The sequence below is a fragment of the Bradyrhizobium ganzhouense genome (assembly GCF_049949285.1).
GTDB classification, from domain to species: Bacteria; Pseudomonadota; Alphaproteobacteria; order Rhizobiales; family Xanthobacteraceae; genus Bradyrhizobium; species Bradyrhizobium ganzhouense.
In genome coordinates, this window is the sequence record NZ_CP181318.1 from 5593534 (window position 1) to 5814470 (window position 220937).

Here is a 220937-nt window from a genome sequence, read left to right on the forward strand (position 1 = left end):
CCTGGCCCTGGAGTTTTGCGTAGAGCTGGAAGCCGCCGGCGAAATCCTGGGTGTGCGAGATGTCGGCATGCAGCGTGATGAAGCTCGCCGTGGCATCGAAACGCTTGGCGTCGAACTCGTCGCGGCTGGAGCCGACACCGCGCAGGCCGGTGGTGACGGTGGCGTTGAGCTGCGTGAGATGCCCCTCACCCTGCCAGGTCGCACCATAGCTGGCAACCAGCGGAACATAGGTCACCGGCGAGTCGAAGGCGTCGGTGCCCAGCTTCAGCGACTGCTTGAAATCCTTGTAGTCGACGCCGAGCGACAATGTCTGGAACAGGTCGCCCTTTGACGGCAGCGTCAGTACCGCGCGTCCGCCGATCACCTGGCCGGGGCCCACCACGTTGGCGCCGCCGACGGTTGCGACCGAACTGTCCGAGACCAGGCCGTAGACGAGAATGCTGAGCCAATCGATCTCCGTGCGCGCCAGATACGAACCGGAGACGACCATCGCGTCCTTCGGATTCATCGGCGCGAACTGGTAGGTCCAGGTCATGGAATGACCGAGTTGCCAGAGGTCGTCATAGTGCATCGAGACGCTGGTCCGCAGCGGCGTCGTGCTTGGGCTCTGCTTGTTGTTGAGCTCGACGCTGCCGTGCAGCGGAAGGGTATCTTCGACGTTGAGATCGACATCGACCGTGCCGGGCGCCACGCCCGCGCGCAGCGCCGGCGTGATGCGCCGGTCCGCCCAGCGATTGAGCGCGACGATGTCCTTCGTCACGTCCTGGAAGTTGGGCAGCGTCCCCTCCTTCAGCGAGGGAGCGTTGTCCTTGATGTTCTTGAGGTCGAAGTAGCGCGAGCCCTTGACGCGCAGACGCCCGACCCGGCTCTCGGTGACCTTGAGCACGATGAATCCGCGCTGGGCATCCTGCTGCGGGACGCCCACGCTCACGGTCTGAAGACCCTTGTCGTGATAGGCCTTCTCCACTGCGGCGCGCGCCTTCTCGACGTCCTGTGCGCTCTTGTTCGGACCGAGGAAGGGATAGACCGCCGCCTCGACCTCGATCTGCGGCAGGTTGTCCGCGCCCTCGACGCGAAACTCGTCGATGTCGAAATGAGCCTCCGGAGCCGCCGGCTTGGCAGGCTCCGCAGCATTCTTCGCCGGAGCGCCCTCCGCGGACTTCGCCGCCGCAGGCTTGGCGGCGCCGGCCTCGGGCTTCGCTGCCGCCGGCCTCGCACAGACGGCGCAGATCAACAGACCGCAGAGAACGAGCTGCGAAGCGCATGCGGTGGCCGACCGGCCTCTCAGCACATCGCGCAACCGAAGACGCGCATGGCGACGCGCGCTCCTCTCATACAGACCACGCGAATTCACCACAGCCTCGATATCATTCTCGCATTGCGGCCAGTCTGTGCCGACCGCAGTGATGTTCGGACAGCCCGAACCAACCGGGATGCACCAATGTGCCGGGCCTTATCCGATAGACGTCGCGCTCGCGGCGCCTGCGAAAAGATTCCCGCGCTGCTCGACGCGTCGCGATCATCGATGTGGTGATTCCACGCAACATAACACGACTATCGCTAGACATCTGTTATTGACTAACAGTTCGTCACATTATCGTTGTGCGCCCTCTCTACCGTCCCGCAAAATTCGGGGTTTAATAAGTGGGGCGTAACATGACTATCGACATCATCTCCAACCTGCGCAGCCTGCTGCTCGCCGAATATGCCGACTTCGACCGGCGACTGACGCGCCGCCTCGGCTCGCCGGACCTCGCCTCCGAGGCCCTCAACGAGACCTACCTCCGTCTCGCCGGCATGCGGGAGATCGGGACCGTGCGCAGCCCCAAGGCTTATTTGTTTCGGATCGCCCTCAATATCGCCACCGACCGCCGCCGCGCCGAGAAGCGCCGCCTCACCTCCGACGAAGTCGATGCCGTGCTCGAGATTCCGGACGATCGGCCGGACGCTGCGCGCGTGATCGAGGATCGTTCTGACGTCGAGCAGCTCAAGCGCGCGATCGCCGAGCTTCCGGAGCGCCGGCGCCGCGTCCTGATGCTCTCGCGCATCGAGGGCCTGCCCAACCGCGAGATAGCCGCGCTCCTCGGCGTCACGGTCCGGACTGTCGAGACCGATCTCAAACAGGCGGTCGAGCACTGCGCCGAGCGCCTCAAAAGACCCGTGCGCGGCAAATTCGGTTTTCAGCGCGCCGCATCGTCTCACCTACAGAGATATGTCGATCGGGGCCATCCGCTCATGACCGGCATGGGCGGGAAAGCGCTGGGTCGTGACGAAACGAAACCATCAGGTCGATCAGTTAGATCCGTTAATCCGTGAGGCGTTGTCGTGGATCATGCGCCTCAAATCGGGTGAGGCGACGATTGCGGACGCCGAACAACTGATGGACTGGCGCGGCAGAAGCTCCGCCCATGAGCATGCGTTCCGAGATGCCGTAAAATGCTGGCGCGCCATCGGCCAGGCGCTTTCGACCAGCCGCCCCGCGCCCGCGGTACGGCGCCGGCGTCCGACAGGCAGCAAGAAGCGGGCATGATGCGGCGGGCCTGATAAGGCCGCCGCCCCGTCGCAGCACATATCAACGCGGCAGATATCGGATCAGCGCAAATCGGACGGCGATTTTCGCTCGGCCAGGCCGCGCAGGCGCGTGTTGAGTTCGGCGAAGTTGATCGTGCTGCCGGCGGTCCGGATGCGGCCGCGGGTTGCGCCGCCACCGCTGCTGCTGCCGCCGCCGCCGGACGACCTTCCGAACGTCGGCTGCGGAACGGAGCCGGTGACGGCAACGCCGTTGGCTGCCAAATGTGCGCGGACGCGCGTGCAATATTCGACCGACAAATAAGAGAAGCGGGTCTCGCCGTGGCCGGCGCGATATTTCATCGTCGCGGTGCAAAGATCGCCGCCCGCGCGGCGCCAGGCGCCGGCGAGATACTGCACGCCATAGTGGACATTGATCTCGGGGGTGGCGAGCTCCGACGGCGTGCCGGCGAAACCCATCATCCGCGCCGTCGGCAACATCACTTGCATCAATCCGACCTCGCCATCCATGCCGACTACGGCTGGATTGTATCTGCTCTCGACCGCCATCACGGCATCGACCAGCGCCGGCGGCAGGCCGAAGGAAAGCGATTCACGCTCGATCAGCTGACGGTACTCGGCACGGCCAGCGCGCCAGTCGCCGGCGCGCCAGTCGCGGCCGAACACTGCGCTGCTCCGGAACGCGGTGTTGGCGAGCAACGGATTTGCCGGCGGGAAATCGGTGGCCGCAAGCGGCCGCGGCGCGAACCGTTCGAGCGCCAGCGGCTCGGGCGCGATGTCCTCCACATCGGTCGACGGAGTGGCCGCGCCGCTGATCTCGCCCTCACGGCTAACCTCATCGTCCTGCGCCCTCGCCTCTCCGTTCAGGACGGCGAGTAGGCACAGCACGATCGATGGCCATAACAACCAGCGTGCGGGCCTGACGGCCCCGGTCTGCGAAGGGAAGTTCGACATCAGCGATGCGGCAGCACGTTGGCGATGGGCGGTGGACGATAGGGAGTGATGGAGCGGCCGTAGTTGGGCCCCAATTGCTGGCGGACGGACGCCTCGTTGCCAAGGCCGACCCGCACGTCCGACGCGCGCGCGTCGATCGGAGGCAGGTTGAGCGATGGATTGACCTTGTCCACCTCGCGGCGAAGCTTCTCGTTCAGACAGCCGAACGCACTGTCGCCTCCGATCTGCACGTCGACGCAACGTTGAACCGAGGCACCACTCGCCCCACCACCGATGATCGTACCCTCTCGCGGCCCGACCGGCGGATTAGCCGGCGTACCAAGCGGGCCGGGAGCCTGTGCCATCACCGGAACCGCCATGACCGCGACGAGACAGGCCGCGAGGCATCCGCGACGAGCAGATCCAACTCTCGATAGCGCATCGCCCATGCCGCCACGCCTCCCCTAACCAGCGCGCCTTATCCCGGGAACCCGCGCGATGATATCATTTCCGAACACCAAATCCGGTATGAGACTCTCATGCTAACATAACTCCCCAGGACTGACGCGTCCCGATTTGAGAAAGGCGCGCCTGCTATCCTGCCGGAACCAGCCGCCCTCGCCTTCTCAGAGCCTGCTTCGAACCACCTTGAGGTCGTTGACGAGGGTCACCCCGTCGTCGGCCGTCACGACGGCCGTGTTGATGAAGTTCAGGACCTTGGTAATGTCGACCTGTGGCGCATTAGCCGCATAGAGCACGTCGAACGGCCGCATCTGCATCTTCGTGGCGACGAAATAGCCCGCCGGGTCCTGGAAATTGACGTTGAAGATAACGGGAACGGTGTCGCCCTCGTATTTCGAACAATCGACACCGAGCTGCTTTGCGACGTCGCGCGGCTCGCGGCGATAGAGAAACACCGAGGCCGGATCGGCTTGCAGGTCAAGCAATCCCCCGGCCTTCGCAACGGCTTGCGTGAGGTTGATGCGCCATGCGTCGAAGTTGAACTCGCCCTGCTGGCCGGTTGCACCGAATGCGATGAACTTCATCGGCTCGCGGTAGAGATAGAGCCGATCCCCCGGCTGCACGAATACATTGCTCGCCGGGAAGTAGACCAGATTTCCGAATGGCAGGGTGGCGCGCTTGCCGGCGCGCTCAAGAACCACCCAGGTCTCCCAGCCGGCGCCGCTGATGCCGCCGGCGCGCGTGATCGCGTCGGTGATCCTGTCCTGCGCGCCGGCAGCCGGCATCGGGAAGCGCACCGGCGTTCTGACTTCGCCGAACACACTGACGAGCGACGAGCGCTGCTGGCTGGATGTGACGACGACCTGCGGATCGATCGCACGCTTCTTGATTTGCGCCAGGATGTCATCCTGGATCTGAACGTTGGTGCGGCCCGCGGCGCGGATCCTGCCGGCATAGGGCACCGTGATGTTTCCGTCGTTGTCGACGGCCTGGTCAGGCAGGCTCACGAAGTTGCCCGGCCGCACTCCGGCTTCGATCGGGACATACAAGCCGCCCGCCGAGGCCTCGAAGATCGTGACGCTGACGATGTCACCGATGCCGAAGCGGATGCTGGACGGTGGACGGCTATCGGCCAACGCGCCCGGCATTCCGTTGGGCTCGAACTTTTCGAGCTGGCGGACGATGTCGGGTGTGAGCTTGACGAGGGCAAACGGCAGGACGGTCGTATTCTCGGCCTTGACGTCGACGCTCGCCGGCCCCGACATCGAGATGAACCCGCAGCCACCGAGCAAAAAGGAGCAGGCCAGAGAGCATGCGATCGCCAGATAGTTTCTCAATCGCATGATCGTTTCGCACTCAGCTCACATACCGCTCGCAAAGCCTGCACAGCGCGGCGTGCGCCTGCACATTCTCCGCGACCAACCGCGGATCAGCATGTGGTTCCTGCTCCATAGACGCCGCTGCTGCGGCGACTACGAAAACAAGGCGCGCGATGTTGCTCGGAGAATGGGTCGGATGACGTTCAGGACGTCGCCGTGAAACGGAGATTGGCGGAAGCAGGGCGAAGCGACGGCGCTATCCGCACCCGCCGATTGCAAGCGTCAGATCGTTCCGATCAGCTTAGCGGCCAGCCATTCCGATCATGGCGGCGGCTCATGCGCAAGGCGAGATGCGCGTCGCCTGGCGGCAACGCGCCGCGATCTTCACGTCGATGACAGCAGCTTGCGCAGGCGAACTACTTCAAGTTGCGTTTCCTCGACCATTCGTATCAGGAGTGCATTCTCGCGCTTGAGGTCTTCGATGCGGCGAAGCCGGCTCGTTTCGTCTTGCTTCAAGCCGAGATTGTATACGTTCTCGTTTGAATCGTGCGGCGCGGACTTGAGACAAGCCAGATCGAACGCATTTGTCGCGCGCATTTCAACCCCCAAAACAAAAAAAACACACGCTCGCCTTCGAGCGTTCACAAGAACAGCAGCCCACTGCCAAGCGACGCCTGTTTGCCATTCTTGTAAGAATGTTTCTTATCGTTGCTGTGACCGATATTAAAAACAATTTCAGATTTGCGAAGAAAAGCGATCGTTATGTTGGACGAAAAGCGGTCATTGCGTGGCAACGGCGCCAATTCGATTGATTTGTCGCGGACTTCGAACGCAAGGAGATAGCGACCGCTCGACATCCTTCGTTCGCGGTATGGCTGTCATGTTCCCGATCGCCCGTGACGGCCGCAGCGCCATCGTGATCGGCGCAATTATCGTTTGCAGATCACGAGAGGATGCGCGGTGAGCCCATCGATGCGAATTGGCCCACCCGATTAGCGCGGCCTCTGCTGTGCGAACGGGTTCACGAAATTCGCCGGCTGGACCGGCTGCGGTCCGCGCTGCACGTTCGCATTGGTCAGCGTTGGAAGCACGCCGGGCGCCTTCGCACTGGCGGCGAGCGCGGCCGGCGGCGGCGGTGGCGGCGCCGGAGCGAGCGCCGCGGGTGGTCCCGGCTTCATGTCGGGAGATGGCATCTCGAGAACGGTATTGTCCAGCCCCTTCGCCAGTTCAACCTGACGGGGCCGCACATCGCGCAATGTCCATCCCTGATGGTTCTCGCCCCGCTTCAGCCGCAGCACCGCCTTGCTGGTAGAGTCGATGAACAATCCGATCCTTTCACCCGATCCGGCAACGGTGCCTAGCAACGAGAGCTGCGGCTTCTCCGGCTCCGGTGGCGGCGGTGGCGCAGCAACCACCGCCGGAGCGGGCCGCGCCAGCAGCTCCGGGCGCGGCGCAGGCCGCCGCGAAGGCGCGAACAACGGCTGATCGCGGGTCGCTGACAAACGCACCATGGGAATTGACCAGAGCGGGTTGCCGCTCGTGATGCGCTCGACCGGCGGCGCGGTCGTAGCCGCAACCGGTGGCACCGTGGCCGGCGTCACGACGGGCGGCGCGGCCGCAACCGGCGCCGGATCCGCTTGCCTCGGTGCAAACAAATCACCGCCGCCGGGATCGATCGTCTGCGCATCCACAGTCAGCGGCGTGTTCGCGGCAAGCGCCTCGGCATTGCCGATCAGCAACGAACCAATCAGCAGTGCAAGAGCGCGCATTCCCACGCATTTCCCCGGATCGACATGAGGGTGAGCAATAACGTTCGGATCTCTCGGAAATGTGACGAAATGATATTAATGCTATCGTGGCGCTTCGATCAAGTGTGACATGATCGCAACGCCGTGCAGGTCGCGCGCTCTACTTCTGACTTTGCCGCTGCCCGGACACGCCAAGCACGACGCGCAGCTTGCCACCCTGCGTCGATGCCGAAGGCGCCTGGATGACCAACTCGTCGACGAACAGAAACGGCATGCCGGCCTCGAGGTCGTACAGAAGCGGCTGCAGTTGGACAGGATCAATCTCGAAGCTTGATGTCGCCGTGATGAAACCCGCCTTGGATTTCGGTCCGAGCAAATCGACCTGCGACGACAGCGTATTGCCGTTCACCCGCTTGGTCGCGGCCGCGACGCGCTGGAGCAGCGCGGCGCCGGCGAGCGAGGCGTTGCCCCCCTCGAGGAAAGGTGAGCCAGGCGGGACGGTGACGTTGGCCCGCGCGGCAGGCGCACGCTCCGGGCCCCGCGCCTCGAGGCGGTCGAGGATCTCGGAGGCCGCCCCCACCGCGCCGCGCCGTTCCAATATATCGAGCGTCGTGCCGACCGTCGCAAACAGAAATAGCGCGATCAGCGCGACATAGGCGGCGGCTGCCGCGATCGGAAACCGTTTGAGAAGAGCCTCGACCCTCTGCATGCTGATCATGTGCCGGACCCAAAATATGGCTTGAGCTTGGTTTCGATGTGAAAACGTTCGCCGGGCTCGCTGGCGGCGTGTGTCGTCGGCGCGAAAAAGCCCGCACTGGAAAAGTGCGGCGACTGCTCGAGGATCGAAATCAGCGACGGCGCATCGCGGGTGACACCGACGATCTGCAGTTTGTCGCCCTCGATCCGGACTTCGGTCGCATAGGTGTCCTGGGGCAGCAACGCCGACAGCGCATCGATGATGATCACGCTGGCGGCGGTGCTCTGCTTGCGGCGGATCAATAGCTCGAGCGGGCTGCCGCCCGAGCCGGGCTGATTGCCCCGCATGATCGCGCGCCGCTCCGAAATCCGCTGCTGGATCTGCTGCTGCTGCGCATCGTAAGAATCGGCGACAAACCCGCCGAAACCGAGCGACAGCATCGCGAGCAGGCCGGTCGACGCGAGCGCCGCGACCAGCCCGGTGCGCAGCCTGCGATTTTCCGCCTGCTTGCTGCCGCGCTGATCCAGCACGACGATCCGTCCATGATCGGGCGTCACCGTCGAGATCTCGACACCGGCGGCGCCGAGATCGGAAAACGCCTGTGCCAACGAGGCCGCAGCCGCGCGCCCTGTCGTAACCACGGTGGTTTCGATGCGATCACCGCCAATGTCATGTGGCGGGGTCCAGTGAAACAGCGCATCGCTCGCAGACCAGGGCGTGATGCGATCGATCTGCGCCCGAATGATCCCGTCAAGGAACTCGGCGGCACGACCAGGCAGCTCGATAGGGCGAAAGACAAAGCGGGACGGATGGAGCAGCAATTCGACCATGCCGCCGCGAACCGCCGCCGTCCATTGCGGAGAAAGCTCGTTGGCGATCGCTCCATCGGCCACATCCACGCGACAGGGAACGAGATCGCCGTCCGCGGTTTTCGTTGTAGGCGCTAGGCGCATCGCGAAGACGCCGGTCTCATCCTCGGCGACCTCGATCCGGCGAACCGGCTTCACGTGTGCAAGCCGGGTGCTCACGACGCCGGTGACGGTGTCGATCCACAAGGACAGCGCGGCCGTCATATCACTCACTATGCTCATCTCTGCGCCGCTCCTGTCGATGAATCGACCTCGTCCCGCCAGGTGAACACCCGATAGGCAGTCTTCACCCCGGTTACGGGAAGCATGATGACGCCTTCCGACCGGCTGTCCCTTCCGTCGGCAAGGACGACACGCATGCGGATGCGGTAGGCATCGCTGCCGGCGACCGTCGCACCCGGCGTTCTGCCGCCGAGGATGCCGAGGACGAACTCCGGATCGTTTGACGGCAGCGAGTCTCGCTGGTTCAGGAATGCATCGAGCTTCACCGATGTCATGTCGGGCAGCGCGGCCATGACCTGGGGCGCCGCTTCCAACACGTTGATCCCGGCGATGCCGCTGTACAGCGTCAGGAAGGGCCGCGCCCGCTCCGCCAGCGCCGCCGGCATGCCGACCACGAGCGACAGCTCGTCGACGCTGTTGAAGGGCGCGCGGCGCGGCAGATAGTTCAGGCCCGCGGATATATAAAGAGAGCTCTCGTCATCCTGCGCATTCGATCGCGGCGTGCTCCGCCATGCCACCACCCTGTCGGCGAGCTGGCTCGCAGTATCGGACTCGACGCCGAGGGCCGTGAACAGGCCGGCGATCATGGATCGTGGCGCCATGTTGAGATTGATGCGCGCGGCCTCCGACTGGTACTCGACCGCCACCCGCGCATTCGACAGCCTGAATGCAAGACTGCCATGGCTCGGGCGCGCGCCTGGTGCTGCGCCGGACAGCTGGTAGACCGCCATCTCGATGCCGGCCGTCTCGACCATCTGAAGCTGCGTCGTCGCATCGAAGGCCGAGAGCGCGATGGCCGATTGGGTCATGTACACCGAGCCCACCAGGGTAAGTGCGGCCAGCGCGGCAAGCATCCACAGCGCTGCAACCACGATGAATCCGCGCTCGCCTGCGCGCGAACCGCCTGCCTTCGGAAAGGTCATAATCACCTAACCCCCGGTCCCGTTGTTGTTGCGTGCCTGGATGTCTGGCGGCGGCGCGTCGTTGGCCTGCTCGGATTGCGGCGGCCCCGTGTCGGCACGGACCCGCGTCGCGGTCGACAGCACAACCTTGCCTTCGGCGTCGTGGAGATCGAAGCGGACCACGGCAGGCAGGCTCGCCCAGTTGGGCCAATTGCCGGTCCACCCGCCGCGCGGGCCGGCAAAGGCAAACGTGATACGAAGCGGGCCGCGCAGCAGCACGACCGGATCCGCAAACGGGATCGGATCGACCGCGGGGTCCCCGGTTGGAAGCAGAACGAAGGGCGCGCGGCTCCGCACCAGCGCCCGCCCGGCGCGATCAGTCACTTCCGCAATCCGCACGATCTCCAGCCCCGCACGATTGTTGGGACCGAGCGCCGAGCGCACGAAGATGACCGACGATTGATCGCCGCGGAACAGCGCAGCGGTGCTCGCCCGGTTAGGCATGACGAACTCGGCCGCGGATAAGTCGGCCGCCAGGCGATCAAGCGCGATCGTGACCTGCTCGTTGCGTTGGACCTGGACCAACCCTCGGCTCCAGGGGGGCAACCACTCTCCGGTCACGCTCGCCAGCGCGCCGAGGACCAATCCCATCAGCGCAATGGCGACGAGGGCCTCGAACATGGTGAAGCCGGCAGTCGATCTCCACACCCCGTGCCGGAGCCGCCTCATTGGCGTTCCTCGCGGTATTGCAGGCGCACGGTCTCGAGCGAGACGATCGCACCGGTCGGCGATTGCACACGCAGCTCGATGCGGCGCGGGATGAACGGCGAATCCGCCACCGCCGTCTCGTCATCCACGAACGGCGAGATCCGCATCTGCCAGCGATAGCCGGCCTCCCTGCCCGCAAGCTCGGTCGGAAGCGGTTGACCGCCCTGCGGCAGGCGGGATGCGATCAGCCGCGCCGTCTGCATCAATGCGGTATGCTGCTCGAGCTGCTGCGCGCCTCGCACGTTCCTGGCGACGAGTGAACCGATCGCGGCGAGCACGATCGACACCAGCGCCAGTGCGACCACCGCCTCGATCATCGTGAATCCGGCTTCACTGTGACGCCTGGACGATATCCTGCGCGACAATGTCTACCCCTCCCGTCAACCAGTTCACCCGCACATCGAACCCGCTGCCGAACCGCGTCAGCCGTATCGCTCCGCCGCAGGACATCCCGCTCGGCAGAAACGTGATGGTCGACGGCACGTCCCGCCCATTGCAACGCTGCGGCAGGAGCGCATCGAACTCGACGTCGTCGGGCACCCTGACGAAGCGCGCGCTCGAACCGGCCCTGATGGATCGTCCAGGTGCGTCGACAACGGCGCCGACCGCGAGCCGTCGCCCCAGCGCCGCGTTGCGATCAGCCTTGAGCAAGGTGGCGATCTGGATCGCATAGGCTTCGAGCTTCGGCCGCGACGTCGATATCGGCATACGTGGCAGCGAAATGGCAACGAGCAGCGCCATGATCGCGAGCACGCAGACCATCTCCAGCAGCGTGAAGCCCGCCTCGCCGCTACTTCGCGGCCGAGGTGATATCGCCCGCCGTTCCGGTCCCGCCTTCCTGGCCATCCGAACCGAGCGAACGGATTTCGTAAGGATCCTTCTCCCCGGGCTGCTTGTAGACATAAGGATTGCCCCATGGATCGTTGGGAACGCTGCCGCCCTTTACATAGGGCCCATTCCAGGACGTCACGCCGCTGACCGGACGTGCGAGCGCTGCCAATCCTTCCGAGCTCGTCGGAAAGCGGCCGGCGTCGAGGTAAAACAGGTCGAGCGCGCTGCCAAAACTCTGGATCTGGATTTTTGCCGCCTTCACGCGGGACTCGCTGAGATAGTTCAGCACGCGCGGGCCGACCAGCGCCATGATCATGCCGATGATGGTGATCACGACCAGCATCTCGACCAGCGTAAAACCCTCCTCACCGCGACGGCGCCGACGCCGCCGCGGCGGAGCGAACAGGCTCCTCCTCGAAAAGCGGATCATGCGTGCTCTCCCTTGTTCATCCGACAACTTGCGTGACCGACAGCAGCGCTGTCATGACCGAAACGATCAATCCGCCGACGACGACGCTGATGAGGATGATCGCCGCAGGGCCAATGATGGCCACGACGCGATCGAGCTGGCGTTGCAGCTTCTCCTCGTAAAATTCCGCGACCCGGCCCGACAGCGTCGGCAGTTGGCCGGTCTCCTCGCCGAGCCGCAACATGCGCACCGCGACCGGCGGCAAAACGGCCGAGGCAGTCAGCGCTTCGGCAAGCCTGCCGCCATGGCGCACGCGGTCGGCCATCGCCGCCCAGGCCGGCGCATCGCCGGTGGCCGTCATGATGTCGATCAGGATGCGCAGTGTAGCCGTGAGCGTCACGCCGCTGCCGAGCAGGATGCCGAGATTGCGCGAGAACAGCGCGGCGCGATGGAATTCCACCACCGTCGAGATCACGGGAAGCCGCGCCAGCTGCGTCACGACGCTCGCACGCACCGCGGGCCTGCGCCAGGCGAGCCAGCCGCCGATGACGACGATGCCGACCACGGCGCCGACCTCCAGGCCGTGGCCGCGCAGCACGTCAGACAGTGCAAGGAAAACCTCGATGACCGGGTCCGTCTTCGCGTTGAAGTCGCGCAGCACCGCGGAGAATTGCGGCAGCACGAACGTGACGAAGAAGATCAGCACGCCCCCGGCCGCGAGCAGCACGAACGCCGGATATTGCAGCGCCCCGGTCACCTTGCGACGCAAGGCCTCGGCGCGCGTGCGCTCGATCCCGATCGTCTCCAGGATGTGATCGAGCCCGCCGGACATCTCCCCGACCCGGACAAGGGCGACATACATCGCCGGAAACAGCGCCGGCTCGCGCCCGAGCGCCTCGGCAAAGCTCTCGCCGGACATGATCGCATTCTTGATGTCGTTGATGACCGGACGCAGCCGGCCGACATCCATGTCGTTGGCGAGCAACTCAAGCGCATCGTTGAGGCGCGCGCCCGCTTTCAACAACAAGGCAAGATCGCGTGTGAAGATGGTGACGTCGGCCGGCCCCGGCTTTGACAGCGACAGCGAGGCCAGCGAAAGCGACCAGCCCTTGGCCTCCTCCTCGGGACCCGCATCGATTGCGACCAGCCCCAGATATTCGATACGCTGGGCGACTTCAGCCAGATCAGCCGCGGTGATCGAGCCGGAAACGACTTCGCCTTTCTGTGTCAGCGCGCGATAGCGGAAGTTCGGCATCTCGTTACCGTACGGTGGTCACGCGAAGGATCTCCGCCGCCGACGTCATGCCCGACAGGCATTTGGCAAGACCGTCCTCGATCATCGTCGTCATGCCGTTGCGGATGGCGACCTTGTCGATAGATTCCCAGTCAGACTGCTCCTCGACCAGCGCACGGACCTCTTCGTTCATCTCCAGCACCTCGAACACCCCGATACGGCCGCGATAGCCGACGCCGCCGCAACGCTCGCAGCCGGCCGGTTCGAAGATGACGTTGCCGACGGAAAGACCCACCGCCGTGTAGCGCGGATCGGCCTCGACGTCGGCATGGGTTAGCGGCCGGCTGGTCTTGCAGCGGTCGCAGAGCTGGCGCACCAGGCGTTGCGCGATCACAGCGCGCAACGTCGAGCGCAGCAGGAACGCCTCGACACCGAGATCGAGCAGACGCGGGACAGCGGCTGCCGCGGTCTCGGTGTGCAGCGTGGTCAGCACCAAATGGCCGGTGAGCGCGGCGTGGATGGCGACATGGGCCGTCTCGGAGTCACGGACCTCGCCGACCATGATAACATCAGGGTCCTGGCGCACGAAGGAGCGCAGCGCGGTCGCAAAGGTCAGGCCTATCGACGGCTTGGCTTGGGACTGCGAGATGCCGGGGATCTCATATTCGACGGGATCCTCAATGGTCAGGATCTTCCGGGTCGGCTCGTTGAGCAGCGACAGCACGGTCGCGAGCGTTGTTGTTTTGCCGCTGCCGGTCGGACCGGTGACGATGATCATGCCGTGCGGCAAGGCGAGCATGCGACGCAATTTAGCCTGATCGCTCGCGAGGAAGCCGAGCTTGTCGATCGACAGCAGCGCGCGGTCGCGTGGCAGCAGGCGGATCACAGCGGACTCGCCATGCTGCGTCGGCATGATCGCGACGCGCACGTCGATCTCCGACCGCGCAGCGCGCACCCGCGCGCCGCCGTCCTGCGGTAGACGGCGCTCGGCAATGTTGAGCCCCGCCAGGATCTTGATGCGGGAGATCACCGCGGCCGGCGGCACCCCACTCGGCGTCGCTACGTTACGCAACAGACCGTCGACGCGCATGCGTACAGTGAGCTGCGAGCGACCGGGCTCGATGTGGATGTCGCTGGCGCGCAGCTCCACGGCCGTCTCGAACAGGTCGTTGACGGCGCGGACGACGGGAGCTCCGCTGGCGAGGTCGCGCAGATTGTCAATGTCGTCGTCCTGCACCGCGGCACTGACGGCGTTGTCGGCGCTGGCGATCTCCTCCTCGCCGAGCCGCTGGTCGAGAACGGTGCCGATGTCCTCGAACGAGGCCACTTTAATTATGGGTGCCGTGCCCAGCACGATCCCCGCCGCCTGGATCGACGCGCGGTCGGTCGGGTCGGCCAGCACGAGCACCGGCGAGCCACCGGCCGGATGGCACGGAAACACTGCCATCTCGCGCAGGAACCGGCGTGAGAACTGTGCCACCCGGGATTCCGCCGCCATCATTTCCTGAAGCGTCATCCGCGGCAGCTCGAAAAACAGCGCGACCTCGTCGGCAAACTCGCTGGCCGACAATTCGCTCATTTCCCACAACTTGCGCAAGCCGCCCTCGGCGGGACCGGACCCGTTCAGCCTGCCGAGCTTGTCCGCGTCCGCCTTCAGGCCGGCCTTCTGGCTGAAACGAGCTGCGAACTCGTGCGCATTCGGGGAAGCCATGAACGTGTACCGGAAAACTCTGACAGCCGCCTAAAGCAGCGAGCGCGCCGTTTACCTTACTTGTCCGGATGGAAATGTGACGCCGCGACGGTCCGCCCTCGCGGCCTCGACACGTTACAGCCAGACGACGATCAAGGACGTTGATATTCCAGCGCGATTTGCCTCGCCCCGCAGTGAAGTAACATTTTTGATCACACGCATTCACGTCAATAGCAACATTGATAACACATGACTGTCACAGGAGAGCGTTAAGCAAACGCCATTCGGCCCGACCCGCCACGAGCGGCGGCAACGGGCGGCGCGTGAGTGAGGTCGACAGTGAGCCGAACAGCATTCCGGATCGGCTTGGTCCTCCAGTGCGCGCTGATCTGCGTGTCGCTCGGATCGTGCAACACGGTAGGCAACATCGCCGAGGCCGACGCCAACAAGGACCCGGACGTCTTCGACAAGGTCCGCTCGATCGACCTGTTGCCGCGCTTCCCGAACCAGTTGCCGCAACGGCAGCTCAGCACCGGCCCCAAGGCCAAGACCGCAATCTACGCCGCCGACCCCGGCGACGATACGCCGACTGCCGTATCGGCGCAGGCGGCCACGACGAGCGCGGACCGGTTCGAGCTGAATTTCGATAATTCGCCCATTGCCTCTGTCGCCAAGATCGTGCTCGGCGACATTCTGGGCGTCGGCTACGTCATCGACCCGCGCGTCCAGGGCAATATCAGCCTGTCGTCGGGCCGGCCGATCCCCAAGACGGACGTCGCATTCGCGCTCGAGAACGCGCTTCGCCTGGTCGGCGTTGCGCTGGTGCGCGACGACACCGGTTACCGGTTGATGCCGCAGTCCGACGCGGTTGGGGTCGGCTCGGCGGACGCGGCAGACCGCATGACGCCCGGCTACGGTATCACCTTCGTGCCGCTTCAATATGTCTCCGCACAGACGGTCATCAAGCTCGTCGACAGCTTTGCCACAAAGCAAGGCATGATCCGCGCCGACACCAGCCGAAATCTCATCCTGATCCAGGGCACCGGAAGCGAGCGACGTAACGCGGTCGACCTCGTGCTGTCCTTCGACGCGGACTTCCTGAAGGGACAGTCCGTCGGCATCTTTCCGGTGCAGAACAGCAATCCGGGACCGATCATTGCCGAGCTCGACAAGATCGTGGACTCCGGCGAAGGCGGCATGACGCAGGGCGTCATCAAGTTCCAGTCGATCGCCCGCATGAACGCCGTGCTCGCGGTGACGCGGAAGCCGGAATTGCTGAGCCGCGTCGAGACCTGGATTCACCGCCTGGACACCACCAATACCGGACGATCGGCGGTCCACGTCTATCGCGTGAAATTCGGCGATGCCAAGCAGATCGCGCGGGTGCTGAACGACGTGTTCGGCGGCAGCGGCTCATCCAGCTCCTCGTCCTCCCCGTTGGATAGTGCGGCTGGACAGGTCGCGCCGGGCTCCGGCATGTCGGCGAGCTCGAGCGGCGGCTCCGCGCTCAATCGTCTGTCGGCTTCCCCCACCGGTCAATCCGGCTCCGGAGGTTTTGGATCGAGCGGTCGAAGCGGCGGCGGCAGCGCGACCACGGCAGACGCGTCGTCCAGCAATCAGGGCAGCTATGGCTCGAACTCCACCGCCCAGGGCGGCGGTGGGCTGTTCGACAACTCCGCCTCGGGCCAGGGCGGCGGACGATCCGGCCCCGGCGGCGCCGGCGTTCTCGATGGCGTGCGCATCACCGCGGACAGCGTCAACAACACGCTGCTGATCTATGCGAGCCAGGAACAGTATCGCACCATCGAACAGACGATCAAGGAAGTCGATCAGCCGCAGCTTCAGGTCGCGATCGATGCCACGATCGCCGAGGTAACGCTGACGGACGACCTGCAATACGGCGTCCAGTCCTACATCATGAGCCGCGATCTCGGGCTCAAGCCCGACACCGGTTCGGTCGGCTATAACGGCGCATCCGCGGTCATCGCAGCGGCGGCCGATGTCGCGCTCCAGCGCGCCATCCCCGGCTTCAACTTCCTCGTCGGCAGCGCCTCCACGCCGCGGGCCGTGCTCAACGCATTGCATTCGATCACCGACGTCAAGGTGCTGTCGAATCCCTCCGTCGTCGTGATCGACAACCAGATCGCCACGCTCCAGGTCGGCGACGAGATCCCGATCCAGACCGGAAGCGCGACCGTGCTGACCGGCAGCAACACCATCGCCAACACCACCGACTATCGCAGCACCGGCATCATCCTGCGCGTGGTGCCGCGGATCAACGCCAACGGCAACGTCAGGCTCGACGTCGAGCAGGAGATCTCCAATCCCGTGGCGGCCTCGACGTCGTCGACCTCCTCCTCGACCTCGACCAACACGCTGACCCCGACCGTGTCGACCCGCAAGGTGCGCAGCTCGGTTGCGGTCGCCAGCGGCCAGACCGTGCTGCTGGCCGGCCTGATCAGCGACAGCCAGACCAAATCCCGCGCGGGCATCCCGGGCCTCGACCAGATTCCCGTGATCGGCGAAGCCGTGTTCGGGCAGACCGACAAGCAGGTCAAACGCACCGAACTGATCATCTTCATCCGCCCGCAGATCATCCGCGACGGTGCGGATGCACATTTCGTCGCCGAGGAGCTGCGCACCAAGCTGCGCGGGACGATCAGCGCGATCGGACCGAAGCAGACCGGCCCGACCACCTACCGCTGAGCGCTGGACCAGATGACCAAGTCAGCCAGACTTCTCGTCCTCGCGACTGTTCTGGGCCTCACCGTTTCCGGCCCTGCTCGCGCGGATGCGCTCGGCGCCGGGAGCGCGGCATTCTCCCGCAACAACTACAACACCGCCGCACGCCTGTTGTTGCCGCTGGCCGAGCGCGGCAATGCCCGCGCCCAGGCCTTGATCGGCTTCATGTATGCGACCGGCCAAGGACTTCCCCAGGCCTATGAAGCCGCAGGCTATTGGTACCGGCTCGCAGCCGAACAGGGCGATACCACCGCGCAATATCTGCTCGGCCTCGCCTACGACAAGGGCCAGGGTGTCCCGCAGGACGACGTGGCCGCCTACAAATGGCTCAACCTCGCCGCAGCGAACGCGCCGAAGCGTACGCGCGAAAATTTCGCCAAGCTGCGCAATGCGGTAGCCTCGAAAATGAGCCGCGGCCAGATCGCAGCCGGCCAATGGCACGCGCTGCGATGGCCCGAGGACTCGCCGTTCTGAGACTTCGCGAGCGCGACCATGTCGCAGCCGCGGAGGGGCCTGAGGGGTTTACCTCGCATGTGCGTTCGTATAGATAACATTTAAATAACATAATTGAGCGGTAGTAACGTTAGTAAGCACCATGCCGACTCCGTCCGGATGAGGCGGCCTAATCTCCGAGTCAGAGAATGTCCGAGCCAAATCAAGCGAAGATCCAGTCGAAGGCCGTGACCCGGCGCATGATCGTCGCCGCGGCGGCCACAATCGCGAGCGTCGGAAGCGCGCACGCTTATCGTCACACCAATTGTTTTCTGAAGGGCACGCGGATCTCGACCGCAACCGGCGAGCGCAAAATCGAGGATCTCCGCATCGGCGAGATGATCCCGACCGTGTTCGGCGGCCTGCGTCCCATCGAATGGATCGGACGCATGCGGCGGACAAGGAGCGACCGGCGCAAGCCCTGGGTGGACGATGCGCGTCCCGTCCGGATCGCGCGCTCGGCGCTGGCTCCGAACGTCCCCTCTGCCGACCTGTTCGTCACGCGCGGGCATGCCCTCTTCATCGACGGCGTGCTGATTCCGGCCGAACATTTGATCAACGGCACCACGATCTCCCCCGACGCGGCCGACCAGCATGACGAGCTGGAATTCTATCATGTGAAGCTTGCTAGCCACGACGTGATCTATGCGGAAGGCGCGCCTTGCGAATCTCTGCTGCGCGTCGACGAAACGATGAGCAATTCGTCGCTTTATCTGCGCAAGCACGGAGAAACGCAGGACGAGCACTGCGCACCGATCGTTGGCAATGGCCTGCGGTCCCAAATCGTAGCTGAGGTCAAAGGCCTGCTCTCGCCGTCGCAGGCGGAACGGCAACTGGACCTCGTCCGCAGCCGACTTAATGCCCGGGCAGACGCTCTCGTCGACTAGCAGCCGCGTGGTGCGCTAAGCTGGGGACAATCCTGTGGATAGCCTGTGGACGGATCGCACCAAAGCGCGGCCAGGCGACCCAGATCTGGCGCAGGATCGGCTTGCGTTCGCCACATCGCTCATAAGGTGGTGGCAGTTCCGATGATCGTACTGCGCAGCCATCGGTGGGCGGGGACATCGTCAAAGCGCCGATGCCAGCTCATCGTGCTGTGCAGAGCCGGCGCTTCGAACGGCAGCTCCCTGATCTCGATCGGATAGGCGCGGCGGAACTCGATCGCCAGCTTCCGTCCGAGAATGGCGACCAGGTTTGACTGCACCAGAACCGCCCCTGCGGAGAGATAGGGCACTTCCGAGGCGACAAAGCGGGCGCCCTTCCGCGCCTTCAAGAACGCATCCACAAACTCCAAATTCTCCCCGCTCGAGCTGATCCCCAGATGCCGCAGCTCGGCAAGCGAGGCCGCCGTCAACCTCTTTCGTAGAGCGGGATGGCCGCTCCGGAGCACCGCCACGAAACGATCCTCGATGAGCTGTTGCGAGGCGAACCGCTCTCCATCGATGGCCCGGCCCGACACCGCAAGATCGAGCTCGCCGCGGTCCAGTCGATCCGTGAGATTCAGGGTCCCGCTGGGCACGAGTGACAGTCGCACAGCCGGTGCTTGCGCGCGCACCGCGGCCAGGATCGGCCCCACCGCGACCACGGCTGCATAATTATTCACCGCAATCGTGAAGCGCCGGTCCGCCGTCGAGGGGTCGAAGGTGTCACCTTCGACCGCGAGTTGCAGCTCGTTGAGCGCCTTGCGAACGGGAAGCGCGAGCTGCTCGGCTCTCGGGGTCGGGCTCATTCCCGCGGGTGTGCGGATGAACAGCTTGTCTTTCAATGCATGACGCAGCCGGTTGAGCGCGTGACTGACGGCCGGCTGGCTGATGGCGAGGCTGTCGGCGGCGCGCACCACGCTACGCTCGCGCAGCACCGCGTCGAACACCAGGAGCAGATTGAGATCGAGGTTGCGGAGTCTCATGGGCTTCGATTCTTGGGCTTCGATTCTCGGGCTCGATTCTTGGGCTCGATTCTTGGGCTTCGATGCACAGTATGAATTGGGGAATTATGTCAATTCATTTGAATAATAGACCCGCCACGTCCAACTTCAAGTCATGCCAGTACACTCGCCATACGGAACCGCCACGCAGCCGGAGCGCACCGCCGCAAAGGTCGTTGTCGCCATCGTTGCCGGGTCAGATGCCCTGCTGGTCGCCACGCCCGAGATGCTGCGTCGCTGGCGCCGGCTGACGCCGCTCGCTGTATGGTCCGCCGTTTCCGTCGGCCGTGGCAGTTCCGAAGAGGTTTTGCGCAGCCTCGCCACGCAGATCGCTCGGCAGAACGTCGATCCGCACCGGCTGATCCTGCTCGCAGAGGGCAACACGGCGCGCGCCGCGCTCGAACTCGTGCTGCAAGGGGCCATCGACTGTGCCGGCCTGCTTGCGATTGCTGCTTCCCGCGCGCCGCTGCCGTTTCCTATCCTGCCTACCGCCGCCGCCATTCGGCTCGTCGTACGGCATCAGGATCGCCCGGACGCGCCGGCCGATCTCATCACCGCGCTAAGTGCCAGCTATGTCGACACGCGGATCATCGGGTTCGATGCGCTTGCGGCGAACGACCTGCGTGCTGCGGCGAGCGCAGCCGAAACCTTCGTCCTGGAGCTGGTCGCAAATGCCAGCCGCCAAAACCGCCATCATGGAGCGTGAAGCGATGCTATCCAGAAAGACCTTTCTTCTCGTTGGCACGGCTCTCCTGATCGGAGCCGGAGCCGGCGCGTATGTCCTGCACGGCGTCGCACCGAGCCATGCGGCCAAGCCCACCACCGCAGCCGCGGCTGTTCCGCCCGTTCCGGTGACGGCCGCGCATGCGCACAAGGGCGACGTGCCCATCGTGCTCGAAGGGCTCGGCACCGTGACGCCGATCAACACCGCGACCATCCACACCCAGGTCCAGGGCACGCTCGACAGCGTCGATTTCGTCGAGGGGCAGGAGGTGAAACGCGGCGACGTGCTGGCGAAAATCGATCCGCGCGTATTCGAGGCGCAGGTCGACCAGGCGGAGGCCGCCCTCGCCCGTGATCAGGCCGGCTTGAAGAACGCGCAAGTCAACCTCGCGCGGACGCAGCCGCTTGCCGCGCGCGGATTCGCGACCCAGCAATTGCTCGATACCCAGGATTCCCAGGTGGCGCAGGACCAAGGCACGGTCGCGCTCGACAAGGCGGCGCTGGAAGCTGCGCAAACCCAATTGAGCTACACCACGATCACCGCGCCCTTCGACGGGATCACCGGCATCCGCCGCATCGATCCCGGCAATATCGTGCATCCGACCGACGCGACCGGACTGGTGATCCTCACGCAGCTCAAGCCGATCTCGATCATCTTCACTTTGCCCTCGACCGACATTCCCGAGGTGCAGAAAGCGATCGCATACGGCGTGGCGTCCGTCGACGCCTATGACGCGGCCAACACCCGCAAGCTCGACCATGGCAATTTGATGCTGATCGACAATCAGGTGGACGCATCGACCGGCACGGTGCGGCTGAAGGCGTCCTTTCCGAATGAAGGGAAAAACCTCTGGCCGGGATCGTTCGTCAACATCCACCTCACCGTCGCGATCCGCCATGACGCAGTCACCGTGCCGCTGACGGCGGTTCAGCAGGGACCAAGCGGCCCTTACGTCTACGTCGTCGACGCGAACCATGTCGTGAGCGCGCGCGACGTCAAGGCCGGCCAGTCCCGCGAAGACAAGGTGCTGATCGACCAGGGCCTGTCGGGCGACGAAACCGTTGTCACCGCCGGTCAGTACCGGCTGAATCCCGGGACATCGGTCGAGGTCGTCCCCAACGATCGCAAGGACATGGTTCAGAACGCCACCACCGCAAGCGCAGGCATGCTGCCATGAGCATCTCCCAAGGAATCTCCCAAGGCTTCATTCGCAAACCCGTCGCCACGGCCTTCCTCGCGATCGGCATCACGCTGATCGGCCTGGTCGCCTTCTTCCGCTTGCCCGTTTCGGCCCTGCCGACGGTGGACACACCGACAATTCAGGTCACCGCGCAGCTGCCCGGCGCCGATCCGCAGACCATGGGCTCGTCGGTGGCCACGCCATTGGAGCGTCAGTTCGGGCAGATCGCGGGCCTGACCGCCATGACCTCGTCGAGCGGCTTCGGCAACACCGAGATCACCCTGCAATTCGCGCTGAACCGCGGCACCGATGCAGCCGCGCAGGACGTGCAGGCCGCGATCAATGCGGCGGCCGGGCAATTGCCAAAAACCATGCCGTCGCCGCCGATCTTCCGGAAGGTCAATCCGGCCGATGTACCGGTGCTCCTGATCGCACTGACGTCGGACACCGAACCGCTCACCAAGGTCGACGACTATGCCGACAGCATCCTTGCGCAAAAGCTGTCGCAGGTGCCGGGCGTGTCATTGGTCACGATCGGCGGCATGCAAAAACCCTCGATCCGCGTTCAGGTCAATCCGGCAAAGCTCGCCGCGGCCGGCATCGATCTCGAGCAATTGCGCGCGACGCTCGGCAACGTCACCGTCAACCAGCCCAAGGGCGTACTCTACGGCAATCAACAGGCTTACACGCTCGCGACCAATGACCAGGTGCTGACCGCCAAGGGCTATGAAGATCTGATCGTGGCCTATCGGAACGGCGCGCCGGTGCGGCTACGCGACATCGGCCATGCCGAAGTCGCCGCGGAGGATTTGACGCTGCACGGCTGGTACAACGACAAGCCGTCGGTGGTCCTCGCCATTCAGCGCCAGCCTGGCGCCAACGTGATCAGCACGGTGGACGCCATCAAGAAGCTGCTGCCGCAGCTGGTCGCGGGTCTGCCCTCCGATGTCAAGGTCACGATCGCATCGGACCGGACGCAGACGATCCGCGCCAGTGTCGCCGACGTGCAGTTCACGCTGCTCCTCACCATCGCACTCGTGGTCGGCGTCATTTTCCTGTTCCTGCGCAATTTCTGGGCGACCGTCATTCCCGCCATTTCAGTGCCGATCTCGCTGATCGGCACGTTCGGCGTGATGTATCTCCTGAACTACAGCCTCGACAATCTCTCGCTGATGGGGCTTTCGATCGCGGTCGGCTTCGTCGTGGACGATGCCATCGTCATGATCGAGAACATCTCGCGGCACATCGAAGAAGGATTGTCGCCGCTAGAGGCCGCGCTGAAGGGCGCCGGTGAGATCTCGTTCACCATCATATCGATTTCGGTGTCGCTGGTTGCGGTGTTCATTCCCCTGCTCCTGATGGGCGGCGTGATCGGACGGATGTTCCAGGAGTTCGCGGTCACCGTGTGCGTTGCGATTGCCGTCTCCGTCATCGTCTCGGTAACGCTGACACCGATGATGTGCGCTTACCTGCTCTCCGACCACGGCACGGGTCCTGGCCTGGTATCGCGGACGCTGGAGCGCGGATTCGTGGCGATCCAGCGCGGCTACGAGGCTGTTCTGTCCGTTGCGTTGCGCTTCAAGCTCGCGACGCTGGCGGTCATGCTTGCGAGCATTGTGGCAACGGGCGTGCTGTTCGTAGGCATTCCCAAAGGATTCTTTCCCCAGCAGGACACCGGCATGATCACCGGCATCACGGAAGCTTCGGCCGACGTCTCACCGACGCAGATGGCGGAGCTGCAACGGGGCGTGATCGACGTGATCGCAAAGGACCCTTCGGTCGCCAACGCCACGGGCTATATCGGCCCGGGAGGACCTACGGTGACCGAGAATAACGGCCGTCTGTTCGTGCTGTTGAAGCCGCGGAACGAGCGCCAGTATAGCGCCGACGAGGTGATCCGGCAGCTCGATACCAAGCTCGCCAAGCTCCAGGGGATCGCCGTGTTCATGCAGGCGACGCAGGACATCAATCTCGCCAGCCGCCTGTCCAAGACCCAGTACCAGTTCACGCTTACGGATGTGAACCAGGACGAGCTGAACAGCTGGGCCGGAAAGCTGTTCGAGAAGCTGAAAAAGCGACCGGAGCTCGCCGACGTCGCCAGCGACCAGGCCAATGCCGCGCGTCAACTCAAGCTCAAGATCGACCGCGATGCGGCCTCCCGCCTCGGCATCGACCCGGCTGCGGTGGACAACACGCTGTACGACGCGTTCGGCCAGCGTCACGTCGCCCAGCTCTTCACCACGCTGAACACCTACTACGTGATTCTCGAGGTCGATCCGTCGTTCCAGACCGGCCCCTACGCGCTGAATCGCATTTACGTCCGCTCGTCGAACGGATCGATGGTGCCGCTCGGTCAGTTCACGACCCTCGAATATGGCTCGGCGGCACTGGCGGTGAACCATCAGAACCAGTTTCCGTCGGTCACGCTGAGCTTCAACCTGTCGCCCGGCACGGCCGTCGGCACGGCGGTCGCCGCCGTACAACAGGAGGCGGCCGCGCTGCACATGCCTTCGACCATTGCGACGAGCTTCCAGGGCAACGCCCAGGCCTTCCAGTCTGCCCTCGCCTCCACGCCCGTCCTGATCCTGGCAGCGATTGTCGCAGTCTATCTGATCCTCGGCATGCTCTATGAAAGCATGATCCATCCGATCACGATCCTGTCGACGCTGCCGTCGGCCGGGCTCGGTGCGCTCATGGCGCTCTGGACGTTCGGCCTCGGGCTCGACGTCATCGGGCTGATCGGGATCATTCTCCTGATCGGCCTCGTGCAAAAGAACGGCATCATGCTGATCGATTTCGCCCTTCAAGCCGAGCGCCATCGGGGGCTTTCGGCCGAACAGTCCGCGCTCGAGGCCTGCAAGGCCAGATTCCGTCCGATCCTGATGACCACCATGTGCGCGATGCTCGGCGGCGTTCCGCTGATGATCGGCACGGGGACCGGATCGGAATTGCGGCAACCGCTTGGCTTCGCGATCGTCGGCGGCCTGATCGTTTCGCAGCTATTGACGCTGTTCACGACGCCTGTGGTCTACATCTACCTCCAGAACGTCAGCGACTGGTTCGCACGTAAACGCGCGACACATCGCTCTCCCCTTCCCGCCGTCAAACCGGAGCTTGCAGGATGAGCACCGCACCGTCAGTCGACAGCAGCATCGTTCCGGAGTTTTCGGCCACCTTCTGGATCAACTGGTTTCTCGCGGCCATGGCGGGCGAGGTCGCTGGTCGTGCACTCAGTCATATCTACCTTCACCGTTCGGGAAGAGTCATCGCCGCACTGATGCTGTGCTTCCTTGCGATGTCGATCCTGCAAGGAACGATTCGGCGGCTTCCGCGGACAATCTTCTGGTCCGCCGCATTCCTGCTTAGCCTGTTGGGTGCAGTGCTGGCAAAGACGACCGACATCTCGATGGGAGGCGGCGACATCGGCGCGATTCCGCTTATCGCCATCCTGCTGACCTTCTCGTTCGTGATCTGCTATCGCCTCACGGGAAACCTGCCAGGCCCGACGGACCGCTCCAATGTTCGCGGCTTCTTCTGGATCACGGCACTGCTGGCCCAAACCGCCGCCAGCGCATGCGCGGACTGGATCATCGACCCCGGCGGTCCGTCGGAGCGTCTGGCGATCGCAGCGATTGCGCTTGGCATCGCAGCGACGATCGGAGTCTATTCATGGACGCGCATGCCGCGCCCGGTATTGTTCTGGTCCGCGTTCGTTCTGTTAGGGACCGTCGCCGCGCTCGGAGGACACACCGTGCTGACATCAATTGCCTGATTCCTCAAAACTCCGCGTGCGCGCGCGCCGAAAATACTGAAACCGGTCCGCGGTCGGCATTGTAGGCGGGGTTAGCGATGAACTGATAATCGAACGTCAGAGTGCTCCATTTGCTGAGGTTATAGGCATAGTATGCCTCGAGGATCTTCTCATCGCGGTAGTTCAATCGGCCGTCTCCGATCAGCAGACCGTTGCCGCCTGCTGCCAGGAAATCACGATGCGCGGTGGAAAGTCCATTGATCGCACCTCCAATCCCGATTGTGTCGCTCGGGCGCCCCCAAGACACACCCTTGATTGAGACACCGCCAGACAGGCTGCGATCGATGTCGGTGAAGGACAGGATCTCGTTCTGGCCATCGTTCCAGCTTACGCGGGCGAAGATGCCGATATCCGTGTTAATCGCCTGCTCCATGTTGGCGTAGAAGCCATATTTCGGCAGGGTATGACGGATACCCGCCGCCGTGGCATTGATGTCGAGCGAAGGATCGGATGCCACAATGGTCAGCGCCTCGCGATAGCTCGCGGTGTTGCCCTGGTTTCCAAAGACACCTAACCGGAGCTTGCCGGGTTGATCTGAGATCGCGTAGCGCTCTTCCAGTTCAACGACCGCGCCTCCGCCCTTCGAGGTTAGAACGTCGCTGTTGGGTGCTGAGGGAACCTGGAACACACCAGCCCGTAGCGCCCAATCCTTGCGATTGAGTTCGATAACCGCGCCGCGCGTGATTCCCGGCAGATCAGCCGGAAAGTCATAGGCGCCAGATGACCAGATCGCCCAGTTCATGAAATCCGCTCGCGGATCCTTCGCGTACGAATTGCCGTCGAAAAAGTCGCCGATGGCAAATCGCCCGACCGTCAGCGTGACGCGGTCGATGTCCCGTTTGCCTGCGAGTTGTAGCGGGCCGTCCGCAACCTCTTCCTGCTCGCCGCCGAGGCCGAATGTCTGGCGGATGAAATAGCGCTGCGGGCGGAATTTTGGAAATTCCGTGCCGCCCTTTTGTGCTTCTCCGTTCGAAAAGCCTGCCAGTCCGAGCGTCGTGTTAAAGCCGAATCCCTGCGCCAGTTCAGGATTGAAGTAGAGCTCGCCGCCATTCCACAACCGCCATCCGAGAAACGCGTCCGCTGTTAAAGTCTCTCGCCCCTGGCCGCCTCCGGGAAGGCTGTTGGTGCCCTCGTAGGGCGAGCGGATGCGCGGATAGGCTTGCTGAATGAACGTGGTTTGCCCGTGAACATTCCAGTCAGGCGATTCCGGGACTTGCATCCCGTCGATGAGCGACGTGGCGGACGAAGCCAAGGACGGCGTGTCTCCGAGCTTGTAGTTCAGCCCGACCTTGATGGCGTGAATCCTGGGATCGACATTGAGATCCGGAAGCATTGCATCGCCGAGACCATACGTCCGGCGCGCCAACTCGATATAGTCGTATTCGATCTTTGTGGTCCAATTGCCGCCAACGGCCATTTCAACGCCAATGCCGGCCGTCCAGCCGGCGTGTGGAAGCAACCTTGACGATAACCGGCTGCCGTCATCCGCGTTGATATTGACCCGGGTGTGGCCCCACGCCAATCCGCCGGTGACATAAGGAAGCAACGTTCCGAATGCGTAGCCGATCCGCCCCCGCGCCGTCGCTGTGTATTCCAGGGTCGTATTGAACGGTGCGGAATCAAGCTTCGGAAGATCGACGGGACCGGTGAACCATACATCCGACTCCACGCCGAGCACTGCGCGATTTGGCAATTGAAGATTATAGCCTGCCTGAAACCCGCCGATCATGCCCGTGAGGCTGTGGGGAAAGAATACGGCTTGTTCTGGAACAGGATTGGTGCCTGGACCGAGACTACCTCCGCCGTAGCCGACCTGCCCTCCGACATAAAAGCCGCTCCAATCGTAGAGCCCGGCGGGAACCGACGCCTTGATCGGCATGCTCGCCGGCAGATCGGCCGCGGCCGCCAAAGAACAAGTCGCAAGAACAGCCGATGTAGTGCTTCCAATTATGCTAACCCGCTTCATCACGTTCCCCATTACGCTGATCGCTTATGTTGGTGACTGCTATTCAATGATTGGTCCGACGCTCCAGCTCGCGGCTGAAACGGTTGCTTCAAGACTGAGACGGCCAACCACTTGCTCGAGAACGGTGTCGCTCTTCGAAGGTGCCGAGAGCTGGGCAATGACTTCGACGCGGCCGCTCTCATCGAGGTCGGTGCTGTCGAGCCGCCGCAGGCTGAGCTGACCATTGCTGGTGCTTTGCAACAGCAATGCGCGGACATGCGCCTCTTCCGGACTCCGGCAGACGACGCGGACGCGATAGTGAAAGTCGGTTTCGGCCTGCGTGATCGGCTGCCGGTTGATAAGCCGGACTAACGGCCGCAACAGCAGGTTGACGAGAATTACAAAACTGGTCGCCAGCGCCGCATGCAGCGAATGCCCGGCGCCCGCGAGCATTCCCACCGCCGCCGAGCACCACAAGGTAGCCGCAGTGTTGAGGCCAGTGACATGAAGCCCCTCGCGAAAGATGATTCCCGCGCCCAGGAAGCCGATCCCGGAAACAACCTGTGCCGCCACCCGCGTGGGACTGCCTTCATCGGGAAACAAACCGGCGAAGATCACAAAGCTCGCGGCGCCGATTGCGACCAGCGTGTTGGTCCGCAGGCCCGCCATTCGTTGGCGCCATTGGCGTTCGAACCCGATGCTCGCGCCCAGCAGCGTCGCCGCTGCGAGGCCGATAGACGCATGATCAATCGATGCGTTCACAGTGAAAATCCTTCTCGACTTCTGGCCGCTTTCGCCAGTGGCGGCCCAGAGCCAGCAATGCCCCAGCCCGTTCCAGCATCCGCGTTGCTGACAACGCGATCCGAAGATCGCTGCGTGAGATCCTGCGCTGCCGGTGCAGCATCATCGCGTAGTGCAAGATACTGCTTGCCAACCGGAATAATCCGATCGCCCCCCATCGTCGCGCACCTTCGACGGCGGCCCTGATCACGCCCCACCCGTCGCGAGTTGGAAGATGCGAAAGAGAACGAGACCGCCGGCGATGACGAGATAGCCGCGCAACACGATCATCCAGATACGCGATGCAAGCGAAAGCCGGGCGGCCGGCAGCTGGTCCAGAGGCGGCATGCGCCATGAGTCATTGGCGACGCTTACGTCCGAAGATTTCGACCAGATGTTTCCAGCCTCCGGTCTCCTCAAGCGACGCTGCGCAAACGAGGCCCCAAGAGCGGTCACAATCCCGACGGCACTGCCCCCGATCAGGATGCTCAAGATCACCGTGTCGGAAATGCCGGGAAACAGCACCGATCCGGTGAGAATAACCGAGAGCATCACCAGCACTGCAACGACGCCGCCGGTGAAGAGATTCAGCTTACGTGAATTGACCCATGGACCGAGCACCGCCTTGTCGTTGCAAAGCAGCAGCAGGAACACCGTGGCGCCCGGCAGAAGTACGCCGGCAAGTGTCTGGACGGCGCTGGTCAGTAGCCCAAGCTGGACGTCGGGCGTGAGGACGAGCACGGCAGCGAGAACGATGAGGCCGCAATAGATGGCATAGAATCCCTTCGCCTCGGTCGGCTTGCGGTGCAGGGAATGCCGCCACGAGAATACATCGCCGAGAGCATAGGCGGTGGACAGCGAGACCGCGGATGCACCGATGATGCAGGCATCGAGCAGCGCCAGCGCGAAGAAAACCGCGGGAGCCTTCCCGAAATACTTCTCCATACCGGCCGATACTGCGCCCGCATCGACGAAATTCCCGAATTCGGGGTGGCCGGCGAACGTCTGAGCCGTGAACGCCATGATCGCCATTGCGCCCGCGATCACGATCGCGATTCCGATCATGAGATCGACACGCTCATACCTGATGAAACGCGGCGTGATCCTTTTGTCGACGACATAGCTCTGTTGAAAGAAGAGTTGCCAGGGCGCCACGGTGGTGCCGACGATCGCGATGATCAGCAGCATCACCTCATTCAACGCCGCCCCTTGCGGCATCTTCGGCACCATCATGTCCTGGATCATCTGACCCGCCGGCGGGTGGATGAAAAGCAACACCGGAAAGATCAGGAAGCTTCCCAGCACAAGCATCAGAGCGAATCGCTCAAAGCGGCGGAAGTTGCCGGTGCTCGCCGCGAACATGACGAGCGCCGCGGCGGCCACGACACCCCACAGCTTCGGCACTCCGAGATAGTCGAGCGCCAGCGTGATGCCGATGAATTCCGTGACAATCGTCAGGGCGTTGAGGATAAACAGATCAATGACGCTGAACGCCCCCCAAAATCTGCCGAAGCGCTCAAAGATGAGCCGAGCATGGCCAACGCCAGTGACCGCGCCGAGGCGCAGCACCATCTCCTGATTGACGTAAAGAACCGGGATCAGCAACACCAGCGTCCACAGCAGCGTCGTGCCGTAGTTCTGGCCGGCTTGCGTATAGGTACCGAAAGCGCCAGCGTCATTGTCGCCGACCATGACGATGAGGCCAGGTCCCAGAATGGCGAGCAGGGTCTGCAGCCGCGCTCTCAAGTTCGATCTCGGCGCGAAGTCGTCTTCCGCAATGCTGCCTAGGGCGCCGTGGATGTCGCCGAGATGGGCGCTGTCCAATACGGCGGCATGGATCGTTTGTGTGCTTGTTGCATAATCGGCCGCTTGCGCATTCGCTTCGTTCACGACGGTCATGGTCTATACCTGCTGAGTTTTGGCTGCTGGCTTGTCGTTCTGGATCGGGCGACGTCGATCGTCGCGGCTTGCTTTGGGGAGCTGTTCGGCAATGCCGAGCGCGTCGGCGCGGGAGCGCATCTCGATCCACACATCCGCCGGATCGATGCCGGCGCGATGCTACAGCGCAACGAGGTGGTAGACCGGCTGCAGGCCTGGTGCCGCAATGCCGGAAACTGAATCCGGCACCACCGAGCTCTCCGTCTCACGCGGAGACGATGCGGAGGCTTGCGCGCGCAAGGTGCGGCTCTGGCGCAGGCTGCCACGGCGACGTCGTGTATCGCCCTGGCGAGATCCGTCGCCCTGCAAATCGGGAGATTTCAGATCAGAAAGTTTAGCGGCGTTGGTCATCGTCTGCCTCCGATAGTCACCTCGATGCCGGCAATCCACGGCACGAGGTGAGCGGAGGAGCTAGACGCCCACGCCACCTCGACCGGATTGGATCACGGCCTTGCGAAACTCAGTGTGATTGTTCCCCGAAGGGACTCCCGTCGCGGCACCGGACCGGTGGGCGGCGGGACAACTAGGTCCTTCGTCCATGTTTGGTCCTTTGCTTATCCGGCCAGTGTCTGGGCGCGGCCACGCGGTGGCATCGACGGCTGGCCGGACACGCGGCCTGCCGTGCGGTGTTCGTATTCGACGACATCGCCGAGCGGCGCATCGTCGTTGGGTTCGGCCAGCCAGCGGCATTCCAGTCGGCCATTGAGATCGAACCAATGACAGGCGAGCGCCGGGGATGGAGACCGACGCTTGCCCGTTGCCGCCGGACGGCGAAAGCCCGGCAGGTTGTCATTGGAATGCATGTCCCTGGAAAACACGCCCACGGAGAACATGTTTTTGGAAAACGCGGCTTCGCCCGGCCCCAGCGCGGTGCGCCATGGCTGAACAAGCCGGAATCTAGCGATTCTTGTGAACATCGCTCACCTCCACGTCCGCTTTGCGCGGCAGGCCAGTGAGCAGCAGACGGTCAGCTAAGCGCGACCAACAACCCTCACGCGGCCACAGCCGTCGCGATTGATCCTGATGTCTTGCGGCACCGCGAGCCCGATCATCGTCGCCGGGTTGGCGTTGCCAAAGGTGGTACTGCCCATGTGTTGTTCGAGAATGCTCGTCGTTAGGGTTGAAGCCTTGTCTTGAACATCTGTTCCAGACAACGATTGGCACCTACGCCTGACCTTTCATGGTGTCAAGCGATTTTCCGTATCCTGCCGGGAGGATGGCTGATATCCTCCCCGGAGGATAGGAGGATTTCATGGACCACCCGCATGCTGCGATTGCCCGACGCCTGAAACGTGCCAATGGCCACCTCGAAACAATCATTGAAATGATCGAAGAAGGCCGGCCTTGCGCTCAAATCGCTCAACAACTGCAGGCCGTGGAGAAGGCCATTGAAAGCGCCAAAAAAGCATTGATACACGATCACGTGAGCCACAACCTGGAGCGATCGTTCAATGCGTCCGGCTCGAAAGTTCAGGCTGCGCTCAGGGACTTCAAGTTGATCGCGAAATATCTGTAGCGCGCTATGACGCGGATCGCCCGGGCAGGCGTTGCAAGCAACTTGCAAAGAGCTCGCGCCAGTCTCAACTAAGAGGCATTCGCAGATGACGCTTCCAGAGGTGCCGATGTGAGCTGTCCACCGCCGTGAACATCAGGAGCCGGCAATGATCGATCCATCGCCCGAACTTCCAGACGACACGCCGCAATGCGACTGTCTGCCTGAGCGCGAAGCCCCCTGCAGTCTATTCTCAGGCCCGAGGGGTTCATCGGCTGGCCTTGAATGCCTCCCACCGCGTTTCGCGCTCATCCTGGTAGGCGGGATTTAGCTCGGCAATCATATCCTCGCGACGCAGTGGCCGACCGCAACTCTCACAGACGGGGCCGAGCCCTGCCGAGTTGCCACACGTCCGGTGGGTGTAATTGATAGCCCGACCTTCCCGCGGCGACTTGCACCATGTTTCGCCCCAGGCCCGCAGCGCCTGCAGCACAGGATAGAAGGCCTCGCCTTTCTCCGTCAGGTGATACTCGTGACGCGGCGGTCGCTTGCTGTAGATGCGCCGCTTGACGAGCCCGTCAGCTTCCAGATTCTTCAATCTCGCCGCGACCATTTGCGGCGTAGCTCCGGTCTGGGCCTGGATCTCTTCGAAACGATGACTGCGCATGAAGAGTTCGCGCAGGATCAGCACAGTCCAGCGGTCGCCCACGACCGTCTCGGAGCGGGCCACCGGGCAAAGCGTTTGGGAACCATGGGCTTTCTGCATCTTGATCACGATTTCTTCACCGCGGATTGTAACTATGATTTTCATAGCAATGTAGGACATCATTGAAGCCGATGCAACCGGCCGCGTTGCGGCCCAAGGAGACGGACAATGATTGCGACCAGATACCCCCGCGACAGGACAGCATTGCTGTTCGTCGATCCGTACAACGATTTTCTATCCGAGGGCGGGAAGGTGTATCCGCACCTCAAGCCGGTCGCCGATGAGGTCGGACTTCTTGACAATCTGCGGCAGCTGGACGGCGCCGTGCGCACGGCTGATATCCAAGTCGTCATCGTCCCGCACCGGCGCTGGGAGCCCGGCGACTACGAGGATTGGGACCATCCAAACCCCACCCAGCGACTGATCATGCAGCGCCACAGCTTTGCGCGCGGCGAATGGGGTGGCGAATGGCATCCCGATTTCGCGCCGAAGCCTGGCGACATCGTCGTCAAGGAGCATTGGGGCCAAAGCGGCTTCGCAAACACCGACCTGGATTTCCAGCTGAAGCAAAAGGGAATCACCCATGTGATCGTGGTCGGCCTCTTGGCCAACACCTGCATCGAGTCCACCGCCCGCTTCGCGATGGAGCTCGGCTACCACGTGACCCTGGTGCGCGACGCCACCGCTGCCTTCTCGCACGAAATGATGCACGCCGCGCACGAACTGAACGGCCCCACCTTCGCCCACCAAATCCTAACCACAGCCGAACTGATCGCGGCCTTGCCCAAGGCGTAACGCACCATCCAGGAGAGAATGCAATGACCATGCTCATCAAAACGCCTGCGGCGGTCGAAGGCTCAGAAGCCATCAACCAGGACAGACGCAAGTTCTTGACCACGGCTGCAATGGGAATAGCGGCAGCCGGCGCCGTCAGCCTGTTTCCCGCGCATCCCGCGCCGGCCGCCACGGGCGATGCAATCCGCACCTTCCGCATCAACTTTCCGGAAGAGGCGCTCGCCGATCTGCGCCGACGCATCAACGCGACGAACTGGCCTGAGCGGGAAACCGTGCCGGATCAATCGCAAGGCGTGCAGTTGGCAACCATGCGTGAACTCGCGCGCTATTGGGCGACGGACTACGACTGGCGGAAGGAAGAGGCGCGGCTCAATGCCTTGCCGCAATTCATCACCGAGATCGACGGGCTGGACATTCATTTCATCCACGTTCGTTCGAAGCACGAAGGGGCGTTGCCGCTCATCGTCACGCACGGATGGCCAGGCTCGATTGTCGAGCAGTTGAAGATCATCGATCCCTTGACCAACCCCACGGCGCACGGCGCATCCGCGTCGGATGCGTTCCATCTGGTCATTCCATCGATGCCGGGCTACGGCTTTTCAGGCAAGCCGACGAGTACCGGCTGGGGTCCCGAGCGCATGGGCAGAGCCTGGGCAGAACTGATGAAGCGCCTCGGCTACACCCACTACGTCGCCCAGGGCGGCGATTGGGGAGCGTTTGTCGTCGACCAGATGGGCTTGCAGGCACCTGCGGGATTGCTCGGCATCCACACCAACATGCCAGCCACCGTTCCCGCCGACGTCGACAAGGCTGTCAGGGCCGGCGATCCACCGCCGTCCAGCCTGTCCGCTGAGGAACGACACGCCTATGAACAGTTGATCAGAACTTTCAAGCAAGTCGACTACGCCAGGTTGATGGCGTCGCGGCCGCAAACCTTGTACGGCATCGCGGATTCACCCGTCGGCCTGGCCGCCTGGCTTCTCGACCACAACGATGCCGGCGGCCAGCCGGCCGCTTCGGTCGCCTCGGCCCTGAACCGGACCGCGAGTGCCACCGGCGAATTGACGCGAGACGAGATCCTCGACAACATCACGCTCTATTGGCTGACGAAGACAGGGGTTTCTGCGTCCCGTCTCTATTGGGAATACAAGGGCGGCTTTTTCAATGCGAAGGGCGTCTCTATTCCGGTGGCCGTGAGCGTCTTTCCTGGCGAGCAATATCAGGCGCCGCGTAGTTGGACAGAACTGGCCTATCCCAAACTCATCTATTACAACAAGGTCGATAAAGGCGGGCACTTTGCGGCCTGGGAACAGCCGCAGCTCTTTTCTGAAGAGGTTCGCGCAGGCTTCCGACCACTGCGCAAATCAACCTGAAGGGTTCGGCACGCGATCACATGCGTTCCGCGTCGCCACGCGTTGGTAACGCGGAACAGCATCTGACTCTCGAGGTGGATTGCCGCCGGCACCGCCGATCACGTGACGCTGGTGCGCGAAGCCACCGCGGCTCTCTCGCACGAAATGATGCGCGCTGCCCATGAGGTGAACGGCCCCACGTTTGCACACTCGATCCTGACAACCGCTGAGGTGATCGCGGCTTTGCCGACGGCATCTCGTTCCAGGGAGATCGTCAAATGACCACGCATCCTAAGACACGAACCGCAGTTGTAGCGACGCCGAGCCAGGAGGCCGTCGATCACGACAGGCGCAAGCTGATCGTCAGCGCCGCCATGGGACTGGCTGCCGCAAGCGCCGCCAGCCTGTTTCCAGTTCGTCCGGCGCCGGCCGCCACGAACGACGCGATCCGTCCGTTCCACATCGATATTCCTGATGCCGACCTTGTCGACCTTCGCCGGCGCCTGGCCAACACCCGATGGCCCGAGAAAGAGACGGTCGCCGACGACACCCAGGGCGTGCCGCTGGCGATGCTGCAGGATCTCGTGCGCTACTGGCACACGGATTACGACTGGCGGAAGGTGGAAGCCCGCCTCAACGCCCTGCCCCAGTTCATCACCGAGATCGACGGACTCGACATCCACTTCATTCACATCCGCTCGAAGCAAGAGAATGCGTTGCCGATGATCGTCACGCATGGCTGGCCCGGCTCCGTCATCGAGCAGCTCAAGATCATCGATCCTCTGACCAACCCCGCCGCGCACGGCGGCAGCGCAGATGACGCATTCCATCTCGTGATCCCGTCGATGCCGGGCTACGGCTTCTCCGGTAAGCCAACTTCGACCGGCTGGGACCCGCAGCACATCGCGCGCGCCTGGGTCGTGCTGATGAAGCGGCTCGGCTACAGGAAGTTCGTCGCGCAAGGCGGCGACTGGGGCTCGCCGGTCTCCAATGAAATGGCAAAACTCGGCGCGCCGGAACTGATCGGCATCCATGTCAACCTGCCCGGCGTCGTTCCGCCCGAGATATTCAAGGCGGTGGCATCCGGCGACGGCCCTCCGGCAAATCTGTCCGCGGAGGAGAAGCACGCCTTCGACCAGCTCAAGCTTCAGTTCGCGAAACGGCGCGCCTATGCGCAGATCATGGGGACGCGACCCCAGACTCTGGCGGGATTTGCCGATTCACCGGCCGGCCTCGCCGCCTGGCTGCTCGACCATGGTGACGGCTATGCCCAGCCGGCCGCGGCGATGACCTCGGCGGTGCTCGGGCGCCCGGTCGGAGGGCACTCAGCGGGAGCGCTGACGCGCGACGACGTGCTCGACAACATCACGCTGTACTGGCTGACCAACACCGCGATTTCCTCGGCGCGCCTGTACTGGGAAAACAAAACCAACCTTTATCTGCCGGCCAACGTCTCGATCCCGGCCGCCGTGACGGCGTTTCCCGGCGAGAGTTTCGTGGCGCCACGGAGCTGGGCGGAGAAAGCCTACCGCAAGCTGATCTATTTCCACCAGGCCGAGGCCGGCGGACACTTCGCGGCGTGGGAGCAGCCCGATATCTTCAGCAGAGAGGTTCGCGCCGCGTTCCGGCCTCTGCGCAGTTCGATCTGAAGATTTCGGCGCGTCGCGCATCAGACCGCGGCGCGCAGGCCAACAGCGTCTGCGCACCCTTCCGCCGATCTTTTGACGGACGAGCGGAAGTCGCTGGCGGCCGACGTGAAAGAAAGAATCACTGCGGGTAACAATGCGGGAGCAGGCAGCCACGAAAATGTTTTCGTATCAATGGCTTATGCCCTTGGTGCGCTCGGAGGGACTCGAACCCCCACGATTTTACTCACTGCCACCTCAAGGCAGCGCGTCTACCAATTCCGCCACGAGCGCTTTGGGGATGCCGGCTTAGGGCTTGAGGCCTGCCGGATCAACGGCGCCGATCTAACAAATCCATCAGTGGGGTACAAGCCTGCAAAGGCCCCGAATTCCACAAGCTTTGCAGGAAAGTTCCTGCACTGCCCCCCAGATCGGCCTTATCTTGTGCCTTGCGTCCGCGGCAGCATCTGCTTGACCTCGACCGCGATCCGGTTGCGGTCGACCAGCACGACGCCGGAGGCCACCGGCAGATTGTTGGCGAGAACCTTGACCTCGTCGGCCTCGGTTGCGTCCAGCTCGATGATGGCGCCGCGGGAAAGACGTAATACCTGATGGATGGGCATGGTGGTCGTCCCGAGGACGACCATGAGATCCACGGTGACTTTGTCGAGAGTAGGCACTGTCAGCACCGCCGCAACTGGAGACTCAACGCCAAGGGACTTGGAATCAGCGACTTGGCATTTGCGCCTGCAATCATCACCACGTTATGGTTAGCCAATGGTTAATTCGCCTCAAAACCCCCGCCAAGAGCTCGATTTGACGTCGTTTTCCGCCGCCGGCGGCGAGCCCGTCGAATGGCGAATCTCGGACGCTCCGGTGCCCTATCCGGAGGCCGTGGCCGCCATGGAGGCCCGCGTCGCCGGCATTGCGGCGGGCGAGGCACCCGAGCTGGTCTGGCTGCTCGAACACCCCCCGCTCTACACCTCTGGGACCTCGGGCAAGGAGACCGATCTGCTCGATCCCCGCTTCCCGACCTTTGCCTCCGGGCGCGGCGGCCAGCTCACCTATCACGGCCCCGGCCAGCGGGTGGCCTACATCATGCTCGACCTCAAGCGGCGACGGCCGGACGTCCGGGCCTATGTCGCGAGCCTGGAGGAACTGATCCTGAAGACGCTTGCCGCCTTCAACGTCCGCGGCGAGCGGCGCGAGGACCGGGTCGGCGTCTGGGTGAAGCGGCCCGACAAGGGGGCCGAGCACGAGGACAAGATCGCGGCGATCGGCGTGCGGCTGAAGCGCTGGGTCTCGTTCCACGGCATCGCCATCAACGTCGAGCCGGAGCTTTCACATTTCGCCGGCATCGTCCCCTGCGGCGTTGCGGATCCTCGTTACGGCGTGACCTCGCTGGTCGATCTCGGCCAGTTGGTGACCCTGGCCGATGTCGACGTCGCGCTTCGGCAGGCGTTTGAAGAGCTGTTCGGGCCGACACGCGCGCTATTGCCGGAAGCAGCCGCCTGACGACGCTTTCCTGTTGGAGACGCACCACGCGCGTTCTCCATCGGCGCGGAATCGGTTACGCTTAGTGTCAGGTGCCGCCCACGCCTCCCCCCTCCGCCGGGAAAGCAGACCTCATGCCGGGCGACTAAACCATCGGACCGACTGTTCGAGCGCCAGGCATAAGGAGGGATTGCGTTTCAGCTCGCAATGGGAGGTTTTGACGATGAAATTGTCCGCCCCGATCTATCATCTGAAGCGTAAAGCAAAACGCCTATCCCGCGAGGAATGCATTCCGCTCCACGACGCCCTTGACCGCGTCGCCACGACGGAAGGGTTTTCCGCCTGGAGCATGCTCGCGGCGAAAGCTGCCGCCGCGACACCGGCCAACAGACTGTTCCCGCAATTCCAGCCGGGTGACCTCGTGCTGGTCGGAGCACGCCCCGGTCAGGGCAAGACGTTGATGAGCCTCGAACTCGCCGTTGAGGCCATGAAGTCCGGCCATCGTGCCGCATTCTTCTCGCTCGAATACACCGAGAAAGACGTGCTGGACCGCTTGCGTGCGATTGGCGTTGAGCCGGCGCAGTTCGACAAACTGTTCGAAATCGATTGCTCCGACACGATCAGTGCCGACTACGTCGTCAAGCAGATGGCCGTGGCTCCCCGCGGGACGGTCGTGGTGATCGACTATCTGCAACTGCTCGACCAGCGGCGGGAAAACCCTAATCTGACCGTTCAGGTGCGCGCGCTGAAATCCTTCGCACGCGACAAGGGGCTGATCGTCGTCTTCATCTCGCAGATTGACCGGTCCTATGATCCCTCGGTCAAGCCCTGCCCCGACCTCGACGATGTCAGGCTGCCGAACCCGCTGGATCTGAAACTGTTCGACAAGATGTGCTTCATGAACAATTCTGAGGTTCAGTTCCGCGCGGCGAGCTGACAACAAGAGCCGCGGGTGAGATGCCTCACCCGCGGCTCGCATCATCACGCCGCCTTCAGCGAAACCTCGAGCTTGCCGGCGATGTAGCGCCGCTCCTGGGTCAGGCCGCCGAAGCCGTAAGCGTCGCCCTTGACCTCGTCGACATGCAGATACGTCTCGGGATGCAGCGGGCCCAAAATCTCGGCCATGCGCTTGAACATCGCGGCGAGATAGGCCGCCTTCTCGTCCTTGGTGTTGGTGCCTTCGGTGATGTGGATGTCGATCCAGTAGCTGGCAAGCTTCTGCTCGGCAAGCGACTTGCCGCCGGCGAACCAGTCGCCCGCATCAACCGACTTCACGATGATGGCGGTGACCTTGGGATCCTTGTGCAGGATTTTTGCGGTGAGCTCGGAGACGGCATTCGCAATGTCGGCCTTCATCGAAGGCGATTGGCGCGAGGTGGTGTAGGACACGGTGATCAGGGGCATTGTCGTTCTCCTCAAGAATGTCGCGCTGTTTGCGCGGCGTTGATCAGAAGCTAGACCCTGCTCGATCATTTTGGTATCTTATCTCTATTGATACCAGTGATAACTGATCCTAATGACAACCACACTCGATATCGCCACCGTCCAGGCCTTCCTGCTGGTCGCCGACCTCCAAAGCTTCACCCGCGCCGCGGAGGTGCTCGGCACGACGCAGGCTGCGGTCAGTCTCAAGCTACAGCGGCTGGAGACATTGCTGGGCAAACGCCTCGTCGAGCGCTCGCCGCGCGCGGTCCGGCTCACGGCCGACGGCGCCAGCTTTCTCGATCGCGCCCGCGCGTTGATGGCGGCGCACGACCGCGCGCTATCGGGCGACGCACCGGCCGCGCAGTCGCTGTCGCTCGGCATCTCCGATCACGCCGCAGGCCCCGAACTGGTGCCGTTGCTCGAACGGCTGCACGCAATGTCGTCAAACCTCACCCTCGCCGTCACCATCGGCTTCTCACGCGAGATGCAGGATGCCTATGACGCGGGCGAGCTCGATGCTGTGATCGTCCGCCAGGAAGGCAGCCGCCGCGGCGGCGAGAAGCTGACGGAGGACGAATTCGGCTGGTTCGCGTCACGACGCTTCACCCTGCCGAAGGGCGAGCCTTTGCCGCTCGCAACGCTCGCCCCGCCCTGCGGCGTCCGCGCGATTGCCGTACGCGCCCTCGACAAGGCCGGCCTCGCCTGGCGCGAGCGCTTTGTTGGTGGCGGCGTCACGGCGGTGGTCGCGGCCGCAATGGCCGGGCTCGCCATCGCGCCGCTGGCACGACGGATCGCGCCTCCCGGGTTGGTCGACGTCGGACCTGCGCACAAGCTGCCAAAGCTCGGCAGCTCGAAGGTGATGCTGCATTCGAAAGTCAGCGATCCCGCGAAGCTTGCAGCGCTGCGTGCGGTGGCGGCGACGTTTCGGAGCATGACCGCCACCTGACATCGCCTCACAGGATCGCCTCGAACGCGCTTCGCAGCGTCTCGTGCCTGAACACAAATCCGCGGCTCAGCGCCTTGTTCGGCAGCACGCGCTGGCCGCCGAGCAAGAGCTCGTCGGCAAAGCCGCCGCCGATCCGCCGCAACAGACCGCCTGGAATGCGGAACACCGCAGGCCGGTGCAGCCGGCGGCTGAGCTCCTCGGTAAACTTTGCGTTGGTGACCGGGATCGGCGCAGTTGCGTTGACGGGGCCGGCGAGATCGGGCGTCGCCATCACATAGGCGATCAGCCGGATCAGATCGTCGCGCTCGATCCAGGACATCCACTGCCGCCCGGTGCCGAGCGGACCGCCGAGCCCGAACTCGAACGGCGTCAGCATGCGCGTGATGAAGCCGCCATCGGTGCCGAGCACGAGGCCGATGCGCAAATTGACCACGCGGACGCCGAACTCCTCTGCCGGCCGCGCCGCCTTCTCCCAGGCCGCACACAGCTCGTGGCTGAAGCAGGCGTGTGACTTGGCCGATTCCGTCAGCACCTGGTCGGCCCACAGGCCGTACCAGCCGATCGCGGAGCCACTGACCAGCACCTCGGGCTTGCGCTCGAGCCGCGCGATCAACTTGACGACCTCGCCGGTCATGTCGACACGCGAACCAATGATCTTGGCGCGCTTCGCCTCGGTCCACAGGCCGTTGCCGATCGGCTCGCCGGCGAGATTGACGATCGCGTCGATTGGCGTGTCGGCGGCGAGCTGATCGAGGCTGGTGATCAGCGTCACCGGGGGCGGCAGCATCTCCGCTTTCGCCGGATTGCGGATCAGCGCGATGACGTGATGCCCCGCCCCACTTAGGCTCGCCGCAAGGCGGCTGCCGATGAATCCGGTCGCGCCGGTGATCAGCACGGTCTTGCGGCCTGGGATTTTCTCAACAAGCCCGTTTGCAGGAACACTCTTCATTCGCCCGAGCCGGCGCATCGCGGCAAAATCCCTGACGCCGCAGAGCGCAGCGCCAACCGCGCAGGCGCTCGCGGCGATGCTGAGCAGGCCCTGATAAACCACGGTCACGCCAAAGGGCTGCATCGCCCAATCGATCAGCATGGGCAATAACAGCACAAGAATCGCGCCGTAATTGATCGCGAGCAGCGTGTGGTTGATGCGCTCGCTCGGCGGCAGCTTTCGGCTCAGATCCTCCTCGACGAAATCCATCAACGTGATGACGATCTCGGCGATCAGCACGGTGACGATCGCCAGTGCCAGCACGCCGTAGACCTCCAGCCAGCCGAGCAGGACGAACAGGAGCGCATAGAGCATGTTGCGGATGCCGTGCAGCTTCAGCTCGAACCGCTGCGAGGGGCGCCAGGCCAGGCGCTCGGTGAACTCGTGATGATAGAAGGTATCGAACACGCCCATCACGATCTGGATGGCGATGAGCGTCCACAAGAGCGGGGTCATGACACGGCCTCCCTGAACACGGCGGACTGGTGGATCAGCGCGCCGTAACGCGGATGAATGACATCGAGAGTGAAGCGGAAGGCACCCTCGCCGAGGTCGCTGTGCGTCACCGTGAGATCGCCCGGCGTGAGCCAGTGCGGCAGCGGGATCCACAGGCGCCCGAGCTGCAGGCCGTAGCCAGCGCTGCGGAAGGTCAGCACCTCGCCCTCGACTGTGATGCGCAGCGCCATGGAGACGCCGAAGCCGACATACTCTTCGAGCCCGGTCGGACCGGCGAAACGTTTGGCGGAATGGATCACCTGCGGAAAGCCGCGCTTACGCGCGCAGATCCGGGTCCAGGTCTGCCCGCCGGTCGCGCCGTCCTCGGTGACCGTGACGATCATCGGCACGCCGGCGTCGCGTCCCGTCGGTAGCGGCCCGCCGATCAGCCGCGCCATTTGTGCAAACCACCAGCCGATGTCGCTGAAAGAGACCTCGTCGACGACGCCGACATAGACGACGCTGTCGCCGTCGGCGACGCGCTTTGAGAAGCGCCGCCACGTCGCGAGCGGCAGGCGGCCCCAATCCTCGTTCGACAGCAGCGCACGGAAGCGGCGATCGTCGAGCAGTTTGATGTGAGCGGAGGTTGGTGCGCTGGAGCTTGATAATCTCGCCGACGTCATCGCAACCTCCTCGGAACTATTTGGCCTTGCCCAGCGGCAGCAGGTTGGCGATCTTCTCGCCAAGCCGCATCAAGGCGACCACACGCGGCCGCGGCACTTTCAGCATCTGCATGAACCAGTGGTCGGCCAGCTCAGTGAAGGCGAGCATCTCCTTCAGCCGCTTGCTCGCGACCGGATTGATGGTCGGATCATCAGCGGCATCGGACACGCAGGCCCGCAGCGCCTTGATCGCCGGATCGAGCTCCCGCTCCTTGCGCCGCGCTGCGATCCGGGCTGCGACCTCCCAGATGTCGGTCTCGGCCTCGTAATGATCGCGGCGGTCGCCGAGGATCGGCACCCGCCGGATCAGGTTCCAGGCGAGCAGCTCCTTCAGCGAGTTGGAGACGTTGGAGCGCGCCATGCCGAGCGTGTCCGCGATGTCCTCAGCCGTCATCGGCGCCTCCGCGAGATAGAGCAGCCCGTGGATCTGGCTGACCGAGCGGTTGACGCCCCACTGATCCCCCATGTCGCCCCAATGCAGGATGAAGCGCTCGACGGCGGCGGGGAGTTTCTTCTTTCCGGTTATTTCTGTCATGACAGAAATATCTGATGGACGCGATTGCATGTCAAGTGCCGCGATCGCCTTGCGTCCTGCATACCGTCCGCTCCATTTGCCCAAAAACATCCCAGAGAACGGGAACCAAGCACGTCTTGGAGCGTTTGCCCCCGTCGAGGCGGGGTCCAGGAATGGTTAAAAAGTTCAATCAACAGAGAGACTTGTTCGAAAGCGAACGGAGTTTCCGGCTGTTGGTGGAGGGAGTCGCGGACTACGCGCTCTATATGCTTGATCCCACGGGGATCATTACCAGCTGGAACATCGGCGGTGAGCGGATCAAGGGCTATTCGCCCGAAGAGATCCTCGGCCAGCACTTCTCGCGCTTCTATACCGAGACCGACCGCGCCAACGGCAAGCCCGCCCGGGCCCTCGGCATCGCCCGGGATCAGGGCCGCTACGAGGAGGAAGGCTGGCGTGTCCGCAAGGACGGCACTTTCTTCTGGGCGAGCGTCATCATCGATCCGATCTATGAGGACGGCGCCCTCGTCGGCTTTGCAAAAATCACCCGCGACATCACCGAGCGGCGCAATGCGCAGATCAGGCTCGAGGCGATGCAGACGCAGCTTGCGGAGTCGCAGAAGTTCGATGCGCTCGGCCAGCTCACCGGCGGCGTCGCCCACGACTTCAACAATCTGCTGATGATCATCAGCGGCAGCCTTCACATCCTGAAGAAAGGCGACCCCGACGATTCCAGGTTTCAGCGCGCGGTCTCGGCGATCGAGACCGCCGCCAAGCGTGGCGCCGCGCTGACCGGCCAGCTCCTGACTTTCGCGCGGCGGCAGAGCGTCAATCCGCAGGCGATCCATTTCGGCGATCGCATCGAGGCGATCCGCGAAGTGCTTCACGCCGGCGTCGGCAGCGCCGTTCGCCTCGCCTTCGACATCGAGCGCGAGGTCTGGCCGGTCAAGGCCGATGTCTCCGAGCTCGAGACAGGGCTGCTCAATCTCGTCATCAATGCCCGCGATGCCATGCCCGATGGCGGCACCGTGACGATCGGCGCACACAACATCGTCCTGGACGGTCCGCTCCACAACGGCGAATTCGTCGCCATCACCGTCGCCGACACCGGGTTCGGCATCCCCTCCGACGTCGTCGACAGGATTTTCGAGCCGTTCTTCACAACGAAGCCGGTCGGAAAGGGCACCGGCCTCGGCCTGTCGCAGGTGCACGGCTTTGCGCATCAGGCGGGTGGCACAGTCAAGGTCGCAAGCGAGCTCGGCAAGGGCACGACCTTCACCATTCTGCTGCCGCGCGAAACCGCGACCATGCCGACCGCGACCCTTGAGGTCGCGCCGGTGCGCGGCAGCGGCACGGTGCTACTGGTCGAAGACAACCCTGATGTCGCCATCGTCAGCATCGGCCTGCTGGAGCAGCTCGGCTATCGCGTGCGCAGGGTCGCAGATGCCGAAACCGCGCTGCGCGAGCTCGAGATCAACGGCGTCGACTTCGTGTTCTCCGACATCGTCATGCCCGGCAACATGGACGGGCTCGGCCTCGCCCATCGTCTGCGCCAGATCCGCCCCGACCTGCCGATCCTGCTCGCCAGCGGCTACAGCGAAGCCGCCGCCGCCGTGCGCGGCGACTTTCCGATCCTGCGCAAGCCGTACGAGATCCACGAGCTGAGCGAAGCGATCTCGAAGCTGCCGAGGTGATGGCCGACTACAGCGTCGGCAACACCGAGAACGCCTCCCCTGCCCTGCGCAGGTTCAGCTCATCCACGCTGGCCGTTTCACTCGTCACGCTGTCGACCCGTGATGACGGCGGGCCGTGGCGGCAGAGCGCCACCATGTCCGCGACATGCTTCGGCGTTCCCGCGAACAGCGCTTCCACGCTGCCGTCGCGGCGGTTACGCACCCAGCCTTCCAGCCCGCTTGTGACGGCCTGAGACTCGACCCAGGCCCGATAGCCGACGCCTTGCACGCGGCCGCGAATCATGACCTGGAGGATCGCCCGGCTCATTTCTTCAGCCCGAGGAGCTCGGCGCTGCGCGCTTTCACTTCGGCTTCGCGCATGACGCGACTGGTCAACTCCGCTGACGGCAACCCCTTCAACGCTTTCGGAGCCGTGCCCTCGCGCAATGCCTTCTGGACGTCATAGACGGCTTGAGTCGCTGCCGCGATCGGCGCGTGGCCCTGAAGCGCGATGCGGACCCGTTGGCTGGCGAGATAGTCGATCGCGTTCAATTCGTCCGGCGCACCCCCGAGCACGATCGGCAGGCGCGTTGCGGATACGATGGCCTCGAGCTCAGCGCGCGACTTGATGCCAGTGAAGAACAGCGCATCAACGCCGGTGGCTTCATAAGCCCTGGCGCGGCGGATCGCGTCGTCGATCGAGCTGATCGAGGCCGCACCGGTGCGGCCCATGATGACCAGCGTGGGATCGCCGCGGCCGTCGATCGCGGCCTTCATCTTGCCGACGCCCTCCTCCAACGGGATCAGCTGCGATTTTGTCTCGCCAAAGGCAGCCGGCAGCAGCGTGTCCTCAATGGTGAGACCGGCCGCCCCCGCCGTCTCCAGCTCCTGCACCGTGCGGCGCACATTCAGCGCATTGCCATAGCCGTGGTCGGCATCGACCAGCACCGGGAGCCCGGCGGCGCGCGACATCCGCCGCATCTGCTCGGCGAGCTCCGTAAGCGTGATCAGGGTGATATCGGGATCGCCGAGTACGGCCAGCGAGGCCACCGAGCCGCCGAACATGCCGAGCGGAAAGCCGAGATCCTCGGCAATGCGGATCGAGATCGCGTCATAGACCGAACCGGGATGGACGCAGGTCCCGCCCGACAGGATGGAACGCAGTTTCTCGCGGCGGGAACGAAAGGCCATGGTGCCCTCTCTACTGTTGCGACACAACCGCAACATACTCCGTCATTGCGAGCGCAGCGAAGCAATCCAGAATCTTTCCGCGGAGGCAGTCTGGATTGCTTCGCTACGCTCGCAATGACGCCGGTCGTGGGGCCCGGTTAGGGGCCCCACGCGCACGCTCTACGCAAACTCCAAAATCAGCGCGTCTACCGCGAGCGTCGCGCCGGCGCTGGCGTGGATCTTCTTCACGGTGCCGTCCTGCTCGGCGCGGAGCACGTTCTGCATCTTCATAGCTTCGACCACGGCCAGCGTCTCGCCGGCCTTGACCTCCTGCCCCTCCGTCACCGCGATCGAGACGATGAGGCCAGGCATCGGGCACAGCAGCTTCTTGCCGGTATCGGACGCCGTCGTCACCGGCATCAGTCTCGCCGAGGCGGCTTCCGCTTCGGTCCAGACATAAACCGGCACCTCGACGCCCTGATGCGCGAGGCGGATGCCGTTGGCAATCGGGCGCGCCTGCACCGCGACGAAATGGCCGTCGATCGTGCCCTGCCAGACCGGATCGCCGGGCTTCCATGCGGACTGCAGCAGATGCGCATTGCCGGCGTTGCCCTCGGCATCGACGAACCGCACCGCGATTGCCTCGCCCTCGCGGGCAACCTCGAGCAAGATCTCCTGACGGTCGAGCCAGACAGCACGGCGGCGCTCGCGCTGCACGATGCGGCCGCCCATCTGGCCGGAGATCTGCCGCTTGCGTTCGCCGAGCACGTGATCGATGGCGGCGCCGACCGCGGCGATCCGCCGCGCGACCTCGCCTTCGGGCACGCGCACCGCAAAGCCCTTGGGGAATTCCTCGGCGATGAAGCCGGTCGACAGATTGCCCTCGCGCCAGCGCGGATGGTGCATCAGCGCCGACAGGAACGGGATGTTGTGGCGGATGCCGTCGACATAGAACGAATCCAGCGCGGTCGCCTGCGCCTCGATCGCAGCCGCGCGCGACGGCGCGTGCGTGACGAGCTTTGCGATCATCGGATCGTAATGTATCGAGATCTCGCCGCCCTCCTGCACACCGGTGTCGTTGCGCACGGTGATGCCATCCCTGCTCACTTCCGCCGGCGGGCGATATTTCACCAGACGCCCGATCGAGGGCAGGAAGTTGCGGAACGGGTCTTCGGCGTAGAGGCGCGATTCCACCGCCCACCCGGTCAGCGTGACGTCCTTCTGCGCGAGCGCGAGCTTTTCGCCTGCGGCAACGCGGATCATCTGCTCGACGAGGTCGACGCCGGTCACGAGCTCGGTGACGGGATGCTCGACCTGGAGGCGCGTGTTCATCTCCAGGAAGTAGAAGCTCTTGTCCTGCCCGGCGACGAACTCGACGGTGCCGGCGGAATCGTAGTTCACGGCCTTGGCCAGCGCGACCGCCTGCTCGCCCATCTTGCGGCGGGTGGCTTCGTCGAGCAGCGGCGACGGCGCCTCCTCGATGACCTTCTGGTTGCGGCGCTGGATCGAGCATTCGCGCTCGCCGAGATAGATGACGTTGCCGTGCTTGTCGCCCAGCACCTGGATCTCGATGTGGCGGGGATCGACGATGAATTTTTCGACGAAGACGCGGTCGTCGCCGAACGACGCCTTGGCCTCGGCCTTGGCGAGGTTGAAGCCTTCGGCGACCTCGGCCTTCGAATGGGCGATGCGCATGCCCTTGCCGCCGCCGCCGGCGGAGGCCTTGATCATCACGGGATAGCCGATCTCGTCGGCGATCCTGACCGCGTGCCTGTCGTCCTCGATGACGCCGAGATGGCCCGGCACGGTCGAGACCTTGGCCTTCGCAGCCGCCTTCTTGGACTCGATCTTGTCGCCCATCGCGGCGATCGCGCCAGGGTTCGGGCCGATGAAGACGATACCGGCAGCTTCCAGCGCGCGCGGAAACGCCTCGCGTTCGGATAGGAAGCCGTAGCCGGGATGAACGGCCTCGGCGCCGGTCTTGCGGCAAGCCTCCACGATCTTCTCGATCACCAGATAGCTCTCGGCCGCGGCCGGCGGGCCGATCAGCACGGCCTCGTCGGCCATCTCGACATGGAGGGCGTCGCGGTCGGCCTCGGAATAGACGGCAACCGTCTGAATTCCCATCTTGCGGGCGGTCTTGATGACCCGGCAGGCGATTTCGCCGCGGTTGGCGATCAGAATGCGTTTGAACATGCTTTTCTTGAGTCTCGACCTTGGGCGGGACCCTTCCCTGGCCGTTGGGGCCTATAGGACGGGCCGTGTGGCTCCCGTGGTACATCAAAATTGGCCGGAGGCAACGGTCTAAATCCCGCCCCGCTGGCGTACCAGCGCAAGACCGATCGGGCCTGGCGAACCCCTTGGATGACTTACGGCTTCCCGGCCTTGGCCACGTCCCGGACCAGGCTGTGGATGAAGCCCAGTTTGGCGACCACGGCCGATGACAGGATGAAGGGATAGAGGTCGCGCAGGCCCATGGCTCGGTTGACGCTGTTCATGGCGAAGGTGAAGGGCAGCCATGCGTCGACGATCGCCTCGACGCCTTTCGCCTCGTAGGGGTTGAACCGGATTCGCGTCGACAACTCCCCGTCGCGGTCGACCTTGGGCCGCACCTCCATGCCGAATTCCGAGGCCATCTCCAGCGTGTCCACGATGTGGAGGTAATGCGCCCAGGTCTCGGCAAAGTCTTCCCAGGGGTGTGTGGTGGCATAAGACGACACGTAATTCTGCTGCCAGTCCGGCGGCGCGCCTTCGGCATAGTGGCGCTGCAGGGCCTCACCGTAATCAACGGAATCGTCGCCGAACACCGCGCGGCATTCATCCAGTTTGCCGCCGCCGCGCACCAGCACGTCCCAGAAATAGTGTCCAACCTCGTGGCGGAAATGCCCGAGCAGCGTCCGGTAGGGCTCGCCCATCTCCAGCCTGCGCCGCTCGCGCTCGATGCCATCGGTCTCAGTCAGCGCGATCGTGATCAGACCGTTGTCATGCCCGGTCAGGATTTTCTGGCCGCTGTTGGGATCATCGGCGAGGAAATTGAAGATCAGGCCGTGCTCGGGGTTCTCCTGCCGGGTCTGAAGCGGCAGCTTCCAGCGGATCAGCGAATAGAACAGCCGGTGCTTCGCCACCTCCAGCTCGCGCCAGCCGGCGAGCTGCGCGGGGTCGGACAGATCAGGCACGATGCCGTTGTGACGGCAGGCGCGGCAATAGCCGGTGGTATCGCTGCCATCGGTCAGCCAGTTGCAGGCGTCGTACTCAGCATTGCGGCACAGCATCTGCCCTTTGCCCTTGTCGGCGAGCGTGGCCCAGCCCTCCCCGTCGGGCTCGATCGCCGACATCGTCTCCTTCTCCGGCAGGAAGGCGACCTTGTGGCCGCAACGTTCGCAGGCACGGTTCTCGAAATAGAGAACATTGCCGCAGGCCTGGCAGACAAAGAGCTTCAAGATTTAGCCTCTAGCGAAAGGAGTTTTACGAGCAGCAGTCGTGGCGCCCCGCAGATACGCGCGCCGACGCCTCATCGTTCCAATATCAGGAACAAATAGCCAGCCCCCCGCGTTCGTTCATACCCGCCACACGCCGTTCGGCGGGCGTTTCCTGATCTATTCCCTTTTGAGCAATGGCCATCACGCTTTGTCTGTGTGAATATCGGCCCGGCACGTGCGCTCCCGCATCACAACGGCCGACGCCTTGAACGATTTTACGCCCGAAACAACCGCAGCCGAAAGGCTGCGCCAGCACCTCGAAGACATCGCGCGCGAGCGCGACGATGCCTATCGCGCGCTTCAGGAGCGCGAGGCGGAGCTGGCGCGGATCCAGCGCATCGGCAAGGTCGGCGGGCTCGAGGTCGACTTCCGCGAAGGCTTCAAGAACCGCCGCTCGCCGGAATATCTGATGATCCACGGGCTGCCGCCCGAGGCCGTCGACGAGACCCACGAAGACTGGGTCAGCCGTGTCCATCCCGATGACCGCGACGCGACCGTCAAACATTTCTTCGAGGCGCTGGCCGGGACCAGCGAGGACTACACCGCCGAATACCGCATCATCCGCCCCAGCGACGCCGAGACCCGCTGGATTCGTGTCGTCGCCAAGATCGAGCGCGACAGCGACGGTCGCGCCATCCGCCTGGTGGGCGCCCATATCGACGTGACCGACCAGATGCTGGTGCGCGAGACCTTGCGCGAGAGCGAGGAGCGGTTTCGGCTGATTGCCGACAGCGCACCGGTGCCGATCTGGGTGACGAAGCTCGACCGCACGCGCTCCTTCGCCAACCAGGCCTATGTCGATTTCGTCGGCCTGCCCTACGACCAGGCCATCGCCTTCGATTGGCGCAAGGTGCTGCATCCTGACGACCTGCCGCACGTGCTGCAACAATCAGTCCAGGGCGAAGCCTCGCTCAAGCCGTTCGTGCTGGAGGCGCGCTACAAGGACGCCAGCGGCGAATGGCGCTGGCTGCGCTCGGAGTCGCAGCCACGCTGGGACCCCACCGGCAAGCATATCGGCTTCATCGGCGTCGCCCATGACATCACCGTCGCCAAACAGGCCGAGATCGAACTGCGGCAGCTCAACGAGACGCTGGAAGAACGTATCGCCGAGCGCACCGCCGAGCTCGAATCCAACGAGGCTCGGCTGCGCGCGATCTTGGGGACCAGCAACCAGTATCAGGGGCTGGTCAACCTCAAGGGTGAATTGCTCTACGCCAACAAGACCGCGCTCGACGGCATCAGGGCGAACGCGTCGGACGTGACCGGAAAGCCGTTCTGGGATACGCCCTGGTTCACCGGCACCCACGGCATGAGCGCAACCGTGCGCGAAGCCTTCGACACCGTCCTCAAGGGCGAAGCGGTGCGGATGGAGATGCGGCTGCGGCTGCCCATCGGCGAGCGCGATTTCGAGTTCGGCATGCGCCCGGTGCTCGACCGCCACGGCAACATCACCGGCGCGGTGCCGGAAGCCGTCGACATCACCGAGCGCCGCCGTGGCGAGGAGGCGCTGCGGCAGTCGCAGAAGATGGAGGCGATCGGCCAGCTCACCGGCGGCGTCGCGCACGATTTCAACAACCTCCTTACCATCATCCGTTCGGCGACCGACTTCCTGCGCCGGCGCGAGCTGCCGGAGGAGCGCCGCCGCCGCTATGTCGATGCGATCTCCGACACTGTCGAGCGCGCCTCGAAACTGACCGCGCAGCTTCTGGCGTTCGCGCGCCGGCAGCCGCTGAAACCGCAGATCTTCAATGTCGGCAGCCAGGTCGAGGGCGTGGCGCAGCTGGTGCGGCCGCTGGTCGGCGGCCGCATCGAGATCGTCGTCGAGATCGACGATGCCGACTGCTTCACGGTGGCCGACATCGCCCAGTTCGAGACCGCGCTGATCAATCTCGCCATCAACGCCCGCGACGCCATGGACAGCGACGGCCGCCTCACCATCGCCGTGCGCAAGGTTCAGGGCATCCCGAACCTGCGCGCGCAGTCGGCGCGCGGCGGCGACTATGTCGCGATCTCGGTGGCGGATACCGGCAGCGGCATCGCGCCGGAAAACATCGACGCCATCTTCGAGCCGTTCTTCACCACCAAGGAGGTCGGCAAAGGCACCGGCCTCGGCCTCAGCCAGGCGTTCGGCTTCGCAAAACAGTCCGAAGGCGATATCGCGGTGACGAGCACGCACGGCCAGGGCGCGACCTTCACGATCTACCTGCCGCAAGCGCAGAGCCCGGCTGCCGAGAAGGAAGCCGCATCGCTCACCAGCGAAAGCGCGACCACGGGGCGCGGCTACCGCGTGCTCGTGGTCGAGGACAATGACGATGTCGGCCAGTTCTCGACCGAGCTTCTGGAAGACCTCGGCTATGTCGTCCGCCGCGTCGCCAACGCCAATGCCGCGCTCGCCATCCTCGGCGAGAACGAATTCGCGGTCGACCTGGTGTTCTCCGACGTCATCATGCCCGGCATGAATGGCGTCGAGCTCGCTGGCATCATCCGCGAGCGCTATCCGGGCCTGCCGGTGGTGCTGACCAGCGGCTACAGCAACGTGCTCGCCGAAAACGCCCACCGCGGCTTCGAGCTGATCCAGAAACCGTACTCGGTGGAATCGCTCTCGCGCATTTTGCGCAAGGCGATCACGGAGAAGCTGTCGGTGGCAAGGTGAGTGCGCGCCAAATCTACCCTGTCGTCCCGGCGAAGGCCGGGACCCATACCCCCAGGGAGAAGTTTGACACGAGATGGTCATTGGCAATCTTCGCCAAACACCTTTTCGTGGTTATGGGTCCCGGCCTTCGCCGGGACGACGATTGAGTGTTACGCTACAGTTGCCCGCAAAACAGAGCCTCCCATGAAACCCGCCCTCTTCTCCGCCTGGCAGACCTGGGCGCTGCTCTCCGCCTGCTTCGCCGCACTGACCGCGATCTTTGCCAAGGTCGGCGTCGAGAACATCAATCCTGATCTCGCCACCTTCATCCGGACCATCGTGGTGCTGCTGGCCTTCTCGGTGCTGCTGTTCTTCACTGGCCAATTCGCCGTGCCCTCGGCGGTCTCGTCGAAAACATGGCTGTTCCTGGTGCTGTCGGGGCTTGCGACCGGCGCGTCTTGGCTGTGTTACTTCCGGGCGCTAAAACTCGGGCCCGCAACACTGGTGGCACCGATCGACAAGCTCAGCGTCGTGCTGGTTGCCCTGTTCGCTTTCGCCTTTCTCGGCGAGCGGCCAAGCGCGCAGGGCTGGGTCGGAATCGCCATGATCGGCGCCGGCGCGGTGCTGCTGGCGGTGAAGTTCTAGCTAGGGCGGAACAAAGGTGGCGTGAGATCGGTTTCTGCCGGGGCACTTCCCAGCCTCGATCGAGAGACTGATGTCGAGCGAAAACTCCGATCAGGCAAGGCAGGCCGGCCGCGCGCTGGATGCGGCGGGGAAGACAGCGGCATCGGCATCCGCTATCGCTGGCAAAAGAACCCACTCCACTTCAAGGATTGAACGTGCCGTCAGACGCCATCTGGGCCTGGAGCATCATCGTCGCAGCGACCGCGGGCGTCATCATCCGCCCTTTTCGACTGCCCGAGGCGATCTGGGCCGTGCTCGGCGCCGGCGCCCTCGTGCTGCTCGGCTTCCTGCCATGGCAGGACGCGCTCACCGGCATCGAGAAGGGCATCGACGTCTATCTTTTCCTAATCGGCATGATGTTGATCGCCGAGCTCGCCCGGCTCGAAGGCCTGTTCGATTATCTCGCGGCGCTTGCCGTGGAATACGCAGCGGGCTCGCCGCAGCGACTATTCCTGCTGATCTACATCGTCGGCACGGTCGTCACCGTGCTGCTCTCGAACGATGCCACCGCCATCGTGCTGACGCCGGCGGTCTATGCTGCGACGCGCGCGGCCGGCGCCAAACCTTTGCCTTACCTGTTCGTCTGCGCCTTCATTGCGAATGCTGCAAGCTTCGTGCTGCCGATCTCGAACCCCGCCAATCTCGTCGTGTTCGGCGCACGCATGCCGCAGCTGACAGAATGGCTGCGCCTGTTCGCCCTGCCGTCGGCGGCCTCGATCCTGCTCACCTATATCGTGCTGCGCCTGACCCAGCACCGCGCGCTCAAGGAAGAGACCATCGCGCGCAGCGTGCCACATCCAAAGCTCGGCCACGGCGGCAAGCTGACGGCTGTGGGCATCGTCGCCATCGGCGTCGTCCTGGTCACGGCCTCCGCGCTCGACAAGCAACTGGGCCTGCCGACCTTCATCTGCGGCGTGGTGACGGCCGCCATCGTGCTGCTGATCAGCCGCCAATCGCCGTTACCCGTGCTGCGCGGCGTCTCCTGGAGCGTGCTGCCGCTGGTCGGCGGCCTGTTCGTGATGGTGGAGGCGTTGGTGAAGACTGGTGTGATCGGCCAGCTCAGCGCGCTACTGCATCAGGCCGTCGCTCAATCCGTGACGCAGGCCGCCTGGAGCGTCGGCATCGCGACTGCGGTCGCCACCAATATCGCCAACAATTTGCCGGTCGGCCTCGTCGCGGGCTCGGTTGCCGCCAGCGATCATCTGCCGGCGCCGGTGGTCAGCGCTCTTCTGATCGGCGTCGATCTCGGACCCAATTTGTCGGTGACGGGATCGCTTGCGACCATCCTCTGGCTGGTCGCGCTGCGGCGAGAGCAGATCGAGGTCGGCGCCTGGCCGTTCCTCAAGCTCGGCATGCTGGTGACGCCGCCGGCCCTGATCGCGGCCTTGGCCGCCGCGATCAGGTAACGCTCGCTACTAGTCGTTCTCGTAGCCGTAGACTTCCGGCAGGATGAAGATTGCCGCACACAATCCGATCAGCGGAAAGATCGCGACCATCAACGTGGCATTGGCCTGCCCGACCGCAGCGAACACCGTCGGGAACAGGAAGATCGCCAGGAACGACGGCAGCTTCACGAACATGTAGGCAAAGCCGCTCGCCGTGCCGCGATACTTCGGCTTGGCGACCATGGTCGGAATCGTCATGCAGTTCGACGCGTCCCAATAATGGCCCCACAGCATAGCGGCCGCCGCGAACGGCAGCAGGATCTTGTTGTCGGTGTAGAGCGCAAAGGCCGCGACCAGCAGCGAGGCCAGCACGATCGAGAAACCGGCGATCGCGATGCCGCGGTGGCCGATCTTCGGCGTCAGCAACGGGCCGACCCAGCCGGACAGAGCGGCGAAACAGAACAGCGCCATCGTCACCAGATTGATGCCGAGCACGCTCGACACGCCGACCATCACGAACAGCACCGGCAGGTAGAACGCGAAGGTCGAGAACTCGCTGCCTTGCGCGAAGCAGGCGATCCAGCCGTAGACCGTCGCACGCCAGCGGATCGGGTCCTGCTTGAGATCGGCGAGGAAGGCGCGGGTCGAGACCTTGGGCACCACCACATCCTGGTCCGGCAGCATGGCGAGATCGTCGTTGAACATCTCGCGCGCGACCTGCTTGGCCTCGCGATAACGTCCCTTCTGCACCAGCCACACAGCCGTCTCCGGCACGTCGTGGCGCATGATCAGGATGATCAGCGCCGGCACTGCACCGAGGCCGAGAGTCACGCGCCACAGCATCTCGTGCTGAATGTCGAGCAGCAGGAAGATCACGATGACGCCGATGGTGAGGACTTCACCGACCGCGAACATGAACTGCCAGCGATTACCCATCACCTCGCGCTCACCCTTGGCCATGGATTCCATGATGTAGGTGTAGCCAGTCGAGATATCCGAGCCGAGCGGAATGCCGAGCAGGAAGCGGATCACGACGAGCCAGGCAACGCTCGGCACGAAAGCCTGCGCCAGCGCCAGCACGATGAACATCACCATCGTCACCAGGAACATGACGCGACGGCCGATCTTGTCGGACAGCCAGCCGCCGAGCAGCGCACCGATCAGCGCGCCGCCCTGCGTGCCGGCCGCAGCAAGGCCGAGCATCAACGGATCGGGATTGTACTGCTCCTTGATGAAGATCAGCACGAAGGCGATCGAATAGAGGTCCCAGGCCTCGACCAGGATCGAGGCCATCATCAGCCAGCCGACCTTGTTGCCCTTTGGGCTATAATTCGTGATGAGATAGCGGACCGCGGCTTCGCTCGCGGTCGGTTGTGGCATGGCCATCGTCGACATGTTTGGTCCTCTCTTCAAAACTCTTTACGCGCCAAGTACTTTTTAGGCGCCAAGTAGCGGCTCGATGCTGCAGTCGAGCAGGCGCGGGTCGATCCCCGCCTCCATGCCGGTGAACATCTGGTCCATGTAGTCGATCAGGGCATCGCTCGCCTTCACCGCGTCCTCGACGCGGCGGCCGGCAACGGCGGTCAGAATGGCGAGATGACGATCGATCGTGCCGGACAGGTCGGTCTGTCCCGGCATGAAGCGGTGGTGGATGTAGCCGATGCGTCGATACAGCGTGTGCAGCGGCCGCAGCGTATGCACCAGGAACGGCTCGCCCGCGGCTTCCAGCACCAGCGCGTCGATGCGCCGGTCGATGCTGTTGAACTCGTCGAGGGTCAGGGTGGCGCGGCGCTCGCGCAGCAGGCGCTCGATATGCAGCGCCTGATTGCGATGCGAGAGGCTGGCGCGATCGGCCGCAAGACGAACGACGAAGCGCTCCATGTCGCGGCGCAAGGCCAGCAGCATGCGCTCGCGCGCGAGATCGATCGGCGCGATGTGCAAGCCGTGGCGCGGGCGGATGATGATGAGCGTGTCGGCTGAGAGACGATTGACCGCGTGATGCACCGGCGTGCGGCCGAAGCCGGTGATCTGCTGCAACTCCAGCATCGTCATGAATTGGCCGGGCTTGAGCTCGCAATGAACCAGCAGCTCCTCGATCTTCTGATAGGCGAGCTCGAAGAAATTGAGACGGTTGCGCCGTGAGGGCTTGCCCTCGCCGTCGTCCTCGTTTCTCACCACCTCGAGCGCGCGCTTGCGCCGTGCCATGTCATCCTCTCCCGTCAGCCCGCGCTCTCGTTGCTGGGTGGCGCCTTATTTGTGGCACCCTTAAAACATGTTGTGATATATTACAAGCAAGCGTAAGACTTTCGCGAACGCGCTGAATGCTGCAGCGCAAAATGAAAATACGACGGTGCGAGGCGCCTGGGATGGGAGGACAATTGCCATGAAGATCACGTCGATCGAGACGCTGCGCACCGAGGAATTCTCCAACGTCATCTGGGTGCGCGTTCACACCGATACGGGCGTGATCGGTCTCGGCGAGACCTTTTATGGTGCTGGCGCAGTCGAAGCGCAGATTCACGACACCTTTGCTGGCCGCTTGCTCGGCCGTAATCCCCTGCACATCGAGGCGATCCATCGCGACATGCTGAACCTGCCGATGGCGCAGTCCTCGACCGGCGTGGAATATCGCGCGGCGTCGGCGATCGACATCGCGCTATGGGACCTGTTCGGCAAGATCTGCAATCAGCCGGTGCACCAGATGCTCGGCGGCCTCTGCCGCGACAAGCAGCGCATCTACAACACTTGCGCCGGCACACAATACGTCCGCTCCACCAATATCAGCCCGGTCGCCAACTGGAATCTCGGTGCCTCCAAGGGTCCCTATGAAGACCTCGACGGCTTCATGCATCACGCCGACGCGCTCGCCGAAAGCCTGCTGGAGAGCGGCATCTCCGCGATGAAGATCTGGCCGTTCGATCCGGCTGCACAGGAGAACAAGGGTCTTTACATCACGGCCGCCCAGATGAAGCGGGCGATCGAGCCGTTCGAGAAGATCCGCAAGGCGGTCGGCGACAAGATGGAGATCATGGTCGAGCTCCATTCGCTGTGGAATCTGCCGACCGCAAAGCAGATCGCCCGCGCGCTCGAGCCCTACAAGCCGACCTGGTACGAAGACCCGATCCGCATGAACTCGCCGCAGGCGCTCGCCGAATATGCGCGCTCGACCGACGTCTGGGTCTGCGCCAGCGAAACGCTCGGCTCACGCTTCCCCTACAAGGACATGCTCGACCGCGACGCCATGCATGTGGTGATGGCCGATCTGTGCTGGACCGGCGGCCTCACCGAGGGCCGCAAGATCGCGGCGATGGCCGAGACCTATCACCGACCCTTCGCGCCGCATGATTGCATCGGCCCGATCGGCTTCATCGCCGCCATCCACATGTCGTTCAGCCAGCCCAACACCCTGATCCAGGAATCGGTGCGCGCCTTCTACAAGGGCTGGTACAATGAGCTCGTCACCACGATGCCAACGATCAAGGACGGCTATGTCTATCCGATGGAAGGCCCCGGCCTCGGCGTCGACCTTCTTCCCGCCGTCTTCGATCGCTCCGATCTGACCGTGCGTCGCTCCAACGCTTGAGGATTTTTTGAGATGAGCACCGCCCTCTTCGACCTTTCCGGCCGCACCGCGCTCGTGACCGGCTCTTCCCGCGGCCTCGGTCGTGCCATCGCCGAGGGCATGGCCAAGGCCGGCGCCAGAATCATCATCAATGGCGTCGATCCGAAGCGCGTCGAGCAAGCCGTCGGCGAGTTTCGCGCCGCGGGGCATCAGGCCGAAGGCGCTGCCTTCAACGTCACCGATGAACCCGCGATCGTCGCGGCCTTCAACGACTTCGACAAAAAGGGCATTGAGGTCGACATTCTCGTCAACAATGCCGGCATTCAGCACCGCAAGCCGCTGGTCGAGTTCACCACCGACGAGTGGCGCAAGGTGATCGAGACCGACCTCACCAGCGCCTTCGTGATCGGCCGCGAGGCCGGCAAGCGCATGATCCCGCGCAAGCACGGCAAGATCATCAACATCGGCTCGCTCGGCAGCGAGCTGGCGCGTCCCACCATTGCGCCCTACACCGCCGCCAAGGGCGGCATCAAGAACCTGACGCGCTCGATGGCGGTGGAATGGGCCCAGCACGGCATCCAGGCCAATGCGATCGGCCCCGGCTACATGCTCACCGACATGAACGAGGCGCTGGTCAACAACACCGACTTCAACAACTGGCTGATGGGCCGCATTCCCTCAAAGCGCTGGGGCAAGCCGGACGAGCTGGTCGGCGCGGCGATCTTCCTGGCCTCGGATGCCTCCACTTATGTCAATGGCCAGATCATCTATGTCGATGGCGGCATGATCGCCGCAATGTAATCGCGAAACAGGGAACGAGACCATGCGCGCCGTCGTCATTCACGCCCCCAAGGACCTGCGGATCGACAACTATCCGGATACCGAGCCCGGCCCGGGCGAGGTCCGCGTCAAGATCGCCAATGGTGGCATCTGCGGTTCCGATTTGCATTACTACCATCATGGCGGCTTCGGCGTCGTCCGGATCCAGCAGCCGATGGCGCTGGGGCATGAGATCGCCGGCGTGGTTGCGGCGGTCGGTGACGGCGTCACCGGCGTGAAGCCGGGCACGCGCGTCGCGGTCAATCCGAGCAAGCCGTGCGGCCAGTGCCTGCATTGCCAGGAAGGCATGCGCAACCAGTGCCTCGACATGCGCTTCCTCGGCAGCGCAATGCGCTTTCCCCACGTGCAGGGCGGTTTTCGCGAGTTCATCACGGTCGATGCGACGCAGGCGGTGCCGATCTCCGACAAGCTGTCGCTCGCCGAAGCCGCGGTCGCCGAGCCGCTCGCGGTGTGTCTCCACGCCGGCAAGCAGGCCGGCCCCCTCCTCGGCAAGCGCGTGCTGATCACCGGCTGCGGTCCGATCGGCGCGCTGATGATTTTGGTCTCGCGCTTCGGCGGTGCTTCCGAGATTGTCGTGACCGATGTTGCCGACGCCCCGCTCGCGGTCGCCAAAAAGCTCGGCGCCACGCACGCGATCAACGTCGCAACGAATGCCACAGCGCTCGATCCCTGGCGCGCCGGCAAGGGCGTGTTCGACACGCTGTTCGAAGCTTCCGGCAATCAGGCCGCGTTGCGCACCGCGCTCGACGTGCTCCGTCCCGGCGCGACGCTGGTACAGCTTGGTCTTGGCGGCGAGATGACGCTGCCGATCAACTCCATCGTTGCCAAGGAATTGCAGCTCCGCGGCACCTTCCGCTTCGATCCCGAGTTCGAGCTCGCGGTACGGCTGATGGGCGAAGGCCTGATCGACGTGAAGCCGCTGATCACGGCGACCATGCCGTTCGAGAACGCGGTCGCAGCATTCGAGCTCGCCAGCGACCGCTCGCAATCGATGAAGGTGCAACTGACGTTCTAAAGCATGATCCGGAAAAGTGTGCAGCGGTTTTCCGAAAAGATCATGCTCAAACAACAACCTGAAGCGCGATGACGATCATCGCGCTTTAGGGCTGCGCCAGCGCGGCCATGACCTCGCGGGACACGAAGATCTCGGCACGCTCCCACGATTCATCGTTGTCGCCGCGGAAGGTGTAGAGCTTGTCCATCACGACCTTTTTGGCGCCAACGTCGATCACCGCGACCTTGGCCCATTGCACCAGCGTGCTCGTCTTCTGGATGCCGCCGATAACCTTGAACGCCGCTCCCTCCTGCACCGACGGCGCAAGCCGGTAGCGCGGGTCGGCGGCGATGTCCCGCCGGAGCGCGGCCATGAACGCCTGGAGCCGCCGCTCGTGGGCGGCGCTCTGGTCGGTCGGCTCGGCCGAGGTATCGGTGTAGCTGAAATCGTCGAGAGCAACGGTGGTCTCGGCAGCAACGGCCCGGCTATCCAGCCCGGCGCCGAGAAGAACAAGAAAAGACAGCAACGACAGGGTACGGCGCATCGCGAACCTCGCATGATGGAACGGCTGCAAGCTAGGTCGATGTTTCTTGCACCGCAGCCGTGGCCGTCCCGACCAGCGTCGGGAAAATTTCACGACGTTGCACCGCGGTAAGGGTGCCGCTTTCCGCCGCTTCGGTTCTGCCCTTTAATGCGGAGGCGACAATTCCGTTCGCGCCAGGTGCCCGCCGATGTGGAACCGCCCGAGATTTGATCTCAAGGTCCGCCTGACCTTGCGCGTGGCCGCCATATCGGCCGCCTGCTTCGCCGCAATCTCCGCCTATTTCCTGATCACGGCCGATCGCGCGGCGCATGCGCGCATCGACGGCATTGCCGCTATCGTGGCGAAGACGCTGGAGCTGCAACAGGGCAAGATCCTGTGGGCGGCGAGCCCGCGCTCCGACTTTCCCAACCTCGACCCCGTCTCGGCCTATGTGATGACGCCCGGCCTGTGCCTGGCCTTCCGTGGCACGAGCGGTGAGATGCTCCAGCGCTTCTGTAGCGGCGCGCCGATCCCGGAGGACCCGCCGCCGCAGATCTTCACGGCGTTCTACCACAGCCTGTTCGACCCCGGCCGCGAGGCGGCACGGCCCGTCATCCTGCGCGGAACCAAGCTCGGCGAGGCCGTGGTCTCGGTCGATCCGGCCGTGCAGACGGCCGAGGCCTGGCACGAGGCCGGCCGCCTGATGCTCGCGCTCGCAATCGCCCTGCCGCTGTTGTGCGTCCTGGTCTATGCCGCACTGGCCCGCGCCCTGCGTCCCACCCGTATGATCCGCGCCGGCCTCGAGCGGATCGCCGCCAATGACCTCACCGCGCGGCTGCCGCCGTTCGATCTCGCCGAACTCTCCGCAGTGCGCGACGTCTTCAACCATCTCGCCGAAAGCCTCGACACCGCGCTGGCCGAGCGCGCCGAGTTGACCCGCAAGCTGATCGCGCTCCAGGACGAAGAGCGCCGCCATCTCGCCCGCGAGCTGCACGACGAGTTCGGCCAGTCGCTCGCCGCCATCCGCGCGCTCGCCTCCTCCGCCCGCCAGACTGCCGCGCAGGACTGCCCCTCCCTGCTTGGCGAATGCGACGGCATCGCGCGGACCGCAACCGGCATGATGGAGACGCTGCGCGGCGCACTGTTCCGGCTGCGGCCGCCTGACGTCGAGGAGCTCGGTCTCGTCGCCAGCCTTGAAGGCCTCGTGGCGGGGTGGAATGGGCGCAGCCGCGGCGAGACCCGTTTTTCGATCCGCTTCGACGGCACGTTCGAGACCTTGCCGGCCACGATCAGCGCCAACCTCTACCGCATCGTGCAGGAAGCGCTCACCAATGCCGCCAAGCATGCCGGCGCCACCAAGGTCAGCCTGGAATTGACGATGCATGCCGGCGAGATCGCACTCGCCATCGACGATGATGGACGCTCGACCGATCCCGCGGCGAAATCCGGCATGGGCCTGCTGGGCATGCGCGAGCGCGTCGCGGCGCTGCGCGGCCGTCTGAGCTTTGAGGCCGGCCCCGCTGGTGGCTCCGCGCTGCGCGTCGTCATTCCGCTCGCAGCCGCCAACCCGCAGGCGCTGGAGCACGCGGCATGACCGCGACCATTCTGCTGGTCGACGACCATTCCGTCGTCCGCGAGGGCTATCGCTCCGTGCTCGAGAAGCAGCCGGGCCTGCGCGTCATCGCCGAAGCCGGCGACGGCGCGGAGGCCTATCGCCTGTTCAAGTCCGAGGCGCCCGACCTCGTCATCATGGATCTCAGCATGCCCGGCATTGGCGGCGTCGAGGCCGTCAGGCGCATCAGGCAATGGGACAAGGCCGCAAAGATCCTCGTCTTCACCATGCATGAGAATGCCGGCTTCGCCGTGCAGGCGATCCGCGCCGGCGCGAGGGGCTACGTCACCAAGACCAGCCCGCCGGAAACGCTGGTGCGCGCGGTGATGGACGTGCTCGCCGGCAAGATCGCCATCAGCCCCGACATCGACCACGAGCTTGCGCTGAGCCGGATCAGCGGCGAAAGCTCGGCCGCCGACGTGCTCACCCCGCGCGAGTTCGAGGTGCTGCGGTTGCTTCTGGCCGAGAACACAACGGAGGAGATCGCAGAGACGCTGCACGTCAGCCCGAAGACGGTGGCGAATTTGCACTCGTTGATCAAGGACAAGCTCGGCGTCGGCTCAGACATCGAGCTGGTCCGGCTGGCGCTGCGCCAGGGAATTCTGACGCAGCTCGATCTCGGCGATGCCTGAACGACACCGAGAAGCGGCGGATCATTCGCGTGCGACGACTGAATCCAGCCACGCGCAATTCAGTGGCGGCACACGCGGATCTGCGACCCGCACGCCGCGAGCCGCCGCATCCATCCGCATGTCGCGCATGCGCTTGCGCTGCTCTTCCGGCATGTTGAGCCGCTCGTGGCCCCACAGCGACGGGCCGTCAAAGGTCTCGTGCGGCTGCCAGGTCTGGGGATCGATGATGCGCCCGCCCCAGCCATATTCGATGAAGAAGCCGGACGGCGTATTCACATAGAACGAGGTCATGTGGTCGTTGGTGTGCCGGCCCAGCGTGTAGACGACGCGACTGTCTTCAAGCTGCGCGAGGTCATAGCCCTGCCCGACGTCGTCGAGACTGCCGAGCTCCACCATGAAATGATGCAGCGCCTTGCGCCCCGAACCGACCATCGCAAAGGAGTGGTGACGGCCGTTGACGTGGAAGAAATAGAGGCCATAGGGTTTGAGCCCGAAATCCGAGACGTGGAAGCCAAGCACGTCGCGATAGAACGGCAGCAGCGGCTCGACGTCCTCGACGTTCATGACAACGTGCCCCATCCCGAGCGCGCCGGTGCGGAAGCCTGAGATCGGGCGGCCCGGCTTGAACGGCTCGCTTGCAAGCTCCGGCTTGCAGAAGGCTTCCAGCCTGTTGCCGGCAGGATCGGCGAAGGTGATCAACTCGGCCACGTGCCGCTCGTCAGCCAGCACGCGCGAGCCGCGCGTCACCTTGACACCATGGCTCTCCAGCCGCCCGGCCAGCTGATCCAGCTCTGCAGTCGAGAGAACCTCCCAGCCCATCACCGCAAGGCCGGCATCGCTACTGCCGTCGACGATCAGGCGCTGCTTGCGGTCGTCCATGCGGAAGGCGCGCATCTTGCCGCCGCGATCGACCTGCTGCATGCCAAGCAGCCCGGTCGCCATCTGCCCCCACTGGTCGAGCTGCGACGAGCTGATCCCGATATAGCCGAGCGCGGTGATTTCCATCGACGTTCTCCCAAAGGCGTCGCATCCGCTGCAGTGCGGCGAACTTGATACCGGTCGCGCACGATCCTACGGTGACGCCGCAATCGCTTCGCGGTTGCAATGACGATAATCGCGCCGACGTGCGCCACAAGGGAGGAAATGCAAAGTGTCCAAGGAGCGGACGCGGAACGGCCAGCCGCGGCAATCGGAGGGCGTTCGCGCCTTCAAGCGCGGGCTGGACGTGCTGCAGGAGGTCAACCGCTCCGGCGGTATCCGCGCCGGCGACGTCGCCCGTACGCTCGACCTGCCCCGCCCGACCGTCTACCGCCTGCTCGAAACGCTGGAGGAGCTCGGCTATGTCGCCCGCAGCGCCAGCGACGACCGCTTTCGCGTCACCCGGCTCGCCCTCAGCCTCGGCGACGGCTACGACCCGGGCGTGGTGATCTGCCAGGCGGCTGCGCCTTATCTCGCCGAGCTCAGCAAGACCCTGGTCTGGCCGGTCGATCTCTCGACTTACGAGAACGCCGCGATGGTCGTGCAGGAGACCACCCATTCGCGCAGCCCGCTCTCGATCGATCGCGGCATGATCGGAAAACGCCTGCCGATGCTGCGGACGTCGGCGGGCCGCGCCTATCTCGCCGCCTGCCCCGCGCGTGAGCGCGACTTGATCGTCAGCCATCTCCGCCGCATCGACGAGGCCGACGACCGTCCCTTCCTCGACCAGGGCCGCCTCGACCAGATGATCGCGGAGACGGCCAAGCGGGGTTACGCCATCCGCAGCGAGGGCGAGTACAATCCCAAGACAGCCTCGATCGCCGTCCCGATCGTGCGGAACGGCGCCGTGTTCGGCTGCATCTCCATCATCTGGATTCGCTCGGCGCTGGGGATCGAGGAAGCCATGGCGCAGTTCGTCGGCCAGCTTCAGGAGACAGCCGCGGCCATTCCGGTCGAAGTCTAGGCCGCGGACTCATTAAGGCGCAGCCATAGCCTGATTGACGCAAGTTGAACGAAGGCAAGATAGTTGGCGGCAAGCCTGTCCGGCCCCGGTTCGGCGCTTACGGGCAGAAATGGCGCTCGGACCCATTCCATGGGTCCGATTTTCCTGCTTTGCTTGCCTCATTGCGGAATACCGTTGGTAGTTCTGAGCCTTGGGGAGGACGTCATGAGTGACGCAACTTCGCAGACGACCTATTTCTACAATCGGCATCCGATTTCTTGCGACATCATCATGGCGAAGCTACGGGCTAGTCGCGGCCACCTCGACGCGGTGCGTCCAGAAGAATTGTTTCCACATGACCAGGATCATTATGGCGGTACGGCAGCGACAGACGAATTGGCCAGAGGGACGCAGATTGAGAACGGATCTCGCGTTGCCGATTTCTGCGCGGGGCTTGGCGGTACGGTTCGATATCTAGCCCATCGGTACGGAGCCAATGTTGTTGGAATTGAACTGACTCCAGCCCGCGTTGTCGGAGCCCAGGAACTGACCAAGCTTGTTGGCCTTCAGGATACGGCCCGTGTTATCGAAGGAGATGTATTGGAGGTCCCGCTTCCTGATGCCAGCTTGGACGCTGTCATCAGCCAAGAAGCGTTTTGTCACGTACCCGAACTGCAAAAAGCGTTGGTCGAGGCTGCCAGGATTTTGCGAGAAGGCGGCAGATTGGCCTTTACGGATTGGGTCGCCAATGAGCCTTTGTCAGCCGAAGATGCGCAACTCATGTGGGATGGCATGGCCATCCAACCCCTCCGCTCGATCACGGAATACCGTCAACTGGTTGAGAGCAGCGGCCTAAAGGTGCTCTCAGCAACTGATTTGACCGACGAGTGGGGACCAATCCTTAAAGAGCGACTGGCGATGTATCAAAGGCTTCGCGAGGAAGCCCGACAAGCTGGGACACCCGTGGGACATGATGCGTTTCATCAGTCCTACATTCGATTTGTGGAGCTGATTCAGCAACGCAAGCTTGGTGGCGTCCGGATCGTTGCTTCAAAGTAGCGTGATCCTGGTAGCTGCGGTTGCACAAAGGTAGTCGGTTTCGGAGCGAAGCGGACATCGACGAAGATTTGTGAGTACGCGCCCTAGGAGCCGTCCGCTAGGCGGACACTTCGGCCGGCGCCGTTGAAGGGGTGGCACCGCTTGGGGAAGAGATAGCCCCATGCAAGATAAATCCGCCCCTGAGGAGTTTGACGTCGTGATCGTCGGCCGCGGCCCGGTCGGCGCCACGCTCGCCAATCTGCTTGGCCTCTGCGGCGTGCGGACGCTGGTGCTGGAGCGCGAGGCGCGGACCTATCATCTGCCGCGCGCGGTACATTTTGACGACGAATGCATGCGGGTGTTCCAGACCATCGGCCTCGCCGACGCCATCCTGCCCCACATCATCCTCAGCCCCGGCATGCTCTTCCTCGACGCCGACGGCAAGATGCTGCTGGACTGGTCGCGGCCGCAGACGCTGACGCCGATGGGCTGGAACCTCAGCTACCGCTTCCACCAGCCCGATCTCGAGGACGCGCTGATCGGCGGCCTCGCGCGCTGGCCGCACGTCAGCTTGCGCAGCCGTTGCGACGTGTTCGCGCTGGACCAGGACGAGACCGGCGTGCGCGTCCGCTACGAGGATCTTTCCAACGGGAAGCTCAGCGAGGTCCGCGCCGGCTACGTCATCGGTTGCGACGGCGCGCGGTCTCTCGTTCGTCGCTTCATCGGCTCCGGCATGGACGATCTCGGCTTCCACGAGCGCTGGCTGGTGATCGACGTGCTGCTCAAGCGCGCCCGTGACGATCTCGGCGATTACAGTCTCCAGCATTGCGATCCCAGGCGACCCGCGACCTATGTGCGCGGCACCGGCACGCGGCGGCGCTGGGAGATCACGGTTTTGCCCGACGAAGATTCGAACGACGTCGCGCAGCCCGCCAAGGTTTGGGAGTTATTGTCGCGCTGGGTCACGCCTGACGATGCCGAGCTCGAGCGCGCCGCGGTCTACACCTTTCATTCCGTCATCGCGCAGCAATGGCGCAACGGCCGGCTGCTGCTCGCCGGCGATTCCGCGCACCAGACCCCGCCCTTCCTCGGCCAGGGCATGTGCGCCGGCATCCGCGATGCCGCCAATCTTGCCTGGAAACTCGCGAGCATCATTCGCGACTGTGCCGCGCCCGATCTGCTCGACACCTATCAAAGCGAACGCCAACCGCATGTGCGCGAGTTCATCGAGCTCGCCATTCGCCTGGGCGGTGTCATCAACACCAAGGCGATCGAGGCCGGCCTCGCGGCCGGCGAGGCGCGCGAGAATGCGCCCGTGAAGCTGGAGGTGAAAAAGCCCCTGCTCGGCCCCGGGCTCGCGCCATGCGACCTCCCGCTCGCCGGTCATCTCGCGCCGCAGTTCATGCTGAATGACGGCAGTCGCGGCGACGACCGGATCGGCTACGGCCATGTCCTCCTCGTCGAGAGCGCGACGCGTCTCGCCCTCTCGTGGCCCAAGATCAAGATCCTGACCAGCGAGGATGCCGAGGGCATCGGCCCCTGGCTGCGCGAGCACGGCATCACCGCCGTGCTCGTTCGCCCCGACCGTTACATCCGCGGCATCGCCCGCAACGATGCCGAGCTCGACCGGCTCATCGCCGCCATCACGCCTCCCACCCACGTGCCGTCCGCGGCCTGACCGAACAAGTCTCAAGGATATCTCATGAAGCTGCTCTCTTTCATCGCCGACGGCCGCGCCTCCTTCGGGGCCGTCAAGGACAACGGTGTCGTCGATCTCGGCACGCGCATGGCGCCCTGCACCACGCTGCGGCAGTTGCTTGAGGCAGGTCGCGTGGCCGAGGCGGAAAAACTGGTCGCGTCCACGTCGCCCGATCATCAGCTCGACACCATCACCTTCACCCCCGTCATCCCCGATCCCGGCAAGATCATCTGCGTCGGCCTGAACTATCGCGACCATGTCGCCGAAACCGGCCGCACCGTGACCGAGAAGCCGGCCCTGTTCGTCCGTTTCCCGTGCAGCCAGGTCGGCCATCTCCAGCCCATCGTGAAGCCGAAAGTAAGCGACGATTTCGACTATGAGGGCGAACTCGCGCTCGTCATCGGCAAGCAGGGCCGCCATATCTCAGCGCATCGCGCGCTCGACCATGTCGCCGGCTATGCCTGCTACAATGAAGGCAGCATCCGCGACTGGCAGCGCCACACCAGCCAGTTCCTCTCCGGCAAGACCTTTGCGGAGAGTGGCAGCTTTGGTCCGTGGCTGGTGACGGCGGACGAGATCCCAGATCCGTCGAAGCTGAACCTGCAGACGCGGCTGAACGGTACGGTCGTGCAGGACACCACCACCGATCTGCTGATCACCGCCATTCCCGAGCTCATCGCCTATATCTCGACGATCTGCCCGCTCGTCCCCGGCGACGTCATCGTCACCGGCACGCCCGGCGGCGTCGGCGCCAAGCGCACGCCGCCTTTGTGGATGCGCCCCGGCGACACCGTCGAGGTCGAAATCGCCGGCATCGGAATTTTGCGCAACAAGGTCATCGCCGAGGCGGCCTGACCACCGCGACCGATCAATCAACGATAAAATCGGGAAACGCCATGGCCACCCTCCGCACCCCATCCACCGCCATCCTGCTGATCACGCTGGCGCTCGCAGGCACTGCGCGCGCCGAAATCAAGGGCGACGCCATCCGGATCGGCGTCCTCACCGACATGAACGGCATTTTCGCCACCGCGATGGGCCCGGGCTCGGCCGAGGCGGCGCGGATGGCCGCGGAGGAGTTCGGCGGCAAGATCAACGGCAAGCCGATCGAGATCTTGCAGGCCGATCACCAGAACAAGCCGGACCTCGCCGCCTCGCTCGCGCGAAAATGGTTCAGCGACGGCGTGCAGGCAATCGCGGATGGCGGCAGCTCCGGTGCGGCGCTTGCGGTGCAGGAGCTCGTGCGCGGCAACGGAAAGATCTTCCTCGTCTCCGGCGCGGGCGCCAACCAGCTCACCGACGACGCGTGCGCGCCATCGAGCGTGCAATGGACTCAGGACGCCTATTCCACCGCGACCGCGGTCGTCTCGGGCATCATGCAGACCAGCAAGGAGCCGTGGTTCTTCATCACCGGCGACTATGCCTTCGGCCATTCGATCGAGGCGACAGCCCGCGACCGCATCACGGCACTCGGCGGCAAGGTCGCCGGCAGTGTGAAAGCCCAGCTCGGCACGCCCGACTACTCATCGTTCCTGCTCCAGGCCCAGTCCTCGGGTGCAAAGATCCTCGCGATCAATGTCGCCGGCGACAACGCCACCGCGATCAAGCAGGCGGAGGAATTCGGCCTGGCGGACCAGGGCATGAAGATCGTGCCGATGTCGTTCCAGAACGTCGACATCGAGGCGGTCGGCCTGAAGGCGACCCGCGGCGATCTCATCGTGACCTCTTTCTTCGAAGACGTCTCACCGGCGGCCCGGAAGTTCTCAGATGCATTCTACGCGCGCCGCAAGGCGATGCCGTCACAGATCCAGGCCGGCGTCTATTCGGCCGTGCGCCACTATCTGCAAGCCGTGAAGGACACTGACTCTGACGACAGTGCCGCCGTGATGGCGAAGATGAAGGCGACGCCGGTGTCGGACGCCTATACGCCTAATGGCCGTATCCGCGAGGACCAGCGCATGGTGCACGATCTCTATCTGGTGCAGGTCAAGACGCCGGAAGAGTCAAAAGGCCCGTGGGACTTTGTCAAGCTGGTCGCGACCATTCCGCCCGACCAGGCCTTCCGCCCGCTCGACCGCAGCAAATGCAGCCTGGTCGGCAAGTAAAACGTTTTCAAGCGAAGTGGATACCGGTTCGCGTCAAGAAAACGCGTCAAGCAAAGAGTCTACCCCTAGGCGAGATAGCGCGTGAGATAGCCTTCCATGGCGTAGAGCGCGCAGAGCGCGAGGCTCGACCACACGGCGGCGCTGAAATAGAGGAACATCCAGGTCAGCTCGCCCTTCCAATGCGCAATGTCGTGGGTCACCACCCAGCGCGTCGAGACGTCATGCAGGCCCTCGAGGAAGCCGAGGAACCTGCCGCCCTCTTCGTGCCCCGCCCGCCAGCGGCTGAGATACATCGGAACGTCGACGGTGACGAGGAAGGCGAGGAAGCAGGCGATGCCGACGATGCCGGCGATCAGCGCCCAGCGCACCGGGCCCTGGAATTCCGGCATCAAGCGGCACAGCGCAATGCAGGCAAGGAAGAACGTCACCGCCCACAGCGAGTTCTCGACCGCGTTGAAGAGGAAGTTGGTGGTCACCACCGCGTACCAGGAGAAGCACTCCGCGATGATGATGATCGGCACGATCACCAGCGCGATGTTCACCGCGGTCTCTGCGCCTGTCATCTGACCGAGCTGATGCAGGATGATCGCCCATTGCGCGGCGAAGCAGACCTCGGCCACGGTCGCGACCGTGCGGCCGACAAACACGCTCGACAGCCAGGTGTCGAACAGGCAGATGCGCTGCACGTCCGCGCGCGGCAGCACCGAGCGGAAGGCGCAGCCGAACACATAGCCCGCGCAAAGCAGGAACATCAGCCCGATATCCGAGCCGCCGCCGACGCTGCCGGCAACGGTCGGATAGAACTCGCGGTACAGCATGAACCAGACGAGAATGTTGGCAGCGCTGACCAGCGTCAGGGACCCCCACCACCACGCGAGGGGATTTGACCGTGCCTGCCACTGCAACATGAATCGCTCCGCGGTAGTCAATATGACATCCAACGGTAGTAATTCTGTCATAAATCCGCAGCGCAGCGCGACAAAAATCTGCGTGACGGCACTGTCATAATTCGCCGGCGCGCTGTCATAATTGCGAAAGTCCCACCCGTTTCCGAGCTCGTTCCGGGGGCGCCCCTTCGAGGCCCCCGGAAGCACGCGGCGATCTTACTTCTTCAGTCCGCCGACATAGGCCGCGAGCTTGTCCAGCGTCTGGTAGCCGTATTCGACGGCGCCGAAGCCGATCATGTGGTCGCGCTGCTCCGTGGTCGAAGCCAGCTGCCGCATCATCAGCACCGTCTTGCCGTTGCTCTGTTCGGCAAACGCGAGGGTGAAGCGGAACATGCTGGGATCATCGTCCTCGTCGCAGCCATGGTACATCTCCATGAAGGACGGCGGCTCGATGCGGCGAAAGCGCATGCGGTTCGAATAGACGGTGCCGTCGGGCCCGATCATGTTGAAGCGCCAGACGCCGCCGACCCGCACGTCGATCTCGAAGGTCTCGATCTTGAATCCCTTCGGCCCGAACCATTGCGGCAGATGCTTTGGGTCGGACCAAGCCTCGAATACCAGATCGCGCGGCGCGTCGATCACGCGCGACATCACGATCTCTCGGTCCATCGACCATTGCGACAGGGCAGCATTGGCAGCATTCGTCATCACTCAGTACCTTTCCGTTTGCTTGGCTTGTTGGTGGTTTTGTCGGTCGTCTTGGCCGGCCGCTTTGCGGCCGCCCTCTCCTTCTTGAGCTTCATCACGTAAGCCTCGAACCGGTCGAGCCGCGCCTCCCAGATCGCGCGCTGATGCTGGAACCAGTCTTCCGCACCGACGAGCGTATCCGGACTGAGGCGGCAGGTGCGCACGCGGCCGGACTTCTCCGACTGCACTAGCCCACTGAGCTCCAGCACATGGATGTGTTTCATGAAGCTCGGCAGCGCCATCTCGAAGGGCTCGGCGAGCTCGCCGACCGAGGCCTCGCCGGCGCACAGCCGCATCACGATCGCCCGCCGCGTGGGGTCGGCGAGTGCTGCAAAAACCTGGTCGAGCTGGGATAATTGGTTAGCCATGTAGCTAACTATACGCTTGCCGCGGCCCGGCGTCAACGATTGTTAGCTCGTAAGCTAAGTATTTTCGCAGGGCAGGAATCTGGAACCCAAACGCGCAATCGTGAATTGGGGCACCGGGCCCTCCCCGCTAAAAGATATCCGGGGGCGCACCGCATCATCCATCGGATCACGTGCCGCCTGTTGTCATCTCCCCGCAAATCACCCGGCGAACCCTCGCCCGCGCTGCGCTTGTTCCCATCGCGGTTGCGCTTGCCGGGCGACGCCGCGCATCGGCGGATTCCGACATGATCGCGCAGATACGCGACATCGTCGCCAGCGAGCTCGCGCCCACAGCAACGCCGGACCATCCGGGCGGCCTTGCGGCTGCGCTCTACGCCGGCCGCCATATCGAATTCTTCAACTACGGCCTCGCAGACGACGAGACCAAGCGACCGGTCACGCCGGACACGCTGTTCAACCTCGCCTCCCTGCGAAAACCGTTCGAGGCGACGCTGGTGGCGCTCGGCACGCTCAGCGGCGAGCTGCGGCTCGACGATCCCCTGCCGAAATATCTGCCGGAACTCGACGGCGACTATATCCGCCACGTCACCGTCGGCGAGCTCGCCACGCACACCTCGGGACTGCTGCTGCCGACCGATCACCCGCCCTGGCCGAACGATTCCTACTCGCGGACGCAATTCATCGCGATGCTGAATGCCTGGGCACCGCCCGCGGGCGTCGCGCCCGGCCAGCAGCGCATCTACAGTCATGCCGGCTACGTGCTGCTCCAGCTCGTGCTCGAGCGCTGCTATCACACGCCGATCGCAAGATTGATCGACAGCCGCATCCTCGCGCCGCTCGGCATGCATGCCACGTCCATTCCCGAGCGCGGATTTGACAACCGCGCGATCATGGACGACGACGCCATGCGGCGTATCGTGCAGGGCTATTCCGACCAGGGCAGCGCGATCGGCCCGATCGGCGACCAGCAGAGCTATTTCGACTTCCCCGGCACCGGCCAGATGTTCTCGTCCGCGCGGGATATTTCAACTTTCGTTGCGGCCTGCGTCGACGGCCGTTCGATCGACCCGCATTTGCGCGAGGCGCTGCGCATGACACAGCGCGAAAGTTTCCACGTCGACCAACGGTTCGGCCAGGCCACGTTCGGCCAAGCCATGGCCTGGGAGACCGTGCACCTTCCCGGCGTCACCGTCGTCGACAAGCCGGGCGGCCTCAACAACGCGTCAGGTTATATCGGACTCGTACCGGCCCACAGGATCGGCATCGTGCTGCTCGCCAATCGCGGCGAATATCCGCACGAGATCGCGCGCTACAAGATTCTGCCCACGCTGGCGCGTCTGCTGGCCTCGCACGGCGGCTGAGTTTCAAAAACAGAAAACCCCGGTTGAGCCAGGGCTTTCCACGCGAGAATAGCGGAATGCTCAGTATCTGGCGACGACCGGCCCGCCGAACTTGTAGTTCACACCGACACGCACGATGTTCGACCTGATATCGAACGAATGGTTGAAGGTCTGGGTCGGCTGCGCGAAACCGGTAAACAGATTGTTGCTGGTCATGCTGCTGCGACCGAGATCGACGTAGAGATATTCGGCCTTCAGCGACCAGCCATTGCCGACCGCATATTCGCCGCCGAGGCCCGCGGTCCAGCCGACGCGGGTATCGCGGATCGCGCCGGATTCGGTCGCGGCTGCAAATGTATCGGTGAAGTTGAAATTGCCCTTCACCTCAGCGATCGCCGCACCGCCCGTGGCATAGATCAGCCAACTCGGTGTTGCCAGGAAGCCGATACGGCCGCGGATGGTGGCGAGCCAGTCGGCCGAGACCTGCGAGTTGATGGTGAAGCTGGTCGGCGCGCAGCACGGATAGACCGCCGAGCCCGACGCACTGCCTTTGAAACCGAAATAGTTGATGTCGCCTTCCAGACCGAACACGGCATTGTTGACCTGCCAGTTATAGCCGGCGGTAAAGCCGCCAGTCACGCTGGAGCTGTTGGCGTGCTGCGCGCCGACCGCGCCGATCGCAGTCACGCTTGAATCAGCGAAATAGCTCGCGACCGGAAACAGGGTCGTGGTAGCCGGATCGGCGCTGCCCCACTGGCCGCCGACATTGCCGCCGACGTAAAAGCCCGTCCAGTTGTAGGCCGCCGCCATCATCGGCGCCTTGGTGTAGTGGGCTGCGAGGTCGGCGGCCTGCACGGATGCGGTGCCCAAAACAACCATTGCTGCCGCCAGCAAAAACTTCTTCATTCCAGTCTCCTTGCCCCACGCGATCGAAACGCGCGTCCTTTAATGCTCGGCCAGGTGTTTCCGGCACAGGCTAGGCATAGACCGCACACCGCTCAGCGTCTTGGACTGCCGCGAAGTTCGCAGGGACTGTGACGTAAGGTTCGCCCGAGGTGATACGAACGAATGACGAGTGTGACCCAAGGGCCACGTACCGTCCTTCATCGGCGACGGGCGATGCAGGGCCGTGTCGCGCCACGCCAAGATTGCGAGAGCGCGACTCGAATTGGCCTGCCTCAGACCGATCGCGTCAGCCCGCCGTCGACGCGGATGTTCTGGCCGGTGATGTAGGCGGCGCCGTCGGATGCGAGGAACGAGACCGTCGCCGCGATCTCCTCGACCTTGCCGTAGCGCTTCAGCGGCACGCTGTCGCGGCGCGCGTCCAGCTGCGGCAGGCTGTCGATCCAGCCCGGCAGCACGTTGTTCATGCGGATGTTGTCGGCCGCATGGGTATCGGTGAAGATTTTGGTGAAGGCGGCAAGGCCTGCACGGAACACCGCCGAGGTCGGAAACATCGCGCTCGGCTCGAACGCCCAGGCGGTCGAGATGTTGATGATAGCGCCGCCCTTCTGCGCCTGCATCGCCGCCATCACCAGCCGGGTCGGACGGATCACGTTCAGCAAATAGGTGTCAAGGCCGAGGTGCCACTGCTCGTCGGTAATCTCGGTGATTGCCGCACGCGGGCCGTGGCCGGCGCTGTTGACGAGCACGTCGATGCGTCCCCACTTTGCCAACGCTCCGTCGACGAGGCGCTTCAGATCGTCATTGGATTTGTTGGAGCCGCTCACGCCGAACCCGCCGAGCTCGGCCGCGAGCGCCTCGCCCTTGCCGGAGGACGACAGGATCGCCACATGAAAGCCATCGGCTGCGAGCCGCCGCGCGGCCCCTGCCCCCATGCCGCTACCGCCTGCGGTGACGAGTGCGACCTTCTCTGCTGCCATGACCGATCATCCCTGTGATAGCGTTGAGGCGAACCGAAGGTTCAGCCTGTCATCAGGCCTTCTACAACCAGACTTGCCCGCAAACCAGACTTGCTAACAATCGCGACGAGGCACCACGACATGAGCGATTTGCAGATCCGCAATTTGCGGCCTGAGGAAATCTCCATCGCGATCGACTGGGCCGCGGCCGAGGGCTGGAATCCAGGCCAGCGCGACGCCGCCTGCTTCGCAATCCCGGACGCGAACGGTTTCTTCGTCGGCGAGATCGATGGCGAACCCGTCGCGACCGTCTCCTGTGTCAACTACGACGACCGATTCGCTTTCCTCGGCTTCTACATCGTGCGCGCAGGCTTTCGTGGCAGAGGTCATGGCCTGCGCATCTGGAACGCCGCGATCGCGCATGCGGGCTCGCGCGTGATCGGCCTCGACGGCGTCGTGGCACAGCAGGACAATTACAGAAAATCCGGCTTCCAGCTTGCTTACGCCAATATCCGCTTTGGCGGCATTGTTCCCTCGCCGCCAAAGCCGCCCGCCGATGTCGTTGCGCTCGATACGATCCCATTTGCGCTTTTGGAAGCCGACGATGCGACGGTCTTCCCCGCCCCGCGCGCGGCCTTCCTGCGCGCCTGGATCGGCACGCCCGGACACGTCGGCCGCGGGCTGCTGCGCGACGGCGAGCTCGCCGGCTGGGGCGTGATCCGCCCCTGCAGGAGCGGCCGCAAGATCGGTCCGCTGGTAGCTAATGACCGCGCCGCGGCAGAGGCCATCCTGCACGGTTTGCTGGCCAGTCCCGGAAGCAGCGAGATTGTCCTCGACATCCCCGCGGTGAATCGCGATGCTATTGCGCTAGCGGAATCCCTTGGCCTGAAGCCGACGTTCGAAACGGCACGAATGTACACAGGACCGATCCCGTCGCTGCGGCTGGACCGCGTGTTCGGCGTAACCAGCTTTGAACTAGGCTAGTACCGATTTTGAATTAGCCTGTGCCGGCTTGAAATTTGTAATCTGGTTCACGTCCTCGCTGCGACGCAGCGTGTATTCGTGTTGCATCCGCCGATTTTGCCGGACGGCTCGACCATCATTTTTCTGACCATCGATACTTCATGCGTGAGGATTTCATGACCAGAGGCAGGAGCAAGGCTCGCCCTTCTCAGCATACCGCAGACGACCTGCAGCGCCCCGGAATTGCGGCTGCACTGCTGCTCGCCGTCGTGATGGCCATCGCCATTCACACGCTCGTCTCGGCGCCCGCGATGCGCGAGGCCGCCGAGGCGGAGCTCGCGCGCGTCATTGCCGATGAGGATCGAGATGTCTGCGGCCAGTTCGGGCTACGCCCGGGGACGACCGCCTTTGCGGCTTGCAGCCGCGAGCTCGCGATCGTCAGGCAGAAACAATCCGACCGCGACCTGGCGGCTGCGGCAGGAATTCTCTAGTGCAATTAAGCGCGCTATTCAGTAGCAGCGCATGATGTTGACGGTGTGCTCGACACCACCGCGGCCGGGCACCGTCACGGATTCCGTCGGACAGCTCGGCACATAGGGCCGGTCGGAGGGCACGACGTTCGGCGGGAAGCGATGCGCCCAATCCCAGGGCACGTCATAGGTGTAGGTATAGCGAACGTCGTTGCTGACAGGCTGTCCGCCATCGGCGAAAGGTTCGCCGTAGGTCGCACCGTCGTTGAAGAAACCGCCGCCGCCCGGCCAATAGACCCAAGGGTTGTTGCGGCCAAAGTTGCGGCCGCGGAACCGCGCGCCCGGCGCGATCGGCGGACGCACCGCGGCCGGCGGTGCGGCAGCGGTCACCATGCCATGTGGGGCGGCGCCGCCCGGTCGTGCAAAACTGTCGCTGGGGCTAAGGAGCAGCGCGGCTGCGCTGAGCGAGGCGAGCAACGCCCCATTTGATCTGGACATCATGATACGCACCAACTCGTTTGGCTTCGCGGATAGCGGCTCCCCTGCCGCACGCTAGGCCGGGCTGTCGCCCACCCGCAAACGTATAATTAATTGTTGGTTAAGGCACGGGATTAACAGGGAACCCGGTGCGGCGGAACGCCCGGAATTTCGCCTGGTTTCAGGGACTCGTTCCCGCGAATGCCGCCCGTCAGCGGTCCTGTTGCTTGCGCAGCCAGTCCAGCATGTCCTGCGCATTTCCGCTGCCCTGCGACACGATGGCGGTGTTGCCGCCGCTGCGGCGGTAGACCGTGGTGCGGCCCGGCTCCTTGTCGACCTTGACCTCGGCCTGCGCCGGATCGCCGCTCTGGGTGATGACCGCCGTCCCGTTTTCGTCCTGGACCACGGTGGTATGGCCATCACCGCTCTCGCCGGCGCCGGCCGGCGCCATCGCAATTGCGGTCATGAGGGTCATTCCGGATGCGAGCAGGAGGAACTTCATGTCACACCTCTTCGTCTCGATCACCGTCCGAACTGAAATATGGCCGACCAGTTGAAACGTCCGAACTGCCTGACCGCTCCCGTGTTCATGTCGCCAATCTGGAGCAGAAGCGCATTGGTCGAATTGCCGACCTGGGTGATGTCGGCGATGTTGCTGACGCCCGATTGTCCGATCAGCGCGTTGGTGGTGTTGCCGACCTGAATCACATCGACATAGTTGCGCATCCCGTTCTGGACAATCGTCGCATCGACCGTGCCCGTCCCGATCTCGATCACGCGCGCGATATTGATGCGGTTGTTCTCCAAGATCGTGACCGGCTGCGGGTTATTGCCGAATTCCACGACCGTCTCGATGCTCACGTCCCGGTTGCCCCAAGAGGGGTCGTGCCCACTTATGGCTGGCGATGGCCTTGATCCTGCCGATGCCCCGGAAGCAACGCTGATGGCGGCGAGCAACACCGCCAATGCCAGGAACTCTCTACCATATTTCATCGCCTTCCCCCATCACATTTCGCGAGGTCGCGCGCAGCTCACGGACTGTTCTGGATCACCGTCGACGAGTTGATCCCGCCAAATTGCGCGATCACTCCTGTATTCATGGCGCCGAGCTGCGACACGAGGCTCGTCGCCGACTGACCGGTTTGACCAACGAAGGTAAAGTTGTTCGTCCCGGCCTGCCCGACCGATGACGACGTTGTGCCACCGAACTGCAGGACCCCCGTGGCATTGTTGCTTCCGTTCTGCGTGACGGTCGCGCTGGTGTTGCCGCCAACCTGGAATATGCCGACCATGTTGAGCGAGCTGCTCTGGTTCACGACAACGGGGGGCCCGTTGACCGAGACGATCGTCTTGAGGTCAGCGCTCTGCGCCCGCGCGGGGGCGTTCGCGGCGAAACAGGAGACGAGAACCACCGTCGCAACGACCAGAAGATGCTTGTTCATGATATGCCTCCACAATATCTGCCGAGCCGCCACACGATCGCAGGGTCACGGAGCCTGCTGCAAAATCGTGGAGCCGTTCAGAATGCCAAGCTGGGATACCCCGGCGGCGTTGTTCAAACCAATCTGGCCAATCAAGCTCGTGTTGGCGCCTCCGACTTGGCCAGCCGTAGCGGTATTGGTCGCGGTGGCCGTCGTGCCGCCCTGTCCAATCGTCACCGAATTGACCGAGGAAGATGAACCGAGTTGCACGCTCGATGCCTGGTTGAAGGCCCCGAATTGCAGCGTCGTCGCGGTGTTGTTCACCGGGCCGGCCTGCGCTGTTGACGAAAGATTTGCCGTGCCGAATTGCAACACGCTGATCGTGTTGGCGGCTTTGGCATCGACGGAAGCCAACGCGCTGAGCATGACTGCCGTCGCGAGTAGATAGTTGATCCGCATGTGAGTTCCTCCGCTAGGAGCAGCTATTCGATCCGCCGCTCCACCAAGAAGCATGGTCGTGGCCATTGGAATATAACTCTGGGTACGCGGCGCGCGCACCCAGAGGTACGGGCTGGTTAGTGCTGCGTGATGGTGCTGAGGTTGAGTCCGCCACCGACCTGCCCGACACCAGCGAAGTTGTTCGGCGGGAGGCCGAAGAGCGTGGACTGGCTGATCGAGCTCGTGTTGTTGCCGGTGGCAACCTGCCCAGTGGTGGCCGCGTTGCCAAAGACGCCGATCTGGGTCACCGAGCTGGCATTGTTGAGCGACGGAGAGGTCGTGCCCTGCATGGTGCTCGCGCCGTTCACGAGGCCGAGCTGGAACGTGGTCGAGGAATCATTCACGTGGCCCTGCTGGTCCACGCTGGAGCCGTTTGCTGCGCCGATTTGCACGGTGGTCGCGGTGTTGGCAGCCTGAGCCGCGGAGGACAGAGCGAGCATGGCAACGGAAGCAAAAAACAATTTGCGCATGGGAAATCCCTTTCTAGCCGAGTTGTCTGACTGGGTTCGGATGCCGTCTTGGAGGAGGTCGACATCGTGGGATCACTCTGAGCCGATCGCGCTTCGTGCGACAGACTGCAGTTCATGCTAATCGGTAAGGACTAGACGTCGTGCGGCGTCTCGCGTCCCATGCTGTCGATCAATCTCACCACGTCGATCGGCGAACGCAATTCCAGCTTGCGCATCATGCGGGCTCGATGAACTTTCGCCGTCACTTCGCTCACGCCAAGCCTTGCCGCGATCTGCTTGGCGACGAGCCCCTCGGCCATCAACAGCATGATCTCGCGCTCCCGCGTCGTCAGCATCTCGACGCGCTGCCGGGCATCGCGCACGGCGTCTTCGCGCTCCATTCGCTTGCGGTCGCGCTCGATGCCGTGCCTGATCGCGTCGAGGATTTCCTGCTCGCGAAACGGTTTCGGCAGAAATTCGACTGCACCGCGCTTCATGGCTTCGACCGAGACACGGACGTCGGAATGGCCGCTGATGAAGACGATCGGAATGGGTACGCCCGTCTCGGCCAACCGGCGCTGAAGCTCGAGGCCGGTGGGCGACGTGCCGGGAAAGCGGACGTCGAGCACAAGACACGAAGGACCGGCGGAAAGACGCTCTGCAAGAAACTCGTCTGTCGAGGCAAACAACTTCACCTGGTGTCCGGTCTCCTCGCAGAGACGTCCAATCGCATTTCGAATCTGGATTTCGTCGTCAACAACATAAACTGTCGCTTGATGTGGACTCATGGCAATCCGCTCCCGGACTTGGCGCTCGGTGATCCAGCAACGAGCCATCCATTGTTCTTGCAAGCGATAACAAGGTGCTTGAATGCATCGGCAAGGACCGGGCGAGTCGCATCGGCCGACCGATGCGAGGTCTTACGGCCTCTACGCGCTCAAGACGTGTGAACGCGATCACATATCGGACTTCGTGATCTCCGGGAGTTGACGCCGCCATCTGCGGTGTCACGACAAGGCGCCGTATCGGGAATACGGGGATCCGGCGTCGCGGCCGAGATATCGCCAGTCGCGTCATGGCGTCGTCACTCATGTGCCGACCGAGCGCCGACGGACAGCCGCCACGGCCAGACCAGACGGAGCGTTCAGCCAGCTTATCGGGTTTGATACCGCGCGCAGCATTTCGATACGCCCGGTATGTGTTCCGTGCAAGTCCTGAAAATTCGAGCGCCGCCGACTTTACTTCTGGATCGTGGAGCGAACCCGTCCGTCGCACTATCAACAACGACATATTATCGAGACACGAAACGCTCCTGAGCGAAATACAACTATAGCGCGATATTCGATATTTCCGCCAACATCGTCATTTCAAGAAGGCGGGTTTTGATATGCGATTTGTGCCAATTATTGCCTTGCTCGGAACTGCATGCGGCCTCGCCGCGACTTACGCCGCGGGGCCGGCCGCCATCGCCGGCGCCGCCGGCAGCGCGGCCGACAAGGCCGCGCTCGCCTATGACTCGACGAAACGGCTCCTGGTGCCCGCGACAAGCGAAGCTCCGACCTTCGGATCGGACGCCCCCGTGTTCCGCTATGCCGCGATCCAGCGCGGCAGCATCGAACAGACCGTCACGGTCACGGGCGCCCTGCAACCCGTCAAGACGATCGAGGTCGGCTCGCAACTATCCGGGCAACTCGCCCGCGTCTATGTCGACTTCAACGACACCGTCAGCAAGGACCAGCCGCTTGCCCTGATCGATCCCCGCAGCTTCGCGGCCAAGGTCGACGAGGCCAAGGCGGCGCTGGCCGTCGCTGATTCCCTCGTGGACATCGAGCGGGCCAAGCTCGATCGCGCCAGGATCGATCTACAAAACGCCAAGGGCAGTCGGGACGTGCTCGCCGCCAAGCTCGACAGCGCCCAGGCGGTCAAGGCCTCGGCCCAGAAGACCTTGCAACGCAAGCTGGCACTCCAGTCGCAAAACGTCGTGGCAACGTCGACGGTCGACGACGCGCAGACGGAATTCACCGCGCGCGTGGCCCAGGAGCGCGAGGCCGAAGTGATGATGTCCCTCAATGCCTACTCGGTGGATGGGGCGCAGGCCGACGTCCGCCGGATCGAGGCCGAGCTGGACCAGGCCAGGATGGCTGTGCCGGAGAAAGCCGCAGTCCTTGCGGCGGCGCAGGCCGATCTCGACCGCACCGTGATCCGCTCGCCGATCGACGGCGTCGTGGTCGGCAGGTTCGTCAACGAAGGCCAGACGCTCGCGGTAGGTCTCGAATCCCGCACGACCTTCGTGGTCGCCCATCGCCTGGAGGACATGGAGATCCACGCGCAGGTCGACGAAGCCGATATCGGGCGCATCGCGCCTGGCCAGCGCGCTCACTTCACGGTCGATGCCTATCCCGACCGCCGTTTCGAAGCCGCGGTACGGCAGGTGCGCAAGGCGCCGCAAAATCAGCAGCACGTGGTCACCTACACGGTCGTCCTGTCGACCACCAATCTCGACGGTGCGCTGCTCCCGGGAATGACTGCCCTGGTCAAGATCGTGATCGAGCAGCAGGACAACGTGTTGAAGGTGCCGCTGGCCGCGCTGCGGTTCCAGCCTTCGGGCGCGCGAGCGGATACAGCCCCCGGACGCAGCGGGGTCTGGCTGCGTACCGCCAGCGGCGCACTTCAGCGCATCCCCGTGACCGTCGGCGCGGCCGGCACCGAACAGGTGGCGCTCAAGAGCGGAGAGCTTGTCGAGGGCAGCCAGGTCGCCGTCGGACAGGCGATCCGGCCGGCCGGCATGGAAATCCTCGGCATCAGGTTCGGATCATGACAGCCACCCTGCCCCTCATCAGTCTCCGGTCCGTCGGCAGGACCTATCGCACCGACGGGATCGCGGTGACGGCGGTGCGTAATGTCAGCTTCGACATCGACCAGGGCGAGATCCTCGCCGTCATGGGACCGTCCGGTTCCGGCAAGTCCACGCTGATGAACATGATCGGGTTGCTTGACCTGCCGAGCGAGGGCGCGATCTATCTCGAGGGAGCCAATGTCGCCGACCTCTCGGAAGACCGCAGGTCGACCTTGCGCGCCCGCAGCATTGGCTTCGTGTTCCAGTCCTACAATCTGCTCGCGCGCCACAACGCGATTGAGAACGTCGCCCTGCCGCTGGTCTATTGCGGGGTTGGCCACAAGGAGCGCCTCTCGCGCGCCGAGCGGAGTCTGGAGGCAGTCGGCATGCTGCACCGGGCGCATCACTTTCCGCGGCAGCTATCGGGCGGCGAGCAGCAGCGCGTCGCCATCGCACGCGCGCTGATCGCCTCTCCGCTGATCATCCTTGCAGACGAACCGACCGGCGCACTGGACAGCCGCACCGGCGCCGAGATCCTGGCGCTGTTTGCGGCACTCAACCAGACCGGCCAGACCATCGTGATGATCACACACGATCCGCGCATCGCGATGCAGTGCCGGCGCACCATCAGCCTGCATGACGGCGAGCTCGTCAGCGACGAGACGATAGCGCCGTTGCTACCCGGACGGAGCATTGGGTCATGACGATGCTTCAGGGCTTCCGGATCGCTCTGCACGCCTTGCGCCTCAACCCGCTGCGCAGTTTCCTGACCATGCTTGGCATCGTGATCGGCGTTGCGTCGATCGTGACGGTTTTTGCGATCGGCGCCGGCGCGCAGTTGCGGCTCCAGGAGCAGATCCGCTCGATCGGCGCCAACGTGCTGATGATCATGCCCGGCGCGGTCTACCAGGGCGGCGTGCGCCTCAAGGACGGCAGCAAGCTGACGATGACCGAAAGCGACGTGCAGGCCATCCTCGAACAGATCCCGGAAATCCAGGCCGCGGCCGGCTCGATCGCCGGAACGGCGCAGGTCATCCACGAGGGCAAGAACTGGAACACGACGATCAACGGCACCACCACCGGGCACTTCATGGTGCGCGATTGGCAGCTTTCCTCCGGGCGCTACTTTTCCAACGCCGAAGAGGCCGCCGCCGGAAAAGTCGTGATCCTCGGAAGCACGGTCGCGCGCGAGCTGTTCGCGCCAGGCGACGATCCCATTGGCGCGCAGATCAGGATCATGAAGGTCCCGCTCGAGGTGGTCGGCGTGCTCGACCGCAAGGACCCCGCGCAGGACGATGTCGCCTTCGTCCCCCTCACCACGGCCAAGCTCCGCTTCCTCGGCAGCGCCAGCAACATCAACCGGGATTCGGTCGCCTACATCATTGCCAAGGTGGCCACCGACGGCCAGATGGCCGGTGCGCGATCCGAAATCGAAAGCCTGTTGCGGCAGCGGCATCGCGTCCCTGCCGGTCAGGAGGACGACTTCAAGGTCCAGGATCCGGCCGCCGCCATGGAAGCGCAGCAGGGAGCGATCCGCACCGTGGCGCTTCTGCTCGTCGCCATCGCCTCGGTCTCGCTGCTTGTCGGCGGCATCAGCATCATGAACGTCATGATCGTGTCGGTGACCGAGCGCACCCGCGAAATCGGGATTCGCCGCGCGCTCGGCGGGCGGATGCGGGACATCCGTCTCCAGTTTCTCTGCGAAGCGCTCGTGCTCTGCCTGCTCGGCGGCAGCATCGGCGTGCTCGGCGGCGTCACGCTGTCGATGACGGTCGCGCGCATGGCCGGCTGGATCACGTCCATCGACGGCGAAGCGATTGCCCTGGCCCTCGCCTTTTCAATCGCGACCGGCCTCATCTTTGGTTTCTATCCAGCACATAAGGCGTCCAAACTTAGCCCAATCGAGGCGCTCAAGACAGAGTGAGAACATGCTGTGTTGGCCACGACATCAAACCAGAGGCCAGGGAGGAGCAAGCCATGAGCCCGGATTCGAAAGATTTGATTGCGCCGACGCCGCGTGAGCGCGAGCTGATGATGCTCATCGCGCGCGGACTACAGAACAAGAACATCGCCTACGAGCTCAATATCTCGGAGAACACGGTGCGGGCGCATATCGGCAACATCATGCGCAAATACCGCCTCCATAACCGGACCCAGATCGCGATCGTCTATGCGCTCAAGGCAGCCCCTCTTTCGCCGCGGCGCGATCCGATCAGGAGCAGAGCCAGCCCGGCAGAGGTCAAGCCGGTACAGGCGCTGGCACAAAATCCGCAAGTGCCGACGGTGCCGGAGTGACCGTCCCGGCCACAATCCCTTGCGTCACCACTCGGGCAAAACACACCAAGGTCCCGGGTCAAGAGTACAGCGGCAAAATATTTCTCTTTATTCGAATTCGGATTTTTGTTAGAGATTACTCACTCCGGCCCAGGGAAGAGGGGCGTATCGCGATCGTCACGAACGCGGGCCGGGCGGCGGTGGACGCAGGCCACATCGGCGCGACGGGTCTTGCAGGGCGGGCAACCGTGAGCAAAAGCCTCGCGCACACGACCGGTGCGATCTGCGTACGGCGAAATCGTGTGGTCCTGACGCCCGGGGTCTGTGCGTCAAGTCTCGCAATGATGGGTGCGGCCCAACCGGGCCCTCACATCAGTCATCCGCGAGACGACGGGGGCAATAGTACATCGCTCCCCGGGGAGAGCACGACATAAGCCGTCAACCCACTGCGCAGGGAAGGCCGGATGTCTCGGCTGCCCTGTTACCCGCTGTGCAGTGTAGCGCAATCTACTCATGGCATAGCGGTCAATGGGAGCCAGCCGGCTCCCGGCCTTCCCTGCGCCCTCTTTCAATCGAGGGTGAGGCGACGAAGCAAAGCTCGGGCGAAACAAGCCGCGAGAGGGCGAAGGTGTGTCTGCTACACTCCGTCATTGCGAGTGCCAAGGGCGTCCGCAATGACGAAACCATGGATGTCACGCCACCTCCCCGTCACTTCTGCATGTATGCTCGCTCTTGTAACAAAACTGTCATGCAGCAAAACTAAACGATTGCCGGGGGCCGCGGTTCGGCGGCCAAGCCGCCTCACCGCTAGGAGATTTTGATGCGCCGTTCACTGGTGTTGCTGTCAGCCGGACTGACAGTGCTTTCCACCGGATTTGCCTCCGCTGAGAATAACACGCCCCGCAACCTGATCCTGTTCATCCCCGACGGGCTGCGCGCGCTGAAGATCACCCCCGAGACCGCGCCGGCGATGGCTGAGGTCCGCGACAAGGGCGTCAACTTCAAGAACTCGCATTCGCTGTTCCCGACTTTCACCATGGCCAACGGCTCGGCGATGTCGACCGGCCATTATCTCGGCGACACCGGCGTGTTCTCCAATACGATCTGGACCAACTACACCTCGGTCCCCGCCGGCGACACCGTGGTCCCCTTCATCGAGAACGACGCCGTGCTCGGCGACATCGACGAGCATTTCAAGGGCGACTATCTCAATGAAGAGACCGTGTTGAAGATGGCGCGCGACAAGGGCCTGAGCACGGCGGCGATCGGCAAGGTCGGCCCGACCTATCAGTGGGACCACACCGATCATCCGGAGAAGCCGGGCAAGCACTCGATCGTCATCGACGATTCCACCGGCAGCAAGGCCGGCGTGGCGCTGTCGGACGAGATGAAGGATGCACTGACCAAGGCCGGTCTCGCCCTCACCGCCCCCGGCCGCGGCGACAACGGCAAGGCGGGCGACGCCAAGACGCCCGGCACCACCACGGCCAACGTGGTGCAGCAGGCCTATTTCGCCGACGTCGCCACCAAGGTGGTGCTGCCGATGTTCAAGGCGCGCAACAAGCCGTTCGTGCTGGTGTTCTGGTCGCGCGATCCTGACGGCACCCAGCATAACCAGGGCGACAGCCTCAACCAGATTCTGCCGGGCATCAACGGCCCGAGCACGATGGCGAGCATCAAGAACGTCGACAACAACCTCGCCCAGATCCGCAAGGCCTTGGACGAGCTCGGCCTTGCCGCCAACACCAACATCATGATCCAGGCCGACCACGGCTTCTCGACCATCTCCAAGGAGAGCAAGACCAGCCCCTCGGCCAAGGTCAGCTATGACGACACGCCGAAGGACTTCCTGCCGATGGGCTTCCTCGCGATCGACCTTGCGAAGGCGCTCGACCTGCCGCTGTTCGACCCCAACGACAAGAACGCGGCCGTCACCGGCAACGCCCATCCGAAGGCCGGCAACGGCGTGCTCGGCAAGGATCCGACCAAGCCCGACCTCGTCGTCGCCACCAATGGCGGCTCGGACCTGATCTACCTGCCGAACAAGGACAAGAAGCTGGCGGCCAGGACCATCAAGGCGCTGATGGAGCAGGACTACGTCTCCGGCCTGTTCGTCGACGACTCCCTCGGCCGCTTCCCCGGCACCCTGCCGCTGTCCAGCATCAATCTGCGCGGCAAGGCGGCAACGCCGACGCCGGCGATCGTCGTCAATTTCCGCTCCTATGCCAGCGACTGCGGCGAGGCGCCGACCAACTGCTCGGTGCAGGTGGCCGACACCGTGCTGCGCCAGGGCCAGGGCATGCATGGCAGCTTCAGCCGCGGCGACACCTACAACTTCATGGCTGCGATCGGTCCGGACTTCAAAGCCGGCTTCGTCGACGAGCTGCCGGTCAGCAATGCCGACGTCGGCATGACCGCCGCCCAGATCATGGGTCTGCGCGCCTCCGAGAACGGCGGCCTGGTCGGCCGCGTCATGTCCGAGGCGCTGCCGAACGGCATTGTGCCGAAGGCGTTCAAGACCGTCGAGAAGTCGAAGAAGAAGTCCGAGAACGGTCTCGAGACCGTGCTCAACGTCCAGCGCGTCGGCAGCCAGCGTTATTTCGACGCCGCCGGCTTCCTCGGCCGCACGCTGGGCCTCGAGCCGGACGCCGGCAAACAAAAAACGGCGGGGCAATAACCCCGCCGCTTTCTGTCGCGCCTCGCAAGGGGCACGACATATTCTTCTAATTTCTACATTCCAATGTCGAACACGTTCGGCAATTGGCCTGCCAGAGGCAGCGCGGTGGCGCCGAGGAAGGTCGCCACCATCGCCATCAGGCGACGGTTGTTGTGGCGCTTGCCGCGCATCTGGCCGGCGATCCACTCCAGCATCTCGCTGTTGACCTTGGACGCATAAGACGGCGCCCAGCTCTCGATGTCCTGCGCCAGCGCGACGTTGCGCGGCGGTACCTTCAGGCCGGAGGCGCTTGCGGCGTAATGGGCGACGGCCTTGGTCAGCAGATCGTCGAACCGGCCACCATCGGTGCGCTCGGTCGCGGCCTCGTTGATCTCGAACAGCGCCTCGGCTTCGGCGCGGCTCACCGGCTGGTCGTTGACCGCGGTGGCGGTCAGGATCCGGGTGCACCAGGCGGTGTCATCGGCATCGAGCGAGCGGGAAAAGTGCACCCGGCCCTTGGTGGTCGGGCCTTCGCCCGTGATCACGCCGTCGCGCACGATGGAGAGCGCATGGGCCGCGGTATCGCGGCAGGACGGTTCGAGGGACGGCGACTCGACTGATTTAGGCGCAGCGGCGGACATAGTTCACTTCCAGATTTCTTCTGATCGACCAGCATTTTCATGCGGGCGTAAAGGGGTGGTTAATGATTCGATATGGGGATCGCGACTTTTCTCAATGGTTGCCGATTAGTCGCTATGAGGACCGTTTCGGTTCCGGAGAGCGTCGGGCGAGCGTGATGCGGGTCATAAAAGGCTTTATCGGGGCAATCCAGCCCGGTCGGCCCCGGTGGAGATGTTTCGCCGCACGTGCCCCTGTAACAGAAAGGTGCTAGGAAATCGGCCCTTCAGAGAAGGAATTCACATTTTACTTGAAGCGGTTCAGTTGACGTTCACTTGGCCTCGCCAAGTCCCTATACTGGGACGGACGGCCAGACAGAAATTCCCAAGTAAATTCAATGCGATGAGGTAGAACCATGACACTTCCGATCGGCACGACCGCCCCCGACTTCGAAGCCGAGACCACCGAAGGGAAGATCAAGTTCCACGACTGGATCGGCAACAGCTGGGCCCTGCTGTTCTCGCACCCGAAGGACTTCACGCCGGTTTGTACGACCGAGCTCGGCGCTCTCGCCAAGTTGAAGCCGGAATTCGACAAGCGCGGCGTCAAGCTGATGGGCCTCTCGGTCGATCCGGTCGACCGCCATGCCAAATGGTCGGAGGACATCAAGGAGACGCAAGGTGCGGCCCCGAACTACCCGATGATCGGCGACACCGATTTCAACGTCTCGAAGCTGTACGAGATGCTGCCGGCCTCGACCTCGGGCGATCCCCTCACCCGCACGCCGGCCGACAACCAGACCGTCCGCAACGTCTTCATCATCGGGCCGGACAAGAAGATCAAGCTGGTGCTGGTCTATCCGATGACCACGGGCCGAAACTTCCAGGAGATTCTGCGCGTCATCGACTCGCTGCAGCTCACCGCCAAGCATCGCGTCGCAACCCCGGCCGACTGGTCGCAGGGCGACGACGTCATCATCGCGGGCTCGGTCTCCAATGACGAGGCCAAGACGATCTACCCGCAGGGCTGGAAGGAGCCGAAACCCTACATCCGGATCGTGCCGCAGCCGAAATAACGGCCTCAAGTGATGGCTCACGCCGTCAACCGGTCCGCTACCAACAGACCCGCGGTCGATGAGACCGCGGTCACCACCGCGCCCCAGCCGACATCGACGAACGCGACCGGCCAGCTCCAGTGCTTGAGCAGCACCAGTGCGGTGAGGTCGAATGTCGCGTAGCAAAACAGACCGAACAGCGCGCCATAGAGCAGCGTCGACTGCAAGGTCGCAGTCGTCGCGCCGCTGACGAAGATCAGCACGCCAGCCACATACAGCAGATAGAACAGCACCGCCGGCACCGGCTTGAGCTCGCCCAGCATGTCGCCGACTTGCGCCGTGAAAAAGCCCTTGGCGATCAGGCCGAGGAATAGGAAATCCAGCCCCACCAGCACGACCAGGGTAGCAACATACAGCACGGCAATACGGTTCACTGGCGGCCTCCCTGCCCGCAGGTCGCGCGGGCAGTCCCTAGGATGCCGTCAAGATACGGCGCTGCTGATAAGCAGTTTCAGCCCACCGCAAGCTTCGCTCGCGACGCGCCTGAAACTCTACCCGCGTGTCCCGTATCTTGAGGACCCGCTCAATGAGGTCCCTCCCCGAAATCATGCCCAGCCTTCCGCCCATCATCGTCTGGTTCCGCGATGACCTCCGGCTGTCCGACCACCCCGCCCTCAACGCCGCCGCCCAGACCGGCGCGCCGGTAACTTGCCTCTATGTGCTGGATGACGCGGCCGGCCGGGCCCCCGGCGGCGCGGTGCGGTGGTGGCTGGCTCAATCGCTGCGCGCGCTCGGCGCCGATATCGCTGCGCGCGGAGGATCGCTCGTCCTGCGCAAGGGACCGGCGACCAGGGTGATCCCCGACGTGGCGCGCGAGAGCGGCGCTGGCGCCGTCTATTGGAATGCGATCGCTCAGGCTCCGCATCAGGCCATCGAGAAACACCTCGAAGCGACGCTGGCAAAGCACCGCGTGGACTCACAAAGCTTCCCCGGCGACCTGCTGGTCCAGCCCTCGGCGATCCGCAATAAGGAGGGCCGGAGCCTGCGCGTATTCACGCCGTTCTGGCGCCGCGTGCTGGCGCTCGGCGATCCGCCCAAGCCTCTGCCTGCACCCAAGGAGTTGTGTCCCGGCCCGAAGGTCGCCAGCGATGCGCTGGAGATATGGAAGCTCGAGCCGATCAAGCCCGATTGGGCCGGCGGCCTGCGCGAGACATGGACCCCGGGCGAAGCCCCCGCCCGCGCACGCCTGCGCGACTTCCTCAAGAGCACCGCCCGCACCTATATCGGCGATCGCGACCGGCCGGACCGCGAGGGCACGTCGGGCCTGTCGCCGCACTTGAGGTTCGGCGAGCTCAGCCCGCGCCAGGTCTGGTACGCCGCGCGGTTTGCCGCGGCCGAGGAGCCGGCACTTGGACCCGGTATCGAGAAGTTCCTCAGCGAGCTCGGCTGGCGCGAGTTCTGCCGCCACCTGCTGCACGATCACCCGAACCTCGCCAGCGAAAACCTGCAAACGAGCTTCGACGACTTCCCCTGGAGACCCGACAAGAAGGCACTCGCCGCCTGGCAGCGCGGCCGCACCGGCTATCCCATCGTCGATGCCGGCCTGCGCGAGCTTTGGCGCACCGGCGTGATGCACAACCGGGTGCGGATGGTGGTCGCCTCGTTCCTGGTCAAGCACCTCCTGATCGACTGGCGCGACGGCGAACGCTGGTTCTGGGACACGCTGGTCGATGCGGATGCCGGCAGCAATCCGGCCAATTGGCAATGGGTCGCCGGCTGCGGCGCCGACGCCGCGCCCTATTTCCGCGTGTTCAATCCGCAGCTCCAGGGTGAGAAGTTCGATTGCGATGGAGCCTATGTCCGGCGGTGGGTGCCGGAGCTGAAGGACCTGCCGGCGAAGCTGATTCATCAGCCGTGGCAGGCGACGCCGATCGAGCTGGCGAGCGCGGGCATCACGCTCGGCAAGACCTATCCGCAACCGATCGTCGATCACGCCAAGGGTCGTGAGCGCGCACTCGCCGCTTACGCAAAGATCCGCAAAGGTTGAGCACTGCTTTGACACAATGATGAAACCCGCTATCGTCATCGCTCCATGCAAACCGTGGGGGACACGATATGGACGACGACAAGCCGATCACCGAGCAGGCGATGGAGACAATCACCACCGCCGTGGAAACGACCAAGGAAGCCGCCGTCACCGCCGTGAAGAAGGTGAAGAAGGCCGCCAAGAAGGTCGCAAAGAAAGTCGCGCCGAAGAAAGCAAAGAAGGCTTCCAAAAAGAAGGCCAAGAAGGCCGCCAAGAAGTCGTCGAAGAAGGCAGCCAAGAAGTCCGTGAAGAAGGTCGCCAAGAAAGCCGCTAAGAAGACGGCGAAGAAGGCCGCCAAGAAGAAAAAGAAGGCCAAGCGCTGATCGCGGCGCAAGCGCAAGTCTCCGGGTGTGGGCGCGCCCGGAGATTTCTCCTCTACAGGCCCTACCCTCTCCGCTTCGACGCCCGCCGGCCCGGGTGGTGCTTTCCCTTCGGATCGCGAAACTCGCTGCGATGGCCGCGCCGGTCTTCGGCATTGAAACGCCGCCGCTTTGCGGGCGATCCGAACGCCTTGATCACCTTCCTCCCGTTGACCTTCTTGATGACGTAGCCACCCTCGGTCATCGAGAATGGCGCCTTCAGCGTTCCCTTGTGGTCGAACTTGGTGCCGCGGGGATGCTTGAATGGCTCGAACCAGGACGGATAGACGAAGTTCGACATCGGCAAGCCGTCGACGTCGAAGGAATCCTCCTCCACCGCGTCGCAGACCTCATAGGCATATTGGGTGTTCGGATTCTTGTCGGCCCAGAGATTGGCCATGGGGTCGAGCACCATCTCGAACAGCTCGTGTGAAGCCGCCACGCTGATCGGCTCATCGCCCAGCGCCTTGACGAAGATCTTCGAGATCGGTTGGCCGCGATGGGTCAGTTCGTGGCGTCCGAGCATGTTCTTGTGCGAGGCATCGTCGAAATAGGCCAGTTGCCAATCCGTGCGCTTCGGTTTCCGCGTGACGTAGAGGTCGACCGGATAGCCCCACACCGGCAGGAAATGCTTGTTGTAACACTTCTGCAGCGCCGCGGTGAGCCGGCTCATGTCGCGATCGTTGATCAACTCCCTGGCGTAGTTGATGCAGGCAATCCGAACTGGCTTCAGGGATCTGCCGAGCAGTGCGCGCTTCGCCTTCTTCATGGACATCACCGCGTGAAAGGGAAACTGAAATGCCGCGAGCCTAACACGAACGCGGCCCACACGTCAGGGATGTATTCCGGTAGCCAAGTCTACGAGCCGAAGCGCCGGTTGACCACGAAGACCGCGGCCGCACACATCGCCATGCCGACGATCGCCAACGCATCGAGCTTCTCGCCGAACAGCAGATAGGCCATCAGCGCCGTCACCGCAGGCACCATATAGAACAGGCTCGCGACCGACGTCGCCGCGGCATGGCGGATCAGCCAGTACAACAGCCCGATCGATCCGATCGAGAGCGCGATCGCAAGCCAGCCGAGCGCAAGCACGAACTCCCGCGTCCAGTGCACGACACGGTCCTCGAACAGGAAGGCGCCGACCGTGAAGAAGATCGTGACGGCCACATACTGGACGAGGTTGCCGGCGCGCCAGTCGATGTGGTTGCAGTAGCGGCGCTGATAGAGCGTGCCGAGCGTGATGCTGATCAGCGAGACCACCGAGGCGAGCCAGCCGAGCCCGGCCTCGCCCGTCATGGGGCGATTGTGCAGGATGAGCGCCACGCCGCCGAGACCGAGCAGCAAGCCGCCCCATTGCACCGGCGTCACCTTCTCGCCGAGCCAGCGATTGGCGATGGTGGAGGTCAGGATCGGCTGCAGGCCCGGAATGAGCGCGGAGAGTCCCGCCGGAATCGAATGCGCGATCGCAATCGCGGTGCCGCCGAGATAGAAGCCGTGAACGAGAATGCCGGCGACTGCGCTGTGCGCGATGCCGATGCGGTCAGGCCATTTCGGGCGAGCAACGCCTGCGATGATCGTCATCAAGCCGACCACCACCGCCATGCGGATGGCGAGATAGGTCAAGGGATCGGCGTTGTTGATGACGTATTTGGTGCCGATGAAGCCGGTGCTCCAGAGCAGCACGAACAGCACCGGCGCCGCCCGCGCGGCCAAATGATCTTGATTATGATTCATTGCCGCCCTCATTGCCCGAGCGGAGGCGGTGCGGCAATGCGAATTTCGGATGCTGCGCTGCGAGGGAGACGACGGCTCAGATCAGCCGATCACCATTCTTCCGGACAGGGATCGATGATCTTCCAGAGCTCGACCCCGTTCTTGATCTTCTTCATGTCGGTGGTGAGCCCGCCATTGCGGCGGATCCAGTCCTTCACCGTATCAGGATAGTAGGACATCAAGTCGGACGTCCCCTCTGCACTCGTGACCTTGATTCCGAAGGTGAAGGCCTTGTCGTAATAGGCCTGGTGGAAGCCGAGGCTTGCGCGCGGCGTCACGCAGATCTTGTTCATCGGCACGATGCCGAGCACCAGCGTGCAGGCTGAGTTGCAGATGCCGTCGATGATGACCCGCTCGCCCTTATCGCGGACGCGTTTGTACTTGGCCTTGTACTCATCGACGTAGCCGCCATGGTCACGGGTGATGTGCAACTCGGCGCGCGCCGGCGTGGCAGCAGCGACGAAGAGCAACAGCAGGCTGAGGATCGTGATGCGCATGGCAGCGTGACGACGAAAACCTTGCAGGAACGAACCGGCCTCGAGGAGCACCCCAAGGAAAACCCCGGGGCCGGCGGGAGGAATCTTAAACCGAATTCTCTTTGGCCATACTTGTGTGGGGAATTCGTTAAGCATCCCGAAAAGGCCAAAAATGGGCAGGGTTCGACCGCAGTTCCGGCAATTCTGTCACACCACCCGGGAATCTGCTGGATTTGCTCCGATTTCCGGGCCCGGGACGGGTGCCCCGGCGGCCCGAAATGGCTATAGATGGCAGACTTATTCGCGCGGGTTCCGGAGAATCGAGATGAGCAAGTTGAAGCTTGTAGCCGCGATTGCTGCCCTGTCGGCCGCGATCCTAGCCCCTGGCCTTGCGGAGGCACGGGGACATCACCGGTACCATCGTCACTACGCCAACCCGCTGCCCTACCCGATCAGCTATCTGCACAATTACGGCCCGGGCATCACTCCCGGCACCTTCGCCTTCTATGACGGCCCGTCGACCAACCACTGCTACCAGAGCGCCGCCGCCTATGTCGGCCAGGACGGCCGGCGGCACCCCTGCTTCTGAGGGGCGCCTCGGCGTCTTCGTGCGACGGGCGGCCTAACCCCTGCTTCTCGATCTCATAGACCGTCAGCTTGACGAGGTCCTTGCCGACCTCGCCACGGAGCGTCCTGCGACGAGCCAGTCGATCTTCAACTTGTTCATTGCACTGCTCCAATCACCGTGGGCCGGCTCTTCGAATTTCACGAAGGACCTAGGATACTCTTGCGGAGTTGAGGTCAGGCCTGCGGCGGGCGAGCTGAAGATTTGTTCATCAGCATTACATTTCGGTTCTGCCACAATTTGATCAGAACAACTTCGATATCTGTATCGCGTAAGCAGAGGAAGACATTATGAAACTTAAGATCGGCCTTGTCGCTGCGTCCCTGTTCGGTGCCATCGCGGCATCATCGACGGCGTCGGCCATGCCCGTTGCGCCTGCACCTGCGACGCCGCAGGTCTCCGACGTCGAGCAGGTCCGCATGGTCTGCAACGCCTGGGGACGCTGCTGGTGGCAGCCGAACGTCTATTACGGCTACGGCCCCGGATACGGATATTATGGGCCGTCGCGCTATTACGGTCCCCGCTATTACGGACCGCGTTATTATGGCCCGCGCTACTACGGCTATCGCCGCTGGTGAAATTTGAAGGGGCCCTCGGGGCCCCTTCGCTTTTTGCGAGGTGGCGCAGGCGCACGGCCGCGGAGCAATTCCAAAACTGATCTATATCAAAGATGAAACTCGTCGTGCCGTCATTCTGTGCCGATGGCCGATTTGATTGTTTTCCGGTGTCCGCAGACGGGAGTGAACGTGCAAACCCGTCTCGAGAACATCGATCTGATCAGCCCTCGTGAGATGATGTCCGCAATATTACGGCATGGAATCCTGTTTACTGAATCGTCATGTTTCGCCAATGATGGCCATGTAGCGACGTTCATTTTATTATCACATTGCAGCATCCGGCCAGACGCATGTTCTTCGACGCTCTCGCCCCATCCTCCGCACTTCAGCTAACCCGGTTTACCGACGTCGACTCGTTTCGACCGGCTGAGTCGCTGGAAGACGCCCGGAGCATTCCACTCGACGTCGCCAATTTCGCAGCCGCGCGCGCGATCGTGAACCTGCCGGCATGCAGGATCATCGTCGCGAGATCGTTTGCACGTATCCTTGACACCACCTACCGCGCGCCGGGGGGCATGGTGATCCTGCCCATGAGCGATGATCTGCGCGCCAGCTCGAGCGGAATGGATCTCGACTCGCGCTTCTTCATTGCCTTGCGCGGCAACCATGACTGCCATTTCGTCGAGCCCCAGATCAATCATCATGCGCTGATCATGTTCTCGCCCACGCTCAGGGATCGCGGCTGGTTCGATCGCGCCGACGCATTGTGGGTTCGCATCGCGGACCCCGCCGCGCATCTCTACGCGCGGCAGCTTGTGCAAGACATCCTGCGGACAGCATCGGTCGCGCCGCACATGTTCGAGGCCACGGAAGCCGCCGCCCATCTCCAGGAGGGGCTGCTGCTCGCTTTCGACGATCTGTTTCGAACGAATCCGTTGTCCGAGCGTGGCGCCCCGAATGCAGGCGCGCGAACTGCCAGGCTCGTGCAGCGGATCGACGATTACGTCGCAGCCTATCCGACCACCCCGATCTATACGGCCGATCTCGCCGGTGAGCTCGGCGTCTCGATCCGGACCCTCGGCGGCGCGGTGGCCAAGGTGCGCGGGATGAGCCTGCATCAATACATCCGCCTGAAGCGGCTATGGGCCACCCGCACGCAGCTTCTCAGGAGCGGTGGCGCGTCGGTCGCCTCGTGCGCAAGGGCTCAGGGCTTTCATCACCTCGGCGAGTTTGCCGCAGCATACCGCGCGACCTTCCACGAAGCGCCCTCGGACACCCTGGCGCGGGCCCGGCAAACCGGTCTTCCGGCCCCAATGGTCTGAATATCCGGGGCAAGTAGCTGCGACTTGCGGATTGACGCGGTCAGACCTGAAGGCTCAGGCCTGACAAATGGCGCGCCACGGCCGATGAAGATGGCCACTATTGCTTCGCCGTGGCGCGGTGCGCGCAAACCATGCGCATGCGGCCCGCGCCAGATGCCGCGGCTTCACCCGCGCCGCTCCGGCGCATAGTCGAGTGGCAGCACCGTCGTCGCCTTGATCTCTTGCATGACGAATGACGACGACACGTCCGCGAGCGTGATCCTTCCGATCAGGCGCTGGTAGAGCTGGTCATAGGCGGCAACATCCGGGATGACGGCCTGCAGCAGATAATCGATATCGCCGGTCATGCGGTAGACGCCGATGATCTCCGGAATGTCGCGCACGGCTTTCGAAAACTGGTCGAGCCAGGTCGCGCTGTGCTCGGTGGTGCGCAGCGCGATGAAGGCGGTCAGGCCGACGTTGATGCGGCTTGCATCGAGCAGTGTCACGCGGCCCTTGATGACGCCGTCATCCTCCAGCCGCTTGATGCGCCGCCAGCAGGCGTTGCGGGATAGCCCCGCCCGCTCGCTGAGCTCGTCCAGCGACAGAGCGGCGTCATGCTGGATCAGGTTGAGGAGTCTGCAATCTGTTTGGTCCATTATCCCGATAATACGCATAATTGTCGTCCAAATTCAACCAATCTAGCGCATATCGTGTGATATTTGGGACATCTTCTTGGCCCGAATCCCCTAGAGATTGCAGGTGAACCGCACCCTGGAGCCTCGCATGCAAGCCACCCTGCACCGGCTGTTTCTGTCCCACCCGCAGAGCGTCGACGAATCCTACGGCGAGCATTTCCTGTTCGCGCTCGGCTTCGCGACACGCCTGTTCGGTGCCGCATTGGCGGCCCTGGTGCACGCCGTCATCCCCTGCCTGTTCGAGACCACCGCAAGCCGCATGATCCGGCAGATGCACGAGCGCATCGCCCGCCGCGACCACACGCTACAGCCGGCTGAGTAGCCAGCGTCGCGAACGAGAGCCGAGGAACCGACATGTGCCGATGGTTGGCCTAGCTGGGCGCGTACGCATCGATCGCGCCGGCATCTCAGTCAGCCCGTTTCGCCGGCGAACGAGATGAACTTAATTCGCCATCGTCGTTCGTCGAGATTGTGAGATGCGCAACAGCGGATGCAATTGGACGGCTAGCATCGCGCGTACGGCGGGTTTCGGGGATGATAGCGTAGCGAAATGGCGCGCTCGGAGAGATTCGAACTCCCGACCCTCGGAATCGAAATCCGATGCTCTATCCAGCTGAGCTACGAGCGCCTGGGCCCTAGATCATGGGCCACAACCGAAGCGCCGCGGACATGGGCTGGCAGGCCAGCTGGCCTGCGACGTTCGGATCGGTTCGAATTAGCAGAGAGGTCGAACAATAAAAAGCCCTCCCCGCCTTTATCGAGGCGAGGCAGAGGCACGCTGTTACCAGGTCGTGTTGAAAAGCCCGAAATGCGGCTGCTGTGCCACCAGCATCATCGGCTGACCACGCTGCGGCGCCGGATGCGCCCGGGCCACCCTGCGCTTGGGCTGAACCGGGGCCTGAACCTGCGGAGCCTGGGTCTGGGCCATTTGAGCCTGAGCTTGCGGCTTGGCATCAGCCTTTCTGCCCACAGCCACATCGCCTTTCGGCGTGAACTGGGCGAAGGTCTCGCGCACCCGCGCCTTTGCCGACATGTCACCCAGTGGGTCCGCCTGCGCCGTCGGCTGAGGCGCCGCGACGGCAGCCGTCTTCGTCTCCGGCGCGGCGATGGTCGGCTGGCTGGTATCGAGCACGACACGATCAGGCAGATGACGGTCGGACCGGATCCGGATCAGCGGCTGGTCATAACCCGCAGTCGCAACCGCCTGCCCGACCGGCGACGTCGGCCAAACGAAATCAGCCGCGAACAACAGTGCGAGCAGCGCTCCACCGACGAACATGAAATACCGAAAGATGGGCATTGGCCGCACTCCGCCCCCCGCAACCCCGCGTGGGCCCTTCGCCTTAACCGGCGATCCTTTAGTTGGTTCCTACGCCCTGCCCTTTGGTTCAAATGGCAACGCCAAGATTTTGGCCAAGGAGCAGGGACGGTAACTTTTTCGCTAGCGGAACGCATGGCCCTTTAGGCGCGACGCGCCGTGACCAGCGAACACGTCGCCTGATCGGCATTCACGTTGACGAATCCGACGGGAACGCGCGCAAAGGTCTTGCGACTTTTCATGCCGACAATGTCGGCCAGCACGCGGCTGCGGTCGGTCAGATGGCTGCCGTCGCGCCGTGTGAAGGCGCAGACGATCTCGACATCCTTTACGGCATAGTCATTGTCATTTCGCACGGTGAACGTCACAAGCGCCTTCGAGCCGAGCCCGCCGCGCCGCCAGGTCTGCGATGAGATCTTCATCCGGTCGAGCCCGGCGGCCTCCGCAGCGGAGGTATCTGAGGCGGTTGTCGGGGAAGCCGGATCGACGCTTGCCAGCGCCAAATTCGTAGGCTCGGTCTGCGCGAAATTGCCTTCGGAGGGCGGCATCAGCAGCCAGACGGCACCGCCAACCACGAGCGCCGCCAGCAGCCACAACAGGCCTCGCGTGAGCCAGACACTTGTGGCGGACCCGGACCGCGGCGGGTCCTCGCCATTCCCAGCGAAGCTTCCCAGTCCGGTCCGGCCAAACCCTGCGTTCATGGGTGCATCACTCGCCTCACTCCTCAATCCGTGAGATGAACTAAAGTTCCCGCAACCGCCCGAATCTCGGATAGGAGCCACGGTGGCGATGGTCGATCGGGATCGCTAACATGCGCTGCAACATTGCGAAGACCCTATCGGGAGGAATTGGAAATGCCAGTCGTCGTCACCTGGGATCACATCCATCTGCGCAGCCCCGATCCGGAAACGACCGCGGACTGGCTGCGCGACATCCTCGGCGGCGAAATCGTGCGCGCGCCGGGACGCATCGACGTGAACCTGGGCGGCGCAAGGATCTTCATCGCGCCGCTGGAGGGTGACAGCGCCGTCAGCCCGCCGCCGCCGCACCCCCATCAGGGCCTCGACCATTTCGGGCTCACTGTGAAGGACATCGACGCCGTCGCCGCCGAGATCAAGGCCAAGGGCGTGACGTTCACCCGCGAGCCGACCACGATCCGGCCCGGCGTCCGCATCTGCTTCATCCGCGGCCCCGAAGGCATCTCCGTCGAGCTGCTCGAGCGCGACAAGAAATATACCTGACGCGGCGCCGCATCTGACATCGACGAGAAGCCGGGCGAGCCTCTTGCCTGGCTAAGTCATGCTACCGGGCATAAAGCAGCGGATCGTGACGCCCATGTAGCCGTAGATCGGCCAGACCATGGTGCGTCCGACCCGGTTGGGCTCCGAGATCACGGCCTCCTCGGGCACGTCAACCCAGACGAGCTCCTGCTCCCGACCCTCGACCACGTAGCCAAGGCGCGGGATGCGGACACGATAGTGCCCGTCCTTGCTCTCCCAATCGGAGTCCGAGATTGCCGAACCGTCGGCATCGGAGCAGCATGGCCCCTTGCCGCTACGCAAGCCGTCGAACCAGGCTTTCAGTTCCGCACTGGTGTTGACGAACTGGCCGCGGTCGCGTGCGTGCCCGAGCGGGGCAATCAGCGCGATCAGCGCCAGCGCACAAGCAAGACCTGCTGCGCTTCGCCACCGTGTGGGACGGCCAATCCGCCGTCGTTGTGTTTCGCAGTTCGTGGGACGCGCACTGTACAGACGCGGCTCATTGCCGCCGGAATCGATCCAGTTGCTCACGTTCGTCTTGCTCCAGCACCCCGCGGCCAGTGCAACAATAGTTATGCATTTCGCGGGCCAACTCCGATTCGCAACGACTGGCCTCGCTCCATGATGAGACCGTCATAACCGCGTCACACACAAGCTGGGACAATTACGGTCCGCGAGCCGGCATGGGACACTACGACCGGCGAAACTGCCGCGTTGCGCGAGGGGTTGCGCTTTGGCATAAAAGCTTCACCGGTGACGCCATTGGGCGATGGCGGCCGGCCGACGGGACGTTATGAAGAACGGCCTCTATTCGATTCACGTGAGCCTGCTCGATGGCCGAGTCGGCAAGGGTAGCGGCGTGATTCTTTTTCGCGACGGCAAGATCCTCGGAGGCGATGCTTACCTCTACTACACCGGCAGCTACGTGGTGAAGGACGACCACACCTTCAAAGGCGAGGTGCTGGTGCAACGGCACACCTCGCCGCGGGGCGATGACAATCCGCTGTTCGGCGGCCCTGCCCCGGTCGGCATCGGTGTCAACGGGACCTACACGGAGACCCGCGCGGAGATGACGGGAACGGCGCTGGTCGGCAAGGCCAGCCTGATTTTCGGCGCCACCCTGCACAAGCTCGCAGAGGCTGATTAGAGACAGAACTATTCGGCAGCCTGCTCCAGCGGCGCGGTGCGCGGCAGAATTATCTGAATGCGCGTGCCCTCGCCCGGCTCGGAATCGAGGTCGAGCCGCCCGCCGAGCCGGTTCGTCACGATGCTGTAGACGATGTGCAGCCCAAGACCGGTGCCACCTTGATCGCGCCGCGTCGTGAAGAACGGATCGAAGGCGCGCCTGCGTACGTCGAGCGACATGCCGCAGCCGTTGTCGGCGACGATGATCTCGACATTGTCCTTGCCGGACTCGCGCACCCGGATGTCGATGATCCCCGGACGTCCGTCCGGGAAAGCGTGCGCCACCGAGTTCAGGAACAGATTGGTCAGCACCTGGCCGTAAGGGCCGGGATAGCTGTTCATGGTCAGGTTGGGCTGGCACTCGACGTTGAGCGTCAGGTTCTGCTTGCGCAGGCCCGGACGCAGGCTCATCACCACCTGCTCGGTGAGGTCGGCGAGGTCGAAGCTGCGCTGATCTGAATAGTTGCGGTCGGCCGCGACTTGCTTGAACGACTGGATCAGCTCGGCGGCGCGGTTGAGATTGGAGACGAGTTGCGAGGACGCGTCGCGGCTGGTGTTGAGATAGTCGTTGAGCGTCGAGCGGCGAAGCCCGCCGCGCTCGACCTCGGCGCTGAATATCGCCGTCTTGCGCTCCAGCGCAGAGGCGACCGTGAGGCTGATACCGACGGGATTGTTGACCTCGTGCGCGACGCCGGCGACCAGGCGTCCGAGGGCTGCGAGCTTTTCCGCCTCGATCAGCGAGGCCTGGGTCTCGCGCAGATTGCGCAGCGCCGTCTCGGCGGCGTCCTTGGCCTTCCGCATCTCCTGCTCGCCGCGCTTGCGCTCGCCGATATCGAGCGCCACGGTGACGATCCGTTCAATCTCGCCCTCGGCATCCAGCAGCGGCAGCTTGTTGACCAGCCATTGCCGCATGTTGCCTGAGGAGTCCTTGTACTCCTCCTCGTAGAAGCCGAGACCCTTTCGCAAGTTCAGCACGCGCTTGTCGTTCTCGTCGGTCTTGGCCGCGCCATAGCGCGACATCAGATCGGCGGTGGTGCGGCCGAGCGCGTCGCCGGGCTCGATGCCGAAGATGCCGGCCATGTAGCGGTTCATCAGCACGTAACGGAGGTCGGGGTCCTTGACGTTGATAACGGCCGGCACAGTGTCGATGACTTGTTGGAGCAGGCGGCGGCCTTCGGCGATGGCGTCTTCCGCGCGCTTCTGGTCCGTGATGTCGCGCAACGTGCCTTCGTAGCGGACGATCCTGCCCTGCTCGTCCCGCACGCCAGTCGCGCTGTCGGAAAGCCAGAGGATGTCGCCGCTGCGCTGGCGCACCTGGTATTCGAACTCGCGCACGATTCCGTCGCGGTGCATCAGCCGCTGGTATTCCTCGCGAGCCTCGGGATGGACGTAGATGGTGTGGGCGATGTCGTTGATGCTATCGATCAGGTGCTGCGGGCTGTCATAGCCCATCATGCGCGCCAGCGCCGGATTGGCGTTGAGGAGGTCGCCGGCCGGCGTCGTCACATAGATGCCGTCGACCGAGCCCTCGAACAGCTTGCGATAGCTTTCTTCGGCCAGCCGCTGCTCGGTGAGCGCGCGCACCGCCGCTTCGCGCGCCGTGTCGGCCTCCTCCAGCGCGCGGCGGAACACCTCTGCCGCGCGCGCGATGTCGCCGATCTCGTTGTCGAGATCGGCCGACGGAATCGAGGTCCTCTTCTCGCCGGCCGCGAGCGCCCGGATCGAGCGCGCGATCTGGGCCAACGGACGCACCGTCCGACGCACCACGAAACCGGCGGCGAGGATGCCGATCAACACCCCCATGCTGCCGAGCACGATGCTCTGCCAGCGTGCCTCGGCAAGCGTCCGGGCAAAATCGCGCGACAGTACATGGCCGCGGCGGTCGCTGACGTCACGGAGCAATTCGGTGACGCGGCCGATCAAACGGCCCTCGGTTCCGAGCACCTCGCGGTCGATATCGGCGATCTGCCGTTCGCGGACGGCGACTGCGATGATGGCATCGGCGTAATTGTTCACGGCCGACTTCAACCGGCTATCTGCGATCTCCATCGTCCGCATGCCCTGCGCGGCCTGTTCGGCAGCGGACGGGTTGCGGGCGAGCAGCCCGAGGGCAATTCGGCTCTGCGCCTCCGACAGGCGGGCGGCGAGATCGCGGTCCCCACTTTCGGAGACCGCCGCATCGAACTGGTCGCGCAGCGGCGGCAGCCCGGCGAGCAACTCCGCACGGCGATCGATCAGGGTCGAGATCCGCTGCAGCCCGCTGCGGTAAGTCGCAAGCCGCTCGGAGACGCCGTCGATCATATCCTGCTGCTCGGGGGCAAGATCGATACGGGTCTTCTTGAGGATGTCGCTCAGGGTCGAGGCGGCCTCGCCCACCTGCTGAAACTGGATGCCGGCGCCGGGATCGGTGACGAAGTCACGCGCGGCGAGCCGCAGGTCGTTCATGCGGCGGTCGATATCTTCGGCGAGATCGCCGACGCTTTGGAGCCGCTGCAGCTCGGCGAAGGTGGCGTCGATATGCCGGATCGCGATCACGCTGGCGGTCGAGGTGACGATGATTACCGCTAGCACCAGAATGAAGCTGCCGAATGTCATCTGGCCGATCGACAGCGAAAACGATCGCTTCGGCAGCGGATTCGGTGGCGTTTCGACGGGCATTGGGGCGGAACCGGACTCCATACACCCCTAATATACGCTGTATCGCCCCTCCGGGGGAACATGCCTCCGCCGGCCGGAACAGGCTGTCTTTCATGATGGTTTAGCGACAGCCGTGCGCCGGGCTGGGATCGTCATGGCGGCAACGCCGAGGACGACGCAGGCCAAACCAATCCAGGCGGTCCGGCTCAGGGTTTCCCCCAGGAACGCGACGCTGATGGCGACTCCGATCGGGACGCGGAGATAGGCCTGGGCGGTGGTGCCGACCGAGCCGAGGGTCTGGATCAGGCGGAAGTAGATCGCGAACGCCGCCGCGGTCGAGAACACCGCGAGCGCCAGCAGCGCCAGGACCGAGCTTAGCGAGGGCGAGAGCGTCCAGGGCTGCTCGAGCACGAGCGAGGCCGGGATCAGCACGGCCGCGCCCGCCAGCAGCGAGCCGGCCGCGGGCGCCACGGGATCGAGGCCCTTGAAGCTCCGGCCGAAGATCGCGGCGCAGGCGTAGCAGACGGTGGCCGCAACGATCGCGGCTTCCGCGACGAGGCCGCTGCCGATGTCGTGGAACGCATCGACGCCGACGATCAGCAGGATGCCGGCCATGCCGGCGACCACGCCGAACAGTTTTCGCGGGGTCGTGGCCTCATGGCGGGTGACGATTGCGGTGAGCAGGAAGGTGAAGATGGGCCCGGCGGAGTTGAGAATGGTGGCAAGCGACGCATCGACATGACGCTCGCCCCAGGCGATCAGGGTCCAGGGGATAACGCTGTTGAGCACAGCCTGGAAGGCGAAGCGCTGCCAGGTCGCGGCGTCCGTCGGCATCTTGATGCCCCTCGCCCACATAACGGCGAGCAGCAGCAGGCCCGCAATCGTGGTGCGCGCGGCGATCAGCGTGACCGGCGGGATGGTGGCGACGCCAAGCTTGATGAAGGTGTAGGAGCCGCCCCAGAGCGTTGCGAGTGCAACCAACAGCGCCAGCTCGGCGGCGATGTTGGTGTCCTGCCGGTTGTCCATGGCGCCCGATCCGTCCTGTTGTCAGCGGACGGACGATACAGCGGCTACGGGCGCGATAGTTCGTCGCGTATCGAAGTGTCCTAGCCGACCGCGCCGACCTCGAACACCTCGCCGTCATAGCCGGCTTCGCGGGGAATGCGGAGCTGACGGCCGGTGTCGGTCTTGGTCATGACCGGCATCACCGTGACGATCGATAGGCCCTTGGCATGATCGAGTGCGGCTTTCACGCTTGGCTGCTTCGCAAGCCGGATCAGGTTGCGCGTGGTCGGGAACGGCAGCTTGAAGCGGCCGCTGTCACCGCCCTCCACCGCCTCGCGTGCCGAGACCCAGATCGAGTCGGTCGACTCCGGTCCGTCATGCGCGCCGAGCTGATCGGGCGGTGCTGCCGCCAGGAAGAACCAGGTGTCGAAACGCTTCGGCATGCCCTCCGGCGTGATCCAGTGCGCGTAAGGCACGAGCGTGTCGAGCGCGAGCTGGAGGTTGTTGTCCGCCAAAATGCTGAGGAAGCTGATCTTGTGCTCGTTGAGCGCGACGCGATGCGCATCAGCGATCTCTCCGGCGCGCTTCGCATCGATCGGCGCCTTCGTCTCCTTCGACCGCGCCAGCAGGATGCCGCTTTCCTCAAAGGTCTCGCGGATCGCAGCGATGCGGAAGCCGCGATCGGATTCGCTCAAGCCCTCGCCGCCCGAATACAGGTCGGCGCGGGCGACAATCTCGTTGTCGCCGGCATCGACGCTGCCGCCGGGAAACACCAGCGCGCCCGAGTTGAACTCGATCTGATGATGGCGGACCATCATGAAGATCTCGACTTCCTTTGCTGCGCCATCGCGCAGCAGGAGGATCGTCGAGGCCGGGCGTGATGCTGATGTCTCGGGCATCCAACTAACCTGCGGCGCTGGATTGCGGGCCGAGATTGGCGCGCTTGTCGACGCGGGCGACGCGCGACAGCAGGTAGTCGACCTCCGCCTTTGCCGCCGGCGTGATGGTCGCGGCGGGCTTGCGCTGGGCGCTGGAGGCGATGATGCCGCGCTTCTGCAGCACATGCTTGCGCACGGCAAGGCCGGCGCCCGGCTGCTGCTCGTAGCGGATCAGCGGCAGATGGGCGTCGAACAAATCATGCGCGGCATCGCGCTTACCGGCCTTGGAGAGGTTCACGACGTCGATCAGAAGCTCTGGGAAGGCGTAGCCGGTCATGGCGCCGTCGGCGCCGCGCTCCATCTCGAAGTCCAAAAAGAGCCCGCCATTGCCGCAGAGGATCGAGAGCGGACGGAGCGCGCCGTCCTTCTGGAAGTTGCGCAGCGTCGAGATCTTTTCGAGGCCCGGCCAGTCCTCGTGCTTGAGCATCACGCAGTTCGCATTGTCCATGACGATCTTGCGGATCACGGCGGGCGTGAAGATCACCGAGAGCGTCAGCGGATAGTCCTGGAGCACCCAGGGCACGTCAGGGCCGATCGCTTCGGCCGCCTGCTTGTAATAGCCGATGATCTGGTCGTCGGTGCGCAAGCTGGGCGGCGGCGCGATCATGACGCCGGCGGCGCCTGCGTCCATCGAGGCCTTCGCCAGCGAGCGCATGGTCGCAAAGCCCGGCGCGGAGACGCCGACGATCACCTGCATCTTCTTGGCGCGCTTGACGAAGCGCACCGCGACCTGCTCGGCCTCGGCGGCGTCGAGCTTCGGCGCCTCGCCGAGGATGCCGAGCACCGTGACGCCGTCGCAGCCGACCTCCTCGTAGAAATCGGTCAGGCGGTCAATCGAGCGCTCGTCGATCCTTCCGTCATCGTGGAACGGCGTCGGCGCGATTGCGAAGGTGCCTTTGGCGTCGGCGGTCAGTTTCATTGGGTCTCTCTGTCCTATCGTTTGTCGTCATTCCGGGATGGCCGTAAGGGGCAGGCCCGGAATGACAGTGTGCCTAGAACCTCCGCGCGCCCATCTTAATCTGCTCCTCGGAGAAGAAGATCTCCTTGGCATGATCTGCAATGTCCCGGGCGTTCCAGCCTGTGTGCGGCGGTTTCCAGCCTTCCATCTCCATCATCCGCATTTCGCGCACGCCGCGAGGCCCGGACACGCCCAGCACCTTGCCGGTCTGGTCGCCCGACAAATCGCTGACCATGTATAGCACGGCTGGCGCGATCCCGTCCGGCCCTAGCGCCGCACCGGGGTTCTCCTTATAGCGGGGCAGGTCTGCGGTCATGCGGGTCAGGGCGCCCGGGGCGAGCGTCCAGATCCGGATGTTGTATTTCCGGCCCTCGATCGCCAGCACGTTGGACAGGCCCCAAATGCCGCCCTTGGCCGCGCCGTAATTGGTCTGGCCGAAATTGCCGATCAGGCCCGATGTCGAGGAGGTGTTGACGATGACGCCGCCACCGTTTTCCCGCATCCAGCGAAACACCGGCATGGTGCAACAGAAGGTGCCCTTCAGGTGCACCTTGATGACCTTGTCCCAGTCGGACTCGCTGGCCTTGGCGAAGGTCTGGTCGCGCAAGATGCCGGCATTGTTGACCAGGATGTCGGCGCGGCCAAAGTGCTTGATGGCGTCGTCGAACACCGACTGGCCGCCTTCCATGGTCGAGATGTCGGCGCCGTTGGCGACCGCCTTGCCGCCCTCCGCCTTGATCGCGTCCACCACGAGCTGCGCCATCGACTTGTCGGCGCCGGAGCCATCGCGGGGCCCGCCGAGATCGTTGACGACGATCGAGGCCCCTTCCCGCGCGAACAGCTTTGCATAGGCTTCACCGAGCCCCCCGCCCGCGCCGGTGATCAGCGCAACCTTGCCGTCGAGTAGTCCCATGGTGGCTTCTCCCTGTTTTTGTTTCTTCCACCTCGCCCCGCTTGCGGGGAGAGGTCGGATCGCCCTTGCGATCCGGGTGAGGGGGTACAGGTCTCAATACCGTCACCGCTCGTGGTGAGAGCCCCTCACCCCGCCCTCTCCCCGCGAGAGCGGGGCGAGGGAGACGACGGCCGTCGCGTGTTGCTAACCCAGCACCGTCTTGCCGTTCTTGATCACGGTGACGCCGCGCGACTTCACCTTGGCTTCGAACGAGATCGTGTTGCCGTCCTTCCAGAGGTCCATCGTCACGGTCTCGCCGGGATAGACCGGCGAAGAGAACCGCGCGACGTGCTGACGGAACGCGCTGGCATCGTAATCGGCATAGGTTTGCAGCACGCCGCGGCAGGTGATGCCGTAGGTGCACATGCCGTGCAGGATCGGGCGCGGGAAGCCGGCCTTCTTTGCAAACTCCGGATCGGAGTGCAGCGGATTGCGGTCGCCGCAGAGGCGATAGACCAGCGCCTGATCAGGACGCGTGACGATGTCGATGGTCCTGTCGGGCGCGCGCGAGGGGATCTTGTGCGCATCGGGCTGGGTCAGGTTCGGCCCGCCAAAGCCGCCGTCGCCACGGGCGAAGCGCGAGGCGACGAGCGTGGCGAGCTTCTCGCCCTTCTCGTTCTTGAGCACGGTCTGGTGGCTGATGACGACGCCCTTGTCCTTGCCCTTGTCGTAGACTTCGACCACGGAGGAGTCGGCGGTGATGTTGGCGGCGACCGGCAGCGGCTGGTGGAAGGTGATGTCGCGCTCGCCGTCGACCACCATCACGCGATTGAGATTCATCTCGCCCGGCCCCGAGCCCCACGCCGCGACGGACGCGAAGGTCGGCACCACTTTCAGCGGCCGCGGCGTGAACGTGCCCTCATTGACGAAGGCGAGCTCGTTCTCGTCCATCGGATCAGCGCCAAGGCCGATGCCGTAGGCATAGAGCATCACCTCGCGATCGCTGTAGGAATATTTCTGACCGATGTTTTTCAGGCCTTTGAGTTCTTCGTATCTGGCGGACATTTTGTTTGTTTCCTCCGGAATTTCACCGGCGCTCATTGATGCGCCCTCTCTCCTTGTGGGAGAGGGCTACGAGGTGCCGGCCACATACGCGTTTGGGTGAGGGGTTGCTTGCGCGTCGAAAACTCTCTCTGCGGAGAGATACCCCTCATCCGGCGCTTCGCGCCACCTTCCCCCACAAGGGGGGAAGGGAAGAATTTTAGGCCGGTGTGAAAAACGGCAGCGGTGCGCCATCGGTTGGCTTGAACACCACCTTTACCTTCTGGCCGATCTTCAGCTTCTCCAGATCGCAGTCGACGAAATTGGTCTGCACCGACGGTCCCTCCTTCAGCGTGACGTAGCCGATGGCATAAGGACCGGTCGGCGACTTCCGCATCAGGCTCCAAGTGTAGATCGTGCCCTCGCCCGACGCCTCCTCCCACACCGTCTTGTCGGAGTAGCAGAACGGGCAGATCGAGCGCGGGAAGTAATGCGCTTCGCCGCAGGCCGTGCAGCGCTTGATCATGAACTTGCCCTGCTTGGCCGCGTCCCAGAACGCGGCGGTCTCGGGGTTGGTGATCGGGGCGGGATATTTCTTGGCTTCACTCATCACACGCGCTCCAGAATGGCCGTCGAGGCGGCGTGGCGAACGCCCAGAAGGCCGCCGGTGCCGTGGGCGATGGCGAGATCGCAATTCTTGACCTGCACCTTCGGATGCGCCTCGCCGCGCAGCTGCCGGACTGCCTCGATGATCTTGGTCATGCCGCCACGGTTGACAGGATGGTTGCTGCAGAGGCCGCCGCCATCGGTGTTGAACGGCAGCTTGCCGACGCCCGAGATCAGATTGCCGTCGGCAACGAACTTGCCGCCCTCGCCCTTCTTGCAGAAGCCGAGGTCCTCGAGCTGCATCAGCACGGTGATGGTGAAGCTGTCATAGATCGAGGCGTACTTGATGTCCTTCGGCGTGATGCCGGCTTCCTCGAACGCGCGCGGGCCGGACCAGATGCCGGCGGAATAAGTGAGATCGAGATCCTTGCCGCCACGCGGCCCCTTCATCGCCTCGCCGTGCCCGATCAGCTTGACCAGCGGCTTCTTCAGGCTCTTGGCGATTTCGGGCGTCGTCACGATTAGCGCGCCGCCGCCGTCGGAGACGACGCAGCAATCCATGCGATGCAGGGGATCGGAGATCATCGGCGAGTTCAAGACGTCCTCGACGGTGACGACATCCTTGAGCATCGCATGCGGATTGTATTGCGCGTGATGCGAAGCCGCGACCTTGATCCAGGCGAGCTGCTCGCTGGTGGTGCCATAGTCGTGCATATGGCGCATGGCACACATGCCATAGGCATTGTGCGTGGTCGCGCCGTAAGCGGACTCGAAATCGGCTTCGGCGCCTGCCGCACGCGGCGGCATCACGCCGGTGCGCGGCTTGCCCGCGAGCGTGATCAGCGCGATCGAGCACTTGCCCGCCGCGATGGCTTCCGCGGCGTGGCCGAGATGGATGATGTAGGAACAGCCGCCGGTCTCGGTGGAATCGACGTGACGGAGCTTTTTGGTGTTCAGGCCGAGATAATCGACCATCGGCCAGGCGCCGCCGGGCGCATCGCCCGCGCAGAAATAGCCGTCGACATCGTCCTTGCTGAGCCCGGCATCCTCGATCGCGCCCTTCGCGACCTCGGCGTGAAGCTGGGCGGTGGATTTGTCCGGCGCATGCCGGGTCGGGTGTTCGTAGATCCCGGCAATGTAGGCCTTGCCCTTGATGGTCAAAACAGAGGTCTCCGCTCGCGTTTCTTCTTGGCTCTTTTTTCTGAACCGCGGGGACTTGATTGGCAAGCGCGGAAATATTCCGTCGGGCGAGAGGGTAGCGGGTTGGCGCAAGTGGTTTGCGAGACCCGTCATCCTGAGGTGCGAGCCATGCGGCGCAACGCGCCGCGTGGAGAGCCTCGAAGGATGAGCGGCCACGCTGCTTCGGCATACTCCCCGCAGCAACAGCCGGGCCGTCGCCCTTCGAGGCTCGCCGAAGAGGCGAGCACCTCAGGGTGACGGTCAGATACTGAGACCGCTCCACGACGGCCAAAACCCTAGGGGTGTTTTGCCCGACGGCGCAAGCAATCTTTCGTTTTATCGGAAGCCGCCTGCTTTCGCGAAAACAACCCCATGCACAGTAGAACGGTGATTGATTTCAAACAGGAAATCGGAGGGTGGGCAAAGCGAGGCGTGCGCGCCACTTGTGCCTCACCCGCGAGATGGTGGGCACGGCGCTACGCGCCTTTGCCCACCCGGGACTTCGCTACTCGGCTGCGATCTGCCTCGGGGCTGGCGGCGGGCTCGCAAGATCGGCGGCGAGCTGGGCGTAGCGGGCTTTAGCGTCGGCGACTGCCTTCTCCTTCACCGGGCCGTAGCCGCGGATGCGGTCGGGCAGCGAGAGCAATTCGACCGACGTGTCGATCGTGACCGGCGACAACAGGCCGAGCACTGTGGCGACGTCCTTCTCGTAGCCGACGATCAAATCGCGCTCGAGCTTGCGGTCGGCGCTGCGGCCGAAGATGTCGAGCGGGGTACCACGCAGGAACTTGAATTTTGCCAGCACGCCGAACGCCTTCAGCATCCACGGGCCGAAAGCGCGCTTCTTCGGGCGGCCCAGCGCATCGACGCCTCGGCTCAAAATCGGCGGGGCCAGGTTGAAGCTGAACTTGAAGTCGCCCTCGAACTGGTCACGGAGCTGCTTTTCGAAGCCGCCGTCGGTGAAGAGCCGCGCGACCTCGTATTCGTCCTTGTAGGCCAGCAGCTTTGCGTAGTTGATCGCAACCGCGCGCGGCAGCGCATCGCCATAGCTGCCCTTCGCCGCGGCGTCGCGGACCTGGTCGACCAGCTTGCGATAGCGCTTTGCCAGGCGGCCGTTCTGATAGGCGGTGAGATGCCTGCTACGGTGCTCGATCACTTCGTCGAGCGTCATTGCATCCAGCGTCTTGGGTGCTGCGACCTCTTCCGTCCCCTTCAGCATGTCGGCGAGACGCGCGGGGTCTGCGACCGCGAGGCGGCCGAGGCGGAAGGCTTCCTTGTTCATCTTGATCGAGACGCCGTTGACCTCGATCGCCTGCTCGATCGACTCCGCCGACAGCGGGAATAGCCCCTTCTGATAGGCGTAGCCCATCATCATCATGTTGGTGGCGATGCTGTCGCCGAGCAACTGCTCGGCCGGCTTGGTGAAATCGAAGAAGACGGAGTCCTTGTGCAGCGCCGTCTCCAAAAGTCCGTTCAGCTTGCGGGTCTGGAAGTTGAAGTCGCGGTTGAGGACGAAGTCGGCGGTGGGGATGACGTGGCTGTTGATGATGCCGCGGGTACGGGTGGTGTCACACAGCGAGATCGTGTCCTTGGCCACCGCGACGACCTCGTCCGCGGCGAGCACCAGATCAGCGGTGCCGGTGACGATGCGCGAGCAGGTCACCTCCGCCGGATGATCCGAGAGGCGGACATGGCTGAGCACCGCGCCGCCCTTCTGCGCAAGGCCGGACATGTCGAGGATCATCGAGGCCTTGCCCTCGATGTGGGCGGCCATGCCGAGCAGCGCGCCAATGGTGAGCACACCGGTGCCGCCGACACCGCCGACGGCGATGTTGTACGGCTTGTCGAGCGTCGGCCGCGAGGCCGGCTCCGGCAGTGCGCCGATGTCAGCGAGCTCCGCCGGCGCACGGTGGCGCGGCGCCCCGCCGTCGATGGTGACGAAGGACGGACAGAAGCCCTTCACGCAAGAATAGTCCTTGTTGCAGGACGACTGGTTGATGGCGCGCTTGCGGCCGAACTCGGTCTCCAGCGGTTCGACCGAGATGCAGTTCGACTGCACCGAGCAGTCGCCGCAGCCTTCGCAGACAGCGGGGTTGATCATGACGCGGCGCGCCGGATCTTCCATCAGGCCGCGCTTGCGGCGGCGGCGCTTCTCGGCGGCGCAGGTCTGCACGAAGACGATGGCGGATGTGCCCTTGAACTCGCGGCACATCTTCATGACGTTGTCGAGCTCGTCGCGGTGATATTTCTTCACCCCGGGCGCGATGGTGTCGGCCGGATAGGTGTCGGGCGCCTCCGAGACCAGATAGATCTCGCGAATGCCTTCGGCGTGGAGCTGGAAGGTGATCTGCTGCGGCGAGAGATCGCCGTCGTGACGCTGGCCGCCGGTCATGGCAACGGCGTCGTTGTAGAGGATCTTGTAGGTGATGTTGGTCTTGGAGGCGACCGCCTGGCGGATGGCGAGAAGGCCAGAGTGGAAATAGGTGCCGTCACCGAGGTTCGCAAAAATGTGGTTCTCGTTGGTGAAGGGCGCGATACCGACCCAGGGCACGCCCTCGCCGCCCATATGGGTGAAGGTCTCGGTCGAGCGGTCCATCCACAGCGCCATGAAGTGACAGCCGATGCCGGCCATGGCGCGGCTGCCTTCGGGGACTTTCGTTGAGGTGTTGTGGGGACAGCCGGAGCAGAAATACGGGGTTCGGGAGACGGGTGCGACCGCCTGCATCTGGGTCGCCTGGCGGCCGTTGAACCAATCGGCCTTGGCGCGGAGCATCTCCGCAATCTCGGGGTTGAGATCGAGCTTGAGAAGTCGCTCGGTCAGCGAGGTCGCGAGCGAGGCGACGCTGAGCTCGGCGGCGAAGGTCAGGAAGCGCTTGTCGTGCTCGTCCATCTTGCCGACGATGCGCGGGCGGACGTCGTCGCGCCAGTTGAACAGCTCCTGCTTGACCTGGTTCTCGACGATCTCGCGCCGTTCCTCGACGATGAAGATCTCCTCAAGGCCGACCGCGAACTGCCTCACACCTTCCGGCTCGAGTGGCCAGGGCATACCGATCTTGTAGAGCCGAAGGCCGATCTTGGCGGCGACCTGCTCGGTAATCCCGAGCTCGCGCAGCGCCTGGCGGACATCCTCATAGCTCTTGCCCGACGCCATGATGCCGAAGCGGGCGTTCGGCGAATCCATGGTGACGCGGTTGACCTTGTTGGCGCGCGCAAAGGCGATCGCGGCAAAGCCCTTGTAGTCCTGCAGGCGGCGGTCCTGCTCGAAGCGGTCATCGGGCCAGCGCAGATTGAGCCCGCCGGGCGGCAACTCGAAATCCGGGGGGATGATGAAGGGCTTCATCTCGTCGGTGAGATCGATCTCGGCGGTGGTCTCCACCGTCTCCGTGATCACCTTCATGCCGACCCAGCAGCCGGAGTAGCGCGACATCGCGATGCCGAGCAGGCCCATCTCGATCATCTCGTGGATGCTCGAGGGATAGAGATACGGCATCAGCGCCGAGATGAAGGCGTGGTCCGACTGATGCGGAACGGTCGAGGACTTTGCGCCATGGTCGTCGCCGGCAAGGCACAGCACGCCGCCGTTCTTGGCGGAGCCGGCGGCATTGCCGTGGCGGAACACGTCGCCGCAGCGATCGACGCCGGGGCCCTTGCCGTACCAGATGCCGACGACGCCGTCATATTTGGCGCCGGGCGAGAGGTTGAGCTGCTGCGAGCCCCAGACGGCGGTGGCCGCCAGATCCTCGTTCACGCCGGGCTGGAACTTGATGTTGTACTGCTCGAGATGCTTTCGCGCGGCGAAGAGCTGCTGGTCGTAGCCGCCGAGCGGCGAGCCGCGGTAGCCGGAGATGAAGCCCGCGGTGTTCAGCCCCGCGGCACGGTCGCGGCGAATCTGGGCCATGGGCAGGCGGACCAGCGCCTGGATGCCGGTCGTGAAGATATGGCCGGTACCTTGGGTGTATTTTTGATCGAGACTGATCGGACCCTGGTTGATGCCCATTCTTGTCCTCTTCCGCCCTTTTGAGCGTTTGGCTGCTTAAGCCGTTGCCTGCCCGTTGTTTTTAGCTAGGGCGCGCCGACCACCTCCGCCACTCTATGTCGGATATTTAACGCGGCGCATCACAAATCTGGCGCTTCCGCGGCGGCGGGAAAAAAACGCAATTTCATGGCCCGAAAGGCATGGGCGATTTTCAATTTGTGTCACCATAGCCCGGCATCGCGAAACGACGTGACGACCGTATGATGCAATGGGCTGATGAGTCGCAGCAAGAAGGGTCGACGATGCGAGGGATTCTGGCTGGCCTGGTCTTGTGCGGTGCGGTTGCGAGCGCGGCCCTCGCCGCCGAACCGTCGCCCGAACTGATTGCCTACGGCAAGACGCTGGTCGAGGCCGGCGGCTGCGCAGGCTGCCACACCGCCGATCCCGCCAAACCATTTGCGGGGGGCAAGCGCATCGACACGCCGTTTGGCGCGATCTATGCGCCGAACCTGACACCGGACCGCGACACCGGGATCGGCGCCTGGCAGGATGCCGATTTCACGCGCGCGGTACGCTATGGCACCGCGCCGGATGGCTCGCTCTATTACCCGGCCTTCCCCTACCCCTACTTCACCCGGATGACCAAGGACGACACGCTCGCGATCCGCGCCTATCTCGGCACGCTCACGCCGGTCGTCAGCCGCAACAAGCCGCCGGAGCTGCGCTGGCCGCTGAATTATCGCGGCCTGATGCGGGCCTGGAACTTGCTGTTCTTCACACCCGGCCTGTTCGAGCCGGATCAGAGCAGGAGCGCGGCGTGGAACAGAGGCGGCTATCTCGTCACCGGCCTCGGCCATTGCGGCGCCTGCCACACGCCGAAGAACTATTTTGGCGCGGACAAGACCGCGCAGGCCTTGTCCGGCGGCGATCTCGGCAGCTGGTACGCGCCGCGGCTCGATGGCGCGGCGCGCACCGGATTGCAATCGTGGAGTGCTGAGGACATCGCCGAATATCTGCAGAGCGGCCGCAACGCCAAGAGCCATGCCGGCGGGCCAATGGCGGAGGTGATCGTCAATTCGACCTCGAAGATGAGCGACGCCGACGTGCGCGCGATGGCGGAGTACCTGAAGAGCCTGGCGCCGGCGCGCCGCGAGACCATCGTGACACCGCCTGATGCGGCCGAGATGAAAGCGGGCCAGGCCGTCTACGCAAAATTCTGCATCGCCTGCCATGAAGCCGACGGCTCCGGCGCGCCGCGCATCTATCCGCCGCTGCCGGGCAATGCGCTGCTGCAGTCCATCAACCCCTCCTCGACCTTGCGCATCATCCTCGACGGCGCACACACCATGACGACGCCGCGGGCGCCGAACACCGGAGAGATGCCGCCTTATGCCAAGCAATTGTCCGATGACGAGATCGCGGCGGTGACGAACTACATCCGCAACTCCTGGGGCAATGCCGGCCCGCTGGTGACATCCAGGCAAGTGGCGAAGGCGCGCGGGCAGGAGCCGTAATTCCCGCACCGCCACGAGGACGGTGCACTCCCTCGCCCCGTTCTTACGGGGAGAGGGTTGGGGTGAGGGGCTGCTTCGGCGAAAATAGTGACAGTGGGACTCGTGGAGACTCCCCCTCACCCGGATTGCATCTTCGATGCAATCCGACCTCTCCCCGCAAGCGGGGCGAGGTAAGAAAGAGCACTACCGCTCCTCATCTCCCGTGAACACGAACTTCGGCATCTCCCATTTGTAGCGCACCGCGAGCAGGCGGAGGCTGATCCCGAGGATGAAGGTCAAGATCGTCCAGAGCTCGGCGTTGAGGTTGAGCCCGAACGCCGTGGCGTAGAACAGCCCCGTCACCACCGAGACGGTGGCATAGAGTTCAGAGCGAAACAGAAGCGGCACGTCGTTGCAGAGTACATCGCGGAACACGCCCCCGGCGCAGCCCGTCACCATGCCGGAGACGATGACGATCGGCAGCGAGGCATCCATCTGCCAGGCGATGTCGCAGCCCGTCATGGTGAAGACGACGAGGCCGATGGCGTCGAGCACGATGAAAGCAAGCTTGAGCCGGTGCACAAGCCGCGCGAACAGAATGGTGAGAAAGGCCGCGCCGCCGGCGAGCGCGAGATAGATCGGGTTTTGCACCCAGGCCAGCGGATAGTGTCCGAGAAGCAGATCGCGCAGCGTGCCGCCACCGAGCGCGGTGATGCAGCCGAGGAAGCAGACGCCAAGCCAGTCCATGCTGCGGCGGCCGGCAGCGAGCGCAGCCGTCATGCCCTGCGCGGCTACCGCGACCAGCGAGAGTAAATGCAGCACGCTATCGCTCGGTGGCAGGCTCCACATCGCTTTGTTCCCCTCTCCTGCGATGGAACTTACCCGAGACAGTTCCAGCATGAACAGGTTCCCGATTCCTGGCGCGAGGGCAACATGCGACGAAAGCATAACGCGCGCGGAACAGAATCTCGCATCTATGGGTTGTTATGGGGCAATCAACGAGGAGACCCAATCGATGGCTGACGACCGTTTTCCCAACGATCCGTACCGCCCGAACCTCGCCGACGATGAGTACCTTCGCGCGGCGCGCCGGGATGCCGACTTTCAGGTCGATCCCGAGCTGGGCGAAGGCCCCGCCTCCAGCGGCAAGGTCGCGCTGTTCGCCGTGGCTGTCGCCCTGGTGCTGGGCGCCGTGTTCTATGGCTTGAACAACAGCAGCACGGGCAACCAGGCGAGCACTGCGCCGGCGACGCAGACCGCGCAGCAGACGGCTCCGGCCAATCCGGCCGCACCTCCCGGCATGCGTGACGTGACGCCGCGCAACAATGCCGCGCCCGGCGTGACCACGGGTGCTGCGCCGAGCAAGCCGGCCGCTCCGGCTCCGGATATGCCTGCGGCAAAGCCGGATCCGGCTCCGCCGTCTGACGGCGCGAAGTAACACCAGAACTGTCATCGCCCGCCTTGTGCGCAATTGCGCACCGGGGCGGGCGGATGAGAAAGCGGCGGGATCGAAAGATCCCGCCGCTTTGTTTTAATCTAACTGAACATCTTGTTGAGCTCGCCGCCGGGATAACCGCCGGCAAGCTCGCCAAACGTCCCCTTCTCCGCCATCTCCTTCGCCGCGCGCATGAAGCCGCCCCAGGCGGCGCGGGCGAGCGAGCCGCCGACGCTGATGCGGCGCACGCCGAGATCTTCGGCTTCCTTCAACGACAGGCCGGAGCCGCCGATCAGCAGGTTGAACGGTTTTGGATGCACCGCCTTCACAACTGCGGCGATGTCCTCGCGCGTTTTCAGGCCGGGCGCGTAGAGACAATCGGCGCCGGCGTCCGCGTAAGCGGTGAGCCGGTCGATGACGAGCTTGAGATCGGTGACACCCCAGAGGAATGCCTCACAGCGGCCGACGAGCAGCGTGTTGCTGTCGCCGATCGCCTTGCGCGAGGCCTTGATGCGCTCGACCGCCAGCGCGCGATCATAGAGCGGCTTGTCCTTGTCCCCGGTGGAATCCTCGATCGACAGACCCGCGACGCCGGTCCGCACGCCGCGCTCGACATTGTCAGCGACCTTGTCCGGCTCGACCGCAAAACCACCTTCGAAATCCGCATTCACGGGAATGTCGACGGACGAGCTTAGTGCTGCCAGATGCTGACAGACATCCTCGACGGTGACGCGGTTGTCGGCCTTGCCGATGGTCCAGGCAAAGCCCGCGCTCGATGAGGCCAGCGCCTTGAAACCGAGATGCTGCAACGCTTTGGCGCTGCCGACATCGACCGGATTGGGCAGGATGAAGCATCCGCTCTCGTGCATTGTCCTGAACGTTGCGCGCTTGTCAGCAGTTGTCACATGCATGTTTCTCTCCCTTGTTGGCCGCGCAGACATAGGCACGCATTTTCATAACTGCTAGTGCGCGTCGTGCACGGCGCGGCTGTCCTTCGGCGCCTGCTCGCGATCATTCATGCCGTAGTCTCTGATAACGCTGGCAATGCGCAGATGATAGTCGGCGAAGATCTTAGCCCTGCCCTTGGCCTGCGTGCGGCGGTGCTCCATCGTGTTGCGCCAGGCTTGTACTGCCGCCTCATCGCGCCAGAACGACAGCGACAGGATCTTGCCTTTCTCGGTCAGGCTTTCGAACCGCTCGACCGAGATGAAGCCGTCGATGGTTTGCAGGATCGGCTTCAGATCGGCCGCGAGGTCGAAGTAGTCCTGGCGATGCTCCGGCTTGGGCCAGACTTCGAAGATCACGGCGATCATGGGCGGCTCCTTATCATTGGCGGCCTACACTACCACCTTGCGCAGGAAGGTGCGCTCTTCCGCCAAGATGAATTTGTTGTCCTCGGCAAAATGGAAATTCGCCATCCCGTCCGAATCCTGCCGAAGCCGCGCGCGATAGGCCTCGTAGGCGGCGAGGCTCTCGAAGGTGATCAGCGCGAACGCGATGTTGTTGGTGCCCTCATGCGGCATGAAATAGCCGATCAGGTCGCCGCCGCATTTCGGGATGATGGTGAGCCAGCGCTTCGAATACTCCTCGAACTGCGCGCGCTTGAAGGGATCGAGCTGGTAGCGGATGAAGACGGTGATGGACATGATGGACTCCCTGATTTTCCATTGCGAGAAGCGAGCAACGCCGTCGCCGCTGAAGCATCTGGATTGCTTCGCTTCGCTCGCAATGACGTGTTTGCAGCAACATGCTACGCGCTTGCCCGACCACAATGCTTCGGCTACCATCGAAGCATGAAATCAGGACCCGACATCGCCATGGTCGCCGCGCTGGTCGGTGACCCCGCCCGCGCCAACATGCTCACGGCGCTGATGAACGGACGCGCGCTCACGGCAAGCGAGCTCGCGCAGGAGGCCGGCATCACGCCGCAGACCGCGAGCTCGCATTTGGCAAAACTCGAGGCTGGCGGGCTGGTCGAGCCGGAGAAGCAGGGCCGTCACCGCTACTACCGCCTCACCGACGACGACGTCGCCGGCGTGCTCGAGGGACTTGCGGGGCTGGCCGCGCGCACCGGCCACATGCGCGTGCGCACCGGGCCGAAGGATCCGGCGCTGCGGCGCGCGCGGATCTGCTACGACCACCTCGCCGGCGATCTCGGCGTCCAGATGCTGGACTCCCTGCGCGCACGAAACCTGGTCAGGCAGAAGAAGCAGGACATCGAGCTCACCGCCGAAGGCGAGCGTTTTCTCGCCAAGAATCTGCAGATCTCGCCGGAGATGCTCAGCCATCCGCGCCGCCCGGTCTGCAAGGCCTGCCTCGACTGGAGCGAGCGTCGCCACCACCTCGCCGGCACCTTGGGTGCCGCCATGATGCAGCGTTTTGCCGAGCTGAAATGGGCGGCGCGCGACGCCACGCCCGGCAGCCGCGTGGTGAATTTCACCCGCACCGGCGAGAAGCAGTTCGCCGCGCTGTTCGGGAATGGGAAGGACTGATCACACGTTTACGTGTGAACTCTCACCGTCGTCATGGCCGGGCTTGACCCGGCCATCCACGCCTTTATTGCGGCTGTCACGTGGATGCCCGGGACAAGCCCGGGCATGACGGAGACCTTCATGAACCGCATCTTCTCGGCTGCGCTCGCTGCCACCCTCCTTACGACCCCGTTCGCATCCCAAGCCGCCGACACGCCCCAGCGGGAGCCATACGGCATCGCGCTCGAAGGCTTTGCCTATCCCTATCCCGTGCACCTGCTGCCGGTCGTGAACGACGGCGAGCAGCTCAGCATGGCCTATATGGACGTCGCGCCGGCGCAGCCGAACGGCCGCACCGTGGTGCTGCTGCACGGACGCAATTTTCCGTCGAGCTATTGGGCACCTGTCATCAAGATGCTCAACGACGCCGGTTATCGTGTGGTGGTGCCGGACCAGATCGGCTTCGGCAAATCGTCGAAGCCCGTGGGCGAGCTGCATTTCGACACGCTGGCGCGCAACACCATCGCGCTGCTCGATCACTTGGCGATCGACAAGGCAGATGTCGTCGCGCATTCGCTCGGCGGCATGCTCGGCGTGCGGATCGCCCGCGCCTACCCTGATCGCGTCGCGCATCTCGTGCTGACCGCGCCGATCGGCCTGGAAGACTACCGCCTCTACGTGCCGCCGACGCCGACCGAGAAGATTATCGAAACCGAGGACAAGCTCACCGCCGACGGCTATCGCAAGCAGCTCCAGACCAATTACGCGATCAAGCTGCTGCCCGACGCGATCACGCCGTTCATCGATGCCCGCTTCAACATCAAGGGCAGCCCCGATTATCCGCGCTGGCTGCGCGCCTTCGTCTCATCCGGCCAGATGATCTATCGCGAGCCGGTCGCGCACGAGATTCCGCTCATCACCGAGCCAACGCTGTTCATCATGGGCGCCGATGACCACAACGCGCCAGGCCGGCCGAATGCGCCGGAGGCGCTGCGGCCCAAGATGGGGCAGAACGCCGAGCTGGCAAAAGCGTTCGCGGCGAAGATGCCGAATGCGCGGGCTGAAGTCATTCCGGATACAGGCCACCTCGTCTTCCTGGAGGCACCGGAGAAGTACAAGGAGTTGGTGCTGGGCTTTCTCGGCCACTAAAGCGTTTTCAAGCGAAGTGGGTACCGGTTCGCGTCAAGAAAACGCGTCAAACAAGAACCTAGAGCCCTGTCCCGATTCATCGGGACGGGGCTCTAGCGTCATCGCTGTCGCCTGAAGCCGTATGCGGGGAATGTTCATGCCGCATTCAGGTCATGATTGGCAGGTTTGGATCGCAAAGTGTCGGCACATGTCGGTCCAAATTTAATGTGTCAAATCATGTCTTTTGATTCATTGTGCGCCGCAAGCGCCAAGCCCTCTCCAGAAACTTGCCCCCAAAAGACTTGCCCCCAAAGACCTGCCCCAAGGACGAGAAGGAAGATCCAATGAAATATCTGTTTGCCGCCGTGATGCTCGCCAGCGCGGTCGTCGGCTTCAGCGAGGCGGCCAGCGCCGCCGGTGGTTGCGGCCCGGGCTGGTACCGCGGCCCCTATGGCGGCTGCCGTCCGATGCGTGGTCCGGTCGTCGTGGCTCCCGGCCCGGTCGTGGTCGCCCCGCCGGTCGTCGTCGTGCGTCCGCGCGTGTGCCCCTACGGCTTCCGCTGGTACGCCGGCCGCTGCCGTCCGTTCTGATTTCTCGCATTTGCGAACTGGCCGCGCAGGATCAATCTGCGCGGCCATTTTCGTTGAGAGGCTTGACCAATCGCAAAAAGGGGATCGCAATCGCGATCCCCTTTTTTCATTCCAAGGCGCGCGGCGTTACCAATGACGCCAGTGGCGGCGGTGCCAGCGACGGCGCCAACCCCAATGACGATGGCGCCAACCCCAGTGACGGTGATGCCAATGGCCGTGTCCCCAGCGCACCTGCTCAGGCTTCATCTGAACGATCTCCTCGCTGCTGGTGACAGCCGGACGGATATCGGCGTTGGCACCGGGCGTGCCGGCCGGACCATTGAGCGCTTGCGGCGCCAGCGGCGCGGCCTGTGCGGCGGCGGTGAACGCGGCCGCACCGGCCGCGACGCCGATCGCGAGTTTGAGAAAATTGCGACGTTCCATGACATCTTCCTCTCGGGCAAGCGTTGCATGATGCGGAGGAAGTGTCGGGCTCGCGACATGAACTGCCGCTGAATCTCACGTTCAGGTTCATTGCAATGCTGTCAGGGAGGTGCGCTACTTCGCAAACTCCTGCGCCAGCACAAGCGTCTCGCGCGAGCGCTTCACCTCGGGCCAGTCGCGGTTGAAATCGGCGACGAGCTTTGTCAGCGCGTCGCCCTTCAGCATCGCGGCCAGCTTCTCCTCGTCATCGAACTGATACATCGCCTGGTGCAGCGAGGGATCGTCCAGGCTCCAGAACCGCCAGGCCTTGGCTACGCCGAACGCTTTCACCGCGTCAGGCACGTGCTCGGTCTCGTACCATGTGTCGAAGGCGGCGCGCTTTTCGGCATCGGTGACGATGGCGCGGACGACGAAGTAGGCGGCAGGCATCGGATTTCCTCCTGTTGTTTGGCCGCAGCATAGCTGGTTATAGTGGCGGCAACAAAAAACCCGCGCGACGCAACATGACGATCGCGCGACATCAGGGAAGGACCGGACCGGCCATGCGCAGGATCATCACGGGCATCATCGCGATCGCCAGCGTCTTCCCCCTCGCCGCGCGCGCCGAGATCGTCCGCTTCGATATCACCGAGCGCGTGCCGGCGTTCTCGGGGCGCACCTTTGGCACCGTTGGCGCCTATGAGCGCATCACCGCGCGCGCGACCTTTGCGCTCAATCCCGCCGACGACCGCAACGCCGTCATCACCGATCTCGCACTCGCGCCGCGCAACGCCGACGGCAAGGTCGAGGCCACCGCCGATGTGGTGATCCTGCGCCCGACCGATCCCGCCCATGGCAACGGCACACTGCTGCTGGACGTGCCCAATCGCGGCAGAAAACTCGCGCCGCAATTGTTCGACGATTCCGCTCAGCCCGGCGCCAACAATGCCGACAAGGCCGAGGACGCCGGCATCGGCTTCCTGCACCGCCAAGGTTTTACGATGGTCTGGGTCGGCTGGCAGGGCGACATCCCCTCCAAGCCGGGACAACTCGCGATGACAGCACCGGTGATCAAGAACATCACCGGGCCCGCGCGCGAAGAAGTCGTGTTCGACAATACGACGAGCCCAGCGCGCGCGACGCTGACCTGGCCCGCCGCGGATGCCGCCAACCTCAACGTCACCGTACGCGCCGCCTGGGCCGATCCGCGGCAGACGCCGCCTGGCCTTACCGCAAAGCTCGTCGATCCCAACACCGTGGAGATCACCCGGCCCGACGGCTTCGACGCCGGCGCGCTCTACGAGATCACCTACACCGCGCGCGATCCGGTACCGCTCGGCATGGGCTATGCTGCCGTGCGCGACGTCGTCAGCTTCCTCCGCCATGACGAGACGCAGACCAACCCGCTGCTCGACGGCCTGCATCCCTCGGTCAGCCGCGCTATCGGCTTTGGCGTCTCGCAATCCGGCCGCTTCCTGCGCGACTTCCTCTATCTCGGCTTCAACGAGGACCTTCAGGGCCGCATGGTGTTCGACGGATTGATGCCGCATGTCGCCGGCACGCGGCGCATGGCGACCAACGTCCGCTTCGGCCAGCCAGGCCGCAACCCGCGCCACATGCAGGATCCAGCGTGGCAGGCCGATCTCTTCCCCTTCACCTATGCGACGCTGAGCGATCCCTATTCCGGCAAGACCGACGGCGTGCTGCGCCGCTGTTCGCTCTCGGTCACCTGCCCCAAGGTGATGCAGACCGACAGCGAGCACGAATGGTGGGCCTCGCACGCCTCGCTGCTGGTGACTGACCTTGCCGGCAACCACCTCGACCTGCCCGACAACGTCCGCGCCTACATGATCGCGGGCACGCCGCATTTCGCGGAAGCCGCCGACGTGATGAAGAAGGGCTTGCCGGCGATGTCGCTGCCGCAAAACCCGATGCATGCGGGCATGCCGATGCGCGCGCTGCTGACCGACCTCAACGCCTGGATCAGCGATGGCACAAAACCGCCCGCAAGCCGTGTCCCCATGCGCGCCCACGGCACGCTGGTCGCAGCGCAAGGCGCCGTGCCGACCGACATCCCCGGCCTGCCCTATGCCGGCATCCACACGCTCGCCGCCTTCTCCGACCAGAGCGTGCTGCCGCCGAAGGAGATCGGCCGCTATCCCGTGTTCGTGCCGAAGGCAGACGATGACGGCATGGCGATCGCCGGCATTCGCCAGCTCGCACTCGCCGTTCCGCGCGCGACCTACACCGCATGGAATCCGCGCGCGCAGGGTTTTGGGCCGACCGCGCTCTACCCGCTGCAAGGCGCGGTCGTGCCGTTCGCACCGACCGAAGCGGCGCGGAAAGAAGTGCATGATCCCAGGCTGTCGATTGCCGAACGCTATGCCGATGACGGCGCCTATGTGGCCGCGGTAAAGCGTGAGGCGGCGCGGCAGGTTGCGGAACGGATACTTGTGCCGGAGGATGCTGAGCGCGCGGTGGAAGCCGCGAAGCAAGGCAAGCTGGCGAAGCTTGGTCAGTAAGGCATATGATCTTCGCACAGACTCAATTTCCACCAACCCATTTAACCAACCCATTTAGGAGAGCACTTTGAAGAGCTGGCAGCGATTGGCGCGTACCTTGGGAGCACTTGGACTTCTTTCCATCATCAGCAGCGTGACTGGACAATCGGCCTACGCCGACGGCTCCGTATCGTCGCTGGGCATGGGCTACGGCGCCCGTGATGCCTATGCGTTTGCAAAATTCCAGGCGGTGATTTCGCAATACAATGCCTCGGGCGAACGCTTTCGCATCGAGAGCCACTGTCAATCCGCCTGCACCATGTTCCTGTCGATCCGCAATGTCTGCGTCACGCCCGGCGCAACGTTGCTGTTCCACGCCGGCGGCAGCATGCAAAAGGGAATTGTCAGCCCCTCGTCCACCCAGCAAATGCTCAGCACCTATAACGACGCTTTGCGCAAGTACGTCACCGACAACCATTTCATGGACACCTTCGCCTTCCATTCGATTTCGGGGAGCGAGATCATCAAGCGCTTCGGCTATCCGGCGTGCCGGTAGGCCGACAGGGCCCCGCGGGTTACGGCTTGCCGTGACCCGCCCCGGGGCCTTCTCAAAAAATTCGCATCCCCCTGTCGGAACGCGCGCCTTTCATCCGTCCTATGCTTGAGACAGCACGGAGATAGCGCATGTCCGACCTCACCTTGATCACCTACGACTGGGTTCCCCCGCCGCCGCGCGGCTATGTCCGCGACCTTCGTGTGCGCTGGGCGCTCGAAGAGGCTGCCCTACCCTATCGCGTCGTCAGCACACCATTTGACGACCGCGGGCCTGCGCATCTGGCGCACCAGCCGTTCGGCCAGGCACCATGGCTGACCGATGGCGATCTCTCGATCTTCGAGACTGGCGCAATCCTGCTGCATCTCGGCGGCCTCAGCGACGCGCTGCTGCCGACCGATCCGCGCAGCCGCGTTGAGGCGACGGAATGGGTGTTCGGCGCGCTCAATTCGGTGGAGATGGCGAGCCTACCGTGGACGATGCTGAAATTCATGGGCCAGCCGGGATCGAAATTCTTCGACGACTTTCTCAAGCATCGCCTCAAGCACATGGAGATGGTGCTGGCCGACCGCGAATGGCTGGCGGGATCCTTCTCCGTCGCCGACATCCTGATGGCGGACGTGCTGCGCGTCGCCGAACGTTTCGGCGGGCTCGCGGACAGCCCTGCCTGCCGCGCCTATGTCGCACGTGCCACGGGCCGTCCGGCATTCGCAAAGGCGCGCGCAGACCAGATGGCGCATTTTGCGGCCGGGGACGCGGCGCGCGGAGCGTGACCCACCGCATGTAGTTAACCCAGGGTTAGCCATACGCTGGCGGCCACTGGAACGAAGCAATTTGCCTCAAATTATTCCGGCGGAAGGTGACACATGGCCCGCATCGACTATCTCAGAGAGCAAGTAGCCCGCGCCGAGCGTCTGGCGAAGGCGATCCTCGACCAGCAAACCGCGCAACGGCTTCAAGCCCTCGCCGCCGAATGTCGCGCGGACATGCAGGTTCTGTCTCTCAAGGCTGCCGCGTAAGACAGCGCGTCACACCAGTTTCATCGGCGTATCGGCGACCACACGCAGATCTATCCTGCCGATCAACGCCGAACGACGCGCCTCAGCAGCGCCGATCGCATCGTCCGTCTGCCGCAACGTGCTGATGTTCGAGCCAAGCGAGACGATGCCGCCGAGCACCAAGGCGATCGAGCCGAGCGCGGCAGTCTGACCAAATCCAAACAGTCCAAGGATGGTGACCAAGAGCAGCGCCGCACCGCTGCCGATGGCGATCTTGGACGCCAGGATGTATTTCCGGCACCGCTCGGCGATCTCGGCGAGCCGCTCGATCCGGGCTTCGATGTCGGAGATTTCGTCCGTCGGATCGTCTTCGGTCATCGTTGCGCAAGCTCGATCGCGAGTTCTAGTTTACGTCGAACCACTTTCGTGAGGTGCCTGCGGTACTCCTCAAGCTCGCTTTTCTCGAACACAATCGCTGTGCTGCTCGGATCGCGCGGAAGCTCAATATGAACGATATTCACCCCGTCAACGAGGATATCGTACAGTTCTTCTGTTTGTTCTGGAATGTAGCGTACGACGTAGACATTCCGAGTGATCGACTGCAGACGCTGCCGAAGGAGTGAAAGCAATCGCCGTGACCCCGGCGCCGATAGCAGGTACTCGCGGCCCGCTTCCAGCTGCCCAATCATTTGTTTTTCCGACAGACGGTGCGGCGTCACTACGCTTCCCTGCTTCCGGCCAGTAGCCCGCATGAGAAGCGACATGCGGGATCTGAATAACAACCCGGATTTCGCTACGCTCCATCCGGGCTACGTCCATCTCACAACGGCAAATTGTCGTGCTTCTTCGCCGGCGTTTCCACCTTCTTGTCCTTCAGCATGGCCAGCGCGCGGGCGATCCGCTTCCGTGTCGAGTGCGGCATGATGACGTCGTCGATGTAGCCGCGCTCGGCGGCGATGAAGGGTGACAGGAAGCGGTCTTCGTATTCCTTGGTGCGGGCGGTGATCTTGTCGGGGTCGCCGATGTCACTGCGGAAGATGATCTCGACCGCGCCCTTGGCGCCCATCACCGCGATCTGGGCGGTCGGCCAGGCGTAGTTCATGTCGGCGCCGATTTCCTTCGAGGCCATGACGTCGAAGGCACCGCCATAGGCCTTGCGGGTGATGATGGTGACCAGCGGCACGGTGCACTGCGAATAGGCGAACAGCAATTTGGCGCCGTGCTTGATCAGGCCGCCATATTCCTGCGCGGTACCGGGTAAGAAGCCCGGCACGTCAACGAAAGTGACGATCGGGATGTTGAAGGCATCGCAGAAACGAACGAAGCGCGCGGCCTTCCGTGAGGCATCGCTGTCGAGCACACCGGCCAGTACCATCGGCTGGTTGGCGACGAAGCCGACGGTGCGGCCCGCGATGCGGCCGAAGCCGGTGACGATGTTCTTGGCAAAGCTCTCCGCGATCTCGAAGAAATCGCCCTCATCGACGACCTTCAGGATCAGCTCCTTCATGTCGTAGGGCTTGTTCGGATTGTCGGGGATCAGCGTGTCCAAGGACATGTCGACCCGGCCGATGTCGTCGAAGCTCGGCCATTCCGGCACGCCGTCGGTGTTGTTGGACGGCAGGAAGTCGATCAGGCGCCGCATCTGCAGCAGCGTCTCGACGTCGTTCTCGAAGGCGCCGTCCGCGATCGAGGAGCGCGTGGCGTGCACGGAGGCGCCGCCGAGCTCTTCGGCCGTGACGACCTCGTTGGTGACGGTCTTCACCACGTCAGGGCCGGTGACGAACATGTAGCTGGTGTTCTTCACCATGAAGATGAAGTCGGTCATCGCAGGCGAATAGACGTCGCCGCCGGCGCAGGGGCCCATGATGACGGAGATCTGCGGGATCACGCCCGAGGCGAGCACGTTGCGGCGGAACACGTAGGAATAGCCGGCGAGCGCGGCGACGCCCTCCTGGATGCGGGCGCCGCCCGCGTCATAGAGGCCGATGATGGGCGCCCGCGCCTTCATCGCCATGTCCTGAAGCTTTGTGATCTTCAGCGCGTGGGTCTCGGACAGCGAGCCGCCGAACACCGTGAAATCTTTGGCAAAGACAAACGTCTTGCGGCCGTTGACGGTGCCCCAGCCGGTGACGACGCCGTCGCCGGGCACCTTGTTCTTCTCCATGCCGAACTCGGTGGAGCGGTGCTCAACGAACATGTCGAATTCCTCGAACGATCCCTTGTCGAGCAGGAGCTCGATGCGCTCGCGGGCGGTCAGCTTGCCACGGGCGTGCTGCGCCTCGATGCGCTTCTCGCCGCCGCCGAGCTTCGCACCGGCACGACGGTCTTCAAGGGCGTCCAGGATATTCTTCATTTGCTCCCGCCAGTTCTTAAGCCTTAAGTGATGCGGGGTTCTAACACGGCATTTTGCGGGCCGGGAAGCCGCTTTCGGCGCCGCAGGGCTGCCTTGCCGCAGCGTGAAAGCGCAAGGAATTACAAAGTTTTGCCTGGGAGGGGACCATGGACGAGAGAGCGACTGACCCAAGCTCTGTGACCGGCGGCGTCAGGATCCTGCTGCGGCTCGAGGGGCTGACCCTGTTCGTCGGCATGACGGCGCTCTATGCGGCCTGGGGCGGCTCCTGGACGGTCTATCTGCTGCTCTTCCTGGTCCCCGATTTGAGCTTCCTGGCGTACCTGTCGGACGCCAAATTCGGCGCGCTGGTCTACAACGCCGCCCATAGCTACATGGCGCCGGTGACGCTACTGACGTTCGGTTTTGGCTTCGCCTCGCCCCTCACACTGTCCATCGCCTTGATATGGCTCGCCCATATCGGCATCGACCGGGCGCTGGGATATGGCCTGAAATATTCCACAGGCTTCGGCTTCACCCATCTCGGGCGGATCGGCCGGCAGAAGGACGCTTGATCTTTGCGGCGGCCGCCCCGCTTCGGCTGATTGCCGTAGCCCGGATGGAGCGGAGCGCAATCCGGGGTTCGTGCCCACAGCTGCACTGTCCCGGATTTCGCTGCGCTCCATCCGGGCTACAAAACTGTATTTGCCGCGCCAGCCAGTTGACCCGGCCGGGCGATTCAGGCTTGCTCGGGCTTACGATCAGGCGCCGAATGTTGCGTGAGCCCAGTCGGTACGGCGGCGGTCATTACGCCCTGGCTCCAGCATCACCCTCATGTCCGCGACGGTCGTCCCTCTGCCGAATCCATCGTCCGAGACCACCGACTTCCTGCGGCGGATGGCCAGCATGGTGTCGGGACGGAACGGCGAAATGCTGCTGCGCGCGGCAAGCCTGATTGAATCGCTCACCCACCGGGCGATGTCGGCCGAACGGCTGTTTCACGAGCAGCAGGAAGAGAGCAAGCGCCATGCCGAACGGCACAAGGCTGCCGAGCTTGCCTCCGACGCGATGGTCAACCAGATCGCCGCAATGCGGACGCAGCTTGCAGAGGTGACCGCGGCCGCAGCGGCCGAGAGGGCGGCGTTCGACGCCGAGCGCGGCAAGCTGCTCGACCTGATGCAGAATGCGGAAAGCCACATCGGCAAGCTCACCACCGAGCTCGATACGTTGCGCGCCTCCGTCGACAGCTTCAACGAGACCGTGATCTCCGTGCCGATCGAGGTACTGCGGCTGGCGCGGACCCAGTTCGACCATCTCTCGCGGAGCTTTGAGCGGAAGGGCGATGTGATCTCGCAGGCGATGAGCGAGATCGGCGGCTTCGCCATCGATCAGGCGCTGACGGCGAAGAAGCCGGCCGACAAGGCGTGATGCACCCGCGCGCAAATTGACAGCGCGCACACCCGTTGGTCTACTTCCCAAAAATCACTGGGGAGGATCCGATGCCGACGGTATTCCGCGTCGCCATGGCGCTCATCGCGTTTTGCGCTTCAACCGTGCTCGCCAGCGCGCAGTCCCTGCCCAAGGACGCTCCGGCCCGCACCGAGATCTTCCCGATCCCCTCGCTCACCCTCTCCGACCAGCAATTCCTCAGCGGCGATGCCGCGGCCGGCAAGCCGGTCACGGTCGCCGGTGAATTCCGCGTCGCGCAAGGGACAGGCAAGATGCCGGTCGTGGTGCTGATGCACGGCTCGAGCGGCGTCGGCGCCACCACAGAAGCCTGGGTGCACGAGTTCAACGCCATGGGCATCTCGACCTTCGTGATCGACGGTTTTACCGGCCGCGGGTTGACGGTGACAGGACCGAACCAGGCCCTGCTCGGCCGGCTTAATCTGATCATCGACATCTACCATTCGCTGGAGATCCTGGCGAAGCACCCTCGCGTCGATCCCGACCGCATCGTGCTGATGGGTTTTTCACGCGGAGGACAGGCGACGCTCTATGCGAGCCTCGACCGCTTCAACAAGCTCTGGAACAAGTCCGGCGTGCAGTTCGCCGCCTACATTCCGTTCTATCCGGATTGCTCGACGACCTACCAGACCGACACCGAGGTCACGGCGCGCCCGATCCGCATCTTCCACGGCACGCCTGATGACTATAATCCCGTAAAGAGCTGCAAGGCCTTCGTCGAGCGGCTCAAGGCGGCCGGGCGCGATGTCGTGCTGACCGAATACCCCGACAGCGCGCACGGCTTTGACAGCGGCCTGCTCGGCGTCAACACGGTCACGGTGTCGGCCAACGCGCAAACCGTACGCAACTGCCATATCAAGGAAGGTGACGGCGGCGTGCTGATGAACGGCGATACCAACGCGCCTTTCACCTACAAGGACACTTGCGTCGAGCTCAACCCGCATGTCGGCGGCAATCCCTCCACGGCCGCGGAGTCGCGGAAAGCGGTGGTGGAATTTTTGCAGGCGCTGTTCAAGCTGGGATAGGAGCCGCATGCTCCGTCATTGCGAGCGTAGCGAAGCAATCCAGAATCTTTCCGCGGAGGGACTCTGGATTGCTTCGCTGCGCTCGCAATGACGTGTGGAGAGAGACGCACTCGCTCGCCAGCTTGTAAGCTAGCTACCGCGCGCGGCCTGACAGCCGCAGCACGAATACGAGGACTTCGGCGACTGCCTTGTAGAGATCAGGCGGAATCTCCTCGCCGAGCTCGACCTTGGAGAGTGCGCCGGCCAAAATCTCGTTCTCCTCGATCGGGATGTCGTTGGCCTTGGCGATCTCGACGATCTTGGCGCCGATCGTGCCCTTGCCCTTGGCGACGACAACAGGCGCGCCGCTGCCCTTCTCGTAATGCAGTGCGATTGCGAGCTTGGACTCCTCGCTCACGTGGCGCGATCCAGGAAATGCCCGGCACGCGCCGGCGGTGCTTGCGGCGGCGTGCCGTCGCGCACGATGATGTCGCCGGGCTTAAGCTCGGCTTTGGTCAGCGCCTGATTGAGCTCACCGATCCCGGCGCGGAGCTGCTGTGCCGTCGCCGGCCGCTCGGCCCACATCCGCACAAAGGTCTTGTCACCGTTGAGCGTGATCAGCGCGTGCACGGGACCGCTCGGCTCGACATTGAGCGTGAAGCGCGCGCGCCAGGCGCGCTTGGCGGGATCGGCCTGCTCGTTGCCGCCGTCGCGCGAGATCTCGAATTGCGCCATTGCAGTGCCCTGCGCCGTCGCAAACGGAATCTCGAAATTCCACTGCGGCGCGGTCGGATCGATGCGATGGCCGCTGGCAGCGACGCGATCCGGCAGCGAGGCGACCTGCAACAGCGTCTGCCGCGCGATCGCGGCATCGGTGTCGTCGAGCAGACGATGCACGGTCGCGGCGAGCGGCGTGTCTGGTGTCAGCGACGGCGAGGCGACCGCTTGCGGTGACGGCAATGCGCCGCGAAACGGCGGTGGCGTGGTCGTACGCGCGGCCGCTTCGAACGCGTGACCATCGGGCACGGCCCTGTTGGAGCCAGGCACATTCCCGGTCAGGCGCGGCAGGTCTTGCGTGACCTCTTGCAGCAGACTCGCGGCAAGGCCTGCGGAGATCGTCCGCGGTAACGCAGCCTGCGGTGCGTCGACCATGTCGGCAAGCACGGTGGCCACGACATTGGCGCTGCGCTGCATTTGCGGCGATTGGGCCATCGCTGCGTCAGGCAGCGCCGCTTGCACGGCCTCGCCTGCAACTTGAGGCGGCGAGCTTGCGGCCTGCGGAGTGGTGACGGCGTTCGTCGCAACCGCAGCGGCCTGTGCCGGTGGCGCGCCGGTCTCAAGCGTGCCTGATGTCGCCGCCAGCGTCTGGCGCAGCACAAGCAGCGCTGCTTTCAAATCCGGCACCGCGCCTGACGGCGGCGTCGTGCCTGCGGCGAGCGAGGCCTCGAGAAACAGACCGGACCTCTGGAAGGCGGATTCGATATCGCCGCCATCGAGGGCGGCGTTGAGCGGCGTCTGTTGCGCCAGCACGTCCAGCACGGCCTGCTGCAGGCCGGCCGGCAAATCGCTGCCGGCCACGACGGAAGCCAGATTGGCGAACAGCGGCGCCTGGCTGCCCTGCTTGGTCACGGCCTCGGCCGAGGCCGCGGTGACGGCGACCTGTTCGGCCGGCGTCAGCGGATTGCGGGCCCCGGTCGCGGATGGCGCAAGCGGCGGGCTGTCGACCAGCGACGCCGCCGTCGGCGTCAGCGTGACCTGATCTGCACTCGCCCCGCCTGCTCCGTTGATGACGGCGAGCCTGGTGGTGCCGTCGTTCTGCGATACCGCGAGCTGAAGATTTTGCCCTGGGGTCAGCGACACCTCGGACATCACGTCCATCGAGAGGTTGGCGATCGCGATCCGCACCAGATTGTCGGCGAGCACGCTGACGACCCTGGCATCGACCACGCTGCCGGCCTGCAGCACAAGATCGGGCGTCGCCGCATCAGCCACGGGGCTGGCGGCACTGACGGGAACGATCGAGCTTATCGGCGTCGGCATCTTAAGGGGCCCAGGGAGCGCGAATCCCACCCTAAGGTCCCGTCGTAAACCTCTCGTTAAGGACCTTTGGCCGCAGGCGGGTTCACGGCCGCCAACACCACCACGGCGGCGTCGAAATCCCGCAGCCGGGTCGCCCGGCGGGCGGCCGCCTCTTCGTCCACGCCCCACTGGTCGATGTTCCAGTCCTCGTCGACATGGGCGGCGGCCCAGACCTGGCCGGCGTCGCGCACGCCATGGGCCAGCGCCAGCGCCAGCAGCGCTGAGCCGGTCAGGGTCGTCACGATGTGGAGGGCGGCGACCGACCAGGGATCCTCCGGAAGCGCGGCGCGGGCGGCCCGCAGCGCCTCGTCCGGCTGCTTCACGTGCATGATGCCTTCGGACAGGATGAAATGTGCCCCCAGCGCCTCTGCGGCCCAGAACAGCACGGGGTCCCAATGCGCGGCCTCGCGGGCGACCAGCCCCTCAGGGTGGCCGGCGCGATAGAACAGCAGGTCGGTCTCGAGATATTTTGCGAGGTCATCCGTGACGAGCGCGACGCGGTCGACCACGCCCTCGACCACGCTGTTGGCGATCCGCGTCAGCGGCATGGTCACGGGATCGATCGCCTCGCCCTGCGCGGCCCATTCCGCGGCCACGGCATCGGCGAGCGGCCGCGCCGGGATCACCACCTGGCGGCCGGAGGGCGTCCGGATCGGCTTGCCGTCGAGGGTGATGCCGAATCCGCCCTCGGCCTCCGCTACGCCCACCTCCTTGTAGAAGCGCTTGCGCAGCGGCGTGCGTGCGGAGGCACGCGCCGATTCCCGCGGATCCGGCGGGGGCTGGCCGGCTGCCTCTTCGAACAATTCGCGCATGTGAGTTTTCGGTCTCCGCCGCTGAATGCAGGCTTTTAAAGTAAGATCGGCTTTTAAGGTAAGATCGGCGGCCGATAAAGCGAGCGGGCATGAGGGAACTTGCGGGCATTGCGGCCCTGTTCGCCGGGCTTTGGCTGGCCGCGGCGGAGGCCGGCTTTCGCACCCCGGAATCGCTCGTCCGCAACGTCTACGCCTACTACGGCGAAGGCGCGCCGGAGCTGTCCAAGGGCCTGCCGCGGGATGATGCGACCACCCGGCAGTTCTTCGACCCCTCCTTGCGCAAAGCGTGGTCCGCCCCGCGGACCGAGCCCTATGATTTCCTGGTGCAGAGCCCGAGCTGGAAGCTCGGCCCGGTCGCGGTCGCGATCATCCGCAGGCAATACGACAAGACTTATGTTGCAGCGAACTTCGACAATCACGGCCGGCCGGTGACGCTGAACTTCATCCTGGTCAACGGTCCGGAGGGCTGGCTGATTGCGGATGTCGAGAGTCCGCATGATAGCTTGCGGATGTTTTTGGAGCAGTTCCGGAATTGAGGGAGGCTGCAATCGCCCCCCTATCCTCGGTGCCGGGACGACATCGCGAAAGCCCCTACTCCTCCGGCGCGTTCTCGATCGGATCGAACCGGCTCGCGTCCAGCCCGAGCAGATTCCACGACTGCTGCATGTGCTGCGGCAGCGGCGCGGTGGCGTCGATCACGCCGCCGCGCGGATGCGGGATGACGATGCGGCGCGCAAGCAGATGCAGACGGTTCTGCAGGCCGCCCGGCAACTGCCAGTTCTCGATGTTGAAGTATTTGGGATCGCCGACGATGGGATGCCCGATATGCTCCATATGGGCACGCAGCTGATGGGTGCGCCCCGTCACCGGCTTCAGCGACACCCAGGTCAGCTTGTTGCCGGCGGTCTCGACCACCGCGTAATAGGTCACCGCGTGGCTGGCGCCCTCGTCGCCATGCTGCGCGATGCGCATGATGGTGTCGTCCTCGCTCTCCTCTTTCGCAAGGAAGGTCGAGATGCGGCCCTGCTTCGGCTTCGGCAGGCCCGGCACCAGCGCCCAATAGGTCTTTCGCGCCGAGCGCGAGCGGAACGCGCCGGTCAGATGCGAAGCGGCGAAGCGCGTCTTGGCTATCAGCAGGCAGCCCGACGTGTCCTTGTCGATCCGGTGCACAAGCCGTGGCTTCTGGCCCTTGGAATCGCGCATCACCTCCAGCATCTGATCGATGTGTCGCGTTGTGCCGGAGCCGCCCTGCACCGCAAGCCCGAACGGCTTGTTCAGCACGAGGACGTCGTCATCCTCGTAGATCGTCATCTCCTTCAGCGCGGCGAGCGTCTTTTGCGCACCTTCCGACAGCTCGCCGACGGCCTTCGGCGTGTCGAGCTTCAGCGGCGGGATGCGGACGCTCTGCCCCTCCTCCAGCCGGTCCTTGCTGTCGACGCGCTTGCCGTCGACGCGCAGCTCCCCCTTACGGACGACGCGCTGGATGTGAGAGAACGACAGGCCGGGAAAGCGCGCCTCGAGAAAACGGTCGACGCGCATGTTGTTCTCGTCGGCCGTCACCTTGACGGTCTGCACCTTGGTCGGCAGCAGCGCCTCAACCGGCTTCGCAGCAGCCGGCTCTTCCATTGCAACCTTGGGCGGGCGCCGTTCGGCGCGCTCGGCTGCAAAGCGTGGCGGCTTCGGACCTGGTTTGCTGCCGGGCCGCGCCCCAGCTTTCTTTGCGCCGCGCGCCTTGGACGGACGCGAATCGTCGCGCTCATCACGCGAACGGGGCTTTGGGTTCATTCTCTTGATGCGGCGGCTCATAATGCCTGCCTAGCCCAAAAGCGCCCTTCCGTCACGACGAAATGGCGATTTTCGCCTCAGCCGCCCCGCTCCTTGCGCAGCTTGGCCCAGTAATCCAGCCGCTTGCGGATCTCCCGCTCGAAACCGCGCTCGGGCGGGTCGTAGAAGGTTTGGCGGCCCAGGGCTTCCGGAAAGTAGTCCTGGCCGGAGAACGCATCGGGGGTATCGTGGTCGTACTCGTAGGCAGCACCATAGCCCTCCGACTTCATCAGCTTGGTCGGCGAGTTCAGGATGTGCTTGGGCGGCAGCAGCGAGCCGGCTTGTTTGGCGACCTGCATTGCCGCCTTGAAGGCCGTGTAGACCGCATTCGATTTCGGCGCGGTGGCGAGATAGACCACGGCCTGCGCGATCGCGAGCTCGCCCTCGGGATGGCCGAGGAAGTCAAAGGCGTCCTTGGCGGCATTGGCGATGACGAGCGCCTGCGGATCGGCAAGGCCGATGTCCTCGACCGCCATGCGCACGACACGACGCGCCAGGAACAGCGGATCTTCGCCGGCGTCCAGCATGCGCGCGAGGTAATACAGCGCTGCGTCCGGATCGGAGCCGCGCACCGACTTATGCAGCGCCGAGATCAGATTGTAATGGCCGTCGGCCGATTTGTCGTAGATCGGCGCGCGGCGTTGCAGGATGTCCTGCAACTGCGCGGCGTTGAAAATCTCGTCCGCCCGCGCCGAACGCCAGACCTCTTCGGCAAGTGTCAACGACGCACGGCCGTCACCATCGGCCATGCGCACCAGCACAGCGCGCGCCTCTTCATCGAGCGGTAGCTTGCGGCCCTCGACCTCCTCGGCATGCGCGAACAGTTTTTCGATCGCGGCGGCATCGAGCGAGCGAAACACCAGGACGCGCGCGCGGGACAGAAGCGCCGCGTTGAGCTCGAAGGACGGGTTTTCGGTGGTGGCGCCGACCATCACGACGGTGCCGTCTTCCATCACCGGCAGAAACGAATCCTGCTGGGCGCGGTTGAAGCGATGCACCTCGTCGACGAACAGCAGCGTGCCCTTGCCCATCTCGCGGCGGGCCCGCGCGGCGTCAAAGGCCTTCTTGAGATCGGCGACGCCGGAGAACACCGCGGAGATCTGCTCGAAATGCAGGTCGGTCGCATCCGCCAGCAGCCGCGCCACCGTGGTCTTGCCGGTGCCGGGCGGCCCCCAAAAGACCAGCGAACCGAGCGTGCGCGTCTCCAGCATGCGCGTCAGCGCGCCGTCGGGGCCGAGGATGTGATCCTGGCCGACGACCTCCGAGAGCGCGCGCGGCCGCAGCCGGTCCGGCAGCGGATGCGGGGCTTCGTGATCGAGCCCCGCCGCGGCAAAGAGAGTTGGCGTCTCCTGTGGTCGCTTCGGACTCATCCGCCCAGCGTGACGTTGATCTGCTGGCCGCCACGCACCAGCGTGATGCGCCACAGCCGCTGGCTTACGGCGGCCGCCTTCTCGAGGTCGCCGGTCTTGCCGATCTTCTGGTTGTTGACGGCCAGAATGATGTCGCCCTTCTGGAAGCCGACCTGAGCGGCCGCGCTGTCGCTGCCGAGATCGGTGATCACGACGCCTTCGGTATCGGCATCGAGATGCAGCTCATCGGCCACCGCAGGCGTGATGGTCGAGACCTTCGCGCCCTGGAACGGCGAGCGCGCGGTGAGGACGAGCTCGTTGCGGCCGGTATCCGGCGCGGTCTCGAGCGCGATCGCCAGCTTGAGCGGCTTGCCGCCGCGCTGCACGTCGATCTGCGCCGTGCCGCCGATCGGACGGGTGGCGAAGCGGTAGTCGAACGCGTTGGGATCGTCCACGGCCTGGCCGTCGATCCCCGTGATGAGGTCGGATGATTTCAACCCGGCCTTGGCCGCGGGACCGTTGGGAACGACGCTCGCGACCAGCGCGCCGGTCGGCGAGCGCAGACCGAGGCTCTCGGCGATCTCCGGCGTCACCGCCTGCAGCTTCGCGCCCAGCCATGGCCGCTTCACCGCCGTGCCGCCGCTCTTGGCGGAAGCGACGACGACGCGCACCATATTAGCCGGGATAGCAAAGCCGATGCCCTGCGAGCCGCCGGAGCGCGAGTAGATCGCGGTGTTGATGCCGGCGAGCCGGCCGTTCATGTCGACCAGCGCGCCGCCGGAATTGCCGGGATTGATCGCAGCATCGGTCTGGATGAAGAACTGGTAGTCGGTGATGCCGACCTGTGTGCGGGCGAGCGCCGAGATGATGCCGTGGGTCACGGTCTGGCCGACGCCGAAGGGGTTGCCGATCGCCATCACGACGTCGCCCACCATCAGCTCATCCGAATTGGTGAATTCGAGCGCCGGAAATTTCTCCTTGGTATCCTTCAGGCGCAGCACCGCGAGATCGCTGCGGGAGTCCTTCAGCACGATCTCGGCCTCGAACTCGCGCTTGTCCGACAGCGACACCTTCACCTGGTCGGCGCCCTCGATGACATGGACGTTGGTGACGACGAGCCCGGAAGAATCGACGATCACGCCCGAACCGAGCGACCGCTGCACCTGCTCCTGCTGCTGGCCGCCGCCGAAGAAACGGCGGAAGATCGGGTCGTCCAGCAGCGGATTGCGGTTCTGCACCACCTTGGCGGCATAGACGTTGACAACCGCCGGCTGCACCCGCTGCACGATCGGCGCGTAGGACAGCCGCAACTCGGCCGGTGACGACGGGACACGACGGTCCTGTGCCGCAGCCGGATTGAAGTGGGCCGAAAAGGCTATGCACAATGCCGTGACGATGGCGGTCCGATTCGCTCGAAACATTCCTACCTCTTGGAAAAGACGTCGGAATATAGGCGCCTTCGCCAGCCAATAGAAGGGCGCCGGGCGGCAATATTCGAGCCCCTATCGACCCCTTGCCGGTGTGTCCGACATGCCAGCTCCCCGTGCAAAATGACAATCTGGGAGGCGCCGCACATTGGCATGATGCGCGTCATCTTGCATGCTGCCCGTTGGCGGATTCGGCTGCGACGAATTTGCATCAGGTGGAACCGTTGCAGCCGCGGCGCGCCGTCGCGGGACAGTCATCAACCGTTTCTAGGCTCTCCCGTTACGACTTGGGGAAGTTGGTCTAACCGATGGAGTGGTGACGTGAGCAGGACAAGAATGACAGCCGCGGCGATTGGTCTCGCCGGTGTGCTGGCGGCCTCGCAGGCCCAGGCACAATCAGCAGGCAACAGCGATCAGGAGATCGCGCTCCTGAAACAGCAGCTGAAGATGCTGGAGCAGAAGCTGGACAAGCTCCAGAACCAAACCGCCGCGAACACGGCGGCCGCGGCAAAGACCAGGGCTGAAGCGAAGGCCGAAGCGCGCTCGGAGGCGAAGGCCGTGGTCGCCAATGCCAATGCGGCCATCCCGGTCAAGGGACCGGTCGCGCCATCCGGCGTCGTGGTGACGATGCCGAACAACCGGCCGACCATCTGCACCGCAGACGAGCAGAATTGCGTCGCCATCACGAGCCGCGTGCACTGGGACGTCGGCGGTTACAATTATCGTCCCAACACGGCAGCGACGTCGCCTCAGCAGCTCGACAGTGGTGAGAACGTCCGCCGTGCGCGTATCGGCGTCGTCGGCAAGTTCTTCGGCGACTGGAATTACGCCCTGATCTACGACTTCGGCGGCACGGCTGACGGGTTTGGCGGCACCGGCGCGGCCGGCGCCACCCCTGTCGGCTTCCTGCCGGGCGGCGGGACGTCGGGCATCGAGAATGCCTATCTCAGCTACACCGGTCTCAAGCCGTTCGGCGGCAAGATGGCGATCGAAGCCGGCGTCATGGACATCCCCTGGACGCTCGACGAAGCCACCAGCTCCAACGACATCATGTTCATGGAACGTGCGTCGGCCGGCATCATCGCGCAAAACATCGCAGCCAGTGACTTCCGCTCGGCCGTCGGCACCCGCTGGTGGAATGACCAGCTCTGGATGGGTGCCTATGTCACCGGACCGACCACAGGCCAGATCCACTCTGCGTCCAGCGTCTCTCCGCCCGGCACCAGCGAGCAATACGGCGCGGTCGTTCGCGTCGCCGGCAACCCGATCAGCGGCAACGGCTACTCGGTTCATATCGGTGCCGACGCGGAATGGCTGATCCAGCCGCCGCGCAATCTGGTGACGCAGGCGCAGACGCTCACGCTCAACGACCGGCCCGAGTTGCGGATCGATCCGACGACGCTGATCTCGACCGGCGCGATTGCCAACGTCTCCGGGGCGCAGGTCTACGGCGTCGAGGCGGCGGCGACCTATGGCTCGTTCATCGCGCAAGGCGAATATTACTGGTTCAACGTCGACCGCACTGCCAATACCGGCCTGCCGCCGCTCGGCGCGTCGAGCCTGAAATTCGATGGCGGCTACGCGCAGGTCGGCTACGTGCTGACCGGTGAGAGCCGTGCCTACAATGCGGCGAGCGCCTCGTATGGCGGCGTCAAGCCGGCCAATCCCTTCTCACTCGCCGGCGGCGGCTGGGGTGCCTGGGAAATCGCCGGACGCGTGAGCACGATGAACCTGAACGATCAGCTCGCAACTGCAGCTGGCATCGCGGGTGGACGCCAGACCATCTACACCGCCGCGCTGAACTGGTACGTCAACAACAATGTCCGCTTCATGCTCGACTATCTGCATGGCGACATCTCCAAGCAGGCGAGCGCCGTCTCCGCGGTGAATACGGGCTCGACGTTCAATGCGGTCGCGATGCGTACGCAGGTCGCGTTCTGATCTGACGTCCTGTCTGAAGAAAAGCGCCGGGAGCGGCACGGGCCGCTTCCGGCGCAATAGTATCCAAACGGGTACTATATCCCCGAATTTGCAGTACTTGCCAAATAGGAGCCGGGGCGACAGTTAGAGCGGCACGCGAATACGCCATCTGATGGAGACAAGCCATGAAGGCCGTCGGCTACAAAAAATCGCTTCCGATCGAAGATCAGGACGCGCTGATCGATTTCGAGACCACCAAGCCCGAGCCCAAGGGACGCGACATCCGTGTCGCGGTGAAGGCGATCTCGGCCAACCCGGTCGATTACAAGGTGCGCAAGCGCGCCGCCCCGCCCGAAGGCGAGACCAAGATTTTGGGCTATGACGCGGCCGGCGTGGTCGATGCGGTCGGCCCCGAGGTCACGCTGTTCAAGCCAGGCGACGAAGTATTCTACGCGGGCTCCATCCTGCGCCCGGGCACCAACTCCGAATTCCACCTGGTCGACGAGCGCATCGTCGGCAACAAGCCGAAGTCGCTGTCGTTCGCGCAGGCCGCCGCCCTTCCCCTCACCTCCATCACCGCCTGGGAATTGCTGTTCGATCGCCTCGGCGCGGTCCCCGGCAAGAGCGTCGATCCGCGCACGCTTCTCATCACCGGCGGCGCCGGCGGCGTCGGCTCGATCCTGATCCAGCTCGCGCGCCGCCTCACCGGCCTCACCGTGGTTGCGACCGCAACGCGGCCGGAATCACAAAAATGGTGCCTCGATCTCGGCGCGCATGCCGTGATCGATCACGGCAAGCCGATGAAGGAGCAGATCGAGAAACTGAAGCTGCCGCCGGTCGCGCTCGTGGCGAGCCTCACCTTCACCGACCAGCACTACAAGAACATTGCCGAATTCATGGCGCCGCAGGGCCGGTTCGGCCTGATCGACGATCCCGCGGAGTTTACGGTTGCCGCATTCAAGGGCAAGGCGATCTCCGTGCACTGGGAATCGATGTTCACGCGCTCCTCGTTCCAGACGCCCGACATGATCGCGCAGCATCATCTGCTCGACGACGTCGCCGACCTCATCGACAAGGGCGTGCTGCGCACCACGCTCGACCAGACCTTTGGCACGATCAACGCAGCCAACCTCAAGCGCGCGCACGCGCTGCTCGAGAGCGGCAAGTCGCGCGGCAAGATCGTGCTGGAGGGGTGGTAGGCTGAGATCTCGTAGGGTGGGCGAAGGCGCATTTGCGCTGCGCCCACCTTACGATTTCGTGGTGGTCAGCCCAGGATCCGCGACAACGCCGACAACAGCCGGTCGATCTGCTCATCCGTACCTACGGTGATCCGCAGATAATCCGAGATGCGAGCCGCGGAAAAGTGGCGGACGATCACCGCCTGCTCCCGCAGCGCCGCCGCAAGCGCGGCCCCTTCATGCGCGGGATGGCGCGCGAAGACGAAGTTGGCGAGCGACGGCAACACCTCGAAACCAGCAGCCTTCAGCCCGCGGGTCAGCCGCTCCCGGCCCTCGATCACGCGAACGCGGCTCTGCTGGAAATAGGATTCGTCCTCCAGCGAGGCGATCGCGCCGGCCAGAGCGGGCCGGCCGAGCGGATATGAATTGAAACTGTCCTTCACGCGCGTCAGCGCTTCAATCAGATCGGCATCGCCGATCGCATATCCGACCCGCAGCCCGGCCAGCGCGCGCGACTTCGACATGGTCTGCACGACCAGGAGATTGCGATGGGACGCCACCAGCGGAATCGCAGTCTCGGCGCCGAAATCGACATAGGCTTCGTCGACGACCACAGGCACATCCGGATGCTCCTCCAGCAGTGTTGTGATCTCGCCGCGAGACAGCGCGATCCCCGTCGGCGCGTTCGGATTTGGGACGATGATCGCGCCGGCCTGCCGGCGATAATCAGCGACGCGAATCTGCATGGCCTGATCGAGCGGCACGGTCTCGTAGGCGATGTCGAACAGACCGCAATAGACGGGATAGAAACTGTAGGCGATATCCGGAAAGAGCAGCGGTGCATCGTGCTTCAGCAGCGCGACAAAGGCATGCGCCAGCACCTCGTCAGAGCCATTGCCGACGAACACCTGCTCGGGCCTCACACCGTGGTAGGCGGCCAGGGCGGCACGCAGCGCGGTCGCCTGCGGGTCCGGATAAAGACGCAGCGTATCGGCGGCCGCGTCGCGGATCGCTTCCAGCGCGCGCGAAGATGGACCGAGCGGGTTCTCATTGGTGTTCAGCTTGACCAAATCCGCGATGCGGGGCTGCTCGCCCGGCACATAGGGCTTCAAATCGTGCGTCAAGCTGCTCCAGAAACGACTCATCTTCCTTCCTCCTCACGCGGACGCGTCGCCCGTTCGACGAAGCCTTTCGCGAGCGCGTGATAGATTCCCTCCTCGCAGATCATCCGCGAGACGAAATGCGCGATCAGCGCGGCTGCCATCAACGGCACGACCATGCCGTGATTGTCGGTCATCTCGGTCACGATCACGAAGGCGGTAATCGGCGCCTGCACGACGCCGGCAAAATACGAGACCATGCCGAGCAGCATGATCGCACCGAGCGGCGCGTCCTGGAACAACGCCGCGATATTGCTGCCGATGCCGGCCCCGACGGCCAGCGACGGCGAGAAGATGCCGCCCGGTATGCCGCTGATCGCGGCAAAGGTGGTGGCCAGCAGCTTGAGGACGCCGAAGTCTCGCGGCAGCGACGTGCCGTGGTCCAGCGCCTCCTTCACCTGCACATAGCCCGTGCCATAGATCGTATCGCCGGAGACCAGGCCACAGACCGCGACAGCAAGGCCGCAGACAAATGCGAACCAGAGCGGATGGCCCTTGATCGCGCGTCCGAGCGGGTTCTTGAAGCCGCGCGCCATGGCGATGACAACGCGGCTGAACAGGCCGCCCGCGATGCCTCCGACCACGCCGCAAAGCGGAACGGCCAGCCAGTCAGCGCCACGCGCCAGCGACATCGCGCTGCTGCCGAAATAGGCGTAATTGCCGGCCAGCGCGAGCGACGTCAGGCCGGCCGCGATGACGGCAGCGATGATGAGACTGGAGGTGCGGGTCTCGAAAGCGCGGCTCATCTCCTCGATGCCGAAGACGATTCCCGCAAGAGGCGTGTTGAAGGCCGCGGCAACGCCGGCGGCGGCACCGGCCAGAATCAGCCCGGGCTGACGGCGTGGCGAGAAGCGGCCAAGCGCGAACATGATGGAGGCGCCGACCTGAACGGTCGGCCCTTCCCGCCCGACCGAGCCGCCGCAGAGGAGCCCGAACAGAGTGAGGATCATCTTGCCGATCGCGATCCGGATCGAAACCAGGCTCTCGCGCGCCGCCTGATCGCTCAGATGCCGCGCAGCGATCGCCTGCGGAATGCCGCTGCCCTGCGCATTCGGGAACAGACGGATGGTCAGATAGGCCGACAGCATGAAGCCGAGCGGCGTCACCGCCAGCACGGCATAGCGCGACTTGGCCAAAAGGAGCACAAAGGCGTGTTGCGCGAGATCGGCAAGCTGCGCCAGCGCCACTGCCGCAGCGCCGACCCCGATCCCGCCAAGCAGAAAGATCGCCCGCCGCTGCCATCGCGCGGATGTCAGCCTGAACAAGCGTTTGTGGCGGGTCGAGAGGGGCCAGAGCATGGAACCCCGGTTTTAGCTGGTCCCGCTACGAATGAAAGGGGCGCGGGAGCGGAGCAGCTGGCTGGAACCACGCTCCCGACGCCCGATCGCAGCTTATGCGATCGTGTTGACGATGCCGCCCTCAGCGCGTAGCGCCGCGCCGTTGGTCGCGGACGCTTGCTTCGAGGCGACGTAGACCACCATGTTGGCGATCTCGTCGACGGTGGCAAAGCGCTGGATCAGCGAGCTTGGGCGATGCTGCTTGACGAAATTGGCCGCGGCCTCGTCGACCGACTGACCGTTCTGCTTGGCGAGATCCTTCACAAACGTCTCGACGCCCTCGGACATGGTCGGGCCAGGCAGCACCGAATTCACGGTCACGCCGGTACCGCGGGTGAGTTGCGCCAGCCCACGCGCGACCGAGAGCTGCGCCGTCTTGCTCATGCCGTAGTGGATCATCTCGACGGGAATGTTGAGCCCGGATTCCGAGGAGATGAAAACGATGCGGCCCCAATTGCGCTTGAGCATGCCCTTCATGTACGCGCGAGACAGCCGCACACCGCTCATCACATTGACCTCGAAGAAGCGGCTCCAGTCCTCGTCCGGAATCTCGAAAAAGTCCTTCGGCTCGAAGATGCCGGCATTGTTGATGAGGATGTCGACCTCGGGCAGCGCCGCCACCAGCGCCTTGCATCCCGCCGCGGTCGAGACGTCCGCGGCGATGCCGCGCACCTTGGCGCCCGTCCCTTCCAGCTTGCGCACGGCCGCGTCGACCTTGTCCTGGCTGCGCCCGTTGATCACCACGCTCGCGCCGGAGCCGGCGAGGCCCTTGGCGATGGCATGGCCGATACCGGCGGTCGAGCCGGTCACGAGGGCAGTCTTTCCGGAAAGGTCAATGTTCATGCGTCATCTCCATTGATGGTGAAACGGATATCGTGCGCTGCACAGGCAGGTGCAATCGCCGCTCACCGACGCGTGAGGATCAACCGCGTGGTCTGGAAATGGTGGGCACGGCGCGCGAAGAGTGCGCGCCTTTGCCCACCCTACGATTTCGGCGGCAGCGTCCGGACGAACGCGACGATGGCATCGAGATCCTGCGGCGACATGGTGGCGTAACCAGCATAGGCCATCGGCGGCTTGAGCTTGTGACCATCGCGCGCGACGCCTTGCGTAATCGCACGTTTGATTTCGTCGTCGCTCCACTGTCCGAGGCCCGCCACCGGATCAGAGGTGATGTTGGCAGAGACGGATTCGCCCCACGGCCCCCTGAAGGTCCGGCCACCCTTCCCGCTGGCGCCGGCGAAATCGTGCACCACGGACGGGCCTTCCGGCGTGTGACATTCCAGGCAATGGGCGATGGTGAGGAGATAGCGGCCGCGGGTGAGCTTGTCGGACAGCTCCGCCTCGGTTGCCTGCTTGCCGGCATAGATCGGCATGTCCGGCTTCAGCGTGATCCTGTATTCCGGCGCTGGCGTCTCGTGATGCACTGACGGCACCGAGCGCAGGTAGGCCGTGAGCGCATCGAGATCGCGTGCCGTAAGCACCGTGTAGAAAACGGTCGGCATGATCGGCGCAACGGCCGACCCATTCGGCCTGATGCCGCTGACGAGGAAATGCTTCAGCGCGGCATCGCTCCAGTTGCCGATGCCGGTCTCTTTATCGGGCGTGATATTGGACGCGGTGACCTTGAAGGCGGGCTCGTCGAAGGTCTGCCCGCCCGAGAGCGCACGCGTCATATCCAGGCCCTGCGGCCCGCGCGGCGTATGGCAGTTGTTGCAGACCATCACGCTGTTGACGAGATAGGCGCCGCGCTCGACCAGCGTCTCGGCGGCAGCCGGAGACACCAGCAGCGCCAGCGCAATCCCAAACACAATCCTCATGAGAGCCCCCCGGCCAGAATCGCGTTTCACCCCAACGATGCGCGGCATGAGATGTCGCCACCGCATACAAAAAAGCGGCGCCCAGGGGCGCCGCTTTCGAAGATCTCGGTACCGACCGGCTTACGCCGCCTCGGCTTCCTTCGCCTGCACCGGACCGGAGTCCTGGCCCTTGGCATCGACGTCGCGGTCGACGAACTCGATCACGGCCATCGCGGCGTTGTCGCCGTAGCGGAAGCCCGCCTTGATGATGCGGGTGTAGCCGCCCTGGCGATCCTTGTAGCGGGGCGCCAGCACGTCGAACAGCTTCCTGACCTGGTCCTTGTCGCGCATCTCGGAGATGGCCTGGCGGCGCAGGGACAGCCCGCCCTTCTTGCCGAGGGTCACGAGCTTCTCGACGATCGGACGAAGCTCCTTGGCCTTGGGCAGCGTGGTGACGATCTGCTCGTGCTTGATCAGCGCGGCCGCCATGTTGGCGAACATCGCGCGGCGATGCTCGGCCGTGCGGTTGAGCTTCCGATGAACCTTGCCGTGACGCATGTGTGTAGTCCTTACTTCAAAACTGCCGCGACGGTTCGTCGGACATGTTGCTCAGGTGGGCTGCCTGCGTTCGCCCATAAAAATCGCGGCCAGACTTCTCCGGCCGCGACGGTGACGTACGGATCAGTAGTGATCCTCGAAGCGCTTGGCGAGCTCGTCGATGTTCTCCGGCGGCCAGCCCGGCACTTCCATGCCGAGGTGCAGACCCATCTGGGCCAGCACTTCCTTGATCTCGTTCAGCGACTTGCGGCCGAAGTTCGGGGTGCGGAGCATTTCCGCTTCCGACTTCTGCACGAGGTCGCCAATGTAGACGATGTTGTCGTTCTTCAAGCAGTTGGCCGAACGCACCGACAGCTCGAGCTCGTCCACCTTCTTGAGGAAGGCCGGGTTGAAGGCGAGGTCCGGGATGATCTCCTGGGCGACTTCCTTGCGCGGCTCTTCGAAGTTGACGAACACGTTGAGCTGATCCTGCAGGATGCGGGCGGCGTAAGCCACCGAGTCATCCGGCGTCAACGCGCCGTTGGTCTCGATCGTCATGGTCAGCTTGTCGTAGTCGAGGATCTGGCCCTCGCGGGTGTTCTCGACCTTGTAAGAGACCTTGCGGACCGGCGAGTACAGGCTGTCGACCGGGATCAGGCCGATCGGCGCGTCCTCGGGACGGTTGCGCTCGGCGGGCACGTAGCCCTTGCCGGTTGCGACCGTGAACTCCATGCGAATCTCGGCGCCTTCGTCGAGCGTGCAGATCTGCAGGTCCGGGTTGAGCACGACGACGTCGCCAACGGTCTGGATGTCGCCGGCGGTGACAGCACCCGGGCCCTGCTTCTTCACGACCATGCGCTTGGGGCCTTCGCCCTGCATCTTGATCGCGATGTCCTTGATGTTCAGCACGATGTCGGTGACGTCCTCACGGACGCCAGCGATCGAGGAGAACTCGTGCAGCACGCCGTCGATGTGCACCGACTGCACCGCCGCGCCCTGAAGCGAGGAGAGCAGGATGCGGCGCAACGCGTTGCCGAGCGTCTGGCCGAAACCGCGCTCGAGCGGCTCGGCGACGATGGTCGCGAAACGCGAGGGATCGCTGCCGGGCTGTATCTGGAGCTTGTTCGGCCGAATCAGTTCTTGCCAATTTTTCTGGATCGTCACTGTTTCACCCATACAGGCCAGTCGATTTGAAAATTCAAATACTGGCGTTGGAGAAAGGCCGCAGATCAAACCCGCGGCTTCTAAAAAAACATCGCGGGCGACGATGCGCCCGCAACTTCGTATCAGACGCGCCGACGCTTGCGCGGGCGGCAGCCGTTGTGCGGGATCGTGGTCACGTCGCGGATCGAGGTGACGGTGAAGCCCGCGGCCTGCAGCGCGCGGAGCGCCGACTCACGGCCCGAACCGGGACCGGCGACTTCGACTTCCAGCGTGCGCATGCCATGTTCCTGCGCCTTCTTGGACACGTCTTCGGCGGCGACCTGCGCGGCATACGGGGTCGACTTGCGCGAGCCCTTGAAGCCCATCGTGCCGGCGGAGGACCAGGCAATCGTGTTGCCCTGCGCGTCGGTGATGGTGATGGTCGTGTTGTTGAACGACGAGTTCACGTGCGCGACGCCGGAGGCGATGTTCTTGCGCTCACGACGACGAACGCGGGTGGCTTCCTTGCCCATAGACTACCTTTCCTGGAGATCTCAAACGCCGCCGTAATGCCAGCGGCTACACCTGTGAAAATGCGAGTGGCGAATGGCGAATAGGGAAGCTCCCTACTCGCCATTCGCCATTCCCTATTCGCGAGTTTACTTCTTCTTGCCGGCGATGGCCTTGGCCGGGCCCTTGCGCGTACGCGCATTGGTGTGGGTCCGCTGACCGCGCACCGGCAGACCGCGACGATGACGCAGGCCGCGATAGCAGCCGAGGTCCATCAGACGCTTGATGTTGATACCGACTTCACGACGCAGATCGCCCTCGACGAGATAGTCGCGGTCGATCACTTCGCGGATCTGGAGCACTTCAGCATCGCTGAGCTGATTGACGCGACGATCCTCGGGGATCTTCACCTTTTCGAGGATCTCACCAGCGATCTTCTGGCCGATGCCATGGATGTACTGGAGCGCGATCAGCACGCGCTTGTTGGTCGGAATGTTCACGCCGGCAATACGGGCCACGGCCTTCTCTCCTGTCGCCGATCCCTCGTCAGGAATCGGGCTTTAAGTGCTTATGTTTCTCGGGCAGGTGTTCACAAACGCGAACACGACGCCCACCCCTGGTCTTCCTGGGGCCCGGCATCGTTTGAAACTATCCGACTTGGATGCGGGGCTTATTAAGGGATTCAGGGGGCTTTCGTCAACCGCCGCTAGCGCTTGGCTCGCTTTTTCGTGACCTTTTTTGGTCCCTTCTTCGAACCTTTTTTGACGGCCTTTTTGGCGGTCTTTTTGACCGTTTTCTTGACAGTTTTCTTGGCTGCCTTCTTGGCCGCCTTTTTGGCGCCCTTCACGGCTTTTTTGGCGGATTTAGCTGATTTGGCAGCCTTTTTGGCCGCTTTCGCCGGCTTGTTGGCCGCTGCCTTGGCCTTTTTGGCCTGCCCCGCCTTGGCCGCGCTGCGCGCATGGCTCTTGGGTTCGACCGCGCCGAGCGCCAGGAGCTGGCGGTGGATGGCGCGGGTGACCTCGTCGATGGCCATCATGCCGTCGATGGTGGAGAGCTTCCGACGCTCGGAATAGTAGTGAATCAACGGTTCCGTCTGGCTGCGGTAGCTAGCGAGTCGCTTGGTCAGGACCTCGGGGGTGTCGTCGACCCGGACCTCCTCCCCGCGCTCCCGCATCTGGGCGACACGAGTCTCGACGCGACTCAGCAGCGCGCTCTCGTTGACGCGGAGCTCGATCACGGCGTCGAGCTTGAGATGCTTGTGCCGAAGCAGATCATCCAGCGCCTCGGCCTGCGGCACGGTGCGCGGGAAACCATCGAGGATGAAACCATTCTTCGCGTCCGGCTGATCGATGCGGTCGGAGATGATTCCCACCACAATCTCGTCGGGCACGAGCCCGCCGCCGGCCATGATCTCCTTGGCCTTCAGCCCGACCGGCGTTCCGGCCGCGACGGCTGCACGCAACATTTCGCCGGTCGAGAGCTGGACGATGCCATAGCGCTGAATCAGTAGCTGCGCCTGGGTCCCCTTGCCCGATCCCGGCGGTCCCAGAAGTATAATTCTCATTGGCGTACGCCCCCCGGATTGGTGAGCGATACGTCGCGCACCTGTGTTTGAAAGTTCAGTAACAGTGCAAATCATAATCGGCGCCGCACCGCTACCCATATCATAGGGGAGCAAATGCCCGGACGCCAAGAAGGCCTTTGAAATCAGTGATTGCGCTGCAGTGAGAGCAGCTCTGCCGACGCGACCGAATGACTGGCTGATCGCCTCGGCGGGCGCCGCGCGTCACTCGCGCGGCGAATCGGCGACGCTAGCGCGCCGCCTTGAGAGGACGCCGCGTCTTAGCGGCGGCGGCCCCGCAGCTTCGACTTGCGGATCAGGCCTTCATACTGATGGGCCAGCAGATAGCCCTGCACCTGCGCCACAGTATCCATAGTGACGCTGACGACGATCAGCAGCGAGGTGCCGCCGAAGTAGAACGGCACCGAGGCGTAGGAGATCAGGATCTCCGGGATCAAGCAGACGATCGCGAGATAAATCGCACCGAGCACGGTGATGCGCGACAGCACGTAGTCGATATATTCCGCCGTGCGCTCGCCCGGACGGATGCCCGGGATGAAGCCGCCATGCTTCTTCAGGTTGTCCGCAGTCTCGGTCGGGTTGAACACGATCGCGGTGTAGAAGAAGGCGAAGAACACGATCAGCGCGAGATAGAGAATCAGGAACAGCGGGCGGCCGTGGCCAAGCTGAGTCGTGATCCACTGGAACCATTCCGGCCCTCTGCCGGCGTTGAAGTTCGCAACCGTCGTCGGCAAGAGCAGCAGCGAGGACGCGAAGATCGGCGGGATCACGCCGGAGGTGTTGAGCTTGAGCGGCAGATGCGAGGACTGACCCTCGAACATCTTGTTGCCGACCTGGCGCTTCGGATACTGGATCAGCAGCCGGCGCTGGGCGCGCTCCATGAACACGATGAATGCGATCACGGCGACAGCCATCACGATCACGACCAGAATCAGGCCGGTCGACATCGCACCCTGACGGCCGAGCTCGAGCATGTTGGCGAGCGCCGCCGGCAGCTCGGCGACGATGCCGGAGAGAATGATCAACGAGATGCCGTTGCCGATGCCGCGCGAGGTGATCTGCTCACCCAGCCACATCAGGAACATGGTGCCGCCCGTCAGCGTGATCGCGGTGGAGAGACGGAAGAACATGCCAGGGTCGCTGACGACATTGCCTGCGCCTTCGAGGCCGACCGCGATGCCGTAGGACTGGAACGCGGCCAGGATCACCGTGAGGTAGCGGGTGTACTGGTTCAGCGTCTTGCGGCCCGCCTCACCTTCCTTCTTCAGCGCCTCGAGCTGCGGCGAGACAGTGGTCAGGAGCTGGATGATGATCGAGGCCGAGATGTACGGCATGATGTTCAGCGCGAAGATCGCCATGCGGTGGATGCCACCGCCGGCGAACATGTTGAACATGCCGAGGATGCCACCTGCCTGCGACTTGAACACCTGCTCCCAGATGTTGGGGTCGATGCCGGGCAGCGGGATGTAGGTCCCGAGTCGGTAAACCAGCAGCGCACCCAGGGTGAACCAGATGCGCTTCTTCAGTTCGTCGGCCTTGGCAAACGCGCCGAAATTGAGGTTGGCTGCCAGTTGTTCCGCTGCTGAGGCCATACTGGACTTTCTCCCGCCGCCTTTTGCGCCGTCATACCCGCGGCCGGGCTATATTAGCGGACGCCGGACGTTATCTGGGGCTTCGGCTTCGATAAGTCCATCGTCCCGCATGCGTAAAGGCCCGCGAGGCGCGGGCCAATGACGCAGTTGTTACGCCGCCTCGCCTTCTTCCTTGGCAGGGGCGAGGATCTTCACCGAACCGCCGGCCTTCTCGACCGCTTCGATCGCGGTCTTGGTGGCGCCGTGCACTTCAATGTTGAGCTTGGCCTTGAGCTCGCCGCGGCCGAGCAGCCGCAGGCCGGCCTTGGCGCGGCGCAGCACGCCGGCCTTCACCAGAGCCTCGACGTTGACGACGCTGCCGGTGTCGAGCTTCTTGGCATCGACCGCATCCTGGAGCCGGTCGAGATTGATCTCGGCGAACTCGACGCGGAAGATGTTGTTGAAGCCGCGCTTGGGCAGACGGCGATGCAACGGCATCTGGCCGCCTTCGAAACCCTTGATGCGCACGCCCGAACGCGCGGTCTGGCCCTTGCCGCCGCGGCCGGACTGCTTGCCCTTGCCCGAACCAATGCCACGGCCAACGCGCATGCGCTTCTTGCGCGAGCCGGCGTTGTCGGCGATATCGCTGAGCTTCATCGCCCTGCTCCTTTACTTCTCGTCGACAATGCGAACGAGATGGTGAACCTTTTCGATCATGCCGCGGATCGCCGGGGTGTCCGGCAGTTCGCTGGTGCGGCCGATCTTGTTGAGCTTGAGCCCGATCAGCGTCGAACGCTGCGAGTGATGGCGGCGGATCGCGCTGCCGGTCTGCTCAAGCTTGATCGTCTTTGCGGCCTTGGCCATCGTGGTCTACTCCGAAAAGCGTTCGTTAGTCCGCAGCCGCCTCGGCATCGCCGCCGACGCGACGACCCTGAAGGGTGGACACCTTGATGTTGCGGCGTGCCGCGACCGAACGCGGGCTGTCCTGGTGCTTCAGCGCATCGAAGGTCGCGCGAACCATGTTGTACGGGTTCGACGAGCCGATCGACTTCGCCACCACGTCCTGGACGCCGAGCGTCTCGAACACGGCGCGCATCGGACCGCCGGCGATGATGCCCGTACCGGCCGGAGCAGCACGCAGGTAGACACGGCCCGCGCCATGACGGCCGGCGATGTCGTGATGCAGCGTACGGCCCTCGCGCAGCGACACGCGGGTCAGGTTGCGCTTGGCGGACTCGGTGGCCTTGCGGATCGCCTCAGGCACTTCGCGCGCCTTGCCGTGACCGAAGCCGGCGCGGCCCTTCTGATCGCCGATCACGACCAGCGCTGCGAAACCGAAGCGCTTGCCGCCCTTGACGACCTTGGCCACGCGATTGATGTGGACGAGCTTGTCGACGAACTCGCTGTCACGCTCTTCGCGCTGCTGGCGGTCACGTCCGCCGCGTTGATCGCGTCCACCACGTTGTTCGCGTTCTGCCATTTTTCCAATCCTTCAGAGGCTTGCGCCTCAATCCTCAAATTCTGTTAGAAGCTCAGCCCGCTCTCACGCGCAGCGTCGGCCAGTGCCTTGACGCGCCCGTGGTAGAGGTAGCTGCCGCGATCGAACACGACTTCCTTGACGCCCTTCTCGGCGGCGCGCTCGGCCAGCAGCTTGCCGACCGCCTTCGCCGCATCGATGTCGGCGCCGGTCTTGCCGCCGTCGCGCATCGACTTCTCGAGCGACGAGGCAGAGGCCAGCGTCTCGCCCTTCAGGTCGTCGATGACCTGGGCGTAGATGTGCTTGGACGAGCGGAACACCGACAGACGCGGACGACCGCCACCGGAGCGGCGCAGCTTCAGCCGCACACTCCGCTTGCGCCGGGCATTGGTAACCTTGGCTTTGGACATGACCGGCTCCGTTACTTCTTCTTGCCTTCCTTGCGGAAGATGAATTCGCCAACATACTTCACGCCCTTGCCCTTGTAGGGCTCCGGCGGACGATAGGAGCGAATCTCGGCGGCGACCTGGCCGACGCGCTGGATGTCGCTGCCCGTCACCGTGATCTCGGTCGGCTTCGGCACGGTGATCGTGATCCCTTCCGGGATCGCATAGACCACGTCGTGGCTGTAACCGAGCGCGAGCTGCAGGTTCTTGCCCTGCATCGCGGCGCGGTAACCGACGCCGGTGATTTCGAGCTTCTTCTCGAAGCCCTTGGTAACGCCTTCGACCAGATTCGCGACCTGAGCGCGAGCGGTGCCGTACAAGGCACGCGCGCGATTGGTCTCGACCCGCGGGTTCACCTTGACCTGGCCGTTCTCAAGCTTCACCTCGACGTCGTCATGGACGACGAACTGAAGCTGGCCCTTCGGCCCCTTCATCTTGACGGTCTGCCCGTCGACGGTCGCGGTCACACCCGACGGCACCGCAACCGGCCTTTTGCCAACACGTGACATGGATCAAAAATCCTTCTCAGAACACCGTGAAGAGAACTTCACCGCCCACGTTCGCTTCACGCGCACTGTGGTCGGCCATGATCCCCTTCGGCGTCGACAACACCGAAATACCGAGTCCGTTATTGACCCGCGGCAGGTTCTTCACCGAGGCGTAAACGCGACGCCCGGGCTTGGAAACACGTTCGATCTCGCGGATGACGGGCTCGCCGTCGAAATACTTCAGCTCGATCTCGATCTCGCTACGGCCCGAGGAATGCTCGAGGGTCGCGTAACCGCGGATGTAGCCCTCGCTCTTGAGCACTTCGAGGACGTTCTCGCGCATCTTCGAGCCAGGCGTGGAGACCTTGCTCTTGGCGCGCATCTGCGCGTTGCGGATACGGGTGATCAGATCGCTGATTGGATCGTGCGTAGACATCTAAACGACCCTCCTTACCAGCTGGACTTCACGAGGCCCGGGACCATGCCCTTGGAGCCAAGGTCGCGCATCGCGATGCGGGACAGTTTGGTCTTGCGGTAGTTCGAGCGCGAACGGCCCGACAGCTCGCAACGCAGACGGATGCGGGTCGCCGACGAGTTGCGCGGCATTTCCGCAAGCTTCAGGGTCGCGGCGAACCGCTCTTCCATCGGCAGCGTCTTGTCGGCGATGATCGCCTTCAACCGCTCGCGCTTCGGGGCGGCGTTCTTCACCATCCGCTTGCGCCGGTTGTTCTTCTCGACTGAACTCTTCTTTGCCATGCTTGGCTCCTGGGTATCCGCGTTTGAGAGGCTTTAGGTCAGCGTCTCACTGCCGGAACGGGAAATTGAAAGCGGTCAACAAGGCCCTCGCCTCTTCGTCGGTCTTGGCCGTGGTGCAGACGGTGATGTCCATACCGCGGGCTTCCGTGACCTTGTCGAAGTCGATCTCGGGGAAAATGATGTGCTCCTTGATGCCGAGCGAGTAGTTGCCGCGGCCGTCAAAGCTCTTCGGGTTCAGGCCGCGGAAGTCACGGACGCGCGGCAGCGCGACCGTCACCAGGCGATCGATGAACTCGTACATGCGGGCCTTGCGCAGCGTGACCTTGCAGCCGATCGGCTGGTTTTCACGCAGCTTGAAGGTCGCGATCGCGATACGCGAATAGGTCACGATCGCCTTCTGACCGGCGATCTGGGTCAGCTCGGCAGCGGCGGTCTCGGCCTTCTTGCGGTCGTTGACAGAATCGCCAACGCCCATGTTCAGCACGACCTTGTCCAGGCGCGGAACCTGCATCACGTTCTCATAACCGAACTTCTCGGTCATGGCCGTGCGGATCTTCGCGTCGTATTCCGCGCGCAGGCGCGGGGTGTAAGCGGCCTCAGCCATCGATCTCAGCTCCCGAGCGCTTGGCGATGCGGACCTTCTTGCCGTCCGCCAGAATCTTGAATCCGACGCGGGTCGGCTTTCCATCCTTGCCGACATACGCGATGTTGGACAGTTGGACCGGCGCCTCTTTCGAGATGATGCCGCCCTCCTGGGCCTGCGTCTGCTTCTGGTGACGCTTGACCATGTTGATGCCGCGCACCAGCGCGGTACCGGCGTCCGGACGCACTTCGAACACTTCGCCGGTGCGACCCTTGTCGCGGCCGGTCAGCATGACGACCTTGTCGCCCTTGCGGATCTTCGCAGCCATCACAGCACCTCCGGCGCGAGCGAGATGATCTTCATGTGGTTCTTGCCACGCAGCTCGCGCGGCACGGGCCCGAAGATGCGGGTGCCGATCGGCTCGGACTGGTTGTTGATCAGAACGGCGGCGTTGCGGTCGAAGCGGATGACCGAACCGTCGGCGCGGCGGATGTCCTTGCGGACACGCACCACGACGGCCTTCATCACGTCGCCCTTCTTCACCTTGCCACGCGGAATTGCTTCCTTGATCGAGACGACAATGATGTCGCCGATCGTGGCGTAGCGGCGCTTGGAGCCCCCGAGCACCTTGATACACATGACACGGCGTGCGCCGGAATTATCGGCCACGTCGAGGTTGGTCTGCATCTGAATCATTGATGCACCTCGTCCTCTTCTTTTTGCGCCAGCCTAGCCGGCGCTCAACATTTCCCTGAAGTCAGTCGGCCAAGGCCAACAGATCAGGCGCTTTTCTTGTGCTCGCCCCGGATCACGATCCAGGACTTCAACTTCGAAATCGGCTTCGATTCCTCGATCCAAACCATGTCGCCCGGCTTGAACTCGTTGTTCTCGTCGTGCGCGTGGTAGTTCTTCGAACGGCGGATCGTCTTCTTGTAGATCGGGTGCGTGAAGCGGCGATCGACGCGCACCACGACGGTCTTGGCAGTCTTGTCGCTGACGACCACGCCTTGCAAAGTACGTTTCGGCATATCCGTTAGCCCCTTACTTCTTCTTCGCGCGCGTCTGCGCGGCGACGGTCTTGATCCGGGCGATGTCACGACGGGCTTCGCGCAGGCGCGAGGTGTTCTCGAGCTGCCCGGTGGCACGCTGGAAGCGCAGGTTGAAGCGCTCCTTCTTCAGGTTCAGGACGGCATCGTCCTGCTGGTCGGGGCTCATCGCGCGGATGTCTTCGATCTTCATCTGGGCCATGGCCATTACTCCGCAATGCGCTCGACGAAGCGCGTCTTGATCGGCAGCTTGGCGGCCGCCAGCGTCAGCGCCTCACGCGCCGTCTGGGTGTTGACGCCGTCGATCTCGAACAGCACCCGGCCCGGCTTGACGCGGGCGACCCACAATTCCGGCGAACCCTTGCCGGAGCCCATGCGGACTTCGGCCGGCTTCTTCGACACCGGAACGTCGGGGAACACGCGGATCCAGACGCGGCCGGCACGCTTCATGTGGCGGGTCAGCGCGCGGCGGGCGGCTTCGATCTGGCGCGCGGTGACGCGCTCAGGCTCGGTCGCCTTCAGGCCGAACTGACCGAATGCCAACGTCGCGCCCGAAGTCGCAACGCCGTGAATCCGGCCCTTATGCGCCTTCCGGAACTTCGTTTTCTTAGGTTGCATCATGGCTTTAAGCCCTCAAATTCTCAGGTCGATCAGGCTGCAGCATTGTCGCGGCGCCCACGGCCACCACGATCACCGCTGCCACCCGTCTCGCCTTCGGCCATTCTCTTGTCCTGGGCCATCGGATCGTGCTCGAGGATCTCGCCCTTGAAGATCCAGACCTTGACGCCGCAGGTGCCGAAGGTCGTGAACGCGGTCGCAACCCCGTAGTCGATGTCGGCGCGCAGCGTGTGCAGCGGCACGCGACCTTCGCGGTACCACTCCATGCGCGCGATTTCCGCACCGCCCAGACGACCCGAGCAGTTGATACGGATGCCTTCAGCGCCGAGACGCATCGCCGACTGAACGGCGCGCTTCATGGCGCGGCGGAACGCCACGCGGCGCTCGAGTTGCTGCGCGATCGACTCGGCCACCAGCGTCGCATCGAGCTCCGGCTTGCGGATCTCGACGATGTTGATGACGACGTCGGACGAGGTGATGTCCGCGACCTTCTTGCGAAGCTTGTCGATGTCGGCGCCCTTCTTGCCGATCACCACGCCCGGACGAGCCGAGTGGATGGTGACGCGGCACTTCTTGTGCGGACGCTCGATCACGATGCGGGCGACGGCCGCCTGCTTGAGCTCCTTGTGCAGGATCTCGCGGATCTTGACGTCCTCGTGCAGCAGCTTGCCGTATTCCTGCTTGCCGGCGAACCAGCGGGAATCCCAGGTCCGGTTGATGCCGAGACGCAGACCGATCGGATTGATCTTTTGACCCATCGTTTTCTCCTGCGACCCTTAAGCCGCTGCTGCTTCGGCTTCGACCTGACGAACAATGATCGTCAGCTGCGAAAATGGTTTGTAGACACGGCCCGAACGGCCACGGCCGCGGGCGGCAAAGCGCTTCATCACGAGGCCGTTGCCGACGAAGGCCTGCGCCACGACGAGATCATCGACGTCGAGGTCGTGGTTGTTCTCGGCATTGGCGATAGCCGATTCCAGGCACTTCTTCACGTCAACCGCGATCCGCTTGCGCGAAAACTGCAGGTCGGCGAGCGCAGCGGAAGCCTTCCGGCCGCGAATGAGCTGGGCGACCAGGTTGAGCTTCTGCGGGCTCACCCGCAGCATCCGGGCGACCGCCTTGGCCTCGTTCTCGGCGAGGCTCCGTTCGCGCTTAGGTTTGCTCATCGTTTAATCCTCAAGCCTTCTTGGCTTTCTTGTCGCCGGAGTGGCCATGGAAGGTCCGGGTCGGCGAAAACTCGCCGAACTTGTGACCGACCATTTCCTCATTGACGGCCACCGGCACGTGCTTCTGACCGTTGTACACGCCGAAGGTCAGGCCGACGAACTGCGGCAGGATCGTCGAGCGACGGCTCCAGATCTTGATGACGTCGTGACGGCCGGACGCACGCGCGGCATCTGCCTTCTTGAGCAGAGAACCCTCGACGAACGGGCCTTTCCAGACTGAACGAACCATGTCCGGCGTTCCTTACTTCTTCCGCTTGTGGCGGCTTAGGAGAATGAATTTGTTGGTCGACTTGTTGGAGCGGGTCTTCTTGCCCTTGGTCGGCTTGCCCCACGGAGTGACCGGATGGCGGCCGCCCGAGGTACGACCTTCACCACCGCCGTGCGGATGGTCGATCGGGTTCATCGAAACGCCGCGGTTATGCGGCTTGCGGCCCAGCCAACGGTTACGGCCGGCCTTGCCGATCGAGGTGTTCATGTGATCCGGATTCGACACCGCGCCGATCGTGCCGCGGCAACGGCCGTGCACCAGGCGCTGCTCACCCGAGTTCAGGCGGATGATGACGTAGTCCTGGTCGCGGCCGACGAGCTGGGCGTAGGTGCCGGCGGAACGGGCGAGCTGGCCACCCTTCCCGATCTTGACCTCGATGTTGTGGATGATCGTGCCGACCGGCATGTTGCCGAGCGGCATGACGTTGCCCGGCTTCACGTCGACATAGTTGCCGGCGACCACGGAATCGCCGACCGCCAGACGCTGCGGCGCCAGGATATAGGCCTGGGTGCCGTCTTCGTACTTGACCAGCGCGATGAACGCGGTGCGGTTCGGATCGTATTCCAGCCGCTCGACGGTCGCGGGCGCATCGACCTTGTCGCGCTTGAAATCGACGATGCGCAGGGTCTGCTTGTGACCGCCGCCGCGGAAGCGCACGGTGATGCGACCGGTGTTGTTGCGACCGCCCGAGGAATGCTTGCCTTCGGTGAGCGCCTTGACCGGCTTGCCCTTGTAGAGGGCTGAACGATCGACCATGACCAGCTGGCGCTGGCCCGGTGTCGTGGGATTGAATTTCTTCAGTGCCATCGTCGTGCGACCTTACAGACCGGTGGTCACGTCGATCCGATGACCCTCTTCGAGGGTCACGATCGCGCGCTTGGTGTTCGACTGCGAGCCGAGATTGCCGCGGAAGACCTTGGTCTTGCCCTTGCGGACCAGCGTGTTGACGCTCTTGACCTTGACGTCAAACAGCTTCTCGATCGCTTCCTTGATCTGCGGCTTGGTCGCCTTCGCGGCCACCTTGAACAGAACCTTGTTGTGCTCGGACGCCAGCGTCGCCTTTTCGGTGACGACCGGGGCGACGATCACGTCGTAATGGCGAGCCTCGATGTTCTTCGTCATTTGAAGCGCGCCTCCAGCGCATCGATGGCGGCCTTGGTCAGAACGAGCTTCTGACGGCGCAGGATGTCATAGACGTTGATGCCCTGGATCGGCAGCACGTCCATGTTCGGGATGTTGCGGGCCGCAGCGGCAAAGCCGTTGTTGAGTTCGGCACCGTCGATGATCAGCGCGTTGGTCAAGCCGAGACCAGAGAAGTGACCGAGCAGCGCCTTGGTCTTTGCGGCTTCCAGCGCGGCCTTGTCGATCACGAGCAGATCGCCGTCCTTGGCCTTGGCCGAGAGCGCATGCTTGAGCGCAAGCGCACGGACCTTCTTCGGCAGGTCGGTGGCGTGCGAACGCACGACCGGTCCGAAGGCACGACCGCCGCCGCGGAACTGCGGCACGCGGGCCGAGCCGTGACGAGCACCGCCGGTGCCCTTCTGCTTGTACATCTTCTTGCCGGTGCGCCAGATCTCGGCGCGGCCCTTGGCCTTGTGAGTGCCGGCCTGACGCTTGTTGAGCTGCCACTGCACGCAACGCGCAATGATGTCCTGGCGCGGCTCGAGGCCAAAAATGGCGTCGGAGAGCTGGACCGAGCCGGCTTCCTTACCTTCGAGGGTGGTGACCTTCAATTCCATCTCACGCACCCTCTTGCTGGGCCGCAGCCTCGGCTTCGCCGCCCGCAACCTTGAACTTGCCGGGCTTCGGAGCTTCCTTCGGCAGCGGCTTCTTGACGGCGTCGCGCACGCGGATCCAGCCGCCCTTGGAGCCGGGAACGGCGCCTTCGACGAGGATCAGGCCACGCTCGACGTCGAGCTGAACGACGCGGAGGTTGAGCGTGGTGATGCGATCGACACCCATGTGGCCGGGCATCTTCTTGTTCTTCCAGGTCTTGCCGGGGTCCTGACGACCACCGGTCGAACCGATCGAACGGTGCGAAACCGACACACCGTGCGTGGCGCGCAGACCGCCGAAGTTCCAGCGCTTCATGCCGCCGGCAAAGCCCTTACCGACCGAGGTGCCGGTGACGTCGACGAACTGGCCGACGACGAAATGGTCGGCGAGGATCTCGGCGCCCACGGGGATCATGGCATCCGCGGAAACGCGGAACTCCTCGACCTGCCGCTTCGGCTCGACCTTGGCGACCGCGAACTGGCCGCGCTCTGCCTTGGGCATGTACACGGTCTTGCGGCTGCCAGAACCAAGCTGGAGCGCGACATAACCGTTCTTCTCTTCAGTGCGGTGGCCTACGACCTGGCAATTGCCGAGCTTCAGCACGGTCACGGGGATATGTTCGCCGGCCTCTGTAAAGACCCGCGTCATCCCGACCTTTTGTGCGATCACTCCGGAGCGCATCGGCGTGCTTCCTGTTCTTTCTGTCCGCTAGTGGCGAACGTGATCCAAAAATCTTAGAGCTTGATCTCGACGTCGACACCGGCGGCCAGGTCGAGCTTCATCAAAGCATCGACGGTCTGCGGGGTCGGATCGACGATGTCGAGCAGACGCTTGTGAGTGCGCATCTCGAACTGTTCGCGGCTCTTCTTGTCGACGTGGGGCGAACGGTTGACGGTGAACTTCTCGATGCGGGTGGGCAGCGGAATGGGTCCGCGGACCTGCGCACCGGTGCGCTTCGCCGTGTTCACGATCTCGCGGGTCGACGTATCGAGGATACGATGGTCGAACGCCTTGAGACGGATGCGAATATTTTGGCCGTTCATTGCCGTGGTCTCTCTTCGTTGGGTGGCGAATAGCGAATAGCGAATGTCCCCATTCGCTACTCGCCGATCCCTATTCTCGTAATTACTCGATGATCGAAGCGACGACGCCGGCGCCGACGGTGCGGCCACCTTCGCGGATCGCGAAGCGGAGCTTCTCTTCCATCGCGATCGGCACGATCAGGTGCACTTCCATCGCGATGTTGTCGCCCGGCATCACCATCTCGGTACCTTCCGGCAGATGCACGACACCGGTCACGTCGGTGGTGCGGAAGTAGAACTGCGGACGGTAGTTGGTGAAGAACGGGGTGTGGCGACCGCCCTCTTCCTTGGTGAGGATGTAAGCCTCAGCCTTGAACTTGGTGTGCGGCTTGACCGAACCCGGCTTGCACAGCACCTGGCCGCGCTCGACGTCTTCGCGCTTGGTACCGCGGAGCAGCGCACCGATGTTGTCGCCGGCCTGGCCCTGATCGAGCAGCTTGCGGAACATTTCGACGCCGGTAACGGTGGTCTTCTGGGTCGCGCGGAGACCGACGATCTCGATTTCCTCGCCGACCTTGACGATGCCGCGCTCGACACGGCCGGTCACGACGGTGCCGCGGCCCGAGATCGAGAACACGTCTTCAACGGGCATCAGGAACGGCTGGTCGATCGGACGCTCCGGCTGCGGGATGTACTCGTCGACGTTCTTCATCAGCTCGAGGATGGCGTCGTGGCCGAGCTTCTTGTCGGAATCTTCGAGAGCGGCGAGCGCCGAGCCCTTGATGATCGGGATCTTGTCGCCCGGGAAGTCGTACTTCGAGAGCAGCTCGCGGACTTCGAGCTCGACGAGCTCGAGCAGTTCCGGATCGTCGACCATGTCGCACTTGTTGAGGAACACGACGAGCGCGGGAACGCCGACCTGGCGGGCGAGCAGGATGTGCTCGCGGGTCTGCGGCATCGGGCCGTCAGCGGCCGACACGACCAGGATCGCACCGTCCATCTGGGCGGCGCCGGTGATCATGTTCTTCACGTAGTCGGCGTGGCCGGGGCAGTCGACGTGCGCGTAGTGGCGGTTCGGCGTCTCATACTCGACGTGCGCGGTCGAGATGGTGATGCCGCGCGCCTTCTCTTCCGGCGCCTTGTCGATCTGGTCGTACGCGGTGAACGTTGCACCGCCGGCTTCGGCGAGAACCTTGGTGATCGCCGCGGTCAGCGACGTCTTGCCATGGTCGACGTGACCGATGGTGCCGATGTTGCAGTGCGGCTTGTTACGTTCAAACTTTGCTTTGGCCATTTGACTCTCCGTTCAATCGTCAGCTCTGGACCGACGACAATCAGGCAAACTTCTTCTGGACTTCTGCCGACACGTTGGCCGGCGCTTCTGCGTAGTGGTCGAACTGCATGGTGAAGGTCGCGCGACCCTGGCTCATCGAGCGCAGGTTATTCACGTAACCGAACATGTTCATGAGCGGCACCATCGCATTGATGACGTTGGCGTTGCCGCGCATGTCCTGCCCCTGGATCTGACCGCGCCGGGAATTCAGGTCGCCGATGACCGAGCCGGTGTAGTCTTCCGGGGTCACCACTTCGACCTTCATGATCGGCTCGAGCAGGACGGACTTGCCCTTCTGCAGCGCTTCGCGGAAAGCCGCGCGCGATGCGATTTCGAAGGCGAGAGCCGACGAGTCGACGTCGTGATACTTGCCGTCGACGAGCTGAACCTTGACGTCGACCACGGGGAAGCCCGCGACCACGCCAGAGCTCATCACGCTGTTGAGGCCCTTTTCGACGCCGGGGATGTATTCCTTCGGAACCGCACCGCCAACAATCTTGGACTCGAACTCGTAGCCCTTGCCGGGCTCGTTCGGCTCGACCACGATCGACACTTCAGCGAACTGACCGGTACCGCCGGTCTGCTTCTTGTGGGTGTACTTGACCTCGGCCTTCTTGGTGACGCGCTCGCGGAACGCAACCTGCGGCGCGCCGATGTTGGCGTCGACCTTGTAGGTGCGGCGGAGGATGTCGACCTTGATGTCGAGATGGAGTTCGCCCATGCCCTTGAGGATGGTCTGGCCGGACTCCTGGTCGGTCGACACGCGGAAGGACGGATCCTCCGCAGCGAGCTTCGCCAGCGCCACGCCCAGCTTTTCCTGGTCGGCCTTGGACTTCGGCTCGATCGCGATCTCGATGACCGGCTCGGGGAATTCCATCTTTTCCAGGATCACCTGCTTGTCGGGATCGCACAGCGTGTCACCGGTGCGCGCTTCCTTCAGGCCAGCCAGCGCGACGATGTCGCCGGCATAGGCTTCCTTGATGTCTTCGCGGTTGTTCGCATGCATCAGCAGCATGCGCCCGATGCGCTCCTTCTTCTCGCGGGTCGAGTTCACGACGCCGGTACCGCTCTGGAGAACGCCGGAGTAGATACGGCAGAAGGTGATGGTGCCGACGAACGGATCGTCCATGATCTTGAACGCGAGCAGCGCGAGCGGCTCCTTGTCGTCGGCCTTGCGCACGACCTCGTTGCCGCGATCGTCGGTACCCTTGATCGCGGGCACGTCGATCGGCGACGGCAGATAGTCGACGACGGCGTCGAGCAGCGGCTGCACGCCCTTGTTCTTGAAGGCCGAGCCGCACAGCACCGGATAGAACGCGCCGGTCAGCACCGCCTTGCGGATCAGCCGCTTCAGCGTCGCTTCGTCCGGCTCCTTGCCGTCGAGGAAAGCGGCGAGCGCATCGTCGTCGAGCTCGACGGCGGCTTCCACCATCTTCTCGCGATATTCCTTGGCCTGGTCGACGAGATCTTCCGGAATGTCGACATAGTCGAACTTCGCGCCGAGCGACTCGTCGTTCCAGACGATGCCCTTCATCTTCACGAGGTCGACGAGACCCTTGAAGTTGTTCTCGGCACCGATCGGAAGCTGGATCGCGATCGGCTTGGCACCGAGGCGGTCAACGATGTCGGCCAGACACTTGAAGAAGTCGGCGCCGGTCTTGTCCATCTTGTTGGCGAAGACGATGCGCGGAACCTTGTACTTGTCGCCCTGGCGCCAGACAGTCTCGGTCTGGGGCTCAACGCCCTGGTTCGAGTCCAGCACGCAGACGGCGCCGTCGAGCACGCGCAGCGAACGCTCGACTTCGATGGTGAAGTCGACGTGGCCGGGGGTGTCGATGATGTTCAGGCGCTTGCCGGCCCAGAAGGCGGTGGTCGCAGCCGAGGTGATCGTGATGCCACGCTCCTGCTCCTGCTCCATCCAGTCCATCGTCGCGGCACCTTCGTGCACTTCGCCGATCTTGTGGCTCTTGCCGGTGTAATAGAGGATGCGCTCGGTCGTGGTCGTCTTGCCGGCGTCGATATGCGCCATGATACCGAAGTTACGGTAGTCTTCGATGGCATGTTGGCGGGGCATGGGGTGTTCCTTGCGAGTCCGTTTGTTTCGCCGTTACCAGCGATAGTGCGAGAAGGCGCGGTTGGCTTCCGCCATCCGGTGCACGTCTTCACGCTTCTTGACGGCGTTGCCACGGTTGTTCGACGCGTCCAGGAGCTCAGCCGAGAGCCGCTCGGTCATCGTCTTCTCGTTGCGCTCGCGCGCAGCCGAGATCAGCCAACGGATGCCCAGCGCCTGACGGCGCACCGAGCGAACCTCGACCGGGACCTGATAAGTCGCGCCGCCGACGCGGCGGGAGCGCACTTCGATCGTCGGCATGACGTTCTCGAGTGCCTGCTCGAACACGCCGAGCGGGTTCTGCTTGGTCTTGGATTCGATGAGACCGAACGCACCATAGACGATGCCTTCGGCGACCGACTTCTTGCCGGCGTACATCACCGAGTTCATGAACTTCGTGACGATGATGTTCCCGAACTTCGGATCGGGAAGAACTTCGCGCTTTTCCGCTGAGTGGCGACGAGACATTGAGCTGGTTCCCGCTTACTTCGGACGCTTGGCGCCGTACTTCGAACGACGCTGCTTACGGTTCTTGACGCCCTGGGTATCCAGAACGCCGCGGAGGATGTGGTAGCGCACGCCGGGCAAGTCCTTGACGCGACCGCCGCGGATCATGACCACCGAGTGCTCCTGGAGGTTATGGCCCTCACCGGGGATGTAGCCGATCACCTCGAAGCCGTTGGTCAGGCGCACCTTGGCGACCTTACGAAGCGCCGAGTTCGGCTTCTTCGGGGTCGTCGTATAGACGCGGGTGCAAACACCACGCTTCTGCGGCGACTGCTGCAGCGCCGGCACCTTCTTGCGCGACTTCTGCACTTCACGCGGTTGAGCGATCAGCTGGTTGATCGTCGGCATCCTGGCCTTACCCTTTGTTATCGCAGCCCCTTGCGGGCCCGCTGTCTTGCCGCGGCCCGTTGCCGGGACCGCAAATTCTTGTCGCGCTACCCGCCCGACGGGGCCACCTCGCACGGAACAATCCACACAAAGCGAAATTGCGCCAACCGCTCCATCACCGAGCGGAAAGCGTTACGACGCCACAGAGGACCGCAGTCTTCGAGCCGATCAGCGTAGAGCTGCGGCCCGCGCACCGAGGTCATGCATCCGAATTCGATCTCTAGAGAGCGAGCTCAAGAGATCTAGAATCGCACTGGCATTGCCTAGCTATAATCGACAGCGTTTGAGCGGCATTCGTCGAGGTTGGTGCCCGTTCTGCGATCCTAGAGGGATCAAACGGGTGGCCCGTTCCGACGTTGGCGATGCTCACCGCCTGTCGTTAAGTGAGGCGCTTTCTATAAGTGAGAATCGGTCAAGTCAAGGTGAAATGACCGTCAGAAAGCGCTTATCGCGCCTGAGGAAAAAGCCTGTCCGCCCTCTCCCTCTGCTTTCCAGATATGGGATCGAGATGCCGGTTCCGCCAGCCCTGATGGTAAATTATACCCGGGAGAAATATACTTTTATAACCCGCGCTAAGGCTTTTTTTCCTCTTGATGCGTCAATCTGTCCTCTTCGGCAGGGACAAGCGCCATGCGGTACACCGACATTGCCATCATCGGCGGGGGACTTGCCGGCTCGACCGCCGCCGCGATGCTCGGGCGTGCCGGCATTCCGGCGGTGCTGATCGACCCGCATGAGACCTATCCGGCCGATTTTCGCGTCGAAAAACTCAGCGGTCACGGACAGGTCGAGCGATTCCAGCGCACGGGAATCGCCGACTCGGTGCTGCGCCGCGCGACCTTCTCTGGTGAGAACTGGATCGCGCGATTCGGACGTCTCCTCGACAAGGCGCCGAGCCGGCAGTTCAACATCCTTTACGATTCCCTGGTCAACGCGATCCGCGACGAGATCCCCGAAACTGTCGAGCGAATCTGGACCAAGGCGGTGTCGGTCGAGACCAGCCCGGAGCGCTCGAGAATCGCGCTCGCCAATGACGAGACCATCTCGGCCCGGCTGGTCGTGCTTGCCAACGGCCTGAATGTCGGCCTGCGCCACCAGCTCGGCATCACGCGAAACATCATCAGCGCCTGCCATTCAATCTCGATCGGTTTCGACGTTGTACCGGCGGGCCGCAATGCGTTCGACTTTCCGGCGCTGACATATTTCTCGGAGCGGCCGAGCGACTGCATCCCCTACATCACGCTGTTTCCGATCGGCACGCGGATGCGCGCCAACCTGTTCGTGTACCGCGGCTTCGACGATCCCTGGCTGCGCGAGCTGCGCCGCGCGCCGGCCGCGACGCTGGACGTCGCCTTGCCGCGGCTCAAGCGCATCACCGGCGCCTTCGACATATTGGGCGAGCTGACGATCCGCCCGGTCGATCTCTATGTGAACGATGCCAGCCATCAGCCCGGCGTGGTGCTGGTGGGCGACGCCTTCGCGACCTCCTGCCCGGTCGCAGGCACCGGCTGCGACAAGGTGTTCACCGACGTCGAGCGGCTCTGCAACGTCCACATCCCGCAATGGCTGGCATCCGACGGGATGGATGCCGACAAGATCGCCGCCTTCTACGCCGATCCGGTCAAGCGGGCCTGTGACGAATGGTCGGCGGCGAAAGCCTTCGACTTCCGCTTGGTGTCGATTGCGACGAGCCCGTACTGGACCGCGCAGCGCTGGGCGCGCTTCATGGCGTGGTCGAGCCAGGGATTATTGCGGCGACTGGGAGGGGCGTTCCATCTGGAGCCGAATTTCCTCGGTCACTCCTCCTCGTCGTCCTCGTCCTCATCATCCTCGTCGAGGTCGTCCTCATCCTCGTCGTCATCGTCGCTGTCGTCGTCGACCTGAGCGGAAGCGCCGTGCGGCTGATGGATCTGGTCGTTCCACAGCTTGCGATAAGTCCCGTTCCTGGCGAGCAACTCGGCATGCGAGCCGCGCTCGATCGCCCTGCCCCCTGAAATCACGATGATCTCGTCCATCTCGACCACCGAGGTCAGACGGTGGGTCGACCAGATCATGGTGCGGCCCTTGGCGACCTTCAGCAACGTGCGGTTGATCGCGGCCTCCGTGGTCTGGTCGAGCGCCGAGGTGGCTTCGTCGAGCAGCAGCACGGAGGGATTGCGGATGATGGCGCGCGCGATCGCGATGCGCTGGCGCTGGCCGCCCGACAGCGTGTCGCCGCGCTCGCCGACCGGTGTGTCGTAGCGCTGCGGCAGGCTCATGATGTAGCGGTGGATCTCGGCCTTCTTGGCGGCGTCCTCCACCTCCTCGTCGGTCGCGCCCTCCTTGCCGAGCCGGATGTTTTCGCGGATCGACATGTTGAACAGCATGTTCTCCTGGAACACCACGGCCATGCTCCGGCGCAGCGAATCCAGCGTCACCTTGCGCACGTCGACACCGTCGATCGTGACCCGCCCCTCGTCCGGCACGTAAAGCCGCAGGATCAGATTGAGCAGCGTGCTCTTGCCGGAGCCCGACGGGCCGACGATGGCGATGCTCTTACCGGCGTTGAGCTTGAGACTGAGATTATCCAGCACCGGCGTCTGACTGCCTTCGTACTGGAACGTGACGTGGTCGAAGGTGATGTCGTGGGTGATGCGCGGCAGATCGGGCGCGCCGGGACGATCGGCGCCGCGCGTGGGCTCGTCCAGCAACTCCTGGATGTGGCGGATCGCGGCGGCCGAGGAGATCGACACCGGGATGAAGTGCATCACATGGGCGATGTTGTAGGAGACCTCCCAGAACGCGCTCTCGAAGGTGACGAAGGTGCCGATGGTGATCTGGCCCTTGGTCGCCAGATAGGCGCCGATCGCGAGCACAACGAGGTGCAACAAGAGCACCGAGATGGTGACCGTCCGCTCCACCATCGTCGACAGGAACGCAGCCGCGGCGATCCGGTTGCGGGTCTCGTCGTTGCGGAAGTTGAAGAAGCCGAACATCCTGCGTTGCAGGCTGAACGCTTTGATCACGGCCTGCGCCGCAACGTTCTCCTGCACCATGCCGAGCAGCGCGCTTTCGTTGAGCTTCTGCTCGTAGTTGGCCTGCACCGCCTTCGGCGTCAGGATGCGCGGGCCGATCAGCGTGATCGGAAACACAAGCAGCGCGACGAGGGCGAGCTGCCAGTTCAGGAAGAACATCAGGATGATGCCGGCGATCAACTCCAGGAACGGCAGCGCGGCGCTGTTGGCAAAGGTCTTGACCGAGCCTTCGAAGGCCGAGAGATCGACCGAGAAGCGCGACAGAATCTCCCCGCGCTTGGTGCGGCCGAAATAGGCCGTCGGCAGGTCCTGGACATGCTCGAACAGTCGCCTGCGGACGTCGGAGATGATGCGGGCGGCCAACCGCGCATCCCAGCGCTCATACCAGACCGCGACGATCGAGGTGAAGATGCCGGCGGCCGCGAGCACGCCGAGGATCTTGTACAGCGCCTGGAAATCCTCCTCGCCGAGCGCGTCGTCGATCAGATATTTCAGGCTGAGCGGCATGATGACGTTGAACAGCGTCTCGACCAGAACGCCGAACGCCACATAGCCCAGGATGCGCTTGTAGTTGGACAGGAACGGCTTGACGAAGCCCAGGATGGTTGCGAGCGCGCCGGCGGCTTCGCGGGCGGTAAAGACGACGAGGTCCTCGTCATCATCGTCGTCGAGCTCGAGCTCGTCGTCGTCCTCGCCTTCGTCGTCCTCGTCGTCTTCCAGCTCCGGCTCGGCACCGGTGGCGAGCTTGTCCTCGAGCTCGGTCGCCTCTTGCGCAGCGAGCGTCTGTTTGTCGGGAGAGAGAGGCTTGGACGCCATGAAACCAACCGATGCTGACGGCCGGCATGACCGCAGAGAAAGCAGGGAAATAGCAGAACGCCGCTACTTTCACCGATTCTATGCGATCAGGATGAATTCGGCAAAACAATTGGCGAATTCATCCGCCTTGTGGTGCTAGTCGTCGTCTTCGTCCTCGACCTTGTCGAAGAAGGAATAACGCAAAGAGTCGGCGTCGGCATACCACTGCCCCGGCCCCTTGTTGGCGGCGAGCGTCGCCGCCCAGAGCGCGTCGGTGCAGTCGTTGCGGTGCATCGACAGATCGAAGCCGTTGCCGAAGAACAGTTCGGACCATTCCCACCAGGTGCCGAGCTTCTTGACCCCGCGCAACAGGTCGTAGCGGTCGATCACGGCTGAGGCCATGTCCGAGGTGACCGAGCCGAACACGAGGCCGGTCTTGACCACGCGGTTCAACTCCCGGATCGCGCGGGCCACCTGCTTCGGGGCAATGTGGCACAAGCTGGTCTCGAACACGTAGTCGAATGCGCCGTCCTTGAACGGCATGTCCAGGATCGATCCCAGCTTGTTGTACTTCTTCAGCTCCTTCGGCGTCTTGGCGTGGATCGCGCGGTTGTTCTCGATGCCCCAGGCATCGATGCCGCGATCACGTAGCGCCCCGACCAGCTCGCCGCTGGCGGAGCCCGCGACCAGGAGTTTTGCGCCCTGCGCCTTCCCCCAGACGATGCCGATCAGCTTTGCAAGGTAATCGGGATCGGTGAACTGCCGCCACGCTTCGCCATAAGGGCCGACGCCGCGATAGTTCTCGAAATAGGCGCGGTCGATCTTGTCCGAGACGGGCTTGCCATCCTGGGCGTGCTCGCGGCGCAGCCGCATCATCTCGGTCAGGATGATGTCGGTCGCCGCGTCCGATGAGTCGAGCAGACCGTTCAGCGTGGAGTCGAACAGATAATCGCCGACCACGACGATTCCGGGATGCTCCTTCGGCTCGGGCCGGTGATTGGTCATGACGTCGCGCACGGGCAGACCGCCCGGTATGGCATTCACCGACGACAGCCAGCGGTGGATCTTGCCTTCCATGAAATGCGCACGCGCATCGCCGAGCGAGGCCGGCAGCGATTTCAGCGCGGCGTCGATCAGCTCCTGGTCCGACAGATTGGCGAACGCCAGCGCATCGGAGCCGGGAATGAGCCAGTTCAGGACGCCGTGCTTGCCGACGTCGTGGCGCGCGCCCTCATTGTAGACGCAGCAGCCGCCGAAGGCTTCCGACATGAACCAGGCGCCGGAAATCTTGTCTCCCCAGAACGGGGAATCAAACAGGATCGAGACGCGCAGGTAATGCGCGGGACGGTCGAAATAAGAGACGTGCTTGACCATCGACTTGCGCAGCTGCTCGCCTTCCCACCCCATCGTGGCGAGCCAGGAATGCGGCAGGCAGACCAGCACGAGATCGAAGTCGCGCGTCTCCGGTCCCTTCCCGTTCATCATCTTGATCTGATAGCGGCCGGTCGGCGCCTTGCCGACGGCGAGCACGCGGTGATTGAGCTGGATGTCGGCGTTGACCTCCGACTGCAGGCACTCGATCAGCTGCTCGTTGCCGTTCTGGATGGAATAGAGGCCGATATAGCCGTCGACATCCATCAGATAGTTCTTGAGCGCGTTGAGGCCATTGGTGTTGTGGCTCTCGGTCGCAATATCGGAGCGCGCCATCACCTTGAAGAAACGCTTTGCGGTCTCGTCCTTGACCTCCTCGTCGAGCACCTGCTCGGCGGTCTTGTAGGCCCAGGGGTTCTCGTTGTCGTGCGCGCCGACGCCCTCGTAATATTCGATCGGCGACATCTGGTCTGCGCAGCGCGTGCGGAACGACTCGATCGCCTCCGCAGTCTTGGCGCCGTATTTGCGGCGCATGCCGGTGACGTCGTTGAGCAGCTCGCCGCCGAACTGCACCTGCTCGGCGTCCATCGGAATGGTCTGCAGGCCGAAATGCTGGATCAGTTCGCGCAGCGGATCGGGACCCGTCATCGAGTAGTCGTAGATCTCGGCGACGCCAGCCTCGTACATCGCCGGCGCAGAATCGAATTTGCGCGAGACGATCTTGCCGCCGAGCCGATCGGAGGCCTCATAGATGGTGATGCGGCAGAGGTCGCCGAGCTTACGCTTCAGGTACCAGGCACTCATCAGCCCGCCGGGGCCGCCGCCTACGATTGCGAGATCAAGCATGTCAGTTCCGTGGTCTCCGGCCCTGCCCCCGTCACGGGACCACCGGTCTAAACTCCCCTAGCAGAAGCGCTTTTCTGACTGAAGGGAAGATGAACAAAGGTTGATCCCGCATCGCAACAGGCAAACAAAGCAGCAAAAAGGCCGGCTTTCGCCGGCCTTTTCGTTGTCCTCGGTATTCCTACGGATGAACCATCATTCCGCGGGCGGCAGCGCAGGAAGCTCCGCTTCTGGCGCGGGCGACACGACGGCCGCCTGCTTCTCGCGCTCGTCCAGGATCATCTTGTCCCGCTTCACCGCGACTTCGCGGATCTTGGCCATGGAGGCGCCGGTGCCTGCCGGGATCAGCCGGCCGACGATGACGTTCTCCTTGAGGCCTTCGAGCGGATCGACCTTGCCGTTGACCGCCGCTTCCGTGAGGACGCGGGTGGTCTCCTGGAACGAGGCCGCCGAGAAGAAGGAGCGGGTCTGGAGGCTCGCCTTGGTGATGCCGAGCAGAACCGGCGTCCCCGTGGCGATCTTCTTGCCCTCTTCCTTGGCCTTCTCGTTCAGCGCGTCGAACTCGATCTTGTCGACCTGCTCGCCGGAGATCATGTCCGTGTCGCCCTGGTCGGTGACTTCCACCTTCTGGAGCATCTGACGGACAATCACCTCGATGTGCTTGTCGTTGATGAGCACGCCCTGGAGCCGGTAGACCTCCTGGATCTCGTTGACCAGATAGGCCGCGAGCTCCTCGATGCCCTTGACCGCAAGGATGTCGTGCGGTGCCGGATTGCCTTCCACGATGAAGTCGCCCTTTTCGACGACGTCGCCGTCCTGAAGGTGGATGTGCTTACCCTTCGGGATCAGGTACTCGCGCGCCTCGTCGGTCTTGTCCATCGGCTCGATTGAGATGCGACGCTTGTTCTTGTAGTCGCGCCCGAACCGGATCGTGCCCGCGATTTCGGCGATGATCGCCGCATCCTTCGGACGCCGAGCCTCGAACAGTTCCGCCACCCGCGGCAGACCGCCGGTGATGTCACGCGTCTTGGCGCTTTCGGTCGAGACACGGGCGAGGATGTCACCCGGGTTGACCTTGGCACCGACGTCGACCGACAGAATACCGTCGACCGACAGCATGTAGCGGGCATCGCCGCCACGGGCGAGCTTGAGCACCTTGCCGTCCTTGCCCTTGACCACAATGGCCGGACGCAGGTCCGCGCCGCCGCGGGTCGAGCGCCAGTCGATGACCACGCGCTTGGCGATACCGGTGGCCTCGTCCAGCGTTTCCGAGATCGATTGCCCTTCGACCAGATCCTCGAAGCCGATGGTTCCTTCGACTTCGGTGAGCAGCGGACGGGTGTAGGGATCCCATTCGACGATGCGCTGGCCACGCTTGACCATGTCGCCTTCATCGACGTGCAGGCGCGCGCCGTACTGGATACGGTGCGTTGCACGTTCGGTGCCGTCGGCATCGACGATCGCGATCACCATGTTGCGGACCATTGCGACGAGGTGACCTTCGCTGTTGCGGGCGATGGCCTTGTTCCTGATCACGATCTTGCCGTCGAAGTTGGCTTCGACGAACGACTGCTCGTTGAGCTGCGCCGCACCACCGATGTGGAAGGTGCGCATGGTGAGTTGGGTACCCGGCTCGCCGATCGACTGCGCCGCGATGACGCCGACGGCTTCGCCATGGTTGACCGGCGTGCCGCGGGCGAGGTCGCGGCCGTAGCACATGCCGCAGATGCCGTTGACGAGCTCGCAAGTCAGCGCCGAGCGGATCTTCACCTCCTGCACACCACCCTGCTGGATGGCGTCCAGATGGCTCTCTTCCATCAGCGTATCGCGCTTGATGATCACCTTGCCGGAGCTGTCACGGATGTCTTCGCAGGCCGTGCGTCCGAGGATGCGCGAACCGAGCGAAGCGACCACGGTGCCGGCATCGACGATGGCGCGCATCTTGATGCCGAGCCTGGTGCCGCAGTCGGACTGCGTGATGATGCAGTCCTGCGCGACGTCGACCAGACGACGGGTCAGGTAGCCGGAGTTCGCGGTCTTCAACGCGGTGTCCGCGAGACCCTTACGGGCGCCGTGGGTCGAGTTGAAGTACTCGAGAACCGAGAGGCCTTCCTTGAAGTTCGAGATGATCGGCGTCTCGATGATCTCACCCGACGGCTTGGCCATCAGGCCGCGCATACCGGCGAGCTGGCGCATCTGGGCCGGCGAACCGCGGGCACCGGAGTGAGCCATCATGTAGATCGAGTTGATGTCGGCATCGGCCCCACTCGCCGTCTTCTTGGTGGAGGAGATCTCCTTCATCATAGCCTTGGCGATTTCTTCGGTCGCCTTCGACCAGGCGTCGACGACCTTGTTGTACTTCTCGCCATGGGTGATCAGGCCGTCGTTGTACTGCTGCTCGAAATCCTTCGCCAGCGTACGGGTGGTGTCGACGATCTTCCACTTGGAGTGCGGCACGACCATGTCGTCCTTGCCGAACGAGATGCCGGCCTTGAACGCATTGTAGAAGCCGAGCGCCATGATGCGGTCGCAGAAGATCACAGTCTCCTTCTGGCCGCAGTGACGGTAGACCTGGTCGATGACGCCCGAGATCTCGCGCTTGGTCATCAGCTTGTTGATGATCTCGTACGAAATCCGCGGGTTCTTCGGCAGCAGGTTGCCGAGCATGACGCGACCTGCGGTGGTCTCGATCCAGCGCGTCGAGACCTTGCCGGTCTCGTCCATGCCCTGCCACCGATACTTGATCTTGGTGTGGAGGTGGATGACCTTCGCATGCAGGGCGTGCTCGAGCTCGGCCATGTCGCCGAACAGCTTGCCCTCACCGGGCAGGCCTTCGCGCATGATCGAGACGTAGTAGAGACCGAGCACGATGTCCTGCGACGGCACGATGATCGGCTGGCCGTTCGCCGGATGCAGGATGTTGTTGGTCGACATCATCAGCACACGCGCTTCCAGCTGCGCTTCGAGCGACAGCGGAACGTGCACGGCCATCTGGTCGCCGTCGAAGTCGGCGTTGAACGCGGAGCAGACCAGCGGGTGAAGCTGGATCGCCTTGCCCTCGATCAGCACCGGCTCGAACGCCTGGATGCCCAGGCGATGCAGCGTCGGCGCGCGGTTGAGCAGCACCGGATGCTCGCGGATCACCTCGTCCAGGATGTCCCAGACCTCGGGCCGCTCCTTCTCGACCAGCTTCTTCGCCTGCTTCACGGTGGTGGACAGGCCCTTGGCGTCAAGCCGCGAATAGATGAACGGCTTGAACAGCTCGAGCGCCATCTTCTTCGGCAGGCCGCACTGATGCAGGCGCAGCTCGGGACCGACCACGATCACCGAACGGCCCGAATAGTCGACGCGCTTGCCGAGCAGGTTCTGGCGGAATCGGCCCTGCTTGCCCTTCAGCATGTCGGCGAGCGACTTCAGCGGACGCTTGTTGGCACCCGTGATGACGCGACCGCGACGGCCGTTGTCGAACAGCGCATCGACCGCTTCCTGAAGCATGCGCTTCTCGTTGCGGATGATGATGTCGGGCGCGCGCAGCTCCATCAGCCGCTTCAAGCGGTTGTTGCGGTTGATGACGCGGCGGTAGAGGTCGTTGAGGTCCGAGGTCGCGAAGCGGCCGCCGTCCAGCGGCACCAGCGGACGCAGGTCCGGCGGGATCACGGGAACGACAGTCAGGATCATCCATTCCGGCTTGTTGCCGGAGTGGCGGAAGGCCTCGACGATCTTCAGGCGCTTGGCGAGCTTCTTGTGCTTGATGTCGGAGTCGGTCTCCTGCATCTCCGCGCGCAAGGTCAGCTCGAGCTTCTCGAGATCCATACCCTTGAGCAGCTCGCGGATCGCTTCCGCGCCGATCATGGCGGTGAAGGAATCCTGGCCGTACTCGTCCTGCGCCTTCAGATACTCGTCTTCCGACAGCAGCTGACGGTCCTTCAGCGCGGTGAGGCCCGGCTCCAGCACGACATAGTATTCGAAGTAGAGGATCCGCTCGAGATCCTTCAGCGTCATGTCGAGCAGCAGGCCGATGCGCGACGGCAGCGACTTCAGGAACCAGATGTGGGCAACGGGCGCCGCGAGCTCGATATGGCCCATGCGCTCGCGCCGGACGCGCGACAGCGTGACCTCGACCGAGCACTTCTCGCAGATGATGCCCTTGTACTTCATGCGCTTGTACTTGCCGCACAAGCATTCGTAGTCCTTGATCGGCCCGAAGATGCGGGCGCAGAACAGGCCGTCGCGCTCGGGCTTGAAGGTACGGTAGTTGATGGTCTCCGGCTTCTTGATCTCGCCGTAGGACCAGGACAGAATCTTCTCCGGGGACGCGATCGAGATGCGGATCTGGTCGAAGACCTGAGCCGGCGTCGTCGGGTTAAAGAGATTCATAATTTCTTGGTTCATCGTCTTCTCCTCGCGTGCCGGTCGCCTCCGGCCGCAAATTCGAAAATCACTCAAGCGAGGCGCCCTGCCCTCAAGGCATCGGGAGGGGCGCCAATGCCCGGCCGCGAAGGCCGGGCATGAAAGGTCGTATTACTCGGCTGCTTCCGACGTCGGCGCCGGTCCCACCTTGGAATTGTGCAGGTCGACGTTGAGGCCGAGCGAGCGCATTTCCTTGACCAGCACGTTGAACGATTCCGGAATACCGGCCTCGAAGGTGTCGTCGCCACGCACGATCGCCTCGTACACCTTGGTACGGCCGGCGACGTCGTCCGACTTCACGGTCAGCATTTCCTGGAGCGTGTAGGCCGCGCCGTAAGCTTCGAGCGCCCACACCTCCATTTCGCCGAAGCGCTGGCCGCCGAACTGCGCCTTGCCGCCCAGCGGCTGCTGGGTGACGAGCGAGTACGGACCGATCGAACGCGCATGGATCTTGTCGTCGACGAGATGGTGCAGCTTGAGCATGTAGATGTAGCCCACCGTCACCTTGCGGTCGAAGGCATCGCCGGTGCGGCCGTCATAGACGGTCGACTGACCCGAAGCGTCGAGACCGGCAAGCTTCAGCATCTCCTCGATGTCGGCTTCCTTGGCACCGTCGAACACCGGCGTCGCAATCGGCACGCCGCGGCTGAGGTTATGGCCGAGTTCAAGCAGCTCGTTGTCGTTGAGCGTCTTGATGGTCTCGTCCTCGCCGTAGACCTTCTTCAAGGTTTCCTTCAGCGGCTTGATGTCCTGCTTCGACAGATAAGCATCGACCGTCTGGCCGATACGCTTGCCGAGGCCGGCGCAAGCCCAGCCGAGATGGGTCTCGAGGATCTGTCCGACGTTCATGCGCGAGGGCACGCCGAGCGGATTGAGCACGATGTCGGCATGCGTACCGTCCTCGAGGAACGGCATGTCCTCGATCGGCACGATCTTCGACACCACGCCCTTGTTGCCGTGGCGGCCGGCCATCTTGTCGCCGGGCTGGATCTTGCGCTTCACCGCGACGAAGACCTTGACCATCTTCATCACGCCGGGCGGCAATTCGTCACCGCGCTGAAGCTTCTCGACCTTGTCGAGGAAGCGCTGCTCGAGCCCCTTCTTCGACTCGTCGTACTGCTTCCGCATGGCCTCGATCTCGGCCATCAGCTTGTCGTTCGGCGAAGCGAACAGCCACCACTGCGACTTCGGGTACTCCTCGAGCACCGCGCGGGTGATCTTGGTGTCCTTCTTGAAGCCCTTCGGGCCCGCAATGCCCTGCCGCCCCTCGAGGAGCTCGGCAAGACGGTTGTAGACGTTGCGGTCCAGGATCGCCTGCTCGTCGTCGCGGTCCTTGGCCAGACGCTCGATCTCTTCCCGCTCGATCGCCAGCGCACGCTCGTCCTTGTCGACGCCGTGACGGTTGAACACGCGAACTTCCACGATCGTGCCCTGCACGCCCGGGGGAACGCGCAGCGAGGTGTCGCGAACGTCGGAGGCCTTTTCGCCGAAGATGGCGCGCAGAAGCTTTTCTTCCGGCGTCATCGGGCTTTCGCCCTTCGGCGTGATCTTGCCGACCAGGATGTCGCCGGCGCGCACCTCCGCACCGATGTAGACGATACCGGCTTCGTCGAGGTTCTTCAGCGCTTCTTCCGAAACGTTCGGAATGTCGCGGGTGATTTCCTCAGGTCCGAGCTTGGTGTCGCGGGCCATCACTTCGAACTCCTCGATGTGGATCGAGGTGAAGACGTCTTCCTTCACGATCCGCTCGGAGAGCAGGATCGAGTCTTCGAAGTTGTAACCGTTCCACGGCATGAACGCGACGAGCACGTTGCGGCCGAGCGCGAGCTCGCCGAGATCGGTCGACGGACCGTCGGCGATGATGTCGCCCTTCTTGACGATGTCGCCGACCTTCACCAGCGGACGCTGGTTGATGCAGGTCGACTGGTTGGAACGCTGGTACTTCATCAAACGATAGATATCGACGCCTGACTTGGTCGGATCGAGATCTTCGGTGGCGCGGATGACGACGCGGGTCGCGTCGATCTGGTCGATCACGCCCGAACGGCGCGCCGCGATCGCGGCGCCCGAGTCACGCGCAACCACGCCTTCCATGCCGGTGCCGACGAACGGCGCCTCGGCGCGAACCAGCGGCACCGCCTGGCGCTGCATGTTCGAGCCCATCAGCGCGCGGTTGGCGTCGTCGTTCTCGAGGAACGGGATCAGCGCCGCGGCAACCGAAACGAGCTGCTTCGGCGACACGTCCATGTAGTCGACCTTGTCCGGCGTCATCGGGACGACGTCGCGGGTGCCGCTCGCGCGGCAGACCACCAGGTCTTCAGTGAAGCGGCCCTTGGCGTCGATCGGCACGTTGGCCTGCGCGACGGAATAGCGGCCTTCCTCCATCGCCGAGAGGTAGACGACCTCGTCGGTGACGCGACCGTCCTTGACCTTGCGGTACGGGGTCTCGACGAAGCCGTACTTGTTCACGCGCGCGAAGGTCGCGAGCGAGTTGATCAGGCCGATGTTCGGACCTTCCGGCGTCTCGATCGGGCAGATGCGGCCGTAATGCGTCGGATGCACGTCGCGCACCTCGAAGCCGGCGCGCTCACGGGTCAGACCGCCCGGTCCAAGCGCCGAGAGACGACGCTTGTGGGTGATCTCCGACAGCGGGTTGGTCTGGTCCATGAACTGCGAGAGCTGCGAGGAGCCGAAGAACTCGCGCACGGCGGCAGCCGCCGGCTTCGCGTTGATCAGGTCCTGCGGCATGACCGTGTCGATATCGACCGAGGACATGCGCTCCTTGATCGCGCGCTCCATGCGCAGGAGGCCGATACGGTACTGGTTCTCCATGAGCTCGCCGACCGAGCGCACACGGCGGTTGCCGAGATGGTCGATGTCGTCGATCTCGCCCTTGCCGTCGCGCAAATCCACCAGCGTCTTGATAACGCAGAGGATGTCTTCCTTGCGCAGCGTGCGCTGGGTGTCGGGCGCATCGAGGTCGAGGCGCATGTTCATCTTGACGCGGCCGACCGCGGAGAGGTCGTAACGCTCGGCGTCGAAGAACAGCGACTGGAACATCGCCTGTGCCGAATCCAGCGTCGGCGGCTCGCCGGGACGCATCACGCGGTAGATGTCGAACAGCGCGTCCTCACGGGTCATGTTCTTGTCGGCCGAGAGGGTGTTGCGGATGTAGGCGCCGACATTGACGTGGTCGATGTCGAGCAGCGGCAGCTCCTTGTAGCCGTGCTCGTTGAGGACCTTCATCGACTTGTCGGTGATTTCCTCACCGGCTTCGGCGTGGATTTCACCCGTCTTCGGGTTGACGAGGTCCTCGGCGAGATAGTTACCGACGAGCTCCTCATCCGACAGGCGCAGAGCCTTGAGCCCCTTCTCCTGCATCTGACGCGCACCGCGCACGGTGAGCTTCTTGCCGGCCTCGAGCACGACCTTGCCGGTGTCGGCGTCGATCAGGTCGTTGATGGTCGAGTAACCGCGGAAACGGTTGGCGTCGAACGGAACGCGCCAGCCTTCCTTGGTCCGCTTGTAGAGGATCTTCTTGTAGAACGTCGACAGGATCGCCTCGCCGTCGAGGCCGAGGGCGAACATCAGCGACGTCACCGGAATCTTGCGGCGACGGTCGATACGCGCATAGACGATGTCCTTGGCGTCGAACTCGATGTCGAGCCAGGAGCCGCGATACGGGATCACGCGGGCAGCGAACAGTAGCTTGCCCGAGGAGTGGGTCTTGCCCTTGTCGTGGTCGAAGAACACGCCCGGCGAACGGTGCATCTGCGAGACGATGACGCGCTCGGTGCCGTTGACGATGAAGGTGCCGTTCATCGTCATGAGCGGAATGTCGCCCATGTAGACGTCCTGCTCCTTGATGTCCTTGACCGACTTCGCACCGGTTTCCTCGTCGATATCGAACACGATGAGGCGCAGCGTCACCTTGAGGGGAGCCGCGAAGGTCATGCCGCGCTGGCGGCACTCGTCGACGTCATACTTGGGCTGCTCGAACTCGTAGCGGACGAATTCCAGCATAGAGGTGCCCGAGAAGTCCGAGATCGGGAACACCGAGCGGAACACGGCCTGCAGGCCCTCGTCGAGGCGCCCGCCGACGGGTTCGTCGACCATCAGGAACTGGTCATAGGACGCCTTCTGAACCTCGATGAGGTTCGGCATTTCGGCGACTTCCTTGATGTGTCCGAAGAACTTGCGAACGCGTTTGCGACCGGTGAATGTCTGCTGCGCCATCGTGGCCTCTCATTTCGTCGCCCGCTCTGGGCGCGCCGTCCAGGACTCGGCTGCCGCCGCTCCCCGGGTTGAATTTTTCGAACCCGCTTTGGGGACCGAAAATCCAGTTTCAGGCCGTCATGTCCTGAATCTGTTCTTCAGACCTTCAAAACGCAAAACGACGCGCGGGGCGCATAGGCACGCCCGCCCGTCACAACGATCGTCTTCACGGACTGCAAAAGCCCGAAATAGCCTGCTCTCCCAACGGCTTACAGGGAAATCCGGCATCCCTGCCCACCGCGCTTTCGTGCTGTCGACCCGATATGGGGCGACAATAGTGGAGATTCGAGGGGTATCCCCTCAAATCCCCACACATTTTCGTGTTCGGCCTGCGTCGGGACGATCCGTCGCACGCCTTTTGCATCTGGCCCATCCTTTTGGAGGATGAACCAAGGTCCCGAGCCTTGGCCCGGAACCTCGCCAGCAAGCGTTGCTTACTTGAGTTCGACCTTCGCGCCAGCCTTCTCGAGCTGGACCTTGATCTTCTCGGCCTCGTCCTTGTTCACGCCTTCCTTGACAGGCTTCGGCGCGCCCTCGACGAGGTCCTTTGCTTCCTTCAGGCCCAGGCCGGTGATGGCGCGGACTTCCTTGATGACTTCGATCTTCTTGTCGCCGGCAGCGGCGAGGACGACCGTGAACTCGGTCTTCTCTTCCGCCGGAGCGGCGGCAGCGCCACCACCAGCAGGACCAGCCACGGCGACAGCCGCGGCAGCCGAAACGCCCCACTTCTCTTCGAGGAGCTTCGCGAGTTCGGCAGCCTCGAGCACGGTGAGGCTCGAGAGGTCGTCAACGATCTTCTGCAAGTCAGCCATTGTTCAGTTTCCTTGAATGTAAGTCTGGTTCGGGTTTGAGTTTTGCGAAGGGCGTCAGGCCGCTTCGCCCTTTGAGGCATGAGCCTGGATGACGCGCGCGAGCTTGCCCGCGGGCGCGTTGGCGAGCTGAGCGATCTTGGTCGCCGGGGCCACAAGCAGGCCGACGATCTTTGCGCGCAGTTCGTCAAGCGACGGCAGCGAGGCAAGCGCCTTCACGCCGTCGACATTCAGGACGGTCTTCCCCATCGAGCCGCCGATGATGACGAACTTTTCGTTCGCCTTGGCGAATTCGATGGCGACCTTTGGCGCCGCTACCGGATCGTTCGAAGTGGCGATCACGGTCGGTCCCTTCAGCATGGGGCCGATGGCAACGACGTCAGTGCCTTCAAGAGCAATTTTGGCGAGACGGTTCTTCGAGACCTTCACCGAGGCACCAGCCTGCTTCATCTGCGTACGCAGCTTCTGCATCTGGGCAACGGTCAGGCCGGAATATTGGGCAACGACCGCGACGCTCGTGGTCTTGAAGACCCCATTGAGCTGTTCGACCGCTTCCTTTTTTGCCGCTCGTTCCACAGCAAGCTCTTTCCGGTTGGCGGTCATCGCGAAAAGCGGGACCGCCGGGTTGCACCCATCGTCCCACCCAAAACCTGAACCTCAGGGTCAAAACCCATCGGACACGCGCCGGGCGAGACGACAATTCAAAGCCTGCCCTCCGGGAGCTCGTTGAAGCCCACGGCGTGTCGAGGTCCGAACCAAACTCCTTCCGCGACCACCTTAAGGTGGGATGCGAAGTGAAATCCGGTCTTCACCCGTCTATGCAGGCCATGCGATTAAGCCGTTGAGAAATCGAAATTTCCCGCGGGCGCCTGCAGTCTTGGACAGGACAAGGCCAGCCGGCGAACCGCCTGACCTCTGCCCGCATCCCACCAACCGATGGATTTTCCTTCCTTTTCGGGCAAATCCTTACGGACGTCCTGAAAAGGAATGGTCTCCTGCGTGTCGGGTTTTCGGAATGCGTGCACGGACGCGCCAGCCAAGGCCGACACGTCCGGAGGCGGTTCTTTAACCGCTCTCGGCCTGCTTGCCAAGAGCAAAATTCACACCAGTTCCAATCCGTTGCCGGCCGGGCTTGAGGCGCCTGACAAGGGCCGATTCAGGCCGATTTGACCCCATAAGGCAGCGGCTTGCCCTCGAAGAACGCGCTCAGGTTGGCCAGCACGCAGTTCTGCATGGCGATGTGCGATTCGAGGGTGTGGCCGCCGATATGGGGTGCGAACACCACGTTGGGGAGCGCGGTCAGGGCGTCGGGGGCGTGCGGTTCCTTCTCGAAGACGTCGAGGCCGGCGCCGGCGATGGTTTTGTCCGAGAGCGCCGCGACCAGGGCTTTCTCGTCGACGACCGAACCGCGGGAGATGTTGACGACATAGCCGTCCGCGCCGAGTCGCTTGAGGATGCCGGCATTGACCGCATGTTCGGTCTCGGCTCCTGCCCGGACCGCGATCATCAGCACGCTGCACCAGTCGGCCAGCGCCTCCAGCGTCGGGAAATATTGATAGGGCAGATCGTATTTGCTGCGGCTGAAATAGCCGACCTCGCTCTCGAAGGCGGCGCAGCGCGCAGCGATCTTGCGGCCGATCTCGCCCATGCCGTAGACGCCGATGCGGCGGCCGGGCATGCCGGCCTGCGGGCGCATCATCGGCGATTGCTTTGACGCCGCCCAATCGCCGCTGCGGACATATTGGTCGGCGACCAGGATCCGCCGCGTCGCCGCCAGCATCAGGGTCATCGCGATATCGGCGACCGAGGCGGCATTGGCGCCCGGGCTGTGGCCGACCGCGATGTTACGGGCGGCAGCCGCTTTCAGGTCGACGCCGTCATAGCCGGTGCCGTAGCAGACGATGGCGCCGAGTTTGGGAAACAGGTCCATCGCCTCGGCGCCGAGCGGCGAGCCGCCAGCGGTCAACATCGCACGGATGCCACCGAGCTCATCGGCGGAAAACACCTCCCTCGCGGGCTTGCCAGCGGTGTCGAGCAGCTCGAACCGCTCGGCGAAGCGCGCCATCATCGTCTTGGGAAAGCGCGAGTAGATCAGGACCTTGTCAGCCATTGTTCTTGTTTCCGGTGAGTGCCGTCGAAAATGGAAAGGGGCGGAATCGGTCACCCGATTCCGCCCCTCGCCTCATGCAAATTCCAAACCTCAGCCGAGGCACGCCTTAACCGAGAATCGTGCCCGGCTCGACCTTCACGCCCGGGCCCATCGTCGAGGACACTGCAACGCGCTGGATGTAGGTGCCCTTGGAGCCAGCCGGCTTCGCCTTCGAGACAGCATCGGCGAGAGCCTTGATGTTCTCGACCAGCTTCTCCTCGGAGAACGAGGCCTTGCCGACGCCGGCCTGCAGGATGCCGGCCTTCTCGACGCGGAACTCGACCGAGCCGCCCTTGGCACCCTTCACCGCACCGGTGACGTCCATGGTCACGGTGCCGATCTTCGGGTTCGGCATCAGGCCGCGCGGGCCGAGCACCTTACCGAGACGGCCGACCAGCGGCATCATGTCGGGGGTGGCGATGCAGCGGTCGAAATCGATCGCGCCGTTCTGCACCTTCTCGACCAGGTCTTCGGCGCCGACGACGTCAGCACCTGCGGCCTTGGCTTCGTCAGCCTTGGCGCCACGGGCAAACACGCCGACGCGGAGCGTACGACCAGTGCCGTTCGGCAAGGTCACGACGCCGCGGACCATCTGGTCGGCGTGACGCGGATCGACGCCGAGATTGATCGCGACCTCGATGGTCTCGTCGAACTTCGCCTTGGCGCGTTCCTTGACCATCTTGATGGCGTCCGCGAGCGGGTACAGCTTTTCGCGGTCAACACCTTCGCGGGCTTTGTTCAAACGCTTTCCGATTGCCATAGCCGCTTACCCCGCCACTTCCAGACCCATCGAACGGGCAGAGCCCTCGACCATCTTCATGGCCGATTCGATGGTGTCGCAATTGAGATCCTTCATCTTCTTCTCGGCGATCTCGCGCACCTGCGCCTTAGTCACCTTGCCGGCCTTGTCGCGGCCCGGCGCCTTCGAGCCGGACTGGATCTTGGCAGCCTGCTTGAGGAAGAAGGACATCGGCGGCGTCTTCATCTCGAAGGTGAAGGAACGGTCCGCATAGATGGTGATGATCACCGGGATCGGGGTGTTCTTCTCTTCCTTCTGGGTCTGGGCGTTGAACGCCTTGCAGAACTCCATGATGTTGAGACCGCGCTGACCGAGCGCGGGACCGATCGGGGGCGAGGGATTCGCCGCACCGGCCGGGACCTGAAGCTTCAGGTATCCGGTCACTTTCTTTGCCATGTATCACTCCTGTTGTGCCGGCCTTAGCCGGCGGTTTCAGGTTCGTGGTCTGGGTCGGATGCGGCTGGCAACCGCCCTCTCCCTCCCACGGCCTCTGTTTGCGTGACGCCTTACGGCGTCCCGCGTGACCCGATCAGACCTTCTCGACCTGACCGAATTCCAGCTCGACCGGCGTGGCGCGACCGAAGATCGACACCGCGACCTTCACGCGCGAGCGCGCCTCGTCGATTTCCTCGACCACACCCGAGAACGAGGCGAACGGGCCATCGGCCACGCGCACGTTCTCGCCAATCTCGAACGACACCGACGCCTTCGGCCGCTCCACACCCTCCTGCACCTGGTGCAGGATGCGCATGGCCTCGTTTTCCGAGATCGGCATCGGCTTGTTCTCGGCGCCGAGGAAGCCCGTGACCTTCGGCGTGTTCTTGATCAGATGAAACGCCTCGTCGGTCAGCTTCATCTTCACCAGCACGTAGCCCGGGAAGAACTTCCGCTCGGCGTCGATCTTGCGGCCGCGGCGCACTTCCGTGACCTTCTCGGTCGGAACCAGCACCAGCTCGAACAGCTCCTCGAGCCCGCGCTGCTTGGCCTGCTCGCGGATCGATTCGGCGACCTTCTTCTCGAAGTTCGAATAGGCGTGGACGATGTACCAGCGCTTGTCGGACGATTGGGTTGCGGCGGCTGTTGCCATCAGTGAATGCCCAAAAGGAAGGTGATGAGGTAACGGATGATCTGGTCGGCGGCGAAGAAGAAGATCGAGGCCACGGCGACCATCACGAACACCATGATGGTGGTGATCGTGGTCTCACGACGGGTGGGCCAGGTGACCTTGGCGGTCTCCGAGCGCACTTCCTGCAAGAACTTGAACGGGCTGACTGCCATCGTTTGAGACGCCAATAAAGGATTTCAGGGATCCGAACAGCCGCCTGTGGCCCAGCCCTCTGTCTCGAAGGATGAGCCGGAAAACCGGGCTCGATTGTTCGGGGGATTTCAAAGCCGCGCCGGAAATCCGCGTTTAACGGGCCGGCTGCGAGTGCCGGGTAGATACTGCGGATGAGGCCAAAGGTCAAGGTGTGGGCGGGGCGGAATGCGCGCCAGCCCGGCTGACGGACGCAATGTGGATCAAGGGCTTATGGCCCCCGCATGATCCACGGTCCGAGCCTTTCGGCCCGCCGCTGTTCCTGCCTGTCGATCCTGAATGTCGGGATTAGCTGGCAGGAGTGGCAGGGCTCGAACCTGCGACCCCCGGTTTTGGAGACCGGTGCTCTACCAATTGAGCTACACTCCTACGGACCCTCGCGTCGCCACGCGGATCAGGGCCGCTTTCAAGCACAGGGGGCGGCCGGATTGCAAGGGTGAAGCGCGCTGGCTTCGCTTGTTTGTACCGCTGCTTCTGGGCCACTCTCCGCTCCCGATAATCAAGAACAGCCGGGAGTGCCCATGACTGCCACCGCCGCCCCTCGCCCCTCGACCGCACCGAAAACCCCGCCTCTCCCCGAAGCCAAGCCTGAGTCCCTGGGCCTGTCGCGGCCCCGCCTCCAGGCGATGTCGGACGCGTTCAAGCGGGAGATCGACAAGGGAACCGTGCCCGGCGTGACCGTGCTGGTGGCCCGGCGCGGCCAGGTCGGCTGGTTCGAGGCGCTCGGCAAGCAGAGTCCGACGGGTTCGACCCCAATGGCGCTTGATTCGATCTTCCGGATCTTCTCGATGACCAAGCCGATCGTGTCGGTCGGCATCATGGCGCTGGTCGAGGACGGCCACCTGCTCCTCAGCGATCCCGTCGCCAAATTCATTCCGGAGTTCGCGAACCAGAAAGTCGGCGTGGTCAGCGGCGGCAAGCTGGAACTGGTTCCACCGAAGCGGCCGATGACGGTGCAGGACCTGCTCCGCCACACGTCTGGTTTGACGTACGAGCATCAGGGCGACGGCCCCGTGCACAAACTCTACCAGGAGTCCCGCGTCCGCAGCCGCAAGATCACCAATGCAGAGCACGCCGCGCTGGTGGCGAGCTTCCCGCTGGTCTGCCACCCTGGCGACGAGTTCAACTACAGCCGCTCTACCGATATCCTCGGCCGCATCATCGAGGTCGTCGGTGGCAGGTCGCTCGGCACGTACCTCACTGAGCGCGTTCTCGCGCCCCTGCAGATGACCGAGACCGGTTTCTCCACCAGCGAAGCCAATGCCAGCCGGCTCGCCCAGCCGTTCGAAGCCGATCCCTGGACCGGCGACAAGGTCGCGCTGTTCAATATGCTCGAGCAGCCGGTCATGGAGTCCGGCGGCGGCGGCCTGGTCTCGACCACGATGGACTATGCCCGCTTCGCGCTGATGCTGCGCAATGGCGGCACGCTCGACGGCCACAGGATCATCGGGCGCAAGACGCTGGAGCTGATGGCCTCCGATCACCTCGGGCCTGATGTCGTGACCAATGGCACGCTGCTGTCGCCCGGCCACGGTTTCGGTCTCGGCTTCGCCGTGCGCCGCGAGGCCGGCATCGCGCCCTTCCCCGGCAGCGTCGGCCAGTATTTCTGGAGCGGCATCGCCGGCACGTTCTTCTGGATCGATCCGAAAGAGGATCTGTTCACGGTGTTCATGAGCCAGGGCCCCGGACAGCGCGATTTTACGCGCACGCTGGTGCGGGATCTGGTTTACGCGGCGGTCGATTGAGGCTCGGCTCTCGTGCCCCGGACGCGCTGCAACGCCCTTAGCGTTGCTGCGCAGAGCCGGGCCCATGCCTCGGCGATCTCGACAAGCTTCTGGGTCCCGGCTCTGCGGAGCGGCACTTCGCGCCGCACCGCGTCCGGGACCCGAGAGATACATCAACTAATCGTCGCGCCGCCGTCGATCACCATGGTCTGGCCGGTCATGAAGTCGCCGGCCGCTGATCCCAGGAACACCGCGGCGCCCGCGATCTCGTCGGGGATGCCGATGCGGAGCAGCGGCGAGCGCGCGGTCGAGGCCTTCAGGTTCTCCGGATTGTCCCACAGCGCTTTCGCGAAATCGGTCTTGATCAGGCCGGGCGCGATGCAGTTCACGCGGATGTTGTGCTTGCCGTATTCGCAAGCCAGGTTGCGCGCGAGTTGCATGTCGGCGGCCTTCGAGATCGCGTAAGCGCCGAGGATGGTCGAGCCCTTGAGGCCGCCGATCGAGGAGACGATGATGACCGAGCCGTCCTTGCGCTCGATCATCTGCGGCACCACCATCGAGATCAGCCAGTTGTTGGCGACGATGTTGTTGTCGAGAATTTTGCGGAACTGATCGTCGGAGATGCCGGCAAGCGGACCGTAATACGGGTTCGACGCGGCGTTGCAGACCAGCACGTCGATCTTGCCGAAGGCGCGGTTGCTCTCGTCGACCAGGTTTTGCAGATTCTCTTTTGAGGAGATGTTCGCCGCGATCGCGACCGCGGTGCCCTTGCCGAACTTGGCGTTGATGCCCTTGGCGACCTCATCGCAGACATCGGCCTTACGCGAGGAGATCACCACCTTGGCGCCGTGCTCGGCCATGCGCTCGGCGATCGCAAGCCCGATGCCGCGCGTCGAGCCGGTGATGACGGCAACTTTGCCCTTCATGTCGAACAAGGTCATGTTTCTCTCCCAGAGTATGATTTGATTGGCTTGAAGCTTACGCCGCGTCCGCCCGAACGGACAACAGCCTCAGGCGAGCTTCTTGACTTCCGGTCCCGCCGGCTGATGCATCTCGGCATGCGCGTCGTCCGCGATCCACGGCTGCTGGTTCACCATCGGCAGCCGCCAGACCGTGCGCTCGCGGCTTGCGAAATAATCGAGCCGCGTGATCGAGACATTGTCGATGTCGAACGACAGCGCCCGTTCCACCTGGCCGTCGAGCGCGAGGCCGATCGCCGCCTTGATGGTGCCGCCATGCGCGACCGCGATCACGTCCTGCCCGGCCACCTCATTGTTGATCCGCTCGACGGTGCGGCGGGTGCGGTTGTAGAGATCCATAAAACTTTCGCCGCCGGGCGCGGGCTCGTTGATGTCGGCAAACCAGCTCGAGCCGACGGGGCGGCTGGCGATGAACTCGGCGCGATTCATGCCCTGCCAGCGGCCGAGATTCTGCTCGGCGAGGTCCGCTTCCCATTTCATCGACGCAGGCCGCGGATAGCCCGCCTCCCAGATCGCTTCCGCGGTCTGGTGCGTGCGCATCAGATTGCTCGAATACCACACCGCGTTGCGTGGCAGCACCTTGGCAACAGCATTGAACACGTAGGTGTCGCTGGTGTCGCAGGGAAGATCGCTCTGTCCGTAGATGTTGCCGCCGTCATTGCGCACCGGCGCGTGACGAACCCACCACCAGCGTGTCGTGACCACATTCGGCTTGTCTGCGGTTGCCATTGAGCCTCTTCCATCCCGTGTGATGTCGCTGTACGTCAGTAGCGAACGTGTCTCAAGACACTTTACCGTTTGAAATTCTGTTTGAAATTCCGTCGCGCGGCAAGCGTCACGCGGCACACCAAAGGGAGAAACGCATGGGCCGTCTGCAAGGCAAATCCGTCATCATCACCGGCGCCGGCAGCGGCATCGGCCGCGCAGCTGCGCTGCTGTTCACCAGGGAAGGCGCAAAACTGATCGCGGTCGATCGTACCGAGGCGGTGAAGGAGACCGTCGACGAGGTGAAGAAGGCCGGCGGTGTTGCGGAAGCGATGATCGCCGATGCCGGCTCCGAGCAGGACGTCATCGCCGTCATCGACAAGGCCGTAAAGACGCACGGAAGGCTCGACGTGATCTGGGCCAATGCCGGCGTCTCGGGCGGACTCGTTCCGCTCGGCGAGCAGACCGTGGAACAATGGCAAGAGGTGCTGCGCATCAATTTGATCGGACCGTTCCTCGCGGTGAAGCATGCGATGCCGCACATGGTGAAGCAGCAGTCCGGCGCGATCGTGCTCACCGCATCGGTTGCGGGACTCAAGGCCGGCGCGAGCGGGCATCCCTACGCAGCGAGCAAGGCCGGCGTGATCTCCCTGGTGCAGACCACCGCCTATTCGCTCACCGGCACCGGCGTGCGCATCAATGCGGTGTGCCCGGGCCTGATCGAAACCGGCATGACCAAGCCGATCTTCGATCGCGCCAAGGAGCGCGGCACTGCCGACAAGATCGGCCAGCTCAATCCGCTCAAGCGCCCCGGCCAGCCGCACGAGCTCGCCGCGATGGGATTGTTCCTGGCCAGTGACGAGGCGTCGTATGTGAACGGCCAGGCATTCCCGGTGGACGGCGGCCTCACGGCGTCGATGCCGTATACGGGGAAGCCGGTTTAACGTCATCGCTGATATTTGCTCCGTCATCCTTGAGGTGCGAGGCTTGTGATGCGAATGCATCGCAAGCCGAGCCTCGAAGGATGTACGGCCGGGATGCAGCGGGGCCGTCGCCCTTCGAGGCCTCCGCTTCGCTCCGGCGCCTCAGGGTGACGGTCACAGATTGGTGCACGCACCAACTTCAAACTGCAGACACACCTTCGCCCTCTCGCGGCTCATCTCGCCCGAGCTTTGCTTCGTCGCCTCACCCTCGATTGAAAGAGGGCGCAGGGAAGGTCGGGAGCCGGCTGGCTCCCATTGACCGCTATGCCATGAGTAGATTGCGCTACACTGCACAGCGGATAACAGGGCAGCCGAGCCATCCGGCCTTCCCTGCGCAGTGGTTTGACGGCTTATGTCGCGCTCTCCCCGGGGAGCGATGCACTATTGCCCCCGTCGTCTCGCGGATGATCGATGCGCGAACCCGGTTGGGCCACACGCATCTCTGCGAGACTTGACGCACAGACCCCGGGCGTCAGGACCACACGATTTCGCCGTACGCAGATCGCACCGGTCGTGTGCGCAACGCCTTTGCTCACGGTTGCCCGCCCTGCAAAACCCGCCGCGCCGATGTGGCCTGCGTCCACCGCCGCCCGGCCCGCGTTCGTGACGATCGCGATACGCCCCTCTTCCTTGGGCCGGGTTACGCGACACATACGCCGTTTCCGAATTTCGGTAAAGTAGAATATTTTGGCGGTGCGGATTGCCCTATGCCTAGCGTGTTTTGCCCGTCAGTCAGCGCAAGGTGTTGTAGTCTTGTAGCCCGGATGGAGCGAAGCGTAATCCGGGATTCCATCCATACGGACGCAGCGGCCCCGGATTTCGCTTCGCTCCATCCGGGCTACGAAGCAAGAACTGAGACAAACAGCGCGCTCGCGACCAGCGACGCCACCGTCCGCACATGATTCCAGAACACCCAGTCCTTCAGATACGCCGCCCACAGCGTGCCCGCCTCCGGCGACGACGGCTGCACCGCGGCTAACGCATCGTTCAGCGGCACGTTGAACACCACCGTGACCACGAACATGCCGATGACATAGAGACCGCCCCCGGCGATCATGCTGATCGCTCCCGGCTCACCGAGACGCAGTGCCCCCATCACCACCAATGCAACGCCCGCGACCGTGGTGCCGAGGAACAGCGGCATGAACAGCGAGCGCACGATATCGACATTGATGGCGTTCATCGCCGCGATACCGGCGGCCTGGTCCAGCCTGCCGAGCGCGGTCATGACGAAGGTCGAGAACGTAAAATAGACGCCGGCCATGAGGCCGCAGCCCAGGGCCGAAAACCAGAGCAATCCGCTCGTCAAAACCTGCCGCATGCCACACCTTCCTTGAACACGATAAACTCTCGTATTTGATAAAGGCGATAAACTCTCTTATTTCTGGCGTCAAGCGCGGATGGCGGGAATCAGGATGCCGGAACGGAAGATCAGGACAGGCAAAGCGACGCAGGCGGCTGAACGGCGCACGCCGCTGGTGCCGACGCAGGACCGCAGCCGGGAGCGTTTCGATCGCATCCTGACCGCGGCGACCGAGATCCTCACCGAGAAAGGCAGCGACGCCTTCCGGATGAGCGACATCGTCGCGCGCACCGGCATCGCCTTCGGCTCGCTCTATCAATATTTTCCGGACAAGAGCGCCGTGATCGGGACGCTCGCCGAACGCTGCAATGCCATCGGCCACGACTGCGTCCGGCGCGATCTCGCCGAGATGAAGAAGCTGTCGGACCTGCACGCGGCGCTGTGCCGCATCACCGATGGCTACTATCAGATGTTCCGCGAGCATCCCGTGATGCATCACATCTGGCAGGCGACGCAAGGCGACCGGACGCTTCAGGCCATCGACGAGGAGGACGTCGCCTTTCTTGTCGGCCTGTTGCGCGACGCGCTCACGCGTGTCGCGCCGAGGCAGCCCGCCGTCGCCCTCACCGTGTTCTCGCAGCTGGCGATGATCCAGATCGCCGCTGCGGTTCGTCATGCTATCGCATTGCCGCCGGCGGAGGCGCGGCGTACGCTCGACCTGTTCAAGCGCATGCTGCCGAAAGATCTCTCCGCACTCGGCTGAGTTTCGGCGAAAGTACCTTTGGCGATCGGGTTTGCCCGAACCGCCACTCCATTGGTATGTTTCGTGCAAGCGGCGACGCCATCCTCCATCTCATGAACGAGACAATGCCCAACCCGATTTTCCCGAGTTCCAGAGCCGATCGCATCCGCAACCTCCTCGCCGAGCTGGTCGGCTTCGACACGATCAGCGATCGCACCAATTTGCCCCTGATCGCGCATATCGAGAGCTATCTCGCCTTCCTCGGCATCAAGGGCGAGCGCATCACCGACGAGACCGGACAGAAGGCTTCGCTGTGGGTCACGATCGGACCGGAGGATCGGCCCGGTCTCGTGCTATCGGGGCATACCGACGTCGTGCCCGTCGTTGGACAGGACTGGAGCCACGATCCGTTCAAGCTCGTCGAGCGCGACGGCAAGCTCTACGGCCGCGGCACCACTGACATGAAGGGCTTTGTCGCGGTGTGCCTGGCCATGGTGCCGGAGATGCTGGAAGCGAAGCTGAACACGCCGATTCATCTTGCGATCTCCTATGACGAGGAGATCGGCTGTATCGGCGTGCGGCCGATGCTTGCCGAGGTCGCGAAGAAGAAAGTGAGACCGCTCGGCGCCTTCATCGGCGAGCCGACCGAGATGAAGGTCATCATCGGCCACAAGGGCAAGCACGGCGTACGCGCCACGTTCCACGGCCTCGCCCGCCACTCCTCGATCGCGCCCGACGGCGTCAACGCCATCGAATACGCCGCCGAGCTGATCACCGAGATCCGCCGCCGCGCGGTGAAGCTTGCGACCGAAGTCGAGCGCAGCAGTCTCTACGATGTTCCGCACTCGACGCTGCTGACCAGCATCGTGCATGGCGGCGCGGCGCTGAACATCGTGCCTGACACCTGCACCGTGGATTTCGAATGCCGCGGCATCGGCATCACCGAGTCCAGGGAGGTGACGGATGCGATCGTCGCCTGGGCCAGGGCCGAGCTCGAGCCGGCGATGAAGGCGAAGAGCCCGGAATGCGGCATCGATTTCGAGGAGATCCTCGACTACCCCGCCCTCGACACCAAGGCCGACGCCGCCATCGTCACGCTGGCGAAGAGCCTCGCCGGCCGCAACGACCACGCCAAGGTCGCCTTCGGCACCGAGGCGAGTTTGTTTGCCAGCATGGCCGATATCCCCTCGGTGGTGATCGGCCCGGGCTCAATCGCGCAGGCGCATACACCGGATGAGTTCGTGGCGATGGCGGAGTTGGAGAAGTGCGCGGGGTTCGTCGAGAAGCTGATCGCGCATTGCGCGAAGGGCTGATACTCCTCTTCGTCATTGCGAGCGAAGCGAAGCAATCCAGAATCGTTCCGCGGGGGCAGCCTGGATTGCTTCGTCGCACCAGCGCAAAATTGCTCTGCAATTTTGTCGCGGGCTCCTCGCAATGACGGGAGTGTGTGCGAGCAGAGCGAATCCTGCATGAGCAGAGCGACATGCGGGAACACTTTACCCGGATATCGCTGCGCTCATCCAGGCTACGGGCACGCGCCGCGCCTCATCGCTCCTGCAACGCTAGCCGCACGCCGACGGCGCAGTAGACGGTCCCGACCACCTTGCCCTGCCACTTCGCGACAGCAGGGTGGCGGCGCAGGAGATTGCCGAGGCGGCCGGCGCCGACGGCGAATACGACAGTGCTGAGCAGGCCGAGCAGCACGAAGACGATTCCGAGGATTGCAAGCTGAAGTGTGATCGCACCGTGCTCCGGCCTCACGAATTGCGGCAGGAAGGCGAGGAAGAACAGCGCAGTCTTGGGATTGAGCACCTCGGTCAGCACGGCCTGACGGAAGGCGCGGCCAGCGCTGATCGCGGGCGCGCCGCCATTCAGCTCGATCGGCGCCTTGTCGAGCATCGCGCGAATGCCGAGATAGATCAGGAAGCCTGCGCCGGCATATTTGACGATGCTGAACAGCAGCGCAGAGGTCGCAATGATTGCCGACAGGCCGACGATCGCCATGCTGGTGTGGATCAAATCACCGGCCGCAATCCCCGCGCCCGTCGCGATACCGACCTTGGTTCCCGAGCTTGCGGCACGCGCCATGGTGAGGAGCGTAGCCGGGCCGGGAATGAAGACGAAGCCGAGAACGATCAGGATGTAGGTGACGAGGGTGGCGCGGTCGATCATGTCACTGGCTTCCTTGGCTTCGCCGGAGGGCATATATGCGGCCGCGCGAGGCCAGCGATCAATCCGTCAACGACCGCCGGATATCATGGCCGTAGAGGGCGTAAATCTCAAGCAGCCTGTCGAACGTCATTCCACGCTGCTGCTCCACGGCCAACGGATGCTCGGTCGGCTCCAGCTCGACTTTTGGGCGCTGGCGATCGTCCTGAAAATGCAGTTGGCACTTGAGATTGAGCGTATCGGGATAACCTGCGAGCCGGTTCGAGAACCAGCCGAACCACGGTCCGAGACCCACCTGCTCGCCGCCGTCGAAGGTCCTGACATAGCGCTCGAAATTTTGGCGCGACAGCGTCGCCCACACGCCGAAACCGAAGCACTTGCCCTCACCACCAATGATTGGCAGCTCGAGCACCGCGCGCACGAAGAAGTGCTCGCCGCGGAGAACGCAAAAATCCTCCGAGAGGAAGTCGCCGTTGAGATCGAGCGCGCTGTTCGGCGCAATCTGTACCTTTCCTGGCCATTGCTGGGGATTGTCGCAAGCGAGGTCGAAGATGCCCTTGTGCTCGCCCTGGCATGATTCGCAGCGCCATGGCCGCTCCCACATGCGGCGCCATCGGGGATCGTTGGAAAGATCGTTATCCTGCATGGTGCAACATCAGCACGGGGACCGACACCCCCCGTCATTGCGAGGAGCTCTTGCGACGAAGCAATCCAGACTGCCGCTGCGGAAAGATTCTGGATTGCTTCGCTTCGCTCGCAATGACGGAGCGTGTGGGGACAGCGACGTGCCAAAGCAAAAGGCGCGGCCCTCAGCCGCGCCCCTCTCAGTCCTACACCGTGCCTGCCTTCTGCGCGTATTCCCATGAGGCCTTTGACAGCGGCACGGTGCGCTTGGCAGACTCCAGCGCTTTGGCGTTCGCCGCGGTGCCGTCGCGGACGCGGCCGGCGATGCCTTGGGTGATGCCGGCGAGGCGGAACAGATTGTAGGCGAAGTACCAGTTGAGATCAGGCACCGTCATCCTGGTGACGTTGCAATAGATCTGCGCGGCTTCTTCCACGCTCGGGATGTTGAGCGCCTTGAGGTCGGCGCCGTGCAGGCCCGGCATGACCCACTGCATCAACAGATAGGTGAAGTCGGCCATGGGATCGCCGAGCGTCGACAGCTCCCAGTCCAGCACGGCCTGCACGCGCGGTTCCGTCGCATGGAAAATCATGTTGTCCAGGCGGTAGTCGCCGTGGACGATCGAGACGCGCGCCTGCTCCGGCACGGTCTTGGGCAGCCATTCGGCGACCTTCTCGAACTCCGGAATGTGCTGCGTCTCGGACGCGCGATACTGCTTGGTCCAGCGGTCGATCTGCCGGGCAAAGTAATTGCCGGGCTTGCCGAAATCACCAAGACCGATCGCGACGGGATCGTACATGTGGAGTTTCGCCAGCGTCTCGATCTTGCTGGTGAAGATTTTTCGCCGCGCATCATTGTCCTGGCTCGGCAGCGTGGGATCCCAGAACACGCGGCCGTCTTCCATCGACATGATGTAGAAGGCGGCGCCGATGATGCTGTCGTCCTGGCACAGCGCGTAAGCGTGCGCGACCGGAAAGCCCTGCTTTCCAAGGGCGGCGATGACGCGATATTCGCGATCGACCGCATGCGCCGACGGCAGCAATTTGCCGAACGGCTTTCTGCGCATCACGTAGGAGCGCTTCGGCGTGTTCAGCCGGTAGGTCGGATTGGATTGGCCGCCCTTGAACTGCAGGACGACCAGCGGTCCTTCAAAGCCTTCGACGTGCTCGCGCATCCAGGCCTCGAGCCGCAGCTCGTCGAAGCGATGACGCTCCTCGACCGGCTTGGTGCCCGAGAACTCTTCGTCTTTCCTGACGCCGTCAGCCACGGTGACGCTCCCTCTTCAGTCCGAACATGATCCTAATCGGTAACCGCTGACGCACTTGCGTCAAGCGGTCATCCGACGCGGATCATGTCCTGTCGTTTCTTCAAGTCGGGAGCGCTTCCCGGCTCTCCCGCTTAATGCTTGGGAGAATTGGCATACTTCCGAACCTCTAACCTTGCAATGGCACGATTGTGCACCTCGTCCGGACCGTCGGCGAGCCGCAGCGTGCGGATGCCGGCGTAGTCCTTGGCAAGCCCGGCCTCATCCGAGACGCCCGCGCCGCCAAAAGCTTGGATCGCCTCGTCGATGATCTTCAGCGCCATGTTGGGCGCTGCGACCTTGATCATGGCGATCTCGGCCTGCGCGGTCTTGTTGCCGACCTTGTCCATCATGTCGGCGGCCTTGAGGCAGAGCAGGCGCGTCATCTCGATGTTGGTACGGGCCTCGCCGATGCGCTGCTCCCACACAGAGTGCTCGACGATCTTCTTGCCGAAGGCGGTGCGCGACATCAGCCGCTTCACCATCTTCTCCAGCGCTTCCTCGGCCTTGCCGATGGTGCGCATGCAGTGGTGAATACGGCCGGGGCCGAGACGGCCTTGCGCGATCTCGAAGCCGCGGCCCTCGCCGAGCAGGATGTTCTCCTTCGGCACGCGCACGTTCTCGAGCAGCACCTGGGCGTGGCCATGCGGCGCGTCGTCGAAGCCGAACACGGGGAGCATCTTCTCGACCTTGATGCCGGGCGTGTCGAGCGGAACCAGGATCTGCGACTGCTGCTGATGCTTGGCCGCGTTGAAATCGGTCTTGCCCATCAGGATCGCGATCTTGCAGCGGGGATCGCCGACGCCGGACGACCACCATTTGCGGCCGTTGATGACGTAGTGATCGCCATCCTTCTCGATGCGGGTCTCGATGTTGGTGGCGTCGGAGGACGCAACCGCCGGTTCCGTCATCAGGAAGGCAGAGCGGATCTCGCCGTCCATCAGCGGACGCAGCCATTTGCGCTTCTGCTCCTTGGAGCCGTAGCGGATGAACACCTCCATGTTGCCGGTGTCGGGCGCGGAGCAGTTGAACACTTCCGAGGCCCAGGAGATGTGGCCCATCTGCTCGGACAGCAGCGCGTATTCGAGGTTGGTCAATCCCGCGCCGCGGAATTCGTCATCCTCATGCTCGCTCGGCGGCATGAACATGTTCCAGAGGCCTTCGGCCTTCGCCTTCTTCTTGAGGTCCTCCAGGACCGGGATGACCTTCCAGCGGTCGCCGCTCTTGTCCTGCTCGTTATAGATCGGCACCGCCGGACGTACGTGCTTGGTCATGAAGGACTGCACGCGGTCGAGCCATTCCTTCTGCTTGGGGGACAGATCGAAATCCATGGGACGCTCCTCGGTCTCGCTTTGAAAGCCTGTTTTGCGCCGGACTGTCCTCCCGCCATGCGCGGCCCGCAAGCGCCATTCGGCGGATCGCGGGTCGTGGAACCGGCGCCACTTTGCTGCGGCGCAATTCCATCATGCGGATTGACTTTTCCCGGCCTTCAAACGATAGTTTCATACAACTGTTTGAAATGCAACTCCCTCCCTGAGGGCTTCCATGGCCAGCGATCATACGAGGTCTGCCATTCTCGCCGCCGCCGAACGGCTCTACGCCGATCGCGGCTTTGGCGACGTCACGCTGCGCGACATCGTCGCGGAGGCCGATGTCAACCTGGCCGCGGTGAACTATCATTTCGGCTCGAAGGACGAGCTGATCGCGGAATTATTTGTCACCCGCTCGATCGCGACCAACCGCGAGCGCCTGCACGAGTTGAAGGCGGCCGAGGAAGCAGGCGGCGGCCGCGCGCCGATCGAGGTGATCTTGCGCGCACTTGTGGGACCGACGCTGCGCGGTTGCTTGGGTCCTGAGAACCAGCGCTCGACCGCGGCACGCTTCATGATCCGCGCCTCGATCGAATCCGTGCCGCCGATCCGCCGCATCAAGAACCGCGAGATCGATCATCTGCGGAAATTCGCCGGCGCGATGCGAAGGTCCCTGCCCGACCGCAGCGATGTCGATATTTATTGGGGCCTGAATTTTGCGCTCGCGATGGCGCACCACACCATCCGCGAGAGCGAGCGCCTGACGAAGCTCTCGGAAGGTCGATGCGATCTCGACGACGTCGAGGACGTCGTCGCGCGCGTGGTCAGCGTGGCGACGATGGCGCTGACGGCGGGCAAAGCCGAAGCCAAGATGCCGTCCAAGGTTGCTGCGCGGTAGCGCGTCACATCATCGCGATGCAATCGATCTCGACATCGAACGGACCGAACCATTCCGGCGTGCAGACAAAGATCCGCGCCGGCGGATCGACCGGGAAGTAGCGCGCATAGATCGCGTTGAACGCAGCGAAATGCTTGGTCGAGGTGCAATAGACGTTGCACTTCATGACGTTGTCCAGCGAGGCGCCGGCCGTCTCCAGGCAGAGCTTCATCTGCTCCATGATGATCTCGCTCTGCCGCTCGATTCCCATCCCGCCGATCGCGCCCGTCTCGGGGTCGAACGGCGGCAGGCCAGCGACGAAGATCATGTTGCCGGCGCGCGTCACCGGCGAGGTCGGCGCCTTGACGCGGTCGAGAAAGGACGAGATCGGTTCGACGCGGAGCGCTTCGCGTTTCATGGGCGGCCACCTTCGGTTCAAGCGAGACTGACCGCTGACTACATTATTCTGCAGCCGGCATGTTTCGCTTCTGATCGAAGTATGATCGCCTTCGCGGGGTTAGACCCGCTGCGGCATCTCCTCGGCCTCTTCCTTGGCGAGCAGCAGCAGCATCTCGATGCCCATGTCGCCTTCCTGCGGCGAGCGGATGAACTTTATTTCTTCGGCACTTTGCCGCAACGCGGCAATGATCGCGACAGCCTGGTTGGCTGTTGCCGCCTCGGTTGCCAGAATTGCCTTCTGGTCCTTTGCTTGGAACCCGATGGTGTAGGACATGCACTTCCCTCCCGAACCCAGTGGAGAGATCGAATCTGAAGTCGCGCGCGAAGCGGAAGCCGGTTGTACTACGGACCGGATTTGTCTGGGGATTGCGCGCAAGCCTCGCGCAAGGCCGCGAGATCGTCATGCTTCCGTCACGAATTGATCGACGACAGCGTGGCTTCTAACCCAGCCCGAGCATTGCGCGCGCGTCCTGGTCTTGCCGGTCATGAAATCAGATAATCCCCTGCTTCTTCAGCTCCTCGATCTTCCCCGCATCATAGCCGAGTTTGGCACCTAACACCTCCTGCGTGTGCTCGCCGAGCAGCGGCGGGGCGCGGTAGGTCTTGATCGGGGTCTCCGAGAAGGTCAGCGCGTTGCGGATCAGCGACAGATCGGGCTCGAAGGGATGGTCGACCTTCACCCGCATGCCGCGCGACTGCACGTGCGGATCGGAAAACACCTGCTCGAAATTGTTGATCGGACCTGACGGCACGCCGGCCTCCTCAAGCTTGTCCAGCCAATAAGCCACAGGCTTGGTCAGGAACAGGCCGGCGAAGATCGCCATGATCTCCTTGCCGTGCACGACGCGGTCGTTGTTCTTGATGAAGCGCTTGTCGTTGGCGAGCTCGGGCTGGCCGAGCACGGCGCAGGTGCGCTGGAACTGGCCGTCATTGCCGACCACCAGCATCAATTCGCCATCGGTGCAGCGGAACACGCCGGCCGGCATCCCGCCATTGCCCCAGGTGCCGCGGCGCGGCGGCGTCTTGCCGTTGACGAGGTAGATCTGCAGCCAGTGCGACAGCGACGCGATGACGGTATCGAACAGGCAGACGTCGATGTGCTGTCCCTGCCCGCCATTGGCGTCACGATGGTAGAGCGCCGACAAAAGCCCGATCGAGGTGTTCATGCCGGTCATGTAGTCGACAATCGACGGGCCGACCTTCATCGGGCCCTCGCCGGGTTCGCCGTCGATGTGGCCGGTGACGCTCATCAGGCCGCCCATCGCCTGCAGGATCGCGTCATAGCCGGCGCGCGGCGCGTAGGGTCCGGTCTGGCCGAAGCCGGTCACCGAGCAATAGATGATCTTCGGGTTGATCGCCTTGATCGTCTCGTAGTCGAGGCCGTAGCGCTTGAGATCGCCGACCTTGTAGTTCTCCATGAAGACGTCGGCGTCTTTCGCAAGCTCGCGGATGATCGCCTGCCCCTCGGGCTTGGCGATGTTGACGGTGACCGACTTCTTGTTGCGGTTGGCGCAGAGATAGAACGAATTGTTGTTGTTCGCCTTGCCCTCGGGATCGGTCAGATAAGGCGGGCCGAAGGCGCGCGCGTCGTCGCCGGTGCCGGGCCGCTCGATCTTGATCACCTCCGCGCCGAGATCGCCCAGCATCTGAGCCGACAAGGGCCCTGCGAGCACACGCGTGAGGTCAAGGATCTTGATGCCTGAGAGCGGCAAGGCCGACATGTCGATTTCCTCCGGGGAACTGGATCTTGGCGCGGCGGCGAGATCGCGGACCGTGCTCCCTGCGGATACACCATTTTGGGGGCCCGAGCACTGCGCGCTGGGCATACGGCCACCCCCCGCCCCGCAGCAGAGGTCACCCGCGACGCTGAATTCCGCGTTGCGAATATTATCCGGTCGATTTCAGGTCGCGGCTGCCGCAGCCACCTGCGGCCGCCTTCGCCCCAGCAGAATCAGGATCAGCACCGTCGCGCAGGAAAAGGCCAAAGTGAGCCCAAGCGCGCCGCGGCTGCCGAACTGGGTGAGCAGGCCGGCGAGCAGCGGCGGCGAGATTGCGGACGCCAGATTGAGCGGCAGTGCGATCATCGACATCGCCTTGGCGAACTCGGCCTGGTCGTAGAACACGAGCGGGATCGTCGCGCGCGCCACCGCCATCGCGCCGCTGCCGGCGCCATAGAGCAGGATGAAAGTCGCCACGGCCCAGGTCGCGCCCTCGCTCAGCATCAGCAACGCCATGGCGACGGGCAGCGCGGTGCCGGCGACCAGCCCGGTGGTGATGCCGTCCCACCGGCCACCGCCGAGGAAATCGAGACCGCGGGCGCTGACCTGGATCACACCGAGCATCGAGCCGAACGCGAGCGCCTGCGCCGGTGCAAGGCCCTCCGCCCGCAGCAGCTCGATCAGGATGGCACCGATGCCGAAATTGACGAAGGCGTTCATCGTGATCACGCAGACGACGAGACCGAAGGTGCTTCTTGGAATCGCAGGCGGGGGTGCAGCGTTGACGGCCTCGCCACCATCGTCCGTCGCAATTTTCCGGCGTGGCGCGATAAACGCATAGAGCGGAAGGTTGATGGCGAGCAGCATCGCCGCATAGACAAGACAGGTCCCGCGCCAGCCGAGCCAAGCGCTGAGGAACGACGTGGTCGGCCAGAAGATGCTGCTGGAGAGCCCGGTCACCAGCATCAGGCCGCCGATGGCATTCTTGGCGCCCCGTCCGGCGACCTCGTTCAGCATGATATAGGCGCCGGTCGACAACGTGGCGCTGCCGCCCATGCCGAGAATGACCCAGCCAGCGAAATAGAGCGCCGGGTCGCGCGCGAAAAACAGAACGACGTAGCCCGGCACGGAAACAACAGTGCCCACCATCATCACTTTGCGCGCACCGTGCCGCGCAAAGGCCTTGGCGAGCCAGGGCGCGCACAGGCCCATGGTGACATAGAGCACCGAGCTGCCCGCAAACACCGCCGGCAGGCTCAGGCCGAGATCGGCCCCGAGGTCGCGGCCGACCACGGCCGGAAGGCCGATCGTCCCCCATCCGATGAGTTGGGTGATTGCCAGCACCAGCAGGACCCCGATGAGCCTGCTGTCAGATTTCAAGAACCGCATTCCACTCGTCGCCTGCCCGGCAGGCGCCGATCACGCCTGTCAGCTTGTCTTACCCGGAGACTCAGCTCACGGGGAATGTCGGTTCCGAATGGCAGAAGGCAGCCAGAAGCATGTCAGGAGGAGGCAGTAGCCCTACCCCGCGAGCCCGAGCAGGGACCGCGCCTCGGCAGCAGTGGCAACGCGCCGGCCGTGGCGTGTGACAGCCTCGGCGGCGATGGTCACGAGCTCCGCATTGCTGGCGGCGAGGCGCGTCTTGTCGATCCTGACATTGTCCTCGAGCCCGGTGCGAACCGCATCGGCGCCCCGCTTGAGCGCCCAGTCCATGACCTCCGCCTGATGGCGTCCGATCCCGGCTGCGGTCCAGGTCGCTTGCGGGATCAGCCGCTTCAGCTCTGCCAGGAGGATGTCGAGGACATGCTCGTCGGCAGGCATCGCGTTCTTGACGCCCATGACGAATTGCACGTGCGGTCGCGCGTCCATCAGCCCCGCCTCGATCAGGCGGCGGGCGCCATGCAGATGCGACAGATCGAAGATCTCGATTTCCGGACGGATGCCATTCGTCTTCATGCCGCTGGCGAGAGTGTCGACCAGGGCGGCGCTGTTCTCATAGACAATCGTCGGAAAATTCACCGATCCCGTGGAGAGCGAGGCCATGTCGGGCTTGAGATAGAGCGATGATCCTCGCGCCGAGGGATCGCGGCCGCGCCCGCCGGTCGAGAACTGCACGATCATTCCCGGACAATGCTTCCTGATCCCCTGTTGCACCAGGGCAAAGCGCTCGGGGTCGGATGACGGCGTCTCATCATCGTTTCGAACATGAATGTGAGCAAGCGTGGCGCCGGCTTCGAAGGCCTGTTGCGTCGATTCAATCTGTTCGGACGGCAAGATGGGCACCGCCGGATTGTCCTTCTTGCGGGGAACGGAGCCGGTGATAGCGACAGCGACGACGACGGGGTTCATGTCTTGACCTCATGATGATCGCGCTTGCGCGCACAAAGTTCGAATAAGTAGTCACATAGAATGTGGAGCCCTGCCGCTGCAAACATCATCGATTGCAGCGGCATTGCCTTCAGTCGTTTCTATCAGGTCGGGACTGCTGTCGCACCGCCAGCCGCCTCCGCACGCTGCCGATCGTAGTCGGCCCGCGCCATCGGAACGGCTTTGGGATTGCCGAGATCATCGATGCTGACTCGATAGGTTTCCCGGGCCGTGACGGCCGCCAGCGCCGCGATGACAGTGATGCCGAAGGCGATCGCCCCGACCGTCAGGGGAATGTTGGCCGAGCCGGGAGGCGCCACGGTCGCAAACAGGGCCGGAAGCAACGCGGTGATGGTCGTGCCGATGTTCTGCGAAATCGCCATCGCCGACACACGGGTGCGCGTCGGAAACAGTTCCGGGTAGAAGCTCGGGAAGATCGCGTTGTAGCCCTGATAGACGACGCCCCACATCAGGAGCGACAGCAGGATCGCCAGCGGCACGTTCTTGATGCTGATGGCATAGAGATAGCCGAACGCGAGCAGACCGGAGAGCAGCGCGCCCACAATGATCGGCGGCTTGCGGCCGACCTTGTCGGAGAGATTGCCGACGAAGGGAATGACGAACACGGCCAGCATGTTTCCGAGCACCGGGATCCAGAGATAGACGTCCTTGGCGAAACCGATGCCATAGGCCGGCTGCACCGCGTAGGCCGCACCGAAGATGGTCGCAACGACCGGAATGACGTTCATCAGCGCCATGCAGATGACCCGGAGCATGTCGCGCCAGCTCAGCTTGATGGCCTGAACAATCGGCGCGCGCGGCGTTTCTCCCCTCTCGCCCTCGCGGGCAAAGGCAGGGGTCTCGTCGACTTCGCGACGAATGATGTAGCCGGCCGCGATGACGAAGAAGCTGAGCAGGAAGGGAATCCGCCAGCCCCAGCTGTTGAAGGCCTCGTTCGGCATGTAGGCCGCCAGCGGCAGGAACACGGCGGCTGCGAGGATCTGTCCGGCCTGCACGCCCTGAAGGGCAAAGCTCGCATAGAAGCCGCGCCGACCGAACGGCGCGTGCTCCAAAATCATCGAGCTCGCGCCGGAGATTTCACCGGCCACAGCAAAGCCCTGGATGAGGCGCAGGATGACGAGCAGGATCGGCGCCAGAATGCCGACCTGTTGATAGGTCGGCAGGATCCCGACCGCCATGGTCGAGATGCCCATCAGGAACATGCAGACGATGAGAACGGTCTTGCGGCCGTGGGTGTCGCCCCAATGTCCGAGGACGAAGGCGCCTATGGGGCGAGCCACATAGCCAACGCCATAGGTCGCCAGCGACGCAACGATGGCGACGGTGGGATTTTCCGACGGGAAGAAGATTTGCGGGAAGATCAGCGACGCGGCGGTCGCGTAGATGAAGAAGTCATAATATTCGAGAGCCGACCCGATCCAGCCGCTCGCAGCGGCCTTCCTGGACTGACTCATCTGATGGATCGCAGTCATCTCAAAAATTCCTCCACATTGGTTTCTGGAGTCCCTTGGCGGGCTTCTTGGAGAAATTGGGCAGCACTCTCCGCGCGCTGTGCGGGTTTTCGCAAGCGTTTGTCACTGCCGATAGCTACTTGATTGAGCGCGACAATAGTCTTTCGCTGGGCTAACACAATTACCCAGTTATTCGATAAACCTAACATGATGTTATCTACGCCGGAGCGCCCCGGCCGCGGTCGCGCGCGAACCGTAAGTTCAGCAAGCTACTCCGGCGGATTGAACGTCCGCACGAAATACACGGGCTCCGTGCCCTTCTTCAGGCGATAGAGCTGCGCCGGGCGGTTCGGGCCGCGCCGCATCTTTGCGACAGGCTCGATCATGTCGGCCGACAATATCCGTGTACGGAAGGCGCTCTTCTCCAGCGGACGGTCAAGCACGATCTCGTAGACGCGCTGCAGATCCGGCAGCGTGAACTCGGCAGGCATCAGGTAAGCCGGCAGCGAGGTGTATTCCACCTTGTTGCGCAGGCGCTGGATTGCGGTTGCCAGGATGTCGCCGTGATCGAAGGCGAGCTTTTCTTTGAGCCTGCCGTCTCGGATCGGAAACCAGCGCGCATCAGGTGTGAGGACGCCCGCCTCTTCCGGGATCAGCGCGAAATAGGCGTGGGTTGCCGACCAGCCGCGCGGATCGCGCACGGCGCTTCCCCAGCTTCCGAGCTGCTCCAGATAGGGGCTCGTGACGCCGGTCTTCTCCTTCAGCTTGCGCGCCGCACAGGCTGCGAGATCGCGGTCCTTGGTGACGTCCACGAAGCCGCCCGGCAGCGCCAAGCTGAGTGGAAACGGCTCACCATCGCCGGCTGGGCGCTGCACCAGCAGCACCCCAAGCCTGTCGTCGAGAATCGCAAAGATCACGACGTCGACCGTGGTCAGAGGCCGCGGGAAATCCAATTGTCCTGCTTTTCCAAGCGCTTCGGCCCGAGCTTCACCCGCCATCGGCGATCTCCCCCGTTCGGGCTTGACAGTAGCATGCTTAGTTGTACAGTCCAACTTACTTAGTTGCTCAGACCAACTTATAGCAAGCGACAGGAGCAAGCCATGTTCGGCCTCAGGTTCATCAAGGCGCAGCCCACCACCTATCTGATGAAATACCGCGCCGGCGCAGTCGTCGCCGAGGGCACCGGCCTCTCCACATTTTACTACGGCCCGATCACCACGCTCGTCGCCGTGCCCGTCGGCAGCCGCGACGCGTCCTTCATCTTCCAGCAGATCGCGCGCGACTTTCAGACGCTGACCGTGCAGGGCCACATCACCTATCGCGTCAGCGAGCCGAAGAAGGCGGCCTCGATGCTCAACTTCACTCTGAAGTCCGACGGCAAGACCTATGAGAGCGACGATCCGGAGAAGCTGCCGGAACGCATTCTCGGCACGGTCGAAGTCCTCGCGCAGCAGGCGATCAAGGAATTGACGCTGAAGGACGCGCTGCAGGCTTCCGACCGCATCGCCGACATCATTGCGGGCGGCTTGCGGGGGCGCGCCGATATCGAAGCGCTCGGCCTCGAAATCCTCGGCGTGTCGATCCGCGGCATCAAGCCGACGCCCGATACTGCAAAGGCACTGGAGGCGCAGGCGCGCGAAGCGATCCTGAAGACCGCGGACGAGGCGATCTTCGCCCGGCGCAATTTCGCCGTGGAGCAGGAGCGCGCGATTCGCGAGAGCGAGCTCGACACCGAGATCGCGGTCGAACAGAAGAAGCGCTCGATCCGCGAGACCCAGATGGATGCCGAGGCGAGCGTGGCCGCCAAGCGCAACGAGCTGCGCCAGGCCGGCATGGCCGCGGACATCGTGCTGGAAGGCAAGCGCAAGGACTTCGTCGGCCTCAATGCCGAGAACACCAGGACGCTGGCCAATGCCGAGGCCTATCGCGTCGGCGCGCTGATGAAGATCTTCGAGGGCGTCGACACCCGCGTGATCCAGGCGCTCGCCGCGGCCGGCATGCAGCCGGGCCAGTTGATCGCGCAAGCCTTCTCCGGCATCGCGGAGAAGGCGGAGAAGATCGGCCAGCTCAACGTCTCACCGGACCTGCTCAGCCAGTTGATGGAGAAGCCGAAGCCGGAGGCCGCCAATGCCCGCCGCCAATGACCGCAAGATCGTGCTGGTGACGCGCAAGACCAGGCTAGAGGACCTGGTCGCGCGTTACCTGACGGCGGCGCAGGCACGCTTCTATGTCGAGCATCTCGGCGCCGACTTCTCCGACTATGAGCGCGAGCACGAGGTCTATCACGCGCAACGGCATGCGACGCTGCAGGTGCTGGAGCAATGGGGGCGTTACCAGGTCATCGAGCGCGGCTTCCTGCCCAACTTCATCTTCGCAGCCGACGACATCGTGGTCGTGCTCGGCCAGGACGGCGTCGTCGCCAATACGATGAAGTATCTCGACCACCATCCGCTGATCGGGCTCAACCCGGATCCCGCGCGTTACGACGGCATCCTGCTTCCCTTCGCACCGGGCGATCTCGCAAAACTGCTGCCGGAGGTCGCCGCCGACAAGCGCAACAGCCAGGCCGTGACCATGGCGGAAGCGCGGCTGCGCGACGGCCAGGTGCTTCACGCCGTGAATGACCTCTTCATCGGCGCACGCACCCATGTCTCGGCGATCTACGAGATCGCGGCCGGCGGGACGACGGAGCGACAATCCTCGAGCGGGCTGATCGTCGCGACCGGGCTCGGATCGACCGCCTGGTTCAAGAGCATCGTCACCGGCTCGCTGGCGATCGCCGGCAGCTTTGGCCGACCTCCCCTGCCGGGTGGTTACGAGACCCTGCCCTGGGACGCAGCCGAACTGCGCTTCGCGGTGCGCGAGCCGTTCCCGAGCCGCCACTCGCAGACCAATCTTGTCTGCGGCCGGCTCGCGGTTGAGGAGCAACTGCGTATCCGTTCACTGATGGCCGAGAACGGCGTCATCTTCAGCGACGGCGTCGAAGCCGACCGCCTCGATTTCAACGCGGGCGCCGAGGTCACGATCGGGATCGCCAAGCGGCGCGGACGGCTGATCGTGTGAGGACTATTGCGCGGGAACCGACGCCGCAGCCTGATACGCCGCATAGGCGCGCTTCAAGCCATCCTCGAGCGAAGTCGTCGCGCGCCAGCCAAGCTTTGTCAGCCGGCCGATATCGAGCAGCTTGCGCGGTGTGCCGTCGGGGCGCGAGGTGTCGTAACTGATCTCGCCGCGATAACCGACGATCTCGGCGACGACGCGGGCGAACTCGGCGATGGCGATGTCCTCGCCGGTGCCGATGTTGATCAGGTCCGCACCGGAATAGGTCTTCATCAGGTGCACGCAGGCATCCGCCATGTCGTCGACATAGAGGAACTCGCGCCGCGGCGTGCCGGTACCCCAGACAACCACGTTCTTCGCGCCCGCCACCTTCGCCTCGTGAAAGCGGCGGATCAACGCGGCAACGACGTGGCTCAGCTCGGGGTGATAATTATCACCGGGGCCGTAGAGATTGGTCGGCATCACGCTGATGAAGTCGCTGCCATACTGGCTGCGATAGGCCTCCGCCATCTTGATGCCGGCGATCTTGGCGATCGCATAAGGCTCGTTGGTCGGCTCCAGCGGGCCGGTCAGCACGGTGTCCTCGCGCAAGGGCTGCGGTGCGAGCTTTGGATAGATGCAGGACGAGCCCAGAAACATCAGCTTCTCGGCGCGGTTCACATGCGCGGCCTGGATCACGTTCGCGGCAATCGCGATGTTGTCGTAAATGAACTCGGCGCGCAGCGTGTTGTTGGCGACGATGCCGCCGACTTTTGCCGCAGCGAGGAAGATCACCTGCGGCCGCGCCTTCGCGAACCAGTCGAACACCGCGGCCTGGTTGCAGAGATCGACCTCGCGCCGATCCACCGTGACAAGCTTCACGTCCTCCCGCGCCAGCCGGCGCGCTAATGCCGCACCGACCATGCCGCGATGGCCGGCGACGTAGACGCTCTTGCCCTTCAGCTCAAACGGTGCGCTTGCCATTTGCGATGTCCCGTTTGGCCTCGGCCAGATCGCTCGCCACCATCTCTTCGACGAGCTGCGCAAAGGTCCGCTTCGGCTTCCAGCCCAGCACTTTTCGCGCCTTGCTGGAATCACCGATGAGCAGATCGACCTCGGTCGGACGGAAATAGGTCGGATCGATCTTCACCACCGTCTTGCCGCTCTTGGCATCGATTCCGGTCTCTTCGACGCCTGCGCCGCGCCATTCGATGCGACGCCCGACCTGCGCGAAGGACAGCTCGACCATCTCGCGCACCGAGCGTGTCTCGCCGGTGGCGAGCACGAAATCGTCGGGCTTGTCGGCCTGCAGGATCATGTGCATGCCCTCGATATAATCCCGGGCGTGCCCCCAGTCGCGCTTGGCCTCGAGATTGCCGAGATAGAGCGTCTGCTCGAGTCCGACCTCGATACGCGCGACGCCGCGCGTGATCTTGCGGGTCACGAAGGTCTCGCCGCGGATCGGGCTCTCATGGTTGAACAGGATGCCGTTCGAGGCAAACATGCCGTAGGCTTCGCGGTAGTTCACCGTGATCCAGTAGCCGTAGAGCTTTGCGACACCGTAAGGCGAGCGCGGATAGAACGGCGTCGTCTCCTTCTGCGGGACCTCCTGCACCAGGCCGTAGAGCTCGGAGGTCGAGGCCTGGTAGAACCGCGTCTCCTTCTCCATGCCGAGGATGCGGATCGCTTCCAGCAGGCGCAGCACGCCGATGGCGTCGGCGTTGGCGGTGTATTCGGGGCTTTCGAAGCTGACGGCGACGTGGCTCTGGGCGGCGAGATTGTAGATCTCGGTCGGCCGGATCTGCTGCACCAGGCGGATCAGATTGGTCGAATCCGTCATGTCACCGTAATGCATCAGGAACGGCACGTTGCCGACATGCGGATCCTGGTAGAGATGGTCGACGCGGGCGGTGTTGAACGAGGACGAGCGCCGCTTGATGCCGTGCACGACATAGCCGAGCGACAGCAGATGTTCGGCAAGATAGGCGCCGTCCTGACCGGTCACACCGGTGATGAGAGCGACCCGCTCAGCCATATCCCTAACTGCTCCCAAAATGCCCCGGCGGGGCGCCGGCTTCCAGCCCAGTCCGAAACCCGTCCCTCTCTCTGACATATCGTTCGCCGGGGTCAACCCACTATGGCGCTACACCGTTCTTTTTCCGAGGAATTTGGCCCGCGCGAGCGAGGATGCCGCCGGTTGCTGCAGGGAAACCTTGAGACGCTGGTAACACTTGTGTGGTGAGATTTTCCCACATGATTTGACGGGCTTTGAGGTTCAAGTGACGTTCCAGGAAACTGCAGCAGGCACCGACCCGCGCGAGGCCAATCCGCGCCCCTTTCCCCGCGAGCACGGAGATATCCAGACCGCCGTCGTGAACCTCGTCGACGGTCTGGCCCCCATCGTCCCGGTCGCGCGTCAGGTGGATGTCGCGCGCGAGATCGCAAGCGTGATCGCGCGCCTCCCGAGCACGATGAGCAACAACATGTTTCTGCGCCAGAGCATCATTCGCCGCGGCACAGCGACGCCCGCGCAGGTGATCGACGGCCTGGCGGCCTGGGTCACCGTCCTGTTCGACCTTGCCAATCTGCAGCAGGATCGCGCCAGGGCGATGGGCTGTGAAGCCAGGATCCCGAGAAAGGCGCTCGCTCGTCTGGCGCGGGCGCTTTCGAAATCGCGCAATGGCTGCATCATTGCCGTGCCTCACATCGGCAGTCTCGAGCTGTTCGCGGCCCACCTGAGGGATCGCGGCTTCAACGTCGGCTTCGTCTATTCGATCAGTCGCCAGCCAACGGCGACCGAACGATGGATCTATGCGGGGCGGAGCGCGACCGCGGCCACGCCGATTGCGTTTGCAAGACGCAACACCGGAGCCGAGATCTCCAGGGTGCTTCAGAACAACGGCGTCGTCTTCATGGTCGTGGACGTCTACCCCAGCGCCAAATACGCCGGGATCACCGTCAAGACTCATGATTCCGACTTCCGCTATCCACCCGGGCCGGCGCGCTATGCGCGGACGGGCACGCTGGTCCTGCCCGGCTTTGCCTCACGCCGTGACGCGGCAGGCTTTTCGATGAACATCCTGGCTCCGATCGAGTACCGGACCTGGATGCCGGCCCAGGCCGCCGCGTCCGAGTTCACACAGGAGATTGCGGCCCACGTCGATGGCTTCACGGCGGAGCAGCCCGCGGCCTATTGGCTCTGGCACCCGATCCCCAACGATCCCTATCTCGCGATCGCGCAACGCCAGCGCCCGGACCTGCTGACCGCGATGGCACCTGAAGATGACGAGGCCGTCGCTCGAACGGTGGAAGCAGCACACGCCAAATGGGCGACATCTGATTTGACCGATTCCATCCGCCGGACAGAGGCTCCACCGCTTGCACCGTCCGCTCTGGCGGAAGGTGTATCGGCTGACTGACAGGCCGCAGAATCCCATGAGCCGGCCGCTGGTCGCGATCCTCGCCTGTGCCGCCCTCGAGGCATCAGGCATTGCGCTGATCTTTCCGATCCTGCCAAATCTGCTGCGCGCGATGGCCGGCACCGACAACGTGTCCGCGCTCTACGGCACGCTGCTGGCGCTGCACGCGTTCACGCAATTCGTCGTCACGCCGGTGCTCGGCGTCCTGTCGGACCGGCTCGGCCGCCGGCCGGTGCTGCTGCTCGCCCTCGCCGGCTCGACCATCGACTATCTGGTCATGGCCTTCACGCCCTATCTGTGGCTCCTGTTCGTCAGCCGCACCATCGCCGGTCTGACGGCGGCGGGCGTCGCGATGATCACCGCGACCATCGCGGACATCACGCCGGAGACGGAGCGCGCACGCCGCTTTGGGCTGTTCCACGCCTGCTTCGGCGCCGGCTTCGTCATCGGTCCCGTCATCGGCGGCATGCTCGGCGACATCTCGCTGCGCGCGCCGTTTCTTGCCGCTGCGGCGTTGAGCAGCGTGAACGTCCTGATTGCGCTGTTCGTTCTTCCGGAGACGCACCGCACCGCGCGCAAGCCGTTCGAATGGCGGACGCTGAACCCGTTCGCCCCGCTGCGCTGGGCGATGAGCTTTCGCACGCTGATCCCGCTGCTGCTCGTGTTTCTTCTCGTCAGCCTCGTCGGCCAGACCTACAGCACGGTCTGGGTGCTCTTCGTCACGGATCGTTTCCAGTGGACGGCGACCGATATCGGCGTTTCGCTCGGCATCTTCGGCGCATTGGTCGCGCTGGTGCAGGCCTTCGCCATTGCGCCGCTGACAGGATGGCTCGGCGAACGCGGCACGCTGCTTCTCGGCATCTCGTGCGAGGCCATCGCCCTCCTCGTGCTCGCCTTCGCGCAAGCGAGCTGGATCGCGTTCGCGCTGATCCCGCTGATCGCGTTCGGCGGCATCAGCGCGCCTGCGCTGCGCGCGCTCCAGTCGAAGGCCGTCGACGGCGAACGCCAGGGCCAGTTGCAGGGCGTTGTCGCAAGTTTCGTCAGCCTCGCCGCCATTTTCGGCCCGCTTGTCTTCGGCGGGATTTACGCCCTGTCGCGGCCGGGCTGGACCGGGCTCGTGTGGATCATGGGAGCCGCGATTTTCGCCGTTGCCGTGCCGATGGCGCTGACGGTGCCGAAGCGGGCGATCCAGCGAGGGTAAGTGGACGGCGATCCCGTCGGAAGATCGCCGCCCCTTCTTGCAGCCCGTGCTACTGCGAACGGTCCGAGGTCCAGCCCTTGTAATCCTTGATATTGTCGCGGGTCACGAGTTTCGACGGCAGCAGCTCGACGGTCGAGGCCGGCTTCTGTCCGTTGAGAATGCTAACGCCCACCTGCACGGCGCGCCGCGCCATGAAGAACGGGTCCTGCGACGCTGACGCCTGAATCTGCGGCGACGCCGGATCCTTCAGCGATGCCTCGATATCCGGCGCGCCGTCGACCGCGGTGATGATGATGCCGCTGCGGTTCTGCTGGCGCGCCGCAAGGTCGGTGCCGATCGCCTGCGGGTCGTTGATGGCGAAGATGGCGTCGATCTTGGGGAAGCGGGTCAGATAACCTTGCGCGACCGTGAGGCCGCCCTCGCGCGAGCCCTTCGCGTCCTGGTCGCTGGACAGCACCTTGATCCCCGCATTCTTCGCGAAGACGTTCTTGCAGCCGGTGACGCGGTCGATCACGGCGGAGACCTGCGGTCCGTTCTCGATGATGACATCGCCCTTACCACCGAGCTTGTCGACGATGTACTGGCACGAGATCTCGCCGGCCTGGACGTTGTTCGTGGTTACCGTGGCATCGGCGCCTTCGGCCGCGGTGTCGACCGCGACAACGACGATACCCGCTGCCTGTGCCTTCTTGATCGCCGGCCCGATCGCCTTGGGATCGCCGGGGTTCAACAGGATCAGGTCGACGCCGGCGGCGATGAAATTGTCGATCTGGGTGACTTGCTTGCCGAGGTCGTATTCGAAGCCGACGGTGGTGATCTTCACATTGGGATTGGTCTTCTTGGCCTCGAACTCCGCGCCCTTCGACAACGCGACGAAGAACGGATTGCCCATCGACCCCAGCGAAACGCCGATCGACTTGAGCTCCTTGGCAGAGGACGGCACGGTGGTCAGGGCAAGCGCCATCGCGGCGCCGGCGAGCATGGTCATCTTCAACATTGGCTTCCTCCCTGGTCTGTCCTTAATCCGGCACGGCAGACCAGTTGCCGTAGCGGAATTTCGTATCACGCAGCGCGCATTCATGTGCGCGCGGAGCCTTCAGGTTCTGGCAGAGCCTTTTCAGGTTCTGGCAGAGCCTTGCAGCCGATAGCGATCCAGCGCAACGGCGCCGATGATCACCAGCCCCTTGATCACATATTGCCAGATATCGGAGACGCCGGTGAGGATCAGGCCGTTCGAGAGCACGGCGATGATCAGCGCGCCGACAAGCGTTCCCCAGATCGAGCCGATGCCACCGACGAAGGACGTGCCGCCGAGAATGACTGCGGTGATGGCATCGAGCTCGTAGCTTTGCCCGAGCTGCAGGCCGTTGGCCGCGTAGAGCCGCGCCGCCTGCATGGCGCCGCCCAGCCCGGCCAATAATCCCGACACGCCGTAGACGAAGATCAGGACGGCCCAGACCTTGATGCCGGCAAGCCGCGCCGCGCTCTCATTGCCGCCCACCGCATAGATATGCACGCCGAGCACGGTCCGGCGCAGCACGAGCCACGAGGCCAGGATGACGAGCAGCGCGATCACCGACAGCCATGGGATCGACGCCACGCCGGGCACCAGCGTCAGCGATCCGTTGCCGATGAAGGCATAGGGAATGGACGGATTGAACACCGTGGTGTCGGCGCCGAGCAGCCGCGCCAGACCGCGCACGGCAGTCAGCGAGCCCAGCGTGACGATGAAGGGTGGCAGGCGCAGCAGCGCGATCAGCGCGCCATTGACGACGCCGAAGCCGAGGCCGGTGAGAACCGCGGCCGGCAGCCACAGCGCACCCAAGTCGGGCAATTTCGACATCGTCAGGCCGGCCATCGCCGACGCCGCCAGGATCGAGCCGACCGAGAGATCGATGCCGCCGGTCAGGATGACGAAGGTCATGCCCGCGGCGAGCACGGTGTTGACGGCCGCCTGCTGCAGGACGATGCCGAGATTCTGTCCGGTGAAGAAACGGCCGTCCGACAGATAATGAAAGCCGGCGCATAGCAGCAGCAGCACCGGCAGCATGCCGGCTGCGCGGATCAAAAGCCTGATGCGCTGGCGCTTGGTCGCCTGGGCGGCGGCAAGGCCGTTCGCCGTGGCGGCCTTCGCTTGCGTCGATCCGTTGTCAGGCATCGAGATGCTCCGTCCCCGTGGCGAGGGCCATGATGTCTTCCTGGGTTAATGGCGCCGTCTCGGTTCGCCTGACCTCGCCCGCGACAAGTCCCGACCGCATCACGATGACCCGGTCGCAGATGCCGATGATTTCAGGCAGATCGGACGAGATGACGAGGATCGCGGTACCGGCCTTGGCAAGGTTGTCGATGATCGAATAAATCTCGGACTTGGCGCCGACGTCAACGCCGCGCGTCGGCTCGTCGAGGATCAGGACTTTTGGCGCGATGGCGAGAAGCCGCGACAACAGCACCTTCTGCTGGTTGCCGCCGGAGAGGCCACCTGCGGGCACGCCGACATTGGCGGCGCGGATGCTGAGCCCTGTGAAGGCCCTGTCGGCACGCTCGCGCGCCTTGTCGCGATCCAGGAAACAGCCGAGCTTGGCATCGCGCCCGAGCACGGCGAGATTGATGTTGTCCAGACACGACATGTCCAGAAACAGGCCTAGCGCCTTCCTGTCTTCGGTCAGATAGGCGATGCCGGCCTCGAGCGCTTCGCCGGGCGTGCGGATGTCGATGGGCTGGCCTTCGAGCTCGATACGGCCTGAAATTCTCGGCGCCGCGCCGATGATGAGATGCGCAAGCTCGGTGCGGCCGGCGCCGATCAGGCCGGCAAGCCCCACCACCTCGCCCGCATGCACGGTGAGCGAGCAGCCCTTGACGCGCAGCCCGTCGGCCATATCGATAGCGCCGAGCACGGGGTGCCCCTTCCCGGCCTCGGGATCATGATCTTTCTTGTAGAAGGAAGAGACGTCGCGCCCGACCATCATGCGAACGATGGCGTCGGCGCGGATGTCTTGCTTGTCGAGCGAGCCGACCAGGCGGCCGTCACGCAGCACGGTGACATGATCGCCGAGCGCATAGACCTCGTCCATCCGGTGCGAGATGTAGATGATGGCAAGCCCCTCGGCACGGAGCTGACGGATCAGCGCAAACAGCCGCTCGCTTTCGCCGGCTGACAGCGCGGTGGTCGGCTCGTCCATGATCAGGATTTTCGAGCGCGCGTGCAGCGCACGCGCGATCTCAACGAGCTGGCGCTGGCCCATGGAGAGATGCGCGACCAATGTCGACGGCAGGAAGTCAGCCCCCAGCCGCTCCAGGATCGGACCGACGCCCTCGCGCATGGCGCCGCGCGCCAGTAAACCTGAACGCGAGATCTCGCGGCCGAGATAAATATTCTCCGCAACGCTCAGATTGGGGGCCAAAGACAGTTCCTGATAGATGATCGAGATGCCCGCGGCACGGCCGCCAAGCGGGCCTTCGATGCGCACCGGCCTGCCCTCGATCCGGATTTCGCCGCCGGGATCGGGCCGGTAGGCACCCGACAGGATCTTCATCAGGGTCGATTTGCCGGCACCGTTCTCGCCCATCAAGGCATGAATCTCGCCGGCGTAGACGGTGAGATCAACCGCGCGCAGCGCCTTGATGCCGAAGAAGGATTTTGAAACTCCCCGCATCTCGAGGATCGGATCGTTCATCGTGCCTCCCGGCGCACAATGCATTTCCTGTCTGCGTCTCGTTTTTCAGGCGCGGTTCAGCCATTAAACAAAACGCCGTCGCGCAGGGCAACAGCGAACAGGCAGAAATGCGCAACCAAAGCGATACTAGTGGCGCGGCCGATACAGTTGGCGCCAGGCGGGAAGCCGCTCGGCATAGACCTCGGCCAGCACGCGATCGGGTTCGAAAGTCTCGATGCGTCGCGGCGCAGTGCAGACGGTTTCGATTGCCTCGCCGGTGACAGCAAGCCGCCCTAATCTCGCCGCACCGAACGCCGCTCCGGTTTCACCGTCGGCAAAGCGATGGATAGGAACATTGAGAATATTGGCCAGCACCGACAGCCAGAACCGGGACCGCGAACCGCCGCCGATGACGTCGGCTTCGGTCACCGCAATGCCGGCATCGCCAAGCGCGTCCCGGCAATCGGCGAGCGCGAAGGCGACGCCCTCGAGCACGGCCTGCACGATCGCGGTGCGGTCGGTGCCGTGGCTCAGGCCCTCGAGCATGCCGCGCACGACGGGATCGTCATGCGGTGTCCGCTCGCCGGCGAGATAAGGCAGGAAGCTCACGGGAGACGGCGCCTGCGGGCGCGCGCCGAGTGGCGCCAGCAGCGCGGTTTCAGCGACGCCGAACAGCCGCGCGGCCCAGGCCAGACACGAGGCCGCCGAGAGGATCGCGCCGGCCTGAATCCACATGCCAGGGATTGCATGGCAGAACGTGTGGACCACGCGGTCCGGATTGGCGGCAATGTGGCTGGCCGGCGCCAGCAAGGCGCCTGAGGTTCCCAGCGAGATGAACGCGGTTCCGGGCCTGATTGCGCCGATGCCGATGGCACCCGCCGGATTGTCGCCGGCGCCGCCCGCGATCATCGGGCACCTCGCCATGCCCCAACGTTGCGCCAGTTCGCTGCGCAATGTGGCTGCGGGCGCGCACCCCTCGACCAGGCGCGGCATGTGTGCGCGCGACAGGCCGGTCGCGGCCAGCGCCGCATCCGACCAGTCCCGGCGCGCCGCGTCGAGCCACAGCGATCCCGACGCGTCCGAGACGTCCTCGATCGCCTCGCCTGATAGCACCAGCCGCAGATAGGCCTTCGGCATCAGGACGCGTGTCGTCGCCGCAAAAATCCCGGGCTCGTGCGCGGCGATCCAGAGCAGCTTTGGCGCGGTGAATCCGGGCATCGCCTTGTTGCCTGTGGTCGCACGCAAGGCGGGCCAGCGCTGCTCCAGGATGCGGCACTCCGCGGCGGAGCGTCCGTCGTTCCAGAGAATGCAAGGCCTCAGCGGCCTGTCGCTCGCATCAAGTAACGTGGCGCCATGCATCTGGCCGGACAACCCGATGCCTTCGACCGCTGCCAGCTCTTGTCCGTGCGATGCCTTCAAGGCATCCAGCGTGGCAAAGGTCGCCTCGAGCCACTGCGCGGGATCCTGCTCGAAATAGCCCGGCTGCGGCGAGGCAATCGTCAAGGCCCGGCTCTCGCTCGCAATCACGCGCTGCGCGCCGTCGACGAGAACGGTCTTGACCGCCGAGGTACCGAGATCGATGCCGAGATACATGACGGAGGTGTTCCCGAGGGTTGGCGGCGATTGCGGGCACGACCCGCAACTGTGCCCGCATTCAATGAGCACACAATTCCGGACAAAGCATTATCACATCGGATCGCAGCTTTTGCGCGCGGGTGTTGCGCCAGCGCAGCAGTTGAAGGTTGCCAGCTGTGGTTGATTGGACCACAGTGATCGAAAGCGAGCGCCGTCAGTTGCGTTTGCACTGGACAGTGCTCGATCCCGTTTCCGCGCCGGAGCAGCCATGCAGCGATCCAGGGCAGTCTTTATCACGGGTCTCGTCTACGCTCTGATCGGTCTGGTGCTCGCGGGCGGCGGCCTCTGGCTCGCCGCATTGGGCGGGTCCATCTTCTATATTGTTCTCGGTGTCGGCATTCTCGCCACCGGAGCGTTGTTGCTGGCGCAGCGCCGTTCGGCGCTGTGGCTGTTTGCGATCGTGCTGGTCGGCACACTGGCGTGGGCCGTCTCCGAGGTGCAGTTCGACTGGTGGCCGCTTGCGTCGCGCGGCGACATCGTCTTCCCCATGGCGCTTTGGCTGCTGACGCCGGTGATCGTTCGCGGGCTGCTGCGAGACGAGCCGGTGTCCTACCGCAGCGCGACGCTGCCGCTCTGGATCGGCGTTGCGGCAGCTTCCGCCGTGCTCATCATCGCGCTTCTGTCCAGCTATCACGACATCAACGGCAGAGTCGTCGAGCAAGCTTCTACCGTACGGCAAAGCGAATCCGATCCTCAGCCTGATGGCGATTGGCGCGCGTATGGACGCACGCAATTCGGACAGCGCTATTCGCCGCTGAAGCAGATCACGCCTGACACTATCGGCAAGCTCCAGGTCGCCTGGACCTTCCGCACCGGTGACGTGCCGACGCCGGAGGATTCCGGCGAGACCACCTTCGAGGTCACGCCGATCAAGGTGCGCGACACGCTCTATCTCTGCTCCCAGCACCAGGTGCTGTTTGCGCTCGATGCCAAGACCGGCAAGGAACGCTGGCGATACGATCCCAAGCTGGTGTTCAACAAGACGTTCCAGCACATGACCTGCCGCGGGGTCTCCTACCACGAGACTGCGGCGGGTGCCGTCGACAGCAGCGGCGGTCCCGCGCCCGCCGAATGCCCCCGCCGAATTTTCCTGCCCGTCAACGACGGGCGCATGATCGCGCTCGATGCCGACAGCGGCAAGCTCTGTGAGAGTTTTGGCGATCATGGCAGCCTCGACCTCCAGCAAGGCATGGGGATCAAGACGGCGGGCTTCTTCGAGCCGACGTCACCGCCGGTCGTCAGCGACAAAATCCTGGTCGTTGCCGCCGCGGTGATCGACAATTATGCGGTCGAAGTGCCCTCGGGCGTGATCCGCGGCTTCGACGTCTACACCGGCAAGCTGGTTTGGGTGTGGGACTCCGGCGCGGCGGACGAGAATGAGTTGCCGTCGCCGACGCGTCACTACACCAACGGTTCGCCGAATTCATGGATCGCGGCCTCGTTCGATCCGAAATTGAACCTCGTCTACATCCCCACCGGCAACAACGGGCCCGACATCTGGGGAGGCAATCGCAACGCGCTCGTCGAGCGCTATTCGAGCTCGATCGTTGCGCTCGACGTCAATACCGGCAAGCGCGCCTGGTCGTACCAGACGGTGCATCACGACCTCTGGGACATGGACGTTCCGTCACAGCCGAGCCTGGTCGATGTGACCACGGCCAGGGGTGTCGTTCCCGCGATCATCCAGCCGACCAAGGTGGGCAACATCTTTGTGCTCGATCGCAGGACCGGCGAACTGATCGTGCCGGCGCCGGAACGACCGGTCCCACAGGGGCCCGCACCCGGCGACCGCACCGCGCCGACGCAGCCGTTCTCCGAGCTGACATTCCGCCCCGAGGCGAAACTGACCGGCGCGGACATGTGGGGCGGTACGATCTTCGACCAGCTGCTGTGCCGGATCATGTTCCACCGGCTGCGTTACGAGGGCACGTTCACGCCGCCGTCGTTGCAGGGCACGCTGGTCTTTCCGGGCAATCTCGGGATGTTCGAATGGGGCGGCATCGCGGTCGATCCCGTGAGACAGATCGCCATCGCCAACCCGATGTCGTTGCCTTTCGCATCAAGGCTCATTCCGCGCGGCCCGCAGAATCCTCCGGCGCCGACGGCCGAGAAGCCGGTCGGCAGCGAGGTCGGGACGCAGCCGATGTATGGCACGCCGTTCGGGGTCGATATCTGGAGTTTCCTCTCGCCGCTCTCCGTGCCGTGCTACCGGCCGCCATGGGGATCGATGGCTGCGATCGATCTGAAGACGATGAAGATCGTCTGGCAGCATCCCAACGGCACAATCCGGGACACCACACCGCTGCCCCTCCCCTTCAAGATGGGCGTGCCGATGCTGGGTGGGCCGATCACGACCGCCGGCGGGATCGCATTCTACACCGGGACCTATGAGTACACGATCCGGGCTTACGACGTACGCGACGGCAAGGTGCTCTGGGAAGATCGCTTGCCGGCCGGGGCCCAATCGACGCCGATGAGCTACGAGGTCGACGGCAAGCAATATGTCGTCACTGCGGCCGGCGGCCACGGCTCGTTCGGCACCAAGCGCGGCGACTACATCATCGCCTACGCATTGAAGGATTGAACCCGGGAGCATCGTCATGATGGCATCCTCCGGTGAGCGAGCGACGCATCCAACGACGCTTTGTTTTTGGTTGAGCTTCTCGGCGGTGAGCGCCTGTCTCGGCAGCCACGCCGCTAACGCCGCTGATCTCACGCTTCCCGTCAGTGCGACCAATCCGGCGCCGGTGGCACCGGTGCCCTGGCTGTTCGGCGACTGGGACGGCGGAAGAACCCGGTTGTTGAACGCAGGCATCGATTTCCAGTTTGGCTACACCAGCGAGATCGCCGGCAATGCAACGGGCGGTGACCGTCGTCAGGTCGCCTACACCGATCAATGGACCTTTGGCACGACGTTCGATCTCACCAGGCTGGGCGTCGTGCCGGGCGGCACGGTCCAGGTCACATGGACGGACCGCAACGGCAGCAATTTGAGCGACGACGCGCGCCTCGGCACGCTGCAACAGGTGCAGGAAGTGTTCGGACGCGGCCAGACGCTGCGGCTCACGCAATTCTGGTACGACCAGAAATTCATCGACGGCGCGGTCGACTGGAAGATCGGACGGATCACGTTCGGAGAGGACTTTGCAGCGTTCTCCTGCGACTTCCAGAACCTGACGTTCTGCGGCGCGCAACCCGGCAACCTCGTCGGCAATTACATCTACAACTGGCCGGTCAGCCAGTGGGCCTCCAGGCTGAAGTTCAATCTGCAGGGTTTTGGCTATTTTCAGTTCGGTGTGTTCGACGCCAATCCCAATTACCTGAAGGTGGCGCAATCGGCGCTTCCTGTGTTCTATTCGGGATCCACGGGTCTCCTGATTCCGGCAGAGCTCGGTTGGTTGCCGAAGTTCGGCAACTTACAGGGCAGCTACAAGTTCGGCGGCTGGTACGACACATCGACCGCGCCAGATGTGGTCACCGACATCAACGGCAACCCGGCCGTGCTCAGCGGACAGCCGCTGCTCCAGAGCCGCGGGCGCTACGGCATCTACGTCAATTTCCTTCAGCAGGTGATACGCCCGTCGCAGGTCAATTCCGCAGGCACGCTCAGCCTATTCCTGAATGCAACGATGGCCGACCGGCGAACGGCGACCACCGATTATCAGATCGCCGGCGGTCTGACCTATACCGGCCCATTCCGGTCCCGCCCCGAGGACGACGTCGGATTTGCGGTCGGCACCACCCACGTCAACAGCCGCGTCGCCTGGTCGGAACAACTGCAAAACCTGGCCGGCCTCGGTCCGGTCGCGGTCCGGAGCAATGAGTACACCATGGAGTTCTACTACACCTACCGGCCGCTGGCCGGCCTGCAGGTGCGGCCGAACATCCAGTATGTGATCAATCCCGGCGGCACCGCAAACAATCCGAACGCGTTGGTGTTCGGGCTGAAGACGGTTGCGAATTTCTGAGATCGCGCGGGTTGGGCTGCGGTGCTTGGAAGTGCAGCCAGTGGGACGTTGTCTGGCTCAAGGTAGCCGCCCGCTCAGAGCCATTTGTGCAGACGTAGTCGCGGGCGTCACGGTTGCGCGGCTTGTTCAATGCGCGTGCGGTAAATTGATCGGAACTTGTCGTAGCGGGCAGACATGAGCTCCGACCTGATGGTCGGTGCTTTATCAGGATGACCGGAATCGAATGGTGGTGCCGGGTCGTATTCCATGCCGAGCTGAATGCGTCTGGCGATACTCTCACCTGCAATGTCGGCGATGACAGCAAGCCCGAAATCGATGCCCGAGGTTACGCCACCTGCGGTAAACAGGTTACCGTCTTTTACAACTCTGGCCTTTTCGTGTTTGGCGCCAACGAGGGGCAACAGATCAGCATAGGCCCAATGGGTCGTAGCCCGTCGCCCTTTCAACAATCCGGCCACGCCCAAAACGAATGCACCGGTACAAACCGACGTGACGTACCTTGCGGAACCCGCCTGCTGGCGAACGAACGCAATTGTTTCGCGATCATTGAGAACTCCGGCCACACCGTCGCTTCCGCCAGGAATACAGATCAAGTCGAGAGGCGGACAGTTCGCAAAGGTGTGAGTCGGCACGAGACCAAGCCGGCAATCACTCAGAACGGGCGACATGGATTTTGCGATGATATGTGTCGCCGATTGAGGAAGGCCCGAGAGAACCTGCAGGGGCCCCGTGAAATCCAACTGTGTCACGTTGGGGAAAATGACAAAGCCAACCTTGAACAGCTCCATGTCTACGCCCCGTTCTCCCTTGCCGGCCGGTCAAACGCAATTCGGGACCGCCGCCTCATTTGCAACGACAACGAGGCGACAACGCAGCCGAACGCCAGACCGTGCCCAAATGGGCTTAGGTAACCTCTACAACCGCCTCGATCTCAACCGTCATATTGAAGGGGAGCGAGCCCATTCCGACGGCGCAACGCGCATGCCGACCGCGATCACCGAAGACCTCGACAAACAGGTCCGAGCAACCGTTGATGACCTTTGGGTGGTCGGTGAATTCCGGCACGGCGTTCACCATGCCGAACACTCTGCCGAAGCGAACCACCTTATCAAGACTACCGGCGGCCTCCCGCAACGCCGCCAGCAATTGAAGGCCAACGTTCCGCGCATGTTGATTGGCCTGTTCGAGGGTCACCTCGCGCCCTACCTTGCCCTGCGGCCGAGAGCCATCGGGATTGAGCGGCCCTGCACCCGCCAGGAAGATCATGTTTCCGAGCCGAGCCGACGGCACATAGTTTGCGACGGGTGCAGGGACCTTCGGCAGTTCGATCCCTAATTCACGCAGCCTCGCCTCTGGAGAACCTTCGCCAGCCGCTGCGCCGAAGCAGGTGTTCGATATAAGCGAAGTCGCGGCAAGGCCAGCGACGAACACGGTGCGACGATCGATGTCGTTCATGGCTTCTCGCTCCTCTCATGAAAAGCTTCGTGGGTTCGGGGAACATCACGAAGCCAATATTGAACGAGGTCACCCGGGCGCTCCCGGTGCCTTGAATCGGGCACGGAATTCGGCCGGTGTTGCGGAGATCACTCGTGAAAACGCGCGATCCATGCGGCGAAGCGATCCAAATCCGCACCGGATCGCGACATTTTCGATCTGTGCGTCCGTCTCGAGCAGGGCGCGTCTTGCCTGATCAATGCGGACGCGCTCCACGAACTCTGATGGGCTGGCGTTAAGCTCCTTGCGAAACAAGCGGCTGAGAGAACGCGGCGACACGCCGGCCTCGGCCGCCAGCGTGTCCGTGCGCCAGTGCTCCTGTGGCCCTTCAGCGATCTTCTCTGCTAATTTCGAGAGACGATCGTGTCGAATACCTTGCGCTGCCAGCTCGGGTGAGAACTGGCCTTGACCGCCTGGCCGAATACGAAAGACAACGTGGCGACGTGCAATCGCCAGAGCGATCGATCGACCGAAATCTGCCTCGATCAGCGCCAGCGCGAGATCGATACCTGCCGTGACGCCTGCCGATGTCCAGACATTGCCGTCACGCAGGTAGATCGCCTCGGGATCGACATCGACCTGCGGTCGAAATTGACGAAGACGTTCGACGTGGAGCCAATGAGTCGCTGCCCGACGCCCATCGAGCAAGCCCGCCGCTGCGAGGAAGAATGTGCCAGTGCAAACCGACACGATACGGGCGCCGCGCCGCCTCGCCGCCTTGAGGAGAGCAGCAATCTCGCCGCTTTCGAGCGCGCGGCAAAGACCAGGGTCGCCGCCCGCGGCGATCAATGTGTCGGAGGCGCGGCACTTTGCCGGCTCGACATCAGCAATCGCCAAATCCGCCACAAGGCTGATGCCGGAGGATGTCTTGAACGGGCCGCGCTTCGGAGCCGCGATCACGAGTTGGTAGGCTTGCCGGCCCAGCTCATCATTTGCGCCGGCAAACATCTGCAAAGGCCCGGTGACGTCCAACATCTGGCAGTCTGGG

Annotated in this window: 224 protein-coding genes, 3 tRNA genes and 2 pseudogenes (2 of these 229 only partly in view); 76 read left to right on the top strand and 153 right to left on the bottom strand. The window is 63.8% G+C overall.

What is annotated here, in order from left to right:
* A protein-coding gene (locus ACLFLU_RS25655) for a ShlB/FhaC/HecB family hemolysin secretion/activation protein (protein ID WP_426407598.1) crosses the window boundary here: on the bottom strand, positions 1 to 1234 show its 5' portion. The gene continues 425 nt to the left of window position 1, outside the view; 1234 of the gene's 1659 nt are visible here — the first part of the coding sequence; the start codon lies at positions 1232 to 1234; its stop codon lies off the left edge, out of view.
* A 422-nt stretch (positions 1235 to 1656) separates the two neighbouring features.
* Between ACLFLU_RS25655 and ACLFLU_RS25660 the strand changes: the two genes are divergently transcribed.
* A complete protein-coding gene (locus ACLFLU_RS25660; RefSeq protein WP_426407599.1) occupies positions 1657 to 2316 on the top strand; it encodes an RNA polymerase sigma factor in 660 nt (219 codons plus the stop codon).
* 16 nt (positions 2317 to 2332) lie between these two features.
* Positions 2333 to 2530, top strand: coding sequence for a FecR/PupR family sigma factor regulator (locus ACLFLU_RS25665; RefSeq protein ID WP_426414077.1), 198 nt, complete (start codon positions 2333 to 2335; stop codon positions 2528 to 2530).
* A gap of 62 nt (positions 2531 to 2592) precedes the next feature.
* Here the strand turns inward: ACLFLU_RS25665 and ACLFLU_RS25670 are convergent, their stop codons facing one another.
* From ACLFLU_RS25670 to ACLFLU_RS25735, 14 genes are all read right to left on the bottom strand, one after another.
* Entirely contained in the window at positions 2593 to 3483 is an 891-nt protein-coding gene (locus ACLFLU_RS25670; protein WP_426407600.1) for a lytic transglycosylase domain-containing protein, read from the bottom strand.
* A complete protein-coding gene (locus tag ACLFLU_RS25675; protein WP_426407601.1) occupies positions 3483 to 3827 on the bottom strand; it encodes a hypothetical protein in 345 nt (114 codons plus the stop codon). The genes ACLFLU_RS25670 and ACLFLU_RS25675 overlap by 1 nt, the downstream gene beginning before the upstream one ends.
* Positions 3828 to 4088: 261 nt before the next feature.
* On the bottom strand, positions 4089 to 5267 hold the full coding sequence (locus ACLFLU_RS25680; RefSeq protein ID WP_426407602.1) for a polysaccharide biosynthesis/export family protein: 1179 nt from the start codon (positions 5265 to 5267) through the stop codon (positions 4089 to 4091).
* Between the two features lie 617 nt (positions 5268 to 5884).
* Entirely contained in the window at positions 5885 to 6100 is a 216-nt protein-coding gene (locus tag ACLFLU_RS25685; RefSeq protein WP_426407603.1) for a hypothetical protein, read from the bottom strand.
* Positions 6101 to 6235: 135 nt separating this feature from the next.
* The gene (locus ACLFLU_RS25690) at positions 6236 to 7012 is read right to left on the bottom strand and encodes a hypothetical protein (RefSeq protein ID WP_426407604.1); all 777 of its coding nucleotides are present in this window, start codon (positions 7010 to 7012) and stop codon (positions 6236 to 6238) included.
* 139 nt (positions 7013 to 7151) lie between these two features.
* Positions 7152 to 7709: a type II secretion system protein GspM gene (gene gspM / locus ACLFLU_RS25695; protein ID WP_426407605.1), complete on the bottom strand. Its 558-nt coding sequence runs from the start codon at positions 7707 to 7709 to the stop codon at positions 7152 to 7154.
* On the bottom strand, positions 7706 to 8779 hold the full coding sequence (locus ACLFLU_RS25700) for a PilN domain-containing protein (RefSeq protein ID WP_426407606.1): 1074 nt from the start codon (positions 8777 to 8779) through the stop codon (positions 7706 to 7708). The genes gspM and ACLFLU_RS25700 overlap by 4 nt, the downstream gene beginning before the upstream one ends.
* Positions 8776 to 9702 carry a general secretion pathway protein GspK gene (locus tag ACLFLU_RS25705; protein ID WP_426407607.1) on the bottom strand — a complete coding sequence of 309 codons (927 nt, stop codon included), beginning with the start codon at positions 9700 to 9702 and terminating at the stop codon, positions 8776 to 8778. Before ACLFLU_RS25705 ends, ACLFLU_RS25700 begins: the two co-directional genes overlap by 4 nt.
* A gap of 6 nt (positions 9703 to 9708) precedes the next feature.
* On the bottom strand, positions 9709 to 10410 hold the full coding sequence (locus ACLFLU_RS25710; RefSeq protein ID WP_426407608.1) for a PulJ/GspJ family protein: 702 nt from the start codon (positions 10408 to 10410) through the stop codon (positions 9709 to 9711).
* Positions 10407 to 10766 carry a hypothetical protein gene (locus ACLFLU_RS25715; RefSeq protein WP_426407609.1) on the bottom strand — a complete coding sequence of 120 codons (360 nt, stop codon included), beginning with the start codon at positions 10764 to 10766 and terminating at the stop codon, positions 10407 to 10409. The genes ACLFLU_RS25710 and ACLFLU_RS25715 overlap by 4 nt, the downstream gene beginning before the upstream one ends.
* Positions 10767 to 10779: 13 nt before the next feature.
* Positions 10780 to 11211: a pilus assembly FimT family protein gene (locus ACLFLU_RS25720; RefSeq protein WP_426414078.1), complete on the bottom strand. Its 432-nt coding sequence runs from the start codon at positions 11209 to 11211 to the stop codon at positions 10780 to 10782.
* A gap of 28 nt (positions 11212 to 11239) precedes the next feature.
* Positions 11240 to 11710, bottom strand: coding sequence for a type II secretion system major pseudopilin GspG (gene gspG / locus ACLFLU_RS25725; protein WP_426407610.1), 471 nt, complete (start codon positions 11708 to 11710; stop codon positions 11240 to 11242).
* A gap of 16 nt (positions 11711 to 11726) precedes the next feature.
* The gene (locus ACLFLU_RS25730; RefSeq protein WP_426407611.1) at positions 11727 to 12944 is read right to left on the bottom strand and encodes a type II secretion system F family protein; all 1218 of its coding nucleotides are present in this window, start codon (positions 12942 to 12944) and stop codon (positions 11727 to 11729) included.
* 4 nt (positions 12945 to 12948) lie between these two features.
* A complete protein-coding gene (locus tag ACLFLU_RS25735) occupies positions 12949 to 14634 on the bottom strand; it encodes a GspE/PulE family protein (RefSeq protein ID WP_426407612.1) in 1686 nt (561 codons plus the stop codon).
* Positions 14635 to 14952: 318 nt separating this feature from the next.
* Here ACLFLU_RS25735 and gspD point away from each other — a divergent pair, with 318 nt between their 5' ends.
* The 3 genes from gspD (at position 14953) to ACLFLU_RS25750 (ending at position 18734) form a co-directional block, all read left to right on the top strand.
* Positions 14953 to 17319, top strand: a complete 2367-nt coding sequence (gspD, locus tag ACLFLU_RS25740) for a type II secretion system secretin GspD (protein ID WP_426407613.1) — start codon at positions 14953 to 14955, stop codon at positions 17317 to 17319.
* Between the two features lie 12 nt (positions 17320 to 17331).
* Entirely contained in the window at positions 17332 to 17829 is a 498-nt protein-coding gene (locus tag ACLFLU_RS25745; RefSeq protein ID WP_426407614.1) for a tetratricopeptide repeat protein, read from the top strand.
* 218 nt (positions 17830 to 18047) lie between these two features.
* Positions 18048 to 18734, top strand: a complete 687-nt coding sequence (locus ACLFLU_RS25750; protein ID WP_426407615.1) for a Hint domain-containing protein — start codon at positions 18048 to 18050, stop codon at positions 18732 to 18734.
* 119 nt (positions 18735 to 18853) lie between these two features.
* On the opposite strand, the gene ACLFLU_RS25755 is transcribed toward ACLFLU_RS25750, so the two are convergent.
* Positions 18854 to 19717, bottom strand: a complete 864-nt coding sequence (locus ACLFLU_RS25755) for a LysR family transcriptional regulator (RefSeq protein ID WP_426407616.1) — start codon at positions 19715 to 19717, stop codon at positions 18854 to 18856.
* A 280-nt stretch (positions 19718 to 19997) separates the two neighbouring features.
* On the opposite strand from ACLFLU_RS25755, the gene ACLFLU_RS25760 reads away from it, so the two are divergent.
* From ACLFLU_RS25760 to ACLFLU_RS25775, 4 genes are read left to right on the top strand one after another with little or no spacing between them, the layout of a single operon-like run.
* Complete coding sequence (locus ACLFLU_RS25760; RefSeq protein ID WP_426407617.1) at positions 19998 to 20477, top strand: hypothetical protein; 480 nt, start codon at positions 19998 to 20000, stop codon at positions 20475 to 20477.
* The gene (locus ACLFLU_RS25765; protein WP_426407618.1) at positions 20443 to 21672 is read left to right on the top strand and encodes an efflux RND transporter periplasmic adaptor subunit; all 1230 of its coding nucleotides are present in this window, start codon (positions 20443 to 20445) and stop codon (positions 21670 to 21672) included. The genes ACLFLU_RS25760 and ACLFLU_RS25765 overlap by 35 nt, the downstream gene beginning before the upstream one ends.
* Positions 21669 to 24800, top strand: a complete 3132-nt coding sequence (locus tag ACLFLU_RS25770; protein WP_426407619.1) for an efflux RND transporter permease subunit — start codon at positions 21669 to 21671, stop codon at positions 24798 to 24800. The genes ACLFLU_RS25765 and ACLFLU_RS25770 overlap by 4 nt, the downstream gene beginning before the upstream one ends.
* Positions 24797 to 25447 (top strand): hypothetical protein, encoded by a 651-nt coding sequence (locus ACLFLU_RS25775; RefSeq protein WP_426407620.1) that lies wholly within the window; start codon positions 24797 to 24799, stop codon positions 25445 to 25447. The genes ACLFLU_RS25770 and ACLFLU_RS25775 overlap by 4 nt, the downstream gene beginning before the upstream one ends.
* 4 nt (positions 25448 to 25451) lie before the next feature.
* Here the strand turns inward: ACLFLU_RS25775 and ACLFLU_RS25780 are convergent, their stop codons facing one another.
* Genes ACLFLU_RS25780 through ACLFLU_RS25795 form a run of 4 tightly spaced genes read right to left on the bottom strand, consistent with a single transcriptional unit; the run spans position 25452 to position 30110 of the window.
* Positions 25452 to 27452, bottom strand: coding sequence for a carbohydrate porin (locus ACLFLU_RS25780; protein WP_426407621.1), 2001 nt, complete (start codon positions 27450 to 27452; stop codon positions 25452 to 25454).
* Between the two features lie 39 nt (positions 27453 to 27491).
* Complete coding sequence (locus ACLFLU_RS25785) at positions 27492 to 28193, bottom strand: MgtC/SapB family protein (RefSeq protein ID WP_426407622.1); 702 nt, start codon at positions 28191 to 28193, stop codon at positions 27492 to 27494.
* The gene (locus ACLFLU_RS25790; RefSeq protein ID WP_426407623.1) at positions 28177 to 28365 is read right to left on the bottom strand and encodes a hypothetical protein; all 189 of its coding nucleotides are present in this window, start codon (positions 28363 to 28365) and stop codon (positions 28177 to 28179) included. Before ACLFLU_RS25790 ends, ACLFLU_RS25785 begins: the two co-directional genes overlap by 17 nt.
* 53 nt (positions 28366 to 28418) lie before the next feature.
* A complete protein-coding gene (locus tag ACLFLU_RS25795; RefSeq protein ID WP_426407624.1) occupies positions 28419 to 30110 on the bottom strand; it encodes an NRAMP family divalent metal transporter in 1692 nt (563 codons plus the stop codon).
* Between ACLFLU_RS25795 and ACLFLU_RS25800 the strand changes: the two genes are divergently transcribed.
* Entirely contained in the window at positions 30021 to 30329 is a 309-nt protein-coding gene (locus ACLFLU_RS25800; protein WP_426414229.1) for a hypothetical protein, read from the top strand. The genes ACLFLU_RS25795 and ACLFLU_RS25800 overlap by 90 nt on opposite strands.
* Positions 30330 to 30703: 374 nt before the next feature.
* On the opposite strand, the gene ACLFLU_RS25805 is transcribed toward ACLFLU_RS25800, so the two are convergent.
* Positions 30704 to 31066 (bottom strand): hypothetical protein, encoded by a 363-nt coding sequence (locus tag ACLFLU_RS25805; RefSeq protein WP_426407625.1) that lies wholly within the window; start codon positions 31064 to 31066, stop codon positions 30704 to 30706.
* A 335-nt stretch (positions 31067 to 31401) separates the two neighbouring features.
* Here ACLFLU_RS25805 and ACLFLU_RS25810 point away from each other — a divergent pair, with 335 nt between their 5' ends.
* A complete protein-coding gene (locus ACLFLU_RS25810) occupies positions 31402 to 31665 on the top strand; it encodes a metal-sensing transcriptional repressor (protein WP_426407626.1) in 264 nt (87 codons plus the stop codon).
* A 244-nt stretch (positions 31666 to 31909) separates the two neighbouring features.
* Here the strand turns inward: ACLFLU_RS25810 and ACLFLU_RS25815 are convergent, their stop codons facing one another.
* Positions 31910 to 32407: a winged helix-turn-helix transcriptional regulator gene (locus ACLFLU_RS25815; RefSeq protein ID WP_426414079.1), complete on the bottom strand. Its 498-nt coding sequence runs from the start codon at positions 32405 to 32407 to the stop codon at positions 31910 to 31912.
* 108 nt (positions 32408 to 32515) lie between these two features.
* Between ACLFLU_RS25815 and ACLFLU_RS25820 the strand changes: the two genes are divergently transcribed.
* From ACLFLU_RS25820 to ACLFLU_RS25835, 4 genes and pseudogenes are all read left to right on the top strand, one after another.
* Complete coding sequence (locus tag ACLFLU_RS25820) at positions 32516 to 33142, top strand: isochorismatase family cysteine hydrolase (protein ID WP_426407627.1); 627 nt, start codon at positions 32516 to 32518, stop codon at positions 33140 to 33142.
* Positions 33143 to 33165: 23 nt separating this feature from the next.
* Positions 33166 to 34515: an epoxide hydrolase family protein gene (locus tag ACLFLU_RS25825; protein WP_426407628.1), complete on the top strand. Its 1350-nt coding sequence runs from the start codon at positions 33166 to 33168 to the stop codon at positions 34513 to 34515.
* Positions 34516 to 34614: 99 nt separating this feature from the next.
* Positions 34615 to 34776: pseudogene (locus ACLFLU_RS25830) on the top strand (cysteine hydrolase); the annotation flags it as partial.
* Complete coding sequence (locus ACLFLU_RS25835) at positions 34773 to 36143, top strand: epoxide hydrolase family protein (protein WP_426407629.1); 1371 nt, start codon at positions 34773 to 34775, stop codon at positions 36141 to 36143. The pseudogene ACLFLU_RS25830 and the gene ACLFLU_RS25835, both read left to right, overlap by 4 nt.
* Before the next feature lie 185 nt (positions 36144 to 36328).
* On the opposite strand, the gene ACLFLU_RS25840 is transcribed toward ACLFLU_RS25835, so the two are convergent.
* Together ACLFLU_RS25840 and ACLFLU_RS25845 are read right to left on the bottom strand one after the other, a co-directional pair.
* Positions 36329 to 36413, bottom strand: a tRNA-Leu gene (locus tag ACLFLU_RS25840).
* 143 nt (positions 36414 to 36556) lie between these two features.
* Positions 36557 to 36799 (bottom strand): FliM/FliN family flagellar motor switch protein, encoded by a 243-nt coding sequence (locus ACLFLU_RS25845; protein ID WP_008141759.1) that lies wholly within the window; start codon positions 36797 to 36799, stop codon positions 36557 to 36559.
* A gap of 97 nt (positions 36800 to 36896) precedes the next feature.
* On the opposite strand from ACLFLU_RS25845, the gene lipB reads away from it, so the two are divergent.
* Positions 36897 to 37634 (top strand): lipoyl(octanoyl) transferase LipB, encoded by a 738-nt coding sequence (gene lipB / locus ACLFLU_RS25850; protein WP_426407630.1) that lies wholly within the window; start codon positions 36897 to 36899, stop codon positions 37632 to 37634.
* A 202-nt stretch (positions 37635 to 37836) separates the two neighbouring features.
* Entirely contained in the window at positions 37837 to 38550 is a 714-nt protein-coding gene (locus ACLFLU_RS25855; protein WP_426414080.1) for a DNA helicase, read from the top strand.
* A gap of 44 nt (positions 38551 to 38594) precedes the next feature.
* Here the strand turns inward: ACLFLU_RS25855 and ACLFLU_RS25860 are convergent, their stop codons facing one another.
* The gene (locus ACLFLU_RS25860; RefSeq protein WP_426407631.1) at positions 38595 to 39017 is read right to left on the bottom strand and encodes a tautomerase family protein; all 423 of its coding nucleotides are present in this window, start codon (positions 39015 to 39017) and stop codon (positions 38595 to 38597) included.
* Positions 39018 to 39129: 112 nt separating this feature from the next.
* On the opposite strand from ACLFLU_RS25860, the gene ACLFLU_RS25865 reads away from it, so the two are divergent.
* Positions 39130 to 39984, top strand: a complete 855-nt coding sequence (locus ACLFLU_RS25865; RefSeq protein WP_426407632.1) for a LysR family transcriptional regulator — start codon at positions 39130 to 39132, stop codon at positions 39982 to 39984.
* 7 nt (positions 39985 to 39991) lie between these two features.
* Here the strand turns inward: ACLFLU_RS25865 and ACLFLU_RS25870 are convergent, their stop codons facing one another.
* From ACLFLU_RS25870 to ACLFLU_RS25880, 3 genes are read right to left on the bottom strand one after another with little or no spacing between them, the layout of a single operon-like run.
* On the bottom strand, positions 39992 to 41428 hold the full coding sequence (locus ACLFLU_RS25870; RefSeq protein WP_426407633.1) for a TIGR01777 family oxidoreductase: 1437 nt from the start codon (positions 41426 to 41428) through the stop codon (positions 39992 to 39994).
* Positions 41425 to 42090 (bottom strand): DUF4166 domain-containing protein, encoded by a 666-nt coding sequence (locus ACLFLU_RS25875; protein WP_426407634.1) that lies wholly within the window; start codon positions 42088 to 42090, stop codon positions 41425 to 41427. The genes ACLFLU_RS25870 and ACLFLU_RS25875 overlap by 4 nt, the downstream gene beginning before the upstream one ends.
* Positions 42091 to 42106: 16 nt before the next feature.
* A complete protein-coding gene (locus ACLFLU_RS25880) occupies positions 42107 to 42664 on the bottom strand; it encodes a GbsR/MarR family transcriptional regulator (protein ID WP_426407635.1) in 558 nt (185 codons plus the stop codon).
* A 152-nt stretch (positions 42665 to 42816) separates the two neighbouring features.
* Between ACLFLU_RS25880 and ACLFLU_RS25885 the strand changes: the two genes are divergently transcribed.
* Complete coding sequence (locus tag ACLFLU_RS25885; RefSeq protein ID WP_426407636.1) at positions 42817 to 44337, top strand: ATP-binding protein; 1521 nt, start codon at positions 42817 to 42819, stop codon at positions 44335 to 44337.
* A 7-nt stretch (positions 44338 to 44344) separates the two neighbouring features.
* Here the strand turns inward: ACLFLU_RS25885 and ACLFLU_RS25890 are convergent, their stop codons facing one another.
* From ACLFLU_RS25890 to ACLFLU_RS25905, 4 genes are all read right to left on the bottom strand, one after another.
* Positions 44345 to 44644 (bottom strand): acylphosphatase, encoded by a 300-nt coding sequence (locus tag ACLFLU_RS25890; protein WP_426407637.1) that lies wholly within the window; start codon positions 44642 to 44644, stop codon positions 44345 to 44347.
* On the bottom strand, positions 44641 to 45507 hold the full coding sequence (locus ACLFLU_RS25895) for an isocitrate lyase/PEP mutase family protein (RefSeq protein ID WP_426407638.1): 867 nt from the start codon (positions 45505 to 45507) through the stop codon (positions 44641 to 44643). Before ACLFLU_RS25895 ends, ACLFLU_RS25890 begins: the two co-directional genes overlap by 4 nt.
* Positions 45508 to 45666: 159 nt before the next feature.
* Positions 45667 to 47682 carry an acetyl-CoA carboxylase biotin carboxylase subunit gene (locus tag ACLFLU_RS25900; protein ID WP_426407639.1) on the bottom strand — a complete coding sequence of 672 codons (2016 nt, stop codon included), beginning with the start codon at positions 47680 to 47682 and terminating at the stop codon, positions 45667 to 45669.
* Between the two features lie 173 nt (positions 47683 to 47855).
* A complete protein-coding gene (locus tag ACLFLU_RS25905) occupies positions 47856 to 48926 on the bottom strand; it encodes a zinc-binding metallopeptidase family protein (RefSeq protein WP_426407640.1) in 1071 nt (356 codons plus the stop codon).
* Positions 48927 to 49140: 214 nt separating this feature from the next.
* Between ACLFLU_RS25905 and ACLFLU_RS25910 the strand changes: the two genes are divergently transcribed.
* The 3 genes from ACLFLU_RS25910 to ACLFLU_RS25920 all read left to right on the top strand — a co-directional run bounded on the left by ACLFLU_RS25910 (position 49141) and on the right by ACLFLU_RS25920 (position 53687).
* A complete protein-coding gene (locus tag ACLFLU_RS25910; RefSeq protein WP_426407641.1) occupies positions 49141 to 51618 on the top strand; it encodes a PAS domain S-box protein in 2478 nt (825 codons plus the stop codon).
* A 183-nt stretch (positions 51619 to 51801) separates the two neighbouring features.
* Positions 51802 to 52242 carry an EamA family transporter gene (locus tag ACLFLU_RS25915; protein ID WP_426407642.1) on the top strand — a complete coding sequence of 147 codons (441 nt, stop codon included), beginning with the start codon at positions 51802 to 51804 and terminating at the stop codon, positions 52240 to 52242.
* Positions 52243 to 52436: 194 nt separating this feature from the next.
* On the top strand, positions 52437 to 53687 hold the full coding sequence (locus ACLFLU_RS25920; protein WP_426407643.1) for an arsenic transporter: 1251 nt from the start codon (positions 52437 to 52439) through the stop codon (positions 53685 to 53687).
* Between the two features lie 9 nt (positions 53688 to 53696).
* Here ACLFLU_RS25920 and ACLFLU_RS25925 read toward each other — a convergent pair whose 3' ends face one another.
* The gene (locus ACLFLU_RS25925) at positions 53697 to 55061 is read right to left on the bottom strand and encodes an MFS transporter (RefSeq protein ID WP_426407644.1); all 1365 of its coding nucleotides are present in this window, start codon (positions 55059 to 55061) and stop codon (positions 53697 to 53699) included.
* Positions 55062 to 55103: 42 nt separating this feature from the next.
* Positions 55104 to 55871, bottom strand: coding sequence for a GntR family transcriptional regulator (locus ACLFLU_RS25930; protein ID WP_426407645.1), 768 nt, complete (start codon positions 55869 to 55871; stop codon positions 55104 to 55106).
* Positions 55872 to 56049: 178 nt separating this feature from the next.
* Between ACLFLU_RS25930 and ACLFLU_RS25935 the strand changes: the two genes are divergently transcribed.
* The 3 genes from ACLFLU_RS25935 to ACLFLU_RS25945 are packed head-to-tail and all read left to right on the top strand — an operon-like array spanning position 56050 to position 59083.
* The gene (locus ACLFLU_RS25935) at positions 56050 to 57249 is read left to right on the top strand and encodes a mandelate racemase/muconate lactonizing enzyme family protein (protein ID WP_426407646.1); all 1200 of its coding nucleotides are present in this window, start codon (positions 56050 to 56052) and stop codon (positions 57247 to 57249) included.
* A gap of 12 nt (positions 57250 to 57261) precedes the next feature.
* Positions 57262 to 58029, top strand: coding sequence for an SDR family oxidoreductase (locus ACLFLU_RS25940; RefSeq protein ID WP_426407647.1), 768 nt, complete (start codon positions 57262 to 57264; stop codon positions 58027 to 58029).
* A 22-nt stretch (positions 58030 to 58051) separates the two neighbouring features.
* Positions 58052 to 59083 carry an L-idonate 5-dehydrogenase gene (locus ACLFLU_RS25945; protein ID WP_426407648.1) on the top strand — a complete coding sequence of 344 codons (1032 nt, stop codon included), beginning with the start codon at positions 58052 to 58054 and terminating at the stop codon, positions 59081 to 59083.
* A gap of 88 nt (positions 59084 to 59171) precedes the next feature.
* On the opposite strand, the pseudogene ACLFLU_RS25950 reads toward ACLFLU_RS25945, so the two are convergent.
* Positions 59172 to 59606 (bottom strand): annotated as a pseudogene (locus ACLFLU_RS25950) (DUF2380 domain-containing protein); the annotation flags it as partial.
* 187 nt (positions 59607 to 59793) lie between these two features.
* Here ACLFLU_RS25950 and ACLFLU_RS25955 point away from each other — a divergent pair.
* A complete protein-coding gene (locus ACLFLU_RS25955) occupies positions 59794 to 61179 on the top strand; it encodes a histidine kinase (RefSeq protein WP_426407649.1) in 1386 nt (461 codons plus the stop codon).
* Positions 61176 to 61829 (top strand): response regulator, encoded by a 654-nt coding sequence (locus ACLFLU_RS25960; protein WP_148777022.1) that lies wholly within the window; start codon positions 61176 to 61178, stop codon positions 61827 to 61829. The genes ACLFLU_RS25955 and ACLFLU_RS25960 overlap by 4 nt, the downstream gene beginning before the upstream one ends.
* A 21-nt stretch (positions 61830 to 61850) precedes the next feature.
* On the opposite strand, the gene ACLFLU_RS25965 is transcribed toward ACLFLU_RS25960, so the two are convergent.
* A complete protein-coding gene (locus tag ACLFLU_RS25965; RefSeq protein ID WP_426407650.1) occupies positions 61851 to 62834 on the bottom strand; it encodes a VOC family protein in 984 nt (327 codons plus the stop codon).
* Between the two features lie 145 nt (positions 62835 to 62979).
* On the opposite strand from ACLFLU_RS25965, the gene ACLFLU_RS25970 reads away from it, so the two are divergent.
* The 5 genes from ACLFLU_RS25970 to ACLFLU_RS25990 all read left to right on the top strand — a co-directional run bounded on the left by ACLFLU_RS25970 (position 62980) and on the right by ACLFLU_RS25990 (position 68592).
* On the top strand, positions 62980 to 63771 hold the full coding sequence (locus ACLFLU_RS25970) for a DNA-binding transcriptional regulator (protein WP_426407651.1): 792 nt from the start codon (positions 62980 to 62982) through the stop codon (positions 63769 to 63771).
* Between the two features lie 204 nt (positions 63772 to 63975).
* On the top strand, positions 63976 to 64809 hold the full coding sequence (locus ACLFLU_RS25975; protein ID WP_426407652.1) for a class I SAM-dependent methyltransferase: 834 nt from the start codon (positions 63976 to 63978) through the stop codon (positions 64807 to 64809).
* Between the two features lie 160 nt (positions 64810 to 64969).
* Positions 64970 to 66466, top strand: coding sequence for a bifunctional 3-(3-hydroxy-phenyl)propionate/3-hydroxycinnamic acid hydroxylase (locus ACLFLU_RS25980; RefSeq protein WP_426407653.1), 1497 nt, complete (start codon positions 64970 to 64972; stop codon positions 66464 to 66466).
* Positions 66467 to 66490: 24 nt separating this feature from the next.
* Complete coding sequence (locus ACLFLU_RS25985) at positions 66491 to 67342, top strand: fumarylacetoacetate hydrolase family protein (protein WP_426407654.1); 852 nt, start codon at positions 66491 to 66493, stop codon at positions 67340 to 67342.
* 41 nt (positions 67343 to 67383) lie between these two features.
* Positions 67384 to 68592 carry an ABC transporter substrate-binding protein gene (locus tag ACLFLU_RS25990; RefSeq protein ID WP_426407655.1) on the top strand — a complete coding sequence of 403 codons (1209 nt, stop codon included), beginning with the start codon at positions 67384 to 67386 and terminating at the stop codon, positions 68590 to 68592.
* Between the two features lie 65 nt (positions 68593 to 68657).
* On the opposite strand, the gene ACLFLU_RS25995 is transcribed toward ACLFLU_RS25990, so the two are convergent.
* The 3 genes from ACLFLU_RS25995 to ACLFLU_RS26005 form a co-directional block, all read right to left on the bottom strand.
* Entirely contained in the window at positions 68658 to 69500 is an 843-nt protein-coding gene (locus ACLFLU_RS25995) for a hypothetical protein (RefSeq protein ID WP_426407656.1), read from the bottom strand.
* Positions 69501 to 69695: 195 nt separating this feature from the next.
* The gene (locus tag ACLFLU_RS26000; protein ID WP_426407657.1) at positions 69696 to 70187 is read right to left on the bottom strand and encodes an SRPBCC family protein; all 492 of its coding nucleotides are present in this window, start codon (positions 70185 to 70187) and stop codon (positions 69696 to 69698) included.
* Positions 70187 to 70594, bottom strand: a complete 408-nt coding sequence (locus ACLFLU_RS26005; protein ID WP_426407658.1) for an ArsR/SmtB family transcription factor — start codon at positions 70592 to 70594, stop codon at positions 70187 to 70189. The genes ACLFLU_RS26000 and ACLFLU_RS26005 overlap by 1 nt, the downstream gene beginning before the upstream one ends.
* 284 nt (positions 70595 to 70878) lie before the next feature.
* Here ACLFLU_RS26005 and ACLFLU_RS26010 point away from each other — a divergent pair, with 284 nt between their 5' ends.
* The gene (locus ACLFLU_RS26010) at positions 70879 to 71955 is read left to right on the top strand and encodes a serine hydrolase (RefSeq protein ID WP_426407659.1); all 1077 of its coding nucleotides are present in this window, start codon (positions 70879 to 70881) and stop codon (positions 71953 to 71955) included.
* Positions 71956 to 72015: 60 nt separating this feature from the next.
* Here the strand turns inward: ACLFLU_RS26010 and ACLFLU_RS26015 are convergent, their stop codons facing one another.
* Both ACLFLU_RS26015 and ACLFLU_RS26020 read right to left on the bottom strand, forming a co-directional pair.
* Entirely contained in the window at positions 72016 to 72840 is an 825-nt protein-coding gene (locus ACLFLU_RS26015) for an outer membrane protein (protein WP_426407660.1), read from the bottom strand.
* Positions 72841 to 73112: 272 nt separating this feature from the next.
* On the bottom strand, positions 73113 to 73817 hold the full coding sequence (locus tag ACLFLU_RS26020) for an SDR family oxidoreductase (protein ID WP_426407661.1): 705 nt from the start codon (positions 73815 to 73817) through the stop codon (positions 73113 to 73115).
* A gap of 120 nt (positions 73818 to 73937) precedes the next feature.
* Here ACLFLU_RS26020 and ACLFLU_RS26025 point away from each other — a divergent pair, with 120 nt between their 5' ends.
* A complete protein-coding gene (locus ACLFLU_RS26025) occupies positions 73938 to 74780 on the top strand; it encodes a GNAT family N-acetyltransferase (RefSeq protein WP_426407662.1) in 843 nt (280 codons plus the stop codon).
* Between the two features lie 155 nt (positions 74781 to 74935).
* Positions 74936 to 75250, top strand: a complete 315-nt coding sequence (locus ACLFLU_RS26030) for a hypothetical protein (protein WP_426407663.1) — start codon at positions 74936 to 74938, stop codon at positions 75248 to 75250.
* Positions 75251 to 75268: 18 nt separating this feature from the next.
* Here the strand turns inward: ACLFLU_RS26030 and ACLFLU_RS26035 are convergent, their stop codons facing one another.
* The 7 genes from ACLFLU_RS26035 to ACLFLU_RS26065 form a co-directional block, all read right to left on the bottom strand.
* The gene (locus ACLFLU_RS26035; RefSeq protein WP_426407664.1) at positions 75269 to 75730 is read right to left on the bottom strand and encodes a hypothetical protein; all 462 of its coding nucleotides are present in this window, start codon (positions 75728 to 75730) and stop codon (positions 75269 to 75271) included.
* Between the two features lie 187 nt (positions 75731 to 75917).
* Positions 75918 to 76208 carry a hypothetical protein gene (locus tag ACLFLU_RS26040; RefSeq protein WP_426407665.1) on the bottom strand — a complete coding sequence of 97 codons (291 nt, stop codon included), beginning with the start codon at positions 76206 to 76208 and terminating at the stop codon, positions 75918 to 75920.
* Positions 76209 to 76228: 20 nt separating this feature from the next.
* On the bottom strand, positions 76229 to 76666 hold the full coding sequence (locus tag ACLFLU_RS26045) for a curlin (RefSeq protein ID WP_426414081.1): 438 nt from the start codon (positions 76664 to 76666) through the stop codon (positions 76229 to 76231).
* A 71-nt stretch (positions 76667 to 76737) separates the two neighbouring features.
* Positions 76738 to 77148: a curlin gene (locus ACLFLU_RS26050; protein ID WP_426407666.1), complete on the bottom strand. Its 411-nt coding sequence runs from the start codon at positions 77146 to 77148 to the stop codon at positions 76738 to 76740.
* 45 nt (positions 77149 to 77193) lie between these two features.
* Entirely contained in the window at positions 77194 to 77586 is a 393-nt protein-coding gene (locus ACLFLU_RS26055; RefSeq protein WP_426407667.1) for a curlin, read from the bottom strand.
* A gap of 116 nt (positions 77587 to 77702) precedes the next feature.
* A complete protein-coding gene (locus ACLFLU_RS26060; protein ID WP_426407668.1) occupies positions 77703 to 78095 on the bottom strand; it encodes a curlin subunit CsgB in 393 nt (130 codons plus the stop codon).
* Positions 78096 to 78226: 131 nt separating this feature from the next.
* The gene (locus ACLFLU_RS26065) at positions 78227 to 78862 is read right to left on the bottom strand and encodes a response regulator transcription factor (RefSeq protein ID WP_426407669.1); all 636 of its coding nucleotides are present in this window, start codon (positions 78860 to 78862) and stop codon (positions 78227 to 78229) included.
* Positions 78863 to 79461: 599 nt separating this feature from the next.
* Here ACLFLU_RS26065 and ACLFLU_RS26070 point away from each other — a divergent pair.
* The 5 genes from ACLFLU_RS26070 to ACLFLU_RS26090 all read left to right on the top strand — a co-directional run bounded on the left by ACLFLU_RS26070 (position 79462) and on the right by ACLFLU_RS26090 (position 85861).
* Complete coding sequence (locus tag ACLFLU_RS26070) at positions 79462 to 80892, top strand: efflux RND transporter periplasmic adaptor subunit (protein WP_426407670.1); 1431 nt, start codon at positions 79462 to 79464, stop codon at positions 80890 to 80892.
* Positions 80889 to 81614, top strand: a complete 726-nt coding sequence (locus ACLFLU_RS26075) for an ABC transporter ATP-binding protein (RefSeq protein ID WP_426407671.1) — start codon at positions 80889 to 80891, stop codon at positions 81612 to 81614. Before ACLFLU_RS26070 ends, ACLFLU_RS26075 begins: the two co-directional genes overlap by 4 nt.
* Positions 81611 to 82834, top strand: a complete 1224-nt coding sequence (locus ACLFLU_RS26080) for an ABC transporter permease (RefSeq protein WP_426407672.1) — start codon at positions 81611 to 81613, stop codon at positions 82832 to 82834. The genes ACLFLU_RS26075 and ACLFLU_RS26080 overlap by 4 nt, the downstream gene beginning before the upstream one ends.
* A gap of 53 nt (positions 82835 to 82887) precedes the next feature.
* Positions 82888 to 83205 carry a response regulator transcription factor gene (locus ACLFLU_RS26085; protein WP_426407673.1) on the top strand — a complete coding sequence of 106 codons (318 nt, stop codon included), beginning with the start codon at positions 82888 to 82890 and terminating at the stop codon, positions 83203 to 83205.
* Between the two features lie 799 nt (positions 83206 to 84004).
* Positions 84005 to 85861: an alkaline phosphatase family protein gene (locus tag ACLFLU_RS26090; RefSeq protein ID WP_426407674.1), complete on the top strand. Its 1857-nt coding sequence runs from the start codon at positions 84005 to 84007 to the stop codon at positions 85859 to 85861.
* Positions 85862 to 85914: 53 nt separating this feature from the next.
* On the opposite strand, the gene ACLFLU_RS26095 is transcribed toward ACLFLU_RS26090, so the two are convergent.
* Positions 85915 to 86481: a hypothetical protein gene (locus tag ACLFLU_RS26095; protein WP_426407675.1), complete on the bottom strand. Its 567-nt coding sequence runs from the start codon at positions 86479 to 86481 to the stop codon at positions 85915 to 85917.
* A gap of 392 nt (positions 86482 to 86873) precedes the next feature.
* Between ACLFLU_RS26095 and ACLFLU_RS26100 the strand changes: the two genes are divergently transcribed.
* On the top strand, positions 86874 to 87533 hold the full coding sequence (locus ACLFLU_RS26100) for a peroxiredoxin (RefSeq protein ID WP_426407676.1): 660 nt from the start codon (positions 86874 to 86876) through the stop codon (positions 87531 to 87533).
* Positions 87534 to 87550: 17 nt separating this feature from the next.
* On the opposite strand, the gene ACLFLU_RS26105 is transcribed toward ACLFLU_RS26100, so the two are convergent.
* Positions 87551 to 87946, bottom strand: a complete 396-nt coding sequence (locus tag ACLFLU_RS26105) for a DUF2177 family protein (protein WP_426407677.1) — start codon at positions 87944 to 87946, stop codon at positions 87551 to 87553.
* Between the two features lie 152 nt (positions 87947 to 88098).
* Between ACLFLU_RS26105 and ACLFLU_RS26110 the strand changes: the two genes are divergently transcribed.
* Both ACLFLU_RS26110 and ACLFLU_RS26115 read left to right on the top strand, forming a co-directional pair.
* Positions 88099 to 89559 (top strand): cryptochrome/photolyase family protein, encoded by a 1461-nt coding sequence (locus tag ACLFLU_RS26110; protein WP_426407678.1) that lies wholly within the window; start codon positions 88099 to 88101, stop codon positions 89557 to 89559.
* A gap of 68 nt (positions 89560 to 89627) precedes the next feature.
* Positions 89628 to 89921, top strand: a complete 294-nt coding sequence (locus tag ACLFLU_RS26115) for a histone (RefSeq protein WP_426407679.1) — start codon at positions 89628 to 89630, stop codon at positions 89919 to 89921.
* Between the two features lie 61 nt (positions 89922 to 89982).
* Here the strand turns inward: ACLFLU_RS26115 and ACLFLU_RS26120 are convergent, their stop codons facing one another.
* The 3 genes from ACLFLU_RS26120 to ACLFLU_RS26130 all read right to left on the bottom strand — a co-directional run bounded on the left by ACLFLU_RS26120 (position 89983) and on the right by ACLFLU_RS26130 (position 92230).
* Complete coding sequence (locus ACLFLU_RS26120) at positions 89983 to 90726, bottom strand: hypothetical protein (protein ID WP_426407680.1); 744 nt, start codon at positions 90724 to 90726, stop codon at positions 89983 to 89985.
* A gap of 89 nt (positions 90727 to 90815) precedes the next feature.
* The gene (locus tag ACLFLU_RS26125; protein ID WP_426407681.1) at positions 90816 to 91694 is read right to left on the bottom strand and encodes a DMT family transporter; all 879 of its coding nucleotides are present in this window, start codon (positions 91692 to 91694) and stop codon (positions 90816 to 90818) included.
* An 89-nt stretch (positions 91695 to 91783) separates the two neighbouring features.
* On the bottom strand, positions 91784 to 92230 hold the full coding sequence (locus ACLFLU_RS26130) for a hypothetical protein (protein WP_426414082.1): 447 nt from the start codon (positions 92228 to 92230) through the stop codon (positions 91784 to 91786).
* A 304-nt stretch (positions 92231 to 92534) separates the two neighbouring features.
* On the opposite strand from ACLFLU_RS26130, the gene ACLFLU_RS26135 reads away from it, so the two are divergent.
* The 3 genes from ACLFLU_RS26135 to ACLFLU_RS26145 all read left to right on the top strand — a co-directional run bounded on the left by ACLFLU_RS26135 (position 92535) and on the right by ACLFLU_RS26145 (position 94713).
* Positions 92535 to 92798 carry a hypothetical protein gene (locus tag ACLFLU_RS26135; RefSeq protein ID WP_426407682.1) on the top strand — a complete coding sequence of 88 codons (264 nt, stop codon included), beginning with the start codon at positions 92535 to 92537 and terminating at the stop codon, positions 92796 to 92798.
* Positions 92799 to 93124: 326 nt separating this feature from the next.
* Positions 93125 to 93412: a hypothetical protein gene (locus ACLFLU_RS26140; protein WP_426407683.1), complete on the top strand. Its 288-nt coding sequence runs from the start codon at positions 93125 to 93127 to the stop codon at positions 93410 to 93412.
* Positions 93413 to 93741: 329 nt separating this feature from the next.
* Positions 93742 to 94713: a helix-turn-helix domain-containing protein gene (locus ACLFLU_RS26145; RefSeq protein WP_426407684.1), complete on the top strand. Its 972-nt coding sequence runs from the start codon at positions 93742 to 93744 to the stop codon at positions 94711 to 94713.
* A gap of 164 nt (positions 94714 to 94877) precedes the next feature.
* Here the strand turns inward: ACLFLU_RS26145 and ACLFLU_RS26150 are convergent, their stop codons facing one another.
* Positions 94878 to 95351 carry an Lrp/AsnC family transcriptional regulator gene (locus tag ACLFLU_RS26150; RefSeq protein ID WP_426407685.1) on the bottom strand — a complete coding sequence of 158 codons (474 nt, stop codon included), beginning with the start codon at positions 95349 to 95351 and terminating at the stop codon, positions 94878 to 94880.
* Positions 95352 to 95478: 127 nt separating this feature from the next.
* On the opposite strand from ACLFLU_RS26150, the gene ACLFLU_RS26155 reads away from it, so the two are divergent.
* The gene (locus ACLFLU_RS26155; protein WP_426407686.1) at positions 95479 to 95712 is read left to right on the top strand and encodes a DUF6356 family protein; all 234 of its coding nucleotides are present in this window, start codon (positions 95479 to 95481) and stop codon (positions 95710 to 95712) included.
* 229 nt (positions 95713 to 95941) lie between these two features.
* On the opposite strand, the gene ACLFLU_RS26160 is transcribed toward ACLFLU_RS26155, so the two are convergent.
* The 3 genes from ACLFLU_RS26160 to ACLFLU_RS26170 form a co-directional block, all read right to left on the bottom strand.
* Positions 95942 to 96018: transfer RNA gene (locus ACLFLU_RS26160), tRNA-Arg, on the bottom strand.
* Between the two features lie 153 nt (positions 96019 to 96171).
* On the bottom strand, positions 96172 to 96690 hold the full coding sequence (locus ACLFLU_RS26165; protein ID WP_426407687.1) for a hypothetical protein: 519 nt from the start codon (positions 96688 to 96690) through the stop codon (positions 96172 to 96174).
* A gap of 161 nt (positions 96691 to 96851) precedes the next feature.
* Positions 96852 to 97409, bottom strand: a complete 558-nt coding sequence (locus ACLFLU_RS26170) for a hypothetical protein (RefSeq protein ID WP_426407688.1) — start codon at positions 97407 to 97409, stop codon at positions 96852 to 96854.
* Positions 97410 to 97562: 153 nt separating this feature from the next.
* Between ACLFLU_RS26170 and ACLFLU_RS26175 the strand changes: the two genes are divergently transcribed.
* Positions 97563 to 97949 carry a VOC family protein gene (locus tag ACLFLU_RS26175; protein WP_426407689.1) on the top strand — a complete coding sequence of 129 codons (387 nt, stop codon included), beginning with the start codon at positions 97563 to 97565 and terminating at the stop codon, positions 97947 to 97949.
* 51 nt (positions 97950 to 98000) lie between these two features.
* Here ACLFLU_RS26175 and ACLFLU_RS26180 read toward each other — a convergent pair whose 3' ends face one another.
* Positions 98001 to 98498: a hypothetical protein gene (locus ACLFLU_RS26180; RefSeq protein ID WP_426407690.1), complete on the bottom strand. Its 498-nt coding sequence runs from the start codon at positions 98496 to 98498 to the stop codon at positions 98001 to 98003.
* Between the two features lie 262 nt (positions 98499 to 98760).
* On the opposite strand from ACLFLU_RS26180, the gene ACLFLU_RS26185 reads away from it, so the two are divergent.
* Positions 98761 to 99114, top strand: a complete 354-nt coding sequence (locus ACLFLU_RS26185; protein WP_426407691.1) for a GrlR family regulatory protein — start codon at positions 98761 to 98763, stop codon at positions 99112 to 99114.
* Positions 99115 to 99122: 8 nt separating this feature from the next.
* Here the strand turns inward: ACLFLU_RS26185 and ACLFLU_RS26190 are convergent, their stop codons facing one another.
* The 9 genes from ACLFLU_RS26190 to ACLFLU_RS26230 form a co-directional block, all read right to left on the bottom strand.
* The gene (locus ACLFLU_RS26190) at positions 99123 to 101810 is read right to left on the bottom strand and encodes a PAS domain S-box protein (RefSeq protein ID WP_426407692.1); all 2688 of its coding nucleotides are present in this window, start codon (positions 101808 to 101810) and stop codon (positions 99123 to 99125) included.
* Positions 101811 to 101900: 90 nt separating this feature from the next.
* Positions 101901 to 102815, bottom strand: a complete 915-nt coding sequence (locus tag ACLFLU_RS26195) for a DMT family transporter (RefSeq protein ID WP_426407693.1) — start codon at positions 102813 to 102815, stop codon at positions 101901 to 101903.
* A gap of 80 nt (positions 102816 to 102895) precedes the next feature.
* Positions 102896 to 103693, bottom strand: coding sequence for an NUDIX hydrolase (locus ACLFLU_RS26200; protein ID WP_426407694.1), 798 nt, complete (start codon positions 103691 to 103693; stop codon positions 102896 to 102898).
* A gap of 4 nt (positions 103694 to 103697) precedes the next feature.
* Positions 103698 to 104651, bottom strand: coding sequence for a dihydrodipicolinate synthase family protein (locus ACLFLU_RS26205; RefSeq protein WP_426407695.1), 954 nt, complete (start codon positions 104649 to 104651; stop codon positions 103698 to 103700).
* A 73-nt stretch (positions 104652 to 104724) separates the two neighbouring features.
* Entirely contained in the window at positions 104725 to 105603 is an 879-nt protein-coding gene (locus ACLFLU_RS26210; protein WP_426407696.1) for an SDR family oxidoreductase, read from the bottom strand.
* 183 nt (positions 105604 to 105786) lie between these two features.
* Positions 105787 to 106647, bottom strand: coding sequence for a MaoC/PaaZ C-terminal domain-containing protein (locus tag ACLFLU_RS26215; protein ID WP_426407697.1), 861 nt, complete (start codon positions 106645 to 106647; stop codon positions 105787 to 105789).
* 196 nt (positions 106648 to 106843) lie between these two features.
* Positions 106844 to 107233 (bottom strand): Zn-ribbon domain-containing OB-fold protein, encoded by a 390-nt coding sequence (locus ACLFLU_RS26220; RefSeq protein ID WP_426407698.1) that lies wholly within the window; start codon positions 107231 to 107233, stop codon positions 106844 to 106846.
* Positions 107233 to 108390 carry a thiolase domain-containing protein gene (locus ACLFLU_RS26225; RefSeq protein ID WP_253571758.1) on the bottom strand — a complete coding sequence of 386 codons (1158 nt, stop codon included), beginning with the start codon at positions 108388 to 108390 and terminating at the stop codon, positions 107233 to 107235. The genes ACLFLU_RS26220 and ACLFLU_RS26225 overlap by 1 nt, the downstream gene beginning before the upstream one ends.
* Before the next feature lie 523 nt (positions 108391 to 108913).
* The gene (locus ACLFLU_RS26230; protein ID WP_426407699.1) at positions 108914 to 112405 is read right to left on the bottom strand and encodes an indolepyruvate ferredoxin oxidoreductase family protein; all 3492 of its coding nucleotides are present in this window, start codon (positions 112403 to 112405) and stop codon (positions 108914 to 108916) included.
* A 281-nt stretch (positions 112406 to 112686) separates the two neighbouring features.
* Between ACLFLU_RS26230 and ACLFLU_RS26235 the strand changes: the two genes are divergently transcribed.
* Entirely contained in the window at positions 112687 to 113898 is a 1212-nt protein-coding gene (locus tag ACLFLU_RS26235) for a c-type cytochrome (protein ID WP_426407700.1), read from the top strand.
* A 183-nt stretch (positions 113899 to 114081) separates the two neighbouring features.
* On the opposite strand, the gene ACLFLU_RS26240 is transcribed toward ACLFLU_RS26235, so the two are convergent.
* Positions 114082 to 114726 carry a trimeric intracellular cation channel family protein gene (locus ACLFLU_RS26240; RefSeq protein ID WP_426407701.1) on the bottom strand — a complete coding sequence of 215 codons (645 nt, stop codon included), beginning with the start codon at positions 114724 to 114726 and terminating at the stop codon, positions 114082 to 114084.
* 166 nt (positions 114727 to 114892) lie between these two features.
* On the opposite strand from ACLFLU_RS26240, the gene ACLFLU_RS26245 reads away from it, so the two are divergent.
* The gene (locus ACLFLU_RS26245) at positions 114893 to 115315 is read left to right on the top strand and encodes a hypothetical protein (protein WP_426407702.1); all 423 of its coding nucleotides are present in this window, start codon (positions 114893 to 114895) and stop codon (positions 115313 to 115315) included.
* Positions 115316 to 115413: 98 nt separating this feature from the next.
* Here ACLFLU_RS26245 and ACLFLU_RS26250 read toward each other — a convergent pair whose 3' ends face one another.
* Genes ACLFLU_RS26250 through ACLFLU_RS26260 form a run of 3 tightly spaced genes read right to left on the bottom strand, consistent with a single transcriptional unit; the run spans position 115414 to position 116958 of the window.
* Positions 115414 to 116223 (bottom strand): isocitrate lyase/PEP mutase family protein, encoded by an 810-nt coding sequence (locus ACLFLU_RS26250; RefSeq protein ID WP_426407703.1) that lies wholly within the window; start codon positions 116221 to 116223, stop codon positions 115414 to 115416.
* A gap of 51 nt (positions 116224 to 116274) precedes the next feature.
* Entirely contained in the window at positions 116275 to 116625 is a 351-nt protein-coding gene (locus ACLFLU_RS26255) for an antibiotic biosynthesis monooxygenase family protein (protein WP_354240546.1), read from the bottom strand.
* 24 nt (positions 116626 to 116649) lie between these two features.
* Positions 116650 to 116958: an NIPSNAP family protein gene (locus tag ACLFLU_RS26260; protein ID WP_426407704.1), complete on the bottom strand. Its 309-nt coding sequence runs from the start codon at positions 116956 to 116958 to the stop codon at positions 116650 to 116652.
* A 147-nt stretch (positions 116959 to 117105) separates the two neighbouring features.
* On the opposite strand from ACLFLU_RS26260, the gene ACLFLU_RS26265 reads away from it, so the two are divergent.
* The 3 genes from ACLFLU_RS26265 (at position 117106) to ACLFLU_RS26275 (ending at position 119501) form a co-directional block, all read left to right on the top strand.
* Entirely contained in the window at positions 117106 to 117804 is a 699-nt protein-coding gene (locus ACLFLU_RS26265; RefSeq protein ID WP_426407705.1) for an ArsR/SmtB family transcription factor, read from the top strand.
* 120 nt (positions 117805 to 117924) lie between these two features.
* On the top strand, positions 117925 to 118932 hold the full coding sequence (locus ACLFLU_RS26270) for an alpha/beta fold hydrolase (RefSeq protein WP_426407706.1): 1008 nt from the start codon (positions 117925 to 117927) through the stop codon (positions 118930 to 118932).
* A 323-nt stretch (positions 118933 to 119255) separates the two neighbouring features.
* Positions 119256 to 119501: a GCG_CRPN prefix-to-repeats domain-containing protein gene (locus tag ACLFLU_RS26275; protein WP_128966804.1), complete on the top strand. Its 246-nt coding sequence runs from the start codon at positions 119256 to 119258 to the stop codon at positions 119499 to 119501.
* A gap of 126 nt (positions 119502 to 119627) precedes the next feature.
* On the opposite strand, the gene ACLFLU_RS26280 is transcribed toward ACLFLU_RS26275, so the two are convergent.
* Both ACLFLU_RS26280 and ACLFLU_RS26285 read right to left on the bottom strand, forming a co-directional pair.
* Entirely contained in the window at positions 119628 to 119924 is a 297-nt protein-coding gene (locus ACLFLU_RS26280) for a twin-arginine translocation signal domain-containing protein (protein WP_426407707.1), read from the bottom strand.
* A 114-nt stretch (positions 119925 to 120038) separates the two neighbouring features.
* The gene (locus ACLFLU_RS26285; RefSeq protein ID WP_426407708.1) at positions 120039 to 120353 is read right to left on the bottom strand and encodes a hypothetical protein; all 315 of its coding nucleotides are present in this window, start codon (positions 120351 to 120353) and stop codon (positions 120039 to 120041) included.
* A gap of 113 nt (positions 120354 to 120466) precedes the next feature.
* On the opposite strand from ACLFLU_RS26285, the gene ACLFLU_RS26290 reads away from it, so the two are divergent.
* From ACLFLU_RS26290 to ACLFLU_RS26305, 4 genes are all read left to right on the top strand, one after another.
* Positions 120467 to 122425, top strand: coding sequence for an alpha/beta hydrolase domain-containing protein (locus ACLFLU_RS26290; RefSeq protein WP_426407709.1), 1959 nt, complete (start codon positions 120467 to 120469; stop codon positions 122423 to 122425).
* A 67-nt stretch (positions 122426 to 122492) separates the two neighbouring features.
* Positions 122493 to 122960: a hypothetical protein gene (locus tag ACLFLU_RS26295; RefSeq protein WP_426407710.1), complete on the top strand. Its 468-nt coding sequence runs from the start codon at positions 122493 to 122495 to the stop codon at positions 122958 to 122960.
* A 128-nt stretch (positions 122961 to 123088) separates the two neighbouring features.
* Positions 123089 to 123730 carry a glutathione S-transferase family protein gene (locus ACLFLU_RS26300; RefSeq protein WP_426407711.1) on the top strand — a complete coding sequence of 214 codons (642 nt, stop codon included), beginning with the start codon at positions 123089 to 123091 and terminating at the stop codon, positions 123728 to 123730.
* Between the two features lie 93 nt (positions 123731 to 123823).
* The gene (locus tag ACLFLU_RS26305; RefSeq protein ID WP_426407712.1) at positions 123824 to 123976 is read left to right on the top strand and encodes a hypothetical protein; all 153 of its coding nucleotides are present in this window, start codon (positions 123824 to 123826) and stop codon (positions 123974 to 123976) included.
* 9 nt (positions 123977 to 123985) lie between these two features.
* Here the strand turns inward: ACLFLU_RS26305 and ACLFLU_RS26310 are convergent, their stop codons facing one another.
* The 3 genes from ACLFLU_RS26310 to ACLFLU_RS26320 are packed head-to-tail and all read right to left on the bottom strand — an operon-like array spanning position 123986 to position 126308.
* Entirely contained in the window at positions 123986 to 124333 is a 348-nt protein-coding gene (locus ACLFLU_RS26310) for a hypothetical protein (RefSeq protein ID WP_426407713.1), read from the bottom strand.
* Complete coding sequence (locus ACLFLU_RS26315) at positions 124330 to 124719, bottom strand: hypothetical protein (RefSeq protein WP_426407714.1); 390 nt, start codon at positions 124717 to 124719, stop codon at positions 124330 to 124332. Before ACLFLU_RS26315 ends, ACLFLU_RS26310 begins: the two co-directional genes overlap by 4 nt.
* Positions 124720 to 124775: 56 nt before the next feature.
* Positions 124776 to 126308, bottom strand: a complete 1533-nt coding sequence (locus ACLFLU_RS26320) for an acyl-CoA carboxylase subunit beta (protein WP_426407715.1) — start codon at positions 126306 to 126308, stop codon at positions 124776 to 124778.
* A gap of 146 nt (positions 126309 to 126454) precedes the next feature.
* Between ACLFLU_RS26320 and ACLFLU_RS26325 the strand changes: the two genes are divergently transcribed.
* From ACLFLU_RS26325 to ACLFLU_RS26335, 3 genes are all read left to right on the top strand, one after another.
* The gene (locus tag ACLFLU_RS26325) at positions 126455 to 126859 is read left to right on the top strand and encodes a DUF4260 domain-containing protein (protein WP_426407716.1); all 405 of its coding nucleotides are present in this window, start codon (positions 126455 to 126457) and stop codon (positions 126857 to 126859) included.
* Positions 126860 to 127118: 259 nt separating this feature from the next.
* The gene (locus ACLFLU_RS26330; protein WP_426407717.1) at positions 127119 to 127712 is read left to right on the top strand and encodes a hypothetical protein; all 594 of its coding nucleotides are present in this window, start codon (positions 127119 to 127121) and stop codon (positions 127710 to 127712) included.
* Between the two features lie 71 nt (positions 127713 to 127783).
* Positions 127784 to 128776, top strand: a complete 993-nt coding sequence (locus ACLFLU_RS26335) for a dienelactone hydrolase family protein (protein WP_426407718.1) — start codon at positions 127784 to 127786, stop codon at positions 128774 to 128776.
* A 133-nt stretch (positions 128777 to 128909) separates the two neighbouring features.
* On the opposite strand, the gene ACLFLU_RS26340 is transcribed toward ACLFLU_RS26335, so the two are convergent.
* Genes ACLFLU_RS26340 through ACLFLU_RS26350 form a run of 3 tightly spaced genes read right to left on the bottom strand, consistent with a single transcriptional unit; the run spans position 128910 to position 131646 of the window.
* Positions 128910 to 129173 carry an EscU/YscU/HrcU family type III secretion system export apparatus switch protein gene (locus ACLFLU_RS26340; RefSeq protein ID WP_092228441.1) on the bottom strand — a complete coding sequence of 88 codons (264 nt, stop codon included), beginning with the start codon at positions 129171 to 129173 and terminating at the stop codon, positions 128910 to 128912.
* On the bottom strand, positions 129170 to 130795 hold the full coding sequence (locus ACLFLU_RS26345) for a flagellar hook-length control protein FliK (RefSeq protein ID WP_426407719.1): 1626 nt from the start codon (positions 130793 to 130795) through the stop codon (positions 129170 to 129172). Before ACLFLU_RS26345 ends, ACLFLU_RS26340 begins: the two co-directional genes overlap by 4 nt.
* A gap of 56 nt (positions 130796 to 130851) precedes the next feature.
* Complete coding sequence (locus tag ACLFLU_RS26350; RefSeq protein ID WP_426407720.1) at positions 130852 to 131646, bottom strand: ATP12 family chaperone protein; 795 nt, start codon at positions 131644 to 131646, stop codon at positions 130852 to 130854.
* 89 nt (positions 131647 to 131735) lie between these two features.
* On the opposite strand from ACLFLU_RS26350, the gene ACLFLU_RS26355 reads away from it, so the two are divergent.
* Positions 131736 to 132182 (top strand): hypothetical protein, encoded by a 447-nt coding sequence (locus tag ACLFLU_RS26355; protein WP_426407721.1) that lies wholly within the window; start codon positions 131736 to 131738, stop codon positions 132180 to 132182.
* A gap of 55 nt (positions 132183 to 132237) precedes the next feature.
* Here the strand turns inward: ACLFLU_RS26355 and ACLFLU_RS26360 are convergent, their stop codons facing one another.
* From ACLFLU_RS26360 to ACLFLU_RS26370, 3 genes are read right to left on the bottom strand one after another with little or no spacing between them, the layout of a single operon-like run.
* Positions 132238 to 133452, bottom strand: a complete 1215-nt coding sequence (locus tag ACLFLU_RS26360) for an RluA family pseudouridine synthase (protein ID WP_426407722.1) — start codon at positions 133450 to 133452, stop codon at positions 132238 to 132240.
* Positions 133453 to 133508: 56 nt separating this feature from the next.
* Entirely contained in the window at positions 133509 to 134840 is a 1332-nt protein-coding gene (locus ACLFLU_RS26365; protein WP_426407723.1) for a replication-associated recombination protein A, read from the bottom strand.
* On the bottom strand, positions 134837 to 136240 hold the full coding sequence (locus tag ACLFLU_RS26370) for a DegQ family serine endoprotease (protein WP_426407724.1): 1404 nt from the start codon (positions 136238 to 136240) through the stop codon (positions 134837 to 134839). Before ACLFLU_RS26370 ends, ACLFLU_RS26365 begins: the two co-directional genes overlap by 4 nt.
* Positions 136241 to 136567: 327 nt before the next feature.
* Between ACLFLU_RS26370 and ACLFLU_RS26375 the strand changes: the two genes are divergently transcribed.
* Both ACLFLU_RS26375 and ACLFLU_RS26380 read left to right on the top strand, forming a co-directional pair.
* On the top strand, positions 136568 to 138187 hold the full coding sequence (locus ACLFLU_RS26375; protein WP_426407725.1) for an OprO/OprP family phosphate-selective porin: 1620 nt from the start codon (positions 136568 to 136570) through the stop codon (positions 138185 to 138187).
* 164 nt (positions 138188 to 138351) lie between these two features.
* A complete protein-coding gene (locus ACLFLU_RS26380) occupies positions 138352 to 139365 on the top strand; it encodes a zinc-binding alcohol dehydrogenase family protein (protein ID WP_426407726.1) in 1014 nt (337 codons plus the stop codon).
* A 65-nt stretch (positions 139366 to 139430) separates the two neighbouring features.
* On the opposite strand, the gene hisC is transcribed toward ACLFLU_RS26380, so the two are convergent.
* The 35 genes from hisC to rpsL all read right to left on the bottom strand — a co-directional run bounded on the left by hisC (position 139431) and on the right by rpsL (position 162987).
* Positions 139431 to 140489 (bottom strand): histidinol-phosphate transaminase, encoded by a 1059-nt coding sequence (hisC, locus tag ACLFLU_RS26385; RefSeq protein ID WP_426407727.1) that lies wholly within the window; start codon positions 140487 to 140489, stop codon positions 139431 to 139433.
* Positions 140486 to 141802 (bottom strand): chloride channel protein, encoded by a 1317-nt coding sequence (locus ACLFLU_RS26390; RefSeq protein WP_426407728.1) that lies wholly within the window; start codon positions 141800 to 141802, stop codon positions 140486 to 140488. Before ACLFLU_RS26390 ends, hisC begins: the two co-directional genes overlap by 4 nt.
* 93 nt (positions 141803 to 141895) lie before the next feature.
* Complete coding sequence (locus ACLFLU_RS26395; protein ID WP_426407729.1) at positions 141896 to 142684, bottom strand: SDR family NAD(P)-dependent oxidoreductase; 789 nt, start codon at positions 142682 to 142684, stop codon at positions 141896 to 141898.
* A gap of 140 nt (positions 142685 to 142824) precedes the next feature.
* Positions 142825 to 143661 (bottom strand): c-type cytochrome, encoded by an 837-nt coding sequence (locus ACLFLU_RS26400; RefSeq protein ID WP_426407730.1) that lies wholly within the window; start codon positions 143659 to 143661, stop codon positions 142825 to 142827.
* A 120-nt stretch (positions 143662 to 143781) separates the two neighbouring features.
* Positions 143782 to 144198 (bottom strand): 50S ribosomal protein L17, encoded by a 417-nt coding sequence (gene rplQ / locus ACLFLU_RS26405; RefSeq protein WP_148770535.1) that lies wholly within the window; start codon positions 144196 to 144198, stop codon positions 143782 to 143784.
* Between the two features lie 123 nt (positions 144199 to 144321).
* A complete protein-coding gene (locus tag ACLFLU_RS26410) occupies positions 144322 to 145353 on the bottom strand; it encodes a DNA-directed RNA polymerase subunit alpha (RefSeq protein ID WP_426407731.1) in 1032 nt (343 codons plus the stop codon).
* Positions 145354 to 145463: 110 nt separating this feature from the next.
* On the bottom strand, positions 145464 to 145853 hold the full coding sequence (rpsK, locus tag ACLFLU_RS26415) for a 30S ribosomal protein S11 (protein ID WP_007603045.1): 390 nt from the start codon (positions 145851 to 145853) through the stop codon (positions 145464 to 145466).
* 126 nt (positions 145854 to 145979) lie between these two features.
* Positions 145980 to 146348 carry a 30S ribosomal protein S13 gene (gene rpsM, locus ACLFLU_RS26420; protein ID WP_014494511.1) on the bottom strand — a complete coding sequence of 123 codons (369 nt, stop codon included), beginning with the start codon at positions 146346 to 146348 and terminating at the stop codon, positions 145980 to 145982.
* Between the two features lie 188 nt (positions 146349 to 146536).
* On the bottom strand, positions 146537 to 147394 hold the full coding sequence (locus ACLFLU_RS26425; protein WP_426414083.1) for an adenylate kinase: 858 nt from the start codon (positions 147392 to 147394) through the stop codon (positions 146537 to 146539).
* A gap of 278 nt (positions 147395 to 147672) precedes the next feature.
* Positions 147673 to 149004 carry a preprotein translocase subunit SecY gene (gene secY, locus ACLFLU_RS26430; protein WP_426407732.1) on the bottom strand — a complete coding sequence of 444 codons (1332 nt, stop codon included), beginning with the start codon at positions 149002 to 149004 and terminating at the stop codon, positions 147673 to 147675.
* A gap of 150 nt (positions 149005 to 149154) precedes the next feature.
* Positions 149155 to 149640: a 50S ribosomal protein L15 gene (rplO, locus tag ACLFLU_RS26435; protein WP_148770530.1), complete on the bottom strand. Its 486-nt coding sequence runs from the start codon at positions 149638 to 149640 to the stop codon at positions 149155 to 149157.
* A gap of 12 nt (positions 149641 to 149652) precedes the next feature.
* Positions 149653 to 149847, bottom strand: a complete 195-nt coding sequence (gene rpmD, locus ACLFLU_RS26440; RefSeq protein WP_148770529.1) for a 50S ribosomal protein L30 — start codon at positions 149845 to 149847, stop codon at positions 149653 to 149655.
* Between the two features lie 25 nt (positions 149848 to 149872).
* Entirely contained in the window at positions 149873 to 150463 is a 591-nt protein-coding gene (gene rpsE, locus ACLFLU_RS26445; RefSeq protein WP_148750340.1) for a 30S ribosomal protein S5, read from the bottom strand.
* Positions 150464 to 150507: 44 nt separating this feature from the next.
* Positions 150508 to 150870, bottom strand: coding sequence for a 50S ribosomal protein L18 (gene rplR, locus ACLFLU_RS26450; protein ID WP_007603036.1), 363 nt, complete (start codon positions 150868 to 150870; stop codon positions 150508 to 150510).
* Between the two features lie 11 nt (positions 150871 to 150881).
* Entirely contained in the window at positions 150882 to 151415 is a 534-nt protein-coding gene (rplF, locus tag ACLFLU_RS26455; protein WP_027549201.1) for a 50S ribosomal protein L6, read from the bottom strand.
* 16 nt (positions 151416 to 151431) lie between these two features.
* Positions 151432 to 151830: a 30S ribosomal protein S8 gene (rpsH, locus tag ACLFLU_RS26460; protein WP_027535303.1), complete on the bottom strand. Its 399-nt coding sequence runs from the start codon at positions 151828 to 151830 to the stop codon at positions 151432 to 151434.
* A gap of 14 nt (positions 151831 to 151844) precedes the next feature.
* Positions 151845 to 152150 carry a 30S ribosomal protein S14 gene (gene rpsN / locus ACLFLU_RS26465; RefSeq protein ID WP_426407733.1) on the bottom strand — a complete coding sequence of 102 codons (306 nt, stop codon included), beginning with the start codon at positions 152148 to 152150 and terminating at the stop codon, positions 151845 to 151847.
* A gap of 46 nt (positions 152151 to 152196) precedes the next feature.
* Positions 152197 to 152754, bottom strand: a complete 558-nt coding sequence (gene rplE, locus ACLFLU_RS26470; RefSeq protein ID WP_011088141.1) for a 50S ribosomal protein L5 — start codon at positions 152752 to 152754, stop codon at positions 152197 to 152199.
* Complete coding sequence (rplX, locus tag ACLFLU_RS26475; protein ID WP_027535300.1) at positions 152747 to 153061, bottom strand: 50S ribosomal protein L24; 315 nt, start codon at positions 153059 to 153061, stop codon at positions 152747 to 152749. The genes rplE and rplX overlap by 8 nt, the downstream gene beginning before the upstream one ends.
* Complete coding sequence (gene rplN, locus ACLFLU_RS26480; protein WP_027535299.1) at positions 153061 to 153429, bottom strand: 50S ribosomal protein L14; 369 nt, start codon at positions 153427 to 153429, stop codon at positions 153061 to 153063. Before rplN ends, rplX begins: the two co-directional genes overlap by 1 nt.
* 83 nt (positions 153430 to 153512) lie before the next feature.
* Positions 153513 to 153761: a 30S ribosomal protein S17 gene (rpsQ, locus tag ACLFLU_RS26485; protein ID WP_027535298.1), complete on the bottom strand. Its 249-nt coding sequence runs from the start codon at positions 153759 to 153761 to the stop codon at positions 153513 to 153515.
* 13 nt (positions 153762 to 153774) lie between these two features.
* A complete protein-coding gene (rpmC, locus tag ACLFLU_RS26490) occupies positions 153775 to 153981 on the bottom strand; it encodes a 50S ribosomal protein L29 (RefSeq protein WP_026202715.1) in 207 nt (68 codons plus the stop codon).
* A 5-nt stretch (positions 153982 to 153986) separates the two neighbouring features.
* Positions 153987 to 154400, bottom strand: a complete 414-nt coding sequence (rplP, locus tag ACLFLU_RS26495; protein ID WP_027535296.1) for a 50S ribosomal protein L16 — start codon at positions 154398 to 154400, stop codon at positions 153987 to 153989.
* A gap of 29 nt (positions 154401 to 154429) precedes the next feature.
* Complete coding sequence (gene rpsC / locus ACLFLU_RS26500) at positions 154430 to 155155, bottom strand: 30S ribosomal protein S3 (RefSeq protein ID WP_128951223.1); 726 nt, start codon at positions 155153 to 155155, stop codon at positions 154430 to 154432.
* 18 nt (positions 155156 to 155173) lie between these two features.
* On the bottom strand, positions 155174 to 155563 hold the full coding sequence (rplV, locus tag ACLFLU_RS26505) for a 50S ribosomal protein L22 (protein ID WP_057745488.1): 390 nt from the start codon (positions 155561 to 155563) through the stop codon (positions 155174 to 155176).
* Positions 155564 to 155573: 10 nt separating this feature from the next.
* Positions 155574 to 155852, bottom strand: a complete 279-nt coding sequence (gene rpsS / locus ACLFLU_RS26510) for a 30S ribosomal protein S19 (protein WP_008136357.1) — start codon at positions 155850 to 155852, stop codon at positions 155574 to 155576.
* A gap of 12 nt (positions 155853 to 155864) precedes the next feature.
* Positions 155865 to 156698, bottom strand: a complete 834-nt coding sequence (rplB, locus tag ACLFLU_RS26515) for a 50S ribosomal protein L2 (RefSeq protein ID WP_128951222.1) — start codon at positions 156696 to 156698, stop codon at positions 155865 to 155867.
* Between the two features lie 12 nt (positions 156699 to 156710).
* Positions 156711 to 157013, bottom strand: coding sequence for a 50S ribosomal protein L23 (locus ACLFLU_RS26520; RefSeq protein WP_027535292.1), 303 nt, complete (start codon positions 157011 to 157013; stop codon positions 156711 to 156713).
* Complete coding sequence (gene rplD / locus ACLFLU_RS26525) at positions 157010 to 157630, bottom strand: 50S ribosomal protein L4 (RefSeq protein ID WP_011088150.1); 621 nt, start codon at positions 157628 to 157630, stop codon at positions 157010 to 157012. The genes ACLFLU_RS26520 and rplD overlap by 4 nt, the downstream gene beginning before the upstream one ends.
* A gap of 1 nt (position 157631) precedes the next feature.
* The gene (gene rplC, locus ACLFLU_RS26530; protein WP_128951221.1) at positions 157632 to 158348 is read right to left on the bottom strand and encodes a 50S ribosomal protein L3; all 717 of its coding nucleotides are present in this window, start codon (positions 158346 to 158348) and stop codon (positions 157632 to 157634) included.
* Positions 158349 to 158401: 53 nt separating this feature from the next.
* Positions 158402 to 158710, bottom strand: a complete 309-nt coding sequence (gene rpsJ, locus ACLFLU_RS26535; protein ID WP_002712302.1) for a 30S ribosomal protein S10 — start codon at positions 158708 to 158710, stop codon at positions 158402 to 158404.
* 82 nt (positions 158711 to 158792) lie between these two features.
* Positions 158793 to 159983, bottom strand: a complete 1191-nt coding sequence (gene tuf / locus ACLFLU_RS26540; protein WP_008136415.1) for an elongation factor Tu — start codon at positions 159981 to 159983, stop codon at positions 158793 to 158795.
* Positions 159984 to 160023: 40 nt separating this feature from the next.
* A complete protein-coding gene (fusA, locus tag ACLFLU_RS26545; protein WP_426407734.1) occupies positions 160024 to 162096 on the bottom strand; it encodes an elongation factor G in 2073 nt (690 codons plus the stop codon).
* A 33-nt stretch (positions 162097 to 162129) separates the two neighbouring features.
* A complete protein-coding gene (rpsG, locus tag ACLFLU_RS26550) occupies positions 162130 to 162600 on the bottom strand; it encodes a 30S ribosomal protein S7 (RefSeq protein ID WP_148750332.1) in 471 nt (156 codons plus the stop codon).
* 15 nt (positions 162601 to 162615) lie between these two features.
* Positions 162616 to 162987, bottom strand: coding sequence for a 30S ribosomal protein S12 (rpsL, locus tag ACLFLU_RS26555; RefSeq protein ID WP_007603006.1), 372 nt, complete (start codon positions 162985 to 162987; stop codon positions 162616 to 162618).
* 669 nt (positions 162988 to 163656) lie between these two features.
* On the opposite strand from rpsL, the gene ACLFLU_RS26560 reads away from it, so the two are divergent.
* Positions 163657 to 164910 (top strand): FAD-dependent oxidoreductase, encoded by a 1254-nt coding sequence (locus tag ACLFLU_RS26560; protein ID WP_426407735.1) that lies wholly within the window; start codon positions 163657 to 163659, stop codon positions 164908 to 164910.
* Here ACLFLU_RS26560 and ACLFLU_RS26565 read toward each other — a convergent pair.
* The 12 genes from ACLFLU_RS26565 to ACLFLU_RS26620 all read right to left on the bottom strand — a co-directional run bounded on the left by ACLFLU_RS26565 (position 164823) and on the right by ACLFLU_RS26620 (position 183175).
* The gene (locus ACLFLU_RS26565; RefSeq protein WP_426407736.1) at positions 164823 to 166856 is read right to left on the bottom strand and encodes an ABC transporter ATP-binding protein; all 2034 of its coding nucleotides are present in this window, start codon (positions 166854 to 166856) and stop codon (positions 164823 to 164825) included. The two genes, ACLFLU_RS26560 and ACLFLU_RS26565, sit on opposite strands and share 88 nt — an antisense overlap.
* Positions 166857 to 166991: 135 nt before the next feature.
* Positions 166992 to 169052 carry an FAD-dependent oxidoreductase gene (locus tag ACLFLU_RS26570; protein ID WP_426407737.1) on the bottom strand — a complete coding sequence of 687 codons (2061 nt, stop codon included), beginning with the start codon at positions 169050 to 169052 and terminating at the stop codon, positions 166992 to 166994.
* 192 nt (positions 169053 to 169244) lie between these two features.
* Positions 169245 to 173441, bottom strand: a complete 4197-nt coding sequence (rpoC, locus tag ACLFLU_RS26575) for a DNA-directed RNA polymerase subunit beta' (RefSeq protein ID WP_426407738.1) — start codon at positions 173439 to 173441, stop codon at positions 169245 to 169247.
* Between the two features lie 129 nt (positions 173442 to 173570).
* Positions 173571 to 177695: a DNA-directed RNA polymerase subunit beta gene (gene rpoB / locus ACLFLU_RS26580; RefSeq protein ID WP_426407739.1), complete on the bottom strand. Its 4125-nt coding sequence runs from the start codon at positions 177693 to 177695 to the stop codon at positions 173571 to 173573.
* 473 nt (positions 177696 to 178168) lie between these two features.
* The gene (gene rplL / locus ACLFLU_RS26585; protein WP_028152883.1) at positions 178169 to 178546 is read right to left on the bottom strand and encodes a 50S ribosomal protein L7/L12; all 378 of its coding nucleotides are present in this window, start codon (positions 178544 to 178546) and stop codon (positions 178169 to 178171) included.
* A gap of 54 nt (positions 178547 to 178600) precedes the next feature.
* Complete coding sequence (gene rplJ / locus ACLFLU_RS26590) at positions 178601 to 179119, bottom strand: 50S ribosomal protein L10 (protein WP_246916917.1); 519 nt, start codon at positions 179117 to 179119, stop codon at positions 178601 to 178603.
* A gap of 580 nt (positions 179120 to 179699) precedes the next feature.
* On the bottom strand, positions 179700 to 180653 hold the full coding sequence (locus tag ACLFLU_RS26595) for a 2-hydroxyacid dehydrogenase (RefSeq protein WP_426407740.1): 954 nt from the start codon (positions 180651 to 180653) through the stop codon (positions 179700 to 179702).
* A 106-nt stretch (positions 180654 to 180759) separates the two neighbouring features.
* Positions 180760 to 181452, bottom strand: a complete 693-nt coding sequence (gene rplA, locus ACLFLU_RS26600) for a 50S ribosomal protein L1 (protein ID WP_063682741.1) — start codon at positions 181450 to 181452, stop codon at positions 180760 to 180762.
* Positions 181453 to 181458: 6 nt separating this feature from the next.
* Positions 181459 to 181887 carry a 50S ribosomal protein L11 gene (rplK, locus tag ACLFLU_RS26605; protein WP_027554142.1) on the bottom strand — a complete coding sequence of 143 codons (429 nt, stop codon included), beginning with the start codon at positions 181885 to 181887 and terminating at the stop codon, positions 181459 to 181461.
* A 133-nt stretch (positions 181888 to 182020) separates the two neighbouring features.
* The gene (gene nusG / locus ACLFLU_RS26610; protein ID WP_092294124.1) at positions 182021 to 182578 is read right to left on the bottom strand and encodes a transcription termination/antitermination protein NusG; all 558 of its coding nucleotides are present in this window, start codon (positions 182576 to 182578) and stop codon (positions 182021 to 182023) included.
* Positions 182578 to 182769, bottom strand: a complete 192-nt coding sequence (secE, locus tag ACLFLU_RS26615; protein ID WP_007611620.1) for a preprotein translocase subunit SecE — start codon at positions 182767 to 182769, stop codon at positions 182578 to 182580. Before secE ends, nusG begins: the two co-directional genes overlap by 1 nt.
* 330 nt (positions 182770 to 183099) lie before the next feature.
* Positions 183100 to 183175, bottom strand: a tRNA-Trp gene (locus tag ACLFLU_RS26620).
* Between the two features lie 152 nt (positions 183176 to 183327).
* On the opposite strand from ACLFLU_RS26620, the gene ACLFLU_RS26625 reads away from it, so the two are divergent.
* A complete protein-coding gene (locus tag ACLFLU_RS26625) occupies positions 183328 to 184551 on the top strand; it encodes a serine hydrolase domain-containing protein (RefSeq protein WP_426407741.1) in 1224 nt (407 codons plus the stop codon).
* Between the two features lie 152 nt (positions 184552 to 184703).
* Here ACLFLU_RS26625 and ACLFLU_RS26630 read toward each other — a convergent pair whose 3' ends face one another.
* Together ACLFLU_RS26630 and ACLFLU_RS26635 are read right to left on the bottom strand one after the other, a co-directional pair.
* On the bottom strand, positions 184704 to 185471 hold the full coding sequence (locus ACLFLU_RS26630; RefSeq protein WP_426407742.1) for an SDR family NAD(P)-dependent oxidoreductase: 768 nt from the start codon (positions 185469 to 185471) through the stop codon (positions 184704 to 184706).
* Positions 185472 to 185540: 69 nt separating this feature from the next.
* A complete protein-coding gene (locus ACLFLU_RS26635) occupies positions 185541 to 186239 on the bottom strand; it encodes a histidine phosphatase family protein (protein ID WP_426407743.1) in 699 nt (232 codons plus the stop codon).
* A 134-nt stretch (positions 186240 to 186373) separates the two neighbouring features.
* On the opposite strand from ACLFLU_RS26635, the gene ACLFLU_RS26640 reads away from it, so the two are divergent.
* On the top strand, positions 186374 to 187159 hold the full coding sequence (locus ACLFLU_RS26640) for an SDR family NAD(P)-dependent oxidoreductase (protein WP_148770507.1): 786 nt from the start codon (positions 186374 to 186376) through the stop codon (positions 187157 to 187159).
* An 877-nt stretch (positions 187160 to 188036) separates the two neighbouring features.
* Here the strand turns inward: ACLFLU_RS26640 and ACLFLU_RS26645 are convergent.
* Entirely contained in the window at positions 188037 to 188519 is a 483-nt protein-coding gene (locus ACLFLU_RS26645; protein WP_426407744.1) for a DUF1772 domain-containing protein, read from the bottom strand.
* Between the two features lie 94 nt (positions 188520 to 188613).
* Here ACLFLU_RS26645 and ACLFLU_RS26650 point away from each other — a divergent pair, with 94 nt between their 5' ends.
* Positions 188614 to 189264, top strand: a complete 651-nt coding sequence (locus tag ACLFLU_RS26650; protein WP_426407745.1) for a TetR family transcriptional regulator — start codon at positions 188614 to 188616, stop codon at positions 189262 to 189264.
* Between the two features lie 104 nt (positions 189265 to 189368).
* Positions 189369 to 190556, top strand: coding sequence for an acetylornithine deacetylase (argE, locus tag ACLFLU_RS26655; RefSeq protein WP_426407746.1), 1188 nt, complete (start codon positions 189369 to 189371; stop codon positions 190554 to 190556).
* A gap of 232 nt (positions 190557 to 190788) precedes the next feature.
* On the opposite strand, the gene ACLFLU_RS26660 is transcribed toward argE, so the two are convergent.
* From ACLFLU_RS26660 to ACLFLU_RS26675, 4 genes are all read right to left on the bottom strand, one after another.
* A complete protein-coding gene (locus ACLFLU_RS26660; protein ID WP_426407747.1) occupies positions 190789 to 191415 on the bottom strand; it encodes a LysE family translocator in 627 nt (208 codons plus the stop codon).
* 58 nt (positions 191416 to 191473) lie between these two features.
* Entirely contained in the window at positions 191474 to 192058 is a 585-nt protein-coding gene (locus ACLFLU_RS26665; protein ID WP_426407748.1) for a DUF2199 domain-containing protein, read from the bottom strand.
* 184 nt (positions 192059 to 192242) lie between these two features.
* Entirely contained in the window at positions 192243 to 193301 is a 1059-nt protein-coding gene (locus ACLFLU_RS26670; RefSeq protein ID WP_426407749.1) for a phosphotransferase family protein, read from the bottom strand.
* A 131-nt stretch (positions 193302 to 193432) separates the two neighbouring features.
* Positions 193433 to 194668 carry an acyl-CoA dehydrogenase family protein gene (locus ACLFLU_RS26675; protein ID WP_426407750.1) on the bottom strand — a complete coding sequence of 412 codons (1236 nt, stop codon included), beginning with the start codon at positions 194666 to 194668 and terminating at the stop codon, positions 193433 to 193435.
* A gap of 214 nt (positions 194669 to 194882) precedes the next feature.
* Here ACLFLU_RS26675 and ACLFLU_RS26680 point away from each other — a divergent pair, with 214 nt between their 5' ends.
* Entirely contained in the window at positions 194883 to 195545 is a 663-nt protein-coding gene (locus ACLFLU_RS26680) for a TetR/AcrR family transcriptional regulator (protein ID WP_426407751.1), read from the top strand.
* A gap of 4 nt (positions 195546 to 195549) precedes the next feature.
* On the opposite strand, the gene ACLFLU_RS26685 is transcribed toward ACLFLU_RS26680, so the two are convergent.
* The 8 genes from ACLFLU_RS26685 to ACLFLU_RS26720 all read right to left on the bottom strand — a co-directional run bounded on the left by ACLFLU_RS26685 (position 195550) and on the right by ACLFLU_RS26720 (position 202538).
* Positions 195550 to 195942, bottom strand: a complete 393-nt coding sequence (locus tag ACLFLU_RS26685; protein WP_426407752.1) for a RidA family protein — start codon at positions 195940 to 195942, stop codon at positions 195550 to 195552.
* Between the two features lie 99 nt (positions 195943 to 196041).
* Positions 196042 to 196257: a hypothetical protein gene (locus ACLFLU_RS26690; RefSeq protein ID WP_212334079.1), complete on the bottom strand. Its 216-nt coding sequence runs from the start codon at positions 196255 to 196257 to the stop codon at positions 196042 to 196044.
* Between the two features lie 217 nt (positions 196258 to 196474).
* Positions 196475 to 197704, bottom strand: coding sequence for a CaiB/BaiF CoA transferase family protein (locus ACLFLU_RS26695; protein WP_426407753.1), 1230 nt, complete (start codon positions 197702 to 197704; stop codon positions 196475 to 196477).
* 180 nt (positions 197705 to 197884) lie between these two features.
* Positions 197885 to 199090 (bottom strand): MFS transporter, encoded by a 1206-nt coding sequence (locus ACLFLU_RS26700; RefSeq protein ID WP_426407754.1) that lies wholly within the window; start codon positions 199088 to 199090, stop codon positions 197885 to 197887.
* A 132-nt stretch (positions 199091 to 199222) separates the two neighbouring features.
* Positions 199223 to 200050 (bottom strand): 3-keto-5-aminohexanoate cleavage protein, encoded by an 828-nt coding sequence (locus ACLFLU_RS26705; RefSeq protein WP_426407755.1) that lies wholly within the window; start codon positions 200048 to 200050, stop codon positions 199223 to 199225.
* A 122-nt stretch (positions 200051 to 200172) separates the two neighbouring features.
* On the bottom strand, positions 200173 to 201561 hold the full coding sequence (locus ACLFLU_RS26710; protein ID WP_426407756.1) for an MFS transporter: 1389 nt from the start codon (positions 201559 to 201561) through the stop codon (positions 200173 to 200175).
* Entirely contained in the window at positions 201558 to 201749 is a 192-nt protein-coding gene (locus tag ACLFLU_RS26715) for a hypothetical protein (RefSeq protein ID WP_426407757.1), read from the bottom strand. Before ACLFLU_RS26715 ends, ACLFLU_RS26710 begins: the two co-directional genes overlap by 4 nt.
* 60 nt (positions 201750 to 201809) lie before the next feature.
* Positions 201810 to 202538, bottom strand: a complete 729-nt coding sequence (locus tag ACLFLU_RS26720) for an NUDIX hydrolase (protein ID WP_426407758.1) — start codon at positions 202536 to 202538, stop codon at positions 201810 to 201812.
* Between the two features lie 102 nt (positions 202539 to 202640).
* Here ACLFLU_RS26720 and ACLFLU_RS26725 point away from each other — a divergent pair, with 102 nt between their 5' ends.
* Both ACLFLU_RS26725 and ACLFLU_RS26730 read left to right on the top strand, forming a co-directional pair.
* Positions 202641 to 203684, top strand: a complete 1044-nt coding sequence (locus tag ACLFLU_RS26725; protein WP_426407759.1) for an SPFH domain-containing protein — start codon at positions 202641 to 202643, stop codon at positions 203682 to 203684.
* A complete protein-coding gene (locus tag ACLFLU_RS26730; protein WP_426407760.1) occupies positions 203668 to 204603 on the top strand; it encodes a sugar kinase in 936 nt (311 codons plus the stop codon). The genes ACLFLU_RS26725 and ACLFLU_RS26730 overlap by 17 nt, the downstream gene beginning before the upstream one ends.
* Positions 204604 to 204606: 3 nt before the next feature.
* On the opposite strand, the gene fcl is transcribed toward ACLFLU_RS26730, so the two are convergent.
* Positions 204607 to 205563 (bottom strand): GDP-L-fucose synthase, encoded by a 957-nt coding sequence (gene fcl, locus ACLFLU_RS26735; protein WP_426407761.1) that lies wholly within the window; start codon positions 205561 to 205563, stop codon positions 204607 to 204609.
* A complete protein-coding gene (gene gmd / locus ACLFLU_RS26740; RefSeq protein WP_426407762.1) occupies positions 205544 to 206614 on the bottom strand; it encodes a GDP-mannose 4,6-dehydratase in 1071 nt (356 codons plus the stop codon). The genes fcl and gmd overlap by 20 nt, the downstream gene beginning before the upstream one ends.
* Positions 206615 to 206858: 244 nt before the next feature.
* On the opposite strand from gmd, the gene ACLFLU_RS26745 reads away from it, so the two are divergent.
* Together ACLFLU_RS26745 and ACLFLU_RS26750 are read left to right on the top strand one after the other, a co-directional pair.
* Positions 206859 to 207998, top strand: a complete 1140-nt coding sequence (locus ACLFLU_RS26745; RefSeq protein WP_426407763.1) for a lysophospholipid acyltransferase family protein — start codon at positions 206859 to 206861, stop codon at positions 207996 to 207998.
* Between the two features lie 16 nt (positions 207999 to 208014).
* Positions 208015 to 209199: a TCR/Tet family MFS transporter gene (locus tag ACLFLU_RS26750; protein ID WP_426407764.1), complete on the top strand. Its 1185-nt coding sequence runs from the start codon at positions 208015 to 208017 to the stop codon at positions 209197 to 209199.
* A 49-nt stretch (positions 209200 to 209248) separates the two neighbouring features.
* On the opposite strand, the gene ACLFLU_RS26755 is transcribed toward ACLFLU_RS26750, so the two are convergent.
* The 4 genes from ACLFLU_RS26755 to xylB all read right to left on the bottom strand — a co-directional run bounded on the left by ACLFLU_RS26755 (position 209249) and on the right by xylB (position 214445).
* Positions 209249 to 210196, bottom strand: coding sequence for an ABC transporter substrate-binding protein (locus ACLFLU_RS26755; protein ID WP_426407765.1), 948 nt, complete (start codon positions 210194 to 210196; stop codon positions 209249 to 209251).
* A 120-nt stretch (positions 210197 to 210316) separates the two neighbouring features.
* On the bottom strand, positions 210317 to 211357 hold the full coding sequence (locus tag ACLFLU_RS26760) for an ABC transporter permease subunit (protein ID WP_426407766.1): 1041 nt from the start codon (positions 211355 to 211357) through the stop codon (positions 210317 to 210319).
* The gene (locus ACLFLU_RS26765; protein WP_426407767.1) at positions 211350 to 212873 is read right to left on the bottom strand and encodes a sugar ABC transporter ATP-binding protein; all 1524 of its coding nucleotides are present in this window, start codon (positions 212871 to 212873) and stop codon (positions 211350 to 211352) included. The genes ACLFLU_RS26760 and ACLFLU_RS26765 overlap by 8 nt, the downstream gene beginning before the upstream one ends.
* Before the next feature lie 126 nt (positions 212874 to 212999).
* Positions 213000 to 214445, bottom strand: a complete 1446-nt coding sequence (xylB, locus tag ACLFLU_RS26770) for a xylulokinase (RefSeq protein ID WP_426407768.1) — start codon at positions 214443 to 214445, stop codon at positions 213000 to 213002.
* Positions 214446 to 214695: 250 nt separating this feature from the next.
* Here xylB and ACLFLU_RS26775 point away from each other — a divergent pair, with 250 nt between their 5' ends.
* Together ACLFLU_RS26775 and ACLFLU_RS26780 are read left to right on the top strand one after the other, a co-directional pair.
* The gene (locus tag ACLFLU_RS26775; protein ID WP_426407769.1) at positions 214696 to 217071 is read left to right on the top strand and encodes a glucose/quinate/shikimate family membrane-bound PQQ-dependent dehydrogenase; all 2376 of its coding nucleotides are present in this window, start codon (positions 214696 to 214698) and stop codon (positions 217069 to 217071) included.
* 16 nt (positions 217072 to 217087) lie between these two features.
* Complete coding sequence (locus ACLFLU_RS26780) at positions 217088 to 218455, top strand: carbohydrate porin (RefSeq protein WP_426407770.1); 1368 nt, start codon at positions 217088 to 217090, stop codon at positions 218453 to 218455.
* 107 nt (positions 218456 to 218562) lie between these two features.
* Here ACLFLU_RS26780 and ACLFLU_RS26785 read toward each other — a convergent pair whose 3' ends face one another.
* The 3 genes from ACLFLU_RS26785 to ACLFLU_RS26795 all read right to left on the bottom strand — a co-directional run.
* A complete protein-coding gene (locus ACLFLU_RS26785) occupies positions 218563 to 219243 on the bottom strand; it encodes a DJ-1/PfpI family protein (RefSeq protein ID WP_426407771.1) in 681 nt (226 codons plus the stop codon).
* Between the two features lie 115 nt (positions 219244 to 219358).
* Positions 219359 to 219910: a RidA family protein gene (locus ACLFLU_RS26790; protein ID WP_426407772.1), complete on the bottom strand. Its 552-nt coding sequence runs from the start codon at positions 219908 to 219910 to the stop codon at positions 219359 to 219361.
* A gap of 69 nt (positions 219911 to 219979) precedes the next feature.
* Positions 219980 to 220937, bottom strand: the 3' portion of a protein-coding gene (locus ACLFLU_RS26795; RefSeq protein WP_426407773.1) for a GlxA family transcriptional regulator. Its footprint extends 35 nt past the window's final position; only the last 958 of its 993 coding nucleotides appear in the window; its start codon lies off the right edge, out of view; the stop codon is at positions 219980 to 219982.

Bases quoted from the DNA above. Each gene is read 5' to 3' on its own strand.
- rplL (WP_028152883.1), bottom strand. From the start codon at position 178,546: ATGGCTGACTTGCAGAAGATCGTTGACGACCTCTCGAGCCTCACCGTG.
- argE (WP_426407746.1), top strand. From the start codon at position 189,369: ATGCCCAACCCGATTTTCCCGAGTTCCAGAGCCGATCGCATCCGCAAC.
- ACLFLU_RS26220 (WP_426407698.1), bottom strand. From the start codon at position 107,233: ATGAGTGAAGCCAAGAAATATCCCGCCCCGATCACCAACCCCGAGACC.
- ACLFLU_RS25985 (WP_426407654.1), top strand. From the start codon at position 66,491: ATGAAGCTGCTCTCTTTCATCGCCGACGGCCGCGCCTCCTTCGGGGCC.
- ACLFLU_RS26290 (WP_426407709.1), top strand. From the start codon at position 120,467: ATGCGCAGGATCATCACGGGCATCATCGCGATCGCCAGCGTCTTCCCC.
- ACLFLU_RS26135 (WP_426407682.1), top strand. From the start codon at position 92,535: ATGAGCAAGTTGAAGCTTGTAGCCGCGATTGCTGCCCTGTCGGCCGCG.
- ACLFLU_RS25820 (WP_426407627.1), top strand. From the start codon at position 32,516: ATGATTGCGACCAGATACCCCCGCGACAGGACAGCATTGCTGTTCGTC.
- ACLFLU_RS26750 (WP_426407764.1), top strand. From the start codon at position 208,015: ATGAGCCGGCCGCTGGTCGCGATCCTCGCCTGTGCCGCCCTCGAGGCA.
- ACLFLU_RS26210 (WP_426407696.1), bottom strand. From the start codon at position 105,603: ATGGGACTACTCGACGGCAAGGTTGCGCTGATCACCGGCGCGGGCGGG.
- ACLFLU_RS26080 (WP_426407672.1), top strand. From the start codon at position 81,611: ATGACGATGCTTCAGGGCTTCCGGATCGCTCTGCACGCCTTGCGCCTC.
- ACLFLU_RS26755 (WP_426407765.1), bottom strand. From the start codon at position 210,196: ATGTTGAAGATGACCATGCTCGCCGGCGCCGCGATGGCGCTTGCCCTG.
- rpsE (WP_148750340.1), bottom strand. From the start codon at position 150,463: ATGGCAGAACGCGAACAACGTGGTGGACGCGATCAACGCGGCGGACGT.
- ACLFLU_RS25940 (WP_426407647.1), top strand. From the start codon at position 57,262: ATGAGCACCGCCCTCTTCGACCTTTCCGGCCGCACCGCGCTCGTGACC.
- ACLFLU_RS26230 (WP_426407699.1), bottom strand. From the start codon at position 112,405: ATGGGCATCAACCAGGGTCCGATCAGTCTCGATCAAAAATACACCCAA.
- ACLFLU_RS26170 (WP_426407688.1), bottom strand. From the start codon at position 97,409: ATGAACGCAGGGTTTGGCCGGACCGGACTGGGAAGCTTCGCTGGGAAT.
- ACLFLU_RS26760 (WP_426407766.1), bottom strand. From the start codon at position 211,357: ATGCCTGACAACGGATCGACGCAAGCGAAGGCCGCCACGGCGAACGGC.
- ACLFLU_RS25665 (WP_426414077.1), top strand. From the start codon at position 2,333: ATGCGCCTCAAATCGGGTGAGGCGACGATTGCGGACGCCGAACAACTG.
- ACLFLU_RS25995 (WP_426407656.1), bottom strand. From the start codon at position 69,500: ATGTTGCAGTGGCAGGCACGGTCAAATCCCCTCGCGTGGTGGTGGGGG.
- ACLFLU_RS26175 (WP_426407689.1), top strand. From the start codon at position 97,563: ATGCCAGTCGTCGTCACCTGGGATCACATCCATCTGCGCAGCCCCGAT.
- ACLFLU_RS26705 (WP_426407755.1), bottom strand. From the start codon at position 200,050: ATGAACCCCGTCGTCGTCGCTGTCGCTATCACCGGCTCCGTTCCCCGC.
- ACLFLU_RS26285 (WP_426407708.1), bottom strand. From the start codon at position 120,353: ATGCCTGCCGCCTACTTCGTCGTCCGCGCCATCGTCACCGATGCCGAA.
- ACLFLU_RS25900 (WP_426407639.1), bottom strand. From the start codon at position 47,682: ATGTTCAAACGCATTCTGATCGCCAACCGCGGCGAAATCGCCTGCCGG.
- rpsJ (WP_002712302.1), bottom strand. From the start codon at position 158,710: ATGAACGGCCAAAATATTCGCATCCGTCTCAAGGCGTTCGACCATCGT.
- ACLFLU_RS25800 (WP_426414229.1), top strand. From the start codon at position 30,021: ATGGGCGCTGTCCAATACGGCGGCATGGATCGTTTGTGTGCTTGTTGC.
- ACLFLU_RS26365 (WP_426407723.1), bottom strand. From the start codon at position 134,840: ATGAGTCCGAAGCGACCACAGGAGACGCCAACTCTCTTTGCCGCGGCG.
- ACLFLU_RS26270 (WP_426407706.1), top strand. From the start codon at position 117,925: ATGAACCGCATCTTCTCGGCTGCGCTCGCTGCCACCCTCCTTACGACC.
- ACLFLU_RS25765 (WP_426407618.1), top strand. From the start codon at position 20,443: ATGCCAGCCGCCAAAACCGCCATCATGGAGCGTGAAGCGATGCTATCC.
- ACLFLU_RS25960 (WP_148777022.1), top strand. From the start codon at position 61,176: ATGACCGCGACCATTCTGCTGGTCGACGACCATTCCGTCGTCCGCGAG.
- ACLFLU_RS26360 (WP_426407722.1), bottom strand. From the start codon at position 133,452: ATGAGCCGCCGCATCAAGAGAATGAACCCAAAGCCCCGTTCGCGTGAT.
- rplB (WP_128951222.1), bottom strand. From the start codon at position 156,698: ATGGCACTGAAGAAATTCAATCCCACGACACCGGGCCAGCGCCAGCTG.
- ACLFLU_RS26785 (WP_426407771.1), bottom strand. From the start codon at position 219,243: ATGGAGCTGTTCAAGGTTGGCTTTGTCATTTTCCCCAACGTGACACAG.
- ACLFLU_RS25945 (WP_426407648.1), top strand. From the start codon at position 58,052: ATGCGCGCCGTCGTCATTCACGCCCCCAAGGACCTGCGGATCGACAAC.
- ACLFLU_RS26775 (WP_426407769.1), top strand. From the start codon at position 214,696: ATGCAGCGATCCAGGGCAGTCTTTATCACGGGTCTCGTCTACGCTCTG.
- ACLFLU_RS26695 (WP_426407753.1), bottom strand. From the start codon at position 197,704: ATGTCGGCCTTGCCGCTCTCAGGCATCAAGATCCTTGACCTCACGCGT.
- ACLFLU_RS26070 (WP_426407670.1), top strand. From the start codon at position 79,462: ATGCGATTTGTGCCAATTATTGCCTTGCTCGGAACTGCATGCGGCCTC.
- ACLFLU_RS26260 (WP_426407704.1), bottom strand. From the start codon at position 116,958: ATGTCCATCACCGTCTTCATCCGCTACCAGCTCGATCCCTTCAAGCGC.
- ACLFLU_RS26245 (WP_426407702.1), top strand. From the start codon at position 114,893: ATGGCTGACGACCGTTTTCCCAACGATCCGTACCGCCCGAACCTCGCC.
- ACLFLU_RS26265 (WP_426407705.1), top strand. From the start codon at position 117,106: ATGAAATCAGGACCCGACATCGCCATGGTCGCCGCGCTGGTCGGTGAC.
- ACLFLU_RS26205 (WP_426407695.1), bottom strand. From the start codon at position 104,651: ATGAAACTGACCGCCGACGCCAAAGGCACCTTCGCAATCGCGCCGACG.
- ACLFLU_RS25835 (WP_426407629.1), top strand. From the start codon at position 34,773: ATGACCACGCATCCTAAGACACGAACCGCAGTTGTAGCGACGCCGAGC.
- rplC (WP_128951221.1), bottom strand. From the start codon at position 158,348: ATGCGCTCCGGAGTGATCGCACAAAAGGTCGGGATGACGCGGGTCTTT.
- ACLFLU_RS25720 (WP_426414078.1), bottom strand. From the start codon at position 11,211: ATGGTCTGCGTGCTCGCGATCATGGCGCTGCTCGTTGCCATTTCGCTG.
- fcl (WP_426407761.1), bottom strand. From the start codon at position 205,563: ATGGCAAGCGCACCGTTTGAGCTGAAGGGCAAGAGCGTCTACGTCGCC.
- ACLFLU_RS25775 (WP_426407620.1), top strand. From the start codon at position 24,797: ATGAGCACCGCACCGTCAGTCGACAGCAGCATCGTTCCGGAGTTTTCG.
- ACLFLU_RS26720 (WP_426407758.1), bottom strand. From the start codon at position 202,538: ATGGCGGGTGAAGCTCGGGCCGAAGCGCTTGGAAAAGCAGGACAATTG.
- ACLFLU_RS26780 (WP_426407770.1), top strand. From the start codon at position 217,088: ATGATGGCATCCTCCGGTGAGCGAGCGACGCATCCAACGACGCTTTGT.
- ACLFLU_RS26630 (WP_426407742.1), bottom strand. From the start codon at position 185,471: ATGACCTTGTTCGACATGAAGGGCAAAGTTGCCGTCATCACCGGCTCG.
- ACLFLU_RS26200 (WP_426407694.1), bottom strand. From the start codon at position 103,693: ATGCCCGAGACATCAGCATCACGCCCGGCCTCGACGATCCTCCTGCTG.
- ACLFLU_RS25855 (WP_426414080.1), top strand. From the start codon at position 37,837: ATGAAATTGTCCGCCCCGATCTATCATCTGAAGCGTAAAGCAAAACGC.
- ACLFLU_RS26010 (WP_426407659.1), top strand. From the start codon at position 70,879: ATGATCGCGCAGATACGCGACATCGTCGCCAGCGAGCTCGCGCCCACA.
- ACLFLU_RS26565 (WP_426407736.1), bottom strand. From the start codon at position 166,856: ATGGCGTCCAAGCCTCTCTCTCCCGACAAACAGACGCTCGCTGCGCAA.
- ACLFLU_RS26350 (WP_426407720.1), bottom strand. From the start codon at position 131,646: ATGCGCGAATTGTTCGAAGAGGCAGCCGGCCAGCCCCCGCCGGATCCG.
- ACLFLU_RS25810 (WP_426407626.1), top strand. From the start codon at position 31,402: ATGGACCACCCGCATGCTGCGATTGCCCGACGCCTGAAACGTGCCAAT.
- ACLFLU_RS26570 (WP_426407737.1), bottom strand. From the start codon at position 169,052: ATGCTTGATCTCGCAATCGTAGGCGGCGGCCCCGGCGGGCTGATGAGT.
- ACLFLU_RS26185 (WP_426407691.1), top strand. From the start codon at position 98,761: ATGAAGAACGGCCTCTATTCGATTCACGTGAGCCTGCTCGATGGCCGA.
- rpmD (WP_148770529.1), bottom strand. From the start codon at position 149,847: ATGGCCAAGGCCGCAAAGACGATCAAGCTTGAGCAGACCGGCAGCGCG.
- ACLFLU_RS25935 (WP_426407646.1), top strand. From the start codon at position 56,050: ATGAAGATCACGTCGATCGAGACGCTGCGCACCGAGGAATTCTCCAAC.
- ACLFLU_RS26075 (WP_426407671.1), top strand. From the start codon at position 80,889: ATGACAGCCACCCTGCCCCTCATCAGTCTCCGGTCCGTCGGCAGGACC.
- ACLFLU_RS26095 (WP_426407675.1), bottom strand. From the start codon at position 86,481: ATGTCCGCCGCTGCGCCTAAATCAGTCGAGTCGCCGTCCCTCGAACCG.
- ACLFLU_RS26000 (WP_426407657.1), bottom strand. From the start codon at position 70,187: ATGACGAATGCTGCCAATGCTGCCCTGTCGCAATGGTCGATGGACCGA.
- rplR (WP_007603036.1), bottom strand. From the start codon at position 150,870: ATGTCCAAAGCCAAGGTTACCAATGCCCGGCGCAAGCGGAGTGTGCGG.
- ACLFLU_RS25805 (WP_426407625.1), bottom strand. From the start codon at position 31,066: ATGTTCACAAGAATCGCTAGATTCCGGCTTGTTCAGCCATGGCGCACC.
- ACLFLU_RS25990 (WP_426407655.1), top strand. From the start codon at position 67,384: ATGGCCACCCTCCGCACCCCATCCACCGCCATCCTGCTGATCACGCTG.
- ACLFLU_RS26050 (WP_426407666.1), bottom strand. From the start codon at position 77,148: ATGAACAAGCATCTTCTGGTCGTTGCGACGGTGGTTCTCGTCTCCTGT.
- ACLFLU_RS25955 (WP_426407649.1), top strand. From the start codon at position 59,794: ATGTGGAACCGCCCGAGATTTGATCTCAAGGTCCGCCTGACCTTGCGC.
- ACLFLU_RS26635 (WP_426407743.1), bottom strand. From the start codon at position 186,239: ATGGCAACCGCAGACAAGCCGAATGTGGTCACGACACGCTGGTGGTGG.
- rplK (WP_027554142.1), bottom strand. From the start codon at position 181,887: ATGGCAAAGAAAGTGACCGGATACCTGAAGCTTCAGGTCCCGGCCGGT.
- ACLFLU_RS25715 (WP_426407609.1), bottom strand. From the start codon at position 10,766: ATGATCGAGGCGGTGGTCGCACTGGCGCTGGTGTCGATCGTGCTCGCC.
- ACLFLU_RS25870 (WP_426407633.1), bottom strand. From the start codon at position 41,428: ATGACCCCGCTCTTGTGGACGCTCATCGCCATCCAGATCGTGATGGGC.
- ACLFLU_RS26390 (WP_426407728.1), bottom strand. From the start codon at position 141,802: ATGCTCTGGCCCCTCTCGACCCGCCACAAACGCTTGTTCAGGCTGACA.
- ACLFLU_RS26425 (WP_426414083.1), bottom strand. From the start codon at position 147,394: ATGAGAATTATACTTCTGGGACCGCCGGGATCGGGCAAGGGGACCCAG.
- tuf (WP_008136415.1), bottom strand. From the start codon at position 159,983: ATGGCCAAAGCAAAGTTTGAACGTAACAAGCCGCACTGCAACATCGGC.
- ACLFLU_RS26335 (WP_426407718.1), top strand. From the start codon at position 127,784: ATGCCGACGGTATTCCGCGTCGCCATGGCGCTCATCGCGTTTTGCGCT.
- rplE (WP_011088141.1), bottom strand. From the start codon at position 152,754: ATGGCTGAGGCCGCTTACACCCCGCGCCTGCGCGCGGAATACGACGCG.
- ACLFLU_RS26100 (WP_426407676.1), top strand. From the start codon at position 86,874: ATGACACTTCCGATCGGCACGACCGCCCCCGACTTCGAAGCCGAGACC.
- ACLFLU_RS25710 (WP_426407608.1), bottom strand. From the start codon at position 10,410: ATGAGGCGGCTCCGGCACGGGGTGTGGAGATCGACTGCCGGCTTCACC.
- rpsL (WP_007603006.1), bottom strand. From the start codon at position 162,987: ATGCCGACGATCAACCAGCTGATCGCTCAACCGCGTGAAGTGCAGAAG.
- ACLFLU_RS26190 (WP_426407692.1), bottom strand. From the start codon at position 101,810: ATGCCCGTCGAAACGCCACCGAATCCGCTGCCGAAGCGATCGTTTTCG.
- ACLFLU_RS25690 (WP_426407604.1), bottom strand. From the start codon at position 7,012: ATGCGCGCTCTTGCACTGCTGATTGGTTCGTTGCTGATCGGCAATGCC.
- ACLFLU_RS26345 (WP_426407719.1), bottom strand. From the start codon at position 130,795: ATGCCGACGCCGATAAGCTCGATCGTTCCCGTCAGTGCCGCCAGCCCC.
- rplP (WP_027535296.1), bottom strand. From the start codon at position 154,400: ATGATGCAACCTAAGAAAACGAAGTTCCGGAAGGCGCATAAGGGCCGG.
- ACLFLU_RS26215 (WP_426407697.1), bottom strand. From the start codon at position 106,647: ATGTCCGCCAGATACGAAGAACTCAAAGGCCTGAAAAACATCGGTCAG.
- rpsQ (WP_027535298.1), bottom strand. From the start codon at position 153,761: ATGCCGAAACGTACTTTGCAAGGCGTGGTCGTCAGCGACAAGACTGCC.
- rplN (WP_027535299.1), bottom strand. From the start codon at position 153,429: ATGATTCAGATGCAGACCAACCTCGACGTGGCCGATAATTCCGGCGCA.
- ACLFLU_RS26035 (WP_426407664.1), bottom strand. From the start codon at position 75,730: ATGATGTCCAGATCAAATGGGGCGTTGCTCGCCTCGCTCAGCGCAGCC.
- rpsH (WP_027535303.1), bottom strand. From the start codon at position 151,830: ATGTCTACGCACGATCCAATCAGCGATCTGATCACCCGTATCCGCAAC.
- rplF (WP_027549201.1), bottom strand. From the start codon at position 151,415: ATGTCACGTGTTGGCAAAAGGCCGGTTGCGGTGCCGTCGGGTGTGACC.
- ACLFLU_RS26235 (WP_426407700.1), top strand. From the start codon at position 112,687: ATGCGAGGGATTCTGGCTGGCCTGGTCTTGTGCGGTGCGGTTGCGAGC.
- gspG (WP_426407610.1), bottom strand. From the start codon at position 11,710: ATGATCCGCTTTTCGAGGAGGAGCCTGTTCGCTCCGCCGCGGCGGCGT.
- ACLFLU_RS26155 (WP_426407686.1), top strand. From the start codon at position 95,479: ATGCAAGCCACCCTGCACCGGCTGTTTCTGTCCCACCCGCAGAGCGTC.
- ACLFLU_RS26165 (WP_426407687.1), bottom strand. From the start codon at position 96,690: ATGCCCATCTTTCGGTATTTCATGTTCGTCGGTGGAGCGCTGCTCGCA.
- rplX (WP_027535300.1), bottom strand. From the start codon at position 153,061: ATGGCTGCGAAGATCCGCAAGGGCGACAAGGTCGTCATGCTGACCGGC.
- ACLFLU_RS26640 (WP_148770507.1), top strand. From the start codon at position 186,374: ATGGGCCGTCTGCAAGGCAAATCCGTCATCATCACCGGCGCCGGCAGC.
- ACLFLU_RS26275 (WP_128966804.1), top strand. From the start codon at position 119,256: ATGAAATATCTGTTTGCCGCCGTGATGCTCGCCAGCGCGGTCGTCGGC.
- ACLFLU_RS26730 (WP_426407760.1), top strand. From the start codon at position 203,668: ATGCCCGCCGCCAATGACCGCAAGATCGTGCTGGTGACGCGCAAGACC.
- ACLFLU_RS26060 (WP_426407668.1), bottom strand. From the start codon at position 78,095: ATGCGCAAATTGTTTTTTGCTTCCGTTGCCATGCTCGCTCTGTCCTCC.
- ACLFLU_RS26645 (WP_426407744.1), bottom strand. From the start codon at position 188,519: ATGCGGCAGGTTTTGACGAGCGGATTGCTCTGGTTTTCGGCCCTGGGC.
- nusG (WP_092294124.1), bottom strand. From the start codon at position 182,578: ATGGCAACAGCCGCCGCAACCCAATCGTCCGACAAGCGCTGGTACATC.
- ACLFLU_RS26310 (WP_426407713.1), bottom strand. From the start codon at position 124,333: ATGACCGAAGACGATCCGACGGACGAAATCTCCGACATCGAAGCCCGG.
- rplV (WP_057745488.1), bottom strand. From the start codon at position 155,563: ATGAGCAAACCTAAGCGCGAACGGAGCCTCGCCGAGAACGAGGCCAAG.
- ACLFLU_RS25760 (WP_426407617.1), top strand. From the start codon at position 19,998: ATGCTGCGTCGCTGGCGCCGGCTGACGCCGCTCGCTGTATGGTCCGCC.
- ACLFLU_RS26065 (WP_426407669.1), bottom strand. From the start codon at position 78,862: ATGAGTCCACATCAAGCGACAGTTTATGTTGTTGACGACGAAATCCAG.
- ACLFLU_RS25685 (WP_426407603.1), bottom strand. From the start codon at position 6,100: ATGTCGAGCGGTCGCTATCTCCTTGCGTTCGAAGTCCGCGACAAATCA.
- ACLFLU_RS26660 (WP_426407747.1), bottom strand. From the start codon at position 191,415: ATGATCGACCGCGCCACCCTCGTCACCTACATCCTGATCGTTCTCGGC.
- rplO (WP_148770530.1), bottom strand. From the start codon at position 149,640: ATGAAGCTCAGCGATATCGCCGACAACGCCGGCTCGCGCAAGAAGCGC.
- ACLFLU_RS26675 (WP_426407750.1), bottom strand. From the start codon at position 194,668: ATGGATTTCGATCTGTCCCCCAAGCAGAAGGAATGGCTCGACCGCGTG.
- rplQ (WP_148770535.1), bottom strand. From the start codon at position 144,198: ATGCGTCACGGCAAGGTTCATCGGAAGCTCAACCGCACGGCCGAGCAT.
- ACLFLU_RS25745 (WP_426407614.1), top strand. From the start codon at position 17,332: ATGACCAAGTCAGCCAGACTTCTCGTCCTCGCGACTGTTCTGGGCCTC.
- ACLFLU_RS26300 (WP_426407711.1), top strand. From the start codon at position 123,089: ATGTCCGACCTCACCTTGATCACCTACGACTGGGTTCCCCCGCCGCCG.
- ACLFLU_RS26370 (WP_426407724.1), bottom strand. From the start codon at position 136,240: ATGTTTCGAGCGAATCGGACCGCCATCGTCACGGCATTGTGCATAGCC.
- ACLFLU_RS26410 (WP_426407731.1), bottom strand. From the start codon at position 145,353: ATGGGTGAAACAGTGACGATCCAGAAAAATTGGCAAGAACTGATTCGG.
- ACLFLU_RS25880 (WP_426407635.1), bottom strand. From the start codon at position 42,664: ATGACAGAAATAACCGGAAAGAAGAAACTCCCCGCCGCCGTCGAGCGC.
- ACLFLU_RS26520 (WP_027535292.1), bottom strand. From the start codon at position 157,013: ATGACGAAGAACATCGAGGCTCGCCATTACGACGTGATCGTCGCCCCG.
- ACLFLU_RS26305 (WP_426407712.1), top strand. From the start codon at position 123,824: ATGGCCCGCATCGACTATCTCAGAGAGCAAGTAGCCCGCGCCGAGCGT.
- ACLFLU_RS25885 (WP_426407636.1), top strand. From the start codon at position 42,817: ATGGTTAAAAAGTTCAATCAACAGAGAGACTTGTTCGAAAGCGAACGG.
- ACLFLU_RS26665 (WP_426407748.1), bottom strand. From the start codon at position 192,058: ATGCAGGATAACGATCTTTCCAACGATCCCCGATGGCGCCGCATGTGG.
- ACLFLU_RS25675 (WP_426407601.1), bottom strand. From the start codon at position 3,827: ATGGCACAGGCTCCCGGCCCGCTTGGTACGCCGGCTAATCCGCCGGTC.
- ACLFLU_RS26680 (WP_426407751.1), top strand. From the start codon at position 194,883: ATGGCCAGCGATCATACGAGGTCTGCCATTCTCGCCGCCGCCGAACGG.
- ACLFLU_RS25705 (WP_426407607.1), bottom strand. From the start codon at position 9,702: ATGACCTTTCCGAAGGCAGGCGGTTCGCGCGCAGGCGAGCGCGGATTC.
- ACLFLU_RS25815 (WP_426414079.1), bottom strand. From the start codon at position 32,407: ATGCAGAAAGCCCATGGTTCCCAAACGCTTTGCCCGGTGGCCCGCTCC.
- rpsC (WP_128951223.1), bottom strand. From the start codon at position 155,155: ATGGGTCAAAAGATCAATCCGATCGGTCTGCGTCTCGGCATCAACCGG.
- fusA (WP_426407734.1), bottom strand. From the start codon at position 162,096: ATGCCCCGCCAACATGCCATCGAAGACTACCGTAACTTCGGTATCATG.
- ACLFLU_RS26280 (WP_426407707.1), bottom strand. From the start codon at position 119,924: ATGGAACGTCGCAATTTTCTCAAACTCGCGATCGGCGTCGCGGCCGGT.
- ACLFLU_RS26650 (WP_426407745.1), top strand. From the start codon at position 188,614: ATGCCGGAACGGAAGATCAGGACAGGCAAAGCGACGCAGGCGGCTGAA.
- ACLFLU_RS26090 (WP_426407674.1), top strand. From the start codon at position 84,005: ATGCGCCGTTCACTGGTGTTGCTGTCAGCCGGACTGACAGTGCTTTCC.
- ACLFLU_RS26145 (WP_426407684.1), top strand. From the start codon at position 93,742: ATGTTCTTCGACGCTCTCGCCCCATCCTCCGCACTTCAGCTAACCCGG.
- ACLFLU_RS26195 (WP_426407693.1), bottom strand. From the start codon at position 102,815: ATGGACAACCGGCAGGACACCAACATCGCCGCCGAGCTGGCGCTGTTG.
- rplA (WP_063682741.1), bottom strand. From the start codon at position 181,452: ATGGCAATCGGAAAGCGTTTGAACAAAGCCCGCGAAGGTGTTGACCGC.
- gmd (WP_426407762.1), bottom strand. From the start codon at position 206,614: ATGGCTGAGCGGGTCGCTCTCATCACCGGTGTGACCGGTCAGGACGGC.
- ACLFLU_RS25895 (WP_426407638.1), bottom strand. From the start codon at position 45,507: ATGGCCTTTCGTTCCCGCCGCGAGAAACTGCGTTCCATCCTGTCGGGC.
- ACLFLU_RS25915 (WP_426407642.1), top strand. From the start codon at position 51,802: ATGAAACCCGCCCTCTTCTCCGCCTGGCAGACCTGGGCGCTGCTCTCC.
- ACLFLU_RS26325 (WP_426407716.1), top strand. From the start codon at position 126,455: ATGGACGAGAGAGCGACTGACCCAAGCTCTGTGACCGGCGGCGTCAGG.
- ACLFLU_RS25890 (WP_426407637.1), bottom strand. From the start codon at position 44,644: ATGAGCCGGGCGATCCTCCAGGTCATGATTCGCGGCCGCGTGCAAGGC.
- ACLFLU_RS25660 (WP_426407599.1), top strand. From the start codon at position 1,657: ATGACTATCGACATCATCTCCAACCTGCGCAGCCTGCTGCTCGCCGAA.
- ACLFLU_RS25735 (WP_426407612.1), bottom strand. From the start codon at position 14,634: ATGGCTTCCCCGAATGCGCACGAGTTCGCAGCTCGTTTCAGCCAGAAG.
- ACLFLU_RS26140 (WP_426407683.1), top strand. From the start codon at position 93,125: ATGAAACTTAAGATCGGCCTTGTCGCTGCGTCCCTGTTCGGTGCCATC.
- ACLFLU_RS25700 (WP_426407606.1), bottom strand. From the start codon at position 8,779: ATGAGCATAGTGAGTGATATGACGGCCGCGCTGTCCTTGTGGATCGAC.
- rpsG (WP_148750332.1), bottom strand. From the start codon at position 162,600: ATGTCTCGTCGCCACTCAGCGGAAAAGCGCGAAGTTCTTCCCGATCCG.
- ACLFLU_RS25860 (WP_426407631.1), bottom strand. From the start codon at position 39,017: ATGCCCCTGATCACCGTGTCCTACACCACCTCGCGCCAATCGCCTTCG.
- ACLFLU_RS25875 (WP_426407634.1), bottom strand. From the start codon at position 42,090: ATGACGTCGGCGAGATTATCAAGCTCCAGCGCACCAACCTCCGCTCAC.
- ACLFLU_RS26790 (WP_426407772.1), bottom strand. From the start codon at position 219,910: ATGAACGACATCGATCGTCGCACCGTGTTCGTCGCTGGCCTTGCCGCG.
- ACLFLU_RS26055 (WP_426407667.1), bottom strand. From the start codon at position 77,586: ATGCGGATCAACTATCTACTCGCGACGGCAGTCATGCTCAGCGCGTTG.
- ACLFLU_RS26330 (WP_426407717.1), top strand. From the start codon at position 127,119: ATGTCCGCGACGGTCGTCCCTCTGCCGAATCCATCGTCCGAGACCACC.
- xylB (WP_426407768.1), bottom strand. From the start codon at position 214,445: ATGTATCTCGGCATCGATCTCGGTACCTCGGCGGTCAAGACCGTTCTC.
- ACLFLU_RS26130 (WP_426414082.1), bottom strand. From the start codon at position 92,230: ATGCGCATCACGATCCTCAGCCTGCTGTTGCTCTTCGTCGCTGCTGCC.
- hisC (WP_426407727.1), bottom strand. From the start codon at position 140,489: ATGAGTCGTTTCTGGAGCAGCTTGACGCACGATTTGAAGCCCTATGTG.
- ACLFLU_RS26765 (WP_426407767.1), bottom strand. From the start codon at position 212,873: ATGAACGATCCGATCCTCGAGATGCGGGGAGTTTCAAAATCCTTCTTC.
- ACLFLU_RS26240 (WP_426407701.1), bottom strand. From the start codon at position 114,726: ATGTGGAGCCTGCCACCGAGCGATAGCGTGCTGCATTTACTCTCGCTG.
- ACLFLU_RS26020 (WP_426407661.1), bottom strand. From the start codon at position 73,817: ATGGCAGCAGAGAAGGTCGCACTCGTCACCGCAGGCGGTAGCGGCATG.
- rpsN (WP_426407733.1), bottom strand. From the start codon at position 152,150: ATGGCAAAGAAGAGTTCAGTCGAGAAGAACAACCGGCGCAAGCGGATG.
- rpsS (WP_008136357.1), bottom strand. From the start codon at position 155,852: ATGGTTCGTTCAGTCTGGAAAGGCCCGTTCGTCGAGGGTTCTCTGCTC.
- ACLFLU_RS26625 (WP_426407741.1), top strand. From the start codon at position 183,328: ATGACTGCCACCGCCGCCCCTCGCCCCTCGACCGCACCGAAAACCCCG.
- ACLFLU_RS25680 (WP_426407602.1), bottom strand. From the start codon at position 5,267: ATGCGATTGAGAAACTATCTGGCGATCGCATGCTCTCTGGCCTGCTCC.
- lipB (WP_426407630.1), top strand. From the start codon at position 36,897: ATGGTTAATTCGCCTCAAAACCCCCGCCAAGAGCTCGATTTGACGTCG.
- ACLFLU_RS26400 (WP_426407730.1), bottom strand. From the start codon at position 143,661: ATGAGGATTGTGTTTGGGATTGCGCTGGCGCTGCTGGTGTCTCCGGCT.
- ACLFLU_RS26700 (WP_426407754.1), bottom strand. From the start codon at position 199,090: ATGCGGTTCTTGAAATCTGACAGCAGGCTCATCGGGGTCCTGCTGGTG.
- ACLFLU_RS26030 (WP_426407663.1), top strand. From the start codon at position 74,936: ATGACCAGAGGCAGGAGCAAGGCTCGCCCTTCTCAGCATACCGCAGAC.
- ACLFLU_RS26380 (WP_426407726.1), top strand. From the start codon at position 138,352: ATGAAGGCCGTCGGCTACAAAAAATCGCTTCCGATCGAAGATCAGGAC.
- ACLFLU_RS25975 (WP_426407652.1), top strand. From the start codon at position 63,976: ATGAGTGACGCAACTTCGCAGACGACCTATTTCTACAATCGGCATCCG.
- ACLFLU_RS26595 (WP_426407740.1), bottom strand. From the start codon at position 180,653: ATGGCTGACAAGGTCCTGATCTACTCGCGCTTTCCCAAGACGATGATG.
- rpsK (WP_007603045.1), bottom strand. From the start codon at position 145,853: ATGGGCAAGGAAGCCACCCGCGTTCGTCGTCGTGAGCGCAAGAACATC.
- ACLFLU_RS26255 (WP_354240546.1), bottom strand. From the start codon at position 116,625: ATGATCGCCGTGATCTTCGAAGTCTGGCCCAAGCCGGAGCATCGCCAG.
- ACLFLU_RS26715 (WP_426407757.1), bottom strand. From the start codon at position 201,749: ATGTTAGGTTTATCGAATAACTGGGTAATTGTGTTAGCCCAGCGAAAG.
- ACLFLU_RS26355 (WP_426407721.1), top strand. From the start codon at position 131,736: ATGAGGGAACTTGCGGGCATTGCGGCCCTGTTCGCCGGGCTTTGGCTG.
- ACLFLU_RS25750 (WP_426407615.1), top strand. From the start codon at position 18,048: ATGATCGTCGCCGCGGCGGCCACAATCGCGAGCGTCGGAAGCGCGCAC.
- ACLFLU_RS25730 (WP_426407611.1), bottom strand. From the start codon at position 12,944: ATGCCGAACTTCCGCTATCGCGCGCTGACACAGAAAGGCGAAGTCGTT.
- ACLFLU_RS25780 (WP_426407621.1), bottom strand. From the start codon at position 27,452: ATGAAGCGGGTTAGCATAATTGGAAGCACTACATCGGCTGTTCTTGCG.
- ACLFLU_RS26725 (WP_426407759.1), top strand. From the start codon at position 202,641: ATGTTCGGCCTCAGGTTCATCAAGGCGCAGCCCACCACCTATCTGATG.
- ACLFLU_RS25795 (WP_426407624.1), bottom strand. From the start codon at position 30,110: ATGACCGTCGTGAACGAAGCGAATGCGCAAGCGGCCGATTATGCAACA.
- rplD (WP_011088150.1), bottom strand. From the start codon at position 157,630: ATGGAATTGAAGGTCACCACCCTCGAAGGTAAGGAAGCCGGCTCGGTC.
- ACLFLU_RS26120 (WP_426407680.1), bottom strand. From the start codon at position 90,726: ATGAAGAAGGCGAAGCGCGCACTGCTCGGCAGATCCCTGAAGCCAGTT.
- ACLFLU_RS25930 (WP_426407645.1), bottom strand. From the start codon at position 55,871: ATGGCACGGCGCAAGCGCGCGCTCGAGGTGGTGAGAAACGAGGACGAC.
- ACLFLU_RS26710 (WP_426407756.1), bottom strand. From the start codon at position 201,561: ATGACTGCGATCCATCAGATGAGTCAGTCCAGGAAGGCCGCTGCGAGC.
- ACLFLU_RS25825 (WP_426407628.1), top strand. From the start codon at position 33,166: ATGACCATGCTCATCAAAACGCCTGCGGCGGTCGAAGGCTCAGAAGCC.
- ACLFLU_RS25670 (WP_426407600.1), bottom strand. From the start codon at position 3,483: ATGTCGAACTTCCCTTCGCAGACCGGGGCCGTCAGGCCCGCACGCTGG.
- ACLFLU_RS26320 (WP_426407715.1), bottom strand. From the start codon at position 126,308: ATGAAGAATATCCTGGACGCCCTTGAAGACCGTCGTGCCGGTGCGAAG.
- secY (WP_426407732.1), bottom strand. From the start codon at position 149,004: ATGGCCTCAGCAGCGGAACAACTGGCAGCCAACCTCAATTTCGGCGCG.
- ACLFLU_RS25770 (WP_426407619.1), top strand. From the start codon at position 21,669: ATGAGCATCTCCCAAGGAATCTCCCAAGGCTTCATTCGCAAACCCGTC.
- ACLFLU_RS25980 (WP_426407653.1), top strand. From the start codon at position 64,970: ATGCAAGATAAATCCGCCCCTGAGGAGTTTGACGTCGTGATCGTCGGC.
- ACLFLU_RS26685 (WP_426407752.1), bottom strand. From the start codon at position 195,942: ATGAAACGCGAAGCGCTCCGCGTCGAACCGATCTCGTCCTTTCTCGAC.
- ACLFLU_RS26250 (WP_426407703.1), bottom strand. From the start codon at position 116,223: ATGCATGTGACAACTGCTGACAAGCGCGCAACGTTCAGGACAATGCAC.
- ACLFLU_RS26115 (WP_426407679.1), top strand. From the start codon at position 89,628: ATGGACGACGACAAGCCGATCACCGAGCAGGCGATGGAGACAATCACC.
- ACLFLU_RS26395 (WP_426407729.1), bottom strand. From the start codon at position 142,684: ATGAACATTGACCTTTCCGGAAAGACTGCCCTCGTGACCGGCTCGACC.
- ACLFLU_RS25865 (WP_426407632.1), top strand. From the start codon at position 39,130: ATGACAACCACACTCGATATCGCCACCGTCCAGGCCTTCCTGCTGGTC.
- rpmC (WP_026202715.1), bottom strand. From the start codon at position 153,981: ATGGCCCAGATGAAGATCGAAGACATCCGCGCGATGAGCCCCGACCAG.
- ACLFLU_RS26110 (WP_426407678.1), top strand. From the start codon at position 88,099: ATGAGGTCCCTCCCCGAAATCATGCCCAGCCTTCCGCCCATCATCGTC.
- secE (WP_007611620.1), bottom strand. From the start codon at position 182,769: ATGGCAGTCAGCCCGTTCAAGTTCTTGCAGGAAGTGCGCTCGGAGACC.
- ACLFLU_RS26125 (WP_426407681.1), bottom strand. From the start codon at position 91,694: ATGAATCATAATCAAGATCATTTGGCCGCGCGGGCGGCGCCGGTGCTG.
- rpoC (WP_426407738.1), bottom strand. From the start codon at position 173,441: ATGAACCAAGAAATTATGAATCTCTTTAACCCGACGACGCCGGCTCAG.
- ACLFLU_RS25925 (WP_426407644.1), bottom strand. From the start codon at position 55,061: ATGTCGACGATGGCCATGCCACAACCGACCGCGAGCGAAGCCGCGGTC.
- ACLFLU_RS26040 (WP_426407665.1), bottom strand. From the start codon at position 76,208: ATGAAGTTCCTCCTGCTCGCATCCGGAATGACCCTCATGACCGCAATT.
- ACLFLU_RS25965 (WP_426407650.1), bottom strand. From the start codon at position 62,834: ATGGAAATCACCGCGCTCGGCTATATCGGGATCAGCTCGTCGCAGCTC.
- ACLFLU_RS26690 (WP_212334079.1), bottom strand. From the start codon at position 196,257: ATGTCCTACACCATCGGGTTCCAAGCAAAGGACCAGAAGGCAATTCTG.
- ACLFLU_RS26015 (WP_426407660.1), bottom strand. From the start codon at position 72,840: ATGAAGAAGTTTTTGCTGGCGGCAGCAATGGTTGTTTTGGGCACCGCA.
- ACLFLU_RS26560 (WP_426407735.1), top strand. From the start codon at position 163,657: ATGCGGTACACCGACATTGCCATCATCGGCGGGGGACTTGCCGGCTCG.
- rpoB (WP_426407739.1), bottom strand. From the start codon at position 177,695: ATGGCGCAGCAGACATTCACCGGTCGCAAACGCGTTCGCAAGTTCTTC.
- gspM (WP_426407605.1), bottom strand. From the start codon at position 7,709: ATGATCAGCATGCAGAGGGTCGAGGCTCTTCTCAAACGGTTTCCGATC.
- ACLFLU_RS26085 (WP_426407673.1), top strand. From the start codon at position 82,888: ATGAGCCCGGATTCGAAAGATTTGATTGCGCCGACGCCGCGTGAGCGC.
- ACLFLU_RS26150 (WP_426407685.1), bottom strand. From the start codon at position 95,351: ATGGACCAAACAGATTGCAGACTCCTCAACCTGATCCAGCATGACGCC.
- ACLFLU_RS26315 (WP_426407714.1), bottom strand. From the start codon at position 124,719: ATGTCGCTTCTCATGCGGGCTACTGGCCGGAAGCAGGGAAGCGTAGTG.
- ACLFLU_RS26025 (WP_426407662.1), top strand. From the start codon at position 73,938: ATGAGCGATTTGCAGATCCGCAATTTGCGGCCTGAGGAAATCTCCATC.
- ACLFLU_RS26005 (WP_426407658.1), bottom strand. From the start codon at position 70,594: ATGGCTAACCAATTATCCCAGCTCGACCAGGTTTTTGCAGCACTCGCC.